The following is a 225677-nucleotide window of genomic DNA, read 5'->3' as shown; positions in this document are numbered from 1 at the left end:
GCCGCCGGTCGCGGTGGAAACCCCGGCGCCGCCGCCGCCACCCCCGCCGCCGCAGCGGATCCAGCAGCCGCAGATCGTCTATGTGCCGCAGCCCATGCCGCAACCGCCCATGGCGGCCCCGCCGCCGGCCCCGTCGCGCGCGACCGGCGATCCGGCGCTGATCATCGATACGACGACGGGCGAGGCGGTCGCATCGCCCGTTGCCGCCGATGGCGCGGCGGGCGCCACCGCGACCGGCGACAGTGGCGGCGCGGCGCTTGCCACGCGTGCCCGGGCGACGGTGATGCGCCACCGCCCGACCACGGTGCCGCAGGGCACGCTGATCCCCGCCGTGCTGGAGACGGCGCTCGATTCGACCCGGCCCGGCCTGGCGCGCGCGCTGGTCCAGCGCGACGTGCGCGGCTTCGACGGCAGCAAGGTGCTGATCCAGCGCGGCAGCCGGCTGATCGGTGAATATCGCGCCGATCTCCAGCCCGGCCAGAATCGCGCGACGGTGATGTGGACCCGGCTCGTTCGTCCGGACGGGGTGACCATCGCGCTTGGTTCGCCCGCGGCCGATCCGCTTGGCCGGGTCGGCATCAAGGGCAAGGTCAACAGCCATTTCTTCGAGCGATTCGGCTCCGCGATCCTGCAGTCGACGCTCGATGTCGGCGTCAATCTCGCCTCGCGCATCGGCAATTCCAATTCGCCGGTGATCGTCGCGTTGCCGAGCACTTTGCAGAATGCGACGGGCGGGCTGACCCAGACTCAGCAGATCCAGCCGACCCTCAAGGTGAAGCAGGGCACCGCGATCAGCGTGTTCGTCGCGCGCGACCTGGATTTCACCGGCGTCGAGACCAAGCGGTGAGCGCGCCGGCGCGGGACGACCGCCCGGTCTATCTGCGCAGCTATCTGTCGCCGCTGGTGGGCATGCTCGAGCGCGCCGATGTGACCGACATCTATGTCAACCGGCCGGGCGAGATATGGGTCGAGACGACCGGCGGCACGATCGAACGGCACGAGGCGGCCGGGCTCGACGAGGCGACGCTGTCGCGGCTCGCGCGCCAGATCGCGGCCTTATCGCACCAGGGCATCAGCCGAGAGCATCCGCTGCTCTCGGCGACCCTACCCGATGGTGCGCGCGTCCAGGTGGTCGGGCCGCCGGCGACGCGCGGGCCGCTCGCGCTCGCGATCCGCAAGCATGTCTCGCCCGATCTGTCGCTCGGCGATTATGTGTCGAGCGGCGCTTTTGCCGAGACGCGGCATGGCGAGGAAGACACGTCGGACATCGACCGGGTGCTGACGATGATGCTCGATGCCGGTGATATCGCGGGCATGCTCGCGACAGCGGTGCGGGCGCGCAAGAATATCCTGGTGTCGGGCGGCACCTCGACCGGCAAGACGACGTTCCTCAACGCGCTGATCCGCGAGATCCCGGCGGACGAACGGCTGATCCTGATCGAGGACACGCCCGAGCTCCATCTCCGCCACGACAATGCCGTCGGCCTTCTCGCCGCGCGCAGCGCGCTGGGTGAGGCGCGGGTGAGCGCCGACGATTTGCTCGGCGCATCCCTGCGCATGCGGCCCGACCGGATCATCCTGGGCGAGCTGCGTGGCGAGGAAGCCTATGCCTTTCTGCGCGCGGTCAATACCGGCCATCCGGGATCGATGACCACGGTCCACGCCGACAGCGCGGAGCGCGCGGTCGAGCAGATCGCGCTGCTGGTGTTGCAGACCGGTACCCGGCTCAATCGCGACGACGTGCTCCACTATGTCCGCAGCACGGTCGATGTGTTCGTCCAGCTCGCCCGCGCGGGCGGGCGGCGGCATGTCGCCGAGGTGGTGCTGCGGCGGCGGGTTTAAGGATTTTCCGTTCATGTTGTGGTCGGGTTGCGCCGGTCTATAAGGCAGGGATGACCCGTTTGATTTCGCTGCGCTATCGCGCGCTCCCGATCGCACTTGCCCTTGGTGCGGGAGCCTCCTGCCTGTCGACGGCGTGCTTCGCGCAGTCCGCGCCGGCTCCGGAGTCGGCGCCTGCACCGACAATGGCGCAGCCGGTGCGTCCTTCGACCGGTGACACGATTCGCCTGACGGACGAGCAGCGGGACGCAATACTGAACAACAATACGGTCGAAAGTGCCGCCGCCGCACGTGGCGAACTGAGGGACTCGGAAATCGCCAGGCCGGGTATCCATGGCGAGGTCGGCGTCATGATCGGATCGCAGGGCGCGCGCGGCGTCTATGGCACCGCGGACATTCCGCTGGGCGAAAACGCAGGGGCCACCGTGTCGTTCGAAAGCAGCAGCTTCGGGCATCGGCGATAGGCGGCATCGCGAGACCGGCGCTCGATGGTCAAATTCCCTGTTATTGCCGATTAACAGGGAATTTCTTTTTCTTTGGCCTTTTTCGGCGATTCTGCGGCACTATTTCCTTATATATCTGTGCCTTGCAACGAATTCCCTGTTATCGAAGAACAGGGAATTTGAATCAAGGAACAGGGAATGTCACAACCCGAGCAGGGAAAATTCCTGCGGAACAGCGAAATTCGATATCGATCACCAATGAGAAAAAGCCTGGACGGAAGCGTTCGCCCGACGGGACCCTGCGCCTTTTTTCGCGCCGTTTGAATCGATCTCGGGCGCGCGGGGCCGGGATCAGGCTTCGGCGCGGCTCCGGCGAGGGCGCAGCGGGTTGCGCGGCCGCAGGATATGCGCGCAGGCGGCATGGCCGTTCGCCTTGTCGGACTCGTCGCCGGGGATCCGGCCCGTATCGGGGATCGCCATCCAGGTGATGCCCTGCGCGGTGCAGACCTCGACGAAATGCGCCGCGGGGCCGGTCGCCTGAACCGGGGAGGCGGACAATGTCAGGAGCGCAGGCCCGACCAGCAGGAGACCCGTCCGCTCGCCGGAAGGGCGGCGGCGCACATGGCTCGCCTCCTCGTCGCAATGAGTCTCTTCCCCGGCCGGCACGCAAGGCCCTTTCCCGAAACGGCGGCGATCCGCGGTCGCCGCGCCGCTGACCGGCGTCACCATGAAGCGCTTTGCGCCGTTCTACGACCGCAAAAAGCCTCGATATGGCGTCAACGTCGCACCGGCCGGGCCGGCAAGGCGCTATGCTTTGCCGGTCAGGGTGGAGGATGCGGTGATGGACGCCAAGGGCAGCAAGCCGATCATCGGCATACCGGTATATGATTCAGTCGACATGCTCGACGTCTGCGGGCCGTATGACATGTTCGTCTGGGCCGGGTTCCAGGTCGAGCTGGTCGCGGCGGAAAGCCGCATGCATTGTTTCCGCGAAGGCTTTCGCTTCGAGGTGGTCAAGAGCTTTGCCGAGGCGAGCCCCGACTATGCGGCCTTGTGGGTGCCCGGTGGCGACCCGACCGCGCTGAACGCGCAGATGAAGAACGAAACCTATCTCTGTTTCCTGCGCGACAAAGCGGCCGTCACGCCCTTGGTCGCGTCGGTGTGCGAAGGTGCGATGCTGCTCGCTGCGGCGGGGCTGCTCGACGGCTATGAGGCGACGACTCACTGGGCCTTTATTCCGTGCCTCAAGCGCTTCAAGCATGTGAAAGTGGTCGAGGGCCATCCGCGTTACCATCTCGACCGCGACCGGCTGACCGGCGGCGGCATCTCCTCCGGGCTGGACGAAGCATTGCGGCTGATAGAGTTGCTGATGGGGACCGCCGCCGCAGAGCAGGTCCAGCTCACGACTCAATATTTCCCGTGCCCGCCGGTGGGCGGAGTAATTCCTGACACCAGGGATTGTCCGCTCGATGAGGCCGGCGACCAGGTGCCGCTGTGCATTCCCTGCTGACGGGCTTGCGATCGGCCGGCGCGCGCCGCATCAAGCGCTGATGCGAACCACCTCCGACAGCGTTTCCGTGCGCCTGTATCATCTGTCCGACGGCCATGACGGGGGAGGGGCGTCGACCCTGTTCTACGGGCCGCTCGGCGAGGCGATGGCGATCGCCGCGGCTCAGCCGGAGGAAGTGCAGGAGGGGCTTTTCCTGGCGACCGACAATGACGTGGTGGCGTATCTGGATCTGATCGAGGGGTAGGTCGTCCTCGGCTGAGATCAGTCGCTTGTCTGCACCCTTTGGCTTCCCCGGCGAAGGCCGGGGCCCAGTCGGGGGACGATCGTGGCAAGGTGCTGTGTGTCGTTACAACTACCTTTCCAGCTGGGCCCCGGCCTTCGTCGGGGAGCGGGAAGTGGCGGTCGCATCGGCGCGGCGCGGCCCGACTAGACGACAACCTCACTCTCGACGCGGCCCGCATCGCCGAACACGCGCAGATAGCGCGCGATCTCGGCCGGATCGCCGGTCGCCTTGGCGGGATTGTCGGAGAGCTTGACCGCCGGGCGGCCATTGGCGCTCGTTACCTTGCACACCAGGGAGATCGGCTCGAGCCCTTCATTGCCGCGCGGATCGCAGCCGCGGAAATCATTGGTCAGGTTGGTGCCCCAGCCGAAGCTCATGCGCGCCCGGCCGTGGAAATGGCGATAGGTGCGCTCGATCGAGTCCACGTCCATCCCGTCGGAGAAGATCAGCAGCTTCTCGCGCGGATCGACGCCGTGGCGTTGCCACCAGGCGATGATCTGCTCGCCGGCCTCGATCGGCGGGGCGCTGTCGGGGCGGAAGCCGGTCCAGTCGGCGACCCAGTCGGGCGCATCGGCCAGGAAAGCGGTCGTCCCGAAGGCGTCGGGCAGCACGATCAGCAGGTTGCCGGCATAATGCTGGCGCCATTCCTCCAGCACACGATAGGGCGCGGCGGCGAGCTCGGCATCGTCGCGGGCGAGGGCGGCGGCGACCATCGGCAATTCATGCGCGTTGGTGCCGATCGCCTCGAGGTCGCCATCCATCGCCAGCAGCACGTTGGAGGTACCGATGAAGCGATCGCCGAGCCCTTCCTTGAGCGCCTCGACGCACCAGCGCTGCCAGAGATGGCCGTGGCGCCGCCGCGTGCCGAAATCGGAAAGCACGAGATCGGGCAATTGCTTCAGCCGCTCGACCTTGTCCCAGAGTTTCGCCTTGGCGCGGGCGTAAGTGACGTCGAGCTCGAAGCGGCCATGGTTGCGCAGGGTCGCGCGCGAGCGAAGCTCGTTGATGATGGTGAGCGCCGGGATTTCCCACATCGTCGTATGAGTCCAGGGCCCGGCGAAGCGCAGCTCGTACTGGCCGTCGACGACATGGAGCTCATAGGGCGGCAGCCGGAACTCGGCGAGCCAGGCGATGAAGTCCGGCGCGAACATCCGCTCCTTGCCGTAGAAACTGTTGCCGGCGAGCCAGATCAGCTCCTTCTTGCCGAAGCGCACGGTGCGGGCATGGTCGAGCTGGGCGCGCAATTCGCCTTCGTCGATCGTATCGGCCAGCCTGATCGTCTTCGTCCGGTTGAGGACCGAGAAGGTCACCTCTACATCGGCATGCAGATGCCGGATCATCTGCAGCATGAGCAGCTTGTAGAAATCGGTGTCGAGCAGGCTGCGCACGATCGGATCGAGCCGCCAGCCGTGATTATAGGTGCGCGTCGCGATATCGGTCAGGACCATGACAGGCTTTTCCCGGCAAATGCCGCGGGCGTCTACCCAACAAATGCCGGAGCATGAGATGAAGAAGATCGTGATCGTCGTCGATACCCAGGCCGATTTCATGAACCCGGACGGTGCGCTCGCGGTGGCCGGCGCCGATATTCTGGCCGGACCGATGAACGCCTGGCTCGGCGCGCTGCGGCCTGACGACACAGCTTCGGTGCTGTTCACCTTCGACACGCATTTCGCCGATACCTATCCGCTGTCGGAAGAAGCGAAGGAATTCCCCATTCACTGCGTTCGCGAAACACCCGGCTGGCGCAATGTGCTCGACCCGGGCCTGGTCGATCCGGCGATCCCGACCTGGCGGCTGGAAAAGGGCGTGTTCGCGATGTGGCAGGAGGATGGGCTGAGCGTCGAGCCGATCGGCGGCGGCGCGCCGGTGGATCGCGATGCCTTTTTCCGCGACCTGAAGGCGTCCGGCGTCGAGGAAGCGACCGTGATCGGCGTGGCCGCCGATTATTGCGTGCGCTGGGCGATCGACGGGCTGGTCGAGCGCGGTTTTCGCGTGACCGTGCCGGAAGCCCTGACGCGCGGCATTGCCCGCCCGATCAATCAGGTGCTGGCCGAGGATTTCGCGGGGAAGGACGTCGCCCTGGCTTGACGGCGGCAACGGCGCGCCCGGCCGGCCGTCCCGCGCTTGACTCATTCATAGCCCGGCAGTTATGCGTAAATCAATAGCCACGGGGTTATCGATTGCGGATGACGGACGCGCAGGACATGCTTTTCAGGACGCTCGCCGATCCGACGCGTCGCGCGCTGTTCGAGCGGTTGTGCCGCGACGGGGAGCAGACCGTGCGGGCGCTGACGGCGCGCGCGGGGGTCTCGCAGCCGGCGGTCTCCAAGCATCTCGGTGTCCTGAAACAGGCCGGGCTGGTGCGCGACCGGCCCGATGGGCGTCTGACGCATTATAGCGCCCAGCCTGGCGCGCTGGCGCCGCTGATCGACTGGACGAGCCAGATGGCCGGATTCTGGCAAAGCCGGTTCGACGACCTCGAAGACCTGCTCAAAAGGATGGACCAATGACCGATACCGCGACTGAAACGCGCACCGTCACCGTCGAGCGCGACATCGCCTATCCGCCGGAAAAGATCTGGCGCGCGCTCACCCAGCCGCATCTGATCGAGGAATGGCTGATGAAGAACGACTTCAAGCCCGTAGTCGACCATCGTTTCCATCTCAGCGCCGACTGGGGCGGCGTCGACTGCCGGGTGCTCGAGGTCGAGCCCAACCGGACATTGTCCTACACCTGGGATGGAATGGGCCTCGAGAGCGTGGTCACCTGGACGCTCAGCCCCATAGCGACCGGCACGCGCCTGCGCATGGAACAGACCGGCTTCAAGCCGGACCAGCAACAGGCCTATTTCGGCGCCAAGGCCGGGTGGCCGCGCTTCTTCGGCAATCTGGAGCAACTGCTGGCCCGGGCCGACTGAGGTCGGCGCCGTGCTTCGAAAGGAGACGCCATGTTGAGCATGTGGATCCGCCAGGCCCATCGCTGGCTGTCGATCATCTTCACCGCGACGGTGATCGCCAATTTCGTCGCGATGGCATTGGGCACACCGCCGCCCTGGATCGTCTATTCCCCGCTGCTGCCGCTCTTCCTGCTGCTGTTCAGCGGCCTGTACATGTTCGTGCTGCCCTATGCCCGGCGGCGTGGCGGACGAGCGGCATGAGGAGGGACGGACGATGAGCGCGAGCGAAACCGAGGGCGCCGATCCCTCCCGCCTGATCGACGCGCGGATAACGGAGCTTGGCGACTGGCGGGGCGAGATGCTCGCGCGGCTGCGCCGCCTGATCCTTCAGGCCGATCCCGGCATCGTCGAGGAATGGAAGTGGCGCGGCGTGCCCGTGTGGTATTGCGGCGGTATGATCTGCACCGGCGAGACCTACAAGGCGGTGGTGAAGCTGACCTTCGCCAAGGGCGCGTCGCTGGAGGATCCGACGGCTCTGTTCAACGCCAGCCTGGACGGCAATGTGCGGCGTGCCATCGACTTCCATGAGGGCGATACGGTGAATGAGGCTGCGCTTACGGCGCTGGTCAAGGCCGCCGTTGCGCTGAACGCATCGGCCGCGAAGCCCCGGCGTTAGCCCGCTGCGCCGGGGGAACGCTGACGCGGCGGTTCCATGTCTGCAGGCGGGTGTCTCTGCTCCATTGCCGCCTGACACATCTACGCAGTGCGCACGGGCCGCACCCGATTCCGATCCAGCGGCGTTATTGTCGGTTGTTTAGGGAAACGTCATGCCTCGCTTGATTCATGCCCGATCGGCTGCACTGCTTGCCCTGGCGCTCGCGCTCTGCGCTTGCAGCGGCAAGAAGGACACGGACTCCGCGAAATCCCAGGCCGCGACCGATACCGCGCCCGCCGATCTCCACGCGGCCGCGCGCGCCTATGTCGACAGCTTCATCACCGAAGACCCGGACCGTTGTTTTGGAAAGGTCGAGCTGGAGCACGCGGTGCTGGAGGGACGTCGAAGCTCGATCGGCCCGACCGTGCCGCCGACCCGCGTGATCATCGCGATCGACGGGTCGGGCTCGATGGCCGGCCGGATCGGCGGCCAGACCAAGCTGGAGCTGGCGCGGCAATCAGCGCTGGGCTTCATCGACGGCCTTCCGTCCACCGTGCAGGCCTCGCTGCTGGTGTTCGGCCAGCAAGGCGACAACAGCGAGGCCGGCAAGGCGAAGTCCTGTCGGGGCGTCGACGTGCTCGCGCCGATGTCGACCGATCGGGTGGGGCTTGCCGCGGCGGTGAAGCAGGTTCGCGCCACCGGCTGGACGCCGCTCGCCGCCGGGCTCGAGCGCGCGCAGTCGCTGCTCGGGACCGCGGCCAAGCCGGGCGAACAGGTTATCTATGTCGTCTCCGATGGCGAGGAGACCTGCGGCGGCGATCCCGTCGCCGTCGCGCGGCGGATCAACGGAGGCACCACGCGCGCGGTGGTGAATGTCATTGGCTTCGGACTGCCATCAAAAGCAGCGGCGGCGCTCAAGGGGGTCGCCGATGCCGGGGGCGGCGGCTTCGTCAACGTCTCGACCCGCGCGGACTATGATCGGACCATCGACACGGTGCGCGACTCGAATCGCCGGGCGGCCAACATCGTTCGCACGAGCGACGCGATTGCCCACAACGCGGTCAATAGTTCCGACGTGAGTGCCCATGCCTCGACGTGCGTCAGCGATCTGCTGGATGGTGAAAGCAAGCGTATGAGCGATGATCTTTCGGTTCGATGGAAGCGCGGCGAGAAAGTGCCGTTCGCGGGCGAGGCGCTGACGCTGCAACGGCAGCGCCATCGCGCGCTGCTCGACCGCGGCATGGCGTTCTCGAAGCAGCTGAGCGGTGACGCGGACGCGGCCCGGGACCAAATGGATGCGGCAGCGAACGCGGTTCGCTGAAATGTGATGGAGCCGGCTTTCACCGAGCGGAAGCGCGCTCTGGCGCAGGTCTCGTCCATCGATTGAAGAACTGGCGCGCCCGGCAGGAGTCGAACCTGCGGCCTCAAGATTAGAAGTCTCGTGCTCTATCCAACTGAGCTACGGGCGCGCGATGGCGCGGGGATTAGCGCGGATTGCGCGGAGGCGAAACCGGCTTCATAAAATGCCTGCACGAACTTGGGGGAAAGCCGGCATGGCGGATGGTGGCGGGCTGAAGGCGGTCAGCGCGGGGGAGGTGGCCGGAGGCCATTTCCGCTATTATGATTTCGTGATGGCCGCGTTCGTCGCGATCATCCTGCTGTCCAACGTGATCGGCGCGGGCAAGGTCGCGGTGATCGACCTGCCCGGTATTGGCCTGTGGCCGTTCGGGGCCGGCATCCTGTTCTTTCCGATCAGCTACGTCATCGGCGATGTGCTGACCGAGGTCTATGGCTATGCCCGGGCGCGCCGCGTGATCTGGGCGGGTTTCGTCGCGGTCGCCTTCATGGCCTTCATGTCCTGGGTCGTCGTCGCGCTGCCGCCGTCGCCCGACTGGAAGAACCAGGCGGCCTATGAGGTGATCTTCGGCCAGGTGCCGCGCATCGTGTTCGCCTCGATGATCGCCTTCTGGGCGGGCGAGTTCGTCAATTCCTATGTCCTCGCCCGGATGAAGGTCTGGACCGGGGGCAGGCATCTGTGGACCCGCACGATCGGCTCGACGATCGTGGGGCAGGGGGTGGACAGCCTGATCTTCTATCCACTGGCCTTTCTGTATGCCGAGGGCTGGACCAACGACCTGATGCTGAAGGTGCTGGTCACGCAATGGGTGCTGAAAGTGTCCTGGGAAGTGCTGCTGACGCCGGTCACCTATCTCGTCGTCAATTTCCTGAAGCGCCGCGAGGGCGTCGACGTGTTCGATGACGGCACCGATTTTACGCCGTTCAAAGCGCGTGTTTGATCATCTCAGCGCCTTCCAGCAAGGCAAGCTCTGGCTGACCAACCATACCGGCCTCTCCAAGGATGCGCTGCACGTCTATATCGGCCTGCTGATCCTGCTCGGCGCGGCGCGGCTGTTCAAATGGCGCGTGGGCGACTGGCGCCCTTTTCTGGTCGTCGCCGCCCTCGCTCTGGCTGGAGAGGCCTGGGACCTGCGCGACCTGCTCGTGATCAATGCCAGGCCCGATTTTCCGGCGAACTGGCACGATATCTGGAATACCTGCTTCTGGCCGGCCGCGCTCACGCTGATGCTGCGATACACAAACCTGTTCCATCGCCAGGAATTAACCGAATAGGTTCCGTGCAAGGGAGTCCGAGGCCGGGATCGAACCGGCTCATGGCGGAGTTGCAATCCGCTGCGTTCCCATTTCGCCACTCGGACGGCTGCTGCCCTCAGGAGTGACCGGTGGGATTTGCACCCGCTAGCACCGGAATCACAGACCGGCCGAGCACTCTATTGCGTTCGGCCACGCCTGAAGGCAGCAGAATTCAGGGGTTTTTTGAAGATCGGGATGGAGATGCGAGGTGTCGCTGGCGAAGCGCTATCCCAATCCCGCCACGGCCCGGAAAATGGGCGCGGCTATGCGAGCGTCAATGTCGACAGCTGGCGGGGCGCGGTTGCGCGAAAATCATGGTGATAGCCATGGCGTGGCTATGCCAGTAGGCAATCCGGAATGCAAGAGCCTATTTGGCTAAATCGGCCTCAAGCCCCGACCGTTTCCAACAGGCCCTCGAACAGCCGCCGGCCGTCCACGCCGCCATGCGCCGCTTCGATCCGGCGCTCCGGATGCGGCATCATGCCGAGCACATTGCCCGCGGCGTTGAGCACGCCGGCGATCTTCCGCGCGGAACCGTTGACCTGGCCGGCATAGCGGAAGGCGACGCGGCCTTCGCCCTCGAGCCGGTCGAGCGTCTCGGCATCGGCGAAATAATTGCCATCATGATGCGCCACGGGGACGGTGATCGTCTCGCCCTGGCCATAGCGGCTGGTGAAGGCAGACTGGGCGTTGGCGACGGTCAGTTCCACGTCGCGGCAGACAAAATCCAGGCCCTCGTTGCGCATCAGCGCGCCGGGCAGCAGGCCCGCCTCGGTCAGCACCTGGAAGCCGTTGCAGATGCCGAGCACCGGCAGGCCGCCGTCCGCCGCCTCGATCACCGCGCGCATGATCGGCGATCGCGCGGCGACTGCGCCGGAGCGGAGATAATCGCCATAGGAGAAGCCGCCGGGCAGCGCGACCAGCCCGGTGCCGTCGGGCAGGCTGGTCTCGCCATGCCACACCATGGCCGGCTTCACCCCGGTCACGGCTTCCAGCGCGACGGCGATGTCGCGGTCGCAATTGGAGCCCGGAAAGACGATGACCGCTGTCTTCATGCCCGTTCCACCCGGTAGTTTTCGATCACGGTGTTGGCGAGCAGCTTGCGGCACATCTCGTCGATGCTCGCGTCGCTGGTGCCGTCGTCCACATCGAGCTCGATCAGCTTGCCGGCGCGGACATCGTTGATCCCGGCAAAGCCGAGGCCGTCCAGCGCCTTGTGGATCGCCTTGCCTTGCGGATCGAGCACGCCGTTCTTCAGCGTGACGAAGATGCGAAGCTTCATGAGCGTTTCCTGGGCTTGGGATTGGTTGGCGACCCTATGGCGAGCGCAACGCCCTGCCGCAAGCTTCATGGAAAATTTACGTGAGTGGCCCAGCCTTTCGGCGGCGCTCTCTCTGGGGCGGGGCGCGACAAGGAGTTTCGGCCATGGCCGGTCTGGCAATGATCATGTTCATCACGCTGTTCGCGTTCGGCGGGCAATATTTCGGCTGGAGCGATCCGGGCGGTCGCGTCCAGCTCGCCCTGTTCAGCGCCTATGTGTTCGGCATCATCTGCGGTTACCGCGTGAAGGGCTGAAGCCCGGACGGCCGGGGTTTATTTGCCCTTGCTGAGCCGGTGCTTTTCAAGATCGAGGACCGCGCCGTCGGCGCCTTCGGGCAGCAGGCCGAGGCGGCGCGCGACCTCCTGATATGCCTCGACTTCACCGCCGAGATCGCGGCGGAACCGGTCCTTGTCGAGCTTCTCGTTGGTTTCCATGTCCCACAGGCGACAGCCATCGGGGCTGATCTCGTCGGCCAGGATCACCCGGGCATATTCATTGTCCCAGAGACGGCCGAATTCCAGCTTGAAGTCGACCAGCCGGATGCCGATCCCGGCGAACAGGCCGCACAGGAAATCGTTCACGCGAATGGCGAGGTCGGCGATGTCGTGCATCTCCTCCTGGCTCGCCCAGCCGAACGCGGCGATATGCTCGTCGGTGATCATCGGATCGTTGAGCGCATCGTCCTTGTAATAATATTCGATGATCGTGCGGGGCAGCTGCGTGCCCTCCTCGATGCCGAGGCGCGTCGACAGCGACCCCGCCGCAACGTTGCGGATCACCACTTCGACCGGGATAATCTCGACCTGACGGATCAGCTGCTCGCGCATGTTGAGGCGGCGGATGAAATGGGTCGGCACGCCGATATGGCCGAGCAGGGTGAAGATATGCTCGGAGATGCGGTTGTTGAGCACGCCCTTGCCGCTGATCGTGCCCTTTTTCTGGGCGTTGAACGCGGTTGCGTCGTCCTTGAAATACTGGATCAGCGTGCCGGGTTCGGGACCCTCGTACAGGATCTTGGCTTTGCCTTCGTAAATCTGGCGGCGGCGAGCCATGATGGCGTTACCCTCGGAAAATGAGCAGCCCCGGCGGCGCGGAAGCGCAGGCCGGGGCCGGAAGACCGGCGCTATATCGGAAGGGGGACGGTGGTGCAATCAGCTTGGCGGCGGCTCCGCCCTCGATCCTCGCCCGAAAGACCGGGGCATGCGCGCGCCAAGCCGCCGCCATAGCCACCATCCCAGTGCGGCGAGGACCAGCCAGGGGGCGAGGAAGATGAGCAGGCGCAGGATTGCGCCGATTCCGATCAGGAAAGCGCTGGCTGATGCGACGAAGGTGTCGCCGATCCCGTTGCCGACATGGCCCGCCGCCGCAGCAGCAGCACTATACTCGATATCGATCGTCGACATCGCGACCCGGCCCTGTAGCTCGGCAAGCCAGCCGCGCGCCTGGTCGATCTCCTCCTGGGCCGCAGCGACGCTGCGTTCCGCCTCGACCAGTTCGGCAACACTTCCCTTGCGGGTGCGCAAGACTTCGGTCAGCCGCTCGACCAGCATTTCGCGCTGCCGCAGCCGCGCCTGCGTGTCCGACAGGGCCTTCGACACGTCCTCGGCCGCGATCGACTGGCTGACCGCGCGGCCGCCGGCACCCGACACGGCCTTTTTGAGCGCGGCGCCAAACTGACGGGCCAGGGCGCTCGCCACACGAATCTTGAGGGTCGCCTGGGAGATGCTTGCGTCGGCGGCCTGATTGTCGAGCGCGAGAACCTGACACCGCGCCGCGCCAAGTTGGTCGCAGAGCGCGACATGGGCTTGCTGGGCTTTCGCGATGGACGTTCCGGGCAGGACGAACGCATATTTGTAGCTGTATGCCATCTTCGGGACGGACACCGCGATGGCTGCGGGCGCCCCCGATGCGGCGGATTTGGCACCTGCTGCCGGTGCAGCCACGTCATGGCTACTCGCAGCCTGGTCCGGGGCGTCGGACGGTTTGGAACAAGCGCCGAGGCACAGCGCCAACAAGATCACGTACCGCATCGCCGCTCTCCCGATCGACTGTTACACTGTCACATCGATAGAATATTGTGTCAATGCCGCCGCGGCATCAGGTCACTGCGTTCCGATTCGAAAAGACCGGGTCGCGATAGGTGCCGGTTATGAGCAGGTCGCGCAGTTGATCTCCTGCGCGCGCGATGTCCTCGAAACCGAGATAGAGCGGGGTCAGCCCGAACCGCAGGATATCGGGATCGCGAAAATCGCCGATCACGCCACGGGCGATCAGGGCCTGGCACAGCGCATGGGCCTCGGGATGACGAAAGCTGATGTGGCTGCCGCGCTGCGCCGCATTGCGGGGCGAGACGCACTCCAGCCCGAGGTCGTCGCCGATCGCGGCGAAGGCGTCGAACAGCGCGGCGCTCTTGGCCCAGACCCTGTCGGCCGGCACGGCGGACCAGATGTCCACGCCGGCCTCCAGCGCAGCGAGGCCCAGGATCGGCGGCGTTCCCGTCAGCCAGCGAGTCATGCCTGGCGCCGGGCGATAGCCGTCCTCGAACTGGAACGGCGCGGCATGGCCCATCCAGCCCGACAGGGGGTTGGTCAGCCTTTCCTGCCATTGGCGGTTCACATGCAGGAAGGCGGGCGCACCGGGACCGCCGTTCAGATATTTGTAGCCGCAGCCGACCGCGAGATCGGCGCCGGCCCCGTTAAGGTCGACCGGTACCGCCCCCGCGCTATGACTCAGGTCCCAGAGGACGATCGCGCCGGCGGCGTGCGCGCGCTCGGTCCAGGCGGCCATGTCGAACCGCTCGGCGGTCTTGTAATGGACATGGGTGAGCAGCAGCAGCGCGGTGTCGTCGCCCAGCGCCGCGCCGATCGCCTCGCGCGGCACCGCCTTCAGGGTCGCGCCGGGCACGCAGGCAACCGCGCCTTCCGCGATGTGCAGGTCAGTCGGGAAATTGCCGAGCTCGCTCACCACCACGCTGCGCGCCGGGTCGAGCCTGAGTGCCGCGACGATCAGCCGGAAGAGATTGGCCGAGGTCGAATCGGCGACGATCACTTCGTCCGCCTCGGCACCGATCAGCGGGGCGATCTTCGCGCCGATCCGGCGCGGTGCCTCGATCCAGCCCTCATTCCAGCTCCGGATCAGCCGCTCGCCCCATTGCCGCTCGACCATGTCGTCCAGCGCCGGGCCGGTGGCACGGGGCAAAGCGCCGAGCGAATTGCCGTCAAGATAGATGACTCCCTCGGGCAGCGCGAACCGGTCGCGGAACCCGCGCAGGGGATCGGCGGCGTCACGCGCCAGCGCATCGTCCAGCGTCACTGGTCGAACGCCGCGCGGATCAGCCGGCGGGTTTCGAGCCAGGCCGACGTGTCGGGCGTCACCAGCTCGACATGGCCAGTCGCGGGCACGAAATGCAGCGCGACCGGATCGCCGGCCTGTCTCGCCCGGGCTTCATAGCCGGTGGCCAGCCTGAGCGGAATGATGCGGTCCTCGCGGCCATTGACGAGGTCCTGCGGTACCCCGATCGGCAGCAGGCGTGGAACCGAGGTGTCGGCATAGACGTCAGGCCGGGTGCCCGGCGCGCCGACGAGCTGGGCCACGACATCGACGCCACAGCCATTGTCGGGGCTTGCGGCGGTCGCTTCGAGATCGGGAAGGCCGCCCAGGCTGATGACATGCGCGATCGGGAGCGGCGCGGCGTTCCGTAGCGGGCTGGCCTTGGACAGCTTAGGCCGCGCAGCGAGCCACAATGCGAGATGGCCGCCGGCGGAATGCCCGACCGCGACGATACGCCTGGTATCGAGGTGAAAGCGTTCGGCGTTCGCGGCGAGCGCGTCGGCCGCCGCGGCCGCATCCAGAAAGGTGCCCGGATAACCGCCGCCCGGACGGTCCACGCCGCGATAATCGATGTTCCACACCGCGATCCCGTGATTGCGGAGATCGCCGGCGATCCAGTTCATCAGGCTGCGATCGGCGATGCTCGTCGTCCAGCAGCCACCATGAACCATCAACACCGTCGGAAAGGGGCCTTTGCCGGCGGGCAGCCAGACATCGACCTTCTGCATCTCGTCGCCACCATAGGCGATCGTCGCGTCGGGTTTGGGTCGGGGACGGGCCGAAAGATCGTCCCAGGTGAGCAGGGGAGGGTCGGTCGCGGTCATCACCGCGGGGATCAACGCGAGAAGCGCGATCGAGGCAAGCCGTAACATGCTCCCCCGATACGCGCTTCACACCATACTGTCCAAGCCGGTCGCCTCAGGCGGCATGCTCGCACGCTGCCTTGTCGCGCTTGCTCCGGCGGACGAGCCAGGGCGCCTCGAACTGATAGGCGGTGAGCTTGTCGAAGGTCTCGGCCACAGCGCGAACCAGCTTATGGATCGTACTGCTCAGCTGGCGGTGATTTTCGGCCCAGGCCTGGCTATGGAAATCGTCGCGCATCGCCATTCTCCTCTTTGCTCTGGCGTTGACCACAGGATGGCTATGCGTCCGTTCGTAACGCGACGCCAACAAATCGTTGGACATGATCCATAAGGCTGCCTTATCCGTCGGACATGCGCCGCATCCCCCCTCTCTCCGCCGTTCGCGTGTTCGAGGCCGCCGCTCGGCACGAGAATTTCACGACCGCCGCGGCCGAACTCGGCATGACTCAGGCAGCCGTCAGCTATCAGGTGAAGCTGCTCGAGGAGCGGCTCGGCGTGCCGCTGTTCCGTCGGGAAAAGAAGCGCGTCGTGCTGACCGAGGCGGCACGGCGGATCGCGCCACAGGTCGGCCGCGCCTTCGATGCGCTCGATTCGGCCTTCGCCACGATCCGCGCCGAGGACGAGGGGCTGCTGACCGTCTCTACCTCCAACACTTTCGCCAATACCTGGCTGGCCTGGCGGCTCGGCAGCTTCCAGATGGCGCATCCCGACATGGCGGTGCGCCTGCTGACCAGCGACGCCCTGTCCGATTTCGCCACTGACGATGTCGACATCGCGATCCGCGCCGGTCGGGGGCCCTGGCCCGACCTGTCACAGGACCTGCTGCTCCCGATCGATTTCACCCCGATGTGCAGCCCCGGTTTCCTCCGGCGCCATGGCCCGAGCTTCGAGCCGGCGGATCTGCTGCGCCTGCCGCTGATCAGCCCGCACGACCCCTGGTGGTCGCATTGGCTGAGGGAGGCCGGGGTCGATGCGCCGGACACGCTCCCCCGGCCCGGCGTCAGGCTCGATTCCCAGGCGCATGAAGGCCACGCGGCGATGGCGGGGCAGGGCATGGCGATGCTGACACCCTTTTTCTGGCGCAACGACCTGGCCGAGGGGCGGCTGGTGCGGCTGTTCGACCAGGTCTCGACCCGTGGCTATGCCTATTGGCTGGTCTGCCCGGAACCGCGGCGCAGCGTGCCCAAGATCAAGCGATTCCGCGAATGGCTGCTCGCCGAGCTTGCCCGCGACCTTCCCAGTCCCGTCTGACCACGATCGCGTGTGACGGTAGCGTCGGCGGACTCGGCCTGCTAACCGGGGGCCAATGCCTACCGACATCCTAGAGCCCGATCCCTTCAATGCCATTGTCGACGCGCCGTTCGACAGCGCCTTGTCCGAGCGATATCTCGTCTATGCGCTGTCGACGATCACCGCGCGCTCGCTGCCGGATGTCCGCGACGGGCTGAAGCCGGTGCACCGCCGCCTGTTATGGGCGATGCGGCTGCTGCGGCTCGATCCGGCGCAGGGCTACAAGAAATGCGCGCGCGTCGTCGGCGACGTGATCGGTAAATATCATCCGCATGGCGACCAGTCGGTCTATGATGCGATGGTCCGCCTCGCCCAGAGCTTCGCCATGCGCTATCCGCTGGTCGAYGGKCAGGGCAATTTCGGCAATATCGAYGGCGATAACGCCGCGGCCTATCGCTATACCGAGGCGCGGCTGACTCAGGTCGCGATCGACCTGATGGACGGGCTGGACGAAGACGCCGTCGATTACCGCCCGACCTATAATGGCGAGGAGCAGGAGCCCGAGCTGTTCCCGGGCATGTTCCCGAACCTGCTCGCCAATGGCKCGKCCGGCATYGCRGTCGGCATGGCGACSWSSATCCCGCCACACAATGCCGCCGAGCTGTTCGACGCGGCGATCCTGCTGATCGACCAGCCCAATGCGAGCGACGCGCAGGTGCTGGAGCATGTCACCGGCCCCGACTTCCCGACCGGCGGCCTCGTCGTCGACAGTGCGTCGGCGATCGCCGAAGCCTATGCCACCGGGCGCGGCGGTTTCCGCGTCCGCGCGCGCTGGCATGTCGAGGATCAGGGGCGCGGCACCTGGAACGCGATCGTGACGGAAATTCCGTATGGTGTGCAGAAGGGCAAGCTGATCGAGCAGATCGCCACGATCATCAACGACAAGAAGCTGCCGATCCTCGCTGACGTCCGCGACGAATCCGATTCCGAGGTCCGCATCGTCATCGAACCGCGCAGCCGCACGGTCGACGCGACGATGCTGATGGAAAGTCTGTTCCGGATGAGCGACCTGGAGAACCGGGTCAGCCTGAACCTCAACGTGCTGGATGCGCGCCGCACGCCGCGCGTGATGAGCTTGCGCGAAGCGCTGCTCGGCTGGGTCGATCACCAGTTCATCGTGCTCCAGCGCCGCACCGCGCATCGGCTTGCCAAGATCGCCGACCGGATCGAGTTGCTCGACGGCTATATCATCGCTTTCCTCAATCTCGACCGGGTGATCGCGATCATCCGCACCGAGGATGAGCCCAAGCCGGTGATGATCGCCGAGTTCGAACTCAACGACCGCCAGGCCGAGGCGATCCTCAACATGCGCCTGCGTTCGTTGCGCCGGCTCGAGGAAATGGAGCTGCGCAAGGAACGCGACGGGCTGGAAACCGAGAAGGCCGGGCTCGAAGCCTTGCTCGGCAGCGATGCGCGCCAGCGCACCCGGCTCAAGCGCGATTTCAGCAAGCTGCGCGACCGCTATGGCCCGGAGACAGTGCTGGGCAAGCGCCGCACCACGATCGAGGAAGCCGCGCCCGCCCGCGAGATTCCGCTCGAGGCGATGATCGAGCGTGAGCCGATCACCGTGATCCTGTCGCAGCGCGGCTGGATCCGGGCGATGAAGGGCCATATCGAGCCCGCCGCCGCGGCCGAACTGAAGTTCAAGGAAGGCGATGCACCCTTCCTGCATTTTTCGGCGCAGACCACCGACAAGATCCTGCTCGCGGCCGAGAATGGGCGTTTCTACACGCTGGCGGCGGACAAGCTGCCCGGCGGACGCGGCTTTGGCGAGCCGGTGCGCGCGATGATCGACCTCGATGGCGATGTCGGGATCGTCGAGCTGATGCCGGCGAGCCGGACGGAGAAGCTGCTGGTCGTCGCGACGGACGGGCGCGGCTTCATCGTCAAGACGGCGGATACGATCGCCGAGACGCGCAAGGGCAAGACGGTCGTCACGCCGCGCCTTGGCGCGAAGCTCAAGGTCGTCCGTCCGGTCGATCCGGCGGCAGACTATGTCGCGGCGATCGGCGACAATCGCCGGATGCTCGTCTTTCCGATCACCGAGCTGGCCGAACTGGCCCGCGGCCAGGGCGTCCAGTTGCAGCGTTATCGCGACGGCGGCCTGTCCGATGCGATCACCTTCATCTTCGCCAATGGGCTGAGCTGGGCGATGGGTGGCGAGACCGGGCGGACGCGGACCGAGACCGATCTCGCGCCGTGGCGCGCGGCGCGGGGCGCGGCGGGGCGCATGCCACCCACCGGTTTCCCGCGCGACAATCGCTTCTGAGGCAAAGGAGCCGGCGCGCTTATCCGCTGCCGGCGGAGCGCAGGGCTTCCTCGGCCGCCGCGTCGGCGATCTGATTGACGCGCGCGGCATCGGGGAAACCCTCGGCGATCCACTGCTCTTCCACCAGACGCAGCGTTCTCGCGACCTCGGGCCCCTTGCTCAGCCCCCGTTCGACCAGCGCCCCCCCCGTCAGCGGCAGGGAAGGGGCCTTCCATTCGATCAGTGATGCAGCCTCGTCCTCGGGCCGATCCGACAGCAACAGCCGGTCGATCGCCAGATCGGCGCCGATCCGATAGCCGATCACCGTCGCTGGTTCGGTTCCGGCCGGTTCGGTGGCGCTGATCAAGCGGCGCCGCTCGACCTTGGACAGCTTCAATCTGGCACCGATATCGTCCGCCACCCGTGCGTCGGCCGGAATCAGTGCCGCCAGCCGGCGGATCGGGTCAGGCGCGATTCCCGCCGCCGCTTCGCGCTCGGCCAGTCGTTCCAGTCGCCGGACGCTGGTGATCTCCGGCAATACGGGCACGAAGATGCCGCGGTCGATCATCAGCTCGACCACCCTTATTGCGTGCACCGCGACCAGCAGACGCAGCAGTTCGGCGGCGATCCGTTCGCGCGAGAGCGCCATCAGATCGTTCGCCCGCGCGGAACAGGCGTTGAGCCCGGCCGCATCCGGCGCGTCGCCGAACCGCGCATGGAACCGAAAATAGCGCAGGATGCGCAAATGATCCTCGGCGATGCGCTTCAGCGGATCGCCGATGAAGCGGACCCGCCGCGCCTCGAGATCGTCGATCCCGCCGAAATAATCGAAGATCGCGCCGGTCAGCGGCTCGGCATAGAGCGCATTCATCGTGAAATCGCGCCGCGCGGCATCTTCCTTCCAGTCGTCGGTGAAGGCGACGGTGGCATGCCGCCCGTCCGTCGCGACGTCGCAGCGCAGCGTCGTCACCTCGATCGGCCCGCCCGGCAGCACCACCGTCACCGTGCCATGCGCCAGGCCGGTCGGGACCACCTTGATGCCCTTGTCCTTCAGCAGCGCCATCACCTGTTCGGGCGAATAGGTCGTCGCCAGATCGACATCGGCCACGTCGATCCCCAGCAACGTGTCGCGCACCGCGCCGCCGACGAAGCGCACCTTGCCCTCCGCCGCGCCGAGAACCCGGCAAAGGTCCGTCAGCCCTTCGCGCGTCCGCCATCCGGCGTGGGGTAGGGTCACCCGTTCCATCGCAGCCGCCGGGAAAGGTTGACGATCATCGCGGCGGTCGCGCCCCAGATGCGGTGCCCGGCCCAGTTGATCTCGTAATAATGCCGGTTGCGGCCCTGCCATTCGACGGTCGCCTCGACATGGTTGGCGGCGTCGAGCACGAAATCCAGCGGGACCTCGAACACCTGCGCCACTTCGCCGGCACTGGGCACCAGGATCAGGTCGGGCGGGACGATGCCGATCACCGGGGTCACCTCGAATCCGGTGACGGTGCGATAGCGGTCGGCCTCGCCGATCACGATCACCCGGTCGCGCGGCAACGCGATCTCCTCCTCCGCTTCGCGCAAGGCCGCGTCGATCGCGCCGCTGTCGCCGGGATCGATCCGGCCGCCGGGAAAGGCGATCTGGCCGGGGTGGCGCGACAGGGTATCGGTGCGCTGGGTCAGAATCACGCCGGGCTCGGGCCGGTCGGTCACGGCGACCAGCACCGCCGCGTTCATCAGCGGCGTGGACTGGTCGAGCTCGAGATCGCGGTGATCCCCGGTCAGCAGCACCGTGTCGATGCCATGCCCGGTCTCGAGCGCGTGGCGGAGGCGATCGGCAAGGCTCATTCGGACGGCTCCAGCGGGAAAAAGGCGCCGTTGCTCCACACGCCGGGCGGCACATCGTCGTGCGCCAGCGCCATCGCGGCGAGATCATAATAGACGGAACGCGCGACCAGCGCCTCGAGCCCGCCGCGCACATGCAGATAGGGACGGGGACCGTCCTCGCGCTCCTCGAAGCGCAGCGGATGGTCGCCACCGGCGGTCACCAGGTCGCCGGTGTTCAGCCGGAACGCCAGCCGGGTATCGCGCCCTTCGCCTTCGGCTTTCATCTCGACCGCGACAAAAGGGACGTCCTCCACCGCGATGTCGAGCTTCTCGACCGGGGTGACCAGCACATAGCTGCCATCCGCCTCGCGCCGCAGGATCGTCGAGAACAGCCGGACCATCGCCTGGCGCCCGATCGGCGATCCCTGATGGAACCAGGTGCCGTCGCGCGCGATGCGCATCTCGCTGTCGCCGCAATGCGTGGGGTTCCAGCGTTCGACCGGGGGAAGCTTCCGCTCCTCGGCCAGGCGCGCGATATCGGCGAGCGACAGCGCGGCAAGATCGGGAAGCGGGTCCATCGGCATTGGTTCGCGGTAGGACAGCCCCGCCCGGGCGTAAAGCTCAGGCGAGCGCGGCGACGCGTGGGCCGAGCATCCCCGCGCCCGTCGGCACCGAATCGCCCAGCGCCAGCAGCCGGCGCTGCTCGACTGACCCCGGCACACGCCATTTGGCGGTCCGGTCGGCGGTGAAGCCGAAGAAGCGGCCATAATATTCCGGATCGCCGATCAGCATCAGCGACTCCGCCTCGCCCGTGGCGACCGCTGCGTTCAGCGCGCAGAGCATCAGGTCGCGCCCGATGCCGTCGCGCTGCCGCGCCGGCTCGACCGCGACCGGGCCGACCATCACCAGCGGCACGTCGCGGCCGTCATCGCCGCTGAACAGGATCGGCCAGCACTGGATCGTGCCGACGAGCGCGTCCTGCTCGAACGCGGCGAAGCTCAGCCGGGGAATCGCGGGCATGCCCTCGCGAATCCGATAGGCGGTTCGCTCGTGCCGGTCCGTGCCGAACGCGCGGTCGAGCAACTGCTCCACCGCTTGCGGTTCAACTTCGGAAATCGGCGCGATCCTGATCAATGGAGTGGCTCCTGCGAGTCCCGGCATGGACGCACGGGGCCGCGCGCTTTAGCCTCCGTCAGCCTGAACGCAAGCCGAATTGAGTCGTCCGATGAAGCTGTACGATGCCGAATTCGCCCCAAGTCCGCGGCGCGTGCGCATCTTCCTGGCCGAGAAGGGCATCGAGATCGAACGCGTGATGGTCGATCTGCGCCGGAACGAGCAGCTCGCCGATCCCTATCTCGCGGTCAATCCACGCGGCGCCGTGCCCGCGCTGGAGCTCGACGATGGCGAGGTCATCTGCGAATCGGCCGCGATCTGCCGCTATTTCGAGGCGGTGCAGCCGGCGCCGGCGCTGTTCGGCACCACGCCGCTCGATATCGGGCGAATCGAATCCTGGACCAGGCGAATCGAATCGGACGGCTATGCCGCCGCCGTCTATGCCTTTCGCAACGCGCATCCCGCCTTCCAGGATCGCGCGGCGCCGGGCAAATGGCCGGCCATGCCGCAAATCCCGGAGCTCGGCGCGCGGGGCCTCATCATGTGGGGCGCCTTTATCGACTCGCTCGACGCGCGGCTGGCGGATCGGGACTGGATCGCGACCGACGCCTTCAGCTTTGCGGACATCACCGCGCTGGTGACGATCGATTTCGCCCGCGCCGCCAGATTCAAGGTGCCCGAGGGCTGCCGGGCGGTCGCGCGCTGGCATGCGGCGGTGAGCGGCCGGCCAAGCGCCACCGCCTGACGCGGCTTTCCACCGCGCCGCCATCTGCTATGGCGCCCGCCACATTATGAAAGGTCCGCGCTTGGACGATCGTCTCAGCCTTGAAGTGCATGATCTCGAGGTACCGGTCCTGACCGGCATCTATTCCGAAGAAACCCATTTGCCGCAGCCGCTGCGCATCTCGCTGACGGTCGATCTCGATTGTCCGGCGCATTTCGCGCCGGATTCGCCGCTCGGCGCAACCAAGAACTATCTCGATCTGAAGCGCGCGGCGACGACGGCGCTGCCCCCGGGCGTGCATTTCACCCTGGTCGAGGGGGTCGCCGATCATATCGCCGAGACATTGTTCCTGCAGGACAGGCGCGTCGCGCGGGTCAAGGTGAAGATCGTCAAGCTCGCGATCGCCGAGGACGGCGAATCGATTGGCATCACGCTCATCCGCCACCGGAAATGACCCTGGAGGAAGCCGTTCGCGATTCGCTTGCGACGGTTTCCGGCGCCACCCTGGTCAGCGCCCGGGCCGGGCAGGCGGGGGAGGTCGTCGAAATATTGCGCGGGGCGGAGGGCGACGTCGTCCTGTTGCTGATCGATTCGTCGATCGCGCCGATCGAGCGTGCCATGCTGCTCGCCGCGATCGGCGCGCTCGCGGTCGAGCTGGCGCCGGATGCCCGAATCGGCGCGATCGACGTGGCGGCTGGCGCCGCGCCGGACGACGTGATCGCCGCGGCCCGGTTTCTCGCCACGGCGCGCTCTACCACGGGCCAGGTGCTGACGGTCGCGGGGTCAGCCTAGCGAGTGCACGGACCGAGCGAGCGAAGCACCAGGCGATAATCCTCGCGCGCGATGGCGGCATCGCTTTCAGCCAGCGACGCGAGGCTGGCGGCGGGCAGGGCCGGCGGCAGCGCGCAGGCGAGGCGGTACCACAACAGCGTATCGCGCGCCGGCGGGCCTGCGCCGTCGCCCACCAGCTCGCTCAGTGCCACCGACCAGCGCGGCGGCTCGCCCTGGCTGCGCTGGATGCCCAGCGAAACGGGCCGTCCGTCAGCGGTGGTGAGGAATATCTGAGTCTCGCCCGAGCCGGGCAGGTCGCCCGTCACATGGAAGGCGTTGCCGATGCCCGTCACCTTGGGCGGGGCATCGGGGCTGAGCGTCTCCTGGATGATTCGCCGGGTCAGCGCGTCGGCCGCGGGCGTCCAGTCGCGCTGAGCGTCAGGCCGTACCAGCTGGACGAGCGCCGGATTGCCCGCGACCGGCCGGGCGAACAGCAATACCCGCAGCTTGCGCAATTTGGGCAGCTGCCCGCGCGCGTTGACCGGCACGTCGAGGACATAGGCGATTCGCTGCGGCGATGCTGCAGCGCCGCGAATCAGTGCCAGGACATCGGCCTCTATATAAAGTCGGGCACTGCCGGTCGCGACGCCTGCCGCATCCGGGCCTTTCAGCCGGGTGGCGCCGCGGATGGTCGCATCGACGATCGTCGGGGACGCCAGGACCAGATCGGCATAGTCCGCGTAAGGTGGTGTAATTACCACCGAATCGGCGGGAATCGGCGGGCGCTGCTGGGCCGGGGCTGCGGTTGCGACGACCGCGAGGGCCACCGCGAGGGCGATTTTGGGAACGGGAATCATCGGCCAAGAGTTAGGCTTTTGTACCGATTTTATACAGAAATAATTCTGCCACGTTGGGTTTGTACGTTTGTTGCGTGAGACAAAGCGTTTGCGTCAGGGTTTGGGGGGTCATATAGGATCGCCCCTGTCCAAGGATACATCAGCCCATGACAGGCGGATCGAACGAACGGACGTTACGGATCGGCGATACGCGTCGTGTACGGATAGAGGAGTTTCGTTTCTGAATGGCTTATGCTGACCGTAATGTAAGCGGCAACCGCGTGGTGGCGATCGTGATCGTGTCGGTGATCGTCGCCGTCATGGGTTACGCCTTCGTCACCGGTCTCACGTACAAGTACGTGAAGGCTATGTCGGAGAAGTTAAAGACCTTCGACGTCGAGGAGCCGCCGCCCCCGCCGCCCGATGAGCCGCCGCCCCCGCCGCCAGATCAGCCGCTCGAGCCGCCCCCGGTCGTCTCGCCACCGCCGATCGTGACGACGAACGCGCCGCCGCAAGTCGTCATCCAGACGGTGCAGACTCCGCCGCCGGTATTCGTGCCGACGCCGGTCGCTGCGCCACCGCCACCGCCGCCGGCCCCGCCACGCGTTTCGCAGGCAGCCGGACTCAAGGGTAACCCGGGCCAGTTCTTCAACAATGATTCCTATCCGTCGGAAGCGATTCGCGCCGGTGCCCAGGGTCGTGTTGTTGCAAGGCTGACCGTCGGTACTGATGGCCGTGTGACCGCGTGCACGATCTCCACCTCGAGCGGTAACAGCTCGCTGGACGATACGACGTGCCGCATCGCGCGGAGCAGGGTGCGCTACACCCCGGCAAAGGACGAGAATGGCCAGCCCATGGTCTCGACCGCCAATCTGCCGGTCAAGTGGGTGCTGCCCGAGGATTGAGGGTAAGAGTCGGCCCGGCGCGTCGTGCCGGGCCGTTTCTCGATGATATGACAGTTAAAAATACAGCCTAGAGGAAACCAACCAAAATGCTCACCACCATCCTTGCGGCCGGCGCCGCAGCAGCCGCCCCCAAGGGCGACAACCCGTACGGTCTGGTCCCCGCCCTTCGTGAAGGCGGCCTGATCTCGCAGACCGTGTTCGGCATTCTCGTGCTGATGCTTTTCGTCTCGCTCTACATCCTCTTCACCAAGCTGTTCGAGCAGCAGAAGGTGATCAACCAGCACAAGCGCGTCAGCGGTGGCTTCTGGAACGCCAGCAGCCTGCGTGAGGCTTCGGCGAAGCTCGAGAAGAACTCGGCCTACAAGCAGATCGTCGATGACGGCCTGTCGGCTCAGGAGCAGCACACCCGCCTGACCGATCCGGTCGAGGCTCATGACTGGCTGCACGGCTCGCTGGCGCGTTCGGAAGCGTCGATCAACTCGCAGCTGAACTCGGGCCTGGCGTTCCTCGCGACCGTCGGCGCGACCGCACCGTTCATCGGCCTGTTCGGTACGGTTATCGGCATCTACCGCGCGCTCATCAAGATCGGCGCTGCCGGTCAGGCATCGATCGACGCCGTCGCCGGCCCGGTCGGTGAGGCGCTGATCATGACCGCTCTCGGTCTCGTCGTCGCCGTTCCGGCGGTGCTCGCCTACAACTGGCTGCAGCGTCGCAACAAGTCGATCGCCGAAGACCTGAACGCGTTCTCGAACGACGTGCTTGGTTACCTGGCGTCGGACGGCGCGGTTCGCCCGGCGGTTGCAGTCCGCAAGGGTGCGGCAGCTCCGGCAGCAAAGCCGGCCGCTGCGACCACCACGGCAGCACGCTGATGACGGGGCGGGGCGCGCTCATTGGCGTCGCCCCGCCTCCTCGCCGCCGGAGTTTCCCGGTGGCGCAGTTGCAAGGATAGGATAGTCCTCAATGGCAATTAGCGTTGGCGGCGACGGCGCCGAAGAAAAGCCGATGTCGGACATCAACACGACTCCCATGGTGGACGTCATGTTGGTTCTGCTCATCATCTTCCTGATCGCGGTGCCCGTCGTGTTGCAGTCGGTGAAGCTGAAGCTTCCCGATATTCGTTACGACCCCACGACCACGAAGCCCGAGAATGTATCGCTCTCGATCCTGCAGAAGCCCGATGGCACCTGCGGCATCTACTGGGGTACCTCGCCGGTGACTCATACGGAGCTGCTCGATCGCGCGGTGGCGAAGCTGAAGGCTGAGATTGCGCGCCAGGGCGGCGTCGGCAATCCCGATCTCGAACTTCCCGAAGCGCATATCCGCGGTGACGTGAACACGCCGTATCGCTGCGTTGGCGGTGCGATCTACACGATGCAGATGGCAGGCTTTGCCAAGGTCGGCTTCATTTCCGAGCCCCCGCCCGGCGGCAACGCCGAGCGGATGTGACCGGTCAGAGCTTAGGAGTAATTTGATATGGCAATGAGCGGTGGCTCCGATGACGGCCAGCCGATGATGGATCTGAACACGACGCCGCTTATCGACGTTATGCTCGTGCTCCTCATCATGTTCATCATCACCATTCCGATCCAGACGCATGCGGTGAAGGTCGATCTTCCGATCAACGACCCGAACAACCAGCCGCCGCCGATCGATCCGCAGAAGAACAAGGTCACGATCGATCCGGCGGGCACGATCGCCTGGAACGGCGCGCCGGTCGACAAGGTCACTCTCCAGCAATATCTGGAAGCGACCAAGGGCATCAACCCGGAGCCGGAGCTGCATTTCCAGCCGGATCCTCAGGCGCGTTATGCGCGGGTTGACGAAGTTCTTGCGGTCATCAAGCGCTCCGGCGTGACCAAGCTCGGGTTCATCGGCAACGAGCAGTATCGCAACGACTTCTGATCGATCTGATCGGACGAAAACGGGAAAGGGCGGTCCTCAGGGACCGCCCTTTTTTTGTTGCCTGAAAACCCGCGCTGCATCTGTAACCGTTCTGTCGCAAAACTGTTGCGGCAGAGTCATTGAAGTGACACAACAGTGTCATAAAAATGAAACCTTTCGTGGAAAGGTCGGTAAGGAGAAGAGCAATGCGTATCGGTTTTGGAGTGCTGATTGCCGGAATTGTCCTGGCTGGTGCGGGCAGCGCAGCTGTCGCGAGCGACCGCACCGGATTCAGCGCGATCAAACAGGGCGATTTCAATACGGCTGAGCGAACCCTGCTCGCCGAGCGCCGCATCTATCCCTCACGTCCCGAGCTGATGCTCAACCTGGCGGCGGTCTATCGCAACACTGGCCGGCAGGACGAAGCACGGGCGCTGTATCAGGCGGTCCTGGCTCAGCCGGATGCGCTGATGGACGTCACGGCCGAACGGACGGCCTCGTCCCATTCTCTCGCGAACGCGGGGCTTTCCCTGCTCAACGCGCGGCAAATGTCCTCGCGCTAGGCGTGGCGCATCATGATCGTGCCGGGGCTCAGAGCCTCGGCAGGGTCACCCCGCGCTGGCCCATATATTTGCCGGCTCGGTCGGCATAGCTCGTCTCGCAGGGCTCGTTGCCCTCCAGGAACAGGAACTGGCAGGCGCCTTCGTTCGCGTAGATCTTCGCGGGTAGGGGGGTGGTGTTCGAGAATTCGAGCGTCACATGCCCCTCCCAGCCGGGTTCCAGCGGCGTGACATTGACGATGATCCCGCAGCGCGCATAGGTCGATTTGCCGAGGCAGATCACCAGCACGTCGCGCGGCACCCGGAAATATTCGACGGTCCGGGCCAGCGCGAAGCTGTTGGGCGGGATGATGCAGACATCGGTCTTGCGATCGACGAAGCTGTTCGCCGCGAAGTCCTTCGGGTCGACGATCACGCTGTCGATATTGGTGAAGATCTTGAACTCGTCGGAAACGCGCGCGTCATAGCCATAGGATGACAGGCCGTAGGAGACACAGCCGTCGCGCTTCTGGCCGTCCACGAACGGCTCGATCATGCCGTTGGCGAGCGCCTGCTCGCGAATCCAGCGGTCCGACATGATCGACATAAAACGCCTCCCTTTAGCCGTCCGCTTTCGCGGGAATGGCCGTCCGGGGCAAGACCGATCCGCGCAAAACGACAACGGCCGACGCGCCTCGCGAGGCGGCCGGCCGTCATGCGTATCGTAAGTGTTTACTGGGTCAGGATGCTGGCGATCAGCCCAGTCGCGACGGCGACGAGCAGATAGTCACCGCTGTTGTTGTTCTCCCGCACCCATTGATATCCGCGCGGCGGCGTGCGCAGGCCGCGACGGTTCCAGTCGCTGACCACATAGCGGCGCTGATTGCGCGCGAGCTTCTGCCCCTTGCGCCATTTGTGGCCGCGCGAGGCGCTGACCTCGCGCCAGGACGGGCGCTGCTGCTGGCCATGCGCCTGCGGATGGGAAGGCTGGCGATGCTGCGCCATGGCGGGCACGCTGACGGACGTGGCGAGCAACGCGGCGATGACGCCGGCGCGAAAGATGTTCTTCATGGGGGAGGTTCTCCTGATTGACCTGCTCAATACGACCTCGGGGACAGGACGTTCCAAAAGGCCCGATAGGGCCGTTTTATTTCGCTATAATAATGACATGTGGACGGGCGATCCCGGCAACTGGCGGGGTGGAATTTCGCGAGCCGATGATGTCACGCGAAGGCGCGAAGATTTTGGACGAGGTGTCTCGGGGTTTCTCGGCGCGGCAGACAGTACAACAACCGTGACGCCTGAGGCCGTCGCAGGAACAGCAACACCCTGACAGTCAGTCGATTCCCAGATCGCCCGGCCCGAAGGCGTACGGCAGCAATTCCGACAACAGATGCCGCTCATGGGCGTCGCCTTCAGCGCCCGCGCACCACACCACGATGTCGCGCTTGCCGAGTTGTGCCGCCTCGTTGATCACCTGGCGACAGCGGCCGCACGGGCCGACGGGCTTGGTGCCGGTGGGCTTGCCCGCCGCGTCCATGACGCCCCCGATCACGCCGATCGCGACCACGTCGCGCAGCCGCCCCTGGGCATTGGTCGTGGCGAGCGCGACCGTCTCGGCGCAGAGCGACAGGCCGTAGCTCGCATTCTCGAAATTGGTGCCGGTCACCACGCTGCCGTCGGTCAGCAGCACCGCCGCGCCGACGCCGAAGCGCGAATAGGGGGCATGGGCGTGGAGCGCTGCCTCGCGCGCGGCGGCGATCAGGCGATCGCGCTGGGCGGTCTCGTCCGTCACGGCGCCACCACGTCCCAGCGCACTGGCCCGTTGATCCCGTCGATCCTTCGCATGTCGTTCGCCTGCCACATCCGCCACGGCCTTGCCGTATAATCGGGCGGAATGAAATCCTGCACTGCCCAGATGGTCCGCGGGATCGCGCCGGTCACCTGATAGGCCGCCTCGAACCGCCGGCTGATCTTGATCAGCGCCGGCTTGCCGCTGTGCGCCTCCACCATGGTCAGGAAGCGCCGCAATTCATCCAGCACGACATCGCGCGCCGGCCGGACGCCGCAATCCGGCGCGAAATCGATCTCGACCGCCGGGGGCAGGGCGTCGCTGTCGCGCGGTACCGTGGTGATGAAGTTATTCGCTTGGGCAGCGCCGGGCCGGCACAGCGAATAGACGTGCAGCGCTCCGCGGCGCATGCCCGAGGCTTGGAGATCCGACCAGTTGGTCGCGAAGCGCCCATCGCGCCCGTTGGAACCGTACGTCGCGCGCAGATAGGCGAAATCCGCGCCCCCGGCCTTCACCGTCGACCATTCGACCGCGCCCTGCTGCTCGGATATATCGACGCCCTGAAAATCATATCTGTCGGATGGGCGCCAGGCGCGTGCGCCGATCCAGCCGGCCGTCGCGGCCAGCAACAGGCCGACAGCGACCATCCCGGCGCGCCGCAGCCGGCCGCCCCAGGTGCGCCTGGCCACGCCGTCAGCCCTTGATGTGCAGGACGCAGATCAGGGTGAACAGCCGCCGCGCGGTGTCGAAATCGATCTCGATCTTCCCCTCCAGCCGTTCCTTGAGCAATTCGGCCGCCTCGTTGTGGATGCCGCGGCGCGCCATGTCGACCGTCTCGATCTGCGCTGGCGTCGCGTGCCGGATCGCCTCGTAATAGCTGTCGCAGATGGCGAAATAGTCTTTGATCGGTCGCCGGAAGCGCCCCATCGCAAGCACATAGGTCTCGAGATGCGACTCGTCTTCGCGGTGAATCGCGATCGCCAGCCGGCCTTCCTCCACCGCCAGCGCGATCCTGAACGGCCCGGCATAGCCATCGGGATAGGCGCGCTGCGGACAGAAATAATTGCCCTCGACCAGGTCGAAGATCGCGATTCGCCGTTCCTGCTCGATATCGGCCGAGCGCCATAATATGGTGCGCTCGTCGAGGGATACGGCGATGATGCGCGGGTCGGCCATGACGTTCCCGTAAAGGGGAAGGCCGCCGGGAACAACACGCTCGCTTCACCGGGCGCCGGGAACTTATCCCCGTTATTGTACTGCGCGGTCACTTGAGCCCGCGCGTGACCTCTGTGAAAGACGGCCATGGCCACTGCGATCCTTCCGACCCCGATTCTACCCGAAGCCCAGACTCTCCCTCAGAATGTCGAGGCCGAGGCGGCGATGCTCGGCGCGATGATGATCGACAACCGGCTGGCCGACGATCTGGTCGACAAGCTCGAACCCGATCATTTCTACGAGCCGGTGCACGGCCGTATCTTCGCGGCGATCAAGCAGGCGCGTGGCACCGACATGCTCGCGACCCCGGTCACGCTCCGCCCGATGTTCGAGGCGGACGAGGGCATGAAGGAACTCGGCGGCCCCAGCTATCTCGCTCAGCTCACCGGCTCGGGGGCGGGGCTGATCGGCGCGCGCCAGTTCGCCCAGCAGATCTACGATCTCGCCATGCTGCGCACGCTGGTGACGGTCGGCCGTGGCCTGGTCGATCGTGCGCTGGACACGTCGGAAGAGGTTAATCCACGACTCCAGATCGAGCTCGCCGAAGAGGAGCTGTTCAAGGTCGCGGCCGATGGCGGCACCGAAAGCCAGGTGAAGAGCTTCGCCCAGGCGACCACGCTCGCGGTGAAGATGGCGCAGCGCGCGCTCAACTCGGGCGGCAACCTGTCGGGCGTCACCACCGGGCTCGATTCAGTCAACGCCAAGATGGGCGGCATGCATCATTCGGATCTGATGATCCTCGCCGGCCGTCCCGGCATGGGCAAGACCTCGCTCGCCACCAACATCGCCTTCAACGCGGCGCAGCGCTGGATGCGCGACATGCAGGACGGCATCGCGCCCGAGGAATCGGTCGGTGCCAAGGTTGCCTTTTTCAGCCTCGAAATGTCGGCTGACCAGCTCGCGACGCGTATCCTGTCCGAACAGGCCCGGATCAGCTCCGAGGCGCTGCGCATGGGCAAGATCAGTCGCGCCGAGTTCAACCAGCTCGCGGCCGCCGCCGCCGACCTGGAGAATCTGCCGCTCTATATCGACGACACCGCCGGCCTCAGCATCGCCGCGCTGCACACCCGCATGCGCCGGCTGCAGCGGCGCCACAACAACCAGATCGGGCTGGTGGTCGTCGATTACCTCCAGCTGCTGACCGGCTCGGCCAAGGCCTCGGGCGACGGCCGCGTGCAGGAAATCTCGGAGATCAGCCGCGGCCTGAAGACGCTGGCCAAGGACATGAACGTCCCCGTGATGGCACTCTCCCAGCTTAGCCGCGCGGTCGAGCAGCGTGAGGACAAGCGCCCCCAGCTATCGGATCTGCGCGAATCGGGCTCGATCGAGCAGGACGCCGACATCGTGATGTTCGTGTACCGCGAGGATTATTACGTCGCGGCGAAGGAGCCCAAGCGCCCGGTCGAGGGCGACAGCGCCAAGATCTTCGAGGATCACGCGCAATGGGCGACCGACATGGAACGCGTGTTCGGCCTGGCCGAACTGATCATCGCCAAACAGCGCCACGGCGCCACCGGCAAGGTAATCCTGAAGTTCGAGCCGAGCGTGACCCGGTTCAGCGATTTCGTGGGCTATTAAATTCTCCCTCTCCCCTTGTGGGAGAGGGAAGGGGCCCAAGCGAAGCTTGGGAAGGGTGAGGGGGACACTCGATTGTCTCGAACCTCACTCCCCCTCATCCGGCGCTGCGCGCCACCTTCTCCCACAAGGGGAGAAGGGAAGATTCAGAAAACCGGCTCTTCGCCCGGCTTGTCGACATGAATCCCGCATTCGACCTTGTCCCAGCCGCGCCAGCGGCCGGCGCGGGGGTCTTCGCCCGGCTGCACCTTGCTGGTGCAGGGCTGGCACCCGATCGACAGATACCCCTCCGCCTCGAGCGGATGGCGCGGCAGGTCATGCTCCGCGAAATAGGCCTCCAGATCGGCCTTCACCCAGTCGCCGAGCGGGTTGATCTTCAGCCGCCCGTCCTCGACCTCGAAGCGCGGGATGTTCTGGCGGGTGACTGACTGGAACGCCTTGCGTCCCGAGATCCAGCTGTCGAGGCCGGCCTTGGCACGCTTCAGCGGCTCGACCTTGCGGATGTCGCAGCAGCCATCGGGGTCGTAGGACCAGCGCAGCCCCTTGTCGTCCTTCGCGGCGAGCACCGCCGCGTCGGGTTCCACCACCCAGCTGTTGGTCAGCCCGAAGGCCCGCACCAGCGTTTCGCGGTACGCCAGCGTCTCAGGAAACATCTTCAGCGTATCGACGAAGATCGCCGGCACGCTAGGGTCAGCCCGAGCGACAAGGTGCAGCAACACCGCGCTTTCCGTACCGAACGAAGAAACGACCGCCGTCGTGCCGAGCGTGCCGTCGACGAACAGCGCCTTCAGCATGGTCAGCGTATCGACGCCCGCGAAGCGCGCGTTGAGCGCGTCCGCATCCGCCTGCGTAAAAGCGGGCCGGGCATCGATGACGTCGATCTTCCGCGCGGCTTCAGCCATGCCGCAATTTCCATACCGGCACGGCGCCGTCCGCCGCTGCCTGATAGACATGCTCGTACCGCGCCAGCGACGCCTGCAGCGTAGCCGCGTCGATCTCCGCCTCGGGTGCGAAGCTGTCGAAGCCGCAGCGCTTCATCAGCGGGATCTGGTCGACCAGCACATCGCCCGCCGCGCGCAGCTCGCCGGTATAGCCCGCCTCGCGCAGCACCCGCGCCGAGGAATAGCCGCGCCCGTCGCGGAACTTGGGGAAGCTCACTTCGATCAGCGCGATTTGCCCCAGATGCGGGATCAGCGCGCGCGCATCGTCGCCCGCTTCGATGCGGACCGCGGTGGCGTTGGTCTGCCCCATGAAGGAATCGAGCGTGACCGCGGGCTCGTCATGCGCGGCGTCGTCGCGAAAGCGGAGCAGATCACCCATGATAAGACTCCGTCCCCATCCGTTCGTGTCGAGCGAAGTCGAGACACATTGAGTGCGCGCCCGCTGCCCGTTTCTCGACGCCGCTCGAAACGAACGGAGAAGGGAGAGCGAAAGGAAGCCGATCACCCATAGATCGCCTCCTTGAACGGATCGATGCCGACTCGGCGATAGGTGTCGAGGAAGCGCTCGCCCTCTTCGCGCAGCAGCACATAACGGTCCGTCACGCGCTCGACCGCATCGACGATGCCGTCCTCGTCGAAGCCGGGGCCGGTGATCTTGCCGAGGCTGGCATCTTCCGCCCCCGATCCGCCGAGCAGCAGCTGGTAATTCTCGGTGCCTTTCTTGTCGACGCCGAGGATGCCGATATGGCCGGCATGGTGATGGCCGCAGGCATTGATGCAGCCGCTGATCTTGAGCTTCAGCTCGCCCAGGTCGCGCTGGCGCGCCGGATCGGCGAAGCGGCTGGCGATCTTCTGCGCGACCGGGATCGAGCGGGCATTGGCCAGGCTGCAATAATCCAGCCCCGGGCAAGCGATGATGTCGCTGATCAGGTCGAGATTGGCCTCGGCCAGCCCGCCCTCGCTGAGCGACTGCCACACCGCGTACAGATCGGCCTTGCGCACATGCGGCAGCACGATGTTCTGCGCATGCGTCACGCGCAGCTCGTCGAACGAATAGCGCTCGGCCAGCGCCGCCATCAGGTCGATCTGTTCGGCCGTCGCGTCACCCGGGATGCCCCCAGCCGGCTTCAGGCTGATATTGACGATGGCATAGCCCGGCTGCTTGTGCGGCTTGACGTTCTGGTCGAGCCATACCGCGAAATCGGGGTCGCTGCGGCTGACCAGCTCGCTTGTGCCCTGCTCGAAGGCGGGCGGGGCGAAGAAGGCAGTGATGCGGTCGAACTCGGCCTTGGGCGGGTCGATGCCCAGCGCCTTGACCAGCGCGAACTCTTCCTCGACCTGACGGCGATATTCGTCGGCGCCCAGCTCATGGATCAGGATCTTGATCCGCGCCTTGTAGATATTGTCGCGCCGGCCATAGCGATTGTAGACGCGCAGGCACGCCTCGACATAGCTGAGCAGATCGTCGGCACCGACGAAATCCTTGATCTCGGGCGCGACCATCGGCGTGCGCCCCATGCCGCCACCGACGAAGATCTTGCCGCCAAGCTCCCCGTCGCGCTCGAGCAGCTGAATGCCGATATCGTGCAGCCGCATCGCCGCGCGATCCTCATCGGCCGCGATCACCGCGATCTTGAATTTCCGGGGCAGATAGCTGAATTCCGGATGGAACGTGCTCCACTGGCGCAGCAGCTCGGCCCAGGGGCGCGGATCGGCCACTTCGTCGGCCGCGGCGCCGGCATATTGATCCGACGAGATGTTGCGGATGCAATTGCCGCTGGTCTGGATGGCATGCATCTCGACCGTCGCCAGATCGGCCAGGATATCAGGCGCGTCGGCCAGCTTGATCCAGTTATACTGGATGTTCTGCCGCGTGGTGAAATGCCCGTACCCGCGATCATACTTGCGCGCGATGTGCCCGAGCATCCGCATCTGGCGCCCGTCCAGCGTGCCATACGGGATGGCGACACGCAGCATGTACGCATGAAGCTGCAGGTAAAGCCCGTTCATCAGCCGCAGCGGCTTGAACTGGTCCTCGGTGATCTGCCCGGCAAGGCGGCGCTTCACCTGGTCGCGAAATTCCTCGACGCGGGCATCGACGATCGCCTGGTCATATTGGTCGTATTTGTACATGGCTTTTCCTAATTCCTCCCTCGCGCAGCGGGGGAGGGGGACCGCGAGCCGAAGGCGAGGGGTGGWGGGGGCGCGAGCGAAGCGAGCGTCCCGCAATCTCCCCTCCACCACGCGCTTAAGAAGCGCGCGGTCCCCCTCACCATCTGCGATGGGGAGGAATTGACAGTAAGGCTCATATCACCCAGCTCCCCGCGGTCGGATCGGCGGGCTTCAATGTCAGGTCGAGCCGCACCGTGGGCCCGAGCGCGCGGACGCGGTCCTTGATATGCGCGGGACGAGGCCCCTCGGGCGTCGCTGTCGCATCGATCACATAAGGAGCGTTGACGCGGCGGGCACCTTCCTCCGCGCCGGCGATCGCCTCGCCCTGATCGCCGACATCGGCCGAATCCTCGACATGGCGCGACCACCCCTGGCCGGTCCACCAGATCACGTCGCCGGTCGGCAGGTCGTTCCCGGTCAGCAATTTCACGCAACACTCTCCGCTATTCTCGCCCAGCGGCCGAGCTTGTCCTCGGCATCCGACAATTCCACGACTTCACCCACGACGATGATCGCCGGGCTCGCCACCTTCTCGCGATCGACCATCGATCCGAGATCGGCGAGCAAGGTCTTGATCGCCCGGCTGCCCGACAGCGTGCCGCGCTCGAGCACCGCCACCGGCATGTCCGGTGCCACGCCGTCGCGCATCAGCTTGTCGGCGATGTCGTTCGCGGTCGCGACGCCCATATAGATGACGAGCGTGCGGCCCTTGCCGGCCAGGCCCGACCAGTCCTGCTCGGTCAGGCCCTTGCACTGGCCCGCGACGAAGCTGACCGCGCTCGAGTGGTCGCGGTGGGTGAGCGGCAGCATCGCCTCGGCTGCGCAGCCAAGCGCCGCGGACACGCCGGGAATGACTTCGACCGGCAGCCCGGCCGCGCGCACTGCCTCGACCTCTTCGCCGCCGCGCCCGAAGATGAACGGGTCGCCGCCCTTCAGCCGCACCACGATCGCCCCGGTCTTCACATGCGCCACGATCAGCGCGTTGATCGCTTCCTGCGGCAAGGTATGCCGCGCGCGCTGCTTGGCGACCGAAATGCGCTGTGCCGAAGCGGGCGCGATATCGAGCACGCGGCGGTCGATCAGCCCGTCATGCACGACGATATCGGCCGATTTCAGCGCCTCGACCGCACGCACGGTCAGCAGCCCGGGGTCGCCCGGGCCAGCACCAACGAGGATCACGCGCCCGCGCGCGGAAGGATCGAGAAGGCTTGCCATGGGGAGTGCAGATGGTCCCCGGGCGGGCGGGCCGCAACGGATGCTTGCTTGGGGCGTCCTTAGCGAATCTATGCCACTGGTGTGGCGATGGCGGCAGCGTGCGCGCGGATGATCGCGCGGGTCGAGGCGTCGCTGTCGAATACCCCGTACCAGCCCTGCGGCTCATGCGGCGGATCGCCCAGCCAGGCCTTGTCGCCGGGCACGAAGCGATGATCCGCATGCGCCGCCCGGCCTTCGCCCGACCAGGCCCAGAAATTGCTTCCGGCGACCGGCCCGCCGCGCGCGACATCGGCCTCCACCGCGCCATAGATCTGCCGGTAATAGCGGTCCTTGAAGGCCGTCGCCGCGGACGGATCGTAACTGCCCCCGTCGCGCGGATAGCCGAATTCCTCGATCACCAGCGGCTTGCCCAGCTCGGTCGCGATACGGACATGCCGCGCGATATAGTCCGCCACCTTGACCGCGCCCGCGTCCTCCGTGCCCGCCAGGTTCTTCGCATCGACCCAGCCCCAGTTGAGCGGCCAGATATGGCAGGTGAGATAATCGATCTCAGGGATCCGATGTTCCGCCTTCACGATCGCCTCGCGCTCCAGCGCCCCCTTCAGGCCCTCGCTCCCGGTCGAGACGAGCTGGCGCGGCGCGAGGCCGCGGATCAGTCGCGCGGTGCCCTGCACCCAGGCCTGGAAGGCGGGCAGGCCGGCCAGCCCCACCGCGTCGCTGCCCGCCGGGCGTGGCTCGTTGGCGAGCTGCCACGCCATGATCGTCGGGTCGTCCGCATACGCCATGCCGGTGACCTTGTTGGTGCGCCCGACGATCGCGCGGATATGGCGGTGGTACAGCGCGACCGCATCCGCCCTGTCATAGAAGCGCGAGACATGATCCGGGAATTCCGGCCAGGGATGCGCCGGATCGTTCATGTTGATGAAGCGGCCCTGGTCGACATAGCTGAGATAGGTCATCATCCCGCCCGACCATTCCCAGAAATTGGTCAGGTACAGCACCGCGCGCATCTGCCTTTTGCCCATCTCCGCCAGCAGGAAATCGAGCCCGCCCAGCAGTGCCGGGTCATAGTGACCGCGCCCATCATGCATCGCCGGCTCGACCGCGTTGAGCAGCGGCGATTTCTCGGAAGAGGCCAGCACGCGCAGATTGGTCACGCCCATCGCGGCCAACGCATCCAGCTCGCGCTTCAGCCGCGCTCGGTCTCCATAAGGCGCATCGGCCCCGAGCCACGCGCCGTACCACATGTTCGCGCCGGCATAGCGATAGGGCTTGCCGCCGATGGTGAAGCGGATCCCGTCGCGTTTTACGAAGCGATCAGGGGCTTTCGCCGCTACTGCCGGACCCGCGAGCGCCAGCGTGATACCGGCACTGACCACCTCTCTCCGCGTGAACATGGTCCCTCCTGTCTATCGTTGGACAAGAGGATAGCGCGCGGGGCGGGGATTGAAAGGGGCGTGGCTGTCGGTTGAGGCCGCCCGCGCCATCGGCCGTCACCAGAATCGTCCCCCATAAAGCTTCAGGCCCGAGGTCCCCGCGGCCGGTGTACCATCGCGAATCGCCGCCGCCTCGGGCGTGATCGCGATGGAACGGGGCAGCGCGTCCAGCACGCGCTTCGCGGTGGCGCGGTCACCGACATTGGCGCTGAGCAGGCGGGGCGGGGCGGCGTTGAGGAACAACAGGTATACGCTGCCGAACCAATCGCGAACCTCGATATGGTCGATGGTCGCAAAGGGCAGCCGGCCTTCCCGGAACAGCTTGAAATGGATGGCATCGGGCGCGATCGCGAAGCGGGGATTGATGCTGTTGTGCGACTTGCTGCCAAGCAGGCCGCCCTGGTGCCGGTACAGCGCGCGAACGGCTATGGTGATCGTCCCGTCCGGCGCGGTAACGGGCGGCGCGGGCTGCGATGTCTTCCCCCTGCGCAGGACCACGACGATGCCGATGGCCGCTAACGGCAGCGCCGTCGTGAGGCTGTGGAACAGGAACTGGCTCGCCGCCGCGCTCATGGCCGGACCGGATCGGGTTCCACCAGCTTCATCCGGGCGAGCATGGCACGGGTCTCGGGCGAATCGGCGACGGGCTCGAGCCGGGGCGAGGTGCGCACCAGCCCCATCGACGTCCGGATCGCGAAGATCATGACAGCGCCCGCCCCGACATCGACCTCGAGCGGCGCGACCGCCGAGGGGCCGGGCGCGCCGGGAATATCGGCGAAGAGGCGGTGCGTGCCCGCCGGCAACGCCATCATGGTGAAACGCTTCGGCATCAGCTGGGCGATCGCCACGTCATCGACCGACACGTCGAAGCCGATCGATCCCGCGGCATTGCTCCTGTCGCGCATCATGACGACCCAGCCGGCCCCGGGCGTTGGCGGAAAGGCGAGCAATGCCGCTTTTCGGGCATCGTTCGCCACTGGCATCCGGCGATTGCGCGCCAGCGCGTTCAGGCCGGTAAACAACCCCGAGCCGAGGACCATCGGCAGCACGAACTTGGTCGCGCCGAGGTCCAGGCCCGGAGTACTGGCCTCGGCGAGGATCAGTAGCGTGAAGAGAACGCCGCCGACGGCGAACGCAATCGCGAGATTTCCGAGCGTCTTCATCGCTCTAGAGACCAAAGCTGATGCCGACGCGCCCGGCGGTAGATCCGCGCACGGTCGACCCGCCGACGCCGGCATTGATATAGACCTTGGGGCTGACGCGGCCGACGACCGATCCCGAAAAGCCCTGTTGTCCGCGATAGGTCGCCAGGTTGAACGACATCGAAATATTGCTGTCCGGCACGATCATCGTACCGCCCAGCGCCACGGCCGCCGCGATGCCGCCATTGGCTTCCTTGATGTTCCGGCGCAGCCCGTTGACCGACGTCTGCAGCCCGCCGACCTGATCCTGCAAGGTCCCGATCTGGTTCGACTGGATGGTGTTCACTGCCTCGATCGCCGTCATCCGCGCATCCTGGCTGACATTCCTGGCCTCGACCGAGGTCAGGCGCGTGTTCTGGGTGACGTTCTCGGTTTCGACTCCGGTCAGCCGCGTATCCTGCACCGTGTTGACGCTCTCGACACTGGTCAGTCGGGTGTTCTGCACGGTGTTGACGGTCTCGACATTGGTCAGCCGCGAGTCCTGCTGGACGTTCGTCGCCTCGACGGCGGTGATGCGCGTGGCCTGATCGTTCACCTGGTTGGTCAGGTTGGTGACGTTGCCGGCCACGCTCCCGATGGCATTGTCGACATAATCCTTGTTCGCCGCGTCGGTCCCCGCGATTGGCGCGCCGACATTCTGGATGCGGTTTCCGCCAGCGTCGATCGTGGTGCCGGGGGTGATCGCCAGCTTGCCGCTGATCGTCACCGACGAATTGAACGTCGATTTCGACACTCGGAGCTCGGTTATCTCGGCGAGGCCGGTCGCAAAGCTGTTCGAAGACAGCGATCCTCCGAAACTGCCGTTGCCGGTGGCGGCGAGCGACCCTGTGTTGATGCTCTTGGTGGTCAGGTTGCCGGTGTTGTTGATGGAGTTCGTATTGAGCTGGTCCACGGTCGTGAAACCGGCGAAATGCGCCTGGCCGTTGAACTGCACGCCCTCGTTGAAAATGGCGCCCCCGTTGAAGGTCGCCAGGCCATCGGCACCGTCGAGAATGACTTCCCGCCCGGCGGGGCCGACCGTGATTCTCGTGTCGTTGGAGTAGATCGGGAAGCTGTCGCAGCCATCCTCGTCACCAAAGCCGATCATGCCGTTCGAGGAGCAGATCGCCTGCTGGCCTCCTCCCGCGGCTGGCTCGATCCGGACCTGGGCCGCAGCGGGCAGCGGGACGAGCGCGGCGGCGAGTGCGAGGCCGCCCAGGCCGGCCGGCCAGGCGCCATGGTGACGCAGCCAGAATTCATTGATCATCGACGAAGCCTTTCCCAGAATTGCGCGGGTTACTGACTCCCGAACTCTCCCTGGCGGACGTCTCGCCGCCGGATTCATTCGGTCGTTGCCTGGCTTATGGTCGGGCGGTACCGTGCCCCGCGCTCTTCGTTTGGGTAGGAGGTTGCAAAATCGCCATGCAGTTTGTGGTCGCCAATGCCCTGCCCGATGACCGGTCTCATCAGGATCGGCTGCCGCTTGCATGGGAGACGCTCGATCGGCTGATCGGCCAGATCTACGAATGCGCGCTCGACCCGTCCCAGTGGAACGCGACGCTCGAGCAGATCAGGCTGGCGCTGTGCCCGCCCGAATGGCGATCCGCCTTTCTGATGCTGGAACGACGCAATCCTCCCAGCGCCAGGTTCATCGCATGGACCAATATCGGGCCGGGCGTCGAGGCCATGTACAGTGCGGTCTTCGCCTATAACAATCCCTGGTCGCAGCGCGCCTGGCCGGCGCGCAACGGGCAGTTGATCGACACCGACGAGATCCTGCCGCGTGAGGAATTCCGCAAGACCGGCATGTACCGGAATTTCCTGGCGTCGATGAATGTGGACCGGACATTGTGTCTCATGCTCGATCGTCGCGAGGGCGAGCGTCTCGGCTTGTTGCTGATCGGCCCGGGCGATGCCGATCTCGTGCTGCTGCGGCGCAGCCTTCGGGTTCTCGGCCCGCATATTCAGCGCGCGGTGCGGATCAGCCACCGGATCGCCAGCCTCGAAGTGGCGGCGGGGGCGGCGCGGGCGGCCGCCAACCGGTCACGCTACGCCCTGATCAGCCTCGACAGGGATTTCGCCATCCTGTCGGTCAATGATCGCGTCGCGCATTATGAGGCAACCGGCCTCATCACGACCGCGGGCGGCAGGCTGGCCTTTGTCGATCCGGCCAGCCAGCAAAAGCTGGCCGCCATGGGCTCGAGCCCGACCCGGGACGATCTTGCCTTCCACGCGACGGACCGGGCGGGGCGGGAGCATCCGGTGCTCGGCGTGCTGATCGTGCCCAAGACCATTCCCTATATCGGCGGCGCCATTCGCGATGCCGCGATGATCGTCACCATTGGCAGCGGGGTGGGCGAGGGGCCGGTCATGAGCATCGACCGACTGGCGCAGTGGTTCGGGCTGACACCGACCGAGGCGCGCGTCGTGGACGCGCTGGTCGACGGGCAAACCCCGCAGGATTATGCCAGCCGCAATGGCATCAGCATCAACGCGGTGCGGTTCCACCTGAAGCACATCTTCCTCAAGACCGAAACGGCCAGCCAGGCGCAACTCGTCGCCCGGATCGCGAACATGCCCCGGTGATTCGCCGGTAGGTTGTCACCCTCACGGGAAGCGGTGCATTTCGTGCGACGGAGGCGTAAGCTGGCGCGCATGAGCCACGATCCAGTCCTGCCCGGTCAGCTTTCCGACCCACTCGTTTCCCGTCGCAGCACGCTGGCGATGTTGTCGTCGACCGTGCTGCTCGCCGCCTGCGGCAGCAGCGGCGGCGGGTCCCCCACGCCCACGCCGGCCCCCGCACCGACGCCGACTCCGACACCCACGCCGACCCCGACGCCCGGGCCGGTGACGGGTCCCGCCTGGTTCGGCTATGGCCATGACGCGCAGCACAGCGCGGTCAGCGCGATCGCGTCGCAGGATCTCGGGCGTGTCGCATGGTCGTCAGCCGTCGACCTGGCGCCGCAATATACGGCGGGCGGTGCGCTGCTCACGCATTATGGCTCGCCGGTGGTGACGACTCACAACACGGTCGTGATTCCGGTGAAGACGGCTGCCACCGGCGGTTACCGCGTCGAAGGGCGCAACGGGGCGAACGGCGCGCTGATCTGGTCGGCGACCACTGACTATGTCACGCCGCCGCACAATTGGGTGCCGCCCTACAACGCGCTGCTCACGCAGCAGGGGCGGCTATATGCGCCGGGCGCGGGCGGCAAGCTGATGATGCGCGCGGATGCGGATGCCGCCACCGGCACGCTCGCGGCGCAGCTTTTCTATGGCGCGGCTACCTATAACGCCAATCCCGCGGCATTCGACGGCACCGTGTTCGTCACCACGCCGCTCACGGCTGATACGCTGGGCAACATCTTTTTCGGTTTCCAGGTCACCGGCACCAACCCGGCAGGGTTGGTCAGCGGCATCGCGCGTTTGGCGCCCGACGGCACCGGCATCTGGGTCGGCGCGGCCGCGGCGGCCTCGGATTCGTCGATCCAGAAGCCCGTGACGAATTGCACACCGGCGATCTCGGTCGACGGCGGCACGGTCTATATCGCGGTGAACCGAGGCTCGACGAGCGCGACGCAGACAGGCTTCCTGCTCGCGCTCGACAGCACCACGCTCGCCACGCGCGCCAGGGTCGCCCTGACGGATCCGAACCTGCTCGCGCCCGCGCGCCTCAGCGACGACGGCACGGCATCGCCGGTGATCGGGCCCGATGGCCGGGTGTTCTACGGCGTGCTGGAATCGGTGTTCCCGTCGCATAATGCGCGCGGCTGGCTGCTGCAGTTCGACGCCCTGCTCAATCCGGTGGGCGTGCCGGGCAGCTTCGGCTGGGACGTGTCGCCCAGCGTGATCCCGGCGTCGATGGTGCCGTCCTACACCGGTACGTCGACCTATCTGCTCGCGCAGAAATACAATAATTATGCCGGGGTGGGCACGGGCGACGGGCTGAACCGGATCGCCGTGCTGGATCCGAAGACGGGCCAGGCCGATGCGATCGTGCCGGGCGTGCAGGTGATGCGTGAAGTGCTGACGATCCTCGGGCCCACGCTGGACGGCACCACGGCCACGTCACGGCGCGAATGGTGCATCAACACCATGGCGGCCGATCCGGCGCGCAAGTCGATCCTCGCCAACAATGAGGACGGGGTGCTGTATCGCTGGGACCTCGCCACGAACACGCTGTCGCAGAGCGTGCGGCTCAACCCCGGACTCGGCCAGGCCTATACGCCGACACTCGTCGGCGCCGACGGTGCGGTCTACGCGATCAGCAACGCGACCTTGTATTCGATCCGCGCGATTTAGCCTTGCGCCCGGTCAGGCGGTAGGCGTGCTCACCGCCGGAACGGGTCGCCGAAGCGCGCATCCGTCGTGAGGACGGGGTCGCTCAATGTCATCAGGAACGCCACCAGCGCTGCCCGATCCGCCGCGCCGAGGTTCAGGCGCTGCGGCCTGCCGCCGCGTCGCAGGCGATGGTCGAGCGCCGGACCCCGCTGAACACCGTGATCGTAGAAATCGATCACGTCCGCCAGCGTCGTGAACCGTCCGTCATGCATATAGGGCCCGGTCAGGCCGACACTGCGTAGCGATGGCGCCTTGAACAGCCGGGTCTCGCCGGCGTCCAGCCCGTTGCTCCGCGCGTCGGCCGCCAGCGCGAAGGTCGGGGGTAGGTGGCAGGCCGAACAGCCGGCGCCGCCCCGCGCGACCCCAATCATGAACAGCTGCCGGCCACGATTTTCCTGCGGCGTGAAGTTCGGCAGGTCGACATCCAGCGCGCGGTTCGGCCGGGTCGGCGAGAAGACCTGCGCATAACCCATATCCCACCGGCTGGAGCGCGAGACCATCGCGCGCACGAATTGCGCGAGCGCCTGCTGAATGCGCGGCTCGGTGACCGTGGGGCTGCCGAACGCCCAGGTGAACAGCGCCGGATAATAGGTCGTCGCACCCATCTTGCGGATCAGCGCATCGAAACCGCCCGCGGCACCACCCCAGCCCAGTTCGACCAGGCTGTGGAACGGGTGGCTCGCCTGCGCTTCCACGCTCGCCGCGCGCCTGTCCCAGAACATCGAGCCCGGTCGCCAGTAGCGCAGATTGCCCAGCCGCATCGCGTGGAAGTCAGTGGTGGCGGCGCTGCTGATCCCGTTGCTGAACCGCATCGAATCGGTAAAACCGAACGCCTGCCGGTGGCAGGAGGCGCACGAGGCTCTGTCGTTGGTGCTCAGCTTCAGGTCGTAGAACAGCACCCGGCCCAGCGTGGCCACCCGATCATTGACGGGGTTGGACGCCGGGCTGTGGTCGAGCGCCGTCACCGACCGGTCGAAATAGGCGGGAAGCGTCGGCGCGGCATAGTTCGCGACATGAGCGAAATCGACCGTGGTGGTCCGTGCGACACCCGCAGGGGTGACGGGCTGCCGATCGCTCCGCCCGTCGCCGCACCCGGCCAGCGCCAGAATGAAGGCGCTCGCGGCCAGACGTCCGATCCACCCGCGCGTCTTGGCCTCGTGCTCGCGGTTGATCATGACGGATCCTCTCGTACGGTGCATTCCCTGACAATGGCCGGCTCTCCCCCAGCTCGAGGCCCAACTCGTGACGGAAATCGACCGTCGCGCCGCGATCTTCGACGACGACGCCGATATTGTCCATGCGTTTGACCGCCACCGGGCTCGCCTCAATGGCCCTGGCTTGCCCCGTCAAAGCCATGGAGGGTTGCATCGGGGAACAATCGTTACGGCCTGCGCATGCCCCGCCGGAGTTCTCGATGTTTGAGCCGAAGAGGAAATTGCTGTTCACGAGCGATCGTGGAGAAATTCCCTAATTGAAAGGCGGCGATCGAACGATGGCCGTGTCCCTGCCTTCTTTACTCTTTCGCCATTTTTTGCGCGATCGGCGGTGAATGAGCGAACCGCAAACGGTACAAGTGCCGATATAGTACAGGCCATCCCATTTCACCCTGTTCCGATCAGGAGTATGCCGGTTTAGCCCGCACAGAATAAGGCGTATCACTGAGAGGGGCACAAATACTTCCTTGCCGAAAGCGATGCTACGTGCGCCTCGACTCTCCGCCATCACGTGACCTGCGGACGTGCGCCTGCCGCCTCCTGACGGAAACCAGAAAACCGGTACCGAGCGAGACGTCGAAGCGTTTTTACATCGGCTTGAAAACGCTCGCTATAGTCCATCTGGACTGCCTTGTGTTGGGGACTATCGCCGCCGATCGCGTTACAGTCGCTTTCCATGGACGAGCCCATTGTTCTCATCATCGACGATCATGCGCTGTTCCGCTCGGGCGTCGCCGCCTTGCTTTCCATCGGGCTGCACAATGCAAGGATCTGCGAGGCGGGCTCTCTCGAAGAGGCGCTGGCCTATAGCGGGATCAACCCGTCGATCCTGATCCTCGACGTCCAGTTGCACGGCATCAGCGGCCTGCAGGGCATGCCTTCCCTGCGCCGCAAATGGCCCCATGCCAGGGTCCTGGTGGTGTCGGCGTTCGACACCCCCGATGTCATCGCGGATGCCCTGGCGCTGGGCGCCGAAAGCTTTCTCGCCAAGACCGAACGTCCCGACCGGATGATTGCGGCACTGCGCCGCATGCTGGACGGCCCGGCCGGCAAGCCCGTCGCGCGACCGGCGGACATGACACGAACCTCCCTCACGCCGCGCCAGACGGAGGTGCTCGATCTCGTGTGCCAGGGATTGTCCAACAAGATGATCGCGCGGCGCCTCGGCCTTTCCGAACATACCGTCCGCGGCCATGTTCAGGCCCTGCTGGCGTCGCTCGGCGCGGCGACCAGGACGGAAGCTGCCTTTGCGGCCCGCCGCCTGGGGCTCATTCGGTGACGGCGCTGGCCCGCGGCGCCGTGCGCACCGAACAGGTGCGGATGGTGCTTGAAGGGGTCGGCGCGTCCCTGGCCGTCGGCATCCTGCTTCCCAGTCTGCTGGTCCTCGTGCTCAAACAGTCGGCGCCCCACCCATTGCTGGCAAGCTGGTATGTGGCGTTTCTCGCCGGACGCTGGTTGATGGTGCTGGCCGCGCGGCATCTGCTGCGGTCCGGCGACTATCGCAGCCTTGGCCGGCGCGTCGAATTTGGTCTGGCGCTGCTGAAAATCTACGAAGGCTGCCTGTGGGGCGCGCTGCTCTGGATCGCGCTTCCCGCGTCGGACCCGGCGATCAGCATCGTGCTCCTGTCGCTGCTGTGCGCCATTTGCGGCAATGCGGTGGCATTGCTCGCGCCGCTACGGGATCTCTACCTGGCGCTTGCCCTTCCGATGCTGGCCTTCGGGTTCACCCGATTCTGGTCGATGGGCACCACGCCGTACCGGGCGCTCGCGCTGTGCTGCATCCTGTATGTCGCCGGCCTTTACGGCCAGTCGCGTCTTGCCAATCGTCGCATTCGCGACGTCATCATGCTGCAGTTCGAAAACGACCGCCTGGTCGATCAGCTGCGCCGCGAAATGGGCCTGGCGCAGGAGGCCCGCTTCGAAGCGGAGCGCGCCAATACCGCCAAATCCCGTTTCCTCGCCGCCGCTAGCCACGATCTTCGCCAACCCGTGCACGCGTTGGGGCTGTTTCTCGAGGCGCTGGCGCACAGCCGCCTGACTCCGGCGCAACGCCAGACCGTGGAGAGCGCGCAGACGGCAAGCCTGGCCTCGTCCGAGATGCTGAACACGCTGCTCGACTTCTCGCGCATCGAGGCTGGCGTGATCGTGCCCAACATCCGTGATTTTCCGCTTCAGCCGCTGTTCGACAAGCTGGAGAATGAGCTGGCGCCGATGGCCGACGCGAAGCAGCTGATCTACCGGTCGCCGCAGACGCTGGCCTGGGTGACCTCCGACAGCGTGCTTCTCGAACAGATCCTGCGCAATCTCATATCCAACGCCATCCGCTACACGATGCGCGGCGGGCTGTTCATCGGGTGCCGCCGCCGGTCCGGCGCGGTGTCGATCGAAATCTACGATACCGGCATCGGCATCGCCGAACATGCGCAGGCCGACATTTTTTGCGAATTCCTCCAGCTCGGCAATCCGGAGCGTGACCGTCAGAAGGGCCTGGGGCTGGGCCTCGCCATCGCACACCGGCTGGCCGCCTCGCTCGATCATCCGCTGTCCCTGTCGTCCGTGGTCGATCGTGGCAGCGTTTTCCGTGTCAGGGTGCCGCTGACGTCCCCAAGCGACGAAGCCCTTGGGTCCGGGCAGCTTCCCGACCCGGTTCCGCTGGGGCAGCTTGCCGGGCGGACGTTCCTGGTGGTCGACGATGACGCGATCGTGCGGGCCGGCATGCGCCACCTCCTGCGCAGCTGGGGCTGCGAATGCCACGCGGCGGAATCGCAGGGTGCGGCCATCGATCTGTTGTCGCACTATCCACGGCCGGACGCGATCATCTGCGATTATCGCCTGCAGGACGGGCAAACCGGCGCCGATGTGGCGGCGACGCTCCGCCACTATCTCGGCGGCGACATTCCCGCCTTGCTGATCACCGGCGATACCGCCCCCGAGCGGCTGCGCGAGGCAATGCTCAGCGGGCTGCTCCTGATGCACAAGCCGGTCTCGCCGGCGCAACTATATCAGCATCTCTGCCGGCTGGTGGCCGAATCTCCGCCGACCGCCGCGCATTCGGCGGCAGTGACACGATAGAGATGGCAGGGCGGGGGCGCTACTGCGTGATCGGTGCGTAGTGGTCCAGGCGATAATAGCCCCGCGATCCTGAAGTACAGCAAGGCGGTCTTCTTTGATTATTTGGGTCTAACCCAATGCGTCAGCAGACAACCATAGCAGGACCGCGAATTCGACAGTGAATGCGCGCAGCCGCACTCGGCCTCGCGATTTGAGCGCGCCGTCAAAAGGGAGATGGCAGAAGGGGATCTGGCTCCGGTCGATCTCGATACAATCTTTCGTCCGAGTGTGCGCTCTGAAGCGATGTTCGTCCTTTGGAACAAAGTATCGTGTCGATGATTTCAATGTCCTGACTCTGCGTGTTTTTTTAAAGGGGTCCAGTGATGAAGAAGACATTTGGGTTCGGCATGGCCGCCGGCCCGATTCATTATCTGCGTGCTACTCCACACGGCGATAACGGGCCGCTGACGCTACGACGCGAATGTCGAAGCCGCGGCCGACAATCTGGATCACGCCGCTGACAACGCGGGGCGTCCGCTGCTGAATCCAGTTTCCAGAACCGCGTAGCCGGCATTCGTGCCCACGGCCGAAGCAAGGCCGAAGGTAAGAGCGGGCACGATCCCGACACGAGCCTGTCGGATAGTATTTAGATCAGTTTTTACTGATGAGTTTCATAATTGCGATAGTCTTGATATTAATAACGTACATTCGATATTTATAATAAAACTTTAGGTTAGTAATTAAATGACGAGCTGACAATCAAGGCGTAACTAGGTTTCTATAAAAATAAAGCAAGGGAGAGTAGGATGAACATCAAGCACGCAAAGACCGGTACGAGTCTGCTCGCGATAGGCAGGGGGCTGGCACCGGTAGTGATCGCCGGCGCCAGTTTTGCCGTCGCCGCGCCTGCCCAGGCACAGACCGCCTGTCTGCCGATCGCCGGCATCAACATTCTTTGCACCGGTGGCGGAGCGCCAGCCGATCCGCTCACGCCCGTGCTTGACCTTCCGCCGATCGCCGGACCCGTTGTCGTGACGCTCGGCGATGGATTCCAGTCGCCCGATACCGTCGTCCTCTCGACGGTCGGCGCCGCCGCCGACATCGTGATCAATCCGGTCGGTTCCGCCGTGATCAACACCACCGGCGAGCGCGGCCTTGATCTCAATGCGGGCGGATCGATCACTGCCCGCATCACGAGCATCACCACCAGCGGCAACGGCGCTACGGGGGGTCTGTTGCGCGCCGTCGATGACGTGCTGTTCACCGCCGACGACCTGATTTCCACAACTGGCGACAATGCGCCCGGGCTCGACATTCAGGGCAGCAATGTCACCGTCAACAGCAACATCATCCGCACTACCGGCAACAATTCGAACGGCGTGCAACTGGTCTCGCTTGACGGCCCGGTCAATCTCGATGCTGATCTGATCGATACCAGCGGTAATCTTTCGACGGCGACGCTGATTCGCTCCGCCGGCGCGGTCAACGTCAATGTCGGCGTGTTGCGCACTCAGGGCTCGCAGGCGCTCGGGCTCGATATCGCAACCAATCCGGCGACCTGCGTGCTGCTCGGCACTGGCGGCTGCGACGTTACCGCCGCTGCTGACCAGATCACCACCAACGGCTTTGGCGGCATCGGCGCGCTGGTCACTGCAGCAACCGGCACGACGACCGTCAATGTCGATACGCTCCAGACCGGCGGCGACGAGGCGGCGGGCCTCGACCTCTCGGCCGATCCCGTGGTGTGCGCGACACTCGGAGCCGGCGCGTGCGACCAGAATTTTACGGTCGGCTCGCTGACCACGCAGGGCGACAATTCACCAGGCGCCCTCATCCGGGCGGCGGGCAATATTACCGGCAACGTGAATCTGCTCACCACCAACGGCAACAATGCCGCCGGTTTGGACCTTGCCTCGGACCCTGATGCCTGCATCCTGCTGGGCGCGGGCAATTGCGGAACGTCGTTCAATATCGGGCAACTCACCACCACCGGCGATGGGTCGACCGGCGTGCTTGCCCGCATCGCTGGCCCGACCACGGGCCGAATCGGCGTGCTGGGCACGACCGGCGACAATGCCACCGGCATCGACATCGTCGGGGATCCCACTGCCTGCGTGCTTCTGGGTAGCGGCGCCTGCGACGTCGATCTCGCCGCGAACCGGGTGACGACGCAGGGCGACGGCGCTGCCGGCGTGCTGATCAATGCACCCGCCAACATCCTCGCCAATATCGGCCTCATTTCGACCTCGGGCGACAACGCGACCGGCCTCGGCATCACGACAGATCCGGCGGCATGCCTGGTTCTGGGGCCGGGATCGTGCGGCATCACCGCGGTCACCGGTCCCGTGACGACCGGCGGCGACAATTCGCCTGGTATCGAGGTGGTGGGCGGCAACGACCCGATCTCGGTCACGCCCGGTCCGGTCACCACCGGCGGGGACAATTCCCCCGGCGTGATCGTGACCGGCAATGGCCCGATCACCGTCGTCACCACCGGACCGGTAACCACCACCGGCAACAACTCGCCTGCCATTGACGTCAAKGGCGGGGCTGGCCCGGTCGTGGTCAACACGACCGCCGGCCCGATCACGACCAGCGGCAGCAATTCGGACGGCATCGACGTCTCCACCACGACGGGCAATCAGACCATCGTGGCCGGCCCGATCAGGGTGACTGGCCCCGGCTCGGACGGCATCGTCGCGGTCAGCCCGGGGTGCAGCGCCATCAATATCACCGCGACAGGCGCGGTGACCTCGGCACAGGGCGTTGGCATTCTCGCCTCAAGCGCATGCAGCGTGACCGTGACGACGTTGCCGGGCGCGCCGGTTTCCGGCCGGCTCGCGGGCATCGACGTGACCTCGGGCACGGGCGCGACGATCACCGTCGGCGATGTCGTGTCGAGCGCGACGGGCCCGGCGATCGATGTGGACGGCGCGCCGGCGCTGGTCACGATCACCTCGACCGGCACCGTGAACGGCTATGTCGACCTGACCGACAGCAATGACGTCCTGACCAATAACGGCAGGTTCAACGCGACCGCGAACAGCGCATTCGGCGCCGGGGCCGACCGCGTGGTGAACCGCGGCATTTTCAACGTGCGGCCGGGTGCCGCCACCGCGGGCACGATCACTCTGGCGGGGCTCGAGAATTTCGACAATAGCGGGCTTGTCGATCTGCGAAACGGGGTCAGTGGCGATACGCTGGCGCTCCCTGGCAACTTCACCGGTTCGGGTGCCTCGACGCTCGGCCTGGATGTGGCGCTGGGCGGCGCAACGCCCACCGCCGACCGGCTGGTTCTTGGCGGCGCGGCGACCGGCAGCACGACCATTCTGGTCAATCCGCTGACTGCCAATCCCGGCCTGCTGGTGAACAATCTGGTCCTGGTCGATGCGGGCGCGGGAAGCTCGGCGACCGCCTTCAATCTCGGCGGCCCCAGCACGATCGGCCTGGTCAGCTACCGGCTGGCTTATGATCCCGCCAGCTCCAACTATGCCCTGTTCGGTACGCCGAGCAACCGGGCATATGAGTTCCTGAAGGCGGACGAAGGCGCGCGCCAGATCTTCTACCGCACCAACGACGCCTGGTCGGGCCATATGCGCGACCTTCGCGACGCCGGCGGTGCCGCGGCCGACGAATCCCGGCGCGGGTCGGCCTTGTGGGGCCAGATGTTCGGATCCTTCAACAGGAACCGCTCGAGCCAGAGCACAAATGTGTTTGGACAAGCCCAGGATATCGTCACGAACAATCTCCAGGACTTTTTCGGCGGCCAGATCGGTTATGATTTCGGCGGGGTGAGCGAAGGCCGGGGGTTCGTGTTCGGCCTTACCGGTGGTTACGCCAATTCGACCGTCACCTTCAGCGGCAATGCCGACCGTTTCGTCTACAACGCCGTCAACGCCGGCGCCTATGCCAGCGGCAATGTCGGCCCCGTCTTCCTGAACGTGCTGGGCAAATATGAGCATTACTGGCTGGATATCGTGATGCCAGGCATCGCCAGTCGCCAGCACGTGAAGGGTGACGGCTATGGCGGCAAGGCCGAGGCGGGCCTGCGGTTCGGCGGGTCGGGCTTCTTCGTCGAACCCGGCGTCTCGATCGAATATGTCCGCACCAATCTCGGCACGCTTCGCGTCGATCCCACCACGATCGACTTCGACGGGAGCGACGGGCTGCGTGGCGCTGCCGGGCTGCGGATCGGCACCGTCATGACCTCGGGCGCGACCCGCACGAGCCTTTATGCCGGTGGCAGCGCGGTGCACGAGTTCAAGGGACAACGCGGCCTGGACTTCGCCAATGGTGGTCAGACGGTCGGGCTGCGCAATGACCGGATCGGGACGTACGGGCACGGCGTGATCGGCGTGAACATCGTGTCGAACGGCAATGTCAGTGGCTTCATCGAAGCGAGCGGCGACTTGAGCAAGACCTATAAGGGCGGCGGCGGTCGCGCCGGACTGAGCATACGCTTCTGACGGTATCGGATCGTCCAGGTCGGGGCGACGGAATAGAGGATGGTGCGTTCAGGTGTCGAAATGAAGCGGGAATAGACCTGCCTGGCTCATTGACCTTGGACGCACCGTTCCGGTTTCGGAGGGCCGTAAGGTGCGTGAGGTTTTGACGAAGCGGCCGCAAACTGGCCGGTCGGCTTCCGGCCAAGCGCTGAAGTAGCAGATGCCAAGCGACTCTGGTTGATCCAGCCGCTTGGTCCCCGCCATCACCCTACCTCATCCCCATCCCCAACATCCCGGATCACCACCGACCCCGATCGCGGATCGATCACGATCTCCTCCGCATAGGGATCATAACCCTTGTCCCCGTCGCGTTCCCGCCGCTTCGCCGCCCATTCCTTGTCGGCGCGTTCGGCCACGTTGAAGATCGCCAGCTGCGCGCGCTTCTGCTGCGCCTCCGCTTCCTGCACCAGCGCGGCCCAGCGGCGTTGTGCGCTCGCATTGCCGTTGAGCGCCGCGGCACCGATTGCGCGGAGCACCGCCCGGTTCATTGGCATCCGGGTCACGCTGTCGCCGTCGCGCACCTCGACCATGCGATAGGCTTCCTCCAGGATCAGCTGCCGCGTCGGCTCGGTCGCCCCGCGCAGCCGGTCGCCCGGCGCCCCGGATCGGCGCGGCGGGCGGCCCGCCGGATTGCCCGATTGCCCTGGCTGGAACTGGAATTCGACCGGCGGCTTGTCCCGCTCCGCGCGCCGGGTCMCGCGCGCGGTCGTGCCCGGCTTGCTCGATTCAATGCTCTGTCGCGTCATGTCATCGTCCCATGGATGAAGGATCGCAGCATGAAGCCAGCTTCCGCCGGACATTTGAATCGATGCGCAGCGTTGGGCGCCGGGTCATGCCCTGTTCCGCCCGGGCTCGTGCCCTGTTCCGCGCCGTTCCTGCCCTGTTATCGCGGAACAGGGCATGTTCCATATAAAATATTGATATATATAGATAATATATCCAACAAAGTTGGAGGTAACAGGGCAGGGAAAATATCGCTGCCCTGTTTGGCCCTGTTCCTGTCGGCAGCACCGCGCGGGGCTGCATCCGGGCCTCGCGACTCGGCCACCCGGCTTCGCGCGTTCGCATGCCAATCGAATCGCCTGAACCATGGCGTCGGTCGACATCCGTCCGCAAACATCGGGCTTCAGCGCACCGATGCCGCCGATCGTGAAAGCCGAACCGCGCGCCTCACCGGAAGGCGAGGGTCGCCCGCGCGTAATAATAGCCGCCGTTCACGCCGAACGCCGAGAAATTGGGATAGACCTCCACCGCCGGGCTGCCGGCCAGCGCCGCCACGCGCAGGCCGTCCTCGTTCACGCGCTTCGGGCGCTTGTCGAACAGGTTGTTCGCGCCCACGCTGAGCGTCAGCGCCTTGCCCAGCCGGTGCGAGAGGTCGAGGTCAGTGATGAACGCCGTGCCCGTCCGGTCGAGATAATAGGTACCGTCGCCGGGGTCGGCATAGCGCGCGGCATCGCCATACAGGCTTTCCTTCAGCGCCACCGTCCAGGGGCCTTTGGTGTACACACCGGCAAGGATGATCTTGTATTTGGGCGACGCGGTTTCCAGAGTCGACAGCGCCACCTTGTCGAACAGGCTCTGCCCGGACGCGGCCAGCTGGGCGGGGGTTGCGCGGATCTTGGTCACTACGGTCTCGCTGTAATTGCCCGCGAGCGACCAGTCGATCCGGCCCGCATCGCCCAGCCCGGTGGCGACGTTCAGCACCACGTCCACGCCGCGCGTGCGCGTATCGATGCCGTTGGAAAAGACGTTGATCCCGGAAAAGGGCACATTCTCCAGCACATTGCCGTTGGCGACGATTGCGGCGTTGACCGCCGCCGATCGCACCACGCCGGCATAGGTGCCGTACAGCGTGCCGCTGGCGACCACGCGGTCACGGATGCCGATCTGATAGGCGTCGATGGTAAGCGTCGCGCGCGGCGCGATCGTCGCCACCATGCCCAGGCTGACATTGGTCGAATGCTCGGGCGCCAGCGGATCGATCCCGATCAGCCGGGCAGCGGCGGCATTGGGCGGCAGCTGGACGAAGGCGGAATTGGGCTGGACATTGGTCGCCGAATAATAGGCTTCCGCCAGGGTCGGCGCCCTGAAGCCGGTGCTCGCGGTGCCGCGCAGCGCGACGGTCGGCGATACGGCGTAGCGCGCGCTGATCTTGCCCACCAGCGTCTCCCCGAAATCGGAGAAATGCTCCAGCCGCCCGGCCAGGTTGACGGTCAGGTCGGTTACGGGCTTGATCGACGCCTCGGCGTAGAGCGCGGCGTTGCGGCGGCTGTGGCTGCCGGCATCGGTCAGCGAGAAGCCGGGGAAGGATTGCGAGCCCGCCTTGTAGCGCGAGGCCGGATCGCCCTCCTGCAAGCTGTAGGTCTCGCGCCGGTATTCGGCGCCCAGCGCCAGCCCGACCGGCTCGCCAAGGCCGATCTCGATCTGGCGGCGCAGGTCGAGATTGGTCGTCCACTGAGTCGCCTTGAATGCCCCGGCATCGAAATCGGTCGGCGTCTTTCCGGTGTCGTTGAACAGGTCGATATTCGCCGATCCGGTCACCGCCACCCGGTTGTCGTTGACACCGTAGGTGCTGCTCAGGTCCCACGCCCAGCCGGCCAGGTCGCCGCGCCCGCCGATCGTGGCGGCGGCATCGTCGGTCTTCAGCCGGTCGACCGGGTTGAACCCCTGGGGATAGAGTTGCGGCAATCGCGTCGGCAGCCGGAAATTGGCCCAGCCGCCCGCCGTCTTGTGGCCATAGGTGCCGAACGCGTAGATCTCGACATCGGGCGAGACGTGAAAGCCCGCATTCGCGCTCAGCAGGTGCAGCGTGTAGCGCGCATCGCCGAACACCCGATTGAGATAGGGGTAGCCCGGCAAGTTGCGCCATTCGGGGTGCGCGCCGGAGGCGATCGCCTGCTCGACTCGGGCGTCGGGCCCGCCGGCGTTGCTGTAATCGTGGAACCGCGTCTCGGCGGTCAGGTTGAGAAAGCCCTGGTCGCCCAGCGCCAGGCCCAGATTGGCCGAGGCACCGATGGTCTCGCCATCGCCCTGGAAATATTGCCCGGCATGGACGCTCGCCCTGCCGCCCGACGCAGAATCGTTCAGGATGATGTTGACGACGCCGGCAATCGCGTCCGATCCATATTCCGCCGCGGCCCCGTCCAGCAGCACTTCGACGCGCTCGACCGAGGCCATCGGAATGAAGCTCAGGTCCGGCGCCGCGCCGCCCTGGAACGCGCTCGACAATACAGACAGGTTGGCGGTGCCGTGGCGCCGCTTGCCGTTGATCAGGATCAGCGTGTGGTTGGGCGACACGCCCCTCAGCCGCGCCGCCAGTGTCTCGTTGGCGAGGTCGTTGCCGACCGCCTGGGTGTTGAACGAGGCGAGCGTGGTCGACAGCGCGCCCATCAGGCTCGGCGATCCGGCACGGTCCAGCGTTGCGGCGTCGAGCACCTGCACCGGCGCCGGGCTGTCGATCGCGCGCAGGCCGGTGGTCCGTGTCCCCGTGACGATCACCGGGCTTTGTTCGGGTTCTTCCTGGCCGGAAGCGGGTTGCGCCGATCCAAGCACCGCTACCGCGGCACCCAAGCTGAACCTGATCATCGATGTCCCCCAACCCCAATGGCAGGGGAGTAGCTGATCTTGCGCCCTAAATCGCCCTATTTCGGATCGCGCACGTGACGGCGCGTCATGCAGCGATCGGCGGCGCCGGGTCAGCCGCCCGACAGCGCCTCGCCCATCGCGCGTATCGCCGCGACCTTGGCGTGAAGCACGGACCAGTCGTCGCGCGCGTCGATCGCCGACCAGATCGCCTCGACTTCCTCGATCAGCATCGAGCACGGGGCGCCGCGCCAATAGGCATGGCGGCGGTCGCCGCGCGCCCGATAGGGGCCGAGGACCGTGCGTACCTCGTCGAATGCCGCATCATAGCTGTCGGGCAGCGCCCCGCCGAACGCGTCGAAGAAGAACCGGTCGATCGCCATGTTCCCGCTGCGCAGCGCGCGCTCCACCGCCTGCACTACGGCGCGGTCGCTCTCCGGGTCGCGCGGCACCAGCCCCAACCGCCACAGGATCGCATCGGACACCGCGGGCTGATAATGCTCGCCGAACCGCTCGAGCACGGCGATCAGCGGCTCCGCCTCGCTGATCAGCCGCAGCGACACCGCAAGCTGCATCGCGTCCCAATGGATCGCCTCGGGCTGGCGCCCGAAGGCGTACAGCCCGGCATGGTCGAAATAGGCCGCGGTGAAGCCCGGGTCCCAGGTCGGGGCGAAGCGCCACGGGCCGTAATCGAAGCTCTCGCCGGTCACGTTGATATTGTCGCTGTTGAGCACCCCGTGGACGAAACCCGCCGCCATATAGCGCGCCGCCAGCCGCGCCGTGCGCCGCACGACATGGTCGAGCAGTCGGACGGGCGCGTCGTCACCCGCCTCCTCGCCATAATAATGGCGCAGCACATAAGCGGTCAGCCGGCGGAGGCCGTCCTCGTCGCGGTGGTAGGCCAGCCGCTGGAACGTGCCGATGCGGATATGCCCATGGCTCAGCCGCACCAGCACCGCGGAGCGGGTGGGGGAGGGCTCGTCGCCCCGCTCCAGCGCTTCGCCGGTCTCGATCAGCGAGAAGCTGCGCGATGTCTCGACGCCCAGTGCCTCGAGCATCTCGGTCGCCAGCACCTCGCGCACGCCGCCCTTCAGGGTCAGCCGCCCGTCGCCGAACCGGCTCCACGGCGTCTGGCCCGATCCCTTGGTGCCCAGGTCCATCAGCCGCCCGCGATCGTCCCGCAGTTGCGCGAACAGGAAGCCGCGCCCGTCGCCGATATCGGGATTGTACACGCGGAACTGGTGTCCGTGATAGCGCAGCGCCAGCGGCTGCGTCAGGCTGCCCTCGAGCGGCTGGAACCGCCCGAAATGCGCGATCCATTCGGCGTCGCTCAGCCCGTCCAGCCCAAGGCTCGCCGCAGCCCGGTCGTTGCGGAAGCGCAGCCGGGTCTCGGGGAAATCGGCCGCGGCGACCGGGTCGTAAAAGCCGTCCCCCAGCTCCAGAATGGCGGTTTCGGGCCGATATGCTTGCGGGGGCAGGGTCATCCGGCGATATGGGAGGCGCAAAGCACAGGATGCAACCATGTCGGCGCCAGAAAATCTTACATGGGTAAATCGATATTGGTGGTCGAACGATGGCCTGCGCCTCCACTATCGCGATTATCCGGGGCGCGAGGATCGCCCGCCGATCCTGTGCCTGCCGGGACTGACGCGCAACGCGCGCGATTTCGAGGATCTCGCCGCGCGGCTGTCGCCCGACTGGCGGGTGATCGCGGTCGATCTGCGCGGGCGCGGTGAAAGCGCCTATGCCAAGGACCCGATGAGCTATGTCCCGCTCACTTATGTCCAGGATGTCGAGGGGCTGCTCGGCGAGCTCGGCGTGTCCTCCTATATCGCCTTCGGCACCTCGCTCGGCGGCATCGTCACCATGCTGCTCGCCGGCACCGCGCGGGAGAAGATCGTCGGCGCACTGCTCAACGATGTCGGGCCGGAGATCGAGACGGCCGGCCTGTCGCGCATCCGCACCTATGTCGGTAAATCCAATACCTGGCCGACCTGGATGCATGCCGCCCGCGCCGTGGCGGAGGCCAATGCCGACGTCTATCCAGCCTACGATATCGAGGAGTGGCTGGCCATGGCCAAGCGGCTCTACCGGCTCAACAGCGCGGGGCGAATCGTGCTCGATTACGACATGAAGATCGCCGAACCCTTCCGCGTCCCCGGCAACGAGGCCGGGCCGGACATGTGGAGCGCGCTCGCCCGGCTGAAGCAGGTGCCGACGCTGATCCTGCGCGGTGGCCGCTCGGACGTGCTCGGCGCGCGGACGGCCGAGCGCATGGCGGCCGCGCTCGACAATGCGGAACTGGTGACGGTCGATGGCGTCGGCCACACCCCGACGCTCGACGAGCCGGAGGCAGCGGCCGCGATCGATCGGTTGCTCGACCGGACGATGAGGGAACCGGCCACCGCCTGAACGCGTCTACCTCCCACATCAGCGGGAGGCTTTCATGCTCGATCTGTCGGATGCCCATACCGAGGTCGTCGGCCTTGCCGGCAAGCGTGCCCTGATCACCGGCGGCACCACCGGCATCGGCCGCGCCATCGCGGTGCTGCTCGCGTCCGAAGGCGTGCGCGTCTTCATCTGCGGCCGCGATCCGCGGCATCTCGACGACGCGCTCGCGCGCATCCGCGAAGTGGGGGAGGGCAGCGGCATCGCCACCGACCTCGCCGATCCGGACAATGTCGCTGCGTTTGTCGACAAGGCCGTGGCCTGGCTCGGCGGCCTCGACATCGCCGTGGTCAACGCGGCGATATCGGCCGAGGGGCTCAGCGACATGTCCGAACAGGACCTGCGTTACGCCATCGCGACGGATTTCACCGCCTATCTGCTCACCGCGCACGCGGCGGTGGAGAAGCTCGACGGGCAGGGCGACATCGTGCTGATCGGCTCGATGAGCGCCCATAAGCTGGGCCCGCACTCGACCGTCTATGCCGGCATCAAATACGGCATCCAGGGTTTCGCCGAGGCGTTCCGCCGCGAGATGGGGCCGAACGGCGTGAAGGTGGCGCTGGTCGAGCCCGGCAAGACCGGCGCCGACATGCAATTGCCCGATATCCCGCCCGAGAAGCAGCGCGCGATGATCCACAAGGACGAGATGCTGCGCGCTGAGGACATTGCCGTCGGTGTCCACTACATCCTCACTCAACCCAACCGCGCGGTCGTCCAGCAATTGACGATCACGCCCCGCATGCAGGCTGATGAATGACCTTTTCCTTCGACCGCCTCGTCTTCGCCCCTACTGACATCGACCTGTCGCGCTCGCCGCTCGCCGGCAAGCTCGGCGCGGAAACCTATATCCTCGGCGCCTTCAACCCGGGGATGACGCGGCTGCCCAACGGCAATCTGTTGCTGATGGTACGCGTGGCCGAGGCACTGCGCACCCCGATCTCGGACGGGCATATCCATGCGATCCGTTGGGAAGACGGGGCTTATAAGCTCGACGCCTGGCCGCTCGACTTCGTCGACACCTCCGATCCGCGCAAGTTCATGATGCGCGGCGGCGGCTGGAAGGTGATGGCGCTGACCTCCTTGTCCTGGCTGCTTCCGGTCGAGCTGTCGGCCGACGGCCGCGGCGTCGTCGCGGTGCATTACGACCGCGCGATCACCCCCCGCGCACCCTACCAATGTTACGGCGTGGAGGATGCGCGGATCAGCAAGGTCGGCGACCGCTATCTGATGACGACCTGCTCGGTCAGCCCGGAACGCCATTCGACCACGCTCTATTCCTCGGACGATGCGATGGAATGGACGCTCGAGGGCATCGTGCTCGACCATCAGAACAAGGACATGCTGATCTTCGAAGGCCTGATCGGCGGCAAGCACTGGGCGCAGACCCGCCCACTCGGCGACCTTTATTTCGCCTATCCGCCCGGCAGCGAATGGCGTGCCGGCCCGTCGATCAACCTCGCCACCTCGCCCGACGCGTTGCACTGGAAGCCGTACGACAAGCCCGGCATCCGCCCGCATTCGGCGACCATGGCGACCGCGCGCATGGGCGGCGGCACGCCGCCGATCCTGACCGATGATGGATGGCTCAGCCTGTGGCACGGCGTCGAGCCGCTCGGCGTGGTCGGCATTTACCGCACCTATTGGTCGCTGCTCGACCGGGACGACCCCTCGAAGGTGATCCGTACCAGCCATGATCCGCTGATCGAGCCGGCGCCCACGCTGACCGATCCGCTCAAGGAGCTGATGTACCTCGACAATGTCGTGTTCACGACCGGCATCGCGGACGCAGGCGATCACTATATCGTGGCGAGCGGCGAGGCCGACCTGGCGTGCCGCATCACCCACATCCCGAAGACCGCGTTCGCTTGAGCGGCAGGTAATGACGCACTCCTGTTTTCCCGCTAACGCACCCTCCCGATGCCGCAGCCCGTCAACATCCTGCACCTGCACTCGACCTTTGGCCCCAGCGATGCGGCGGCGCGCGCGGTCCGGCTGATGAACGCGTTCGGCGGCCATGCGCGCCACACCATCGTCTCCGGCATGCCCGACCAGCTCGGCGCGCGCGACGCCATCGCACCGGGCATCGCCCATGAGATCGCGCAGAACCCGCCGCCGCTCACCGGCAAACCCTCGGTCTCGCGCTACGAGGCGCTGGCCAGGTTCATGCGCCGCTTCGATCTGGTGCTGACCTACAACTGGGGCGCGGTCGACGGCGTGATGGCGCGGCGCGTCTTCTCGAAGGGCATGCCGCCGCTGGTCCATCACGAGGACGGCTTCGATGCCGATGAGGCGGGCGGGCTGAAGATCGAGCGCAACATGTACCGCCGCCTCGCGTTGCCCGCGGCACACGCGCTGGTCGTGCCGTCGCAGACCTTGGAGAAGATCGCGCAGAAGAGCTGGAAGCAGCCCGAAAGCCGCGTCCACCGCATCCCCAACGGCATCGCCACCGCGCTCTACGCGACGAAGCCCGATCCGAAGGCGATCCCCGGCTTCCGCCGCAAGCCCGGCGAAGTGGTGATCGGCACGATCGCCGACCTGAGCGCGGTAAAGGATCTGCCCGCCCTGGTCCGCGCCACCGGCGGTGTCTCGGCGCGCGTCCGGCTGGTCATTGTCGGGGARGGGCCGGAGCGCGAGCGAATCATGGATACGGCCGAGGCGATGGGCATGGAGGATCGCCTCCATCTGCCCGGCTTCCTGCCCGATCCGCACCGCTATATCGGCCTGTTCGACATCCTCGCGCTTTCGTCGAAGAGCGAGCAATTCCCCATCGCCGTGATCGAGGGCATGGCCGCCGGCCTGCCGATCGTCGCGCCCAAAATGGGGGACATCCCGCAGATGGTCGCGCCGGAGAACCAGGTGTATATCGTCGATCGGGGCGAAGTCCGGTTGCGGGATTCGCTCCAGGCGCTCGCTGGATGCACGCCCGCCGCGCGGGCTTTTGTCGGCGCCCGAAACCGGGCAAAGGCCGTCGTCGACTATGACGAAACTGTCATGATCGCTCGATACAGGGCGCTTTACGAAGAGGCGATGGGCAGGCCAGGGGCCCTGGGCTGAGTCGCAATTCGCTCGCTAAGCGCAACCCAGACGCTATATCGAACGTATGTTAAAGTTGGAGGTCGTGTGTTCAAAGGTCTGAAGCCCATCATCTATAACGGTCAGGAAGTCTGGCCGCTGGTGGAGGGTGGAAAAGGCGTTGCCGCGACCAACCACGCGTCGGCCGGCGCCTGGGCTGCGGCCGGCGGAATCGGCACCGTTTCCGCCGTGAATGCCGACAGCTACGATCCCGACGGCAAGATCATCCCGCAGGTCTACCGCGCGCTCAATCGCCGAGAGCGGCACGAGGAACTGATCGAATACGCGATCGAGGGCGCTGTGCAGCAGGTCAAGCGCGCGTTCGACATCTCGGGCGGCAAGGGCGCGATCAACATCAACGTGCTGTGGGAAATGGGCGGTGCCCAGCGCATCCTGCACGGCGTCCTGGAACGGACCCGCGGCATGGTCGCGGGCGTCACCTGCGGCGCGGGCATGCCCTACAAGCTGTCCGAGATCGCGGCCTCCTATAACGTCAACTACCTGCCGATCATCAGCTCCGGCCGCGCCTTCCGCGCGCTGTGGAAGCGGGCCTATTCCAAGGCGTCGGACTGGCTGGCGGCGGTAGTCTACGAGGATCCCTGGCTCGCCGGCGGCCATAACGGCCTGTCCAACGCCGAGGACCCGCTCAAGCCGGAGGATCCCTATCCCCGCGTCAAGGCGCTGCGCGAGACGATGCGCGAGGGTGGCATTTCGGACGACGTGCCGATCGTGATGGCCGGCGGCGTCTGGTATCTGCGCGACTGGAACAACTGGATCGACAATCCCGAACTCGGCAGCATCGCCTTCCAGTTCGGTACACGGCCGTTGCTGACTCAGGAAAGCCCGATCCCGGAAGGCTGGAAGGCCAAGCTGACGGATATCGAGGAAGGTGAAGTCCTGCTCCACCGCTTCTCGCCCACCGGCTTCTATTCCAGCGCGGTCCGCAATCCTTTCCTTCGCCTGCTCGAGGCACGCTCCGAGCGGCAGATCGCCTTCTCCACCCAGGAGGCTGGTGACCACATCTTCCAGCTCGACGTGGGCGTGAAGGGCAAGAACTTCTGGGTGACCCGCAACGATCTGTTGCGCGCGCGTCAGTGGTTCGGTGAAGGCTTCACCGACGCACTCAAGACTCCCGACAACACCCTGGTCTTCGTCACGCCCGAGGAAAAGGGCGTGATCCGCAAGGACCAGGCCGATTGCATGGGCTGCCTCAGCCAGTGCGCCTTCTCCTCCTGGGCCGACAGCGAGACCAACTCGACCGGCCGCCTCGCCGATCCGCGCAGCTTCTGCATCCAGAAGACCCTGCAGGACATCGCGCATGGCGGGCCGATCGAGCAGAACCTGATGTTCGCCGGACACGGTGCCTATAATTTCAAGAAGGACCCCTTCTATTCGAACGGCTTCGTGCCGACGGTGAAGCAGCTCGTCGACCGGATCCTGACCGGCGACTGACCGCGTTCGGGCCACCTCGTCTGCAATATTGACGCAGGTGGTCCCACCCTCGTAAACACCCGCTCCGGGCGGCCCGGCTGGGCCGCCCTTTTCTATTGAGGAGACCTGCGGTGCCCATCACCCCACTCATGCCCGTCTATCCCCGCAGCGGGGTGCGGCCGGTGCGAGGCGAGGGCTGCTACCTGATCGGGGAGCAGGGCGAACGCTATCTCGATTTCGCCAGCGGCATCGCGGTCAACGCGCTCGGCCATAGTCATCCCAAGCTGGTCAAGGCGATCGCCGATCAGGCCGCGACGCTGATGCATGTGTCGAACCTGTACGGCAGCCCGCAGGGTGAGCATCTCGCGCAACGGCTGGTCGACGCGACCTTCGCCGACACGGTGTTCTTCACCAATTCGGGCGCCGAGGCGGTCGAGTGCGCGATCAAGACCGCGCGCCGCTACCATTATGCCAATGGCAATCCGCAGCGTCACACGCTGATCACCTTCGACACGGCCTTTCACGGCCGCACGCTCGGCACGATCAGCGCGACCAACCAGCCCAAGATGCGCGACGGGTTCGAGCCGTTGCTGCCGGGTTTCGCCTATGCGCAGTTCAACGATCTCGAAGGCGCGCTGGCGCTGATCGACGACAATACCGCCGGTTTCCTGGTCGAGCCGATCCAGGGCGAAGGCGGTATCCGTGCGGCGACCGAGGAATTCCTCCAGGGCCTGCGCAAGGCCTGCGACGAGCACGGCCTGTTGCTGGTGCTGGACGAGGTGCAGGCCGGCTATGGCCGGACCGGCAAGTTCCTGGCGCACGAGAATTACGGCGTGACGCCGGATATCGCTGCGGTCGCCAAGGGCATCGGCGCGGGCTTCCCGCTCGGCGCCTGCCTCGCGACCGAGGAAGCGGCCAAGGGCATGGTAATCGGCACGCACGGATCGACCTATGGCGGCAACCCGCTCGCCATGGCGGCGGGCGAGGCAGTGCTCGACGTGATCCTGGAGCCCGGCTTCCTCAACAATGTCGTGACGATGGGCGACCGGCTGCGCCAGGGGCTCGAACAGATGATCCCCAACCACGATCAGTTGTTCGACAGCGTGCGCGGCAAGGGTCTGATGCTCGGCGTCAAGCTCAAGTCCGACAGCCGCCGATTCGTCGCGCACTGCCGCGACAATCACGGCCTGTTGCTGGTTGCGGCCGGCGAGAATGTGGTGCGTATCCTGCCGCCGCTGGTGATCGACGAGAGTCATATCGCCGAGTGTATCGAGAAGCTGTCCGAGGCCGCGCGGGTCTATGTGCCCGCGTCAGACGACTAGCGTGTCGCTCCGCCACTTTCTCGACCTGTCGGACGCGGGCGCTGACGGCATCGCCGCGATGCTGGCTGACGCGATCGACCGCARGGCAGCGCGCGTCGGCTGGCCGAAGGGCGGGGCGGATGCCGATGCCCCGCTCGCCGGCCATACGCTGGCGATGGTGTTCGAGAAGAACTCGACCCGAACTCGTGTGTCGTTCGACATGTCGATCCGCCAGCTCGGCGGCAGCTCGATCGTGATGGATGCCGGCACCACGCAGCTCGGTCGCGGCGAGACCGTGGCCGATACGGCACGCGTGCTCTCGGGCTATTGCGACGCGATCATGATCCGCACCGACGACCACAGGAAGGTCGAGGAGATGGTGGCCTATGCCAGTGTGCCGGTCATCAACGGCCTGACCGACTGGTCGCATCCGTGCCAGCTCGTTGCCGACCTGCTGACCATCGTCGAAAGCGGCAAGGCGCTGCCCGGGCTCAAGGTCGCCTGGCTGGGTGATGGCAACAATGTCCTCAACTCCCTGGTCGAGGCGGCGTCGCTGCTGCATTTCGATGTGATCGCGGCGTGCCCTCAGGGGTTTCAGCCGGATGAGGGCGTGATCGAGCGCGCCGCTGGCCGCGCCCGTGTCGTCGCCGATCCGCGCGAGGCAGTCGAGGGTGCGGACGTCGTCGTCACCGACACCTGGATATCGATGGGCCAGCTCCATGCCGAGACGAAGCTCGCGGCGATGATGCCCTATCAGGTCACCGAGGCGCTGATGGGCATGGCGAAGCCCGAGGCGAAGTTCCTCCACTGCCTGCCGGCGCACCGCGAGGAGGAAGTCGTCTCGGCGGTGATCGATGGTCCGCAGTCGCTGATCTGGGAGGAGGCGGAGAACCGGCTTCATGCCCAGAAGTCCATCCTGCGCTGGTGCTTCGGCCAGATCGGTTGATCGGCGCTCCAGCGCACCTATCTTCCTCGTACCAGAATCCCGTTCGCCCCGAGCCAGTCGAGGGGCCGTTCTCTCTTCGCTGAAGAAAGAACGGGGCTTCGATCAGCTCAGCCCGAATGGTATGGAATGACTCAGACAGAATCCCAGGACCTCGACCGCGCGCTCGGTTTCACCCTCCCGGGACGTCATGCGCGCGGCCGGATCGTGCGCCTTGGGCCGGTGCTCGACGAGATACTCGGCGCCCATGCCTATCCGCCGGCGATCGAAGCGTTGCTTGCCGAAGCACTGACCTTGGCCGCACTGATCGGGTCGACCTTGAAGGACGCGGGCGGGCAACTCACGCTTCAGGCGCAGACTGAGGGCGGTGTCGTCAGCTTGCTTGTTTGCGACTATCGCGGCGGCGAGTTGCGCGGTTATGTCCAGTTCGACGAGGACCGGCTGGCGGAAGGGCCGGAGGACCCGACCCTGTTTGCCCTGTTCGGTCAGGGCTATCTCGCAATCACCTTCGATCAGGCGGCGACCAAAGAGCGCTATCAGGGGATCGTCCCGCTCGACGGTGCGACGCTGGCCGAAGCGGCGCAGAATTATTTCGTGCAGTCGGAGCAGATCCCGACGCTGGTCCGGGTCGGCATCGCGCGCGGGGCCGATGGCCGGCACGTCGCGGGCGGCCTGTTCCTCCAGCATCTGCCGGAGGGCGAGGACGGGCGCGAGCGCCTTCATACCCGGCTCGACCATCCCGAATGGGAGCATGTCGCGTTGCTCGGCCAGACCATGGGCGCCGATGAGCTTGCCGATTCGTCGATCTCGCTCGACACGCTGATATGGCGGTTGTTCAACGAGGAGGATGAGGTCCGGCTGCTGAGCGACGCCCCGCTGGTGCGCGGCTGCCGTTGCTCGCCCGACTATATCGCATCGGTCCTGTCGCAATTTCCTCCCGAGGAACAGCGCTCGATGGCGGACGAGAATGGCATGATCGTGGTCGACTGCGCTTTTTGTGCGCGCAAATTCCCGGTGCCGGTGACCGATCATTACGCTGCCTGAACGTTGTTGAATCTCGTTCGCAACTGCGGCAGACAAGGGTGAGGGTCGCTGGCGTGATGCCCTGCAGGGGGCACCTGTAGCGAGCGAGGTTCTAGATGATCGATGTTCAGCGTATCGCGCGGCGTGCATTGGCCGGCCTGCTCCTTGCGGCAGGCCTCGGCACGGCAGCCCCTGCGCGTGCGCCTCAGCTCGCCGTGCTGACGCGCATCGAGACTGGCCAATGGCTGCTCCGCGAAGCCGGGGCGACCGCGCCCGGGCGTTCACTCTGCGTGTCCGATCCCGCCATATTGCTGCAGGTCGGCCATGTCGGCGCGCAATGCTCGCGCTTCGTGATCGCTGACGCGGCCGATAGCGCGACGGTCCATTATACCTGCCCCGGGGCCGGCCATGGCCGCACCGCGCTGACGCTGGAGACCCCACGCCTGCTGCATCTGCAGACTCAGGGCATCGCCAGCGGCGCGCCGTTCGATCTGGATTACGAGGCTCGCCGCACCGGCGCCTGTGCGCCCAGACCGCCCGCCACGCGTTAACGCGTTGGTTACCGTGTCCTGCTACACGAGGGGCGTGTCATCATCATCGGCACGGGTTTCTCCCTTTTGGCTCCGAGGAGCATCACTGGGTCGCTCAAGGGCGGCCCGTTTTTTGTGAGAGGGCGGCGCGGGATTGCGGAGCCGTGATGCAGGCCCTACCTCTCGCCCCATCATGACAAGTGCAACGACCCTGGCGGTCGCCCTGGTGTCGGGCGGTCTCGATTCGATGGTGGCGGCGGCGCGTGCTCGGGAGGACGGGCATCGGCTGCTCGCGCTGTCGGTCGACTATAATCAGCGCCACCGGCTCGAGCTCGATGCGGCACGGCGCGTCGCGGCGCTGCTCGAGGCGGAGCGTCATATCGTGCTGCCGCTCGATCTCTCTGCCTTTGGCGGTTCGGCGCTCACCGCCGACATCGCCGTGCCGAAGACTGGCGTGGAGGAGGGGATTCCCGTCACCTATGTCCCTGCGCGCAACACGATCTTCCTCAGCCTGGCGCTGGGCTGGGCCGAAGCGGCGGGTGCGCGCGACCTGTATATCGGCGTCAATGCGCTCGATTATTCGGGCTATCCCGATTGCCGCCCCGAATTCATCGCGGGGTTCGAGAAGCTCGCCGAACTCGCCACCAAGGCGGGGGTGGAGGGGCATCCGTTCCGCATCCACGCGCCGCTGCAGCACATGACCAAGGCGGACATCGTGCGCGAGGCGGCGCGGCTCGGGCTCGATGCCGGGATCAGCTGGTCCTGCTATGATCCGGCGCCGGGCGGCGTGCATTGCGGGCTGTGCGACAGCTGCCGCCTGCGCGCCAAGGGGTTCGAGGAAGCTGGTCTTCCCGATCCCACCCGCTACGCCGAAGTCGGCTGAGGCGCTCGCGATGAGCTATGCGGTCAAGGAAATGTTCCTAACCCTTCAGGGCGAGGGGGTGAATGCCGGGCGTCGCGCGGTGTTCGTGCGTTTCGCCGGCTGCAATCTCTGGTCGGGACGCGAGCAGGATCGCGCGACCGCCGTATGCCGTTTCTGCGATACCGATTTTGTCGGCACGGACGGTGCCGGCGGCGGCAAGTTCGCCGATGCCGGCGTGCTAGCCATGGCAGTCGCGGATCATTGGGGCGATGGCGCAGCCGAGCGCTTCGTCGTGCTGACAGGTGGCGAGCCGATGCTGCAGGTCGACGATGCGCTGGTCGATGCGCTCCACGCGGCCGACTTCACGATCGCGATCGAGAGCAACGGGACCATCCCCGCGCATCCCGGCATCGATTGGGTCTGCATCAGCCCCAAGGCGGGCAGTGTGGTCGTCCAGCGCTCGGGCGACGAGCTGAAGCTGGTCTGGCCGCAGGCCGGTACCGATGTCGAGGCGATCGAAGGATGGGACTTCCGCCATTTCCTGGTCCAGCCGATGGACGACGCGCGGATGGCAGAGAATCAGGCGGCCGCGATCGATTTCGTGCTCGCCCGGCCGCATTGGCGCCTGACCCTGCAGGCGCACAAGGCGCTGGGATTGCGCTAGAACGCCAGCCTAGTTGATCGCGCTCAGCTGGAAGGCGCCGCATTTCCTGGCAACCCAAAGGCCCTTCTTGTCCCAGCATTTCTGGTCGAAATTAGGCAGGCTGCCCGACTGCCGCACGAACAACATGCCACGCGGATAGCGCTGGTCGCCGGTGGGGATCAGGCTGTTGCGAAGCTCGCGGGTGCGGCCCTCGGCAATCGTGTAGAAGGAGCCGCGCGGTGCGAAGATCGCGTCGCGAGCGATCCGGGCCGCAGTCTGGCAAAACCCATATTGGGCGGCGACGGTGGTGAAGCTGGAATAGGTGCGGGTGCCGAACTGGTCGAGCGCGGTCTGCCCAGCCTTCACGGTCTTGCCGGTGCGAGCAAAATATTTGGTCAGCGTGTCGTAGGATTTCTTCAGCTCATCCCCGTGATTCATCAGGATCACATTGTAGTTGGCCTGAGTCATCAGCGTAGGTTCGAACTGGCATTGTAGCGCCGCCACGTTGAGCGCGGCGCGCATGTTCCACACCAGCGCCGCGCGCTGCTCCGCCTCGGTCGCACCTGGCAGTTCCTGGCCGAGGCCGGTCTCATGGCCACGTACCGCAGCCCCGCTCATGTCCTTTTCGACCAGGAAAAACTGCGCCGAAGCAGGCGCGGCGGCGAAAGCGCCAAGCGCCACGGCGGACGAACAAAGGATATGCAACAGCTTCATATTCGCCTCGTCACCCTCTCGAAGACACTATGCGGCGTGGTTAAGGCTTTTCGATTCCCAACCCAAGCCTTTTCCTTCCTAGCACTTTTTGGTCGCGGTTGAATCGAAAGGGCCGCCCGGTCGCCCGGACGGCCCCTGAATAATCAAACCCTGACGGGTGATTACTGGACGTTCGTCGTCGTCGTCGAGGTCTCGTTGGTCACGACGGCGGTGTCGTTGCCGAGCATGTTGCCGTCCATCGACGTGCTGTCGACGGTGGTCATGTTGTCCGAGATCGTGGTCTCGTTGCCCATCTCGGTGATGGTGGTGTCGTTGGTGGTGGTCGTCTCGGTCTTCGGGCCGCAGGCCGAAACCATCAGCGCCGCGCCGGCGATCATCGAACCGGTAACGACCTTGGAAATGAATGCACGCATTGGAAAGCTCCCTAGATAGTGGATTTGGAAGGCCTCGAGACCCTTAATACCCAAACCGTGGTGGACATTAGTCTGATATCGACCGCCCCTCAAGCCTCGTTTTGCCGGGGACAAGAAAGAGTGTGCAGGAACGCAGGACAGGTAAACGCGAGCGCTGAGTCAAAAGTTGCAAAATCCGAAGGCTTGCCGAGCGCCGCGGCGCTCGTCACCGGATAGTCGGGCAGCCCGCACGGCACGATCCCGGCGAAGTGCGACAGATCGGGCGAAAGGTTGACCGAGAAGCCGTGCAAGGTCGTCCAGCGCCGGACCCTCACGCCGATCGCGCCGATCTTCGCCTCCGCCGTGCCGCCGAGAGGCAAGGGCATATTGGTCCAGATGCCGATGCGGCCGGGCGCGCGGAAGGCATGAATGCCGATCTCCGCCAGTGCCGCGATCAGCCATCCTTCGAGGCTGTGGACGAAATGCCGCACGTCGCGACCGCGCTTGTTGAGATCGAGGATGAGGTAGCCGATCCGCTGTCCAGGCCCATGATAGGTGTAGCGCCCGCCACGCCCGGTCTGGACGACCGGAAAGCGCGGATCGAGCAACTCGGCGGGGTCGGCGCTGGTACCGCCGGTATAGATGGGCGGGTGCTCGAGCAGCCAGATCAGCTCGCGCGCCGCGCCGGCGGCGACGGCCGCCGCGCGCGCCTCCATGGTGGCGATCGCGTCGTCATAGGGTATTGGCGCCGGCTCGACGCGCCATTCGATCTCGTCGGGAAGGGAAGTCACAAGGGCCCGATTGCGCCAGTCGCGCGTCTAGCGCAAGGATTGGCGTGCCGCGGGAAGCTGCGCTAACAGGGCCGCGCCGCCGATGCGCCATGGGAGGGCGCGACGTTTATGATAAGCATGGGAACGGTCTGGGATCGCACGACCGACTTCTTGGGGGACAATCTCTCCACGATTCTGCCGATTGCCTTCCTCGCGATCTTCCTGCCTTATGTCGCGCTAACACTTGCCATGCCGATCGCAGCTGCGGACGCCAGTCAATGGGGACTCTACGGCGTCGTGCTGCTGTGCTTTGTCGCGATGTCGTGGGGCAACCTGGCCCTTGTCGCTTTGTCGCTCAATCCGTCGGACGGCGCAGGGGGCGCGAGACAGGCAGCGGCGCGTCGCCTTCTCCCTACCCTGATGTTGTCGCTATTGCTTGCGGTCGCCATGATCGCCCTGCTCGCCGTTGCGTTGGCGGTCATCCTGCCGCTCAGCGGAATCGATCTCCAGCGCGCCATGTCGGGCGGCCCGGCGGACATGCCGTCAGGCCGCGCCGGGGTCCTCGGCCTGGGACTGCTTGCTTTAGTCGTGTGTCTGCTGTGGCTCTATGCCCGATTGGTGCTTTTCAGTCCGATCATGATCGCGGAGCGACGGGGAATTGGGGTGTTTTCGCGATCTTTCGCTCTGACCCGCGGCCTTGGCTTGAAGATCATGGGGGTATTGCTTCTCTATTCAATCGTCTCCTGGGTGGCCGCGAACGCGACGAAGTTCGTGTTCGGCTCGATCCTGCGCCTGCTCGACGAGCATGGCGGTGTCCTTACGCTCTCGACCATCGTCACGACGATCCTCGTCAGCCTGGTGACGACGATCTTCCTGGTCCTCGCAGCCACCTTTACGGGAAAGCTCTACCTGGCAGTGCGCGATGTGCGCGAGGCGATCGTCGACTCGCTATGACCCTTGATGTGAACGGCGTCTTCAATGACGCCTGGCGGCTGTGGAAGCGCGATCGAGACCTGCTGATCGGCGTGGCGGGGTTCTTCCTGTTCGTGCCCGAACTGGCGATGAAGCTGTTCGTCGCCCTGCCGCCGGATCCGCCGAGTCCGCTCGACAAGGCGGCGCTCAAGGCATGGCTCGACGCCCTGGAATCCTGGTCTTCCCAGTTCAGCCTGATCGTCATCCTGCTGTCGCTGATCGCCCTGTTCGGGACCGTCACGCTCTTCACCCTCTATCTCGACCCGGAGCGGCCGGACGCGAGGCGTGCCATGGCGCGCGCGCTGCGTCTGTTACCGCGCTTCCTGCTGCTCTCGTTCCTCGTCGCGGTGCCGGTCTATTTCGGCCTGATGCTGCTGTACCTGCCGGGCTTCTACGCCCAGGGGCGCCTGATGCTGGCTTTCCCAGTGGTCGTGGCCGACCAGCCCAAGGGTGCGCGCGGCGCGATGTCGCGGAGCCTGATACTGACTCGCGGTCACGGCCTGGTGCTGGCCGGGTTCGCCTGCGTGACGTTGGTCGGCGGCAACCTGCTTTCCTGGCCGTTCGTAGCGCTCGGCAAGGCGCTTGACGGGGCCCCGATGGCCAACCCCGTGGTCGCCGTGCTGCTGGATATCGGCGCGGCGGCCGGCGCCACGGTCGGCGCGCTCGCCGGAATCCTGATCCAGATCGCGCTTTACCGGCGGCTGACGTCCAGCCGGGGAATCTGAGGCGCCGCGTCCGCCGGCAGCACGCCGATCGCGCGCGGATCGGCAAAGGTCTCCACCGTCCGCGAGATCGCGGTGAAACCCGACGCGCGATAGAAACCGAGCGCCGAGGGATGATCGAGCGTGCAGGTGTGTACCCAGACCCGCTCGATCCCCCTGGCCCAGCCGCGCGCCAGCGCCTCGGCCATCAGCCAGCGGCCAAGACCTTGCCCGGCGAGTTCCGGAATCAGGCCGAAATAGGAGATCTCGCATTGAGCAGGGGTGCGAAAATCGAGCTCGAGCATGCCGACCTCGAGGCCGGCCGAATCGACCGCCGCGAAGATCGCGATGCCCGCGTCATGGATGATCGCGGTGAGGGCGGCATCGTCCATCACCAGCCGCGAAAACCAAAGCCAGGGCGCGCCGATTCGTTTGAACAGCGCGCGATATTTGTCCGGCGAGGGGGCGGGCCAGGCGACGAGGCGCAGGCGGGAAGCGGGCATCGGCCGCAGCGGCGGCCGCTGGCGCATCTCCAGCGTGGTGACGACCGTCGCCACCTCGTGCGACGGGACCGGTATCAATCCCACCCCATCACTCCCATGTGGCGACCGGCGGCAGGCTCATCAGGATCGCGTCGATATTGCCCCCGGTCTTGAGGCCGAACAGCGTGCCGCGATCATAGACGAGGTTGAACTCGGCATAGCGGCCGCGCCAGGCGCGCTGCGTGGCGAGATCGGCATCAGTGAACGTATCGCCCATGCGCCGCCGCACGATTCGCGGGAACGCGTCGAGAAAGGCGCGCCCGACATCCTGGGTGAAGGCGAAGTTCGCCGCGAAATCCCCTTCGAGATGATCGTAGAAGATACCGCCGACGCCGCGATGCACCTGGCGGTGCGGGATGTAGAAATAGTCGTCGGCCCATTGCCTGAAGCGCGGATAATGTGCGGGGTCGTGCCGGTCGCACGCCGCCTGCAGCGTGGCGTGGAAGTCCTCGGTATCCTCGGCCCGGGGCAGGGGCGGGTTGAGATCCGCGCCGCCGCCGAACCACCGCTTCGTCGTGACGAGGAAGCGCGTGTTCATGTGCACCGCCGGCACCTGCGGATTCGCCATGTGCGCGACCAGGCTGATGCCGGTCGCGAAGAATCGCGGATCCTCGCCCGCGCCGTGGATCGACTTCGCGAAATCGCCTTCGAAGGTACCGCCGACGGTCGAGACGTTGACGCCGACCTTTTCGAACACCTTGCCCTTCATCACGCCCCTTACGCCGCCACCGCCGGGCGCGCCCGACGGATCGGTCCGGTCCCAGGCGAGATAGTCGAACCGCGCGTCCGACCCGGCCTCGGCCTCGATCGATTCGAATTCGGCGCAGATCCGGTCGCGCAGGCTTTCGAACCAGGCGCGGGCGGTGGATTGTTCGGAGTCGAGTAAAAACGCGTCAGTCAAAAAGGTCACCGTTCGTCCCGAGTGCCATCGAGCCTGTCGAGATGGCGTATCGAAGGACGTGTGTCTCGATACGGGTTCTCGACAAGCTCGAACCCTACTCGACACGAACGGAGTTAGAATCAACCCAGAGTTGAAACTCAGTGCTTCGGCCAGCCCCTGGTCTGGCGCAGCGCCTCGCCCAGCGCGATTCCCGCGGCGACCGCGACGTTCAGCGACCTTCTGCCCGCCGCCAGCGGAATGCGGACCGCCAGGTCGGCGCGCGCATGGACGTCCGGCGGCACCCCCGCGCTCTCGCTGCCGAGGAGAAGCACGTCGTCCGCCTGGAACGTGGCTTCGTCGATACGAACGCCGCCGCGTGTCGTCAGCAGCACGATCCGGCCGGGCACCCGTGCCTCGAACGCCGTCCAGTCGACATGGCGGACCACCTGCGCGGCATCGAGATAGTCCATGCCCGCCCGGGCGAGCGCGCGGTCGCCCCAGGCGAATCCCATCGGTTCGATCAGGTCGACCCCGACCTCGAGACAGGTGCAAAGCCGGAGGATCGTGCCGACATTGCCGGCGATATCGGGCTGGTAAAGGGCCACACGCATGCCGCTCGCATAGGCCTTTGTGCGCTCGCGTAACAACAGGGCTAAAATGCTGTTGGCAAAGCGTGCCGCCCGCGTCTATCAGGCCGCCAGCCTCCGTGGGGACGGAGGATCGGTGGGCGTGCGCGGACCAATCGCAACGCGCTTCTCCGAACGTCGCCGCGACCTGAAGTGCAAGGGCAAGTGAATGGCAATTGTTGATACCGCCGTACCGCCTGGGGAAGACCCGGCACCGTTCCATGAGGAGGTGGAAGATCCCCGCCGCCGCGATTTCATCAATATCGCGGCTGTGGCCTGGATCGGCGTCGGCGGTGCTGTCGTCGTGCTGCCCCTGCTCAATCAGATGAACCCGTCGGCCGACGTGCTCGCGCAGTCGACCACCGAGATCGATCTCGCGAAGATCCAGCCCGGCCAGGCGATCAAGACCTCGTTCCGCAAGCAGCCGCTGTTCGTGCGCAACCTGACGCCGAAGGAAATCGCCGAGGCCGACGCGGTCCCGGTGAGCGAGCTGCGCGACCCGCAGACGCTGGCGCAGCGTACCAAGGAAGGCCACAAGAACTGGCTGATCACGCTGGGCGTGTGCACCCATCTCGGCTGCGTGCCGCTGGGCGCGGGCGAAGGCGAGAATCGCGGGCCGTTCGGCGGCTATTTCTGCCCGTGCCATGGTTCGGCCTACGATACCGCAGCGCGCATCCGCAAAGGCCCGGCCCCGAAGAATCTGGCGGTGCCCGACTACACCTTCAATTCTGCCACCACCGTAACGGTCGGTTGAGGTACGCATCATGAGCTTTCCCTGGGCCAAGCATTACGCGCCGACCAACCCGCTGATGAAGTGGGTGGACGAACGGCTGCCGGTTCCGCGCCTCGTCTATAACGCCGTGGGCGCCGGCTATCCGGTGCCGCGCAACCTCAACTATTTCTGGAACTTCGGCGTGCTCGCCGGTGCCGCGCTCGGCATCCAGATCATCACCGGCATCGTGCTTGCCATGCATTATGGCGCGACGGCCGACGGCGCGTTCAACTCGATCGAGCACATCATGCGCGATGTGAACGGCGGCTGGCTGCTGCGGTATGCGCATGCCAACGGCGCGGCGATGTTCTTCATCGTCGTCTATATCCACATCTTCCGCGGCCTTTATTACGGTTCCTACAAGGCGCCGCGAGAGATGGTCTGGCTGCTCGGCGTGGTCATCTTCCTGCTGATGATGGCGACCGCCTTCATGGGCTATGTTCTCCCCTGGGGTCAGATGAGCTTCTGGGGCGCGCAGGTCATCACCGGCTTCTTCTCGGCGATACCCGTGGTCGGCGAATATATCCGCATCTGGCTGCTCGGCGGCTTCGCGCCGGACCAGGCCGCGCTGAACCGCTTCTTCTCGCTCCATTACCTGCTGCCGTTCGTGATCGCGGCGGTCATCATCCTGCACATCTGGGCGCTGCACATTCCGGGTTCGAGCAACCCGACCGGCGTCGAAGTGAAGGGCGAACAGGACACGGTGCCGTTCCATCCTTATTACACCGCCAAAGACGGCGTCGGCCTCGGCGTGTTCCTGGTGCTGTTCGCGGTGCTGATCTTCCTGGCGCCGAACTATCTCGGCCATCCGGACAATTACATCCCGGCCAACTCGCTCTCGACGCCGGCGCATATCGTGCCCGAATGGTATTTCTGGCCGTTCTACGCGATCCTGCGCGCCWTCACCTCCGACTTCATCCTGCCGGCCAAGCTGTGGGGCGTGCTGGCGATGTTCGGCTCGATCCTGCTGCTGTTCTTCCTGCCCTGGCTGGACAGCTCGCCGGTGCGTTCGGCCAATTACCGGCCGACCTATCGCACCTTCTTCTGGATCCTGGTGGCCGACGTCCTGATCCTGGGCTGGTGCGGCGGTTCGCCCGCGACGCCGCTCTACGTCATCCTCAGCCAGATCTGCGCAGCCTATTATTTCGCGCATTTCCTGATCATCGTGCCGATCATCTCGCGGGCTGAACGCCCCGCGCCGTTGCCGAACTCGATCACCGAGGCGGTGCTGGCGAAGCATGGTGGCACCTCGCCGGCGCAGACCGCGCTCGCGGCCGAATAAGGGGCAACAGGTACAATGGTCCGCAATCTTGCAATGCTGGTCGGTGCGGCGTTCGTCGTCGTGCTCGGCTGGGCTCTCTCCTGGACCGTCTGGGGCCAGATCACCGATCCGGCGGCACCGTCGATCGAGACGAGCGAATGGCACAAGCACCCCAAGGAGCTCGAGCTCGAGTCCAACGGCGTGTTCGGCAAGTTCGACAACCGCCAGCTGCAGCGCGGCTTCCAGGTGTTCAAGGAAGTCTGCTCGGCCTGCCATTCGCTGCATCACGTCTCGTTCCGCGACCTGCAGAAGATCGGCTATAGCGAAGCCCAGGTGAAGGCGATTGCCAACCAGTGGGTGATCGAGCAGCCTTCGATCAACCCGGATACCGGCGAGCCAGCGACCCGCAAGAACATTCCCTCGGATCATTTCCCGTCGCCCTTCGCGAACGAGATCGCCGCGCGTGCCGCGAACAACAACGCGAACCCGCCTGACCTGTCGCTGATGACCAAGGCGCGTCATGACGGCCCGGCCTATGTCTATTCGCTTCTGACCGGCTATCAGCCGCAGTCGGCCGAGATGCTCAAGCAGTTCCCGGACGTGAAGACGCCCGCCGGCCTGCACGCGAACCCTTATTTCGCGACGATGAACATCGCCATGCCGCCGCCGCTGACCAGCGAAGGCCAGGTGACCTATCTCGACGGCACCAAGCCGACCGTCGACCAGATGGCGAAGGACGTCGCGGCGTTCCTCGTGTGGACCGCCGAGCCGAACCTCACGGCGCGTCATTCCTATGGCTGGCCGGTGATCATCTTCCTGCTGATCTTCGTCTTCCTTGCCTGGGGAGCGTATCAGAATGTTTGGCGCGACATTAAGCACTGAGACCGCCAGTTCCGGGATCGGCGCGCCCGGCGCGAATGACGATCTCAGGGCGCTGATCCGCACGATCCCCGACTTTCCGAAGCCGGGGATCATGTTCCGCGACATCACGACCTTGCTGCTCGATGCGAAGGGGTTCGCCCTGACCATCGAGCGCATGGCGGCGCTGGTGGAGGGCAAGGTCGACCTGGTGGCCGGGATCGAGGCCCGTGGTTTCCTGTTCGCGGCCGCGCTGGCGGCGCCGCTGAACGCGGGCGTGCTGCTGATCCGCAAGGACGGCAAGCTGCCCGGCGCGACGATCGCCGAAGACTATGCGCTCGAATATGGTACCGACCGGATCGCGATGCACGAGGATGCGCTCGCGCCCGGCGCCAGCGTGTTGCTGGTCGACGACCTGATCGCCACCGGCGGCACCGCGCGCGCCGCCGTGCGGCTGCTGCGCAAGGCGGGCGCGGTGGTGACTCAGGCCAGTTTCGCGATCGACCTGCCCGAGCTTGGCGGTGCCGACGCGCTGCGCGCTGACGGGATCGATGTCCGCGCGCTGGTGGCGTTCGACGGCCATTGAGCGGCGCGCCCTTGCGGGCGTCGTTTCTTCCCGTTTGGCGCGTCGGAACCGTCGCCGGTTTTTCCCGTTGATGGCGCATCGAAGCGCCGCTGCCGCACCACATCGGCGCTCCCATCATGGGAGTTGCGTCAATGTCACCCTTCAAGCTTTCCGTCGCCGGCCTTGCCCTCGTCGCCGGGCTCGGACTCTCCGGCTGCGCCACCGATGGTTATGGCGGCGGTTATGGCAGCATGTCGGTCGGCTATGCCGGCGGCGACTGGGACCCCTATTATGGCGGCTATAGCGGGAGCCCCTATTGGGGCTGGAACAACGACTATTATTATCCGGGCACCGGCTATTACGTCTATGACCGGCAGAACCGGCGCCATCGCTGGAACGACAGCCAGCGCGGCTATTGGCAGGGCCGGTCGCAGAGCTGGCAGCGCGATCGCCGCGACATCCGTCCCGTCTGGCGCGACTATGGCGTGAACCGCGGCACCTATGGCGGCGGTCGCCGCCGCCGCTGATGACGGCGCGCCCGGCGGCTCAGCCGGCCGGGCGAGTCCGGATGAGGCCGATCGAGATGAAGGTCATTACCGGGACATCGTCCTGGTTGAGCACCGTCATCCTGCTGCGATAGCTGCCCATCTCGGGCCGGCTGTTCGAGGCGCGCTTGTCGAGGATCTCGGTCTCGCAGCGCAGCACGTCGCCGGGATAGACCGGTTTGAGCCAGCGCAGCTCATCGATGCCGGGCGAGCCAAGCCCGGCCTGCTTGTTTGCCTTCAGATTGGCGACGACCATCGACATGGTCATCGCGCAGGTCTGCCAGCCGCTGGCCGAGAGCCGCCCGAAATGCGTGGTCGCGGCCGCCTCGTCGGACAAATGGAAGGGCTGGGGATCATATTTCGAGGCGAATTCGATCACCTCGTCGCGGGTGACCTCGTAGCGGCCGAAGCGCGCCGTTGCGCCGACCACGATGTCCTCGAAATATTGCATGGTCACTTTGTCTCCGTCGGGGCGAGCAGGGGCGCGAGCGTGGCCGCGTCCCCGTCATTGGGCAAGGGCGCGACGCCGATCAGGCGCGCGAGCATGGGGTAGAGATCGACATTGTCGAATTTGGCGGGCACGCGACCATCACGGCGGAAGGCAGGGCCATTGACCAGGAACAGGGCAGTCATGTCGGGATCGTCGGGCTCATAACCATGATCGCCCTTGTTGGTCGGCATGCCGGGCATCACTTCGCCGCCCGCAGCGGCCTGGCAGACAAAGGCGCCGACCCGGGGATTGGCGCCGTAGTGGAATTTCGCGGGGACCTCCGCCCTGCGCCAGCAGGTCATGTCCGGGTTGGGCGCGAGCAGGACGCGGGCGACTTCGTCCTCATGGCCCGGCATCGGATCGAGCGTGGCGAAGGGACCATAGCTTGCCAGTCGATAGCTTTCCTTCGGCAGGATCCTGTCGAGCGAGACGGTGCGTTCCGGCTGGATCGCGCGCATGCCGTGATCCGAGACGATGACGAGGTTGACCGGCTGGCCCATGCGATCGAGCCCCGATTTCAGGTCGCCGATCAGCCCGTCGATCAGCCGCACCGCATCGCGCGCCTCGGGCGCGAGCGGGCCGAACTTATGGGCCGCCTTGTCGACATCGTCGAAATAGATCACCACGAAACGGGGACGGATGTCGGCCGGGCGCCGCATCCAGTCGGTCACGGTCCGCACCCGTTGCGCGCTGGTGAAATTGGGGTCGAACCGGATCCAGTCGAATGGCCGCATGTCGCCATGCGCGGCTTCCTCGCCCGGCCAGAACATCGTGCCGGCATGCACGCCGTTCTTCTCCGCGGTGATCCACAGTGGCTCGGATTCGGCCCACCAGAAGGGATCGGAGCTTTCCAGTTCCTTGCTGTAGAAGCGCTGGCCGGGCCTTTTCGGGTCATACATGGTGTTGGCCACGATGCCGTTGCGATCGGGCCGCAAGCCAGTGACGAGCGTCGTGTGGTTGGGGAAGGTGAGGGTCGGGAAGCTCGGCCGCATCGTCGCGCGGACGCCCTGCTTCGCCAGCGCGTCGAGCACCGGCGTATCGCCGCGGTCCATATAATCGGGCCGGAACGCGTCGATCGAGATCAGGATGGTGACGGGCGCGCGTTGCCCGGCCGCGGCCTGCACGATCGGGGCGGGGGGTGGCGTGGCGGCACAGGCAGAAAGCGCCAGTGCCGCCAGCGCCACGACCCATCCCGTCATGCCGGACCTGTTCCGGCATCCCCTTCGCGGCTCGGCGTCCTGGCTCATCGGTCCTCCAGCGCCCGCCGCTCGATGGACCCCGGGACAAGTCCGGGGTGACGGTGGGATTCGCGGTTCGCCTATTGCCCGAGCGAGAGCTTGGCGAACAGCGTATAACTGACCGGCGCGTCGCCATAAGCCGCATCGAGCGCGGCCGGCTTGGCATAGGCCGCGAGCGCCCCGCCCAGCGCCAGTCCGAACGGCCCCGGCAGCGGCAATCGATAGGCGTAACCGCCCTCGACCTTGCTCACCCGGAACATCCGGTCGTGCAGCGGATCGGCATGGTCGGGGAAGAGTTCGTCATTGGCGACATTCTCCGCGCGGCCGAACAGGGTGTGGTGCTTGCCGATGTTCCAATTGGCCTCGGCCAGCCACGCCGTCGAGGTGCGGCCGGGCAGATCCTTCTTGGCGGAAAAGGCGACCAGGGTGGACAGCCCGCCCTTGGCATATTGCACGCTCGCCGTGGTGCGGGCCTCGTCGCGCGCGGGTTCGAGCTGTTCGGGGCTCTCGATCCGGCCATGGCTGAGCTGAAGTGCCCATTCGGGCGAGGGCGTCCAGGTTGCACGCACGCTCCAGCTGTCGAGCTTCGGCGACTCGATGTTCCAGCGATACTGGTCCGGCTCGCGCCCGCGAAAGGCCGACGCCTCGAGCTGGAAGCGCGGCGTGGCCACGCCGGCCGTCACCACGCCATAAGTGATGTGCGTGCTGTCGAACCAGTGATGCGTGATCGGCGCGAGCGGCAGATATTGCGCCGACGCCCGGTGCATGAAGGCCGAGGGGCCGAGCGCCGGTTCCGCCACCGGCCCGCCATAGAGGAACAGGCTGGTGCCGGGCGCGACGTCCAGATCGACCCGGCCGGACAGTTCCATGAACAGGTCGTGCGGATGCTGGCGGTCGACGAGATGGGTGACGCCGTCCGCCGTCTCGCCGGTGGCGAACAGGCTGGGATAGCCCTTCGCGCCCATCAGCGGTTCGAGGCTCAGCATGGTCTGGAAGCCCACCCTGACGCCGGGCGCGACCGGCCCCGCCGCGGTGACCATCGCCATCGACTGGACAAAGGCCATGTCGTCGCCGCGCGGGCCGCCCTGGTCGGTCCAGGCGCCCCAGGCATAGCCGTGCAGCATCACCATCCAGTCGCCGGCCGGAAGATGCACGCCGTGCATCGCGCCTTCATTGGCGGGCAGGCGCGACGTGCCGGAACCATAGGCGATGGCGGGCATCTCCATCGCGGGCGCATCGCCGGGCATGGCCATGCCGGGATGATGGCCCTGATGCTCCTGCGGCGCCTCGGGGGCAGGCGCGGGGGCAGGAGCCGGCATCGGCATGTCGGGGTCCATCGCCGGATCAGTCTGCGGCGTGGCCGGTGTGGGTATGCGTGCGGGTGTAGGGGTGGGCGCGGGCATGTGCATGCCATGGTCCATGGTCTGCGCTGACGCAGCCATGGGGATCAGCGCCGCCGCGGCCGTGGCCGCGCGCAACTTGAATCGATTCATCGTCTGGAACTCTCGCAAGGAGGAACATGATCGGGGCAGGGCTGCCCCCGGGATCATGCCTCGGCGCGCGGAGGCGGTGTGTCGGGCGCGGGCGCCTTGCCGGGATCGAAGGTGGCGGCGCGCGCGATGCGGATTTCGACAGTCCTGAGTTCGGGCCCATCCGAGACGCCGCTTTTCAAGGTCGATGGCGGAATGCAGCCGATACAGGCATGCCCGACCACGGCCTTGTCGTCATGTGCTGGCGCAGGCGCGACCGGCATCGGCGCGTCGTGATGCGACATCGCCATCCGCGGAGCCGGCGCATCATGGCACGACGCCGCGGCCATCGCGGGAAACGCAAGGGCGGCGAGCAGCAGCGACAGGATCAGCCGGGCGAGCATCAGGTCAGCAAAATAGGCCGGCGTAGAAGCATGAGCAACCTCAGACGTTGAAGCGGAACAGCATCACGTCGCCGTCCTGGACGACATAGTCCTTGCCCTCCGACCGCAGCTTGCCCGCGTCGCGCGCGCCGGCTTCTCCCTTGAACGCGACATAATCGTCGAAGGCGATCGTCTCCGCGCGGATGAAGCCGCGTTCGAAATCGGTGTGGATCTCGCCAGCCGCCTGCGGGGCCCTGGCGCCGACATGGACGGTCCAGGCGCGCGCTTCCTTCGGACCGACGGTGAAGAAGGTGAGCAGGTGGAGCAGCTTGTAGCCGGCGGTGATCACGCGGGCGAGGCCGGTCTCTTCCAGCCCGAGCTCCGACAGGAACTCCCCGCGCTCGTCTGGCGCCATGGTCGCGATCTCGGCCTCGATCGCGGCGGAGACGACGACGGCCTCGGCACCCTCGGCTTTGGCCTTTTCGAACACCTTGGCCGACAGGGCATTGCCGTGGGCGGCATCGCCCTCATCGACGTTGCAGACGTACAGGACGGGCTTGGACGTCAGCAGCTGGGCCTGGGCGAAGACGCGTGCTTCCTCCTCGTCCTTCGGCCGGGTGAGCCGGGCGGGCTTGCCTTCGCGCAGCAGCTCGAGCGCCTGGCCGAGCACCGAGACGGCGATCTTGGCTTCCTTGTCGCCCTGCGCGGCCTTTTTGGCGAAATTGGGCACGCGCTTCTCGAGGCTTTCCAGGTCGGACAGCATCAGCTCGGTCTCGACCGTCTCGGCATCGGCGATCGGATCGACCTTGCCCTCGACATGCGTGACGTCGCCATTCTCGAAGCAGCGCAGGACATGGACGATGGCGTCCACCTCCCGGATATTGCCCAGGAACTGGTTGCCCAGGCCCTCGCCGTTGGACGCGCCGCGCACCAGGCCGGCGATGTCGACGAAGCCGAGCTGAGTCTCGATGATCTTGGCCGAGCCGGCAATCGCGGCGAGCTGATCGAGCCGCTTGTCCGGCACCGCGACGTTGCCGACATTCGGCTCGATCGTGCAGAACGGATAATTGGCCGCCTGCGCCGCCGCCGTCTCCGTCAGCGCGTTGAAGAGGGTGGACTTGCCGACATTCGGCAGGCCCACGATGCCGCATTTGAAACCCATATCGTCCCGCGATGAAAGTGAAGCGCGGCCTTTAAGGCGTGATGCGCCGAAACGCCAGCGACCTGCGTGTCGCGCGGATGCCTTTATCGTTCGCGCCGGTGAGGATCGGGTCGGTCGGTATCGTCTAACGGTACAAGCCAGGCTGAGCGATCATGCCGGGCGCACGGGGCGGGGGGCCGACGATGCGCGTAACTTTGGGGCTGGCCGTGATGGCCATGAGTGTCGGGGCGCAACCGGCATGGTCGCAACAACAGGCGGTTCATCGCGCGGGGGCACCGCTTACCCTTCTGGTCGCGGGTCCGATCGTGCCCGGTCAGGGCGTTGCGATCACACCGAACGTCAGCCTGCGGGTAACGACGCCGCCGCCGCTGATCAGCCGCGATCCCCTAGTTTATAGTGACGGTCGCTTTCAGGAGCGCGTCGACAGCTCGATGATCGATTTCTTTCCCCTGGGCGAGGGGCTGCATCTATCTGCCGGCATGCGGCTGTTTGCGCGCCAGAATGCGGACCGGACCTATCGTGGCCTGGTCTATAGTCCCAGGGGGCGCGGGCTCGGCGGGATCGGCGGGCGCCGCTTCACCCCGGCCGCGACGATCGGCTATATGCGCCCGGTCGGCCCGGACACGATATTGGGGTTCGAGGCGGGCGCGGTGATGGGCCGGCTGAACTCGGGCATGTCGGGGCGGCTGAGGCAGGCGGACGCGGACGGGAACGGGATGACCGGACTCAAGCCCGTCACGGGGATCAACCGGATCGCTCACCTTACCTTCGGGTACAGGTTCTGAGCCCGCGAGGGGCTACCAGCGATAGTTGAAGCTGATGCTGATCCGCTCGTCCTTTGCCGTGCCGGCCGGCACCTCGTGGCGCAGCCAGCTTTCCCAGAGCAGCACGCTGCCGGGCTGGGGCTCGACATAGACGAAGCTGCGCAGATCCTCCGGCGCGTCGTCGAGACGAGTCGGGGCGGCCATCATCAGCGGCAGGCGCGGATCCTCCAGCTTGAGCGGCCCGGCGCCCGGCGGCACCGCGATATAGGCCGTGCCCGACACCACGCTGTGCGGATGGATATGGCCGGAATGCGTGCCGCCCGGCTTCAGGACGTTCACCCAGAAGCTGTCGAGTTTTAGCTTGCCGCCGCCCAGATCGAACGCACACTCGGCCGCGAAGGCCGCGACATGCTTGTTCAGCCGCTTGACCAGCTCACCGAAGGTCGGGTCGCGATAAGGCAGGTCGTTGAGCGAGGCGTAGCTGGTATAGCCACGATAGCCGTTCGCCTTGGACCAGTGCCGTCCGGCGCGGTCGTCCTCGGCCAGCACGCGGCAGGCATGGTCCAGCTCCGCCACGAAATCGGGGTCGTTCAGCACGCCCTCGTACAGCCGCGTCGCGAACAGGTTGCGCACCGTCATTTCGATTCTCCCAGCCGCAGCGCGACATCGCTCATGAAGCGGGCGTCATTGCCCTCGGCAAGCCATTTCGCCTCGGCCGCGACCGCGCCGAGCAGGCCGGCGAGCGAGTCCATCTCCGCCTTGGCGTAATTGCCCAGCACATAGGGGCTGACCTTGTCCTTGTGGCCGGGATGGCCAATGCCGATGCGCACCCGGCGGAATTCATTGCCGATATGCGCCTCGGTCGAGCGCAGGCCGTTATGCCCCGCGGTGCCGCCGCCGATCTTCACCTTGACCTTGAAGGGCGCGAGATCCAGCTCGTCATGGAACACGGTGACGTCGCCGACATCGAGCTTGTAGAAACGCATCGCCTCGCCGACCGAGCGGCCGCTCTCGTTCATGAAGGTCGCGGGCTTGAGCAGCAGGATCTTTTCGGGGCCGATCCGGCCTTCCTGAGTCCAGCCCTGGAACGCCTTCTTCACGGGGCCGAAATCATGCATCTCGGCGATGGTGTCGGCGACCATGAAGCCGACATTGTGCCGCTGCAGCGCATATTGCGCGCCGGGATTTCCAAGGCCGACCCAGAGTTGCATGAAGCTCCTTTACCCAAAGAAAAGGGGCAGGGAAGCCGTTGCTTCCGCTGCCCCCGATCCTGTCCCGCGCCGCTGAGGGCACGGATCGTTCGTTCAGCCTTCCGAGGCTTCGTCGTCGGTCGCGGCTTCGGCAGCAGCTTCCTCGGCTTCGACTTCGGCGACATGCTCGTCATGCGCCGCTTCGGCCAGGGCCTCTTCTTCGGCGACCTGCTCGAGCGTCTCGGACTTGAGCGCCGATGGTGCGATCAGCGTGGCGATGGTGAAATCGCGGTCGTCGATCGCCGAGGTGACGCCCTTGGGCAGCTTCACGGTCGAGATGTGGATCGAATCGCCCACATCGGTGCCCTTGAGCGAGATGATGATCTCGTCGGGGATCTCGGACGCGTCGCAGATCAGCTCGAGCTCGTGGCGAACCACGTTGAGCACGCCACCGCGCTTGATACCGGCCGATTCCTCTTCGTCAACGAACACCACCGGCACGTTCACGTGCACGGTCGCGTGCTCGGAGATGCGCAGGAAGTCGACATGGACCGGGCGATCGGTCACGACGTCGAAGGCGACGTCCTTGGGGAGGGTGCGCACGGCCTTGCCGCCGACGTCCACCATCACCACCGAATTCATGAAATGACCCGTCATGAGAAGACGCATCAGCGCCTTTTCCTCGACATGGATCGAGGCGGGGTCTTGCTTGTTGCCGTAGATCACGGCGGGTACGCGGCCTTCACGACGAAGCGAACGGGAGGCTCCCTTGCCAACCTGTTCACGCGTCTCGGCTGCGAGCGTAAGCTGATCGCTCATTGCAGTCTCCGATATGCTTGGTTCAAATCTCCGGACAGGCCTCCAGGGATGACCCTGACCGGAAGCGGGCGCCTATAGGGGAGAGGGGGGCTGGAGGCAAGCGTTGCGTGCCCCGGGGTGACCGAGAGAGTTGGTGGCGCGCTTGGGCGTCAATACTTCACCCGCTTTGCGTTGAGCCGGTAGCCGCGGAGCTGCTCGAGCACGCTGTCCTTGCCCGCCAGATGCCCGGCGCCGACCGCGATGAACACCGTGCCTGGCTGCTTCATGCGATTGCTGATCCAGAACGCCCAGCGCTTGTTGCGATCGACCAGCAGCGCCTTCTTCACCTCGGGCGAGGCGTCGAGATCGTCGTTGAGCGTGCGGCCCAGCGCATCGGGGTCGCCTTTTGCCCAGCTGTCGACCATCGTGTTCATCGTCGCATCGAGCTTGGGCATCTCGTCGATGGTGTTGGTCAGGAAAGCGACTTGCGCCGGCATCGACAGGCTGTCGAAGATGTTGAGCTGTTCTTCCGCCGTCTCCAGCCCGGTCACCGGCTTGCCCTGCGCGGCGGCGGCCTTGCTGATCGACTGTTCCGGGCCATTGCTGACGTCATAGCCCTTTTTCAGCAGCGGCAGCAGCGACAGGTTGGTCGCGGCATACCAGGGCTCCATCGAGTCGAACGCGGTCGCGGGCAGGCCGAGATCGGTCAGCGCCTTGGCCAGCGCGGGGCGTTTCGCCTCTGGGAGGCGCTGAGTCAGCGGAATGCCGTCATGCGCGATGCCCTTGGCCATGACCAGCGCCTGCATGGCCGCGGCATCAGGCATGACCAGCTCGAGCACCACTTCCTTCGACGAATCGAACGCCTTCTTCACCCCGTCGTCGAACCAGCTCAGGCCGGGCTTCAGCACATGGATGGTGCCGAACAGATAGATAGTCGTGTCCTTGTCCCTGACCACCCACAGCGCCGGATCGGCAACGCGCGGGGCGACGGGGGCGGTGGGGGCAGGCTGGGCGCAGGCCGGCGCCGCGAACAACAGAGTCAACGGCGCGATCAGCTTGCCGAACATCTTCATAAGGGGGTTCCTGAAAGGGATCTGGCGCGTGCTTATCGGCAATCCGGGCGGCACTCCACCCGCTTAACCCCGATTTCGCGGATGGTGCGTCCGGCGCGCCTCAAAGCGTGACCGCCATAGCCGGGGGCGGTTGACCCTTTTCGGGGCATGCGCCAAAGCGGCGGAAAGAGTTATACTGCATCTGCGAAGGGTTTTCCCGCACCGTGACCGAGCCGCTGAGCTTCCAGCGCATGATCCTCACGCTCCATGACTATTGGAGTGAGCGCGGCTGCCTGATCCTGCAGCCTTACGACATGGAAATGGGGGCGGGGACCTTCCACACCGCAACGACGCTTCGTGCGCTCGGCCCGGACACATGGAATGCCGCCTTCGTCCAGCCCTGCCGCCGGCCGACCGACGGGCGTTACGGCGAGAATCCCAACCGGCTGCAGCATTATTACCAGTATCAGGTAATCCTGAAGCCGAGCCCGCCCGATTTGCAGGAACTCTATCTCGGGTCGCTCGCGGCGATCGGGATAGATTTCACGCGGCATGACATCCGCTTCGTCGAGGACGATTGGGAATCGCCGACGCTCGGCGCCTGGGGACTGGGCTGGGAAGTCTGGTGCGACGGCATGGAGGTGACCCAGTTTACCTATTTCCAGCAGATGGGCGGATTCGACTGCAAGCCGGTCGCCGGCGAGCTGACCTATGGGCTTGAGCGGCTGGCGCTGTACCTCCAGAACAAGGACAGCATCTACGACCTGGCCTATAATGATGCTGGCGTGACTTATGGGGACGTGTTCCTCGAAAACGAGATCGAGCAATCGACCTGGAATTTCGAGGTCGCGAACACCGAGGCGCTGTTCGACCTGTTCCGCAAGGCGACCGCCGAATGCGAGAATTGCCTGGAGGCGAAGCTGCCGATCCCGGCGTACGAGCAGGCGATCAAGGCGAGCCATGTGTTCAATCTGCTCCAGGCGCGGGGCGTGATCTCGGTGGCGGAACGACAGGCCTATATGGGGCGCGTGCGCGATCTGGCGAAGGGCAGCTGCCAGGCGTGGATGGACAAGAACGGGTGGGCGGCGTGATGCGGCGCGCGACATCTCAGTTCCTCCCCGGAACGGGGAGGGGGACCATGCGTAGCATGGTGGAGGGGCTTGGAGCGCGGCCGGCTGCGTACCGAGTGTCGTCGCGAATTGAGATGGAAGCTCTGGAGCAAGCATATCGCGCTCCAATCCCCTCCACCGCCTTCGGCGGTCCCCCTCCCCGTTCCGGGGAGGAACTATAATGACCGACTTCCTCCTCGAACTCCGCTCGGAAGAAATCCCCGCGCGCATGCAGGACAGGGCGCGCGACGATCTCGCTCGCCTGTTTGCGGCCGAACTCGACAGAGCGGGCCTGCGCGCCGACGCGATCGTCACCTTCGCGACGCCGCGCCGCCTGACCCTGATCGCCCGAGACTTGCCGGCCGAAACCGAGGCCACCGCCGAAGAACGCAAGGGGCCCCGCGCCGACGCGCCGGCCCAGGCGCTGGAAGGCTTCCTGCGCTCGACTGGCCTGACCCGCGACCAGCTCGAGGAGCGCGACGACGGCAAGGGTAACAAAGTGCTCTTCGCCGTCACGCAAAAGCCCGGCCGCGCGACCGCGGACGTGCTGGCCGAGGCGATTCCGGCGATCATCCGCGCCTTTCCCTGGCCCAAGTCGATGCGCTGGGGCGATGCCTCCAGCTCGACCGAGAGCCTGCGCTGGGTGCGGCCGCTGCAGGGCATCGTCGCGCTGCTCGGCGACGATGTGGTGCCGTTCGAGATCGCCGGCATCGCCTCCGGCGCGGCGACGGTCGGCCACCGCTTCCACCACCCGGGTGTCATCACCATCGGCAACGCCGGCGACTATGCCGACAAGCTGCGCGCCTGCCACGTCCTGGTCGACCAGGACGAACGCCGCACGATCATCCGCGACCGCGCCAAAGCGCTGGCGGCTGAGGCCGGGCTTGAGCTGATCGAGGACGAGGGTCTCGTTGCCGAGAATGCTGGCCTCACCGAATGGCCGGTGCCGCTGCTCGGCCGTTTCGATCCCGAATTCCTGAGCGTTCCGCCCGAGGTGATCCAGCTGACGGCGCGGGTGAACCAGAAATATTTCGTCTGCCGTGGGGCGGACGGGAAGCTCGCCGATGCGTTCATCTGCACCGCCAATATCGACGCGGTCGATGGTGGCGCGAAGATCGTCGAGGGCAACCGCAAGGTGCTCGCGGCGCGGCTGTCGGATGCGAAGTTCTTCTATGAGACGGACCTCAGGGTGCCGCTCGACGAGCAGGCGAAGAAGCTCGAGAAGATCGTGTTTCACGAGAAGCTCGGGACGCTCGCCGACAAGGTCGAGCGGGTCGCGAAGCTGGCGCGGTGGCTGGTTGAGGAGGGCATTGTCCCTTCTTCTCCCTCTCCCCTTGTGGGAGAGGGAAGGGGCCCATCGCAAAGCGATGGGAAGGGTGAGGGGGACACTCGCTCGGGTCTCGAACCTCATCCCCCTCACCCTTCCGTCGCTTCGCTCCTCCCTCCCTCTCCCACAGGGGGAGAGGGAATGAGCCTCGCCGACATGGCCGAACGGGCTGCGCGCCTGGCCAAGGCTGATCTCGTCACCGGCATGGTCGGCGAGTTCCCCGAGCTTCAGGGCTTGATGGGTGGTTATTATGCTCGCGCGCAGGGGGAAGCGGCTGCGGTCGCTGAGGCGGTCCGGGATCACTACAAGCCTGTCGGGCAGGGTGATGAAGTGCCTACTGCGCCGGTGACCGTGGCCGTGTCGCTGGCTGATAAGCTCGATACGCTAGTCGCGTTCTTTGCCGTTGGAATGTTTCCGACAGGCTCGAAGGACCCGTTCGCTCTACGTCGGTCGGCGCTCGGGGTTTTTAGCGTAGTGCAAACCAACCAGCTTCGTCTGCCACTGGCGACCCTGACGATGGCAAGTTTCGATTTGGTCAGAACTACCTATTTGAACGCTCAGATGATGGCCGAATTGTCCAAGCTGCGTGGGCAGAACATTCAGGGAAATCAGGAGTATCTTGGCCGATTAATGGTCAGCATTATGGGCGGATACGATCCTAGTCGGTCTTGGACGGACGTTGAGAAGAGCGCCGCTGAAGGTCTTGTCCAGCAACTCCTCGATTTCTTCGCCGACCGCCTCAAGGTCCAGCAACGCGAAGCCGGCGTCCGCCACGACCTGATCGACGCCGTCTTCGCGCTAGGCGGCGAAGACGATCTCGTTCGCCTGCTTGCCCGCGTCCACGCGCTCCAGACCTTCGTTACCACCGAGGACGGCACCAACCTACTGGCCGGGTACAAGCGTGCGGCGAATATCCTCAAGAAGGAGGGATGGGACCAAACCCAAACCGTTCGTGTCGAGCGAAGTCGAGACACCTTGTCGGGCGAGTCCTCTCCGTCGAACGATGTTGCGAAGCCGGCCCACTGCTTCTCGACTTCGCTCGAAGCGAACGGAGGGGAAGAGCTGCCTTACGTACCCGAACCAGCCGAGGCGGCGTTGATCGCTGCGCTCGACGACGCCGCGCCGCGCGCCGCAACAGCCGTCGAGGCCGAGGATTTCGAAGCCGCCATGGCAGCGCTCGCCTCGCTCCGGGCACCGATCGACCGGTTCTTCGACGATGTGACCGTCAACGACCCGGACCCCGTCAAACGCGAAGCGCGCCTCGCGCTCCTCGCGCGGGTTCGCGATGCGGTTCATTCGGTTGCCGACTTTTCCAAAATCGAGGGCTGACGACACGCATCTTCGCCCCGCCGACACCAGATTGCCTCGCCTCCCCAGCGAAAAAACCAGGCACACAGAGGACTGAGCAATGACGCAGTACGTTTACCGCTTCGGCGGGGGTGTTTCCGACGGCGGCAAGGGCGACCGGAATCTGCTCGGCGGCAAGGGCGCGAACCTGGCGGAGATGGCGTCGATCGGCCTGCCGGTCCCGCCCGGCTTCACCATCTCGACCGACTTCTGCGCCGTCTATTATGACGAGGGCGGGCAATTCCCCGAGGGGCTGCGCGCCGAAGTCGCCACCGGCATCGGCCATATCGAGGGCGTGACCGGCAAGAAGTTCGGCGATGCGGCCGATCCGCTGCTCGTCTCGGTCCGCTCGGGTGCCCGCGCGTCGATGCCGGGCATGATGGACACGGTGCTCAACCTCGGCCTCAATGACGAGACGGTGCAGGGCCTTGCCGAGACCTCGGGCGATGCGCGCTTCGCCTGGGACAGCTATCGCCGCTTCATCCAGATGTATTCGGACGTGGTGCTCGAGCTCGATCATCACAGCTTCGAGGAAGCGCTCGAAATCGCGAAGGAAGACAAGGGCTATTTCCTCGACACCGACATGACCGCCGAGGATCTCCAGGCGCTCGTCGTCGAATACAAGGCGCTGGTCGAGGCGCAGTGGCACAAGCCGTTCCCGCAGGACSYGCAYRASCAGCTCTGGGGCGCGRTCGGCGCGGTATTCGGATCGTGGCAGTCGGAACGCGCCAAGGTCTATCGCCGGCTCAACGACATCCCGGCAAGCTGGGGCACGGCGGTCAACGTCCAGGCGATGGTGTTCGGCAATATGGGCGATACCTCGGCGACGGGCGTTGCCTTCACGCGCGATCCGGCCAAGGGCGACCGGGCCTATTATGGCGAGTTCCTGATCAATGCGCAGGGCGAGGACGTCGTCGCCGGTATCCGTACCCCGCAATATCTGACGCTCGCCGCGCGCGAGGCCGCGGGCGCCAAGCCGGCCTCGATGGAAGAGGCAATGCCGGAGACCTTCACCGAACTGGCCAAGGTGTTCGACCTGCTCGAGACGCATTACCGCGACATGCAGGACATCGAGTTCACGGTGCAGCAGGGCAAGCTCTGGATGCTCCAGACCCGATCGGGCAAGCGCACCGCCAAGGCCGCGCTGAAGATCGCGGTCGACATGGCCGAGGAAGGCCTGATCACGCGTGAGGAAGCCGTCGCGCGGGTCGATCCCGCCGCGCTCGACCAGTTGCTCCACCCGACGCTCGATCCCGCCGCGACGCGCGACGTGATCGCCAAGGGGCTGCCGGCCAGCCCCGGTGCGGCCTCGGGTGCGGCGGTGTTCGACAGCGATACGGCCGAGAAGCGCTCCAACGCCGGTGACAGCGTCATCCTGATCCGGGTCGAGACCTCGCCTGAGGATATCCACGGCATGCATGCCGCCCGGGGCATCCTCACGGCACGCGGCGGCATGACCAGTCATGCGGCGGTGGTCGCGCGCGGCATGGGGCGTCCCTGCGTTTCCGGTGCCGGCACGATCGCGATCGACGCCAAGGCGGGGATCATGCGGGTCGGCGGGCGCGAAGTGAAGGAAGGCGATATCGTCACCATCGACGGCTCGACCGGCGAAGTGATGATGGGCGCGGTGCCGACCGTCCAGCCCGAGCTGGCCGGCGATTTCGGCACCTTGATGGTCTGGGCCGATGGCGTGCGCCGCCTGAAGGTCCGCGCCAATGCCGAGACGCCGCTCGATGCGAGAGTGGCGCGCGAGTTCGGCGCCGAGGGCATCGGGTTGTGTCGCACCGAGCATATGTTCTTCGACGCCGCGCGCATTACCGCGGTGCGCCAGATGATCCTGGCCGAGGACGAGAAGGGACGGCGACTCGCGCTCGACAAGCTGTTGCCCGAGCAGCGCGCCGATTTCATCCAGCTGTTCGAGGTGATGGCGGGCCTGCCCGTCACCATCCGCCTGCTCGATCCGCCGCTGCACGAATTCCTGCCGCATGAGGAAGCCGAATTCGCCGAGGTCGCCAGCGCAGCGGGCGTCGCGGTCGAGGTGCTGAAGCGCCGCGCGGCGGAACTGCATGAGTTCAACCCCATGCTTGGCCATCGCGGCTGCCGCCTCGGTGTGACCTATCCCGAGATCTACGAGATGCAGGCCCGCGCCATCTTCGAGGCTGCGGTCGAAGTGGCCGAGAAATCGGGCGCCGCGCCGATCCCCGAGGTGATGATCCCGCTGGTTGCGACGCGCCGCGAACTCGAGCTGATGAAGGCCGTGGTCGACAAGGCCGCGGCGGCGGTGTTCGCCGACAAGGGCAGGACGATCGAGTATCTCGTCGGGACCATGATCGAATTGCCGCGCGCTGCCTTGAAGGCGGGCGAGATCGCGGAGGTTGGCGCCTTCTTCTCCTTCGGCACCAATGACCTGACGCAGACGACCCTCGGTGTCAGCCGTGATGACGCCGCGCGCTTCCTGACGACCTATGTCGAGCGGGGGATCTATCCGAAGGACCCGTTCGTCAGCCTCGATGTCGAGGGCGTCGGCGAACTGATCGAAATGGCGGCGGAGCGGGGCAGGGCGACACGGCCCGACATCAAGCTCGGCATCTGTGGCGAGCATGGCGGGGACCCGGCGAGCATCGCCTTCTGCGAGTCCATCGGGCTCGATTATGTGAGCGCGTCGCCATACCGGGTGCCGATTGCGCGGCTGGCGGCGGCGCAGGCCGCGCTGGCGGCACGGGGCTGAACCTTCCGGTTTCACTCCCGGAAGGGTGGTCAGCGATGCGCGGGGCTCAAGGCACTGCTCGGGGCTGCGGAACGTGGTGCAACGAGTCTTTTGGCCCGCGCACCCACCCCCGCCCCTCCCTTTCGGGACGGGGCGGGGGGGACGCGTTATTTGAACGCGTCGGAGATCGAGCAGGCCGCGGGGCCGAGAATGACGATGAACAGCACCGGCAGGATGAACAGGATCAGCGGCACGGTCATGATCGCCGGGAGCCGGGCAGCCTTTTCCTCGGCGCGCATCATGCGTTCATTGCGAAACTCGGCGGAGAGCACGCGCAGCGCCGACGCGAGCGGCGTACCGTATTTCTCGGTCTGCACCATGGTGGTGACCACACCTTTCAGTGCGTCGAGCTTGACCCGCATGGCGAGGTTCTCGAACGCCTGGCGGCGCTCCGACAGAAAGCCAAGCTCGATCGCGGTGAGGGTGAATTCGTCGCCCAGTTCGGGATAGGCGCGGCCGAGCTCGCGGGCGACGCGGTTGAACGCGGCGTCCACGGTCAATCCCGCCTCGGCGCAGATGACGAGCAGATCGAGCGCATCGGGCAGGCCTTTGCGGATTGCCTTGGAACGCTTGTCGATCTTGTTCTTCAGGAAGATGTCCGGCGCCTTGTAGCTCATGATGAAGCTGATCGCGACGATGCCGTAGCGCTTCAACGCGCTATATTCGGCGAACATGTCGGTGCCGTAGACGAGGTAGAGCATCAGCCCGCCGAAGATGATCGGCAGCACGAGGCGTCCGAAGATCACCGCGACGGCATATTCCTTGGATCGTATTCCGGCCTGCATCAGCTTGATCTGCGCGACCTTGACCTGGCTGTCCTGCAGCACCTTCAGGCCGGACAGGATCGACTTGATCCGGTCGGTCGTCTCGTTCTTGGTGACGAGTTTCGCGCGGCGTTTGGTCGAGGCGGTGATGCCGGCCTTGAGCTGCTCGCGGCGGTCGTTCAGCGCCTTGACGCGCTTGGCCATGGGGTCACGCGCGGTGGTGGCGGCATAGATCGCCAGCAGCACCGCGAACGCGGCGACACCGGAAAGCAGCGTCGCCACCCACATCACGTCGACCCCGAGGATCGTTGGTCCAGCCGTTTCGCCCATGGAAGTGCCGTGTCGCCCTTGTTCAGATTTCGAAGTTGATCATCTTGGCCATGATCCCGGCGCCGATGCCCATCCAGATCAGGCCGCCACCGCCCGCGACCATCAGCCGCTGGTCGATGAAGAAATTCTGCATATAGCTGCCGTTGATCATCCAGATCATGCCGAAGACGATGAAGGGCAGGGCGCCGATGATATAGGCCGAGGCCTTGGATTCGGACGACATCGCCTTGATCTTCAGCTTCATCTGGCCGCGCATGCGCAGCACATTGGCGAGATTGGCGAGCGTTTCGGCGAGATTGCCGCCGGTCTCGCGCTGGATCGCGATGGTGATGACGAAGAACTGGAATTCGGGCGTGCCGAGCCGGTCAGCGGTTTCCTGCAGCGCGACGTCCATCGTCCGGCCGATCTTCATCTTGTCGGTGATCGACCGGAACTCGACGCCGACCGGGCCTTCGACCTCATGGCCGACCACACCGATGGTCTCGCTGATCGGCAGGCCGGAGCGCAGGCCCCGGACGAGCAGCTCGATTGCGTCAGGGAATTTCGCGTTGAACTTCGCGATGCGGCGTTTGATGAAAAAACTCACCGTGAAATGCGGGAGCCCGCCGCCGAGCATGATGCCGAGAAGCAGCGACAGCAGGATCGGCAGGCCCTGCAGCGCGAGCAGCAGGCCAAAGATCACGGTGATGCCCAATGTGGCCATGCCGTACTGGCCGACCGTCCAGGTCTTGCCCGTCATCGCCAGCCGCTTCTTGAGCAGGGCAGGGCGAGGGAGGAATCGCATCGCCGCCGCGTCCATCCGGGTCGCCCGGCTCGCGGTGATGCGGCGCATCTGCGCTTCGACCAGCGCGTTGGAAGACTCGCTGTGCCGCGCGCGGACGGCCGTCAGGCGACGTTCCCGCGCGCGTTCCGGTGAAGGCCCGGCAAGGGCGAACGCCATCAGCACCAGCACCGTGGCCGCGCCCCCGAACAGCATGATGAACGGCATCAGTTCCATCACGGTATCAAGCGCCCCGTTTCGTTGACGGACGGTTTACGTCCGCGCATTTTTTCGCCCGGCGGCGCGCGCCGGCACCATCCCGAGCAGGCACCGGCCAGCTCATTTCTTCGCCGGACGCTTTGGCATCATCGACTTGAGGTCGGCGAACTTGCCCATCAGCGATCCGCCCCGTTCAAGCGGCTTCTTGCGGGCCTCGTCCTTGCCGGCGGCTTCGCCGACGCCCATCAGCTTCGTCGCCAGCTCGACCATCGGCTGAGTCGTCTTGGATCCCTTGCCTGTCTCGGCGAAGGGTTTGCCCAGCTTGGCCGCCTGCGCGCCCAGCTTCTGGTCGAAGGGGATGACGAAATCGATCTTGCGCTCGATCGAGCCCTCGAAATCCTTGCGGCTGATCTCGAGCTGGCCGTTGACGTGCATCTTGTTGGCGACGACGAACACCTGGGTCTGGGGCGCGTTTGTCTTCAGCCAGGACAGGATCCGGATCGAATCCCGCGCCGCGGCCAGGGTGAGCTCAGTCACCACCACGGCGACCTGCACGTCAGTGATGAGATGCGGATGCTGGACCAGCATGTTGCGCGGCAGATCGACAATCGTGCACTCGAACGCGGCGCGCATCTCCTCCTGAAGCTGGTAGAACGCAGCGCCATCGGTCAGGACCGGGGCGTTGATCGGCGCCTCGGCGGACAGCACCGACAGCGTCTGGCTTGCCTTGACCATCGCGCGCTCGATGAACAGGCCGTCGATGCGGCTCGGGTTCTCGATCGCGTCGGTCAGCCCGCGGCCCGGTTCGAGGTCGAGCGCCAGGGCGCCGGTGCCGAAATGCACGTCGAGATCGAGCAGCGCGGTGGTCCGCGCGCCCTTTTCGCTGAGGATCCAGGCAACCGACGTCGCCAGCGTCGAGGCGCCGACGCCGCCGCGCGCGCCGATAAAGGCGGTGGAGCAATGGGCTCGTTCAGTGCCGGCATCGAGCAGCTTGGGTGCGTTGAGGATGGTCTGCGCGTGCGTGAATGCCTCGCGCAGCATGTCCGGGGTCAGCGGCTTGAGCAGATAGTCCTGGATGCCGCTGACCACGAGATCGCGGTAGAGGCGGACATCATTGACCTGGCCAGCGGCGATCACGACCGTGCCGGGCTCGCACACCTCGGCGAGCCCGTTGATGTCGGCCAGCGGATCGCTCGACTCGGACAGGTCGACGAACAGGATCTGGGGGCTGGCCGAGACCGACAGGGACTGGACTGCGTTGCGCAGCCCGCCCTTGTTCACCTTTTCCGCGACCCAGCCCATTTCGATGGCGACGGGGCGGACAGCCTCTGCCGTGGTTTCGTCGCAGACAAAGGCGACAAAGGGTTCGCGATGGCCGACGCGGCCGCTGTTGAAGGGGGCGTTCATATCATTTGCTCCCGGCATCTTTCAGGCCGCCCGTCCCGGTGGGCGTTGCCTTGCGATAGTTTCCAATGGCGCGGGTGGAGACCGCGGGGTCATTGACCTCGGCGCCGGGCTGGCCACGCACGAGATCGGCCGGATTGGCGACCATCGCCGCCAGGTTCGTGTTGATCGCGCATCCCTGATTGGACGAGGTGTTGCTCTCGAACTCGGGCTGGGAAGGGCGGCTGAAGTCCGGGCATCCGGGCACCGACGCCTTCATGCGGCTGACCACGATCCGCGCCGTGCCGGGGGCGACGGTCGCGCCGGTGACGGGCGCATCGTCCGACAGCAACAAGCCGTAATGCGCGATCTCGGCCGAGACCTCGTCGCGAATGCCACCCCCATAGGGGTTGGGATCGTCGATCGCGACGCGATCGCCGTAACCGAGCCGCAGCGAGGCCATCCAGCCGGCCAGGCGCTTCGCCTCGCCCGGGGCCAGCGTGTTTCCGCTGGTGTTGACGTCGAACACATAGTCGGTCCGGCTGACCACCGGCTGGTGGACCGATTCCAGGGCGCGGTTCGGCGTGCCGCACGCACCCAGAAACAGGGCCGGGGCGAAGGCGGTTGCGAGAAGGATCGTACGCTTGATCATGGGTCTATCCCTCGAGACGCTCAATTGAAGCTGAAACCGGGTGCGGCGCTCGCACCTTTTTTCGACCTTGGACTGGCTTCGGGCAGTGCGGAATTGCCGGCCTGTTCCTCGCGGCGTTGTTGCGGCGCGGGCGCGGGCACCACCGGAACCGGGGCCACCGCGCCGAGCGCGGGCGCGGCGCCGGCGGGTGGGGCCATGCTCGGCTTGGGCCGGGCGCCGCTAGGGGTGGTGCCGGTCAGCTGGCCAAGCAGGATGCGGTCCAGGTCGGTCGGTGCCTTGTAGCCGTCGGTCGGCAGGGCGATCTCGTTCGCATTGACCGGCTTCACCAGATACGGCGTGATGACGATCACCAGCTCGGTCTCGTTGCGCTGGAACGCGTTGGAGCGGAACAGGGCGCCGAGGATCGGAACGTCGCCGACACCCGGCGTCTTGTCGAACGAGTTGTTGTGGTTGTTCTGCAGCAGGCCGCCGATCATGAAGCTCTGGCCCGAACCTAACTCGACCGTGGTCTCCGCGCGGCGGGTGATGAAGCCGGGAACGCGCGTGGTGCCGATCGCGACCGCGTTCGAATAGTCAAGCTGCGACACCTCCGGCCGCACGCGCAGCGAGATCCGCCCGTCGGCCAGCACGGTCGGCGTATAGGCCAGGCTGACGCCATATTGCTTGAATTCAACCGTCGCCGTGCCGAGGCCCTGCGATATCGGGATCGGCACTTCGCCGCCGGCGAGGAAAGTGCCGGTTTCGCCCGACAGCGCGGTGAGGTTCGGATTGGCCAGCGTCGACACCTGGCCGATCGTCTCGCCCAGATCGATCGCGCTCAGCAGGTCGAGCCCGAACAGCTTGCCGGCAAGGCCGAGCGTCGTGCGCTGCGAGCCGTTCAGGAAAGTGAAGGACGTGCCGGTCCCCGGCGTCGTCGGGGTTGGCGGTACGCCAGGGGTGATCGTGCCGGGATCGCGGCCGGAGCCGATGCCGAACAGGAAGCCGCCTGTCGAGTCGAGCGACTTGAGGTTGACGCCGACATTCTTGATGAAGCTGCGGCTGACCTCGGCGAAGCGTACCTGCAGATTGACCTGCAGCGGGGTCGCGGTGCGGAGGCGATTGAACACGCCGATCTTGAGCGTCGCGCCGGGCGTCGAAGCGTCGACCCCGGGGTTGAGCAGCGACGTCACCAGCCGTTCCGCCTGAGCGCTGTCATCGGGCGCGGCGACGGTGCCGGTCAGCACGGCGATCTGTCCGGTGGTGGAGACATGGATATCGGCCTCCGGCATCGCGAGCTTGAGCATGCGATCGATCGAGGTGATGTTCTGGCTGACCCGGACGTTCGCCGAATAGATCACGCCGCCCGCCGCGTTGGTCGCGAACAGGGTCGCCTCGCCGAATTCCTTGCCGAAAAGGTGGATCTGGCGCGGGTTGCTGACATAGACGTCGGCTATGCCCGAGTTGGACACCCACACATCGGCGACGTCGGCCGGCAGGGTGATCAGTTCACCCTGGCCGATCGAGAGCAACACTTCGCGGGTCGGCCGCTGCGAGCCGACCGGCGGCCTGCCCACCCGGGCGGGACGCCCGGCGATCGAGCGCGGCTTGGCCTGGCCGGCCTTGGCGGCGCCCGCGATGGCGGTGGCCGGCAGGCTGGCGACCATGGCCGCCGCCGCCGTCACCGCAACCGAGCGGTGCAAGAGGTTCGTGATACGCATGCTACTTCTTCCCCCCGACCGGAACATCGGTCACCGAATTTCCCCGCGCGACGCGCACCATCGGGCCGACCGGCGCGGCGGCGCCCGGGAAAGCCCCGCTTCCACCTTCGGCCGGTGTTGCGGACGCCTTGCCGGGGACCGTGCTGCGCTGGAAGCGCGACACGTCGGCACCCGTGGCGATCGTCGAACTGCCCGCCTGGGGCTGACTCGCGACCTGCATCAGCATGGCCTTCTCCGCCTTGGGGTCATTGCCCTCGGGCACGGTGACGTCGCCATTGGCGATCGCTTCCTCGAGTTCGCTGGCATTGTCGGCGATCGAGCGCAGCGACAGGGAGAGCGAGCCGAGCGTCTGGGCGACCGCAATCTTCTCCGCGATCTTGGGCGTTGCCTCGATCGTCACGTTCGAGAAGGTGTGAACCACGGTCTTGCCGTCGTCGCCCACCGTATTGTCGGTGCGCTGGTCAGTCGCCAGCACGCGCAGGTTGCGCATCACCGTCTCGGCCACCTTGAGCGGCGGGCCGTCGCCGCCGCCAGGTACCGTCTGGGTCAGCACCAGATCGATCCGGTCACCCGGGAAGACGAAGCCGGCGACGCCGGTCTGCGCCGACACGGGGAAGGTGACGGCGCGCATGCCCGGCCCGAGCGCCGCCGCGAGGAAGCCGCGATCGCCCGGCTTGACGAGCGCGCCCTGCGTGACCGGCTGGCCAGCGGTGATCGCGTTGCGGACGACCGTGCCCTGCAGCGACTGCAGGTTGGTGTCCTTCTTGATGAAATAGGCATTGTCGACCAGCTCCTTGGGCCAGGGCTGGAACTTCAGCGCGGTGGCATCCAGGATCGTCCCGACCGGCAACGCGCGGGTGGCGACGAGCACCTCCGGTCCATCGACCGGCGCGGCGACCGCCGTGGCGGCGCCAGCCTGGGGGGCGGCCCCGCCCAGGATCAGGCTGCGTGCCATGAACGCGGTGATCGCAGCGACGATCAGGGCGCCCACCAGAAGAATGATCTTGCGACTATCCATGACTTTTCAAGCCTTTCCGGCGCGGGACGATTGAACCCGCGTTAAGCATTCACAGGAACTGATTAAGAATCGGTTCGCGAAGAGTGAGCAGCGCGGCGACCGCGATCGCCACGCCGTAAGGGATTTCCGGCCGTTCGGTTTTCTTGCGGATCGCGCGCTCGATCATGAGCAGCAGCGTGAGCGCGCCGCCGAGCAGCGACATCACGATCAGCATCCAGACGAGCGTGTCGAACGGGAACCACAGGGCGAGCGCACCGATCATCTTGGTGTCGCCGCCGCCCATCCATCCCATGGCGAACGCGCCGATGAAAAAAGCGAAGACGATCGCCGCGACGCCGACCTGGATCGCGATGTCCGGCCAGATCGCCCAGCCATTGGCCCACCACCACAAGGGCGCGAGCAGCGCGATCGCGAGGTTCTTCCAATTGGCGATCTCGCGGGTGCGCGCATCCTGGATCCCCGCGGAAACAAGGAGCAGCGCAAGCGCGCCGATCAGCAAAGCGTTTGATATTCCCCCAACCATCAGCAATTTACCTAGACGACATGGCTTTCCAAAAAGTAACCAGCGTGAATGGTTTCCCCGCAGCTGTATCGCCGCGCGATTCCGGCCACTGCCCGGATCACGTTCTGGACCGCCCCGGACGGCTGGCGGCTGCGGCGTTTCGACTGGCCCGCCGAAGGGCATCCGCGCGGCAGCATCCTGTTCCAGGGCGGCCGGGGCGACATCTTCGAAAAATATCTCGAGGCGTTCGCGCACTGGCATGGCCAGGGCTGGTCGATCACCGCGTTCGACTGGCGCGGGCAGGGCGGATCCGGGCGGCTGTCACCCGACCAGCATGTCGGGCATATCGAGACCTTCGACACCTTCATCGACGATTTCGCCGCCTTCTGGACTGAATGGTCAGCCGAGGCGGAGGGTCCGCAGGTGCTGATGGGTCACTCGATGGGCGGGCACCTGGTGTTGCGTGCGCTGACCGAGGGTGTCGCGCGGCCCGCCGCGGCGGTGCTGGTCGCGCCAATGCTCGGTCTGCACAGTCCGCTCGGCGCCGGGATGGGCGAGCGGCTCGCCAGGGTTCTGAACCGAGTCGGCAATCCGGCGCGCGCCGCCTGGAAGGTCAATGAGCGTCCGGCGACCACCGCCACGCGCCAGGCGCTGCTGACTCACGACCCCGCCCGTTATGAGGACGAACTATATTGGCAAGCGAGCAAGCCCGAGCTCGTGCTTGGTCCGCCGAGCTGGCGCTGGGTGTTGAAGGCGTTCGAGTCGACCCGGCGCCTGCGCGACGATCCGCGACTCGCGACGATGAGGGTGCCGGTGCTGATGCTCGTCGCCGAGGCGGACAAGCTGGTCAGCGCCAAGGCCGCACTGCAGGTCGCCGAGCGATTGCCCGATGTGCAGGTCGAGCGGTTCGGGCTGGAATCGGCGCACGAAATCCTGCGCGAGGCAGACGGGGTGCGCAATCGCGCGATCAGCACGATCGACCTCTTCCTCGCCGCGCGCGTACAGCGCTGACGCTCGCGGGGACGGAATCGTGAAGCGGTACGATATCGCGATCGTCGGGGCCGGGATCGCCGGGGCGAGCCTTGCAGCGGCGGCGGCGCCCCATGCGTCGGTCCTGCTGATCGAGGGCGAGCATGCGCCGGGCTATCACGCCACCGGCCGCTCGGCTGCCTTCTGGTCGGAAAGCTATGGCGGCCCGGGCGTGCAGCCGCTTACCACTGCCTCGGGCCCAGTGCTGGAGGCGGGCGGTTTCCTGGCGCCGTTGGGGTCGCTCCATATCGGCCGGGCCAGGGACGCGGCGGCGATCGATACCTTTCTCGCCGAGTTCGAGGGGATCGTCGCGCTCGATCGCGTCGACCCGGCGACCCTCGTTCCCGGGTTGCGCGACGACTGGACGCTCGGCGTGATGGAGGCGAGCAGTGCCTATATCGACGTCGCCGCTCTTCATGCCGACTATATCGCCCGTGCCCGCCGCGCCGGTGCGGAGATGATCCTGAACGCACCGCTTCAAACCGCCGGACGCGCTGGCGGGCAGTGGCGGCTCACCACCCCCGCGGGAGACGTCGCCGCGGCGATCCTGGTCAATGCCGCCGGCGCATGGGCGGACGAGCTGGCGCGGATCGCGGGCGCGATGCCGGTCGGGATCCAGCCCTATCGCCGCACCATGACTCAATTGCGGACCCATCCTGCCGCGCCCGCCGGGCTGCCGCATGTTGCCGACATCTCGGGCAATTTCTATTTCAAGCCGGAGGCGGGCGGGCGCCTGTGGCTCAGCCCGCATGACGAGACCCGAGTCGCGCCGTGCGACGTCCAGCCCGAGGAAATCGATGTGGCGATCGCGATCGACCGGTTCGAGCAGGTGGTCGACTGGCGCGTGACCGCGGTCGAGCGGCGCTGGGCCGGCCTCAGGAGTTTCGCACCGGACCGGCTGCCCGTTTACGGGTTCGATCCGCGGCTTCCCGGCTTTTTCTGGTGCGCCGGACAGGGCGGGTTCGGCATCCAGACCGCGCCCGCCGGCGCGATGCTGGCGGCCGCGCTGCTGCTCGGGCGGCCGGCGGACCCGGCGGTCGCTGCGATCGATCCGGCCCGATATGCGCCGGACCGATTCGCCGCACTGGTATAACGGGGCAACCAAGCCTAACCTGCGTCAATCAGCCAGGGAGAGAAGACATGGCGCATAAGTTCGTGATCGAGCAGAACAAGGCCGGCGAGTATGTCGCCAAGTTCAAGTACAACAGCGAAATCATCTTCTGGACCGAGGGCTATTCGAGCAAGGCCGGCGCGAAGAACGCGATCGAGTCGGTGCTGAAGAATGGACCGGGCGCGCCGATCGAAGAGGGTTGAGTCTTTCCTGCCAATCGCGTGCTGCGATCGGCAGCCGATGGATCGACGATGGGACCACCGAAATTCCCTGTTCCGGCCACGGAACAGGGAATTTTTTGTTTTCGGGCCTGTTTTGGGCAGGCTGTCTGCGAAATATAAGTGCAAAAACAGAGTGTTGAAGATCGTTTCCCTGTTTCCGCAGAACAGGGAAATTCCGGCGCGGAACAGGGAATTGGTTGGGCTTGATCAGGGAATTGGCGCGCCGATGTAATCGAAGGGCTGCATTGGAGACGGGAGCATGCGCGGTCATCGCCCATGGATGGCAGATTCAGGCGTTGTGTTGAATCAAGCGGAGCGCTGGCGAATGCGACGCTACTCCTCATCGTCCAGATTTGCGGCGATCGGCCCCGGAACAAGTCCGGGGTGACACCAGGAGGCGCTAGCCTCGCCCCGCCGCCATCGCGGCGTCGCTGGCCAGCTTGTCGGCGCGTTCATTGTCGGGGTGCCCGGCATGGCCCTTCACCCAGAGCCATTCGATGCGGTGCGGCTTGGCGGCGGCCAGCAGCGCCTGCCAGAGGTCGGCATTCTTGACCGGCTGTTTGGCAGCGGTCTTCCAGCCATTCTTCTGCCAGCCTTTGATCCATTTGGTCAGGCCGTCCATGACATAGCGGCTGTCGGTCGAGAGGACGACATGGCACGGGCGCGTGAGCGCGTTCAGGCCCTCGATCGCTGCCCTGAGCTCCATCCGATTGTTGGTGGTCAGCTTTTCGCCTCCCGAAATGTCGCGCTCGCGCGTGCCGGCACGGATCACCGCGCCCCAGCCGCCCGGCCCCGGATTGCCCTTGCACGCGCCGTCGGTGGCGATTTCGACTTTGGTGAGTTCCGTCGTCATGCGAATTGCCCCGCGCCCTGTGTCTCATAGGCCCTGAGGCGGCGGAGATAGGCGAGCGGATCCTTCCGCGTGACCAGCGCATCAGCCGGCGTGTTGAGCCAGTCCCAGGCGCGCGACAAAAGGAAACGGATACAGGCGCCCTTGGCGAGATGGATCAGGGCTGCCCGTTCTTGGGGCGTGAGATCGATCGACTGCGTGTAGCCGTCGATCAGCGCGCGCCCGACCGCCCAATTGGCGTTGCTTCCGGTCGCGTCGAACGACCAGGCAGTGTGCATGACCGCAAGGTCATAGGCGCGGATGTCGGTGCAGGCGAAATAGAAGTCGATCAGCCCGGTCACGGCATCGCCGCGCATCAGGACATTGTCGGGGAACAGGTCCGCATGGATCGCGCCGACCGGAAGGTGGGTGGGCCAGGCGGCGAGAACCGCGTCGAGCGCGAAACCGACATCGTCGTACAGCCCCGGCGCGATGCCATCCAGGTCGCGGCCACAGCGTTCGAATAATGGCCGCCAGGTATCGACGCCCATCGAATTGGTGCGCGTCAGGGGGAAATCGGCCAGTGCCTCGTGCATCCGGCCCATCGCGGTGCCGGCGGCAAAGGCCTGTGGGATGGTGGGATGCGAGACCGAGACGCCGGTCAGGAACTCGATCAGGCAGGCGGGCCGGCCTTCGAGCTGATGGATCACGGTGCCGTCGCGGTCGGGCAGGGCGCGCGGCACCGGCAGGTCGTGTTTCCCGAGATGATCGATCATCGAAAAGAAGAAGGGCAGATCGTCCAGATGCACACGCTTTTCGTAGAGCGTCAGGATGAAGCGGCCGGCGGTCGTATCGACCAGGTAATTGCTGTTCTCCACGCCCTCGGCGATCCCCTTGGCGGAGACGAGTTCGCCATGGTCGAAACGCGACAGGAAGGCGCCCAGCGCCTCCGCTGAAACCTGAGTATATACCGCCATGAAGTCAGGCCGCGACTTCGAGGCCGCGGGGCAGTTTGAAGGAAATCGTCTCGCGCGTGGTCTCGACCTCGAACTCGCTGACCTCGAACCGCTCCGACAGCCGGTCGACGAGTTCGCGGACCAATACTTCGGGGGCCGAGGCTCCGGCGGTGATGCCGAGTGTCCGGACGCCTTCGAGGAAGTCGAAATTCAGATCGCTGGCGCGCTGCACGAGCAGGGCCGGCGTGCCCTCGCGTACCGCGACCTCGACCAGCCGGACCGAATTGGAGGAATTGGGCGCGCCGATCACCAGCATCGCGTCGCAAGCGCCGGCGATCTTCTTGACCGCGGCCTGACGGTTCGACGTGGCGTAGCAAATGTCCTCGCCACGCGGTGCCTGGATCGCGGGAAAGCGGCGCTGCAGCGCCTCGACGATGGCGGCGGTATCGTCGACCGACAGCGTCGTCTGAGTGAGGAAAGCGAGATTGGCGGGGTCGGACGGCGTCATCGTCTCGACATCGGCGACGGTTTCTACCAGCGACATCGATCCTTCGGGGACCTGGCCGAAGGTCCCGATCACCTCGGGATGGCCCTCATGACCGATGAAGACGATGTGGCGGCCGGCGGCGACCAGCCGTTCGGCCTGGCGATGCACCTTGGAGACGAGCGGGCAAGTGGCGTCGAGATAGGAGAGGCCGCGCTGCGCTGCCTTGGTCGGCACTGCCTTGGGCACGCCGTGCGCGGAAAAGACCACCGGCACGCCATCCGGCACTTCGTCAAGCTCCTCGACGAAGATCGCGCCTTTCTCGCGCAGCGCATCGACGACGAACTTGTTGTGGACGATCTCGTGCCGGACATAGACCGGCGCACCATATTTCTCGATCGCCAGCTCGACGATCTGGATCGCGCGGTCGACGCCAGCGCAAAAGCCGCGCGGCGCGGCAATGAGCAGTTCGAGTGGCGGTTTCTGGAGATCGGTCATCACGATGGGCTCTACGCGATTGCTTGCGTGCGCGAAAGCCGGTTCCTATGGTGCGCGTCGTTCCGGGGCCGGTGCGCGCGAGCGCGAGGCCCCTTCCTATGTGTTCCCATGTGATAAGGTGCGTGTGCCCGTGACAGCCCGGAAAATTGCCGTTCCCGCCATCCTGATGCTGCTGGCCGGCGGCTGCTCCACCACCGGAGACATTGACGAAACGGGTGGCATCACGGCGATCCGTTCGGCCTGTCCGACCGTCGGCGTTCCCGCGGCGACCGGCGATATCACCCTGTTCGATCCGCCGGCCAGTACCGCGGCGACCGCGATCGACGTTGCGGCGGTGATGACCAATGTCCGCTCCACCTGCGCCGATGCGACTGACGACATCGTCACCACCGTCACCTTCGATATCCAGGCGCGCCGGGCGCGCACCGATACGGCGCGCGACGTGAGTCTGCCCTATTTCATCACCGTCGTGCGGGGCGGCACCGCCGTTATCGCCAAGCGCGTCGGCCATGTCTCCGTGCATTTCAATGCCGGGCAGGACCGTGCGACGGCCAGCGGCCAGGCGAGCAGCACCATCTCCCGCGCGGCGGCCAGCCTTTCTGAAGATGTCCGCAAGAAGCTGACCGAAAAGCGCAAGGCGGGCGGCAGCGACGCCGCGGTCGACCCGCTGACTCGTCCGGAGATTCGCCAGGCCGTGCTGCGCGCTACCTTCGAGGCGCTGGTCGGCTTTCAGCTGACCGACGATCAGCTCAAGTACAACGCCACCCGGTGACCGAGGTCCGGGCCTTTGCCCTGCTGACGGGTAAGGCCCGGTACCTCGGGCGGGGTGAAAACAGCGCCATCGCCAAGTCTCCCGTCACCGGGCCGGTGAAGATCGGCTTTCTTGGGCTGGAAGGCGACGAGCAGGCCGATCCGACCGTTCATGGCGGACCGGACAAGGCGCTGCATCATTATCCCCATGATCATTATGCGCGCTGGAGCGAGGACAGGGTGGACGATCCGGTGCTCGCGGCGCCGGGGGCCTTTGGCGAGAATATCGCGACGCTCGGGCTGACCGAAGATCAGGTCTGCATCGGCGACCGGTTCCGCCTGGGCCGCGCGCTGATCGAGATCAGCCAGGGCCGGCAACCCTGCTGGAAGCAGGCTGAACGGCTGCGCTGGCCGGCTCTCCCGGCACTGATGGTCAAGGAACGGCGCAGCGGATGGTATTACCGCGTGATCGAGGAAGGCGCCGCCGAGCCGGGCGAGGCCCTGGCGATGGTCGAGCGCCCCTTGCCAGGGTGGACAGTCCGCCGCGTCTTCGGTCTGCTCATCGCCGGGGACCATCGTCACGACCCGGCGGCGCTTCGTGACCTTGCGGGTATGGAACTGCTGTATGACGGATGGCGGCACCGTGCCCTCAAATTGATGGCTTAGCTAAAAGCGTTACCAAGGCCGATTGACTCGCATGCTGCACCGCGTCACACCGGGCATGTCGATGGAGGGCAACTTCCATAGGCACGCGCGGGAGAGACCCCGGACGTGGGACCCTTGTCAAAGCAATGGCTTGGCATGGAATCCCTGATCCAGGGCGCCGAAGGAGCAACCGCCCCGGAATCTCTCAGGCACACCGGACCGCGCGGGCTATCGACACTCTGGAAAGCGGCCGAGGCGATGTTTGCCCGGCCCACCGAAGGGGTAAGCCATCCTGCGCAAGCGGGTGGTCAAAGCTCTCAGGTTCCCGTGACAGAGGGGGCGGCGAAACGCGGCGTAAGATGCGCTGCGTAACGCCGTGACACCTTGTGACGGAGACCGGCATTGAGTGACAACGAAGGCCCCGAAATCGAGATCCAGACGCTGCCGCTCGATGCGTGGCACCGTGCGCGGGACGGCCGGATGGTCGAATTCGCCGGCTATCACATGCCCGTCCAGTATGAAGGCATCATGGCCGAGCATCTGTGGACGCGCGACTCCGCCGGTTTGTTCGACGTCAGCCATATGGGCCAGCTGCTCTTTACCGGCGACGGCGCCGATGCCGCGCTCGAAGCGCTGCTGCCGGGCGACATCAAGGGGCTTGCCCCTACGAAGATGCGCTATTCGCTGCTGCTCGCGGAGAATGGCGGCATTCTCGATGATCTGATGGTCACGCGCCGCGAGGACGGCATCTACATGGTCGTCAACGGCGCGACCAAATATGACGACATCTCCTATCTCCTCGATCACCTGCCCGAGGACATCACGATCAACATCATGGACGAGCAGGCGCTGCTCGCGCTCCAGGGCCCCAAGGCGGTTGACGTGCTGTCGCGGCTGGTGCCGGGCGTCGAGGCGTTGGTGTTCATGACCGCGGGTGCGTTCGAGTGGAACGGCACGCCGCTGTGGATCAGCCGCTCGGGCTATACCGGTGAGGACGGGTTCGAGATTTCGGTGCCGGCCGAGGCTGCCGAGGCACTCGCCGATGCGCTGACCGCCGAGGCCGAAGTGAAGCCGATCGGGCTCGGCGCGCGCGATTCGCTGCGGCTCGAGGCCGGCTTGCCGCTCTACGGGCATGATCTCGATCCCAAGACCACGCCGGTGATGGCCGATCTCGGCTTCGCTTTGTCCAAGCGCCGTCGCGAGGAAGGCAATTTCATGGGCGCCGAGCGTATCCTGCTCGAGCGCGAGCAGGGCGCGGCGGTCAAGCGCGTCGGCCTGGTCGTCGAAGGCCGCCAGCCAGTGCGCGAGGGCGCGGCGGTGGTCGATGCGGAGGGTTCCGAGGTCGGCAAGGTCACCAGCGGCGGTTTCGCCCCGAGCTTCGGTGCGCCGATCGCCATGGCCTATGTGCCCGCCGCGATGGCGGCGATCGGCACCGTCATCCAGATTACGCAGCGCGGCAAGGTCCACCAGGCGACCGTCACCGCGATGCCGCTGATTCCACACCGCTATGTCCGAGCAGGAGGCAAGTAAGATGAGCCGTTACTTCACCGAAGATCATGAATGGGTCGATGTCGACGGCGACATCGGCACGGTCGGCATCAGCGAGTACGCGCAAGGCCAGCTCGGCGACATCGTGTTCGTCGACGTGCCGGCGGAGGGCAAGGAACTGGCGAAGGGCGACGAGGCCGCGGTGGTCGAATCGGTCAAGGCCGCATCGGACGTCTATTCGCCGGTCTCCGGCACCGTGCTTGAAGGCAATGCCGCGCTCGGCGACAATCCCGGGCTCGTCAACGAAGATCCCGAGGCCGAGGGCTGGTTCTTCAAACTGACGCTCAGCGATCCGGAAGAACTCAAGGGCCTGATGGATGAGGCGGCCTACGCCGCTTTCGTCGCGAAGCTTTGATGTGACGTACTCCCCTCCCGCTTGCGGGAGGGGTTGGGGGTGGGCTCGCGCTTTCCTCCAACGCTCCGCCCGGAATTGGCCGGGCGCCCACCCCCGACCCCTCCCGCAGGCGGGAGGGGGGAGATTGCTTGAATGCGGTATTTGCCCCTTACCGACAATGATCGTCAGGCGATGCTCGCCACGATCGGCGCCAGGTCGATCGACGATCTGTTCGTCGACGTGCCCGCCATTGCCCAACTCGATGGTCCGATCCACGGCCTTCCGGGCCATGCCAGCGAGCTGGCGGTCGAACGCCATATGTCGGCGCTGGCGCGCAAGAATCTGGCGGCGGGCGACGCGCCCTTCTTCCTTGGCTGCGGTGCGTACAAGCATCATGTGCCGGCGAGCGTCGACCATCTGATCCAGCGCGGCGAATATCTGACGGCCTATACGCCGTATCAGCCCGAGATCGCGCAGGGCACGCTGCAGATGCTGTTCGAGTTCCAGACCCAGGTCGCGCGGCTGCTCGGCACCGATGTGGCGAACGCGTCGATGTACGATGGCTCGACCGCCTGCTGGGAAGCGATCGGCATGGCGCGGCGGGTGACCAAGCGGGCCAAGGCGATCCTGTCGACCGGGCTTCACCCGCATTATGTTTCCGTCGCGAAGACCATGGCGAAGTTCACCGGTGACGTGCTCGAAACCGGCACGCCCTCGCTGTCGGCCGGGACCGACATCGCCGACCTGATCGCGGCGATCGACAACGACACCTCGTGCGTCGTCGTCCAGTATCCCGATATCCTCGGTCGCATCGCCGACCTGTCGGAACTGGCCGCTGCGTGCCATGCGAAGAAGGCGCTGCTGATCGCCGTGGTCACCGAGCCGGTGGCGCTGGGCGCGATCAAGTCGCCGGGCGAGATGGATGCCGACATCGTCGTGGGCGAAGGCCAGTCGATCGGCGTCGGGCTTCAGTTCGGCGGGCCTTATGTCGGGCTGTTCGGCTGCAAGGAGAAATATGTCCGCCAGATGCCGGGCCGGCTCTGCGGGGAGACGCAGGACGCGGACGGGCGTCGCGGTTTCGTGCTGACGCTGTCGACGCGCGAGCAGCATATCCGCCGCGAAAAGGCGACGTCGAACATCTGCACCAATTCCGGTCTCTGCGCGCTGGCCTTCTCGATCCACATGACCCTGCTCGGCGAGGCCGGACTGCGCGCGCTGGCCGAGACCAACCACGCCGGTGCGGTCGCCGCAGCGGAGCGGCTCGTGCAAATACCGGGCGTCGAACTGGTCAACGAGACCTTCTTCAACGAATTCACCCTGAAGCTGCCGGTCGAGGCGCGGCCCGTGGTGCGGACGCTGGCCGATCGCGGCATCCTGGCCGGCGTATCGCTCGGGCGGCTCTATCCGGGCGAGAGCGATCTGGCGAACGGCCTGGTCGTCGCGGTGACCGAGACGACCACCATGGAGGATGTCGAGACACTTGCCTCCGCGCTCCAGGAGGTGCTGGCATGACCACTCCTCCTTCCGTTCGCCCTGAGCTTGTCGAAGCCTGTCCTGAGCGCCTGCCTTGTGCAGGCAGTCGAAGGGGGCTGTTCTTTTCTTTCAACCGTTCAAAAGAAGGGCAGGGCTTCGACAAGCTCAGCCCGAACGGGTTTGTGCGGGGAGCCCAGGCATGACGATCAACGCAAGCGGCTGGCGCCCCGAGCGCCCCGAGGCCGGTTCCGCAACCGCCCCGACCTTCACCGGCAACAAGGCGCTGATGCTCGAAGAGGCGCTGATCTTCGAGATCGGCTCGACCGGGACCACGGGTGTGGAAGTTGCGGCCCCGGCCAAGGTCGCCTCGCGGCTTGGCAACCTGAGTCGGTCGGCGCCGATTGGCCTTCCGGGCCTGTCCGAGCCCGAAGCGGTGCGCCACTACACGCGCCTGTCGCGGCAGAATTACGCGATCGACCTCGGCCTGTTCCCGCTCGGTTCGTGCACGATGAAGCACAACCCGCGGCTCAACGAGAAGATGGCGCGGCTGCCCGGTTTCGCCGATATCCACCCGCTCGCGCCGGTCGATACGGTGCAGGGCGCGCTCGAGGTGATCCACCAGCTCGCGCACTGGCTGGTGACGCTGACCGGCATGCATTCCGTCGCGATGAGCCCCAAGGCGGGCGCACATGGCGAGCTGTGCGGTATTCTCGCGATCCGCGCCGCGCTCGAAGCGCGCGGCGAGGGGCACCGCAAGGTGATCCTGGTGCCGGAGAGCGCGCATGGCACCAACCCGGCGACCGCGGCCTTTGCCGGCTATTCGGTCGAGGACATCCCCGCGACCAGCGAAGGCCGGGTCGATCTGGCGGCGCTGACCGCACGGCTTGGGCCGGACGTGGCGGGCGTGATGATCACCAACCCCAATACCTGCGGGCTGTTCGAGCGGGACATGCGCAAGATCTCCGACGCGGTCCACGCGGCGGGCGGGCTGGTCTATTGCGACGGCGCGAACTTCAACGCGATCGTCGGGCGTGTGCGGCCGGGCGATCTCGGCATCGATGCGATGCACATCAACCTGCACAAGACCTTCTCAACGCCGCATGGCGGCGGCGGGCCGGGTTCGGGGCCGGTGGTGTTCTCGGAAGCGCTGGCGCCCTATGCGCCGCTGCCCTTCGTCGAGAAGACGGCGGACGGCTTCCGTCTCGTCGAGGAAGAGACCGCCGAGGAGCATCATGCTGGCAGCTTCGGCCGGATGGTCGCCTTTCAGGGCCAGATGGGCATGTTCACCCGGGCGCTGACCTATATCCTCAGCCACGGCGCGGACGGCCTGCGGCAGGTGGCGGAGGATGCGGTGCTCAACGCGAACTATATCCTGCGCTCGCTCGACGGCACGCTCGATGCACCGTTCGGGGCGTCGGGGCCGTGCATGCATGAGGCCCTGTTCTCGGATTCGAACCTGGCCGAGGGTTTCTCGACGATCGACGTCGCCAAGGGGCTGATCGACGAGGGCTATCATCCGATGACGATGTATTTCCCGCTGGTGGTGCACGGCGCGATGCTGGTCGAGCCGACCGAGACCGAGAGCAAGGCGGCGCTCGACCAGTTCATCGGCGCGCTGCGGTCAGTGGCGGAGCGGGCCAAGGCGGGCGATGTCGCGCTGAAATCCGCGCCGCATTTCGCGCCGCGTAGCCGGCTCGACGAAACGCTGGCCGCGCGCAAACCGGTGCTGGTGTGGAAGGACCAGGAGCTCGCGCAAGCGGCTGAATAAGGGTGGTCACGAACCCGTCACAGTGACGGGGCATCGTGGGAGGCAGTAGGAACGGGGGACGGGATGCAGGTTCATGCCGGGCAGCCGCAAGGCTGGATGCACTATGCTATCCCGATCGCGATCTTCGTTCTGGTCTTCGCCTTTCGCGCCCGGCGGCTCAGCCAGCTTCGGCCGCTCCGGATCGAGCGGCTATGGATCTTCCCGGCCATCTATCTGGTGGTGTGCATCGGCATGCTGGTCCAGTTTCCGCCGACGCCGGTGGGATGGGGGCTGTGCGCGGTCGCGCTGGCGGTCGGCGCCGCGCTCGGCTGGCAGCGCGGCAAGACGATGCGGATCACCGTCGATCCCGAGACTCACCAGCTCAACCAGAAGGCCTCGCTGGCCGGCATCGCCTTTCTGTTCGGGATCGTGGGGTTGCGTGCCGCTGCGAGGGCGGGGAGCAGTGCGTTGCACCTGAATGTTGCGATGCTGACGGATATGCTCGTCGTGCTCGCGCTGGGCCTGTTCGCCGTGCAGCGCGTCGAGATGTATCTGCGCGCGACGCGGCTGCTCGATGAGGCGCGGGCGGCGAAGGTCTAGAACCAGCGCGGGACGTCCTGCTTGTAGGCGTCATAATCGGCGCCGAACTTGTCGAGCAGATAGCGTTCCTCGCGCGCGATGACCTGGGTGCGGATCAGCAGGATCGCGACCGGCAACAGCAGGAGCGCGGTGAAACTGTCGAACAGGATGGCGAGCCCGGCATAGAGGATCGCCATGCCGAGATACATCGGGTTGCGGGTGACGCGGTAGATTCCGGTGGTGACCAGGCGGGTCGAGGATCGCCAGGGCCTCGTCGCGGTGCCCAGCCTGCGGAATCGTTCCGAGCCCGCCAGGATCACGCCGGCACCGAGGAGGAGGAGCGTGCCGCCGGTCATGATCGACAGCGTGCCGGCGGGGCCGAGCCTTCCGGTCAGGCCGGTCCAGGCGAACCCCAGGAGAAGCACGCCGAGATAGATGAGAGGGGGCGGGAAGCCCACTTTCGCGCTGTCCGGATCAATTCGCATGGCTCTCTCCGATGATCGCCGCGCATCATGCGGGGAGGGATGCAGCGAACGCAAGGCCCCGGCGCTAGACGATCGCCTGCTCGGTCTCGGTCTGCCGTCGGACATGTTCGCGCCAGACGATATAGAGCCCGCTGCCGATGACGATCGGCGCCCCGATCCAGGTCGAGAGGCCGGGAAATGTCCCGAACAGGAGCCAGCCGTAAAGTGTCGCCCAGAGCAGCGACGAATAGTCCATCGGCACCACGATCGAGACCGGCCCGAGCTTGAGCGCGGTGGTCAGCGCGATCTGGCCCAGATTGCCGATCACGCCCACGCCGATCAGCAGGAGCCAGACCTCCATCGCGTGCTTCTGGTGATCCATCGCATAGACGATGCTCAGCGGGATCATGGACAATGTCGCGAACCAGAAGACCGTGGTGTAGGGACTTTCCGTCCGCCCGATCCGGCGCAACTGGATCGAGACGATCGCGGCGAGGAACCCGGCGGAGAGGCCGGCGACGGTGCCCCAGAGGACGAAATGGCCCGTCCCCGGACGCGCGACGATCAGCACGCCGACGAATCCGGCGACGACCGCGAGCCAGCGATGCCAGCCGGTCGGCTCGCCCAGCACCAGCGCGCCGAGGATCGTGGCGAAGATCGGCACGGTGAACTGCAAGGTGGTCGATTCGGCGAGCGGCAACAGCGTCACCGCGATGAACAGGCAACTCATGCTGCTCAGGCCGACCACGGCACGAAAGACATGCGCCCCGAGTTGGGCGGTGCGGATCGTCGCGAGCCCGGGGCCCAGCGCGATCACCGTCGCGACCAGCGGAACCCCGACCGCCTGGCGGAAGAACAGGATCTCGGACAGGTGGGCGCCGCGATATTCCGCGAGCTTGATCAGCGCCGTCATCGTCGCGAGGCACACCACTGACAGGAGCCGGAGCGCGATGGCGGGAAGGATTCGGTCAGTGGTCATCTGGTCGCTCGCTCTTGCGGAAGAGTGGGCGGCGGAACAAGTCCGGGGTGACGGATTAATCCGGAGCCGCTATCCGGCCTCGCATGATCAAGCATGCTCTCCCCGTCACCCGCGAGGCCGATTTCTCCGCCTGGTACCAGTCCGTCATTTCGGAAGCCGATCTTGCCGAGGAATCCGGCGTGCGCGGCTGCATGGTCATCCGGCCATGGGGTTATGGCATCTGGGAGCGGATCCAGCGCCTGCTCGACGACCGGATCAAGGCGACCGGCCATGAGAATTGCTATTTCCCGTTGTTCATCCCGCTTTCCTATTTCGAGAAGGAAGCGGAGCATGTCGAAGGTTTCGCCAAGGAGATGGCGGTCGTCACGCATCACCGGCTGGTGAGCGACGGCAAGGGCGGGCTGATGCCCGATCCGACCGCCAGGCTGGAAGAGCCGCTCGTCGTGCGGCCGACGTCGGAGACGGTGATCGGCACCGCCTTTGCGCGCTGGGTGCAGTCGTGGCGCGACCTGCCGGTGCTGATCAACCAATGGGCGAACGTCGTGCGCTGGGAGATGCGCACGCGCATGTTCCTGCGCACCAGCGAGTTCCTCTGGCAGGAAGGGCATACCGCGCATGCCTCAGCCGAGGAAGCGCGCGAAGAGACGCTGAAGATGCTCGAAGTCTATCGCAGCTTCGCCGAGGATTGCCTGGCGCTGCCCGTGGTCGCGGGCGAAAAGCCGGAGAATGAGCGCTTCCCCGGCGCCGTCGCGACTTATTCGATCGAGGCGATGATGCAGGACGGCAAGGCGCTCCAGGCGGGCACCAGCCACTTCCTCGGCACCAATTTCGCGAGCGCGCAGGGCATCCGTTTCCAGAATGCCGCGGGCGAGCTGGAACTGGCCAATACGACGAGCTGGGGCGTCTCCACGCGCATGATCGGCGGCGTGATCATGGTGCATGGCGACGACGACGGCCTGCGCGTGCCGCCGCGCATCGCGCCGTGGCAGATCGTGATCGTGCCGATGCTGCGCGATCAGCCGGAGGACGCGGCTATCGTCGATTATTGCAAGGCGCTGCAGGCGGAACTGGCCAAGCTGTCGGCGTTCGGCGAACCGGTTCGCGCGCTGCTCGACCTCAAGCCGGCCAAGGCCGCGACCAAGCGCTGGGGCTGGGTCAAGAAGGGCGCGCCTATCGTGATCGAAGTCGGCGGACGTGATGTCGCCGGCGGCAACGTCTCGGTGATCCGGCGCGACCGGCTGTACCGTGAGGACGGCAAGCTCGACAGCGCCGTGGTGGCGCAGGCCGATTTCATCAGCGAGGCGGCAGCCACGCTGGAGGGCATCCAGACGAGTCTGCATGCCGAGGCACGCGGGCGGCTCGAGGCGAACATTGCGCGCGATGTGGCCGATTTCGCCGGGCTCGAGCGCGTGTTCGCCGAGAGCGAGAAGAACCCGGGCTGGGTCGAAGTGCAATGGTCGAAGCCGACCGGCGCCGCGCTCGACAAGGTGGTGGAGCGGCTGAAGGCGCTCAAGCTGACGATCCGCAACGCGCCGATGGATGCGGCGGCGATCGATGGCGCGTGCCTGTTCACGGGCGAGCCGGCGGTGGAACGGGTTTTGGTGGGGCGGTCCTACTAGGGCCTCACTTTCCTGTCGCACCGCCGGCACGTCGTCGCGCCGCGGGTGATGCGGTAATGGATCGGTCATGGGAAAGAGCGGGGCGGGATGATGCTGACGCGTCATCCTGCCTCGCCTTCGCATGTCTGGTGATGCCGTTGAATCGATCGGTGACCGAAGCGGGTTAGGGTCACGATTTTCGCAAAGTATCGGGCGATCCGGATGCAGTCGATTGGGCGCGGGGCCGCCAGTGCGATAGTGATCGTGCCGGCTGTTGGAGCCACGGCGCAGTATTGCGGTAGAACAGCTGTCAGACATTGCGCGGGGACGTTCGATTCCGCCAAATAACCGGCGATTTATGCGAGGCACCTGCGAGCGGGGCAGAATCGAGCGGTTCTTGGCGGTCGCGCGAGATTTATTGCACGTAGTGGGTTGCAGGATGCATGGGGACTGGGGATACTGGGCCTTGGCGGGCGCGCAGGATTGTAACGCTATTGTTATTTTACTTGCAGAATTTTGCAGGGGGTATCGATTTTTCATCACGCTTTTCTTTGTACTGGAATCGGATACTTGGCGGGTCGCTCCGGATCGGGCTGGCCTGGTGGTTCGGGAGATTTCAGCACGAAGGGGTGGGAGTTTGAATCGGCGTTGGTAGGGCGGTGATGTCTGTCATGGGACGATCGGCGGCGGTGTGTTGGGTCGCGGCAGGCTGCTAGTGACTCTGTTAAGTTCGCTTCCAGTTATGGCTGGAAATGGGCCGGTTGCTTACCGTCAGGTGTCAGGTGAGAACTGGGAATAGCTACCATTGGGTCCAGCAGCCATCGAATGACGGCTGTCGACCAACCTAAGCCATTCGCCGCGGACGCTTGAAGGTCGGCTCTCGGTGCAACCGGTCAACGGCGGCATGTGCCGCGGCCTGAGGACACAGCGCTCCATGGCAAGATCCAGCAGTCATGCCGATCCGAAAAGGTAGAATTTGTTAACGGGGGCGTTGGGTGGGAAGGCGCAGTCACTATTGGGAAATGTTGAGATACGCTAGGCAGCTTAGCGCTATTTCGCGTGGCATGCGCGCTTTGCCCTCTGCTAGGCGGCGAGCCTGAATTCGGCTCCAATTTCATGGACGTCGGCGTCACCGGGGACCTCGAGCTGCATTTCGTCGGTCCAGTTCGAGACCCAGTCCCGTCTCGCTTGCGACCATGCGTCGTAAATCGGTAGCTTCCGATAGATCGCGCGGGTTCGGATGATCTCGTCGACGGTGGCGCGGACAATTGCCGGGACTCGGTGACGGTTCAGCTCCGTCCTGACGAGACCCTCGTCGGCGCTCAGACTGGCGAGGATGGCTCTGCCATATCCCGGTTGCTCCGCCTGATCTTCAAGCGCTCCGATCAGCGTGCCCAGAATTTCCTGCAGCCCTGTCGTGACGAAGGCGGCGGAAATGACGACTTCGTCGTTCACCCGTCGGTTATGCCACGCCAACAGAAATTGGCTGACGGAACGAAAGATATCGAGAAAGTTAGCCAGCCCGCCCAGATTTCCTCGGTCGGCGTGCCGTTCCAGGCGCGTTCGGATATGGCGCTGGACGAACGCCCAGATGGTTTTGCGCAGGTCGGCGACCGACGCGCCGCTTGAACCAATGGCCCAATGTTCGGGAATATCGCCCGAAAAAGGATCGCGCGCACGCCAACGTCCACCGCCTCCACCGCCCGAAAAGGTCCCGTCGTGGAACCGAATGGTCGTTCGGTTCATGAAATCGATCGCCTCATCGATTCCGCCAAGTGCGTCCACGTAGTCGATCAGGCCGTCGCCACTTTCGATCACCCTTTGCAGCCTGTTACCCGCGGGGGATCCTCCCCCTCGATCGCGCAGCAATCGTGGAAGTTGCTTTACGGAACAGAGTTGACTTTTCACTTCGCGGCCGTCGATCAGGGCTCGCAATTGGCCCACCGCCGGCCGGTCGAACTTGGATTGATCGTCGTCCTTCAGTGTCAGAGCGAAGTCAGCTTTTTCCGCGTCGAGGTTCCACGAGAGGGTTGGCAGCGTTTCGCCGCGTTTGAATATTCTTAGTGCCAGGTCGGTCACCTCTGCCGGTACGGCCGAAGTTGCCAGAAGCTGACCTTCTTCGGTCAGGACAATCGATTGCAGCTTCAGTCCGTGCGTCTCCTGGGCGGGAGGGGCGGGCTCATCGATCGCTGCCGCTATGAATTTCTCGGGTGCGATCTGCCCAAACTTCAGGTCGTCCTGCTTCAATGCCCCGGCCGCGTTCTGCTTGGTCGCGAACCAGAGACATGCCTCGCTATTACCGCCATTAAGGGCGGCATTGGACATGTTCGCGCTTCCGGCGAGCCAGTAGGTAAGTTCCGGTGTCTGGAAGGCGAGCGCTTTTGCGTGCATCTTTCGCCCGGCCTTCTGTGACGTCGCCGAGATCAGTTCCAGATTGCCGAGCGTATCGCGCAGCGTGACAAACCTCTCGACGGGCAGATTACTATAGCCGGATTGGCTGACGATCTGGATGGTTGCATTGGGGAAAAGCGCCCTTATTCGCTCGACCATACGGAGGTTCCTGTCGAAAAATGGGGCCAACATCACGACCTTGCGAACATCCGTATCGTCCAGTCGAGCTGCTATCTGGGGCCAGAGCGGGCCATCGTGACTGGAGAGCAGCTCGACATCTTGTGTGTTGACGTCGGCATCGGTTAGCCAAGGATAAGCATCCTCGGCCGGATCGAAAATATCCTTTTTCAGCCACTTCGATACGGGTCCTGCTTCTTGGGCGTAGCGCTGGAACTGGCGAAATATCGAGGTGATCAGCGAGGCATTGGCGTTTCGATCTTCGCCGCTCGACGATTCCAGCGTCGAGATGAGCTCGAAATTATGACCCGTTCCGGCCGACGTGCAATTATTGCTGCCGACTGACGCGATCGCCTTTTTGTCGCCGATCGAAAGGTACAATTTCGGGTGAAACACCCCGCTAGCCCTGCTGATCGGGATGACGAAGTAATTCCGATCGAAGCCTTGGCCTTGCCTGTCAGTCTCCAGGATATCCCGGTAGCGGTCGTTGTCGATGAAGACGAGCACCGAAGCGCCGTCGAACGCGGGTGTGGGGAGTATGCGCCGTTCGAAAAAATGCGGATCGAATTCATAGGTAGCGACGAACGCGAACTTGCCCTTGGCCTTCTTAAGGAACTCGAGGAAATCGACGGTCACGAAACGACGTCCTCCAGAAATAAGTCGAGCATTTCCCGGCCGTCGGACGTCAGGCGTTGCCCTTCTTCCGGGTCGCCGTCGATCAGCCGCAAGTCCCTCAACACCTGCATGGCGCTGGGGAATCGTGGGTTGCCGGGGTCCACGTCGTCACGGGTGAGCCCTGTGCCCACGACCATCGTGCCATCAACTCGGAATAGCGGCGGGCTTCCGCCAAAGCCCTTTTCGTAGCTCATGGTTTCGTGCTGTCGCACGATGAACCTGCTTACCACCCGGGACAGGATTTCGCGGTTCGGCGTGTTCCACCAGTCCTCGAAATCAACGGCGAGCATGTGGGCGACCGTCGGCATGGCGACGTCGGCGCGCGGATCGAAGACCTTCTGGGTGTTCCACCCTTTGTGGGCTTCGGCGACGGTCAGATCGTATCGAAGCATCAAGGAGTATAGCAACAGTGCCGCCACCGCCGGGCCTGCTGGCCCGGAGACCAAATCCCGCTCGATCAACGCGTCACGGAGAAACCGTTCGACGAACGGATTTGATGCGAAAACTTCGGCCGAATTGGCAACGTCGCCGGTCTCACCAGGAACGTCGATCGCCAGCAATGCCAGGGAGTCGGCCGGGGTGAGGTCCATGAACGGGAGGGGCAACTCCACGTCGAAAAGCTCGCCGAGCGCCTCACCTGCCTCGACACTGTCAAACGCCTCGATCGTCTCTGCCACCGCCCGACCGGCTGGATGATTCAGGATTGCGCGGACAAGGCTGGCCAGCAGAGATTCGAGGGCGGTGGTCAGATAATTGTGGAACTGAAAAATTCGCCAGCGCTCGGATATATCGATCAGCGCAGGCACCAGTTCCACCGGAACAGCGTCGTCTTCATCGTCGAAGATCATTCGATAGTACGTCAGGTCGCCGAACGACCGCACGTCTAGTTCCACCTCGGCGTCGGCGGTGACCTCAACCGCCCATAAGAGGAGCAGCAGGCTCATGCGACGCCGATAATGGGAATTGAGCTGGGCGTCGCTGTCGGTCGAGAAAAACAGATCGCGCAATGGAAGAAGGTCGAACTCGTCCGCAGCCCGCAATTCACACAGTCCAGCCGCGGCGCCGAATTCCTCGAGTACATCTAGTTCGACCGAAGCGCTCTCCGGCCTCAGGTCGACAAACGCGGTCCCCGCGACGGCTCGCTCGAAGGCGCTGGCCAACAGGCGCCCCTTGGCGGACAATTCTCCGGAGGTCAGCTCCGTAGATTGGTCGTCTTCGTCCTCGTTCCCGACTGCACCGGGGGTTACGCTTTCCTCGAACATGCCGAGATTAATCAGCGACCCCTTGTACGCGCCGAACCCGCTGGTGCTGTCGCGCAGGTGGCTCCAGCGGCTGAGGTCGATCGAGCGCTTGGTTGAATTCGTCGCAAGGTCGACCGCTCGGTTTGAGCCCTGCAGAGCGCCTCCTTCACACGGGTTACCGTCGTGATGAAGCACCGCGCCCAGCGTCATTGCCCGCTCGTCGATTAGGACGAGCCGCATAGCCCGATCGAAGTCGGCTTTGCCCCCCGTTTGATCTTGGGCGCGCTGGAACGCCCACGGAAAAAAGGAATAATAGCGGGCGCGCGGCGTGATCGAGGTAATGCAATGTAGCAGTTCAGCGCCCAAACGCGCGCCAACTCGAAGCGTCATACCTAGCGGATCGCCGGTGCCCGAGGACGGCAGCTCGCTGTTCCAATTGACCAACGCGGTACCGGTTGGAAGTCGCTTGAGATTCAGCAAATGACCCTCGGACTGTGTGGAGGGGCGAGGGTAGCACGGTATCTGCAATCTTTGCTCGCGCCAATATTGCCTGCAAGGCGAACGGATGGTCGAGGCTGGGAGCGATAAAAAGGCGCTTGAAAGTCCGGGTCTGGATTTCTCTGTGTGGAGTAGGCCTCACGCAACCCGGAAGCGTCCGCTTCAGTCAGTAGCTGTCGTTTCCGGATTCGGGTGGCATTACCGCAAAGTCCCAAAGTCAGTCGGTTAAGGCCCGCTCATCGAACAGTTGAACGAACGGCGGCTTTTGTGATTGCCGATCGCCAAGCTGAACGCCGGACCTGGGGCGCAAAACAGTCGTTCGTTCTGGGACGATCCCTCCTCATCTTCACCCAGGCGCCCTATCCCGGCAGCTGCGCCTTCGGAAACCCCGTCCATACCTGATCATAATCCTCGTCCAGCGCCCCTGTCTCCAGCGCATGGTCGGTCGGGTGGAACACCCAGCGGCTTTCGATCATGAAGGCCATGGTGCCGTCGATCTTGTGCGGCTTCATCTCGGCCTCGCTTGCGCCCTTCCAGCTTGCGACGTCGGGGCCGTGGCCGCTCATCTGGTTGTGCAGCGAGAGCGCGCCGGGGTTGAAGCCGTCGGCCTTGGCGTCATAGGCGCCCGAGATCAGGCCCATACACTCGCTCATCGTGTTGCGGTGGAACCAGGGCGGGCGGAAAGTATTTTCGGCGACCATCCAGCGGGGCGGGAAGATCACGAAATCGACATTGGCGGTGCCGGGCACGTCGCTGGGTGAGGTCAGCACGGTGAAGATCGAGGGATCGGGATGGTCGAAGCTGACCGAGCCGATCGTGTTGAAGCGGGCAAGATCGTATTTCCAGGGCGCGTAATTGCCGTGCCAGGCGACGACGTCCATCGGCGAGCGGCCGAGATTGGTGGTCCACAGCGATCCCAGGAATTTCTGCACCAGTTCGACATCGCCCTCGCGGTCCTCGAACCAGGCGACCGGTGTCTCGAAGTCGCGTGGGTTGGCGAGACCGTTGGCGCCGATCGGGCCGAGATCGGGCAGGCGGAAGGGCACGCCGTGATTCTCGGCGACATAGCCGCGGGCCTTGCCCTCGGGCAGCACCACCCGGAAACGGACGCCGCGCGGGATCAGGGCGATCTCGCCGGGCTTCACGTCGAGGCGGCCAAGTTCGGTGAAGAGGGTGAGGGCGCCCATCTCGGGCAGGATCAGCAGTTCGCCATCCGCGGAGACGAAGGCGCGGTCGACCATGTCCTTTGCGCAGCGGTAGATGTGCATGGCGACGCCGGCCTGGGAGGCGGGGCCGTCGCCGGCGACGACCATCGTCGTCAGGCTGTCGAGCCAGTCGGTGTCTTCGAGGTCGAGCGGCCCCCAGCGCAGGCGGTTGGGGGCGAGGGGCTGTTTGCTGATGCCCGGGGCGAAGCGCTCCGCCCCGGTGTAGCGCGTGAAGGCGGGGTGCGCGGCCGAGGGCCGCAGGCGGTAGAGCCAGGAGCGGCGATTCTCGTGGCGTGGGGCGGTGAAGGCGCTGCCGCTGAGCTGTTCGGCGTACAGGCCGAAAGGGGGCTTTTGCGGGGAATTGCGGCCGATGGGGAGGGCACCGGGGACTGCCTCGGTTGCGAAGTGGTTGCCGAAGCCGGTTTGGTAGGTGGACAATGCCTTGCTCCTCTACCCCTCTCCCCCTGTGGGAGAGGGAGGGGCCCGCTGCCGAAGGCAGTGGGAGGGTGAGGGGGACACTCGACGTTTCGAGCCTCAGCCCCCTCATCCAACTTCGACTAACTCGCTTCGCTCGTAAGTCTTCGTATCCTTCTCCCACAAGGGGAGAAGGAAGTCAGGCCTCGACCTTACCCGGCACCACACCGCGCCTGATCTGGTCGAGCTCGATGCTCTCGAACAGCGCCTTGAAATTGCCCTCGCCGAAGCCGTCATTGCCCTTGCGCTGGATGATCTCGAAGAAGATCGGGCCGACCATGTTCTCGGTGAAGATCTGCAGCAGCAGGCCGCCGCCGGTCTCCGGCGCGCCGTCGATCAGGATGTCGCGCTTGCGCATTTCCTCGACGTCGTGGTTGTGGCCGGGCAGGCGCTTGTCGATCAGGTCGAAATAGGTCTGCGGCGTCGTCTGGAAACGGATGCCGTTGGCGCGGAGCGCATCGACCGTGGCGAAGATGTCGTCGGTCGCCAGCGCGAGATGCTGGATGCCTTCGCCACGATAGTCCTTGATGAACTCCTCGATCTGCGAATGCTCGTCCTGGCTTTCGTTGAGCGGGATGCGGATCTTGTCGTCCGGCGCGGTCATCGCCTTGGAGAACAGGCCGGTCGCCTGGCCCTCGATGTCGAAATAGCGGATCTGGCGGAAGTTGAAGATGCTCTCGTAATAATTTGCCCAATAATCCATCCGTCCGCGCTGGAGATTATGGGTGAGATGGTCGAGCGTGTGCAGGCCGACACTATGCTGGTCGGGCGAAGCACCTTCGACGGGCTCGAAATCGATGTCGTAGATCGTCGCCGCGCCGCGGCGGTCGACCAGATAGAGGTTGGCACCGCCAATCCCTTCGATCGCCGGGATGTTGAGCTCGGCCGGGCCGACCTTGCCTTCGACGGCGACCGCGCCGCGCTCGACCGCGAGCTTCAGTGCCTTGGCCGCATCGGCGACGCGGAAGGCCATGGCATTGGCGGAAGGGCCATGCTGCTCGCGGAAATTCGCGACCTGGCCGTTACCGTCCATGTTGAGCAGGAAGTTGATGTCGCCCTGGGCATAGCGGCGGACATTCTTCGAGCGGTGCGTGCCGACATGGGTGAAACCCATCTTCACGAACAGGTCCGCCAGCGCATCGGGATCGGGCCCGGTGAACTCGACGAACTCGAAGCCGTCCAGGCCCATGGGATTGTCTTGGCGGTCGGTCATCGCGAATCTCCGAGGAGCAAAGTGGTAACAGATGAAACTACATAGAGCAGCCTCATCCGTTCGTCCACCTCTCAACGCGGCGATGCGCGATCAGGACGCGGGCAGATGCTCGATCGTGACGCGGTCCGTGTAGAAAGCGAGGTGATCCTTGATCCCGGCCACTGCGTCATAGGGGGATTCATAGGTCCAGATCGCGTTCTCCGCCTTGTCGATGCCGGCGGGGAGCGAGAAATAGGAGGCATCGCCCTTGTACGGGCAGTAGGTCGAATGAGCGGTACGCGAGAGCAGCGCCAGGTTGGCGTCCTTGCGCGGAATGTAAAAAACGGCCGGATAACTGGCCTCGCGCAGGACGAGCGCCTCGGTCGTGTCGGCGATCACCTGGCCGCCCGCCGTCACCTTCACGCGGCCTGCGCCGGGCTCGATGGTGATGGGATGATCGGGACCGGGGATACGGATCGGCTTGTCGGTCATGGCGGTATCCTCACGAAAAAGGGCGGCCCCGAAGGACCGCCCGAGATTGTCATCAGAGGGCGGCGCGCTTGCCGCCATCGACGTTGACGACATGGCCGGTGATGAACGAGGCCTTGTCGGAGGCGAGGAACACCACTGCCTGGGCGATCTCGTCCGGTGCGCCGGTGCGGGCGAGCGGGATGGTGGAGGCGAGGCCGGCCTTGCCCTCTTCGCCGCCGGTGAAGCGGTCGAGCATCGGCGTATCGATCGGTCCCGGCGCGACGGCATTGACGCGCACCCCGAACGGCGCGCCCTCGAGCGCCGCGGCTTTGGTCAGGCCTTCCACGGCATGCTTGCTGGCGGTGTAGAGGGCGGCATTGGCATATGCCGCCTGGCCGAGCACCGAGGAGATGTTGATGATCGAACCCGAGCCCTGGGCCTGGAGCACGCGGAGTTCGTGCTTCATGCTGAGCAGCACGCCGAGCACATTGGTGTCGAACATCGCGGCATAGCTTTCCGGGGTCTGGTCAGTGATCGGGCCGAACTGGCCTTCGGTGCCGGCATTGTTGACCGCGACGTCGAGGCGGCCGAATTTGGCGACGGTGCCGTCGACCAGCGCGCGCAGATCGTCCTCATGGCGAACGTCAGCGCGGATGAAGTGAACCTCGCCACCGAGATTGCTCAGTTCGGCGGCGACCGCTTCGCCGGTTTCGGCATTGCGGCCCGAGATGACGACCTTCGCGCCCTCACGGGCAAAAGCTTCGGCGGTGGCGCGGCCGATGCCGCTAAGGGCGCCGGTGACGAGGACGACGGGTGCTGTCATGGTAGTGATCCCTGATGAACGCTGGCGGGGCGGAGTGCCCTGCGGTCCATCAAATATGTACGTACGTATTATCTACAAGGGCGCGGACTATGTCCGTACGTATTTATTTCACAAGAGACTGAGAAGCAGCGATTTTTAATTCGACTGGGTAAGGGCGTATCAGCGCAGCAGGCTGTTCAGGGTAATCCGCTTGAGCCGTTTCAGTGGCTCCGCGTTGCGCTCGACCTTGGCGAGCAGGTTCGATCCCTGCAGCGCCGAGACCAGGAAAGCGGCGATGTCGTCGCAATCGAGATCGGCGCGAACTTCGCCCGCCGCCACCGCCGCCGCGAGGCAATAAGAGATCGCCTTTGCCACTTCGCCGAAATTCTCGACGAGATGGGGCCGGATGGTATCGTTGCCGCTGGTCTCGATGGCGAAATTGCCCATCATGCAGCCATTGCACCCGGTCTCGCCGGCGGCGCGCGCGATATTGGCATCGAGAAAGGCCTCGAAACGCTGGAGCGGCGGGAGCGCGTCATTGCGCAGCGTTTCGGCAATCAGCGTGAGCCCTTGCTGGAAATACATATCCAGCACTTCGAGCCCGAACGCCTCCTTCGAGACGAAATGATTGGTGAAGGAGCCCTGCGGCACGCCCGCCGCCTGGACGATATCGCGCACGCTGGCGCCGCCAAAGCCGCGCTCATGCACGACCCGGACACCAGCGGAGAGAATCTTGTCGCGGTTCGAGACCTTTGCCATGCCAATAATATGGACGCCCATAGTTTAGTGTCAAGTGTTACAACGGGGTGACGGCGCGGCTGGAGCGCGCTAGCGAAGGCGCATGCCAAGCCTGAAGCTCGATCAGTTCCTGCCGTATCGCCTGTCGATCGCGTCGAACCGCGTCTCCTCGGCGATCGCGACGGCCTATCAGTCGCTGTTCGGCCTGCGCATCCCCGAATGGCGGCTGATCGCGGTGATCGCCGAGAGCGACGGACTGACTCAACAGGCGCTCGGTGTGGCCACGCGGATGGACAAGGTAACCGTCAGCCGCGCCGCGATCGCCCTGGTCGACCGCGGGCTGGTGCAGCGGCGGCCCAATCCCGACGACCAGCGATCGCACCTGTTGTCGCTGACCATGGCCGGGCAGGCGCTGTACGAGAGCGTCGCGCCCAAGGCGCTCGAACTCGAAGCGCGGGTCTTTGCGGGTTTTTCCACAGCGGAAATCGCCGCGTTCCGGGCGATGCTCGACCGGATCGAAGCATCGGCCGCACCGCTCGATCCCGAACAGGCTTGATGACTGGCCCCGGCCTGTCCTAAGCGCGGGGCAGCTCTCCCCAGGCAGTCGCGACTTTTCCAGGAGGCCCAATGCCCGAAATGCTCGATCGTGCCGGTTTGTCCGTTGCTCCGCAGCTTGCGTCCTTCGTGGAGGAGCAGGTGCTCCCGCCGCTCGGCATCGACCCCGGCATCTGGTGGCAGGGTGTCGCCGAGATATTCGCGCTGTTCTCGCCCGAAAATGTCGCGCTGCTGGCGAAACGCGATGAGTTGCAGGAACGAATCGATTCGCGCTACGCCGCGGGTGGTACGGCCGACGAAGCCTTTCTGCGCCAGATCGGCTATCTCGTGCCCGAGCCGGCGCCCTTCACCATCGGCACCACCAATGTCGACCCCGAGATCGCGACCATGGCCGGGCCTCAGCTGGTGGTTCCGGTACTCAACGCGCGCTTCGTGCTGAATGCGGCCAATGCGCGCTGGGGCAGCCTGTACGACGCGCTCTACGGTACCGACGCGCTGCCCGGCATGGCAGTGCCCGGCGGTTATGATCCGGTGCGCGGCGCCCAGGTGATCGACTATGCCAAGGCGTTCCTTGACCAGGCCGTGCCGCTGGCGGGCGAAAGCTGGACCGCATATCGCGGTGGCACGCCCGATCTGGTCGATCCGGCGCAGCTGGTCGGTCGCAAGGGTGACTCGCTACTGCTCAGGCACAATGGCCTGCATATCGAGGTGGTGATCGACCGGGCTTCCGTGATCGGTGGCGGGGATATCGGTGGCATCGCCGACGTCATCCTCGAATCGGCGATCACGACGATCGTCGACCTCGAGGATTCGATCGCGGCGGTCGATGCCGAGGACAAGGTTGCGGCCTATACCAACTGGCTCGGGCTGATGCGCGGCGACCTGGTCGAGAGCTTCGACAAGGGCGGCAAGACGATCACGCGCAAGCTGAACGCTGACCGCAGCTATGATTCGATTGAAGAGGGCTCGCTCACCCTGCCGGGCCGCAGCCTGTTGTTCGTGCGCAATGTCGGTCATCTAATGACCACGCCCGCGGTGAGACTGGCGGAAGGGAACGAGGCGCCGGAGGGTGTGCTCGATGCGATCATGACCGCGACGATCGCGCTCCACGACCTGCGCGGGCTGGGCCAGCACCGCAACAGCCGCACCGGCTCCTTCTATGTCGTGAAGCCCAAGATGCATGGGCCGGTAGAAGTCGGCTTCACCAACCGCCTGTTCGATGCGGTCGAGGACCTGCTCGACCTGGAGCGCCACACCATCAAGGTTGGGGTGATGGACGAGGAGCGCCGGACCTCGGCCAATCTCGCCGCCTGTATCGAAGCGGTGAAGGACCGCATCGTCTTCATCAATACCGGCTTCCTCGACCGCACCGGCGACGAGATGCACACCGCGATGCGCGCCGGGCCGATGATCCCCAAGGCCGAGATGAAGGCGAGCGACTGGATCAAGGCCTATGAGGACCGCAATGTCCGCATAGGCCTTGCGCACGGCTTTTCGGGCAGGGCGCAGATCGGCAAGGGCATGTGGGCCGCGCCGGATCGCATGGCCGACATGATGGAGCAGAAGATCGGTCACCCGAAATCGGGCGCGAACACCGCCTGGGTGCCGAGCCCGACCGCGGCGACCTTGCACGCGATGCACTATCACCAGGTCGATGTGTTCGCGCGGCGCGAGGAGATCGCGCGCGAGGGCATTCCGGGCCTGACGCCGCTGCTGACCGTGCCGGTTGCCAAGGGCCGCAACTGGACACCGGACGAGGTACGGGCCGAGCTCGACAATAATGCCCAGGGTATCCTCGGCTATGTCGTGCGCTGGATCGATCAGGGGGTGGGCTGCTCGAAGGTGCCCGACATCCACGATATCGGCCTGATGGAAGACCGCGCCACCTTGCGCATCTCTTCCCAGCACATGGCCAACTGGCTGCTCCACGGCGTCGCAACCCAGGCGGATATCGACGCGGCCTTTGCGCGCATGGCCGCCAAGGTCGACGTGCAGAATGCGGGCGACCCGCTGTACCGGCCGATGTCGGGGCATGAGCGCACGAGCCTAGCCTATCAGGCGGCGCGGGCGCTGGTATTCGAAGGGCTGACTCAGCCCAACGGCTATACCGAGCCGCTGCTCCACGCCTATCGCGCGCGGGCCAAGGCGGAGGCCGTATAGCCCCTGAAAGCATTGCGGATCGAAACTGATCTTTGCGTCCCCGCGAAAAATCGAATATCGGGTATCGCGGGAGAGCGATATATGGGCCTTGAGCATTTCGACGTCGTGGTGGTCGGTGCCGGCATTTCCGGCATCGGTGCGGGCTATCATCTGCAGAAGCTGTGCCCCGATCGCAGCTATGTGATCCTCGAAGGCCGCGCGGCGATGGGCGGGACCTGGGACCTGTTTCGCTATCCCGGCATCCGCTCCGATTCCGACATGTACACGCTCGGCTATTCCTTCCGCCCATGGACCGAGGCCAAGGCCATCGCCGATGGTCCGTCGATTCTGAAGTATGTCAACGACACGGCGCGCGACGCCGGAATCGACCGGCACATCCGCTATCGCCACCATGTGAAGCAGGCCGCCTGGTCGACGCCGGACGCGCGCTGGACGGTCGAGGCCGAAGGGCCGGAGGGGCCCGTCCGGTTCACCTGCAATTTCCTCTTCATGTGCAGCGGCTATTATAATTACGCCCGCGGCCATACGCCCGACTTCCCCGATGCGGAGAGCTTCGCCGGACGCATCGTGCATCCGCAATTCTGGCCCGAGGATCTCGACTACACCGGCAAGAATGTCGTGGTGATCGGCAGTGGCGCGACTGCGGTGACCCTGGTGCCGGCGATGGCCGACAAGGCCGCGCATGTGACGATGCTGCAGCGATCACCGACCTATGTCGTGTCGCGCCCGGCCGAGGATGGTTTCGCCAACTGGCTGCGGCGCAAGCTGCCGGCGATGCTGGCTTACGACATCACGCGCTGGCGCAACGTGCTGTTCCAGATGCTGTTCTACAATCTCGCGCGGAAACGACCGGAAAAGACCAAGGCGCGCCTGCTCGACATGGTGCGCGCCGAGCTTGGCCCGGATTATGACGTCGCGACGCATTTCACCCCGCGCTACAATCCCTGGGACCAGCGCCTGTGCCTGGTGCCCGATGGCGACCTGTTCGCGTCCCTCAAGAAGGGTACGGCCTCGGTCGTCACCGACACGATCGAGCGCTTCACCCCTGCGGGCATCAGGCTGAGCTCCGGCGCGGAACTACCCGCCGATGTGATCGTCACCGCGACCGGGCTCGAGCTGCAATTGCTGAGCGACGTTGCCTTCAGCGTCGACGGTGCAGCCGTCGATCTGGCGCAGACGTTCAACTACAAGGGCATGATGTACAGCGACGTGCCGAACCTGGCCTCGTCCTTCGGCTATACCAATGCGTCCTGGACGCTGAAGGCCGATCTCACCTGCGCCTATGTCTGCCGGCTGCTCAATACGATGAAGAAGCGCGGGCTGCGCCAGGCGACGCCGCGGATCGGCGACGAGGTGCTGACGCCCGAGCCATTCCTCAGCTTCACCTCGGGCTATGTCACGCGGGCGATGGAGAAGTTTCCCAAGCAGGGCAGCAAGAAGCCCTGGAAGCTGTATCAGAACTACGCGAAGGACGTGGTCTCGCTTCGCTTCGGCTCAGTCGATGACGGCATGGAATTCTCCAATCCCGTGCCGCGTTCGCAACCGGCTGCGCCGGTACGCGAGCCCGTGACCGCCTGAGGCGCGTCCATCCAATATTACGGCCCGTCCGGACGGAGAAATAACCGATCTGGACGCAAAGCCTACCGGATTTCCACGACACCCGTATCGGGATGGGAGCGGTATCGCCATCGTTGGCGATTCGTCATGTGCATTCTGGGAGGGGCAAAGTGGGATATCGACCCGACCTCCGACCAACCTTCGCTAAAGTCAGGCCGCTTCAGTCGGAGATCGGGTCGGGTGACTGGTTACCAGGGACGAATGCCCTCGCCGTAGATCAGCGCAATAATGAACTTAAGCACTTGCTTTCTCCCTTGTGCACTCAGGCGAGTGCATGGATTAATTAACGAAAAATTAAGGATAAGGCAATCGGATTTCCGGGGTTTTTGCGGTCCGCCGCGGCAGGTTTAAGAGTTCGTTTAGCCATCGGCGGCTATCGCTGACGGTCATGGGGCGCGGCTCACGTACATATATCCCGGTAAACGGGCCCAGGGCGCGGGGCGCGCGATTGCCCTTGTCGGTGGCGCTTCGCCATCGTGCCGACCGCGATGACGGCGCTACCATGGCATTTACCGAGCTGCCATCCGCGGGCTTCGGGCATCTGGAGAACCATGAGCCGTCGATGCCGGAAGCCCTGGTGGCATCGTCGGATGAGAACGCCACCATCGCGCGACCCCGGCCAAAAGCCTGGCAGTTCCTTTGCCTCGCCGAGATCGCCAATTTCCCGGCGCTGCGCCGCCATCTCGGCCGCTACGACGCCGACCGCCTGCCGGTCGCCGTTCGCGAGCGGATTGGTGCCAGTCTGGAGGGTGCCCGCGTCGAGGTGATCGGGCGCAATGTCGTCGAGATCCTCTTCGAAGGGGATTCGCTGACTGATCTTGCTGCGGCGCTTGGCTGTTTGACCGCCGATTTCGCTCTGCCGCTCGACCTCGATGGAGAGCAGCACCGACTGGACATGCATTTCGGCGCCGCCGCGGCACCGCTCGACGGTGCCGAGGATGTGCGGCTCGCGGAAGAGGCCGAGAGCGCGCTCGAGCAGGCCCGGGGCGAGGCCCATGCCGTCATCCGCGATCTTTCCGCTGGCACGCCGGCCTTCGACCGGCTGACGCTGACGCGCGAGCTGCCGGCCGCGATCCGCAATGGCGAGATGTTCCTGCAATATCAGCCCAAGGTGCATGTCCGCCGCCAGGAGATCGCGAGCGCCGAGGCGCTGGTGCGCTGGCAGCATCCGACCCGCGGGCTGATCCTTCCCGGAGACTTCATCACCGTCGCCGAGGAAGCGCGTGAAATTGCCGCGCTGACGCTGTGGACGCTCGACCAGGTGATCGCCGACCAGCGGTTGCTCGCCGCCGACGGCAACGACCTGACCATCTTCCTCAACATCTCGGGCCAGCTGCTCGCCGATGTGCGTTTCGTGAAGCTGGCGTGCGCCAAAGTGCTCGAAAGCGGCGCACGGATCGGCTTCGAGATCACCGAGACATCGGTGATTCGCGATCCGCAAAGCGCTATCTTCAACCTCAGGGCCTTTGCCGATGTCGGCATCACCATCGCGATCGATGATTATGGCGCCGGTCTGTCATCGCTCGCCTATCTGAAACAGCTCCCGGCCAAGGAGCTGAAGATCGACAAGATGTTCGTGCTCCAGCTGACGAGCAGCAACCGCGACCCGCTGATCGTGCGCTCGACCATCGATCTCGCGCATGCGCTGGAGATGGAGGTGACCGCCGAGGGGGTCGAGACCCAGGCGGCGATGGCGCTGCTCAGCGTGATGGGCTGCGACATGGTGCAGGGCTATCTGATCAGCCGCCCCGTCTCGATCGAAGCGTTCCGCCAGTATCTGCGCGACGACAAGGCGCGCCTGCCCGAACGGCCGGGCCATGCGATGTTCCGGCGCCCGGCCAGTTTCTGGAAAAGCGCCTGAGCCATCGTCATCCCGCGCCTTAGCGCGTATTTAACATGTCCCGTCCACACAGGCGCTCGATCATGGGGCTCATTTTTCGTACCTTGATGGCCGCAGCGCTGCTTGCGCTGATGAGTCACGGCGCGCCCGCCATGGCGCAGGTGCCGGATGCGGGCGCTCGCTTCGACGCCATGGTGGCCGATGCCAAGGCGATGATGCTGGTCGATCCCGGCAAGACGATCGACAAGGCCAGGGCGGCCGAAGTCGCGGCCGGATCATTGCAGCTCCGCCAGCGGACCGTCGCGGTCGCCACCGCGCAATGGCTCCAGGGCGAGGCCTATCTCCGCCTCAACGACGTGGACCACGCCAAGCCCCTGATCGACCGCGCTTATGCTGCGGTCGCGGGCGGCACGCCGACCAAGCTCACTGGCGATATCCTGCTGTCGCGAGGCGGGTTGCACACCGCCAAGGCCGATGTCGCGGCGGCGCTTGCGGATTATCAGGCAGCGCATGCCGTGTTCCGCGATCTTGGCGAAACGCGCAGCCGCGCGGTCGCGCTGCTGAGCATCGCGCTGCTCTACCAGGAGGCCAAGGATTATGAGAACGGCCTGCGCTATTCCAGCCAGGCGATCGAGGTCTATCATGGCGACCCGTCCCTGCTGTTGGCGATCTACAATAATCGCGGCGTGTGCCTGAAGGAGCTCGGCCGCTTCGCCGAGGCCGAGAAGCAATATAACGAGGCGCTGTCGCTCGCGCGGACGATGAAGAGCCCCGGCCGCGAGGTGCAGATCCTGCGGAACATCGCGCGCGCACAACTCGCCACCGACAATCTTGCCGCCGCGGATCGCACCATCGCCGATGTGTCGCGGGTTTCGCGGGCCGCCGGCATGCGGACCGACAGCCAGGACCTGGGGCTGGAGGCCCAGGCCGCGCTTCAGCATGGCGATCCCGCGCGGGCGACGGCGCTGATCGAACGCAGCTTCGCGGGTGTCGACCTGCGCACGACGACGCTCGCGTTTCGCGAAGGACATCAGACCGCCTATACGCTGTTCAAGAGGACCGGCGACGAGACGCGGGCGCTGCTTCATCTCGAAGCGCTGAAACGTCTCGACGACCAGACGTCGACGCTCGCCGCGTCGACCAACACCGCGCTTGCCGCGGCCCGTTTCGATTTCGCCAATCAGGAACTCAAGATCACCCGGCTGCAGGCGGCGGAGGCGCAGCGCAAATATGAGGCGGAACAGGCCCGCGTGCAGACTCAGCGGATCATCTTCACCGGCGCCGCGCTGGCGACCGCCATCATCGTTTCGCTGCTGGGCGTTGGCCTTTTTACCATCCGCCGCAGCCGCAACGAGGTGCGCGCGGCGAATATCGATCTCGCCGCGACCAACAGCGCGCTGGAAAAGGCGCTGGCGGCAAAGACCGAATTCCTCGCGACCACCAGCCACGAGATTCGCACGCCGCTCAACGGTATCCTCGGCATGACTCAGGTGATGCTGGCGGACGAGAAGCTCGGCGAGCCGATGCGCGACCGGATCGAGGTGGTGCACGGCGCGGGGCTCAGCATGCGCGCGCTGGTCGACGACATTCTCGACGTGGCCAAGATGGAAACCGGCAACATGACGATCGAGCGCGAGGCGTTCGGCCTCACCGAGGCGCTCCGCGACGTGGCGCGCATGTGGGAGGAACAGGCGCGAGGACGCGGCATCGCGTTCGCGCTCGATCTCGCCGATTGTCCGGACAGGATCGAGGGCGATGTCGGCCGGTTGCGCCAGATCATCTTCAACCTTTTGTCCAATGCGCTGAAGTTCACCGATAGCGGAGCGGTGAGCGTGCGGGCCTTTGCCGACGAGCGGGACGGCGCGTCGAGACTGAAGGTCGAGGTGACCGATACCGGCATCGGCATCCCGAGCGACAAATATGAACTGATCTTCGAATCCTTCCGCCAGGTGGATGCGGGCACGGCGCGCAAATTTGGCGGCACCGGCCTGGGCCTCGCCATTTGCCGGAATCTCGCCCGGGCAATGGGCGGCGACGTGACGGTGCGCAGCGCGGTGGGCAGCGGCTCGACCTTTACCCTCGATCTCCCGCTGGTTCGCGCCGCGGCGGCGGAAGCGGCCGGGATGGGGGCCGACATCCGCGCGCTGGTGATTCTCGATCGAAACCCGATTTCGCGCAGCATGCTGCGTGCCGTGCTCGAAGCACGATCGGGGAACATCGTTTTCGCTGGGACGGTCGATGAGGCGATCGAGCTTATGGCTGCGGACGGCGTCTCCCGGTTGCTTGTCGACGACGCGACCCTGAAGGCGAATGCTGATATGTCGGGCACGATATCGAGGCTGGTCGCGACGGCGCGCGATGCCGGTGTCGTCTCGGCGCTCCTCTGGCCAGCCCCGAGCGACCAGCAGAAAGCGGAATTCGCCGCAGCAGGATTCGATGTCGTGATCGCCAAGCCGATCTCAGGCGCGGCGTTGGCCGAAACGCTCTTCCCTGCGGGTAAAAGCGACGGCGACAACGTCAGCCATCTTGTAACGCGTGCGGCATGATCAGATAGAGACATCCATTATGGTTCTATTTTTCCAGTCGGCCAGCGCCGCGGCCTCCAAGCCATGAACATCCTCTTCATTGAGGATGATCCGATGAATCGTCGGGTTGTGAAGGACATGCTCGATGTGGCCGGTGCGTCGATGGTCGGTGCGGAAAGCGGAGAGATCGGTCTTCAACTCATCGACGAGCAGGATTTCGACATTGTCCTGGTCGACCTTCGAATGCCCGGAATGGATGGATTCGAGGCAATCAGGCACATCCGCGGCCGCACCGATGCCAAGGCAAGGCTGCCGATCATCGTCGTGACTGCTGATACCGCGATCGATCTTCGCCAACGCTGCCTGAGCGGGGGCGCCGACGAAGTGTTGTTCAAACCCGTTGCAATGGATTCGCTGTTCGACGCGATTGGCCGCATGCTCGCCCGGGGTTCGGGTGACGCCGTGATCGGCTAGCGAGCCGTTGCCCTAGGCGGGCGGCATGCGCTTGAGCGCTTCCGCCAGCGAGGCCGTCGCGCTGCCGCGTCGGGCTGGCTGAGGTTGGGACGGGGCGGGGGCCCAGCCCGTGAGAAAGACGATCTCGAAACGCTCAGCCACGCGCCCGTCCGGGTCAGCCAGTGCCGCAAAGGCATCGGCCGCGCGGGCGAGCGTATCGCGGCGAAGCGGCGTGCGACCGACCAGCAGGTTCGTCGCCGCCATGCCGCGCAGGTCCGCCAACAGTCCGGCGAGCCCGGCGTAACGGACGGTCAGCGATTCCACATCCGCGACGGGCAGCGCGAATCCAGCCCGAACGAGCAGGTCGCCGGCCGACCGAACGTCGATCTGCGGGTGGATGCGGGCGGCAGGGCGGTCACGTTCGGCCTCGCGCAGGGCGGCGCGCAGGGTCGACAGGCTGCCCGCGCCAGTGAAGGCGGCGACGAACAGGCCGTCGGGCCTCAGCGCGCGCCGGATCAGGCTCAGCGCGCCCGGCAGATCGTTGACGCTGTCGAGCACGCCGGCGGAGACGACCAGGTCGAACGAGCCATCGGCGAAAGGCAGCCGGTCCTCATCGGCCTGAACCCCCGAGGCCGAGCGCGCAAAGGCCAGGCCGGCGTCGCAGCGGACGATTCGCGTACCCGGCGGTGGCAGGAACGCACCGTCGAAGCAGCCGAGATCGAGCACGTCCCCGAAGGCGCGCACGACGGCGCCGAGCCGTTCCTGGATACCGTCGAGCATCGCCGCGCGCAGGAAATCATGCCCGGCAAATCCGTCGGCGGCGCGGTCGCGGCGGATGCGCCGGGCGGTACGGTCAAAGATATCGGGGACACTCACCGGGCGGGCTTGTGCCGCCGGACGGGCGGCGCGACAAGAGGGACGTGAAGCGGCTCCTCGCTCCCCTTCGTGTCGCCGCCGATCTCGCGCTGCCGCCGCGATGCCCCGGTTGCGGCGCGGTGACCGGGGAGGACCATCGCTTCTGCGCTGCCTGCTGGGGTGAATTGCGCTTCCTCGGCCCGCCCTGGTGCGCTGCGTGTCATGCGCCCTTCTCCTATGATCGCGGATCCGGGGCGCTTTGCGGCGCGTGCCATGAGCGGCCGCCGCGCCATGCCGGCGTGCGCGCGGCGGTCGCTTATGGCGATGTCGCCCGCACCGTCGCGCTGCGCCTCAAATATGGCGGGCGCACTGCCTTTGCCGAGACGGTGGCGCGGCAAATGGCCCGACTGATGCCCGATGGCGCCGATCTGCTCGTGCCCGTTCCGCTTCATCGCTGGCGGATCTGGTCGCGCGGGTTCAACCAGGCAGCGCTGATCGCCCGCGCGCTGACTCGCGCCACTGGCGTGGCGAACGACCCGATGCTGCTGCGCCGGGCGCGTGCGACCCCGCCGCTCCGCGGAATGGGCGCACGGGGCAGGGCGAAGGCGGTCGCGGGTGCCTTTCGCGTTCAGTCGGGGGCGAAGCAGTTGCTGAAGGGTAAGGCGGTGGTGCTGATCGACGACATCCATACCAGCGGCGCGACCAGTGACGCCTGCACGCGCGTTCTCCTGCAGGCCGGTGCAGCCAGCGTGACCATATTGTGCTGGGCGCGGGTGCTCGATCCGGCAGCGGACGATTGACAAGCGGCGGGGTCGCCCACATTTCAGAATCATGGCAAAGATCGAAATCTACACCAAGGCCTTCTGCCCCTATTGCACGCGGGCGATGCGGTTGCTCGACACCAAGGGTGTGGAGGTCGAGGAATTCGACATCACCATGGGCGGGCCGAAACGCGCCGAGATGCTGCAGCGGTCGAACGGACGCAGCACGGTGCCGCAGATCTTCATCGATGGCCAGCATGTCGGCGGATCGGACGATCTGGCGGCGCTGGAGCGCGATGGCAAGCTCGACGCCTTGCTTGCGGCATGAGGGTCGCGCTGCTTCAGATGACGACGGGGATAGACCCAGTCGCCAATGCCAATAGCCTTACCCAGGCGGTTGCCAATGCGGCAAAGGGTGGCGCGGCGATGCTCTTCACGCCCGAAATGTCCGGCCTGCTCGACAGCAATCGCGGGCGAGCCGCGGCCAATCTCCATCCCGAAGCTGAGGATCCCGTCCTTTCGGCGGTACGTAAGGCAGCATCGGAGCACGGCATCTGGGTTCATCTCGGCTCGCTCGCGGTGCGCGGCGACGACGGCAAGCTGGCGAACCGCGCCTATGTGATCGACCCCGAGGGCAAGATCCGGGCGCGCTACGACAAGCTTCATCTGTTCGACGTCGACCTGCCGACCGGCGAGAGCTGGCGCGAATCCGCTTCCTATACGCCGGGCAGCGGCGCCGTCGTGGTCGATACGCCGGTCGGGCAGGTCGGCCTGGCGATCTGTTACGACATGCGCTTTCCCGACCTGTTCCGGGCACTGAGCGATGCCGGCGCGACCATCCTGGCGGTGCCGGCGGCGTTCACCCGGCCGACGGGGGCCGCGCACTGGCACATATTGTTGCGGGCCCGGGCGATCGAGGCAGCGGCCTTTGTCGTCGCCGCGGCGCAGACTGGCGTGCATGAGGACGGCCGCGCGACCTATGGCCATTCGCTGGTGATCGATCCCTGGGGCGAAGTGCTGCTCGACATGGGCGAGGATGCCGGCCTGGGGTTCGCCGAGATCGATCCGGCACGCACCGCCGATGTCCGCGCGCGCATTCCGGTGCTGGCGCATCGCCGCGCGATTCCGGCGGTCGAGACCGCGTCATGATCGTCTTCGACCTGCGCTGTTCGCGCGAGCATGTGTTCGAGGCATGGTTCGGCTCGAGCGGGGCGTTCGAGGACCAGCGCGCGCGAGGGCTGTTGTCCTGCCCGCTATGCGGCGACGGCGACGTGGGCAAGGCGGTGATGGCGCCGAACATCCCGGCCAAGGGCAACCGGCAAAACGCGCCCGTCCAGAACGAGACGCCGTCGCCCGATGTGATGAAGGCAGCGATCCGCGCGCTGGCCGAGGCGCAGGCCAGGGCGCTGGAAAAGTCCGAATGGGTAGGCAGGGCCTTTGCCGACCGTGCCCGTGCGATGCATGCCGGCGAGACCGATCATGCGCCAATCCATGGCGAGGCGACGGTGGGAGAGGCCAGGGCGCTGGCCGATGAAGGCGTGGCGATCGCGCCGCTGCCGTTCCCGGTGGTACCGCCCGAGGCGATCAACTGAGGTACCAGCCCGCGTGAACGACCGTGAATTCAGTCAATCCGGACAGGTGCTTGAGTAGAATGCGGTTTCATGACCGCATATCAATTTGGTCTGAGAGCTGGGAACGCCTGGACCGTCCGTGCTGATCCGGGACACTTCTTTCCCGAGTTCTTTTCCCGGGCCGGTTTCCGTTGCGTTGTCGATTGACCGGAGAGTTGGGGAAATCTAGGGCTTCCGGCGCTGCCCCCGTAGCTCAGCAGGATAGAGCGACGGTTTCCTAAACCGCAGGCCGGTGGTTCGAGTCCACTCGGGGGCACCAGCACCGCTTGCGCAGGCGATGCCACCCGGAGTGGCCCGTTGAGCGCTTACGCCTTGACGTGCTGCGCGATGTACTTGTTCATTTCGAACATCGTGACCTTGTCACGACCGAACACCTTCTTCAGCTTGTCGTCAGCGAGAATCTCCCGCTTGTTCGCCGGGTTCTGCAGGTTGTTGGACTTGATATAGTCCCACACCTTGCTGATGACCTGGCTGCGCGGCAGCTTGTCGTTGCCGACGATCGCGCCCAGCTCGGGGGACGGCTGCACCGGCGCATGGATGCCGCCGGTTTTCGGAGCTGCCGTGGGTTCTTTCGCCATAAATTGTCCTTCCTGATGTGTCGTTCATGTCGACATCGGTTTCACGCCTGCTTCAGCGTGCGTCGCTTGTGCGCCGCCTTTTTGGGATTGTCACGCCTTACAGTGCCGGATTCCCCTTCGTAGCGGCTGATATCGGCCGGTTTTCGACAGGGATGCGACGACCCGCGCCGTTTTGGGATCGGGGACAAGGAAAAACCCCCTCTTCCGCGAGGAAGAGGGGGCCGATTCCCTGGCGTGCGCCTGTGGTCAGAAGCTCTTGCGGAGCGTCGCGCCATAGGTGCGGGGCTGGTTGGGATAGCCGCTATAGCTGCCGTCCTGCGCGACCGTCGGGAAGGTCGAGATCAGGAAGTTGTTCTTGGTCAGGTTGCGGACCCAGAACATCAGCTCGAGCTTGTTGGCCTTGCTCTCGATGCCGAGGCTGGCGTTGACGTTTTGCTGGCCATAGGTCGACAGGTTCGGCGGCGTCGTCTCGGTGAGCTGGAACTTGCTCATATAATCGAACTCGCCGCGGATATAGGCGCTGATGTCGCCCGTGAAGTCGTGCGACAGGGTGGCCGAGGTCGAGAAGCTCCAGGTCGGGATGCCGGCCGGCTTCTCCCCGGACAGGTTGCGGAACGACGGACGAAGGCCCGTTGCCGGATTGACCGGGCAGCGCACCGTATCATAGTTCACGCAGGCCGCGCCGGTGAAGGAATCATATTTCGGGTCGAGATAGGTGACCGCGCCGGTAAGGGCGAGGGCGGGGACGGGATTGTAGGCCGCGTCCACTTCGAAGCCGCGTACCGATTCCTTGCCGGCGTTGACCAGGCTGTAGCCGAGGCCGGTAAAGGCGTTGGACTGGAAGCCCTTGATCTCCTGCTTGAACACCGCGAGGTTGAAATAGCCGCCGCGGAACTTCGCCTTGGCGCCCGCTTCATAGACGGTGACCTCCTCCGGCGCGGCCGAGCGGCCCACGCCGTTCAGCGGCGGGCGGCTGTCCGACGACAGGTTGATCGCGCTCGCCTTCCAGCCGGTCGAATAGCTGGCATAGACGTTCACGAAATCGAGGTCATAGGCGACCCGGGCGGCATAGGTGACCTTGTCGCCCTTGATGATGCCCGATTCATTGGCGTTCGGATAATTGACCGGGCCGTGGTTCGGGGTGTTGGCGTAGAAGAACTGAACCGCTCCAAGCGCGCCGAACAGATTGGTGGGAATCTTCGCTCCGGGCGGCGCGGCGGGATTGAGGATGGTGAGCGGCAGGAAGCCGAGTTCGGGAACGTTTTGCAGGTTGAGCGAGGAAAACGGATCCTGCAGCACGACAAACGACTGTGCCGCCTTGCGATCGTTGAGATAGGCGAGGCCACCGGTGAGGGTCAGGCGCTGGGTAATCTTGTAATCGACCTGGCCGAACAGCGAGTAGGAGGTTTGTTTCAGCTTGTAGTTGTCGGCAATGCCATTTCCTTCCTGGAAATAGGTCAGGCCGGGCCGAATGGCCGGATTGACGAGCGATTGCAGTGTCTCGAGCTGGGTTACCGCACCCCCGGTGAGCGCATTGACGAAGGCGCGGGTATTCTTGCCGAACCGGATGTCGCGGCCGGTCTGGAGTTTTTCATTCTGATAGAAGCCGCCGATCAGCCAGCTGAGCGGGCCATCGCCGGTCGACGACAGGCGGAGTTCCTGCGTGAAAGTCTTGGCCTCGTTGGCGGTCCGGTTCCTCGAGATGGCCGCGCCGGTAAAATCGATGTCCTGGTCGGACTGGTTGACCTGGTTGCGATAGGCCGTGATCGAGGTCAGCTTCGCGAAGCCGACATTCCAGTCGACCTGGCCCGAAACGCCCTTGCCGACGATGCGGTTATAGGGGTCCTCGTTGAAGATGACGTTGCGGTCGAAGATCTTGGTCGTGTCGGAAACCGCGAAGCCCAGGGATTTGATCGCCAGTGTGGCGGGGCCGTTGAAGATCGAGGTGACGCCGCAGCAGATCTCCTTGATCATGTTATAGTCGCCGATGACGCGGATCGAGAAGTCCGACGACGGCTCGAACAGGATATCGCCGCGGACCGACCAGCGATGACGATCATTGACGCCGGTGCCGGTCGTCAGGTTCTTGAAATAGCCGTCGCGCTCGTTGAGGCTGCCGGACACGCGAAAGGCGAGGCTGTCGGTCAGGGGGCCGGTGAGCGTCGCCTTGGTCTGCATCTGGCTGTAATTGCCGACGGTGATCTCGGCCTTGCCGCCCCAGTCGAACGACGGGCGTTTGGTGACGATGCTGATCGCGCCAGCCGACACGTTCTTGCCGAACAGGGTCGATTGCGGACCGCGCAGCACCTCGACACGCTCGATCTCGGGAAGGTCGTCCAGCGCCGACGCCGATCGCGAACGGTAGACGCCGTCGATGAACACGCCGACCGAGCTTTCGATACCGTCATTGCCGTTGCCGTTGCCGAAGCCGCGGATGATGAAGTTGGTCTGGCCGGCGGCATTGAACTGCGCGACCTTGAGCGAGGGCACGACCGACTGGAGATCGATCAGGTCGCGGATCTGCGCCTTTTCGATCGTCGCGGCGCCGGTGACGGACACCGAGATCGGCACGTCCTGCAGCGTCTGTTCGCGCTTGGTGGCGGTAACGATGATGTCGTCGCTGTCGTTGAGGACGGCCTCGTCCTGGGCAGCCGGTACGGGAGTCTCTTGCGCCAGCGCTGGCGTGGCGTAGAGCAGCGCGATAGCCGACGCTGCGAGCAGTTCGAATTTCTTCATGGATGATCCCCTCTTGGCCAGCCCGTCGGTTCTATGCCAACTGAGCGTCGTTCGTATTCTCGGTATGCGAATTCTGCGTCCACCTGAATCAGCCGTCAATGCCGGAATCGTAGGAAAACAGCGGGGTTGCGCAGTTGTTGCCCAAATGAGACAGTTTCGAAATCGAACTGAACTGGCTCAAAGCAAGGTTGCCGTAACGTCAGGTTCGAATAAGGCGTAATGAAATGAGTATGGAACATCGTCCGGGCGGACCCGAAAATGGCGATCTCGTCGCCGAAACGCCCAAAATCCCGGTCCCGGACGAAGTAGCCGAGGCCGTCCGGACCCTGATCCGCTGGTCCGGGGACGATCCGGCGCGCGAAGGATTGCTCGATACGCCGCAGCGCGTCGCGCGCGCGTGGAAGGAATATTGCTCGGGTTATCGCGATGATCCCGCGCATCATCTGTCGCGCGTCTTCGAGGAAGTCGGCGGTTACGACGAGATCGTGCTGCTCAAGGACATCCCGTTCCAGTCGCATTGCGAGCATCACATGGCGCCGATCATCGGCAAGGCGCACATCGCGTACCTGCCGGGCAATTATGTCGTCGGTATCTCCAAGCTCGCCCGCGTGCTGCATGCCTTTGCCCGCCGCCTGCAGGTGCAGGAACGGCTGACCGCCGAGGTGGCGGACTGCATCTGGGAGAATCTGAAGCCGGTCGGCGTCGCGGTGGTGATCGAGGCGAGCCATGCCTGCATGACCGCGCGGGGCGTGCGCACGCCCGGCGTCTCGATGGTGACGAGCCGGATGATGGGCGTGTTCCGCGAGGACGATCGCAGCCGCAAGGAAGTACTCGCGCTGATGGGTTATTGAGTCGCCGTGAAGGAGGCCGACCGCACCATATTGGTTACCGGCGCGCCGCGGCGGATCGGCGCGGCGATCGCGCGGCATCTGGCGGGACAGGGATGGCGGGTCGCGATCCACCATCATCATTCGCCCGAGGCGGCGGAGGCGCTCGCCGCCGAGCTGCCCGGGGCGTGCGTGCTGACCGGCGATCTCGCCTTGCCGGAGACGCCCGCCCATCTGGTGAAGCAGGCGCGCGCCGCCTTTGACGGGCCGCTGACGGCGTTGGTCAACAACGCCTCGCTGTTCGCCTATGACCGGCCGCCGCTCGCCGAGCCCGGGATGCTGCGCGATCATCTCGCGGTGAACCTCGACGCGCCGGCGCTGCTCGCCTCGGCGCTCGCGGCGCAGGATGATCTCTCGGCGGGCGCGGTGGTCAATATCCTCGACCAGAAGATCGCCAATCTGAACCCGGATTTCTTCTCGTACAGTTGCGGCAAGATCGCGCTGGCGGGCGCGACGGTGATGCTTGCCCAGGCATTGGGGCCGCGCATCCGGGTCAACGCCGTGTCGCCGGGACTGTCGCTGCCGAGTCTCGACCAGAGCGACGCGGAATTCCGCGCGGTGGCATCGGAGAATCTGCTGCGACGCCCGGTCGAGGTGACAGCGATCGCCGAAGCGGTCGATTTCCTGCTGACGGCACGGGGCATCACCGGGCAGAACCTGTTCGTGGACAATGGCCAGCATTTCCTGCCGCGCGACAGCGACGTGATGTTCGAGACGCGCCGGGGAAACAGGCACGCGCATGGCTGAGGGCGTGCGCTTCGCCACGATCCTGGAGGGGCTCGAACTGGTCATGGGCCTGGGGATCCATGCCGAGGAGCTGGCCGGGCCGCAGCGGGTGATCGTCAACGTACGGATGGAGGTCGACTATCCCGCGCCGCCGTCCGACGACCGGATCGAGGAAGTGCTCGATTACGACTTCATCCGCGACGACATCCGGGCGCTGGTCGCCGGGCGGCATTTCCATCTGCAGGAGACCTTGTGCGAGGCGATCGCGGGCCTGTGCCTCAAGGATCGCCGCGTCGCGCTGGTGACGGTGCGATCGATGAAGCCCGATATCTACCCGGATGCGGCGGTCGGCTGCGAAATCATGCGCGGCAGGAGTGCAGCCTCCCAGTAACGCGCATGACGCGGTGTTGGAGACTGTCGCGACCCGCACAAAACCGCCAAGCATTCGCCGATTTTTGCGACCTACCTGCGAGAGGGACGAATCGGAGCGATTTTTGCCAGCTGCGCCGCGATTATTGAAGGTCGCTACCACAGGTCTAACCCATTATCAGGCGACGGCGGCCGTAACCGTCGATCTCAATTGCGCGTTTTCTACACGAGTTTTTGAATATTTCAGCGAGGGGTATCGGATTTTCTTCCGGCTTTACTTGGACTGACATGGCACGCTCCTCCTGCCCATCCCGGTTCAACCGGGGGCTGCGACAGTTCAGCAGGGAATGCGGCCAGATTGAATCAGCTCGGGCGCGCGCGCCGGATCGTGCTTTCCCCTTCGCCCTCCGCTGGTTTAGAATGGCGACATCATGACGATCTTCGCTCTCTCCTTCGCGGCCGCGTTTCCGCTGGCCTGACCGGCCAGCCGAACCCGATCCCGTCGCCTTGATCGAGGCTCCGCGCGGAGGCGCGGGGCGCGGTCGCTTATTCGAGAGTTTCCCATGACCCATGATCCCGCGCGCTCGCTGAGCGCGGGCAGCATCCACGCCTTCATCGCTGACGGCGTCGTCCGCATCGATCACGCCTTTCCGCGTAGCCTGGCTGACGAAGCGCGTGCCATTTTGTGGCGCGACACCGGCTGCGATCCGGACCACCCGACGAGCTGGACCAGGCCAGTGATCAGGCTCGGCCATTATGGCCAGCGGCCGTTTCGCGAGGCCGCCAACACGCCCGTCCTGCACCGCGCGTTCGACCAGCTTGTCGGCCCGGGCCGCTGGCTGGCGCCGCGCGCACTCGGCACCTTCCCGGTGCGTTTCCCGTCGCCGGACGATCCGGGGGACGCGGGCTGGCATGTGGATGTGAGCTTCGGGACCGAGCATCCCGATTTCCTCGACTGGCGCGCCAATGTGGAGAGCCGGGGGCGGGCGCTGCTGATGCTCTTCCTGTTCTCCGATGTCGGCGAGGACGATGCGCCGACGCGAATCCGGCTGGGGTCGCACCGCGACATCGCCCGGCAACTGGCGCCGGCGGGCGCGGCGGGGCTGACCTTGCGGGAACTGGCGGCGGACGGCTTTGCCGGATCGGCCGGCCGGCCCGAGGCGCTGGCGACGGGCGAGGCGGGGACGGTGTATCTGTGCCACCCGTTCCTGGTTCACGCGGCGCAGCCGCATCGCGGGACGATCCCGCGCTTCATGGCGCAACCGCCGCTGCTTCCGGCCGAACCCCTGTCGCTGCGGCGGGCGGATGGGGGGTATAGTCCGGTCGAGGCGGCGATCCGGGAAGCGCTTTCCGACGGTTGACGGCTTGAAGGAGCGGCCGCCGGCTGCCTATGCGTGTTGGATACCAACGGCGGCCCAAAGGATGATGCGGACATGACTCAGCCAGGCGACGATCTTCCCGAGACCCTGCGATCGGTGCGGACCCGGCCGCTGTTCGTACTGCGCCTCGATGTGAGCGCGATGCATGCCGTCGGCGGTCCGGAAGGGTCACCGCGGCGTGTCGCGATCGTGCCGGGCGGGAGGTTCGAGGGCGATCGGCTCTCCGGCACCGTGCTGGACGGCGGCAGCGACTGGCAGATCCTGCGCGGTGACGGGGCGGCCACGCTCGATGTGCGTCTCATCCTCCAGACCGGGGACGGCGCGCTGATCGGCATGACCTATACCGGCCTGCGCCACGGCCCGGCCGAGGTCATGGACCGGATGGCGCGGGGCGAGGCGGTCGACCCGGCCAGCTACTATTTCCGGTCGAGCGCGAGCTTCACCACGTCGGATGCGCGCTACGAATGGCTCAACCGGATCATCGCGATCGGCATCGGCCACCGGATCAAGACGGGGCCGGTCTATAGTTTGTTCGAGGTGCTTTGAGCGCGAAAGACGCGGGCACCTGCCGAACCTCGAGGGCATGATGATCGACCAGATCGGCGCGGTGCCGGGCGTGATTCGCTGTTGGGGCGACACGATCATCGACGACGGGACCGGTTAAGCGGGAGCCTCCGAACGAGGCAGCTCGGACAGGACCTGTCGGCCGCTCTCGATGAGCTCGCTCAGCTGCCCGGCATAATGCAGCGCGATGGTTTGCCCGCCCGGGGCCTCCGCGGTTAGGCGGCCATGACCATGATAGATGAGAAAACCCTCGTCATGGGCGCGCTTCAGCAGGCGCCGGACATGGAGATGCGTCACGTCGAAGCGGCGCGACAGGTCGCTCAGCGACACGGTGACGGGCTCGTGCGTGTCGATGAGCGTGAGCGTCCACAGAAATTGCGAGCCGGCATAGGGATGGAGGAACGCCCGGCGCAGCGCGGGGAACGGATCGTGCATGCGCGACAGGGCGTGGAGCCGCGCGGCCTGAATGACGAGCAGCCGTTCGAAGATGGCGGGCTGGTCGAGCAGGTCCGGCAGTGGCGCCAGCGCCGGCTCGATCATGGCCGCCGCGTCGATCGCGGCCTGCAAATGCCGGCGCCAGGCAGCGAGGAACAGCGCGGTCGGCCGATAGGTCGATGGCCCGCTCAGCTCCAGATAGCCGATATACTGCAGGAACTCGACGATCGACCTGGCCCTGCCCGCGCTGAGGAAGCCGGAATCCGCGCAGATCTGCTTGAAAAGCGGCAGGGTCAGGCCGCCCATGCCGTGGAGATAGGCCGCCGACATCGCCGCGATATAGCGACCGGCATCCTTGAAGACGGAAGCGAGCCGGCGGTCGTCGTCGCACAGATCGAGCATGTTGGCAGCCAGCCGGCGCGACGCCGCGCTGAATGCCGCGTGACGGCTGACCTCGCCCCAGGTCGCCGGCACGGCGGGATCGGTCGACGGGAACGTCGCGTGCATCTGCCCTCCGAACTTGTCCCGGTACGTCGACATATCACAGCGCCGGGCGCGAACAAATTTGTTCAATTGCCGTAACGATCTCCCCGTCTCACGGTCGACCGGCTCGGCCAAGGACGATGCGGGAGGGGACCGCGGCGCCATTCGGCCGGGCGTCGATCTGTCGTTGGGGAAATGCCGATGCCGACCATCAGGGCCTGCCTCCGGACGCTTCGCTGGATCCGGTTTCTGCCGGCCGCGGCGGCGCCGGTCGCGGCATGGAGCCAGACTCCGCCCGCCAAGCCGCCAAGCCAGCCGGCCGATGCCGCCGGCGTGTCGGCTGCGATGAGGCAGCAGCTGCTGTCGGCGCAACGCCAGCTGCTCCCGCGCACGCCGGCCGAAGCCAAGCTCGACTCCGGCCTGCTGCTCGCGGCGCGCGGGCCCGTCGTGACTCAGGCCGGTGGGGCGCCGCTTAGAGCTTATGCCGCCTTGCCCGGCGGCAAACCGTCCACCGGCGGTGAACTCGTCGTGATCAAGGGGGACATAACCCCCGCGCTGCATGATTTCATCGTCAGCCAGGGTGGCACCGACATCGCCGAAATTCCCGAATATCATAGCATGTCGGTGCGGCTGCCCTTGTCGAGCCTCGCGGCGGTGACGGCGCGGCCGGAGGTGCGCAGTATCGCGCTTGCCCGGCCGCCGGCCGTCAACCAGGCGACCCCCGCGCCGGGCCAGGGCGCCAATTGGGATGGCGACGCGGCGCATGAAGGGGCGTTGCTGCGCGGCACCTTCAAGGCCGACGGCACCGGCATCAAGGTCTGCGTCATCTCGGACAGTATCGATCACCTCGCCGAATCCCAGCAGAACGGCACGCTCGGTGCCGTCGAGGTGCTGGCCGAGCCCGCGGGCGTCCCGACTCCCCACGGACATGGCGAGGGCACCGCGATGCTGGAGATCGTGCACCGCATTGCCCCGGGCGCCACGCTCGCCTTTGCTGATATGGGCGACACGCGCGTGCGCATGGCGATCAACGTGGCGCGGCTCGCGCTCGACCATTGCACCATCATCGTCGACGACATCACCTATTCCGACGAGACGCCGTTTCAGGATGGCGAGATCGCCCGGGCCGCCCGCGCCGCGACGGACAATGGCATCCTGTTCTTCTCGTCGGCCGCCAATAGCGGCAATCTCGCCCAGCATACGAGCGGCACCTGGGAAGGCGATTTCAGCCCGAGCACGAGCACGATCCAGCTACCGTCGTTCGACCCGGCCACCAACCAGATCACCAATGTCACCTACCGCTTCCATCAGTTCGCGCCGGGGGTCGTGTTCGACAACGTCACTCAGGCCAATCCGGGCGCTCCCAATGCGCAACTGACCTGGAACGACCCCGTCAGAGACTCGCCGGACACCATCAACGACTATCTGTTCGCGGCGTTCGACGAGGCGGGGCAGCTGCAGACGCTCGCCTCCTCGGTCGATGACGTGCCGATGATATCGGTCGACCTCAGGCCGCATTACCGCCTCGCCGTCCTGAAGGCGGAAACCGACGCCGCGCGCGTCGTCCGCATCGTCACCAATCGCGGCAGGCTGGCCTATGCCACGGACGGACAGACCTTCGGGCACAATGCGCTTGGCGCCGCGAAGGCCTTCACGATCGCCGCGGTGACGGCGCAGCAGCGGACGGCACCGTTCCGGTCGAACGGCTATGATCGCGGCGCACCGACGCTCGACGTCGAATCCTTCAGCTCGGACGGGCCGCGCCGGGTCTATTATGACGGTGCCGGGCAACCGCTCGCGTCCGGCAGCCTGACCTATGCGGGGGGCACGATCCTGCGAAAGCCCGATTTCGCCGCGGCCGACTGCGTGGTGAATTCAGTCCAGGATCCGGCCTTTCAGCCCATGTTTTGCGGCACCAGCGCCGCCGCGCCGCAGGCCGCCGCGATCGCCGCGCTGATCCTGTCGGCCGCGCCCAAGGCCGATGTCAAAAAGGCGTTCGCTGACAGCAGCCTGCTACTGAAGGACATGTCCGGGCCCTCGGGACTGGGCGCCGCCACCTGGACCGACAGCCAGGGACTGGGCCTGATCAATCCGGTCGTCGCGCTGCGCAGCGCGCTTGACGATCAGGGGATCGCCATCGAGTCCTTCACCGAAATCGCGCCGCTGGGCGGCGTGTCGGACTCAAGCGGCCATCGGTGCGGGCTGACCGCGGCGTCAGGCGGCGCGGTGCCGACCCTGAACGGGGCGACACCCGGCTGGACATTGCCGCCCAATGCGTCGGTGTCGATCGTCTGCAAGAACCTGCCGGCCGACGCAGTGCGGATCGAGGCGCTGCTCGGCTTCGAATATAGCTCACCCACCGCCAATGCCGTGTGGCGAGTCCACACGGTCGCCCGAAACGCGGCGACCGGGGCCGAGGTGCGCACCAACAACTGGACCGGCTCCTGGGGCCCCGGATATAATCACAATCCGGGCGTGGGCAGGGTCTGGTCGGAGAATATCCCGGAACTGCCCGCCGGCACGCGGATCGACTATCAGTTCGACATCTCCAACGCAGGGAATCTGCGGACCCTGTTGCTGCGCCGGTTCCGGATCGGTCCCCTCGCGGCGTTCTAGGACGATACGAGGCTGGGCATTCATGAATCTCCTGCATGATGACATGCCGGTTTGATGGGGTAATCGTGCAGCGCCCGGACGCGTAGGCTGTAACGGCGCGCAAGGGAGACCCATGATGAAACCGATCGTCGCGACCACGGCGGCGCTGCTCCTGGCAGGGCCCGCGGAAGCACAGCGACCAGCCTCGGTCGCGCCCAGGGCGATGCAGGTGATCGCGCCAGCGCTGGCGGATTATACCGACGCCATCTTGTTCGGCGATGTCTGGAAAAGGCCCGGCCTCGCCGCGCGGGATCGCAGCCTGGTGACGCTGTCCGTGCTGGTCGCGACCGGCAGGACCGCGCAGATGCCGGGGCATCTCAACCGCGGGCTCGATAACGGCGTCCGGCCGACCGAGATTGCCGGGCTGGTCACCCACCTCGCTTTCTATACCGGCTGGCCCAATGCGGTATCGTCGCTCGAGGTGGTGGAAAAGGCGTTTGCCGCGCGGGACATCGACCCGGCGACCTTGCGGGCCGCCGCTGCGCCGTTGCCCGTGCCGGCATCCGACGCCGCCCGTGCCCGGTCGGTCGAGGAGAATGTCGGGCCGGTGGCGCCCAAGCTTGCCGAACTGACCAACGACGTACTGTTCGGCGATCTCTGGCGGCGGACCGATCTCAGTCCGCGCGATCGCAGCCTCGTCACCATCGCGGCGCTCGCGGCGATCGGGGCCGACGACCAGCTTGCCTTCCATCTGCGGCGCGGCGTGGAGAACGGGCTGACGCGCGACCAGATCGGCGAGGCGCTCACGCATCTCGCCTTCTACGCCGGCTGGCCGAGGGCGATGGCGGCGGTCGCGGTCGCCGGGAAGGTGCTTGCCGGAGGCGCCCCAGCGCCAGAGGCGAGCGATCGCGCCGACGCGTTGAGCGTGGTGCGGCCCGGCGGACAGCCTGTTCCGGGCTCGGCGGCCAATTTCACCGGATCGGCTCTGGTGAGCTCTCCGTTCAAGGGCAGCGGCGATGCGCGGGTGGGCGGGGCGACCGTCACCTTCCAGCCGGGTGCGCGAACGCACTGGCATCGCCATCCGCTCGGGCAATTGCTGATCGTCACTGCTGGGCGTGGCTGGGTGCAGGCCGAGGGCGAGCCGGTGCGCGCGGTCGGCCCGGGCGATGTCGTCTGGACCGGGCCGGGCGTGGCGCATTGGCACGGCGCGACGCCGGCCAGCGCGATGACTCATGTCGCGGTGGCGGAGACGCTGGATGGCAAGGCGACCGAGTGGCTCCAGCCCGTCAGCGACGCGCAGTATCGCGGGCCCGACTGAGTCGTCCGCCCGCTCATGAAACCGAGTCATGGGCGCATGCCGGATACGGCATCAATCGCGCGCATCGCGACTCGGTTTCGTGCGTTGAGTTCTGAAGTGCTACACTCTCCTGTTTTCCGAGACGCTGGAAAGGAATCGACCCGATATGGCTGGCGATCTGGAAATCTCCCGGCGCGGCGTTCTGGCGGCGACCGCCGCCACCGCCGCGCTCACTGCCGTCCCCAAAGCGGAGGCGCAGGGCGTCCCGCCGCGCACCACGCCGTCGATGATGACGGTGGCGATGGAGGTGAACGGCAAGCGCCGCGAGCTCGAGCTCGACACGCGCACGACCCTGCTCGACGCGCTGCGCGAGCATCTGCAGCTGACCGGCACCAAGAAAGGCTGCGACCATGGCCAGTGCGGCGCCTGCACGGTGCTGGTCGAGGGCAAGCGCATCAATTCCTGCCTGAGCCTGGCGGTGATGCACGAAGGCGACAAGGTCACCACGATCGAGGGGCTTGGCACGCCGGGCGACCTGCACCCGATGCAGGCGGCCTTCATCAGGCATGACGGCTATCAATGCGGTTATTGCACCCCCGGCCAGATCTGTTCGGCGGTGGCGGTGCTCGGCGAGATCAGGGCCGGCGTGCCGAGCCATGTGTCGGCCAGTCTGACCGAGCGGCCGCAAGCCACCAATATGGAGATGCGCGAGCGGATGAGCGGCAATATCTGCCGGTGCGGCGCCTATTCCAACATTGCCGAAGCGATGGCGGACGTTGCGGGAGGGGCGGCATGAAACCGTTCAGCTACGAGCGCGCCGAAACGCCGGCCGCCGCTGCCGCTGCCGTCCTACGGACGCCCGGCGCCAAGTTCATCGCGGGGGGCACCAATCTGCTCGACCTGATGAAGCTGGAGATCGAGGCGCCGCAGCATCTCGTCGATGTCGGACCGCTGAAGCTCGACCGGATCGAGAAGACCGAAGCAGGCGGGGTCCGGATCGGCGCGCTGGTGACCAACACCATGCTGGCGTCGGACGATCGCATCCGGCGCGATTATGGCGTGCTGACCCGGGCGATCGTGGCGGGCGCGAGCGGGCAGCTGCGCAACAAGGCGACGACCGCGGGCAACCTGCTCCAGCGGACGCGCTGTCCCTATTTCTACGACACCAACCAAGCCTGCAACAAACGCAAGCCGGGGTCCGGCTGCGCCGCGATCGGCGGGTTCAGCCGGCAGCTCGGCGTGATCGGGACGAGCGACACCTRCATCGCCACCTATCCGGGCGACATGGCGGTGGCGATGCGGCTGCTCGACGCGACGGTGGAGACGGTCGACGCGGCGGGGGTGGCGCGGACCATTCCGATCGCCGATTTCCATCAGCTGCCGGGCAAGACGCCGCATATCGAGACGGTGCTGAAGCGGGGCGAACTGATCACGGGCGTGACCCTGCCCAGGCCGATCGGCGGCACGCATCTCTACCACAAGGTGCGCGACCGGGCGTCCTATGCCTTTGCGCTGGTGTCGGTGGCGGCGGTGATCCGGCCGGACGGCACGGGGCGCGTCGCGATCGGCGGCATCGCGCCGAAGCCCTGGCGGGTCGAGGCGGCCGAGGCGGCGATGCCCCGCGGGGCGAAGGCCGTCGCCGCGCACCTGCTGGCGGGCGCTAAACCCACCCATGACAACGCCTTCAAGGTGCCGCTGGTGGAGCGAACCATCGCGGCGGTGATGAGCGACGCGAGGAGCCGGTCATGAAGTTCGACACGCCCGCGGGCACCAATCCGATCGACCAGCTCAAGGTGATCGGCAAGCCGACCGACCGGATCGACGGGCCGCTCAAGACCACCGGCTCCGCGCCCTATGCCTATGAACGGCATGATGCGGTGGCGAAACAGGCTTATGGCTATCTCGTCGGCAGCGCGATCGCCAAGGGCCGGATCAACCGGATCGATACCGAGGAAGYGAAGGCCGCGCCCGGCGTGCTGGCGGTCGTCACCACGCTCGACATGCCGAAGCTGGCCAGGGGCAATTTCAACACCGCCTCCCTGTTCGGCGGGCCCGAGGTGCAGCATTATCACCAGGCGGTAGCGATCGTCATTGCCGAGACGTTCGAACAGGCGCGGACCGCGGCCAATCTGGTGCGTGTCGATTACGCGCGGGCGAAGGGCAGTTTCGATCTGGCCGCGCTCGCGCCGACCGCGCCCTATACCGGCGACGGCGATGCCAAGATCATGCGCGTGGGCAATTTCGACGGCGCGTTCGCCACCGCGCCGGTGACGCTGGACGCGACCTACACGACGCCCGACGAATCGCATGCGATGATGGAACCGTTCGCAACGATCGCAGCGTGGGAAGGGGACAAGCTGACCCTGTGGACGTCGAACCAGATGATCGCCTGGACCAAGGTCGACCTGGCGAAGACGCTGGGCATTGCGAAGGAAAATGTGCGGCTGGATTCACCGTTCATCGGCGGCGGGTTCGGCGGCAAGCTGTTCCTGCGCGCCGATGCGGTGCTGGCCGCGCTCGGTGCAAGGGCAGCGAAGCGTCCGGTCAAGCTGGCGATGACTCGCCCGATGATGATCAACAACGCCACCCACCGGCCGGCGACGATCCAGCGCATCCGGCTGGGCGCGACGCGCGAGGGGCGGATCACCGCGATCGCGCATGAAAGCGCGTCGGGCAATCTGCCGGACGGCAAGCCCGAATCGGCGGTGCAGCAGACGCAACTGCTCTATGCCGGCGAGAACCGGCTGACCGCGATGCGCCTGGCCGAGCTCGACCTGCCCGAAGGAAACGCGATGCGCGCGCCGGGGGAGGCGCCCGGCCTGATGGCGCTCGAAATGGCGATGGACGAGATGGCGGAGAAGCTCGGCATGGATCCGGTGCAATTCCGCATGCTCAACGATACCCAGGTCGATCCGGCAAAACCGGAGCGGAAATTCTCGCAGCGGCAGCTGGTCGAGTGCCTGCGCCTCGGGGCGGAGCGATTCGGCTGGGATCGCCGGAACGCCAAACCGGCCTCGGTGCGGGAAGGGCGCTGGCTGATCGGCATGGGCGTGGCCGCGGGTTTCCGCAACAATCTGCTGATGAAGTCGGCGGCGCGCGTCCGGCTCGACGGCAAGGGGGTGGTGACGATCGAGACCGACATGACCGATATCGGCACCGGCACCTACACCATCCTGGCGCAGACCGCAGCGGAGACGATGGGCATCGGGCTCGACAAGGTGGTGGTGAAGCTGGGCGATTCCGATTTTCCGGTCTCGGCCGGATCGGGCGGGCAATGGGGCGCCAATAATTCCACCGCCGGCGTCTATGCCGCCTGCATGAAGCTGCGCGAGACGGTGGCGCAGCGGCTCGGCTTCGATCCGGCGACCACGGCGTTCGCCGATGGCAAGGTGCGGTCGGGCAAGCGCAGCGCCTCGCTGGGCGAAGCGGCGCAAGGCGGCGAGATCGTGGTCGAGGACGGCATCGAATATGGCACGCTCGACAAGCAATATCAGCAATCGACCTTTGCCGGCCATTTCGTCGAAGTGGCGGTGGATGGCTTCACCGGCGAGACGCGGGTTCGGCGCATGCTGGCGGTCTGCGCGGCGGGCCGTATCCTCAACCCCAAATCAGCGCGGAGCCAGGTGATTGGCGCGATGACCATGGGTGTTGGCGCCGCGCTGATGGAGGAACTGGCGGTCGACAAGCGTTTCGGCTTCTTCGTCAACCACGACCTCGCCAGTTACGAGGTGCCGGTCCATGCCGATATCCCGCACCAGGAGGTGATCTTCCTCGACGAGGTCGATCCGATTTCCTCGCCGATGAAGGCGAAGGGTGTGGGCGAGCTGGGCCTGTGCGGGGTCGGGGCGGCGATCGCCAATGCGATCTACAACGCGACGGGGGTACGGGTGCGCGATTACCCGATCACGCTCGACAAGCATCTGGACCGGTTGCCGGAGATGGCTTGAGGCAGCTCGCCGGAGACCCACGCGGTCAGGCTGTTGCTGACCAAGCCCCAGCGGTGATTGGCAAGCAAGCGCGGATCGAATTCACGCTCAGACGGATCGCGCGCGAAAACTGCCCACCCCGGTATTCCTGACGCCTGGCTCCGACCCCTTCGCCGAACCATGCCCGTCGCGCGATAGCCCGTTGCGGAACGATAGGCGGATTGGGCGTGGGCGTGTATCGTGCATCGTCGCCCCGCCCCCCGGCCTGGCGAAGCGATGCGCGGAAAACCCTTTCTCGCGACCTGCGCCCAACGATCATTTGAGGTGGACGAAACGATGATGACCCCATCTGACGCGCCGGCCGCCGATGCCGGCGCGCAAGAGCAGCCCTTGTCGCCGGAGCTGCTGCGACGGATGGACGGCTATTGGCGCGCGGCCAATTACCTGTCGGTCGGCCAGATCTATCTGCGCGCCAACGCCTTGCTCGAACGGCCGCTGACGCTCGCCGATGTGAAGCCGCGGTTGCTCGGCCATTGGGGCACGACGCCGGGGCTGAACCTGCTCTACGTCCATCTCAACCGCCTGATCGTGGCGCATGACCTCAACATGATCGCCGTGATCGGGCCGGGCCATGGCGGCCCGGGGCTGGTGGCGAACACCTATCTGGAAGGCTCCTATACCGAACGCTACCCGGCGATCGAGCGAAGCAGGGGCGGGATGGAGCGCCTGTTCCGGCAATTTTCCTGGCCGGGCGGCATCCCCAGCCATGTCGCGCCGGAAACGCCGGGATCGATTCATGAAGGCGGGGAGCTGGGCTATTCGCTCGCCCATGCTTATGGCGCCGCGTTCGACAATCCGGACCTGATCGTCGCCTGCGTGGTGGGCGACGGCGAAGCCGAAACAGGGGCGCTGGCGACGAGCTGGCACAGCAACAAGTTCCTGAACCCGGTCCGGGACGGCGCGGTGTTGCCGATCCTGCACCTGAACGGCTTCAAGATCGCCAACCCGACGGTGCTGGCGCGGATCGGTCAGGACGAACTGACGGATCTGCTGCGCGGCTATGGCCATGAGCCCTGGTTCGTCGAGGGGGACGATCCGATGGTCGTCCACCAGTTGCTCGCCGCGACGCTCGATACCGTGATGGCGCGCATTTTCGAGATTCAGCGCGACGCTCGATCCGGCGATGATGGCGGCGCCCGGCCGCGCTGGCCGATGATCGTGTTGCGCACGCCCAAGGGCTGGACCGGCCCGAAATTCGTCGATGGCAAGCCGGTCGAGGGCAATTGGCGATCCCATCAGGTGCCGATCGCCGACTTCACCGATCCGGAGCATCTCACCCAGCTCGAACAATGGATGCTGAGCTACAAGCCGGCGGAGCTGTTCGACGCGCAGGGCAAGTTCCTCGAGGATTATGCTTCGCTCGCGCCGACCGGCCACCGCCGCATGGGATCGAACCCGCACGCCAATGGCGGCGAGCTGATGGTGCCGCTGTCGCTGCCCGATTTCCGCGACCATGCGGTGGCGGTGGACACGCCCGGCACGACCAGGGCCGCCGCGACCGCAGTGCTGGGCGATTATCTGCGCGATGTCATGGCGTTCAACGAGAGCACGTCCAATTTCCGCCTGTTCGGGCCGGACGAGACCGCGTCGAACCGCCTCCAGGCAGTGTATGACGTCACCGGCAAGGCGTGGATGGCGGAGATCCGCCCGGACGACACCAATCTGGATCGCGACGGGCGCGTGATGGAGGTGTTGAGCGAACATCTCTGTCAGGGCTGGCTGGAGGGCTATCTCCTCACCGGGCGGCACGGCCTGTTCTCGTGCTACGAAGCCTTTGTCCACATCGTCGATTCAATGCTCAACCAGCATGCCAAATGGCTGAAGGTGACGCGCGGCATTCCGTGGCGCAGGCCGATCGCTTCGCTCAACTATCTGCTGACCTCGCATGTCTGGCGACAGGACCATAATGGCCTGTCGCACCAGGACCCCGGTTTTATCGACCATGTCGCCAACAAGAAGGCGGGGGTGGTGCGAATCTACCTTCCGCCCGACGCCAACAGCCTGCTCTCGGTTGCCGACCATTGCCTGCGCAGCCGGCATTATGTGAACGTCATCGTCGCGGGCAAGCAGCCCGAATGGCAATGGCTGGGGATCGATGCGGCGGTGCGCCACTGCACCGCCGGCGCCGGCATCTGGGAATGGGCGAGCGACGCGGGCGAGCCCGATGTGGTGATGGCCTGTGCCGGTGACGTGCCGACGTTGGAAACGATGGCGGCGGTGACCATGCTGCGCGCCTATGTGCCCGACATTCGCATTCGCGTGGTCAACGTGGTCGACCTGATGGTGCTGCAGGCGCAATCGGAGCACCCGCACGGGCTGGACGATCGCGCGTTCGATGCGCTGTTCACCACTGACAAGCCAGTGATCTTCGCCTTTCACGGCTATCCGTCGCTGATCCACAAGCTGACTTATGCCAGGCACAACCACCACAATATCCATGTGCGCGGCTATAAGGAGGAGGGCACGACGACGACGCCGTTCGACATGGTCGTGCTCAACGATCTCGACCGCTACCGGCTGGCGTTGGACGCGATCGAGCGCATTCCGCGGCTCAAGGCGCGGGTTCCCGCCGAGACCGCACGCTATTGGACGACGATGGAGCGGCACAAGCTGTACGTTGCGGAGCAGGGTGACGACCTGCCGGAGGTGCGGGACTGGCAATGGCATCGGTGACACGGGACGGGCACACCGTCCTGACGCTCAATGCGGGGTCGTCCTCGATCAAGTTCGCCTGGTACCGACGCGTGGAAGGGGTGGTGACGAGGGTCGCCACCGGCGAGACGGAAAGCGGGGCGGCGCATCACGACCTGCTCGGGCAGGTGGACGGGCTTTCCAACGGAGCGCAGCCCGACGCGATCGGCCACCGCATCGTCCATGGCGGGCCCGCCTTGTTCCGTCCGGTCGAGATCGACAGCGAGATCACCGCCCAGCTCGACGCCGCACGGGCCTTTGCCCCTCTTCACGTCCCTGCGGCGCTTGCGCTGATCGCGAGCGCCCGTGCCCGCTATCCCGGCAAGCCCCAGATCGCCTGTTTCGACACCGGATTCCATGCGACGCTGCCGGATATCGCCGCGGTACTGCCGGTGCCCAGGACGCTCCGCGCACGGGGGGTGCGTCGCTACGGGTTTCACGGGCTGTCCTGCCAGTCAATCCTGCACCAGTTGGGCGACAGGGTCCCCGAGCGGCTGATCATCGCGCATCTGGGCAGCGGCGCCAGTGTGACGGCGGTGCGGCGGGGCGTCTCCATCGATACCAGCATGGGGCTGACTCCCAGCGGCGGCGTGGTGATGGCGACGCGGTCGGGCGACATCGATCCGGGCGTGTTGCTGTTCCTGTTGCGGGAGGATGGTGTCGGGGGAGAGATGATCGAGACCCTGATCGACCGCCAATCGGGGCTGCTCGGTATCTCGGGCCTGTCGGGTGATATGCGCCGGCTGCACGAGGCAGCGCCCGCCAATCCCGACGCGGCGCTCGCCATCGCGATCTTCTGCCGTTCGGTCGCCAAGCAGATCGCCGGGATGCTGGCGTCGCTCGGCGGTGCCGAAATGATCGTCTTCACCGGAGGAATCGGCGAGAACGACGCGCGGATTCGCGCCGCGATCTGCGGCGACCTTGCCTGGGCAGGGGTGGCGCCGGGCGCGACCGGGCCGGGTGCCATCGCCGTCAACATCCTGCCGTCCGACGAGCAGGGCCAGATCGCCCGCGGTATATGGTCGGTGCTGGACGAACGGCCGGCGTGAAGCAGCGGCGTTGCCTCCCCGTCATCGACGGGGAGGAAGGATCAGGCGGCGTTGGCCGCGCTGAGCACCGCCCTGACCGATGCCGTGGCGATATCCGCGTCGATGCCCACGCCGAACACCGTGCGGCCGTCCGACGTGCGGCATTCGACATAGGCCGCCGCCTGCGCATCCGCCCCGTGGCCGATCGCGTGCTCGCTATAGTCGACCACGTCGAGCTGCGGGCCGGTCGTCTCGCCGAGCGCGGCGATGACGCCCGAGATCAGCCCGTTGCCGCGGCCCGAGATCGAGCGTTCCTCGCCGCCGATCGCGACGCGGCCGACGAACAGCCGGTCCCCCGACGCGCCACTCTCATGATAGTCGAGCAGGGTGAAACGATCGTCGGGCTTGGCGAGATAGGCCTTGTGGAAGGCGTTCCAGATGTCCTCGGCGTTCAGCTCCCGGCTCGTCTCGTCGGCCATGGCCTGGACGTGACGGCTGAGATCGGCCTGGAGGCGCTTGGGGAGCTTTAGCCCCTTGTCCTGCTCGATCACCCAGGCGACACCGCCCTTGCCGGACTGTGAGTTGACCCGGATCACTGCCTCATAGCTGCGACCGAGATCGGCCGGGTCGATCGGCAGATAGGGGACTTCCCAGAACTCGTCGTTGCGCGCGGCCTGGGCAGCGAAGCCCTTCTTGATCGCATCCTGATGTGAGCCGGAAAAGGCAGTGAACACCAGCTCGCCGGCATAGGGATGGCGCGGATGGACGGGGAGCTGATTGCAATAAGTGACGGTGTTGATGATCTCGTCGATGTCCGAGAAATCCAGCTTTGGATCAATACCTTGCGTGTACATGTTGAGCGCGACCGTCACCAGGTCGCAATTGCCGGTGCGCTCGCCATTGCCGAGCAGGCAGCCCTCGACGCGGTCGGCGCCGGCCATCAGGCCCAGCTCCGCCGCCGCCACGCCGGTGCCGCGGTCATTGTGCGGATGCAAGGAGATCACGACGCCGTCGCGGTTGCGGATATTCTTGCCGAACCATTCGATCTGGTCGGCATAGATGTTGGGCGTGGCGCACTCGACCGTCGCCGGCAGGTTGAGGATCAGCGGGTGATCGGGGGTGGGGCGCAGCACCTCCATCACGGCCTCGCAGACCTCTACCGAGAAATCGAGCTCGGCAGTGGAGAAGGTTTCCGGGCTATATTCGAAAAACCAGTCGGTATTCGGCTGGGCGGCGGCGCAGTCGCGCAGGATCTTCGCGCCGTCGACTGCGATCTGGCGGACTTCGTCGCGGCTCATGCCGAACACGATCTTGCGCCAGGCCGGGCTGACCGCATTGTAGAGATGGACGATCGCCCTGGGCGCACCGCGCAGGGATTCGAAACTCGTCTCGATYAGGTCGCGGCGGGACTGCGTCAGGACCTGGATCGTCACGTCGTCCGGGATGCGGCCGGTTTTCACGAGGCCGGAGATGAAATCGAACTCGGTCGCGCCGGCGCTCGGGAAACCGACCTCGATCTCCTTGATGCCGACCTTGCAGATCAGGTCGAAGAAGCGGGTCTTCTTCTCCCCGTCCATCGGATCGATCAGCGCCTGGTTGCCGTCGCGCAGATCGGTCGAGAGCCAGCGTGGCGGCTGGGTGATGGTTCGCGACGGCCATTCGCGGTTGGGCAGATCGATCTGCGGGAAGGGGCGGTATTTGGTCGAAGGGTCACGCAACATGGGTCTAATCTCGCTGCTCGCGGTCGTCGTTCGGGTCGGTTGAGGCCCTTAGGCGGGTCGCGCGCGCCAACGGCGCACGGCGGAAATCGCGCCTAAGGGCGCGTAAGTCGAAGCAGCGAAAGGCGTAGCGCCAGCGTCATATGGCTCGCGTTACCGCGTCACCGCGCCTCATGTCCAGCCTGTCCTTCGAACAAACGGTCGAGCGGGCCTTCGGGCAGGAACCACAGGACCGCAACGAGCGCGGCGCAGGTGACGCCAAGCCAGGGCGAGAGGAAGGTGAGGGGGATGCCTGCCAGATAGAGCAGCCCGGCAAAGCGGCCCTTGCGGCCGTAGCTGCGATAATAGGCCTCCGCTGCCGGGCCCTGCCTGCCGGTGCGCCGGATGACCGACTGGAGCCACATATAGGCGACCGACGGCAGCAGCATCGTCACGAGATAGAGCAGGGTCGCCTCGCGGTTGAAATGATGCTCGCCGAGATAGGAGGTGGAGAAGGGCACCAGCGAGAGCGCGAACAGCAACAGGATGTTCGACCAGATCAGCCCGTTGGTGACATGAGTCGCATGGGTGAACAGGCGGTGATGATTGACCCAGTAGATCGCGACATAGGCATAGCTCAGCACATAGGCGAGAAACACCGGCCAGAGCGTCCAGAGCTTGTCCATCCCCTCGGAGATCGGGGGATGAAGCTCGAGCACCATGATGGTGACGATGATGGCGACGACGCCGTCCGAGAATGCTTCCACCCGGCCGATGCCCGGCCGGCCTTCCTCAATCGCGGACGGCGCCGGGTCGGTCACTGCGCGACGAAGCCGGCGTTGATGGTCAGATCGACCTTGTCGGATACGGCGGGGACCAAAAAGGTGATTCCGAAATCGCTGCGCTTGATGCTGGTGGTCGCAGCGAAGCCGAAGTTGAGTTTCTTGGCGCCCTGGGTGGCGTTGCCCGCGCCGACGAAGCGCGCGGTGAGCACGACTGGCTTGGTCACATCCTTCAGGGTCAGGTCGCCAGCGATCGTCGCGGTGGTGCCGTTGATCGTGACCTTGGTCGAGACGAACTTGGCGGTCGGGAATTTCGCGGCGTCGAAGAAGTCGGGCGTCTTCAGATGCGTGTCGAGCGCGGGGAGCGTGGTGAGCACCTTGTCGATCGGGATGGTCACGTCGACCTTCGAGTTGCCCGGGTTGGCGGTGTCGACCACCAGCGTACCGGTCGGCTGGGTGAACTGGCCGGTATATTCGGTAAAGCCGAAATGGTTGACCGTGAACAGGATCTGGCTGTGGCGCGGCTCGACCTGATAGGTGCCGGAGACGACTTTCGTGGCGTCGAGCGTACCGGGAGGGCCGGCCGGGGTTTGCGCCAGCAGCGGGGCAGTCGCGAGCGCCAGAACGGCGACAAAGGCATAGCGCATGGGAAATCTCCGAGAGAAAAGGGCCGCGCCAAGATGACGCGGCCTCCCATGAATGCAAGCGCCGAAGCGGAAACGATCCGTTGGCTGTGAGTGCCCTTGACGTGGCTAACCCCACATCAGTTCGTCCCGAGCAGCCATCGAGCCTGTCGAGATGGCGTATCGAGGGACAGGCGTTTCGTGCGTAACCTGTACCTCGATACGCGCCCTCGATACGGCTTCGCCTACTACTCGGTCGCTACTCGGCACGAACGGGTGGTGAAAGCTTGTAGCGCGCTCAGTTCTTGTCCTTGTCCACCAGCTTGTTCGCGCCGATCCAGGGCATCATCGCGCGCAGTTCGGTGCCGACCTTTTCGATCGGATGCGCCGCTGCCGCCTTACGGGCTGCCTTGAGCTCGGGCTGGCCGGCGCGGTTGTCGAGCACGAAGTTCTTCACGAAACGGCCACCCTGGATGTCGGCGAGCACGCGCTTCATCTCGGCCTTGGTCTCGTCMGTGATGATCCGCGGGCCCGTGGTGATGTCGCCATATTCCGCGGTGTTCGAGATCGAATAGCGCATGTTGGCGATGCCGCCCTCATACATCAGGTCGACGATCAGCTTCACTTCGTGAAGGCACTCGAAATAGGCCATTTCCGGGGCGTAGCCAGCCTCGACCAGGGTCTCGAACCCGGCCTGGATGAGATGGGTGAGGCCGCCGCACAACACGGCCTGCTCGCCGAACAGGTCAGTCTCGCATTCCTCGCGGAAATTGGTCTCGATGATGCCCGAACGGCCGCCGCCGACGCCCGACGCATAGGCCAGCGCGATGTCGTGCGCGTTGCCGCTCTTGTCCTGGTCGATCGCGATCAGGCAGGGCACGCCGCCACCGCGGACATATTCGCTGCGCACGGTATGGCCCGGGCCCTTGGGCGCGATCATGATCACGTCGAGATCCTCGCGCGGCTCGATCAGSSCGAAATGCACGTTGAGGCCGTGCGCGAAGGCGATCGCCGAACCCTTTTTCAGGTTCGCGTGCAGATCATCGGCGTAGATCGCGGCTTGGTGCTCGTCGGGGGCGAGGATCATGGTGATGTCGGCCCAGGCGGCGGCCTCGGCATTGGTCATCACCTTGAAGCCGGCACCTTCGGCCTTTTTCGCGGTCGCCGAACCGGGGCGGAGTGCGATCGCGATCTCCTTCACGCCGGAATCGCGCAAATTCTGGGCATGGGCATGGCCCTGGCTGCCATAACCGACGATCGCGATCTTCTTGTCGGTGATCAGGTTCAGATCGGCGTCGCGATCATAATAGACACGCATGGATAGTTGCTCCCTTATTCAAAAAAATCTGCCGTCATGCCGGACTTGTTCCGGCATCCATCGTGCAACCAGTGACGGCGTCGCTGGTGGATGGATGGACCCCGGAACAAGTCCGGGGTGACGAAACATTGGCGGTTACGCGGCTTCTTTCCCCCGCGCGATGGCGACGATGCCGGTGCGGGCGACCTCGATCAGGCCGACTTCGCGCATCAGCGTGATGAAGGTGTCGATCTTCTCCGGTCCGCCCGTCACCTCGAACACGAAGCTCGACGTGGTCGCGTCGACCACGCGGGCGCGGTAGACATCGGCGAGGCGCAGTGCCTCGATCCGGTGGTCGCCCGTGCCGCGGACCTTGACCAGCGCCAGCTCGCGCTCGACATGCGGGCCCAGCGCGGAGAGATCGGTCACCGAATGCACAGGCACCAGCCGGTCGAGCTGGGCGAGGATCTGCTCCATCACATGATCGGACGCCGAGGTGACGATGGTGATGCGGCTGACCGCCTTGTCGGCGGTGACGTCCGACACGGTCAGGCTTTCGATATTATAGCCGCGCGCGGTGAACAGGCCGGCGATCCGGGCGAGGATGCCCGGCTCGTTATCGACCATGATCGCCAGCGTGTGGCGTTTCGCGGTTTCTTCCTTGATGTGCATCAGACCAGTGCCTTCGCCTCGTCGTCCATCTCGCCCGAGACTTCGGCGGCCTGGAGAATCATGTCGGTATGGGCAGCGCCCGAGGGGATCATCGGGAAGCAGTTGGCGAGCTTCGCCACCATGCAGTCCACCATCACCGGCCCGTCATGCGCGAGCATCTCGGCGATGCCGGCCTCGAGCTGGTCGGGGTGCTCGATGCGGATGCCCTTCCAGCCATAGGCTTCGGCCAGCTTCACGAAGTCCGGCAGGGAATCGCTGTAACTCTCGGAATAGCGGCTGGAATAGGTTAGTTCCTGCCATTGCCGGACCATGCCCATATATTCGTTGTTGAGGATGAAGATCTTGACCGGCAGCCGGTATTGGGTGGCCGTGCCGAGCTCCTGGATGTTCATCTGGATCGAGGCTTCGCCGGCGATGTCGATGACCAGCGCATTGGGGTTGCCGAGCTGCGCGCCGATCGCGGCGGGCAGGCCATAGCCCATCGTGCCGAGCCCGCCCGAGGTGAGCCATTTGTTCGGCGCCTCGAAATCGAAATGCTGCGCGGCCCACATCTGGTGCTGGCCCACCTCGGTGGTGATGATCGGCGATTTTTTGTGCGTCGCCTCCCACAAAGCCTTGATCGCGCGCTGCGGCATGATCTCAGTGGCGCTGTCGACGAAGTCGAGGCTCTTCACCGCACGCCAGCCGGCGATGCGCTGCCACCAGTCGGACAGGTCGGGCTTGGGATGGCGCCGCGCCTTGTAGACGCGGACCATGTCCTCAAGCGCATGGCCGACATCGGCGATGATCGGCAGATCGACGCGGACATTCTTGTTCACCGACGACCGGTCGATATCGATATGCACCTTGCGGCTGTTCGGGCTGAAGGCGTCGAGCCGGCCGGTGACCCGGTCGTCGAAGCGCGCGCCGAGGCAGAGGATCAGGTCCGCCTGGTTCATCGCCCAGTTCGCTTCATAAGTGCCGTGCATGCCGAGCATGCCGAGCCACTGGTCGGAGGTGGCGGGGAAGGCGCCAAGCCCCATCAGGGTCGAGGTGACCGGCGCGCCGGTGATCCGCGCCAGTTCACGCAGCAACTGGCTCGCTGCCGGGCCGGCATTGATGATGCCGCCGCCGGTGTAGAGGATCGGCCGTTCCGCCGCGGCGAGCATGTCGACCGCCTGCTCGATCAGCGCCTGGTCGGCCTTCACCTGCGGGCGATAGGTCTTGTGCTTGATCGGGCCCGGCTTGACGTAGCGGGCGCTGGCGACCTGAACGTCCTTGGGAATATCCACGACGACGGGGCCGGGGCGGCCCGAGGTGGCGATGTGGAATGCCTCATGGATGACGTCGCCGAGCTGCGCCGGGTCCTTCACCAGATAATTATGCTTGGAGCAGTGGCGCGTGATGCCGACGGTATCGGCTTCCTGGAACGCGTCGGTGCCGATCAGCGCGGTCGGGACCTGGCCGGTGATGACGACCATCGGGATCGAATCCATCAGCGCGTCAGTGATGCCGGTGACGGCATTGGTCGCGCCGGGGCCCGAGGTGACGAGCACGACGCCAGGCTTGCCGGTCGAGCGGGCATAGCCCTCCGCGGCGTGAGTCGCGGCCTGTTCGTGCCGGACCAGGATGTGCTTGATCCGCTTGCTGCGGAACAGCGCGTCATAGATCGGCAGGACGGCGCCGCCGGGATAGCCGAACACGACCTCCACGCCGAGATCGCACAGCGCCTCGACCAGGATATCGGCTCCGCTCTTCTCGGTCGTCATATCGTATCTGCCTCTTATGACCCAGTGCGACGCAACATTGCTTCGCGAAAGGCGCCGTTAATGATCGAAAATTTGTGCGTCAAGCTTCTTGTGGAAATCTAGTTTCAAAATCGTCCAGCAGCACGCATGTTTCTGTCGCTGCCACGCGGGGCCACATAGCGGGAGGTTGGTTCCGAAACCACGTAAATTGTCGTTTGGCATATTGGCGCGTCGCCAGTTGCGCCGCCGCCAGCGCCTGATCGGGCGTCATGGCGCCGGCCAGCATCGCGCCGATCTCCGGCACGCCGATCGCCAGGCGGACGGGCGCTGAGGGCAGGATATCGGTCCGGGCGAGCACCGCGCGTGCTTCCTCGATCCCACCTTCCGTGAACATCGCCTGCAGCCGCACGTCGCAGCGCGCGAGCAGCCAGTCGCGATCAGGCAGCATGACCATCGGCATCAGCTCGATCGCATGGCCGATCCCGCCGGTCTTTTCCTGCTGCCATGTCGCCAGCGTCCTGCCGGTGGAGCGAACGACCTCGAGCGCGCGCGCGACCCGAGTGGTGTCGGCGGGCGCAAGCCGGGCGGCGGCGGGCGGATCCAGTTCCCCAAGCTGCGCATAGGCCCGGGCGACGGGCAGCGCGCGCACCTCGCCGCGGATCGCCGGATCGATCGGCGGCACAGGGGCGATGCCGTCGAGCAGGGTACGCATATACAGCCCGGTCCCGCCGGCCAGCACCGGCAACTGGCCCGCCGCATGCGCCCGGTCGATCTCCGCCTTGGCCTCGATCGCCCAGCGCGCGGCGGAATAGATGTCGGCGCCATCGACATGGCCGAACAGCCGGTGCGGCACGCGGGCTTCTTCCTCCACGCTCGGCCGCGCCGACAATATGCGCAGATCGGCATAGACCTGGGCTGAATCGGCGTTGATCACCACGCCGCCATGCTTTTGTGCGATCGCCATGGCGAGCGCGGACTTGCCGCTGGCGGTCGGCCCTGCAATGAGCGCCACGCGCGGCTTACGAGGCAGGGGAGACGTCATGTTCATCGCAACGCTGATAGCAGCGGGAAAACTCAGCGGGGACGATATTTCCGCCGCGCAGCACCGGCTCGACGCGGCGGGTTGCCTGCCCGCGGCGCATGTCTGGCTGGACGAGGGATATGCCGCCGACATCATGTTCGGGCTCGCGCCAGAGGCAGCGCGCACCGCGCTGGAGGGCGTGTTCCCGGATATGGACGTGGTCGTGCAACTGGCCGAGGGGCGCGAGAAGAAGCTGCTCGTCGCCGACATGGATTCGACCATGATCACCGTCGAATGCATCGACGAACTGGCCGATTATGCCGGCATCAAGCCGCAGATCGCCGCCGTCACCGAGGCGGCGATGCGCGGCGAGCTGGATTTCGAATCGGCGCTGGATGCGCGCGTGGCGCTGCTCAAGGGACTGGACGAGGGTGTCATCGCCCGATGCCTCGCCGAGCGCGTAACGATCATGCCCGGTGCGGTGGCGCTGATCCGCACGATGAAGGCGCGCGGCGCGATGACGATCCTCGTGTCGGGCGGCTTCACCCGCTTCGCCGAGCCGGTCGCGGAGATGATCGGCTTCGACCGCGCCATCGCCAACCGGCTGGAGATCGTCGACGGGGCGCTGTCGGGTCTGGTGACCAAGCCGATCGTCGGCTCCGACACGAAGGAGCGCACCTTGCTGGACGCGACCGCCGAGCTTGGCCTGCCGCCCGAAGCCACGCTCGCGGTGGGTGACGGCGCCAACGATCTGGCAATGATCAAACGGGCAGGGCTGGGCGTCGCCTATCACGCCAAGCCGATCGTCGCCGCCGCAGCCGCCGCGCGGATCGACCATAATGATCTGACCGCTATGCTCTATGCGCAGGGAATCGCCCGGAAGGACTGGGTCGGGGCCTGACCTAGTCCGCCGGTCTTACGGGCGGACGAATCGCGCTGACAGTAACCGATCGATCGACCACGCGCCGCCGCCGCGCGCGATCAGCGGCAGCAGGATCGCCGCCCAGCTGAGATGCGTGGACCACGCATCGGGATAGACGAAGATCTCGATGGTTAGCGTCATCAGGAACAGCGCCAGCGCCGAGAAGCGCGTCGCAAGCCCCAGTATCAGCAGGATCGAGAAGAGATGCTCCGACACGGTCGCCGCCACCGCGGCGATGTCGGGCGGGATCAGCGGCAGGGCATATTCGGTACGGAACAGCTCAAAGGTGCTGTCGGTGATGGTCAGCAGGCCCTCCACTTTGGTCCTGCCCGACAGGAAAAAGACCGAAGCGATGCCGAGCCGCGCGACGAGCAGCAGCAGGGCATCGGGCAGCAGCGCCGAGGCACGGTCGACGGTGCGCCGGTAAAGCGAGATGATTGGGACCATGATGGGCTCCATTGGGAGGTGGCCGGGGCGCGATCGTGTCGTGCCCCGGCGGATGCGGCTTACGCCCTGGGGGTCAGCGAGCCCGCGCCCTTGGGGGTCTTGATCGTGGTGCAGGTGCCGGCCTTGACCAGCTTCCATGCGTCGCCCTGATAATTGACCTTCGAGGTACCTGCGCAGCTCGTACCGGCGCCGGCCTTGCAGTCGTTCTTGCCGGCGAGCGAGACGCCGTAACATTTCTCCATCGCGGGCTTGGTCTGGGCCGAGGCGGCGGTGGCGAGAGTCGCGCCGGTGATGGCGAGGGCGAGCGTGGCGGCGATGGTGGCGTGGGTCGAACGCATGGTCTTTTCCTTCGATTCGGGGGCCTCCGGGGCGCGCGGCGCCGCCGGGGGAAGGGCGGCGCCGCGCGGTGCCCGGGTAGAGGAGGCTGGAATCCCCGGGTCACCCTGCCAGTTCGGCGGCGGCGCGACCGCGGTTACATATTTCGCCTTTGAACAATTTTTTCGACGATCGGCCGCGATGCTGTAACCAATCACGCGGACGCCCCGAATTCTTCCCGAGGGAGCGCGAATGCGGGCAAGCGAGGCAGAATTGCGCGGATTGATGATCAGCGGGCTCGACGGCAATGCCGGCGATCACGCTGCGCTGCTGCGCCTGCTCGTGCCCCTGCTGCGCGGCTTCTATCGGCGTCGATCCGGCGGCGACGACGATATCGAGGATCTGGTGCAGGAAACGCTGATTGCGGTGCACACGCGCCGCGCCACTTATGACCGGGACCGCGCCTTCACCGCCTGGCTGTTCGCCATCGCGCGCTACAAGATGATCGACCATTTCCGCCGCCACCGCCGCTTCCAGCCGATCGACGGGCTGGAGGACATCCTGGTCGCGGAAGGGTTCGAGGATGCGTCGAGCGCTCGCTTGGACGTGGCCGACCTGCTCGAGACCTTGCCGGCCAAGCAGGCGCGGATGATCCGCGCGACGCGGCTCGACGGGCTGAGCATCGCCGAAGCGGCCGAGGCCGACGGGATCGGCGAATCCGACGTGAAGGTCTCGGTTCATCGTGGCCTCAAGACGCTGATGGCGCGCATCCAGGGAGGCCGGCGATGAATACCGACGACCTCATCACCGCGTTGTCGAGCGACGTCGCCCCGGTTCGCCGCGGCGCGGTCGGCCGGCGCGTGCTGCTCGGCCTGGGCGGAGGAATGTTGGTGTCGCTCGGTCTGGTTGTGGCGTGGATGGGCATTCGGCCCGATCTCGGCACCGCGATGCACGGCTTCGCCTTCTGGATGAAATGGGCCTACACCATCTCGCTGTCGATCGCCGCGCTTGCAGTGACGATCCAGCTCGCCAGACCCGAGACCACGCGGCTGCGCGGCCTGTGGCTCGTCGCGATCCCGGCGGTGCTGCTCGCCGGCCTGGGCGCAATGGAGCTGATCCGGACGCCGCCCGGCGACTGGCTGCGGATGTGGCTCAGCTATAGCTGGATGCAATGCCCGTGGCGTGTCGTCGCGCTGGCGATGCCGATCTTCGTCGGGCTGCTCTGGTCGTTCCGGCGGCTTGCCCCGACCCGGCTGCGCGCGGCTGGCGCCGCGGCGGGGCTGTCGGCGGGCGCCTTCGCCGCGACGGTCTATTGCCTCCATTGCCCCGAGGTGTCGGCGATCTTCGTGCTGACCTGGTATTCGCTCGGTATCCTGCTCGCCACGGCGATCGGCGCGCTACTTGGGCCGCGCCTGCTGCGCTGGTAGATTTTTGGGGTAAATTTCCCAGCGCTGTAACCCGCCACGCGACCCGCCCGAATGACGGAAGCCAATCCGGCATTCCCCATTCGGAGACCATCATGACCATCCTTCGCACCGGCGTCAGCTTCGCCGCAGCCGCCGCCGTCGTTGCCATCAGCGCCGCCGCTCCCACCGTTGCCGTGGCCAAGGGAGCCGCCGCCAAGGTCCATTGTTACGGCATCAACACCTGCAAGGGCACATCCGACTGCAAGACGGCGAAGAACGACTGCAAGGGCCAGAATGACTGCAAGGGCATGGGCTTCAAGGAACTCTCGTCCAAGCAGTGCAAGGCCGCCGGCGGCAGCCTGACCGCGCCCAACTGATCGCGCGACGGCCCGGCGGTGTCAGCCCCGTCGGGCCGGCTTTCTCTCTGACGTCCCCAAAAACATTGCTTCCCCGGCGAAGAGTGCCGGGTCGGATCGTCCCCCGGACGATCCTTGAACATGCGGGGCATGTTCAACCCGGCAATCTTCGCCGGGGAAGAAGACAAGGCGATATTACTGGAAGACCCTTCATGATCTCCCCTTTCTCCGGCTATGGCCTGGGCCTGCGCAAGCCGCATTATGCCGACTTTCTCGATCACCGTATCGGCGTCGATTTCGTCGAGGTGATCTCGGAGAATTTCATGGTCCCGGGGGGCCGGCCCCGGCAAATCCTTCGCGACGTCCGCGAGCGCTATCCGGTCGCGCTGCACGGCGTGTCGATGTCGGTCGGGTCGGCCGACGGGCTGGACGGGGCCTATCTCGCGCGGCTGCGGCAGCTGGTGGAAGAGATCGAGCCGTTGTTCGTCTCCGATCATCTGAGCTGGTCGCGGATCGAGGGGTTCAATTCCCACGACCTGTTGCCTTTGCCCTATACGGACGAAGCGCTCGACCTCGTCGCGGCCAATATCGCCCGCGCGCAGGACACGCTGGGCCGCCCCATGCTGATCGAGAATCCGTCGACCTATATCGATTTTCCCGGCGCCGACATGACCGAGTGGCAGTTCCTTGATGCGCTGTGCGCGAGGACTGGCTGCGGGCTGCTGCTCGACGTCAACAATGTCTTCGTCAGCGCGACCAATCACGGGTTCGATCCGATCGCGTATCTCGATGGAATCCCCGCAGGCCGCGTCCGCCAGATCCATCTCGCCGGCCATAGCCAGGGCGCGGCGTTGTTGATCGACACGCACGACCGGCCGGTGCCGCCCTCGGTCTGGGATCTCTACGCCTATATCCTGCCGCGACTGGGTCCGGTGGCGACGATGATCGAGCGCGACGACGCCATTCCGCCGCTCGAGGAACTGCTCGCGGAGCTGGCCATCGCGCGGCGCATCGGCGGCCGGGCGCTGCAGGCAGCGGCATGAGCCTGCTAGACCTGCAGCGCGACATGCGCGCCTGGCTCGTCAGCGAAGACGAACCGGCCGCGGCCCGCCTCGGCACGGGTGTCGCGCCGGGGCTACGCGTCCATCAGAATAACTACCGCGCTCAGCTCGTCGCCTGCTTGGCCGACAGCTTTGCGCGGACACGTGACTGGATCGGCGCCGAGGCATTCGACGCAGCGGTCGCCACCCATATCGACCGCGTGCCGCCGAGCAGCTGGACGCTCGACGCCTATCCCGGCGATTTCCCGGCGACCCTCGCGTCGCTCTACCCCGACGACCCCGAGGTGACCGAGCTCGCCTGGATCGAGAATGCGCTCGGCGAAGCCTTTGTCGCCCACGACGCCACGCCGCTGACGCGCGGGGACCTCGCCGATATCGACTGGGACCGGGCAGTGCTCGCCTTCACGCCGACGCTCGATCTCGGCGAGCTGACCAGCAACGCCCCGGCGATCTGGTCGGCGCTGGCCGAAGGCGAGGCGCCGCCCGCAGCCGTGCTGCTGGCAGAACCGGGCGCGATTCTGGTCTGGCGGCAGGACCATGTGTCGCATTTCCGCGCGATCGATCAAGTGGAGCGTCAAGCGCTCCTCTGGGCGCGTGCCGGCTTGCCGTTCGCCGGTTTATGCGATCGCATGGTGGCGTCCTGGGGCGAAAGCGACGGGATCGCCCGGGCGGGCGGCATGCTCGGCCAATGGATCGCCGATGGATTGATCGTCGGGTGGCGTTTCACGGCGACCTGAGCCGGCTGCCACCGCTTCCAAGGGCGCGGCTCCGGCCAGCGTTGCCTCGGCGATTGACGCTACTGGCCGGCCCCGCGACAACCCCTATGGCCCGTTAACTGCTTCTTGACGTCTGCGGTGGCATTCCTCCCCCTCGAACAGTGGGAGTTGATGGGGCACATGCGCGTTCTCGCGATGGCATCGCAAAAAGGCGGATCCGGCAAGACCACTTTGTCGGGGCATCTGGCCGTTCAGGCGCAACTGGCGGGCGCTGGCCCGGTCGTGCTGATCGATATCGATCCCCAGGGGTCCCTGTCCGATTGGTGGAACGAACGGCACAGCGAATTTCCGGCCTTTGCCCAGACCACCGTCGCGCGGCTTGCCGCCGATCTGGAGGTGCTGCGTCAGCAGGGCTTCCGCCTGGCGATGATCGACACGCCGCCGGCGATCACCATGGCGATCCAGAGCGTGATCGCGGTGGCCGAGCTGATCGTCATCCCGACCCGCCCGTCGCCGCACGATCTGCGCGCCGTCGGCGCCACGGTCGATCTGTGCGAGCGCGCCGGCAAGCCGTTGCTGTTCGTGGTCAACGGCGCGACGCCCAAGGCCAAGATCACTTCCGAAGCCGCCGTCGCGCTGTCGCAGCACGGCACGGTCGCGCCGATCACCGTCCATCACCGCACGGATTTCGCTGCATCGATGATCGACGGCCGCACGGTCATGGAAGTCGATGGCAACGGCCGGTCGAGCCAGGAGATCCAGCAGCTCTGGACCTATATCTCGGATCGGCTGGAGCGGAATTTCCGCCGCACCGTCTTCTCGGCGCCGACGACGCAGAATGGCTATGCGTCGCAGCGTCCGGCAGCAGGCGGTTTCGGCCGCCGCGTGGTGGGGTGAGAGGATGACGATGTTAGGGCAGTCCAAGCCGTTCGCTTCGCTCTCCTCGACGTTGCTCGCCCGCAAGGGCCAGGCACGTCCCGCGATGCGCCCCCAGGGTTTTGGTGGCTTCGGCGCCATTCCGGCGCCGCACGACGATCTCGGCTGGAACGACATGGGAGAGCCGGAGGGTCATGGCGCCGATGCCTATGCCCCGCCCGCCATCGTGCCGCCCGTGCTGCGTCAGCGCGAGGCGCTGCAGGAGGAATTCGAGGCACCACAGGTCGCGCGGTGGCCAGAGAGCGAGCTTGGCTCTCACGAGTCCGAACCGACTCATGAGGTTGTGCGTGACGAGCCTGAGGCAGCTCAGAGTCCCGACCCGGAAGCCGAGCCCGAGCCCGAATTCGAGTCGGCCTCGCTGCTCGCGATCCGCGTCGCCAAACCAGTGCCGGCGCCCGTTGCCGTGTCGGCGGCCGTCGTCGCGCGGATCGGGCATGAGGCGCAGGCCAAGGCCGGCAAGGCCGCCTTCACGCTGCGGCTCGACCATAGCCGGCATCTGCGCCTGCGCCTCGCGAGCGCGCTGCACAATTGCTCCGCTCAGGTCCTGGTGACTCAGGCGCTGGACTCGTTCCTGCAATCCCTGCCCGAGGTGGAAGAGCTGGCCAGCCAGCTGCCGCCCCGCGCGACACGCTGAATTGAATTTGGGGGAGTTCCGATGAAGACCCGGGCGATCGTCACTCTTGGGCTCACCGCGCTTGTCGGCTGCGGCGCGCTGGCCGGCATCACTTCGCATGGCGGCATCGCCTTCGCCAGCGCGCGCGACGAATCGCGTGCCGAGCGCAAGGCGGCGTCGGAAGCGGGCAAGGCGCGCGCGGCGCTGAACCGGGGCAAGACCGGGCAGGCGGTGTTCCATGCCGAAGCGGCCGTCGGGTTGCGCCCGCAGGTCGCGAGCTTTCGCGCGCTGCTGGCCGAAAGCTATTTGCGCGCCGGCCGGTTCGATTCCGCGCGCCAGGCCTTTGCCGACGCGGTGATGCTCGATCCCGGCAACGGCAAGCTGTCGCTCAACCTCGCGCTGGCGCAGATCGCCACGGGCGACTGGGGCACGGCGCGTCAGACGCTCGACACCCACAAGGACATCATCCCGGTCAGCGACCGCGGGCTGGCAATGGCGCTGGCCGGCGATCCCGCCGGCGCGGTCGACGTGCTGAACGCCGCGGTGCGCTCGCCCGGCGCCGATTCCAAGACACGGCAGAATTTCGCGCTCAGCCTTGCGCTGGCCGGCCGCTGGCAGGAAGCGAAGACGATGGCGTCCTTCGATCTCGCACCCGACCAGATCGATCAGCGCATGCTGCAATGGGCCGCATTCGCGCGCCCGACATCGGCCTATGACCAGGTCGCCGCGCTGCTCGGCGTCAGGGCGGTGATGGATCCCGGCCAGCCGGTGGCGCTCGCGCTCAACCGTTCGGTGCCGGGCACCGCGCTGGCCGCCACGGCCCCGGTCGACGCGTTCATGCCCGGCCAGGCGGACAAGGCGCCTCAGGCAGCTCAAGACGTGCCCGCATCGCCTGCGGCCGATGTAGCCGTCGCCGCGGCGCCCGTCGACGCCGCCCCGGCGGCCAAACCCGCCTTTGCCAATGTCGTGTTCGGCCCGCGCGAGGAAGTCGTTCAGCGCCTCCCGGCGGCCACGCTCGCCTCGCGGCCCGTTCGGATCGCGAGCGTGAAGGCGAAGCCGGTCGTGGCAGCGGTGACGCGTGCGCCGGCGAAGGGCAATTATTTCGTCCAGCTCGGCGCATATCAGAACGCCGCCGTGGCGAAGGACGCCTGGGGACGGGCAGTCCGCGGCAATGCGACCTTTGCCGGGCAGACGCCGTCGGGCGTGAGCATCACATCGGGTGCCGGGAGCCTCTACCGCCTATCGGTCGGTGGCTTCGCCCGCGCCGAGGCCGACGCGCTGTGCCAGCGCTTCAAGGCCAGGGGCGGCACCTGCTTCGTCCGCGTCCAGGCCGGCGATCAGGTCGCGTCCTGGGTGCGCCCCGCCGGCCGGCAGATCGCTTCGCGCTGAGCCTCAGGCCGGCGTCACGCCGTTCCCAGCTGCGCCGGGAAATCCGCGCAGGCTCTGCATAAAGACCGGCCATGCCGGCTCGTCCGCCAGCAGCATATGGTTCTCGCTGTCGCAGGACAGCAGCCGCGCGCCCGGGATCAATCGCGCCATTTCCTCGGCGCAGGCGTGCGGGATGATGCGGTCGCCCCGGCTGTGCGCGATCAACGTCTCGGCGGTGATGGCGCCGAGCTCGCCGCGCAGGTCGAACGAGCGGAAGACATCCTGCAGCGATTCGTTCAGGCCCATGATCGTGCCGAGCCGATCGTTGAACCAGTCGATCATCGCGCCGCGCGCATCGGGCCAGTAGAGCGCCCCGAGCATGCGCCCGAACACGTCGCGACCGCCGTCGCGGTAGATGCGGCCCATGTCGAGCAAGGACTTGCGCCGCTTGATCTCCTCGGGATCGCCGCGCACCTCGAAGCCCGCGGCATAGCCGCCATACAGTATCATGCGGCGCACACGTGCCGGGTGGCGCGCGGCATAAGCGAGCGCGACTAGTGAGCCGTGCGACAGGCCGAACAGGTCGAACCGGTCCACCCCCGATGCGTCGACAACCGCCGCGAAATCCTCGAGCAGCGCGTCGAACGTCCAGCGCGGCGGATCGCGGTCCGACCGGCCCACGCCACGCAGGTCGCTGCGGATCAGCCGCCGGCCTCGGCGTGCCTCGCTGACCCAATGCTGCCAGGCGACCGAGGCACGATCCTCCTCGATCTGGTGGAACCACACCGCGGGCTGGAGCAGCGGGAAGCCTTCGCCCATGTCCGACCAGCCGATGCGCGTGCCGTCGGGCGAGGTGCAGACGGCGATCCTCTCGTCCGCCTTCGCGGCGGCGGATGGCGCCGCCAGGTCGCTGTCGCCGGCAGCATCGGGCCGGGCCAGCCGGCGTCGCCACGCGCCGGGCGGATCGCCATATTCGCGCTTGAAGGCGCGGGTAAAGGCTGCCTCCGAATTGAAGCCGACATCATAGGCGATGTTGGTGCTGCTTGCCCTGCCGTCGCGCAGCATGTTCGCTGCGACCCGCATGCGCCAGCGCGCGCAATAGCGCATCGGCGCCTCGCCGATCAGCGCGGTGAAGCGATCGGCAAAGGCGGAGCGCGACATGCCGACCTCGCGCGCCATGCCGGTCACGTCGAGCGCCTCGGCATAACGATTGTGGATGATCGACAGCGCCCTGGCGACGCCGGGATCGCGCAGGCCGGTGAGCCATCCGCCCTCTCCCTCGGGCAGGCCCTCGATGTAACGGCGCACCGCTTCGCCGAACAGCAGCTCGGTCAGGCGCGCGACGACCATCGGCGGCGCTCCGGCATATTGCTCCGCGGCGAAGCGGAGCGAGCTTTCGAGCCAGTCCTTGGTGGAAGGGTCGCCGGCGTGAATCAGCATCATGCTGGGCAGGCTCTGGATCAGCGCATTCTCGGGCGAGCGGCTGCCCAGAAAGCCGCAATAGAGCATGGTCTGCTCGCCCTTGCCCGCGACGCGGATTCGCGCGGGCTCCCCGCTCGGCCCCGGCTCGATCAGATCCTCGGACGCAACGGGCGACAGCCCTGGTTCGGAATAGAGCAGATGCTTGTCGTTGCGCGGCAGCAGGATGACGCATCCGGCCTCGGCCTCCACCGGCGGCTCGCCCGGGACCTCCACCCAGATCCGGCCCGACCGGACATAATGATAAGCGATCACATGCGCCGGTTCGGCAAAATAGGCCGCGCAATGTTCCTTGGTGAACTGGGAGACAAGGCAGGACGGCCCGCCGAGCTCGGCGTCGATCACGACGCCGCCGCTCAGGCGCATCGACGACAATATGTCGGCCAGTACATCCATCGCCGGATTGTCGTCTTTTCCGGCGTTTCGATCAATTGTTTCGGTCGCGCGATCATTCAGCTCAGGGCCGAACCGGCCTAATTCACCGTCAACGATAAGAACCTGGTCGCATTTTCGGGCACCCCCCGCCCGCATCCAGGAGTAGAAAAGACAGTGAACATCATTCCCCCGCCCGACGTGACGAAATTGCTGTTCGTCACCTGCGGCACCTTGATCTGCGGCGGCTTCACGCTGGCGCTGGCGCTCACGCCGTTCGGCGTCGCCTGACCCTTCACGGAGATTTTCCATGTATCGCGACTTTACCTACGCGGAGGTGCTTGCCTCCTCGGAGCGCGCCGGCTGGCGCCTCGACGACGTGCTCGGGCCGGACGACCGGCTCGACTTCACCGCCCGGTTCATGCCTGAAGCCCTGGCACGTACCGACACCGCGCCCGGCCTGGACGCGGCGGCGCGCACGCTGCTCAACCAGATCAGCGGCCATCAATATCTAAGCCTGTTCGGCGTGATCGAGGAGTTCATCCTCCCGTTCGTGCTCGATCATGTCCGGCCGCTGCTCGATGCGGACGATTACCGCGTCCGCGCGCTGCTCCAGTTCGCTGGCGAGGAGGCGAAGCATATCCAGCTCTTCCGCCGATTCCAGGAAGCCTATGCGGCCGGATTCGGCGCGCCCTGCCAGGTGATCGGCCCGGCCGAGGCGATCGCGGCGGAGGTGCTGCGGCACGATCCGCTCGCGGTGGCGCTGGCCATCCTGCACATCGAGTGGATGACGCAGAACCATTATCTGGACAGCGTCCGCGACGATGCCGGGCTCGATCCGCTGTTCAAGAGCCTGTTGCGGCATCACTGGATGGAGGAATGCCAGCACGCCAAGGTCGACACCCTGATGGTGGAGGCGCTGGCCGATGGCCGCAACGATGGCGCGATCGTCGCCGCGGCGGGCGAATATCTCGAGATCGTCGCCTTTATCGACGGCGGGCTCGGGCAGCAGGCGGCGTTCAACGTCGCCGCGCTGGAGCAGGCAACGGGCCGCCCGGTCGCCGACCGCATGGCGCTGATCGCGCAGCAGCACCAGGCCGCGCGCTGGACCTATCTCGGTTCGGGCATGGCGCATCCACAGTTCGTCGGCACGCTTCAGGCAATTTCGCCCGCCGCGCTCGCGCTGGTGAATGCCGCCGCGCCGCAATTCAACTGATCGTCAACCAAGGAGAATTCCCATGCTGGACATGGTTTCGAACAAGAACATCAACGACATCGATCTGACCGCGCTGGGCGAGGTCGTCGAGGCGATCCAGGCGGAGCCCGCCCGGGCCAAGGCCGGCTTCCACGTCACCAGCCGCTGGATGGGGCAGACCCGCAGCGAAACGACGGTCGAGGAAATCACCCTGGGCGGCGAGCGGATCGCCCGCGATTTCCGCATCGTGGCGGACGAGCCGGCCGAATTGCTCGGCACCAACATCGCGCCGAACCCGCAGGAACTGCTGATGGCGGCGGTCAACGCGTGCATGATGGTCGGCTATGTCGCCGGCGCTTCGATCGCCGGGATCGAGCTCGACCAGCTCGAGATCGAGACGCGGGGCGAGCTCGACCTGCGCGGCTTCCTCGGGCTGAGCGACTCGGTGCCCGCCGGATACCGGACGATCGACTATGACGTGCGGATCAAGGGCAATGGGACGCCCGAACAGTTCGCGGCGATCCACGAAACGGTGATGGCGACCTCGCCGAATTATTTCAACATGAGCCGCCCGATCCCGATGAACGGCCGGCTGGTCGAAGGACAGTTGAAGCGCGTAAGGCCTGTCCTTCGATACGCCATTTCGACAAGCTCAATGGCTACTCAGGACGAACGGAGGTGGTTCGATTCAGGGCTCGCCGCTCTAGCGAAGCTCGCTGCCGCCCTTGAACAGGCGCAGCACCTTGCCCTGCACGGGCAGCTTGTCGAACGGCGTGTTGCCGGCCTTGGCGACCATGCGATCGGTGTCGATCTGCCACGGCGCTTCCCAGTCGAGCAGCATGAAATCGGCAGGCGCGCCTTGCGTAAGCGTGCCCGCTTCAAGCCCCAGAACCTTCGCCGGATTGGCCGCCAGCAGCGCGAACAGCCGGTCGATCCCGATCACGCCGTCCCGCACCAGCCCGAGCGATAGTGCCAGCAGGGTCTCCGCACCGGCCATGCCCGCCGAGGAATCGGCGAAGGGCAGGCGCTTCTCCTCGGGCCCGCGCGGATCGTGGCTCGAGCACAACAGGTCGATCGTGCCGTCGGCCACCGCCGCGAGCGCTGCCTGGCGGTCGCTCTCGCTGCGCAGGGCGGGGGAGAGATGCGCGAAGGTCCGGAAATCGCTCATCGCATTGTCGGACAGGAACAGGTGCGCGGGCGTGATGCCGCAGCTCACCGGCAGGCCGCGCGCCTTGGCACGGCGGACCAGGTCGAAGCCGGCAGCGGTGGTCACCTGGCGGAAATGCAGCCGGGCGCCGGTTTCCTCGGCCAGGATCAGGTCGCGCGCGATGGCCAGCGCTTCGGCGGAAGCGGGCGCGGAAGGCAGGCCCAGGCGGGTCGCGGTCTCGCCTTCGGTCGCAGCCGCCGCGCCGACCAGCCCGGCATCCTCGGCATGCGTGATCACCGTCAGGTCGCAGTCGTGCGCATAGGCAAGCACCCGGCGCATCACGCCTGAATCCGCGATCCAGCGCCGGCCGGTCGCGACCGCGCGGGCGCCGGCATCGCGGGCGATCGCCATTTCGGCGAGGTCGGTGCCGGCCAGGCCGCGCGTCGCGGCGGCGATCGGGTGGACCCAGATGTCGGGCTTGCCCATGTCGGCGGCGCGCTGGATGATGCCGGGGTCGTCGAGCACCGGCGACTGATCGGGCATCAGCCCGACCCGCACGATGCCGCCCGCGCGGCAGGCGGCCTTGTCGACCGCGAAGACGCCGAGATCGATGATCGCAGGAGCGACGAGCACGGAGCGGCCAAGCGTGGCGCAATCGGTGAGGTCGGCGCCCGCGGGCGCGTGGCCGCCGATCGAGACGATCTTCTCGGCGTCGATCACCAATGTCGTGGGGCCGTCCGCCTGTGCGCTCACCAGCACGGCGTTGGAGAAGGCGCGGATCATGCCCAGCCCTCCACTTTCCGCGCTCGCCTCGTCAGCACATCCAGGCACGCCATGCGCACCGCCACGCCCATCTCGACCTGTTCGGTGATCGCCGATCGCTCGACATGGTCGGCGACGTTCGAATCGATCTCGACGCCGCGGTTCATCGGGCCGGGGTGCATCACCAGCGCATCGGGTCTGGCGCGCGCGAGCCGCTCCAGCGTCAGGCCGTAGCGCATATGATATTCGCGGGTGGATGGCACGAAGCCGCCCGACATGCGCTCGGTTTGCAGGCGCAGCATCATCACGACGTCGGCCCCGTCGAGCGCCGCGTCGAAATCGGTGAAGGGCGTTACGCCCATCCGCTCGATCGCGGCGGGCATCAGGGTCGAGGGCGCGCAGACCCGCACCTCGGCGGCGAGCGCGGTCAGCGAAAGGATGTTGGAGCGCGCGACCCGGCTGTGCAGCACGTCGCCGCAGATCACCACGCGCTGCCCCGCGACAGACCCGCGACGGCGGCGGATCGTCAATGCGTCGAGCAGTGCCTGAGTCGGATGTTCGTGGCTGCCGTCGCCGGCATTGAGCACCGGGCAATCGACCTTGTCGGCGATCAGCCGCACCGCGCCCGAGCTCATATGGCGGATGACGATCACATCGGCGCGCATCGCGTTGAGCGTCATCGCCGTGTCGATCAGCGTCTCGCCCTTCTTCACCGAGGACTGGGCGGCATGCATGTTGACCACGTCCGCGCCGAGCCTTTTGCCCGCGATCTCGAACGACAGCAGCGTGCGCGTGCTGTTCTCGAAAAAAGCGTTGATCTGGGTGAGACCTTCGAGCCTTTTGTCGCTCTTGGCGCGGCTGCGGTTCGCCTCGACCCACTGCTCCGATTCGTCGAGCAGGAACATGATCTCGTGCGGCTGCAATCCGTCGATCCCGGTCAGGTGCCGGTGCGGAAAGACGGCGCTGCCCTGGATGAGGGTCGCGGGGCGGTGATCTGATGCTGGCATTAAAGGGGTTCGGTAGCGAGGGGTGGGGCAGGGCGCAAGATGGCGCCACGCGGACAGGGGCCTGGAAAGAAACGTCCAGAGACCCGCATATTATGGCAGGATCGTCATTCGATCACGCCCCAAGGCAATGAAATATTGAGAGTTTCCACTTGGAGGCTGGCCCACTCCGCGAAACCATCCATTTGGTGGTGAATCCAGTTCGGCTTGGTACGCACGACATGAATTCCACGCGATCTATCGATCGTCCCGCGAGCACTCGGTTTAGGTGATCTGCGCTTGCCTGCTCGCTGCGCCGAAGGATATTGATACCAAGAATTCCGCCGCCGTTTAACTAACCATCGGTTCGCGAACGAGATAGCTGCCGCTCTTTGCCGCATAAGGCGGTAATTGTTTGCCGTCCAAGGGGGCGCGCTCCGCATTACCATCAAGGCAGTCTGACCATGGGCAAATCCGCAATTGCTATAGTAATATCAATGGCTTGCGTCATATTGCCGGGAACGGTGTGGGCCGTATCTGACACATCAGCCGCTATTTCGGAGGCGTTGCGCCGGGCGGACAGGATCGAAATCCTCGTCATCAGGCCGGATCTGGAATCACCGGTTCGGATTAACCAAAATACGCTGAAATCCTATGCGTGTCATATCGAGTTGAGCCGAGGGACGCGCACCATGTCGGATTTCTCCCATGCATTATCGACTCGATCGATCCGCTATGAGTTTGGTCGGAACTCTGGTGGAGATTTGCGCATCGGCGTGATCATCTGGAAAGATGGTCAGATGATAAAGCAGATTTACTCAGCAGGGGTGGCGGGGTCCGATGGCAGAACAATCGCCGTCGTCGACGGCGGGGCCGCGACAATATCGAGCAGTTTCGGAGATGTGGTGCGTCACTATTTCCGATCTTACACGGGCCCGAAAATGCCTGCTCCGGGCTCAGCGCCTACCTGTCGGACATTATAGGTTGTTTGATGACCTGCGCGGGAGGATCGCGCAAATTGCAGACCCGATCAGCGTAAATATCCGTCGAGCCGATTGTTTGCGTCCAGTCGAGTATCGACGGCGCATCGCACAAGGTCATCCGGAGGACTCGACGCGCGCTTGGCTGGTTAACATGTAATGCACCAACGCACGGCTGAATGTGTCTCGACCTCAGGCACTTGCCGTGTAGGATCATGGTACATCCGGGTCGCGGGTCGGTGGGGAAACGAGTGACGAATGACGATGCGGGGGCGGCTTTTGGCCGGCTTGTGTCCGATGTGCGGTTCCATCTGCCGGCGCCTGAACTTCGTGATCTGATCACTGCCTATGTCATCGTCGAATCGACGTTGCCGCTCTGCGATTTCCTTCATCCCGAATGGGCGAATGTCCGGTTCGTGCTGTGGGGCGAATGGGAGATTCAGGATCTCGCCACCGGCGCGATGGTTCCGGCCTTCGCGCCGGCGCTGTTCGGCCCGACTGATCGCACCCGCCAGTTTTCGAGTCCCGCCGGCGGGCTGCTCGGCGTCGGGCTGACGCCATTGGGATGGGTCAGGCTGATCGGCGGTAATGCGGGCGCGGTCGCGAACAAGGTGGTGCCGCTCGGCGACGGATTCGGCATCGATGGTGTGGAACTGGCGGCCACGCTTCGCGCCTGTCCCGACGATGCGTGTCGGGTGGCGCTGCTCGACCGCACGCTCATTCGCCGCTCGCGGCATGGCGGCAAACAGAACCCGCTCGCGCTCAGGGCGCATGACGTGCTCGTCTCCGGCTCGGCGGCCGATGTCGCCGAATTCGCCGATCAGCTCGATGTTCAGCCGGCCAAGCTCAGCCGGCTGTGCCTGCGCGTGTTCGGCTTCACCCCCAAGCGCCTGCTGCGCCGCCAGAGGTTCCTGCGGACCCTGGGCGCGGTGCGTAATGCGCTGGATCAGCCGCTGACCGAGCTGATCGATCCCGCCTATTACGACCAGGCCCATTTCAACCGCGATTTCAAGGCGTTCATGGGCACGAGCCCGCGGGCCTATTTCAAGTCGCCGCGCGAGGTGTTGCGCCGCGCGATCGAGGAACGACTGCGCGTGGTCGGCGCGCCCGTCCAGGGGCTTCACCCGTCGAAACGGAACGGTGAGAATGAACCCTAGCGATTGAGAAAAGGTGCATTGAATACCTCCGTCATGCCGGACTTGTTCCGGCATCCATTTCCCCTCCCGCGCTGACGGTATTCGTTGCGCGATGGTCCCCGGAACAAGTCCGGGGTGACGGTTGGGTAGGTCGGATTCTAGCCGCTCACCAGCGCGTCGATCGCGCCCTGCAGGATGTACGCCGCCGCCATCTTGTCGACCAGTTCCGCCCGTTTCGCACGGCTGGCATCCTGCTCGATCAGGGTGCGGGTAACCGCCTGAGTCGACCAGCGTTCGTCCTGGAGGAAGATCGGCAGGCCGAGATCCTCCATGTTACGGGCAAAGGCGCGGCTCGACTGGCTGCGCGGGCTCTCGCTGCCGTCGGTCAGGTTGAGCGGCAGGCCGATGACGATGCCCTTGACCTGCTGCTCGACGATCAGCGCGGCGAGCGCCGTCTTGTCCTTCTGGAACTTGGTGCGGCGGATCAGCAAGGCCGGGCTGGCGAAGCTCCACCCCGCATCGCACAGCGCTGTGCCGATCGTCTTGGTGCCGACGTCCAGCCCGATCAGGCGCCCGCCCGTCGGCAGCGCCTCGCGGAAGACGGCGCGGTCGGTGGTGATCATGAAAGGGCATACCCCAAACCGTCACCCTGAACTCGTCTCAGGATCCGTGCGCGGCCAGCTGCCTCAAGAGCGGCGCCGGTGGGGCAAGTGAACGCGTATGGATGCTGAAACAAGTTCAGCATGACGAGTGGAGGAATATCAGTCATTTTCGCGCCTTGAACGCCGCCAGCCGCCGCGCGGCATCGGCGCGGACATTGGCCCAGAACAGGCTGTAATCGTACACATGGTAATTGTTGCCCGGCAGCACATAGCTGCCGAGGTCGGGCGGCGTGCCGATCATCAGCAGCCCGCGTCCTTCGCACTGCGCCGGGACCTGGCCCGCCTGGATCGTCGCGGCACCCAGATCCTTGTCGGGCACCAGGGTGCCGAGATTGGCGGTCGCCGGCGCGGCTGCATTGGCCGTGCCGGTGATCGGGTTGGTGCAGACCATCGCGGTGCCCCGGCGCGGCGCGCCGGTGAAGCCGCTGGTCGCGTCATAGGCGTCGAGGATCAGCGCCGGATCGGCCGGCTCGGCGAAGCTCTGCCAGGAAAGGATGCAGCCGGCCTGGTTGGCCGCGGCGCATTCCGGCAGGCCCATGCGCGCCAGGTCGGCGGCCTTCGAGACCGGCCAGCCAACCACATAAGCCGCGACGATCCGCTTCGCGAGCGGCGTGCCGGCGATCCGCTCATGCAGCAGCCGGGTCAGATGGAGCGCGCCCTGGCTGTGGCCGGCAAGGATGATCGGGCGGTCGCCCGCCTCTTTCAGGAACTGGTCGAAGGCGGCGGCGACATCGCCATAAGCGAGATCCAGCGCCTTTTGCGCCTCGGCCTTGGTCGTCAGGAACGCGCCGAAGGTCGCCTGGCGGTAGCGCGGCGCCCAGATCGCGCCGGCCTCGTTGAAGGCGGTGGCCTGGGCGCGCAGGAACAGCTCGGCCCGGGCATTGGCGTCCACATCGTCGAGCGGCGCGTTCCAGCGCTGGCCGTTGAGGAAGGAGGTCGGGTGGATGAAGAATATCGCTGCCTCGGGCGCTGCGGCCGGCTGATACCCAGCAGGTGTCCATAGCGCGGGATTGCCGCGCTTGTCCGGCCGCGCGAACCACATCTTCGCATCGGCATAGGCGTTCGGCGCGACCGCGGGTTGGGCCTCGAACACGGCCTTCGGCACGAAGGTCCACCGCGTCATCTCGATGCCATACAGCCGGAAGACGAACAGGCCGGCGATTGCGAGCACGATCAGCACGGCGATCAGATAGAGGAATTTGCGGGCCATGGAGGGCCCGTGCCGCAGGATCGCGGCGCTTGCAATCGGCTTCGGCGGCGCGAGGCTGGCGGAACAACCTGATCGCGTACGGCGCCTTTTGGTTGCGCGCCTTGGCCGCGCTCTGCTAGCCGCGCGGCCATGTCCGTAGATATCGCAACCGTGAAGAAGATCGCGAGCCTTGCCCGCATCGCGATCACCGAGGAAGAGGCCGCGCGCATCGCGCCGGAGCTCGACAACATCATGGGCTGGATCGAGCAGCTCGGCGAGGTCGACACCTCGTCGGTCGAGCCGATGACCGCCGTCATCCCCAACCATCTGCGCCTGCGCGACGATGTCGTCACTGACGGCAATGTGCGTGATGCGGTGCTGTCCAATGCGCCCGCGGCGGAGCATGGCTTTTTTGCCGTGCCGAAGGTGATCGAATGACCGAGCTGACTGATCTGGGCGTCGCCGCGATCCGCGACGGCGTGCGAGAGGGCACCTTCTCGGCGCGCGAAGTGGCCGACGCGTTCGTCGCCAAGGTGAGCCAGGCCAAGGCGCTCAACGCTTTTCTGGTTGAAACGCCCGATCATGCCATCGCCGCCGCCGAGGCGGCCGACGCGGCCCGCGCGGCGGGCGAGACGCTCAAGCCGCTGGCCGGCGTGCCGATCGGCATGAAGGACCTGTTCTGCACCAAGGGCGTGGCCTCCACCGCGGCGAGCCATATCCTTGAGGGCTTCACGCCGCCCTACGAGTCCACCGTCTCCGGCAAGCTGTGGGATGCGGGCGCGGGCATGCTGGGCAAGCTCAACATGGACCAGTTCGCCATGGGCTCGTCCAACGAGACCAGCTATTTCGGCAACGTCATTTCGCCCTGGCGGCGTGCGGACGGCGGCAACGCGGCGCTCGCGCCGGGCGGTTCTTCCGGCGGCAGCTCGGCGGCGATCGCGGCGCGGCTCTGCCCGGCGGCGACCGGCACCGACACCGGYGGCTCGATCCGCCAGCCSGCCGCCTTCACCGGYAYCKYCGGCATCAAGCCGACCTATGGCCGCTGCTCGCGCTGGGGCGTGGTGGCGTTCGCYTCGTCGCTCGACCAGGCCGGMCCGATSGCSCGCGACGTGCGCGACTGCGCGATCATGCTGGAGGCGATGACCGGGTTCGATCCGAAGGATTCGACCTCGCTCGACCTGGAAGTGCCGAAATGGGAGGCGGGCCTGTCATCCAGCCTCGTCGGCAAGCGCATCGGCATCCCCAAGGAATATCGCGTCGACAGCATGCCGGCCGAGATCGAGGCGCTGTGGCAGCAGGGTATCGACTGGGCGCGGGACGCCGGCGCGGAGATCGTCGAGGTTTCGCTGCCGCATACGATTTATGCGCTCCCGGCCTATTACATCATCGCGCCGGCGGAGGCCTCATCCAACCTCGCCCGCTATGACGGCGTGCGCTATGGCCTGCGCGACCTGCCCGAGGGCGCCAACCTGCAGGACATGTATGCGGCAACCCGCGCCGCCGGTTTCGGCGACGAGGTGAAGCGCCGGATCATGATCGGCACCTATGTGCTCTCGGCCGGCTTCTACGACGCCTATTACACCCAGGCGCAGAAGGTCCGCACGCTCATCGCGCGCGATTTCGAGCGCGCCTGGGAAAGCTGCGACCTGCTGCTCACGCCGACCGCGCCGTCCGCGGCGTTCGCGCTTGGCGAAAAGACCGATCCGATCGCGATGTACTTGAACGACGTGTTCACCGTGCCCAGCTCGCTTGCCGGCCTGCCGGCGATGTCGGTGCCCGGCGGCCTCGACAAGGCGGGATTGCCGCTCGGCCTGCAGATCATCGGCAAGCCGCTCGACGAGCAGGGCGTGCTGAACGCAGGGCTGGCGCTGGAAGAACGCGCCGGCTTCGTCGCGCGGCCGGAGGCGTGGTGGTAGGATGGGGCTGCTGGTCGAATTACTGTTCGAACCGGCGCTCCATTTTGGCTGGCGATTGATCAAGTTTCTTTGTCGGGAGCCCGAGCCGCGACGGCGGCGATGGCCCGACCAGGACGAAAGCGAATGAAATGACTGAAGCCGCATACCGCATCCGTGGCGCCACCGGCGATTGGGAGGTCGTGGTCGGCCTCGAAGTCCATGCCCAGGTGACCTCCAACGCCAAGCTCTTCTCGGGCGCGGCGACGGCGTTCGGTGCCGAGCCCAACACCCAGGTGTCGCTGGTCGATGCCGCGATGCCCGGCATGCTGCCCGTGCCCAACCGGGAATGCATTCGCCAGGCGGTGCGCACCGGCATGGCGATCGACGCGCAGATCAACAAATGGTCGCGCTTCGACCGCAAGAACTACTTCTACGCCGATCTGCCGCAGGGTTATCAGATCAGCCAGCTCTACCATCCGCTGGTGGGCGAGGGCGCGATCCATATCAGCCTCGACGACAAGAACCCGGACGACGCGACCAAGCGCATCGGGGTCGAGCGCATCCATGTCGAGCAGGATGCAGGCAAGCTGATGCACGATCAGCATCCGACCCAGAGCTATGTCGACCTCAACCGGTCTGGCGTGGCGCTGATGGAGATCGTCAGCCGCCCGGACATGACCTCGCCAGCCGAGGCCGGGGCCTATCTGCGCAAGCTCCGCTCGATCCTGCGTTATGTCGGCTCGTGCGACGGCAATATGGAAGAAGGCTCGATGCGCGCCGACGTGAACGTCAGCGTGCGCAAGCCCGGCGATCCGCTCGGCACCCGCACCGAGACGAAGAACGTCAACTCGGTCCGCTTCGTCATGGCCGTGGTCGAGCAGGAAGCGCTCCGCCAGGTCACCGCGCTGGAGGCTGGCGAACGCATCGTCCAGGAAACGCGGCTTTACGACCCCGACAAGAATGTGACCCGGTCGATGCGCTCCAAGGAGGATGCGCACGATTACCGCTACTTCCCCGATCCCGACCTGTTGCCGCTCGAACTCGACGACGCCTTCCTCGAGGAATGCCGTGCGAGCCTGCCCGAGCTGCCCGACGCCAAGCGCCGCCGCTACGAAGCGCTGGGCATCACGCCTTATGCCGCTGCCGTGCTGACGGCGGAGGTCGAGGCGGCACGCTGGTTCGACGCCTTGCTGGAGACGGGTGCGAAGCCGGTCGCCGCGGCGAACTGGGTGACGTCGGAGTTGTTCGGCGCGCTCAACCGCATCGGCAAGGACATCGAGGAGTCGCCGGTCAGCCCGGCCCAGGCCGGCGAGCTGCTGGGCCTGGTCGCTGACGGCACCCTGTCGGGCACGCTCGCCAAGCAGGTGTTCGAGATCATGCTGGAGACGGGGCAGGGCGCCGGCGCGATCGTCGAGGAACGCGGCCTCAAACAGACCAGCGACACCGGCGCGATCGAGAAGGTCATCGCCGAAGTGATGGCCGCGAACGAGGACAAGGTCGCCGAATATCGCTCGGGCAAGGATAAATTGTTCGGCTTCTTCGTAGGCCAGACGATGAAGGCGATGGGCGGCAAGGCCAATCCCGGCGTGGTCAATGATCTGCTGAAGAAAGCGCTGGGATAGCGATACTTTCCACCATTGTGGAGGAAGTCAGGCGCAAATACCGCCTTGCGTCGCCCTGAGCGATATGAAAAATACCGGTAGCCGCACTTCGGGGAAGAATGCGGCACCGGGGGGATGCAATGTTGCGTGGTGTAGTGGCGGCCGCCTTGGCCGTGTTGTTGTGTGCCGTAGGAATGCCTTCGGCACAGGCGCAGGAAAAGTCGGGAACGAAGGAGGGCTTCGTTCTCAAGGAAAAATCCGCCAAAATCCTTCTGATACGTCCAACCATCAAGGTTGGCGCCCAGTCTACTGGCGGCATGTTCGAACCCAATGCGGACTGGACCGCTCAGGCCAAGGAAAATCTCGGGGCCGCGCTGGACGTTGCTCAAGGTAAACTCGGCAACGCCGTAATCCGCGCCGAAGAACCGATCGGCCGGCAAGCCGAGACCATGGCAGACTATCAATCCCTGTTTTCGGTGCTGGCCGATTCAGTCATCAACTATCAGTTTTTCCCGGGGAACCGACTTCCCACGAAGAAGCGGAAAGGGTCCTTCGAATGGACTATGGGGCCGGGCGTTGCTGAAATAGCCAGGGACACCGGTGCGGATTACGCGCTCTTCATTTATACTGAAGACCAATATGGCTCTACCGGCCGCAAGATTTTGCAGCTTTTCGCCGCGATGGCCTATGTTTCGGTGAAATCGGGTGAGCATAAGGGCTTTGCCGGGCTCGTCGATCTGCGGACCGGTGACCTCGTCTGGCTGAATGCCGATCTGGCGATGGGTGGTGACGTACGGACGCCGGAAGGCGCGCAAAAGCGCGTGGCCCAGCTTCTGGAAGATTTCCCGGGTAGCGCGCCGCAGCTTGCGGTCGCGGCAAAATAAGTGCGAGTTCTTCGCCTTTTTCTGGCGGCAACCTGTTTTCTCGGGGTGTGCCCGGCATATGCCAAAGACACCATACCGACCTTGCCGCCCTATACCGGAGCCTATCAGCCCCAGAGCGTGGATGAGCGCGGCGTCTGGATGCTCGCCGACGAGGCCGAGCGGGACCTGCGCGATTCCAAGGCGGTCATCAATGATCCGGGGCTCAATAAATATCTGCGCGATGTCGTCTGTCGCACCGTCGGCAGCGACAGGTGCGAAAGTGCGCGCATCTATGTCGTGCGCGACGCTGATTTCAACGCGACGATGGCGCCGAACGGGACGCTTATCGTCAACACGGGGCTCTTGTTGCGCGTCCGTGACGAGGCGGAACTGGCCGCTGTTCTTGGCCATGAGTTCGCCCATTTCGAGCTGCGGCACAGCCTGATCAGCTTCAAGCGACAGCGAACGGCGGGGGATATCATAGCGTGGGCCGGCGTCGGCGCTGCCGCAGCAACCACGTATAGCGGCGTACGCGCGTATCAATCGATCCAGATCGCTGCCTATGGGGCGGTGCTGGCCAACAACCGGGATCAGGAACGTGAGGCCGATCTCCTGTCGATGGCCTATTTGAAGGCGTCAGCCTACGACCCGCGCTGCTTTGCCGATATCTGGGACCGCTTAATGGACGAAGCGGATGCCACGGCCCGCGGCCGCAAGCAGCGCAGCACGCGATATGATCGAGTCGCCTTCTTCGCCACGCATCCCACGACGCTGGAACGCGCCACCTATTTGCGGGAAATTGCGCTGGCGACGGGCAAGGCGGGAGAGGACGATGTGGTGCGCTTCCGCGGTGCGACGGCCGTCTGGCGTCGGGAATTCCTTGCGGACCAGCTCAAGCTGAACGACTTCGAAGGAACCGACTATCTCATCGGAGAATTGGCGGGGTCGCAATGGACGGCGGATCTGCTGTTTTCTCGCGGCGAGCTTTATCGCGCCCGCGGAAATCCGCGCGACCTGGTGTCGGCGATAGGATTCTACCGCGATGCGCTTCAGCAGGATCCCGCGAATGCCGAGGCATATCGCGGCATGGGGCTGGCGCAGCTGCGAAGTCGCGACCCCGCAGGCGCCGAGACGTTGAGGAAATATCTCGACATGAAACCTGACGCTCCGGATCGAGCGATGATTTCTACCCTTCTACAGTGAGAATGATGACATGAGGCACAAGATCCTGTCGGCAGTGGTTGCGTCGGCGCTATTCTCGACCGCACCCGCGCTCGCCGGCAACAAGCTGGTTGCCCAGGGCACCAGTGTGGCCGTCGCGAAATCCCTCCTCACCATCACGCCGGATCGTGAATGGAACAAGATGGGTGCCCGTCCTGGAAGAAATTCGGAAACCTGGACGCTCGACGGCGACGGCCTCAACGACGTGACCTTCTATGGCGGCATCGAGAATGACCGCACGCTCTTCCGCGAGGTGGACAAGCGTGCAAAGCCCTTGCCGCGCTTCTCCTCGACCATGCTGCTCACCGATTTGCCGGTCTTGTTCGAGAACAGCTACAGCATCGCGCTCAGCACGCAGCTGATGAAGATCGATTCTGTCGAACCCGTCACCTTCCTCGGCCAGAAGGGGATCCATTTTTCGTTCACGTTCAGCCGGCTGAACGAGGAAGTGCGACGCAAGGGCGAGGCTTCGGCCGCGATCGTCGGCGGGAAACTGTACATGATCACGTTCGAAGCCCCGGACGTATTCTATTATGAGCGCGACTTGCCCGCCTATCGCGCCATCCTCGCCAAAGCGACGATGGCGGGCGGAAGTCGCTGAGGCGCTCTACTGCGTGTCGTCCTGGTTCTTCGTCACGCCGCCGGTGCCGCCGATGCCATCCGGAATGCCGGACGAGGTGAAGGCGTCCGGCTCGCGTCCGCCCTCGCCGCGTTCGACCGCGTCCTTGCGGGCATCGACGATCTGCTCGATGTCGCTGCGGTTGTCATTGTCCGCCTCGGGCGGGCTGTCGGGGTGCGGGTCTCGATCGGTCATGGGATCATCCTCTCAACGGTAATCGGTGGCGCCGACCGGCTGGCCGGGCGTAAAGCCCGGATCGCTGTCCGGCTGCGGCGCGGGCACGTCGATGTCGGGGGCATTGGGCCCAACCTCGGGCGGCGGTGCCTCGGGCTGCGCCGGCTGGCTCGGCTCGGGCGGCAATTCTTGTGGCGGGGTAGTGGCCATTGGCATTCTCCTCGACTACATAACGCGCTTGCACCGCGCCGGGTTGCTACGCCCGTGCGAGTTGCTATAGACGCCGCCGACCGGCGGTGTCCCATGCGGGCGTGGCGGAACTGGTAGACGCGCCTGGTTTAGGTCCAGGTATCGCAAGATGTGGGGGTTCGAGTCCCTTCGCCCGCACCAGTCTCGTCGCGCTGGGCGAGGGGTGCCGCGACCCAGATCCCCTGAAAAGGCCCAGAGCTAAAAAAGGCAAGTGTTGAAATGCAGACTGTCGAGACGTTGAACGAGGGCCTGAAGCGCGCCTACACGCTGAAGATCACGGCGAAGGACATCGATTCGAAGGTCGATGCCGAACTGAAGCGTGTCGCGCCCCAGGTGCGCATGCCCGGCTTCCGCCCCGGCAAGGTGCCTGCCAATCTGGTCCGCAAGATGCACGGCCCCGCGCTGCTGCAGGACGCGCTCAACACCTCGATCCAGGAAGGCGTCCAGACCCTCCTCACCGAGCAGAAGCTGCGCCCCGCGACTCAGCCTGCGGTCAGCCTCGATGAAGGCTATGAGCTCGGCCAGGACGCCGAGGTCAAGGTCGAGCTCGAAGTGCTCCCGGACGTCCCGACCCCGTCGATCGACCATCTGAAGCTCGAGCGGCTGACCGTGCCCGCCGACGATGCGGCGCTCCAGACGCAGCTCCAGAAGTTCGCTGACCAGCAGAAGCGCTGGGACGATGCCAAGCCGACTTACAAGGCGAAAGAGGGCGACCTGGTCGTCATGGACTTCGTCGGCAAGGTCGACGGCGTCGCCTTCGACGGCGGCACCGGCACCGACATGTCGGTCGAGCTTGGCTCGGGCCGTCTGATCCCTGGCTTCGAGGATCAGGTCGTCGGCGTGAAGACCGGCGACGAGCGCCAGATCAACGTGACCTTCCCCGCCGATTATCAGGCCAAGGACCTGGCCGACAAGGCAGCGACCTTCGACCTGAAGATCACTGCGGTGAAGACCGCCGGCGAGACCAAGATCGATGACGAGCTCGCCGTCTCGCTCGGCCTGAAGGACCTGGATCAGCTCAAGGAGCTGCTCAAGGGCCAGATCGAGCAGGAGCTGAATCAGCTCACCCGCACGCACATGAAGCGCAAGCTGCTCGATCAGCTCGCCGAGGGCCATGATTTCCCGGTTCCGCCGTCGATGGTCGAGGCCGAGTTCGCCCAGATCTGGCAGCAGCTCGAGCATGAGGCCACGCACGAGGCCGATCCGGAAGCCGCGATCGCCGAGATGGAATCCGAGCGCGACGATTATCGCGCCATCGCCGAGCGCCGGGTGCGCCTCGGTCTGCTCCTGTCGGAGATCGGCCAGGCGAACGGCGTCGAGGTCAGCCAGCAGGAAATGAACCGCCTGATCGCGCAGGCCGCGTCGCAATATGGCCCCGAGGACCGCACCCGCTTCATCGAATATGTCCGCTCGGAGCCGATGGCCGCCGCTCAGCTGCGCGCCCCGCTCTATGAGGACAAGGTCGTCGACTGGCTGTTCGAAAAGGCCGACATCAGCGACCGCGAAGTGACGCGCGAAGAGCTGGAAGAGGCGATCGAGTCCGAGGACGGCTTCGCCAGCGGCACGCATCATCACGATCATGACCACGACCATGATCATGATCACAAGCCGAAGAAGAAGGCTGCCGCGAAGAAGGCCGCTCCCGACGAGGCAGCAGACGAGGCCCCCGCCGAGGAAGCCAAGCCCGCGAAGAAGGCTGCCGCCAAAAAGGCCGAGCCTGCTCCCGAAGCGGCCGAAGAGCCGGTGAAGAAGCCGGCTGCCAAGAAGGCGGCCAAGCCGGCGGCGGAAGAGGCCCCGGCCGAGGACGCCGCACCGGCCAAGAAGCCGGCGGCCAAGAAGGCGCCCGCCAAGAAGGCCTGATCTATCTGTGGGGCGTCGCCGCGAGATGCGGCGACGTCCCGCAACCTTTAAGACCTCTCAGGCGAAGACTTCTTCCAGATTGGATCCGTCGAGCCCGCGCTGACCCTGCGTGATGCCGCGAATCAACAGGATCGCGGGGACGGCCAGGGCGATATCGATCACGCTGCTCACGCCAAGAATGATGGTGTTGTCGCCCCCTTCCCGAGTAGAGGCGGCGAGAAACCACCCCGAGAGGTTGGTCACCAGCCACGCCGCCCACCAGCCGGCGACGAGGCTGTCATTGGTATCGTACGGCACCACACCGCGACTGGCGTTCCACAATTCGCGCATGCCCTGGAACGGCTTGAACAGGCTGGCGATCGGCACGGCGAACCACCAGATCCGCGAGGCCGGCGTGAACTCGAGATCGTCGATATTCGCTGCGATCAGGTTGCGTCCTGCCCGATAGATCCAGAAAGCGAACACGATCATCGTGACGATCTTGAAGACGAGCGCGGACATATCGACTTCCGTGGCGATCGGCATGATCAGCGCCTGGAAACTTCCCGGCAGCAGATACGCCCAGAGCAACACGACCGGAGTCCACAGGGCGTCGATCACCACCATGGCCGCAACGACCGCCGTCAGCGGCCGCAGGTCCCGAATTTCCATTGATATTCCCCCCGATGCTCCCGGTGGCGATCATCCGGTGCCCGGGGGAGATCGTCAAACGACAAAATGGTCGAACCCGGACGAATTCGTCCCTATGGCTGCGGCATGACGTCCCGCATTGCTGTCCTGCTGCCCTGCTACAATGAGGAAGCCGCCATCGCGCAGACGGTGGCCGGTTTCCGCGCCGCGCTGCCCGACGCGACCATCTACGTCTATGACAATAACAGCCGGGATCGCACGGTCGAGGTGGCGCGCGCCGCGGGGGCGATCGTCCGCACCGAACGCATCCAGGGCAAGGGCAATGTCGTCAGGCGGATGTTCGCTGACGTGGATGCCGACATCTATGTAATGGCCGACGGCGACGCGACCTATGATGCGGCCTCGGCGCCGGCACTGGTGGCCCGCGTGCTCGAGGAACAGCTCGACATGGTCGTGGGCGCCCGCGTTACGCAGGCGGATGCGGCGTACCGGCGTGGTCACAAGATGGGCAATGCGCTGCTCACCGGCATGCTCGCGCGGCTGTTCGGGCGCAGCTTCACCGATATCCTGTCGGGCTACCGCGCCTTTTCGCGCCGCTTCGTGAAGAGCTTTCCCGTGCTGTCCGCCGGTTTCGAGATCGAGACCGAGATCAGCGTGCACGCGCTCGAACTGAAAATGCCGGTCGCCGAGATCGAGACGCCCTATTTCGCGCGGCCCGAAGGCTCCGAATCGAAGCTCAGCACCTATGGCGACGGGTTCCGCATCCTGCGCACGATCGTCCAGCTCTACCGGATCGAGCGGCCGGTGCTGTTCTTCGGCAGCATCGGCGCGCTGCTGGCGGGGCTGGCGGTAATCCTCGCGATTCCGCTGATCATCACCTATATGCATACGCATCTCGTGCCGCGCTTCCCCACCGCGATCCTCGTGACCGGGCTGGTGATCCTCGCCTCGCTCAACCTGTTCACGGGGCTGATCCTCGATACGGTGGTGCGCGGCCGGCGCGAGGTTCGGCGCCTCGCCTATCTGGGGCACCGCGCGCCGGGCGGTGAGGATCGGCGGAGCGGCGGGTACGGGGGTTGAACTCGTTTCCGCCAGCGCCGATGTAAGGCATCTACTGGGGCATAAGGATTCAAAGGCACACTATGCATAACCCGTTCGAGACCGGCGACTTCATGCGCCCGCTCACTTCCAATGGTTTCACCACCCAGGCGCCGCAGGCTGGCCTGGTTCCGATCGTGATCGAACAGTCGAACCGCGGCGAGCGCAGCTTCGACATCTATTCGCGGCTGCTGCGCGAGCGGATCATCTTCGTGACCGGCGGCGTCGAAGACCATATGGCCTCGGTGATCAGCGCCCAGCTTCTCTTCCTGGAGTCGGAGAACCCCAAGAAGGATATCTTCATGTACATCAACTCGCCGGGTGGCGTCGTCACGGCGGGCATGGCGATCCATGATACCATGCAGTATATCCGGCCGCGCGTCGGCACGGTCTGCATGGGCCAGGCCGCCTCGATGGGCAGCTTCCTTCTGGCCGCCGGCGAGCCGGGCATGCGTGTCGCGCTCACCAACGCGCGCATCATGATCCATCAGCCTTCGGGCGGTGCGCAGGGCATGGCCAGCGACATCGAGATCCAGGCACGCGAGATCCTGCGTATCCGGCACCGGATGAATGAGCTCTATGCGCATTACACCGGCAAGCCGATCGGCGAGATCGAGCGCGCGATGGATCGCGACAAGTTCCTGTCGGCGGATGAGGCCAAGGAATTCGGCCTGATCGACGAGGTGTTCGACAAGCGTCCGGCGATTGCGGACGATAGCGCTACCCCGATTCTGCCCGCATCCTGATGCGGACCGGCCATGTCGCCGGCGTCGTGGCGATGTTCGCCCTGGCGCTGGCGACGGGTTCTTCGGTTGCCGGGGCGATGGCGCGTCATTCGGGCGGCGCGCAGAGTGACGACCGGCTAGTCGAGCAGACTGACGACCGAGCGCTCGGCAAGACGCCTGATCAGGCGACGCTCGATGCCATCGACGACGCTATAGCGCACAAGGATGCAAACCTGGCGCGCGACAGAATCGCCAGGGCGCTAGCCACGCCATCGCTAGATCGCGACGCCGTGATCGGCCTGCTGAGACTGAGGGCGATCACGTTTTCCTGGGGGAACGATACCGCAGGCTTGCGCGATTCGCTTGCGCGCCTGGAAACGGCGGCGCCCGATGATCCGGAGCAAGCGGCGTTCGCAGTTGGCCTGCTCGGGCACATGATCAGCCCGCAACTCGGATCGGAAGTCCTGAGCCGGTTCATCACGCAATTCCCCGACAAGATCGGCCTGCTGGATGCTGGCTATACGTCTACGCTTGTCGGGCGTATCCGCCGTGGCGGGCTGGCCAGGGAGGCGGACGACGCAACGCTGTTCCTGGCGGAACATGGATTTTCTGCCACCTCGATGGATATTCGTACCGCGTTCCAGCGGACGGCGGCGGGTGTCGCCATCGCCAGGGGGCAGGTCGATCGTGCGATCGCACTGGTCGCCGATGTGCATGATCGGGATGCGCTCACCTTTCTCCTGACCGATCGCCGGTTTGCACCGTTATGGCCGGCACTCTCGACGCGTGTCGGGCCGCATATGCGCGCGGCCGAAGCCGCGAACATCGCGGAGACCAAGGCTGTGCTGGCGCAGTCGCCCGACGATCCGGAAGCCCAACGGAGCGTGCTCGACGCGTATTTCTCCGCGGGCCAATTCGACAATGCCGATGCCATCGGCGTCAGTTTCGGCGCCACGCCGGAAGCGCTGCAGTCGTTGAACGAGGCGGATAGCTGGGTCGTCGTCGATCACGCCTATTCATTGTATATCCGCAATCGCCAGGCCGAATCGGATGCGCGTTTCGCCTCGGTCACCAACCGGGATGTCGCGCGCAATTTCTGGATCATCAATGCGATGATCACGCGGGTGGACATGCTCGTTCGAACGGGCCGCTTCACGACGGCTGCCCCCCTGTTGGACCAGGTGATTCCATTGGCGGAAACATCGGCCACTCCGGCAGCGCGGCAGTTTCTGCGCCGCGGGAAGATATGTTCCGATCGGGCGCTGCGCCCTGGGATCGACCAGTCCGACATCATCGCCCAGCTAGAGGCCCATGGGCGCGATGCCCCGATCAGCACCATCGAGGGCCTGTTCTGTATCGGCGAGCCGGACAAGGCGGCGGCGCTGATCATCTCGATGCTCGCTGATCCGGAGCAGCAGCCCGATGCGATCGCCTGGCTTCAGCCGGACGGCGTCTTCCGGCTCGGGCCTCCCTCGATATGGTCTGCCGACTGGAATTTACTGCGTGCACGCCCCGACGTGCACGCCGCGTTCGATCGCGTGGCGAGGACATTGCCGAAGGACCTGTGGCCGTCGGATGCGTCAGAGAAGCCCCTGCGCTGATCGCAATGGGTTGTTTCCTGTTTCCTGCGTGAACATATTGGCTATCGTCGGCGCGGAACTATCATTAGGCTGTTTCGCCGGACGATAGTGAAAGCGGCTTGAACGCCCTCGCGGCTGCGACGGGTTTGCGTAATCGAATGAAGGTATCTGGTTTATGACGAAGCTCAGCGGTGGCGACTCGAAGAGCACGCTGTATTGCTCGTTCTGTGGCAAGTCGCAGCACGAGGTACGCAAGCTGATTGCCGGGCCTACCGTGTTCATCTGCGATGAGTGTGTCGAGCTCTGCAACGACATCATTCGCGAGGAAACCAAGTCCGCGCTCGTCTCCAAGAAGGACGGGGGCGTGCCCACGCCGCAGGAGATCTGCGACGTGCTCGACGACTATGTCATCGGGCAGAAGCGCGCCAAGCGAGTCCTCTCGGTCGCCGTGCACAATCACTACAAGCGCCTCAACCACGGCCAGAAGGGCGCGGATGTCGAGCTTGCCAAGTCGAACATCCTGCTCGTCGGGCCGACCGGCTGCGGCAAGACCTTGCTCGCCCAGACGCTCGCGCGAATCCTCGATGTGCCCTTCACCATGGCCGATGCCACCACGCTGACCGAGGCGGGCTATGTCGGCGAGGATGTCGAGAACATCATCCTGAAGCTGCTCCAGGCCTCCGACTAYAATGTCGAGCGSGCSCAGCGCGGCATCGTSTACATCGACGAGATCGACAAGATCAGCCGCAAGGCCGAGAATCCCTCGATCACGCGCGACGTGTCGGGTGAGGGCGTGCAGCAGGCGCTGCTCAAGCTGATGGAGGGCACCACGGCCTCCGTCCCGCCCCAGGGCGGCCGCAAGCATCCGCAGCAGGAATTCCTGCAGGTCGACACGACGAACATCCTGTTCATCTGCGGCGGCGCGTTCAGCGGCCTCGAAAAGATCATCGGCGATCGCCTGCAGGGCAAGTCGATCGGGTTCGGCGCCTATGTCGCTTCGCCTGAGGAGCGCCGCACCGGTGAGACCCTGAAGTCGGTCGAGCCCGAGGATCTGCTGAAGTTCGGCCTGATCCCCGAATTCGTCGGCCGTCTGCCGGTGATCGCCACGCTCGAGGATCTCGACGTGCCGGCGCTGGTGACGATCCTTACCGAGCCGAAGAACGCCCTGGTCAAACAGTACCAGAAGCTGTTCGACATGGAGGAAGTGAAGCTCGGCTTCACCGACGACGCGCTGGTCCAGGTCGCCAGAAAGGCGATCGACCGCAAGACCGGTGCGCGCGGGCTGCGTTCGATCCTCGAGGGCATCCTGCTCGACACCATGTTCGACCTGCCGGGAATGGACGGGGTCGATGAGGTGATGATCGACAAGGACGTGATCGAAGGCCGCAAGGAACCGATCCGCGTCTATGCCAAGAAGGACAAGGCGGGCGCCGGCGCCGCTTGATAACGAGGCAGGCATCTCAAATCGCGATGCCTGTCTTCTTCTCCCTCTCCCCTTGTGGGAGAGGGAAGGGGCCCATCGCTCTTGCGATGGGAAGGGTGAGGGGGACACGCGTAGTTGCGGTTTTGAACCTCACTCCCCCTCATCCGGCGCTTCGCGCCACCTTCTCCCACAAGGGGAGAAGGGTATAGGCGCCTCATAACGGCATGCCTGAACACGCCAACCCAACTATCCGAGTCGCCGCCGCCAGCGACCGCACCGCCATCGCGGCCATGCTCGCCCGCGCCTTCGCCGACGACCCCGCCACCAGCTTCATCTTCCCCGACCCTGCGGAGCGCGCCAGACGGTTGCCCCGCATGTTCGCCCTGCTTTTCGACGAGGACGCGCACGGCATGCGTCTCGTCACTACGGGTGGTGAGGCTGCGACCCTGTGGCGCGCGCCCGGCCACAATCGGACGACCCTGCTCGATCTGCTGCTCCAGGCCTTGCCGCTATTGACCTTGTTCGGCACCGCACTGGGCCGGGCGCTGGCGGTGTCCAACGCGATCGACGCGCATTTTCCCGCCGGTGACTATTGGTATCTCCACATCGCCGGTTGCGATCCCGCATCGCAAGGCAAGGGCCTTGGCGGCGCCACGATCCGATTGGGATTGGAACGTGTCGCGGACAGCGGATTGCCGGCCTATCTCGAGACACCGAGTGAGAAATATATCGGCTTCTATCGCGGACTCGGCTTTGACGTGATCGGCGAATGGGCCGTGCCCAAAGGCGGCCCGCGCTTCTGGTCGATGATGCGGCCGGCGGATTGATCCATGCGAGCACTCGCCATCCTTGCCCTCGCTCTCTCGTCGGTTACTGCCATGCTCTCCGCACCGCCGGCCAATGCCCAGCAGGAAAGAAGGCCCAGCGAGATGAACGAAGCACGATTCTGGCAGATCGTCAGCGAATCGGCGCGCAATGAGCCGGATCCGCAGAGCCAGGCGACTGCTTTGCGCGCGGCGCTCGACCGCCTGACGCCGCAGGAGATCGAGGCCTTCGCCGACATCTTCGACGAACTGATGCGCCGATCCTATCGCTGGGACCTATGGGGCGCCGGCTTCGTCGTGGAAGGCGGCATGTCCGATGACGGCTTTGAATATTTCCGCCGCTGGCTGATTTCGCGAGGCAAGACCGCGTTCGAAAAGGTCAGCGCGGACCCGGACTCCCTCGCCGACATCATACCGGACGATCATGACGGCGAATTCGAATTCGAGGAATTCCGCTATGTCGCCGACGAGGCCTGGGCGAACAAGACCGGCCGCAGCGCCGAGGCGATGCCGCGCAAGGCTCAGACGTACAGCTCGGACCCGTCGGGCACACCGTTCACCGAGGACCCTGCAGCCCTCAAAAAGCGCTATCCGAAACTATGGGCGCGGTTCGGCTCGGATTGATCGATTCAACTTTATCCTCGACCATTGCAGCAACGAGCTGGGCAGAATGCTGCAAGCATCCGCCCCGCTCTTTCACATGGTGAAATGTTGGACGATTCCAGCCGCCGATCAGCGGAAAGAACAGCGCGTTTTGTCGTCTGTTATCCGCTGTTACTGCGTAACAGGGAAAACGCAGCGCAAGCAGTTGATCCGGCTCCGGAAAATCGAGCCGAAACTCCAACATAACAGCGGAAGAAAAAAACATCGCCCGAACAGGGGCATTGTTGGAGCGAATCAGGACTCCGCCAGGAAGTCGCCGAGCCGGTCCAGCCGCCGCTCCACCGGTGAACGTCGATCGCGGATCCATTGTTCGAGGATCGAGAAGCCGCCGGGCACCAGCTGGCAGCTCCGCACGCGCCCGACCTTCTCGGTGCGGACCAGCCCGCATTCCTCGAGCACCTGGAGATGCTGAGCCACCGCGGTCAGGGTGATGCCGAGCGGAGCAGCCAAGGTGGAGACGGACAAGGGCCCCGCGGTCAGCCGCTCGACGATCGCCAGTCGCGACGGGTCGGCAAGCGCGCGCAGCACGCGCTCGACACTGGCCGCCGGCTTGGTGTCGGGAATCGTCACGCCTCCGGCAATATCGCCCCAAGCCGGTCGAACAAGGCGTTCCACCCATGCTCGCGCATCTCGGGGCCGTCCGCGCCTTCGAGGAACACGGCCTGATGCGTGCAGATCAGGTCGGTGCCGCTGTCGGTCGCGACGAGTTCGATCGTCAGTAGCGCGACCGAGATGGGCTTGCCGCCGATCGTCATGGTGGCGGCGCTGACGATGCGCTGGTCGGGGACGATGTTGTGGAAATATTCCTCGTTGGCGAGTTCCACGCCCTCGAACGGCGTATCGGGGCCCATGCGCGAGCGGGAGACGGAGCGGCCGCCAACGCGGAAGTCCATCTCGAATATGGCGCCTTCGCGATCGGCGTACCAGCGGCGCTTCCGATTTTCCTGGCTGAGCGCGGCGAACACGCGCTCCCTGGGAACAGAATAGCTGCGCTCGATCACGAAGGTGCTGGGAAGGACGGGCAATGTGTCCATGATGTCACGACTCCATAGTGAAGTGATGGCTTCACTATGGCGAAGCTCGCGTAACAGTCAAGTCATCACTTCACTATTGGTTCGTGCATGGCGCATCAGCATTGCATAGGTCCCGAGCGCCAGGAACAGCCCGGTGAACCAGGCATATGCATAAAGCCCGGTCCAGAAGCCGCCGAGCCAGCCGAACGTTCCCGGCACCACGGTCGCGAGGAAACCCGGCAGATTGGGCAGCACGCCCGCCGCGAAGGCGATGAGGGCGCGGCCGTTCCACCCGCCGGCATAGGCATAGCGTCCGCCCTCGCGGTACAGGTCGTCGATATCGAGCCGGGTCCGCCGGATCAGCCAGTAATCGGCGATCAGGATGCCGGCGATCGGGCCGAGCAGCGCGCTGTACCCGGTCAGCCAGACGAAGATGTAGCCGCCGGTCGTCGCGAGCAGCTTCCACGGCATGATCAGCACGCCAATCACTGCGGTAATGAGACCTCCCGTGCGATAGGAGATCTTCCCAGGCGCGAGCGACGAGAAATCATAGGCGGCGCACACCAGGTTCGCGGCGATGTTGCACGAGATGGTGTCGATCGCGATGACGATCAGCCCGAGCAGCACCAGCGGCCCGGCCAGCGTGCCCGACAGCGCGACCGGGTCCCAGATCGCATGGCCGTAAATCACCACCGTCGCCGAGGTGGTGATGACGCTGGCCAGCGCGATCAGCCCCATGCCCGGCGGCAGGCCGATCGACTGGCCGATCATCTGGTCGCGCTGGCTCTTCGCGAAGCGGGTGAAGTCGGGGATGTTGAGCGCGAGCGTCCCCCAGAAGCCGACCATCGCGGTGAGCGATGGCCAGAACACCAGCCAGAACTGCCCGTCGCGCGCGCCGCCGGGCACGAAGGCGGAGGGGCTGGCGAAGATCGGACCGAGTCCGCCGGCCTTGTCCACCGCCCACCAGACGAGCGCGACGCACACCAGGATCTTGATCGGGGCGGTCCAGGTCTCGAGCCGCCGGATCGTCGTCAGCCCCTTGCTGACGAAGAACAGCTGCAGCGCCCAGAAGGTCGCGAAGGACAGCATCTGCCCGACGCCGATGTCGAGCACGGGCACGACCGGCCCCTTCAGGCTCTGCCCGACGAACACGCCGAGCAGGGTCAGCAGCGCCTCGCCGCCGATCCAGGTCTGGATGCCGAACCAGCCGCACGCGACCAGCGCTCGCGCCACCGCGGGCAGGCGGGCGCCCCTGGTGCCAAACGACGCCCGCGCCAGCACCGCATAGGGGATGCCGTAACGCGCGCCGGCATGGCCGATCAGCAGCAGGGGGACGAGCACCACGACATTGCCGAGCAGTACGGTCAGCGCGGCCTGGCCCGCCGACATGCCTTGCTCGATCAGGCCGGAGGCGAGCATCCAGCTGGGCACCGCGACGATCATGCCGATCCAAAGGGCCGCGAAATGATACCAGCGCCAGGTTCGCTGCGTCGCGTCCGTCGGCGCGAGATCGCGGTTCCAGAGCGAATCCGTGGCGTGATCGGTCATGTGCGTTCCCCCGTCGGGGAGTTGGCCGCAATTCGCGCAGCGGCGCAAGAGCGGGAAGGATCAGGCCGGTTGCTGGATCCGCTGCACGATGTCCTCGGCGACCTTGCCCGCGACCGGGGCCAGGTGGTCGAAATGCGCCGTGTAGCGCGCCATGCCCTGGCTCAGCGATCGGAGTTCGGCATCGAGATCGTGCAGCTCGGCATCGGGCAGCAGCACCTCGATTACGTCCCAGCGCGACCAGCCCGCCAGCGGCGTCATGCCGAGCATCTGTCCGCGCCGGCTGGCGACCGCCGAGGTGATGCGCGAGCTGGCGCTGCCCGGCGCGTGAATCGTCACCTGCGCGATCGGTTCGAGCAGATAGGGCGACGCGGCGGCGAGCGCTTCCGCCATGGCGATCCGCCCCGCGGTGCGGAACGCCAACTCGGAGCTGTCGACCGCATGGAACGACCCGTCGACCAGCGCGACCGCGACATCCACCACCTCGACGCCGAGCGGTCCTTTCGCCATCGCATCGCGCACGCCCTGCTCGACCGCGGGGATCCATTGCCGTGGGATCGCGCCGCCGGTGATGCGGTCGTCGAAGCGGAAACCCTGTCCGCGCTCCAGCGGCGCGATCTCGATCACCACATCGCCATATTGGCCATGCCCGCCCGACTGTTTTTTGTGCCGGCCGCGCTGGCTGGCGGCTTTCCTGATGGTCTCGCGATAGGCAACCGCGGGCGGCCGCGCCGAGATCGCCACGCCGTAGCGCCGCTTCAGCCGGTCGAGCGCGACCGCGAGATGCTCGTCGTTGATTCCTCGCAGCAGCGTCTCGCGCGATCCCTCGTCCTGGCCCCAGCGCAGCCCGGGATCTTCCTCGGCCAGCTTGTTCAGCGACGTGGACAGGCGGACCTCGTCCTTGTGATCCTTGACCGCGATGGCCAGCGCATGGTTCGCGGTCGCCACCGGGGAGGCGGCGGCTACCGCCCCGGGACGCGCGGCGATACCGATCAGGTCGCCGGCCCTCGCCGCATCGGCCTTGGCGATGCCGACGATCTCGCCCGGCTCGGCGCGCTGGATCCGCGTCGCCGCGCCACCCTGAAGCGCGAACAGCGCGCCCGCACGCATCGCCTCGCCATCGCCCCCGACCAGTTCGGCGCCTTCGCTCAGCGGCCCGCCGAACACCCGCGCGATCGCCAGTCGGCCGATCGTGCTGCCGTGCGAGATCTTGAGCACCTGCACCGCCGGACCGGCGATGCCGATCCGCTCCGCGGTCCGCGCGGCGGTCGGCGTGTCGTGGCGCAGCATCTTGAGCAACCGGCGGATGCCGAAGCCGTTGAGCGCCGAACCGAACAGCACCGGCACGACCAGCCCCGCGGCGGTCTCCCGCGCCAGGTCGCCAAAGATCGTCTCGAGGCTCGGCACCTCGTCCGATAGCAGCTGTTCGAGCAGCACATCGTCATGATCGGCAAGCTGCTCGAGCATATGGAAACGCGCCGCCGCCTCATCCTGCCTGAGATGCGCGGCGAGGGGGACCTGCTCGGAGCGTTTGCCCGGTTGGTAATGATAGGCGCGTTCGAGCGCGAGATCGACGAACCCGGCGGTGCGCTCGCCGGCGCGGATCGGGATCTGGCGCGCGACCAGCGCGGCGGCGCTCATCGGCTGCAGTGCGGTCAGCAAATCCTCGATGCTGCCCCGCGCCTGGTCGATCTTGTTGACGAACAGCGCGTGCGGGATGCCGATCGCTTCCAGCCGCCGCAGCGTGGGCTCGATCAACGGCGCCCGCGCCGGATCGGGATCGATCACCACCAGCGCCAGATCGGCGGCGGCCAGCGCCATCTCCATGTCGGTCGCGAAGGCGGGAGAGCCGGGCGCATCGGCGATCAGATAGCGGTCGCCCATCCAGTCGAAGCGCAGCAGGTTGAGTTCGGTCGATCCGCCCCTTGCCCGCGCCTCGGGGCTGGCATCGCCGACACAGCTGCCGGCATCGACCGCGCCCAGCCTCGGGACGGCGCCGGCGGCGAACAACAGGGCTTCGCCAAGGCTGGTCTTGCCCGCGCCGGCGGGGCCAACAAGCGCGATCGCTCTCGCGCCTCTGCGGATCTCGTCCACTCACGCTCTCCTCGTCCTGCCGGCCTTTCGTGGCGAAGGGCGGTCGTCGGGAGTCACGACGGTCTGCCTATAGCGCCCGGAACGCAAGAGCGGGGCGGGATTTCAGTCGCCGATCCGGCGGCAATGCATTCCGCCCTATGTCAGGAACGCGACCGACGCCCGAGGCACGAGACCGGTCCCGATCATGAAGATCTCCGCATCATGCGGCCGCGGCGCGGGGATCCGTTCGACCAGCATGGAGAGCGCGCGTTCCGCCATTTCCTCGACCGGCAACTCGATCGTCGAAAGCGATGGGAGGCTCTGTTCCGCGAGCGGGATATCGTCGAAGCCGAGGACGGAAAGGTCTTCCGGAACACGCAAGCCGCTTGCCTGCGCATGGCGCAGCGCGCCGATCGCGATGACGTCGGCGGCCGCGAAGACGGCGGTGGCGCGCCCCGTCGTGATCGCCGCGCGCGCCTCGGGCTCCAGGTCGACCGAAAAGGCATTGCGCACCCGAAAGGCGAGCATGCCCTCGGCGCGGATCAGCGCCTCCGCGCCGTCGCAGCGGTCACGCATGCTGGCGATGTCGGTCGGGCCCGAGATGATCCCGATCCGGCGATGCCCGGCGTCGAGCAAATGCCGGGCGGCGATCCGGCCGGCACCGAGATAGTCGACTCCGACCGTGGCATAGCCGGGCAGCGTCCGATCGAGAACGACCGTCGGGGTATGCGCGAGCACGCCTTGCGACGTATCCTTGTCGCGGATCGGGAACCAGACCAGGCCGTCCACGCCCAGGTCGGTCGCCTTGGCGAGCGCAGCATGTTCGAGCGCTTCATTGCCCTCGGTATCGATCAGGAACATTGCATGGCCACGGCTCCGCGCCGCACGGAACATGGCTTGCGCCAGTGCCGGGAAGAACGGATTCGCCAGGTCGGGCAGCAACAGCGCCAGGGTGCCCGATCGGCCCGTCTTCATCGCCCGCGCGGCGACGTTCTGGCGATAGCCGATGCGCTGCGCCACCGCGAGAATGTGCGCGCGGGTTTGCTCGCCGACCGATCCGTTGCCGTTGACGGCGTAGGAAGCGCTTGCCAGCGAGACCCCGGCTTCGCGGGCCAGGTCCTTGAGCGTCGGTCGCCGGCTGGAAGGAACGTCAGGCATGGGATGGGGCGCACTCGGGAAGCTGCCGACCGGCATAGGGTCGCATGCCGCCACCAGCAACCGTCACGCTGGTCAGGGCGCCGGTGCCGGCAGCGCGGGGTTGAGCGCGAGAATTATCAGCCGCGTCGGCGCATCCTCGACGAAATTGTTGTCGTTGACCAGCACGATCCGGTCGCGCCTCGGCGAAGGCCACCAGGCCATGCCTTCCAGATTGCCCATATCGCCGGGAAGATCGTCGAAGTCGATCAGCAGTCGCTTGGCCGCGACCGTGATCGCCGCCCGTTCGAGGCGCGCGACCGCCGCGACGTCCGTCGCGACCGTGAAGTCCGCGAGATAGAGCCGGCAATGGAAACGGTAACGCCCGCCGCCGACGGGCGCGCCCGAGCGTTCGAGCACCAGCATGCGCCGATCGTTGAGCGCGAGGATCTCGGAAATGCCATTGTCCGCATCCTTGCCCGTTGCGCGAGGCGGAACCGCATCGAGGCGATAGGCGAATTGCCGCCTCGGTGCGCCCGCCTCCAGCCTGATGAAGCGAACCAGCGCGCTGCGACCGTCCCCGGCGGGCAGGCCATCCTCGATCAGCGGTGCCTCCATGGCGAGCCACAGGGCACCGTCCGGGGTGAAGTCCAGGCCCTCGATCGTCCGATTGTCGCGCGGCCCGGATCGCCCGGTCGGGTCGGGCGCGAGGTTGGCCGGCAATGCCGCCTGGCCCTGTGTTCGCCCCTGTCGGTCCATCCAGCGTATCACGGGGCCATAACCATGGTTGATATCGCCTTCGCTCGACCAGATCAGCCGGCGGCCATCGGGGGCGACCCGGACTGCCTCCGGATCGACGGCTTCGCGCCCTTGCCCCGCCGACGGAAAGACCGCGCCCCGTGCATCCCTCAGCGCCACGCTCTCTCGATCGGTCACGCGCCAGTGGCCATGCGCGGCGCGGGCGAGCCGTGCCGTGTAGAAGCGAGCGGGCGCATGATCGGAACGGTCGTCGCTCAGCAGCAGCCAGCGCCGCCGCCGGGCGTCATAATCGACCCCCGAGATACCCCCGAAACCCGTGTCGAAACGATGCGGGTCGAGCTCGATCGTATCGACCAGCCGGACGGCGGCCGCCGCCAGCGCCGCCGGGCACTCCTGCGCGCCTCCCTGCGTGGCCAGGACCAGCAGGGCCATTGCCGGCAAGGCGGCGCAGCACGCGAGGCGTCCCATCAGAACTTGACGCGGAACGACAGCGTATAGGTGCGTGGCGCGCCGAGGAAATAGCGGTCGAGCGTGATCGCCGGCAGGCTGAATTCGGGCTGGGTCGCGGTGGAGCTGGAAACCGATCCGATATACGCCTTGTCGAACAGGTTATCGACGTTGAACTGCAGCGTGACCGCGCGGAACGGCCCTGTATCGCGCAGCGTGTAGCTCGCGCCGGCGCCTGCCACGGCATAGCTCGGGATGGTCTCCACGCCGACTTCGCGAAAGGTCGTCGCGGCCACCAGGTGTCCGCCGACGCGATCGCCGACATATCGCAGATTGGCCTGGATGCGCGCGCCTTCGATCGGCGTCACGCCGATCTCGCCATAGGCACTGTGGCGCGGGATATTGCGCACCCGCTCGCCCGCGATCACGCCCACTGCGGCAAGCGCCGCTCGTTGGGGAGAACCGACCGGCAAATCGTCGTGCCTGGCGTCCTGGTAGGAATAGCTCGTATAGAAATCGACCGGGCCGAAATTGCCCAGCGCGGTCGCTTCGATGCCGCGCGTGCGCTGCCCGGCGATGTTGGCGGCGCGAGTCGCGACATTCCCGCGGATGATCTCGTCCGGCTCAGTCGCGCCGGGATCGTTGGGGACGATGCCGATATTGTTGGCGAGATCGACGGAATAGGCCTGAAGCGAGAGCGCGAGGCGATCCGTCGTGTAGCGCACCCCGAGATCGATATTCTCCGACTGGATCGGGTCGAGCGCGCCTGGACTGATCACGGCGGTGGAACCGAGGAACGCATCCTCGGGAATGCCGGCGAAGTTCCGGGCATAACCGCCATAGACCTCGATTCCGCGTATCGGGGTCAGGGTGAAGCCAACCTTCGGGTTGATGTCCGAATGCTGCGAAAAGTCGAGCTCGGCCTTGTATTCGAGCGGCGAGCGCGCCTTGTATTTCACGTTGATCCAGTTGGCGCCCAGTTCGACGCGCAGCAGGCCCGGCACCAGCGCAACCGAATCCTGGGCGTAGAGCATCGTCGTCTCGATGCTCGTCCAGCGCCGATATTCGACATAGTTGAGCGCGCTGCGGTCATAGGTGATGCCCGAAGCGGGATCGATCAGGCGATAAAATCGCCGCTCCTCGCTCGACTCGCCGCCTTCCCACCAGCCGCCAACGCGGACGCGGTTGCCGGCGATCAGATCGTCGAGGCGGAGTTCGGCAGTGGCGCCATAGCGGTCGCGATCACGCGGCGTGACCCGCATGTCGGCGGGCCCGCCCACGACGTTGCTGTTGCGCAGGGTCGTGAGCGCCGGGCGGATCGCGCCGCCGCTCGCATTATAGCCGGTCACCGCATAGGGATCGCCGCTGGCAAGGGCGCGGGCACGATCCTGATAGCGGAAGGATTCACCGCGCAATGTCTGGTAATAGGGATTGACCGTCAGCAGCACCTTGTCGCTGACCTGAAGCCCCATATTGGCATAAGCGAGCAGATCCTGGCGCGTGCCGCCAAGTGCGCCGCCATAGTTGACGTCGATCGCCGGAATGCCGCTCAGCCTGTCGGTGGCCTGGTCCGAGCGTGGAGCGGCACGGAATTCGGCGAGCGAGATGATGTTGAAATCATTATCCTGCTGGTCGTTCCAGCTCACGCGCGCCTTGATGAAGGATCCGCCCTCGAAGGTCTTCACGGCCTTGAATTCGGCATGCTCGCGGTGCGAATGGCGGTTGGCCGGGCCGGTCCAGACATCGTTCGCCTGATTGGAATAGCTGGCATAGGCGGACAGGCCGGGCGCGATCTCGCCGGTATCGACGCGGAAATAGCTGCGCCAGAAATCATAGGACCCATAGCCCGCCTCGAACGCGGCGCTTGGGCGCAGCGACGGATCGTCGGTGGTGAAGTCGACAAAGCCGCCCAGCGCGAAGCGCGAGGGCGCGCCGAGATCGCCGGCGCTCTGCGATACGGTGATGCGGCGGATATTGCTCGTTTCGATGAAGCGCTGGGGCGGCGAGCCACCGTTGAAACGCGCGTCGCCCGTGGGAATGCCGTCGAGGGTGAAGCCGACCTGTTCCTTGTTAAGCCCGCGCATGGCGAATTCGAACGAGAAGCTGCCGCCGCGCGCATCGCCGGTCGTCGCCTGGACGCCGGGGATCTTGTTGAGGCTCTGGGTGATGTCGGCGCCGAACGGACGGCCGTCGATATCGTCGCGCCCGAGCACCAGCACGGCGCGACTTTCGCCGGCGCCCACACGCGCCGCGGTCACGACGATGTCGTCCTGTTCCCTGGCGGCCGGCACGGGCGGAGACGTCGCGTCCTGCGCCTGCGCCTGCGCCTGCCCGGCGGCGAGCGCGGCCAGCGTCACGCCAAGCAACAGGCGGCGGGGCGAGAGCGGAGCGGAAAGGAATAGATCGGGCATGGTCGGCGTTCCCCCTGAAGGTCTGATGGGGCGCCTCTCGCATGGTGATGTGACTATTTAGTGAAACGTTTCACTAAAAATGGGACGGCCGTCGTGAAGCCATCGATTTGCACTGACTTTGGACCTAAAATGGATTGGGCAGGGCTCTAGCTACCTTGCGTAAACCGCCATGCTGGGCGGGGTTAAATGCCCAGCCATGCAAGTCCCCCCGGCAGCGTCTCCGGGGCATAGTCCACCTGCAGAACCCGCCGTCGCCGGGGGTGAACGGCCGCATCGGACGCATGAAGGATTGGCGTGGCATACAGCCAGACATCGCCATCGTCCGCGAGGCATTCGGCAATCCCGCACTCGGCCACTACGGCATCGATGTCGTCTTCCGCCACCCGCCCAAAGCGATGCGATCCCGGCGCGACGAGCAGTGGCGCATTATCCGGACCGACGGGGTCGAGATGAACCCGCAACGTCACCATGCCCGCCAGCAGCTCGAACGGTGGCGCGACATGAAGCAGCCCGGCCTTGACCGTCCACGGCCCGAAACCGGCGACGTCGCGCCGCTCGGCTACGACGATCGTCCGGTCCTGATGCCAGCCCAGCGCCCAGTTGGTGGCGGCGGTCTTGTCGAACAGGATCGCGCGAACCGGGCGCGCGCCGGCGCCAATCGCATCGGCGGCGATCCTGGCGATCGGGCCGGCGGGATCGAGGACGCCGCGTAACCCCTCGATACCGTGCAGCCGGATGCCGGCGCGGTCGGGATCGAGAGTCGTGACGATCGCCTCGATCTCCGGCAACGATGGGGCCGCCGCGGAGGGGAAGCGCTCGGCACCGTCCCTCGCGAAGGTCAGCTTCTCCGTCAGAAAACCCCCGGCACGAATCGCTTCACCCGCGCCGCATAGGCGTCGTAGTCCGCGCCGAACTGGCCGCGCAGCAGCCGTTCCTCATGCCGCACGCGCAGCCAGGTTGCGATGGCATAGACCGGCACCGCGATCATCAGGTTGCGGGTGTGGCCATAAGCGACGGCCATCGCGATCATGAACAGGAACAGCGCGACATAGATGGGGTGGCGCACCACCGCGAAGGGGCCGGTCTGCACCAGCTGATGATCCTCGCGGGTGCGCGCGACCAGGCTCCAGTTCTTGCCCATCGTCCGCGACGAGGCGTGGAACAGGCCGACCGCGCCGAGCATCAGCACGAATACCGCGACCCCCTCGATGATCGCCCTGGCCGACATCGGGTCGAGCGATACGTCGATCCGGCCATAACCGGCGATGGCGATGCCCAGGCCCTGCACGGCGATCCAGATCCAGGACGCCCGGTTGCTGCTCGCATCGGCCACCTTGGGCACCCTGGTCGCCCGGTACCGCGCAGCCATCAGCGCCGTGAAGAAGGCAAGGAAGCCAAGGGCCAGCGCCGCGAGGCCGGGTAGTCCGACCGGATCGATGGGGAACAGGGTCATCGCACTCCTCCTAATATTTAGCTTTCCCCGGCGCTGCCTTCCACGCCTTGTATTCCTCCAGCGCCCTGGAGCGTTTGAGGATTCGGGCAGCCGGGTCGATCACGACATGCGCGCCGGGCGCGACCGCGATACTGTCCTTGCCCCCGGTCATCGCCAGCCGCTCGACCTCGTCATCGATCTGCACCTCGACCGGCATGGGGAAGGGGAGGCCGTCGGGCGCCTTCCAGCTCAAGTTCAGCATGCCGCCGTCGCGGGTCTCGACCAGCTCGGGGAGCGCGGCCTTGCGCAGATAGACATCGAAGAACCAGCCATAGTCCTCGCCGGTCACCTGCTTGACGAAGCCCTCATATTCCAGCGACGATCCGAAGCGCGGCGAGAAATTGCCCGGCTTCGGGTCGATCCGGCCATAGACGGCGAGCCGGGTCACGTCGCGAAATGCCGCATCGCCGATCAGGTTGCGCAGGGTGTGGAGCATCCACGATCCCTTGTAATAAATGTCCTGGGCCGGACCACCCTTGGCGTTCTCATAGACCTCCTCCTCGGTGCGGACTTTGCCGGAGATGAGCGGCTGGAGGTTGGCGATCTTGTTGCGTTGATCGTCGAGCATCGTCGCATAGCGCGCGCTGCCCTCGCGCCACAGCCCGTAATAGGGCTGCATGTACGAGCCATAGCCCTCGTGCAGCCAGTAATCGTCCCAGTTCGCCGCCGTCAGCTGGTTGCCGAAATATTCATGGGCGAATTCATGGTGGAACAGCCAGTCGAACCCTTCCGGCGCCTTGGCATATTCATTGCCATAGGCATTGATCGTCTGGTGCTCCATGCCCTTGTGCGGCGTCTCGACCACGCCGAGCTTCTCGTCGCCGAACGGGTAGGGGCCAATCTCGCTCTCGAAGAAGTCGAGCGTGGGGGCGAATTCGGCGAACAAGGCCTTCGCCTTCGCCTCCTCGCCCGGCAGATACCAATAGAACATCGGGATTTCGTTGCCGTAGCGGCTCTTGTAGATGCCCGAGATCTCCTCATACGGTCCGACGTTCAGCGCGATGCCATAGGTGTTGGGCTGGCGCACGCTCCAGTTCCAGGTGGTGCGCCCGTCCGGCAGCGTATCGACCCCGATCAGCTTGCCGTTGGACGGCGCCTTCAGTCCCTTGGGCACGGTGATGTGCAAGGTGACGTTCTCGGGCTCGCCGGTGGGGAAGTCGAGACAGGGCCAGAACAGGTCGCAGCCATAACCTTCCGCGGTGGTCGCGAACCAGGTGCGGCCGTCCGGCGTCTTCGCCCAGACCATGCCGTCGTCCCAGGGCGCGTTCACCGCGACATGTGGTGTGCCGCCATAGGTGATCGTCGCGATGACCTGCTCGCCAGCGGCGATGGTTTTCGGCAGCGTGATCGTCAGCCGGCCGTCCGGGTCGGAGAAATCGCTCCGCGGGAGCGGCGTACCGTCGATCGCGACGGCGCTCGGCGCGATATTCTTGTCGAGGTCGATCAGCAGCCGCGTCAGCGGTGCCCTGGCGGTGAAGGTCAATGTGGCGAGTCCATGCAGTTCCTGCGTCGCCGGCAGCACCTCGAACTTCAGGTCGGCATGGTCGAACTTCAGCCTGGCCTGGTCGGGGTCGATGACACCGCCCGATCGTTGAGTCTGCTCGGTGATCGGCGGCTCGCCTTTTTTCGGGAGGGCGGTCGCGGCGGTGAGCGACAGCGCGGCGAGCGCCAGGGCAGGTTTCAGGAGCATGGGAATTTCGTACCTCAGCATTCGGTAAGCACAGTCGATATGGCCGCTAAAAACGTTCGGCGATTGATGGATTGGTCAACAGCACCATATAAGGGAGAACTGGCGCCTCGTTCAGGCGCTGCCGGAGTATCCATGACCCAATCCTACCCAGTCCTGCCGCTTCGCGATATCGTCGTCTTCCCGCACATGATCGTGCCGTTGTTCGTTGGTCGCGACAAGTCGGTCGCGGCCCTTGAAGCAGCGATGGCTGCCGACAAGGAAATCTTCCTCGTCGCCCAGCTCGATCCCGCCGAGGACGATCCAGAGCGCGAGGACCTCTACGACATCGGCGTCACCGCCACCGTGCTCCAGCTGCTGAAGCTCCCGGACGGCACCGTGCGCGTGCTGGTGGAGGGCAAGGTTCGCGCCTCGCTCGACACCTTGTCGGCGACCGACACCTATCTGACCGCGACCGTCGCGACGGTCGAGGAGGCCGTTGCCGAGGGCAACGAAGTCTCCGCGCTGATGCGTTCGGTGGTCGACCAGTTCGAGAATTACGCCAAGCTCAACCGCAAGCTGCCGGCCGAGACGGCGGTGCAACTCGGCGAGATCGAGGATGCGTCGCGCCTGGCCGACGCGGTCGCCGCGAATATCTCGGTGAAGGTTTCCGACAAGCAGTCGCTGCTGGTCGAATCCGATCCCTCGCGCCGCCTGGAAATGGCCTTTGCCTTCATGGAAGGCGAGCTTGGCGTCCTGCAGGTCGAGAAGAAGATCAAGAGCCGCGTCAAGCGCCAGATGGAGAAGACGCAGCGCGAATATTATCTCAACGAGCAGCTTAAGGCGATTCAGCGCGAGCTGGGCAATGAGGGCGAGGAAGGCGAGGGCGACGAGATCGCCGAGCTGACCCAGAAGATCGCGACGCTCAAGCTCTCCAAGGAAGCCCGCACCAAGGCGACCGCCGAGCTCAAGAAGATGAAGACGATGGCGCCGATGTCCGCCGAGGCGACCGTCGTCCGCAATTATCTCGACGTGCTGCTCGGCCTGCCCTGGAGCAAGAAGTCCAAGATAAAGAAGGACATCTCGGCCGCTCAGGCGATCCTCGACGAGGATCATTATGCGCTGGAGAAGGTCAAGGACCGTATCATCGAATATCTCGCGGTCCAGGCACGCACGAACAAGCTGAAGGGGCCGATCCTGTGCCTCGTCGGCCCGCCGGGCGTGGGCAAGACCTCGCTCGGCAAATCGATCGCCAAGGCGACCGGGCGTGAGTTCATCCGCCAGTCGCTCGGCGGCGTGCGTGACGAAGCCGAGATTCGCGGCCACCGGCGGACCTATATCGGCTCGCTACCGGGCAAGATCGTGACCAACCTGAAAAAGGCCGGCACGTCCAACCCGCTGTTCCTGCTCGACGAGATCGACAAGCTCGGCCAGGATTTCCGCGGCGATCCCGCCTCGGCTTTGCTCGAGGTGCTCGACCCGGAGCAGAATTCGAAGTTCCAGGATCATTATCTCGAGATCGATATCGACCTGTCGGACGTCATGTTCGTGACGACCGCCAACACGCTCAACCTGCCGCAGCCCTTGCTCGACCGCATGGAGATCATCCGGCTCGAGGGCTATACTGAGGACGAGAAGGTCGAGATCGCGGAGCGGCACCTGGTCGCCAAGCAGGTCGAGGCGCACGGCCTGAAGGACGGCGAGTTCACGCTCACCACCGAGGGGCTGCGCGCGCTGATCCAATATTATACGCGCGAAGCCGGCGTGCGCACGCTCGAGCGTGAGATCGCCAAGCTCGCCCGCAAGGCGCTGCGCCAGATTCTTGAAGGCAAGACGACGAGCGTGACGATCACGCCCGACAATCTCGCCGACTTCGCCGGTGTGAAGAAATATCGCCACGGCCTGGGCGAGGAGGAGAATCAGGTCGGCGCGGTGACGGGTCTCGCCTGGACCGAAGTCGGCGGCGAACTGCTGACGATCGAGAGCGTGACCGTGCCCGGCAAGGGTTCCGCCAAGGTCACCGGCAAGCTCGGCGACGTGATGAAGGAGTCGATCGAGACCGCGTTCAGCTTCATCAAGGCGCGGTCGCCCAGCTACGGCATCAAGCCGAGCGTGTTCGCCCGCAAGGACGTGCACATCCATCTGCCCGAGGGCGCCGTTCCCAAGGACGGACCGTCGGCGGGTATCGGCATCGTCACCGCGATCATCTCCACGTTGACCGGCGTGCCGGTGCGGCGCGACGTGGCGATGACGGGCGAGGTGACCCTGCGCGGCCGGGTGCTGCCGATCGGCGGGCTCAAGGAGAAGCTGCTCGCGGCCTTGCGCGGCGGCATCACCACCGTGCTGATTCCGCAGGAGAATGAGAAGGACCTGGCCGAGATCCCGGCGAACATTCGCGAAGGGCTGACCATCATCCCCGTCGCGCATGTCGACGAGGTGCTGCGGCTTGCGCTGACCGGTCCGCTGACGGCGATCGACTGGACCGAGGCGGATGACCTAGCCGCCCAGCCTCCGGCCGGCGTGGCGCCGATCGGCGGCGAACTCCATCATTAATCAAGCTGTCAAGCGAAACGGCCTGAATTTCGCCCCTTTAGGCGAAATTTTAGGTCGTTTTGCTTTGACAGCCCCGGATTGAGCCGCCTTACTGTACCACCGGCTATGCGCCGCGACTCATTTCAATGTATCATTTTTCAAGACGGGGGTTCTTTCGGCATGAACAAGCAGGAATTGATCGGATCGGTCGCCGACGCGTCCGGACTGGGCAAGGGCGATGCCAGCAAGGCGGTCGAGGCAGTGTTCGATGCGATTTCGGCTGCACTGAAAAAGGGTGACGAGGTCCGTCTGGTTGGTTTCGGCACCTTCTCCGTCAGCAAGCGCAAGGCGTCGACGGGCCGTAACCCGCGCACCGGTGAGCCGATGACGATCAAGGCGTCGTCGCAGCCCAAGTTCAAGGCGGGCAAGGGCCTGAAGGATTCGGTCAACTGATCGACGAATGATATAGGCGCCGGGGCTGGACAAGCCGCGGCCCCTTTTCTAAGGCGATGATATCAGGGGCGGCGGCGACGCCGCCCTATTCCGTTGGCGGCAACGCCGGCGAAGACATTGCGGCCCTTTCCGGGAGTCGCGATGGGCGCGTAGCTCAGCGGTAGAGCACACCCTTCACACGGGTGGGGTCACAGGTTCAATCCCTGTCGCGCCCACCAGTTTTTCAAACCCGCCGGTCGTTGGCGACCGGCGGGTTTTTGGCGTCGCGCTCTCTGGCGCGTCATCTATCTGCAATATCAGTCATCAATCTGACACGAGATTGTAGCCGTTGAGTCTTCGAATCCGCACCGAGGAGTCACGGGCCGTCCCTAGCGGGGGCTCGTGGTCGACAGGGGGAACACCGAGTCGATCCGGAGAGCGTGCCCGCTCTCACCCACAGATCGAACGGAGACCTTATGGCCAGCTTCAAGCGCGTTAGCCTCATTCTTTTGACCAGCTGCGCGGCGGCAGCCCTTTCGGGTTGCGGCGCGAGCGACATCGCTTCGCCAGGCGAAGGCGTGATTGTCGTTCCGGCTCCCACCCCGGCTCCCGCGCCGACCCCGACCCCGACGCCGACCGGCCCCGTGCTGGTGACTCCGGCCGCTGCCTGCCCGGCCATCCCGGGCCCGGATCAGCTGATCAATGCCGGCACCATTTCCGGCCCGACCGGCGAATATCGCAACTGCGCGTTCCCGGCCCGCTTCACCGCCAACACCCAGATCGCCCGCACCACCGGCGTGATCTACTCGCTGCCTGGCCGTGTCGATGTCGGCACCGATCAGGGTGCGGCGAGCACCGGCAACAACGTCACGCTGACGATCGATCCGGGCGTGGTGATCTTCGGCGCGACCGGCGTGTCCTTCCTGGCGGTCAACCGCGGCAACCGCATCGACGCGGTCGGTTCGGCGACGCGCCCAATCATCTTCACCGGCCGCGGCAACGTGACCGGTTCGGCGACCGACGATACGTCGCAGCTGTGGGGCGGCGTCGTCCTGCTCGGCCGCGCGCCGATCACTGACTGCCTTGCACCGCTGGCCACGCCGGGCACCACCGCCTGCGAGCGTGACACCGAAGGCACCAGCAACGCGCTCTATGGCGGCGCGACCCCGGCCGACAACAGCGGCCGCATGCAATATGTCCAGATCCGCTATTCGGGCTTCATCCTCTCGGCGGCGTCGGAACTCCAGGGCCTGACCCCGTCGGGCGTCGGCAGCGACACCGTGCTCGACCATATCCAGGTCCATAACAGCTCGGACGACGGCATCGAGATCTTCGGCGGCCGTCCGAACCTGAAATATCTGGTGCTGACCGGCAACGAGGACGACAATCTCGACACCGATGTCGGCTACAAGGGCTTCATCCAGTTCGTGATCGCCGCCCAGCGCACTGGTCTCGGCGATGCGATGATCGAGGCTGACTCGGACAACACGCTGGAAGAGAATACGCCGCGGCAGAACACGCGCCTCGCGAACTTCACTTTCATCCAGCGTTCGACCACCGGTGCCGACCTCGCGGCGATCCTGTTGCGCGGCAGCACCGACTACACGATGGTCAACGGCGTCGTCGTCAGCCCGAGCCTGGCCTGCCTGCGCATCAGCCGTGCGAACACGCTCCGTGCCGCCGATGCGGCCCTCGACGAAGCCGGCCCGCCGGTGTTCCACTCGATCAACATGCAGTGCGCAGCCAATCCGTTCCTCGGGAACAGCGGCGTGACCGATGCACAGGTTCGTACCGCATTTGAGGCCGGCACCAACAACAGCTCGACCTACACGCCGAGCCTGACCAGCGGCTTCATCAACGGTGCCAACGAAACCGCTCGTCCGGCCTTCGCGGCGGCGACGCTCGGCAGCTTCTTCACCTCGCCGGGCTATGTCGGCGCGGTCAAGGACTCGACCGACACCTGGTATGCCGGCTGGACCTGCAACTCCTCGACGCTGAACTTCGGCGCGACGAGCCAGGCCTGCACCACCCTGCCGACCAGCTGATCGCCGATCGGTCAAACGGGGCGGCGCGGTTGCGTCGCCCCGTCATTTCTCAAGTAAACCTACCCGGGGGATAATACATGTCGAAGCCGCTTAGCCTGGCGAGCTTGCTCCTCGTTTCCACCGCTCTGGTGTCCCCGGCCGCTTTCGCTCAGACGGCACTTGGCGCGACGCAAAGCACGACTCCTGCCGCTGATCCCGCAACGGCCGCCGATCCGGCGCCGCAGCAGGAAGAGCAGGCCGATGTTTCCATTCCCGGCGGCGGTGACGATACCGGCCCCGACATCGTCGTCGTGGGCCGCAACGTGCCCAACGTCGTGCGCGCTACCCCGCAGGTCGCTTCGGTGCTGTCCAGCGCCGACATCGCGCGGACGGGCGAGGGCGACATCGCCGGCGCGCTGACTCGCGTCACCGGCCTCAGCGTGGTCGGCAACGGCTATGTCTATGTGCGCGGTCTCGGCGACCGCTATTCGCTCGCCCTGCTCAACGGCTCCCCGCTGCCCAGCCCCGAGCCGCTCAAGCGCGTCGTTCCGCTGGACATCTTCCCGACCAGCGTGATCGCCTCCTCCTATGTGCAGAAGAGCTATTCGGCCAATTTCCCCGGCGAATTCGGCGGTGGTGTCGTCAACCTGACGACCAAGGCGATCCCGCGCGAGGCCTTTCTGTCGGTCGGTGCCTCGGTCAGCGGCGATACGGTGACCACCGGGCAGCTCGGCTACACCTATGCGGGCAGCCGTCTCGACTGGACCGGCTTCGACAATGGGACGCGCACGCTCCCGACCAACTTCCAGAACGCGCTGGACAGCGGCAAGCTGATCACCGTCGGCCCGGACTTTTCGGTCGAGCAGATCGGCCTGCTTGCCTCCAGCCTCGCGAATGCGCGGACAACCGTCCTGCAACGCAACGACAATATCCCGGTCAACTTTTCGGGCGATCTGTCGGGCGGCGCCTCGATCAATCTGGGCGATACGCTGCTCGGCGTGATCGCGTCGGCCAGCATCGCCAATACCTGGCGCACCCGCCAGTCGCTGCAGCAGACCGCCGGTGCTGCCGACCTGTCGGTGCCCGACAACAACTTCAACCGCGTGATCACCGACAATCGCGTCGTGGTGAGCGGCCTGCTCGGCCTTGGCCTCGAATTTGACGAGAACAAGGTCCGCTGGACCAACCTCTATATCCGCGACACCCTGAAGCAGGGTCGGCTCGGCGTCGGCAACCGCTTCATCTCGGCCAATCGCGACCTGATGGTTCAGGACACCGGCTGGTACGAGCGTCAGCTGATCGATACCCAGCTGACCGGCGAGTTCCGCTTCGACAATCTCAGCCTCGATCTGCGCGGCGGCTATGCGAACACCCAGCGTGAGGCGCCGTACGAGCGCAGCTTCACCTATGTCCGGACCAACCAGCCGCTGACGTCGGATCCGACGGGCAACAAGTACGTCAACGATCTGGGCGGCAACAACCAGGAAGGTACCGCGACGGTATCGTTCAGCGACCTCAACGAGAATCTCTACTCGGGCGGCGCCGACCTGTCGTACAAGTTCACGCCGGAGATCACCGCGACGGTCGGCTATGCCTATTCGGATACCGACCGCACCTCGACTCGCCGCGACTTCACCTATCGTGGTTCGAACCTGCCGATCAGCGTGCGCCAGCTGCGCCCGGACTACCTGCTGTCCGACTATACGATCCAGTCGTTCGATATCGTCCTGCTCGAAACCTCCGGTTCGGCCGGCACGGCGGCGTTCGAGGCCAAACTGCGCACCCATGCAGGCTATGGCCAGATCAAGGCCGAGGTCATTCCCGGGCTGAAGTTCGACGTCGGCGTCCGCTACGAGACGGCGAAACAGACGGTGCTGCCGATCAACCTGTTCGGCACGGTCAGCACCGCGATCGTCGAGACTAACCTGAAGAACGATTACTGGCTGCCGGCTGCTACCCTGACCTGGGAAGTCGCCAACAACATGCAGGTGCGCGCGAGCGCGTCGAAGACGATTGCCCGGCCGCAATTCCGCGAACTCGTGTCGCAAATCTATCTCGACACTGACTCGAACCGTCAGTTCCGCGGCAACCCGTCGCTGGTCGACAGCAAGCTGACCAATGCCGAGGCGCGCTACGAATGGTTCTTCGCACGCGACCAGCGCATCATGCTCGGCGGCTTCTACAAGAAGATCGATCGCCCGATCGAGGCCTTCTCGTCCTTCAACTCGGACGGGTCGGTCAACACCAGCTTCGCCAATGCTCCCGAGGCGACTCTCTACGGCGCCGAGTTCGAGGCGCAGAAGCATTTCGACATGGCTGACTGGTTCGGCGGCAATTTCTTCGCCAGCCGCCGCCTGGTGGCGATCGCGAACTATACCTATTCGAAGTCGAAGCTGAAGGTCCAGGCGGGTGATCTCGCGGTCGTGAACGGCGTGCCGCTCGCCGCCGCCAGTTTCTTCCGCGATGGCGCGCCGATGACTGGCCAATCGGAGCACCTCGTCAATCTGCAGCTCGGCATCGAGGACAAGGAAAAGCTGTCTCAGTTCACCTTCCTCGTGAACTATGCCAGCAAGCGCGTGACGAGCCGCGGCCCCTCGGGCCAGCCGGACATCTACGAACAGCCGGGCGTCGATTTCGACTTCGTCGCGCGTCAGGGTGTGAAGCTGTTCGGGCTCGATACGGAGCTGAAGTTCACCGCGCGCAACATCCTGGGCACCAAATATCAGGAGTTCCAGGAGCTCGGTGACAACCGGATCTATTACAACCGCTACGATGTCGGCGCGAAATTCTCGCTGGGGATCGGCATCAACTTCTGATCACGCCAGAAAAGGGGAAACTGACCCCGGCCGCGCCGCCGCGCGGCCGGGGTTTTTCTGTGATCGCCGGTCGCGCGGATCGGCGCCGAATGACGCCCCGCCTGACGGACCTCCGTTACGCCCAGCCCCAGGGCTTTTCCCGAAACCATTTCGTGATCACATATTTCACGCCGCTGCGCACTTTCATGCCTTGATGGATCGTCGCCGGGTTCAGGCTGCCGTCCGGGCGCCGGTTGTTCCAGGTCAGCAGCTTGCCCGTTTCCGGCTGGACGATCTTGTCGATCGCCTTGAACCGGGTCGCGCCGCCGGCCTCGGGCTCGTTGAGGTAGATCATCACCGTCCAGGTGCGATTGCCGGCGACCCCGCAATAGCGCTGATAGTCGATGCCGGACGGCTCGAAATAATCGGTATGGCCCTTGAATTCCTGGCCGACGGCATAACGCTGGCCCTGCATCGGCTCGCCGAACACGGGATCGAGGCCGGTAAAGGCGATGATCCTCGCCTCGACCTCTGCCACCACGGGATCCAGCGGGTCGAGATCGCCGGTTTCGCTGGTGCGGAAGGCCGCATCGCCATTGGGATCGGAGATAGTCGACGGCCGGCGTACGGAGTCGATTCGGTCGATCACCGCAGCGCAGGTCGCGGGATCGAGGAAGCGGCGACGCAGGAACAGATTCAGCTTCGGGCTCGGCACGCGCTGTACGCCGGGTTGTCCGGTGAGATGCGCGGTCAGGCCTTCGGACGGCAGGCCCGAACCAAAAGGGCTGGGCAGGGCGGTGGTTTCCGGGGCATCGGCCATGGTGGCGCTGATGCCAAAAAGCCCGGGTCTTTTCCAGTATGACAAGCTATACATGTCGTGTCTCGGAAGGTTCACAGGGGCGACCTACGACTGTAACAATCGCCGCCTAGCAGGTGCGCGATCGGGGATTTTCCGCATGCGTTTGGTTCTGGATGCGCGGGCACGCGCGCTGCTGCGGCGGTTGCCCCGCACCACTGTCTATACGGCGCTTGAGCTGCTGCTGCTCGCGCTGCTGGCGGTGCAATGCGCCCGGCTGATCTGGGTGCTGGTCACGCCCGTCGGGGCGCTCGGCCCGTGGCAACCGGTGCGGCTTGGCTTTACCGGTTCGCCGACCGCGCTGCTGCAGGGTTTCGATCCATTCTTCCGGCTGAGCGGCGGCGCCGACAACAAGACCGTGGTGGTGACCTCGCTCCAGCTCAGCCTGTTCGGCACGCGCGTGAACGAGGCGATGGGCGGTGGTTCTGCGATCATCGCCGGTCCCGACGGCGTGCAGCAGAGCTTCGCGGTGGGCGACGAGATCAGCCCGGGCGTGAAGCTGAAGGCCGTTGCGTTCGATCACGTCACGATCGATCGCGGCGGCGCCGCGGAGGATCTGTTCCTCGACCAGAGCGGCGCGGTCGAACCCGTCGCTCCGCCGCCGCCGTCGGGCGCCACGCCGTCCCTGCTGCCGAACCCGCCGAATCTGCCCGGCCTGCCCAATGCACCCGGCCCCAAAGCCGGCCTCACGCCGGCCCAGCTGCGCGCGGATATCGGTTTCATCCCCCGCGTCGATGGCGGCAAGATCAGTGGTCTCGTCGTGCGCCCGCAGGGCTCGGGCGCCGCCTTCCGTCAGGCCGGTCTGCGCGAAGGCGACGTCATCACCGCGATCAATGGTCGCGCGGTGACGGGGCAGGGCGATATCGAGCAACTCGGCACGCAGATCGGCAAGGGCGGCACCATCCCCGTCACGGTCGAGCGCGGCAACGACACACTTTCCCTCACCCTTACGATCGCGGGCCAATGAAAAAGCTACTTCTTGCACCCGTCCTCGCGGGCGTGCTGGTCGGCACGGTAACCGCGCAGACGACGATGAACGTGCGCGATGCCGATATCCGCGCCTTCATCGCCGATGCGGCGCGAGTCACCGGGCGGACCTTCATCATCGATGCCCGGGTCCAGGGCAAGGTGACCGTCGTCACTGACCGGCCGCTGTCGCGCTCCGAATATTTCGAGGTGTTCCTCTCGACGCTCCGTGCCAATGGCCTGGTCGCGGTGCCGACCTCGAACGGCGCGTTCCGCATCCAGCCAAGCGACAATTCGGCCTCCCAGCCGAGCCGGATCGGCTCGAGCGGCGCCGCGCGCAACAGCCTGGTCACGGAGATCGTCCGACTCCGCGCGATCGATGCGGCGTCGGCGGTCGACACCGTCCGGGCGCTGGTCAGCGCTCAGGGGTCGGTGACGGCCAACCGCGGCGGCAATTCGATCGTGATCGTTGATTTCGCCGACAATGTGCGTCGCGTGCGCGAAGTGCTGCGCCGGATCGACACCGACAATAATTCGACGCGGGTGATCGCGCTCAAGAATGCCGGCGCGCGGGAGATCGCGACCGCGCTCCAGGCGCTGGTGGGATCCGGCGGGCAGGGTACGGCGCCGGGCAGCGGCCAGAGCGTCAGCGTCGTGGCGATCGTCGGCTCGAACTCGGTGGCGCTGCGCGGCGACCCGTCGTCGGTGGCGCGGCTGGCAGTAGTAGCCGAGGATCTCGACCGGCGTGCCAAGAACGGCACCGAGATCAAGGTCGTCTTCCTCGAAAATGCCGATGCCGAGCAGCTCCTGCCCGTGCTGCAGCAGCTGGTCGGCCAGACGCCGACTCAGCCGACGCAGAGCAACACATTGTCGCGCTCCAATTTCGGCGGCACGGGCAATAACGACAGCCAGACCTCGAACACGCCCGCGCCCGTGCAGCAGGCGGCCCCGGCTGCCGCCGGCGGCGGAACCGGCCAGCCTGCGATCGTCGCCGAGGGCGGCCGTACCGCGGCAGTGGTGACTCGCTTCACCGGCGCCAATGCCATCGTCATTGCCGCGCCCGCCGAAGTGCAGCGTCAGCTTGCTGAGGTCGTGCGACAGCTCGACACGCGGCGCGAGCAGGTGCTGGTCGAGGCGATCGTCGCCGAAGTCTCCGACGCGACCGCCAGCAAGCTGGGCGTCCAGTTCCTGCTCGCCGGTCTGCCGGGCAGCGGGGTTCCGACCTTCGCCACGGCATACAGCAACTCGGCGCCCAACCTGCTGACCATCGCCGGTGCAATCGGCGCGCGTTCGCTCGCCACAAGCACCACCACGGTCAACGGCACCACCACCGTCACCACCAACGGCAGCGCGGTGGGCGATTCGCTCGCGCAGTCTGCGCTGAACTCGATCCTCGGCGCCTCGGGCGGCTTTGGCGGCGGTGCGTTCAACATCGGCAAGGACGCGATCTTCGGCACGATTATCAGTGCGGTGAAATCCGACACCACGTCGAACCTGCTCCAGGCGCCGTCGCTGACCACGCTCGACAACCAGCCCGCCCGCATCCTGGTCGGCCAGGAGATCCCGATCACGACCGGCCAGGCGCTCTCGACCAATTTCGACAATGCGTTCCGCACCGTCCAGCGCGAGAATGTCGGCATCCAGCTCGAGGTGCGGCCGCAGGTCAATTCGTCCGGCGCGATCAAGCTGTTCCTGCACCAGCAGGTCAGCAGCATCGCCGGCCCGGTGTCGAGCGATAATAGCGACCTCATTCTCAACAAGCGCGAGGTCGAAACCACCCTGACCGTCGATGACGGTCAGATCGCGATCATTGGCGGCCTGCTCAGCGACGACGAGCGGCGCACGATCGAGAAGGTGCCGTTCCTGGGCGATTTGCCCGGCATCGGCCAGTTGTTCCGCTCCAAGGCGAAGCAGCGCACCAAGACCAATCTGATGATCTTCATTCGCCCGACCGTGCTGCGCACGCCCGAGGATAGCCGCAGAGTGGCCGAGCGGCGCTATGGCTATCTGCGCCTCCAGCAGGCCGGGCAGAATCCTGAGTCCGAGCCCAGCATCGATCAGCTGGTACGCGACTATATGGGGGCCGCAGCACCCCTGCCGGCGGCGGGTACGCCGGGCGGGATCGAGGATCCGCGGGTCGCCGTGCCGGTGATGCGCAATTCGACTAAAGTCATCCGGCCGAGGGACAAGTGATGCAGATCGCTCCAGGCAATGCGGAGGATGCGGTGGAACCGCTGGTGCTGGCTGAAGGCAGTGCGCTGCCCGATCGCATGATCGCGATTCCCTATGGCTTCGCCCGGCGCTTCGGTGTCGCGCTGGACATCGGGGAGGGCAGCCACCTGTCGATCGCCATGCGCGAGGGGTCGGACCCCAAGGTCCTGCTCGAGCTGCGCCGCCATCTCGCCCGCCCGTTCGATGTCAGCTTCGTGACGCCCGAGGATTTCGACCGACTACTGTCCGATCGCTATGCGATGGACGGCCAGGCGGCGGCGGTGGCCGCCGGCACGCTCGGGCTGGGCGACGAGCTCGATCTGCTCGCCGGCGACCTGCCGACCGCAGACGACCTGCTCGACACCGCCGACGATGCGCCGGCGATCCGCCTGATCAACGGCATCATCGCCGATGCCGCGCGCCACGGTGTGTCGGATATCCATATCGAGCCCTACGAAACCGGCCTGGTGGTGCGCATGCGCATCGATGGCGTGCTGCGCGAGACCCTGCGCATGCCGCCGCACGTCGCGCCGGTGGTGGTCAGCCGCGTCAAGGTCATGGCGCGCCTCGACATTGCCGAACGCCGCATCCCGCAGGACGGCCGTATCGGCCTGACGCTCGGCGGCAAGCTGCTCGACGTCCGCGTCTCGACTCTGCCGAGCCGCGCCGGCGAGCGCGTGGTGCTGCGAATCCTCGACAAGGAGAATGCCGGGATCACGCTCGACGTGCTCGGCATGACCAATGCGATCAACACTATGCTGAAGGGCGCGCTGTCGGAGCCCAACGGCATCATCCTGGTCACTGGCCCCACCGGCTCGGGCAAGACGACCACGCTTTACGCCGCGCTCCGCCTGCTCAACGACGGCAGCCGCAACATCCTGACGGTCGAGGATCCGGTCGAATATGCCATGGACGGCATCGGCCAGACTCAGGTCAACCCCAAAGTCGGCCTGACCTTCGCTGCCGGCCTGCGCGCGATCCTGCGCCAGGATCCCGACGTGGTGATGGTCGGCGAAATCCGCGACCGCGAGACCGCCGAGATCGCCGTCCAGGCCTCGCTCACAGGCCATCTCGTGCTCTCGACTGTCCACACCAATGACGCGGTCGGCGCGATCACCCGTATGCGCGACATGAAGGTCGAGCCGTTCCTGCTCGCCTCCACCTTGCGCGCGGTCATCGCCCAGCGCCTCGTGCGCAAGCTGTGCGAGCATTGCCGCCGTCCGGTCCAGGCCAGCGGATCGGTCTCGGCGCTGCTCGGCTTCGACGTCGGCGCCGTGGTCTATGAGCCGGTCGGGTGCGAGCATTGTCAGGGATCGGGCTTCAAGGGCCGGATCGGCGTGTTCGAAGCGATCCGCGTCGACGAGACGATCCGCCGCCTGATCAATGACGGCGGCGACGAGGCGATCATTGCGCGCCACGCCTTCCTTCATTCGCCCAATCTCGGGTCGGCCGCACGCCAGCTGGTGCGCGAGGGCCTGACCACGCCCGAGGAAGCAGTCCGCGTCTCGCGCCGCGACATGGCCGATGTCGAGGCACCGCTGGTGGTGGACGCGCCGACGAATGGCTGATTTCGACTATCTGGCCATCGACACGCGCGGCCGTGAGACTCGGGGGCATATCGCCGCCGAGTCGATCGACGACGCGCGTGTCCTGCTGGATCGAAAACGCCTCTATGTCGTGAAGGTGGAGGCCGGATCCGGGGCGGCCCCGCGCGGCAAGCCGCTGCTCGCCGATCTGCGCTTCGGCGCGAGGAAGATGAGCGCGAAGCAGCTTTCCCTGTTCACCCGCCAGCTGGCGACGCTCAACCGTGTCTCGCCGCTGGAGGAATCGCTCCGCACCATCACCCGCCAGACCGAGCAGGAAACGGTGCGCACGATCGTCTCGCAAGTCCATGCCGGCGTGGTGGAGGGGCGCCGCCTCGCCGAGGCAATGGGCCGCGAGCCCAAGAGCTTCCCGCCGCTTTATCGCGCGATGGTTTCGGCCGGCGAACGCTCCGGCTCGCTGCCGATCATCCTCGAACGCCTCTCGGTCCTGCTCGAGCGCCAGGCCGAGATCAACGGCAAGATCATCACCACGCTTGCCTATCCCGCCGTGCTCGCGGTGGTTGCGATGGGGGTGGTCACCGCGCTGATGATGTTCGTCGTGCCGCAGGTGGTCGAGCAGTTCGACACGGTCGGGCAGGAGCTGCCGCTGCTGACCAAGATCGTCATCGGCATCTCCGCGGTGCTCGTCGGCTATTGGTGGGCGATCCTCATCGCGATCGCGCTCATTGCCTTCGGGGCGTGGTGGGCGCTCAAGGATGCGGGGATCAGGCTCGCCTTCGACAGCTGGGTGCTCCGGCTGCCGCTGCTTGGCCGCCTGAT

215 protein-coding genes, 5 tRNA genes, 1 pseudogene and 1 riboswitch (2 of these 222 cut by a window edge) are annotated in these 225677 nt (G+C 65.7%); of the genes and pseudogenes, 121 read left to right on the top strand and 100 right to left on the bottom strand.

Translation table 11 applies throughout. The annotated features are described in order from the left end of the window. The 3 genes from AC1DX5_RS08325 to AC1DX5_RS08315 all read left to right on the top strand — a co-directional run. Nucleotides 1–847, top strand: partial view of a TrbI/VirB10 family protein gene (locus AC1DX5_RS08325; protein ID WP_478014804.1) — the 3' portion only. The gene continues 272 nt to the left of window position 1, outside the view; the window shows 847 of its 1119 coding nt (coding positions 273–1119); its start codon lies beyond the left edge, outside the window; it ends in the stop codon at nucleotides 845–847. A 62-nt stretch (nucleotides 848–909) separates the two neighbouring features. After that, entirely contained in the window at nucleotides 910–1842 is a 933-nt protein-coding gene (virB11, locus tag AC1DX5_RS08320; RefSeq protein WP_465177146.1) for a P-type DNA transfer ATPase VirB11, read from the top strand. A 50-nt stretch (nucleotides 1843–1892) separates the two neighbouring features. Then, on the top strand, nucleotides 1893–2303 hold the full coding sequence (locus tag AC1DX5_RS08315; RefSeq protein WP_465177018.1) for a hypothetical protein: 411 nt from the start codon (nucleotides 1893–1895) through the stop codon (nucleotides 2301–2303). A 330-nt stretch (nucleotides 2304–2633) separates the two neighbouring features. Here the strand turns inward: AC1DX5_RS08315 and AC1DX5_RS08310 are convergent, their stop codons facing one another. Further along, complete coding sequence (locus AC1DX5_RS08310; RefSeq protein WP_465177017.1) at nucleotides 2634–3011, bottom strand: hypothetical protein; 378 nt, start codon at nucleotides 3009–3011, stop codon at nucleotides 2634–2636. Here AC1DX5_RS08310 and AC1DX5_RS08305 point away from each other — a divergent pair. Together AC1DX5_RS08305 and AC1DX5_RS08300 are read left to right on the top strand one after the other, a co-directional pair. Further along, nucleotides 3010–3792, top strand: a complete 783-nt coding sequence (locus AC1DX5_RS08305) for a DJ-1/PfpI family protein (RefSeq protein ID WP_465177016.1) — start codon at nucleotides 3010–3012, stop codon at nucleotides 3790–3792. The two genes, AC1DX5_RS08310 and AC1DX5_RS08305, sit on opposite strands and share 2 nt — an antisense overlap. Before the next feature lie 40 nt (nucleotides 3793–3832). Next, a complete protein-coding gene (locus AC1DX5_RS08300) occupies nucleotides 3833–4036 on the top strand; it encodes a hypothetical protein (protein ID WP_465173808.1) in 204 nt (67 codons plus the stop codon). 182 nt (nucleotides 4037–4218) lie between these two features. On the opposite strand, the gene pncB is transcribed toward AC1DX5_RS08300, so the two are convergent. Next, nucleotides 4219–5523 carry a nicotinate phosphoribosyltransferase gene (gene pncB, locus AC1DX5_RS08295; protein ID WP_465173807.1) on the bottom strand — a complete coding sequence of 435 codons (1305 nt, stop codon included), beginning with the start codon at nucleotides 5521–5523 and terminating at the stop codon, nucleotides 4219–4221. A gap of 58 nt (nucleotides 5524–5581) precedes the next feature. On the opposite strand from pncB, the gene AC1DX5_RS08290 reads away from it, so the two are divergent. From AC1DX5_RS08290 to AC1DX5_RS08265, 6 genes are all read left to right on the top strand, one after another. Then, complete coding sequence (locus AC1DX5_RS08290; RefSeq protein WP_465177015.1) at nucleotides 5582–6166, top strand: cysteine hydrolase family protein; 585 nt, start codon at nucleotides 5582–5584, stop codon at nucleotides 6164–6166. Nucleotides 6167–6264: 98 nt separating this feature from the next. After that, nucleotides 6265–6588 (top strand): ArsR/SmtB family transcription factor, encoded by a 324-nt coding sequence (locus AC1DX5_RS08285; protein WP_465173805.1) that lies wholly within the window; start codon nucleotides 6265–6267, stop codon nucleotides 6586–6588. Then, nucleotides 6585–6995 (top strand): SRPBCC family protein, encoded by a 411-nt coding sequence (locus AC1DX5_RS08280; protein ID WP_465173804.1) that lies wholly within the window; start codon nucleotides 6585–6587, stop codon nucleotides 6993–6995. The genes AC1DX5_RS08285 and AC1DX5_RS08280 overlap by 4 nt, the downstream gene beginning before the upstream one ends. Nucleotides 6996–7025: 30 nt before the next feature. Further along, entirely contained in the window at nucleotides 7026–7235 is a 210-nt protein-coding gene (locus AC1DX5_RS08275; RefSeq protein WP_465173803.1) for a hypothetical protein, read from the top strand. A gap of 13 nt (nucleotides 7236–7248) precedes the next feature. Further along, entirely contained in the window at nucleotides 7249–7650 is a 402-nt protein-coding gene (locus AC1DX5_RS08270; RefSeq protein ID WP_478014803.1) for a DUF1801 domain-containing protein, read from the top strand. 151 nt (nucleotides 7651–7801) lie between these two features. Then, on the top strand, nucleotides 7802–8950 hold the full coding sequence (locus AC1DX5_RS08265) for a VWA domain-containing protein (RefSeq protein ID WP_478014802.1): 1149 nt from the start codon (nucleotides 7802–7804) through the stop codon (nucleotides 8948–8950). 71 nt (nucleotides 8951–9021) lie between these two features. Here the strand turns inward: AC1DX5_RS08265 and AC1DX5_RS08260 are convergent. After that, nucleotides 9022–9098, bottom strand: a tRNA-Arg gene (locus AC1DX5_RS08260). Between the two features lie 84 nt (nucleotides 9099–9182). Here AC1DX5_RS08260 and AC1DX5_RS08255 point away from each other — a divergent pair. Further along, nucleotides 9183–9926 (top strand): queuosine precursor transporter, encoded by a 744-nt coding sequence (locus AC1DX5_RS08255; RefSeq protein ID WP_465173800.1) that lies wholly within the window; start codon nucleotides 9183–9185, stop codon nucleotides 9924–9926. Then, the gene (locus AC1DX5_RS08250; protein ID WP_478014801.1) at nucleotides 9886–10260 is read left to right on the top strand and encodes a hypothetical protein; all 375 of its coding nucleotides are present in this window, start codon (nucleotides 9886–9888) and stop codon (nucleotides 10258–10260) included. The genes AC1DX5_RS08255 and AC1DX5_RS08250 overlap by 41 nt, the downstream gene beginning before the upstream one ends. 14 nt (nucleotides 10261–10274) lie before the next feature. On the opposite strand, the gene AC1DX5_RS08245 is transcribed toward AC1DX5_RS08250, so the two are convergent. The 3 genes from AC1DX5_RS08245 to purS form a co-directional block, all read right to left on the bottom strand. Then, nucleotides 10275–10346 (bottom strand) — tRNA-Cys (locus tag AC1DX5_RS08245). 321 nt (nucleotides 10347–10667) lie between these two features. Continuing rightward, nucleotides 10668–11336: a phosphoribosylformylglycinamidine synthase subunit PurQ gene (purQ, locus tag AC1DX5_RS08240; protein ID WP_478014800.1), complete on the bottom strand. Its 669-nt coding sequence runs from the start codon at nucleotides 11334–11336 to the stop codon at nucleotides 10668–10670. Next, nucleotides 11333–11563, bottom strand: a complete 231-nt coding sequence (purS, locus tag AC1DX5_RS08235) for a phosphoribosylformylglycinamidine synthase subunit PurS (protein WP_465173797.1) — start codon at nucleotides 11561–11563, stop codon at nucleotides 11333–11335. The genes purQ and purS overlap by 4 nt, the downstream gene beginning before the upstream one ends. A gap of 143 nt (nucleotides 11564–11706) precedes the next feature. Here purS and AC1DX5_RS08230 point away from each other — a divergent pair, with 143 nt between their 5' ends. Beyond that, entirely contained in the window at nucleotides 11707–11856 is a 150-nt protein-coding gene (locus AC1DX5_RS08230) for a hypothetical protein (RefSeq protein WP_465173796.1), read from the top strand. Nucleotides 11857–11874: 18 nt separating this feature from the next. Here the strand turns inward: AC1DX5_RS08230 and purC are convergent, their stop codons facing one another. The 5 genes from purC to AC1DX5_RS08205 all read right to left on the bottom strand — a co-directional run bounded on the left by purC (nucleotide 11875) and on the right by AC1DX5_RS08205 (nucleotide 16033). Continuing rightward, a complete protein-coding gene (purC, locus tag AC1DX5_RS08225) occupies nucleotides 11875–12654 on the bottom strand; it encodes a phosphoribosylaminoimidazolesuccinocarboxamide synthase (RefSeq protein WP_465173795.1) in 780 nt (259 codons plus the stop codon). 99 nt (nucleotides 12655–12753) lie between these two features. Then, complete coding sequence (locus AC1DX5_RS08220) at nucleotides 12754–13545, bottom strand: DUF4349 domain-containing protein (protein WP_478014799.1); 792 nt, start codon at nucleotides 13543–13545, stop codon at nucleotides 12754–12756. Between the two features lie 154 nt (nucleotides 13546–13699). Further along, a complete protein-coding gene (gene kynU / locus AC1DX5_RS08215; protein WP_478014798.1) occupies nucleotides 13700–14914 on the bottom strand; it encodes a kynureninase in 1215 nt (404 codons plus the stop codon). Next, nucleotides 14911–15804, bottom strand: a complete 894-nt coding sequence (locus AC1DX5_RS08210; protein ID WP_465177007.1) for an alpha/beta hydrolase family protein — start codon at nucleotides 15802–15804, stop codon at nucleotides 14911–14913. Before AC1DX5_RS08210 ends, kynU begins: the two co-directional genes overlap by 4 nt. A 46-nt stretch (nucleotides 15805–15850) precedes the next feature. Beyond that, the gene (locus AC1DX5_RS08205; RefSeq protein WP_465177006.1) at nucleotides 15851–16033 is read right to left on the bottom strand and encodes a hypothetical protein; all 183 of its coding nucleotides are present in this window, start codon (nucleotides 16031–16033) and stop codon (nucleotides 15851–15853) included. Nucleotides 16034–16146: 113 nt separating this feature from the next. On the opposite strand from AC1DX5_RS08205, the gene gcvA reads away from it, so the two are divergent. Next, nucleotides 16147–17046: a transcriptional regulator GcvA gene (gene gcvA, locus AC1DX5_RS08200; RefSeq protein ID WP_465173790.1), complete on the top strand. Its 900-nt coding sequence runs from the start codon at nucleotides 16147–16149 to the stop codon at nucleotides 17044–17046. A 55-nt stretch (nucleotides 17047–17101) separates the two neighbouring features. After that, entirely contained in the window at nucleotides 17102–19354 is a 2253-nt protein-coding gene (gene parC, locus AC1DX5_RS08195; RefSeq protein WP_478014797.1) for a DNA topoisomerase IV subunit A, read from the top strand. A gap of 19 nt (nucleotides 19355–19373) precedes the next feature. On the opposite strand, the gene AC1DX5_RS08190 is transcribed toward parC, so the two are convergent. Genes AC1DX5_RS08190 through AC1DX5_RS08175 form a run of 4 tightly spaced genes read right to left on the bottom strand, consistent with a single transcriptional unit; the run spans nucleotide 19374 to nucleotide 22282 of the window. Further along, nucleotides 19374–20579 (bottom strand): CCA tRNA nucleotidyltransferase, encoded by a 1206-nt coding sequence (locus AC1DX5_RS08190; protein WP_478014796.1) that lies wholly within the window; start codon nucleotides 20577–20579, stop codon nucleotides 19374–19376. Next, complete coding sequence (locus tag AC1DX5_RS08185) at nucleotides 20567–21169, bottom strand: CoA pyrophosphatase (RefSeq protein WP_478014795.1); 603 nt, start codon at nucleotides 21167–21169, stop codon at nucleotides 20567–20569. Before AC1DX5_RS08185 ends, AC1DX5_RS08190 begins: the two co-directional genes overlap by 13 nt. Continuing rightward, nucleotides 21166–21732 carry a DUF1285 domain-containing protein gene (locus AC1DX5_RS08180; protein WP_465173786.1) on the bottom strand — a complete coding sequence of 189 codons (567 nt, stop codon included), beginning with the start codon at nucleotides 21730–21732 and terminating at the stop codon, nucleotides 21166–21168. The genes AC1DX5_RS08185 and AC1DX5_RS08180 overlap by 4 nt, the downstream gene beginning before the upstream one ends. A gap of 37 nt (nucleotides 21733–21769) precedes the next feature. Next, the gene (locus tag AC1DX5_RS08175) at nucleotides 21770–22282 is read right to left on the bottom strand and encodes a GNAT family N-acetyltransferase (RefSeq protein WP_465173785.1); all 513 of its coding nucleotides are present in this window, start codon (nucleotides 22280–22282) and stop codon (nucleotides 21770–21772) included. Between the two features lie 91 nt (nucleotides 22283–22373). Here AC1DX5_RS08175 and AC1DX5_RS08170 point away from each other — a divergent pair, with 91 nt between their 5' ends. The 3 genes from AC1DX5_RS08170 to AC1DX5_RS08160 all read left to right on the top strand — a co-directional run bounded on the left by AC1DX5_RS08170 (nucleotide 22374) and on the right by AC1DX5_RS08160 (nucleotide 23777). Next, on the top strand, nucleotides 22374–23006 hold the full coding sequence (locus AC1DX5_RS08170; protein ID WP_465173784.1) for a glutathione S-transferase family protein: 633 nt from the start codon (nucleotides 22374–22376) through the stop codon (nucleotides 23004–23006). 61 nt (nucleotides 23007–23067) lie between these two features. After that, entirely contained in the window at nucleotides 23068–23439 is a 372-nt protein-coding gene (locus AC1DX5_RS08165) for a dihydroneopterin aldolase (RefSeq protein ID WP_478014794.1), read from the top strand. Next, nucleotides 23436–23777, top strand: a complete 342-nt coding sequence (locus AC1DX5_RS08160) for a Rossmann fold domain-containing protein (RefSeq protein ID WP_478014793.1) — start codon at nucleotides 23436–23438, stop codon at nucleotides 23775–23777. The genes AC1DX5_RS08165 and AC1DX5_RS08160 overlap by 4 nt, the downstream gene beginning before the upstream one ends. On the opposite strand, the gene AC1DX5_RS08155 is transcribed toward AC1DX5_RS08160, so the two are convergent. Continuing rightward, nucleotides 23774–24613 (bottom strand): hypothetical protein, encoded by an 840-nt coding sequence (locus AC1DX5_RS08155; RefSeq protein WP_478014792.1) that lies wholly within the window; start codon nucleotides 24611–24613, stop codon nucleotides 23774–23776. The genes AC1DX5_RS08160 and AC1DX5_RS08155 overlap by 4 nt on opposite strands. 224 nt (nucleotides 24614–24837) lie before the next feature. Between AC1DX5_RS08155 and AC1DX5_RS08150 the strand changes: the two genes are divergently transcribed. The 5 genes from AC1DX5_RS08150 to AC1DX5_RS08130 all read left to right on the top strand — a co-directional run bounded on the left by AC1DX5_RS08150 (nucleotide 24838) and on the right by AC1DX5_RS08130 (nucleotide 27941). Beyond that, nucleotides 24838–25497: an energy transducer TonB gene (locus tag AC1DX5_RS08150; RefSeq protein ID WP_465173780.1), complete on the top strand. Its 660-nt coding sequence runs from the start codon at nucleotides 24838–24840 to the stop codon at nucleotides 25495–25497. Between the two features lie 86 nt (nucleotides 25498–25583). Continuing rightward, on the top strand, nucleotides 25584–26366 hold the full coding sequence (locus AC1DX5_RS08145; RefSeq protein ID WP_465173779.1) for a MotA/TolQ/ExbB proton channel family protein: 783 nt from the start codon (nucleotides 25584–25586) through the stop codon (nucleotides 26364–26366). A 91-nt stretch (nucleotides 26367–26457) separates the two neighbouring features. Further along, on the top strand, nucleotides 26458–26943 hold the full coding sequence (locus AC1DX5_RS08140; RefSeq protein ID WP_465173778.1) for an ExbD/TolR family protein: 486 nt from the start codon (nucleotides 26458–26460) through the stop codon (nucleotides 26941–26943). A 27-nt stretch (nucleotides 26944–26970) separates the two neighbouring features. Further along, nucleotides 26971–27399 (top strand): ExbD/TolR family protein, encoded by a 429-nt coding sequence (locus AC1DX5_RS08135; protein ID WP_465173777.1) that lies wholly within the window; start codon nucleotides 26971–26973, stop codon nucleotides 27397–27399. Between the two features lie 185 nt (nucleotides 27400–27584). Next, complete coding sequence (locus AC1DX5_RS08130) at nucleotides 27585–27941, top strand: tetratricopeptide repeat protein (protein WP_465173776.1); 357 nt, start codon at nucleotides 27585–27587, stop codon at nucleotides 27939–27941. Nucleotides 27942–27969: 28 nt separating this feature from the next. On the opposite strand, the gene dcd is transcribed toward AC1DX5_RS08130, so the two are convergent. From dcd to AC1DX5_RS08105, 5 genes are all read right to left on the bottom strand, one after another. Then, nucleotides 27970–28524 (bottom strand): dCTP deaminase, encoded by a 555-nt coding sequence (gene dcd, locus AC1DX5_RS08125; protein WP_465173775.1) that lies wholly within the window; start codon nucleotides 28522–28524, stop codon nucleotides 27970–27972. A 125-nt stretch (nucleotides 28525–28649) separates the two neighbouring features. Then, nucleotides 28650–28988, bottom strand: a complete 339-nt coding sequence (locus AC1DX5_RS08120; protein ID WP_465176997.1) for an RcnB family protein — start codon at nucleotides 28986–28988, stop codon at nucleotides 28650–28652. Between the two features lie 265 nt (nucleotides 28989–29253). Further along, entirely contained in the window at nucleotides 29254–29712 is a 459-nt protein-coding gene (locus AC1DX5_RS08115; protein WP_478014791.1) for a cytidine deaminase, read from the bottom strand. Then, nucleotides 29709–30398, bottom strand: coding sequence for a glycoside hydrolase family 25 protein (locus AC1DX5_RS08110; RefSeq protein ID WP_478014790.1), 690 nt, complete (start codon nucleotides 30396–30398; stop codon nucleotides 29709–29711). The genes AC1DX5_RS08115 and AC1DX5_RS08110 overlap by 4 nt, the downstream gene beginning before the upstream one ends. A 4-nt stretch (nucleotides 30399–30402) precedes the next feature. Next, nucleotides 30403–30885, bottom strand: a complete 483-nt coding sequence (locus AC1DX5_RS08105) for a UPF0262 family protein (RefSeq protein ID WP_465173771.1) — start codon at nucleotides 30883–30885, stop codon at nucleotides 30403–30405. 126 nt (nucleotides 30886–31011) lie between these two features. Between AC1DX5_RS08105 and AC1DX5_RS08100 the strand changes: the two genes are divergently transcribed. Then, nucleotides 31012–32502, top strand: coding sequence for a replicative DNA helicase (locus AC1DX5_RS08100; protein WP_478014789.1), 1491 nt, complete (start codon nucleotides 31012–31014; stop codon nucleotides 32500–32502). 143 nt (nucleotides 32503–32645) lie between these two features. On the opposite strand, the gene AC1DX5_RS08095 is transcribed toward AC1DX5_RS08100, so the two are convergent. From AC1DX5_RS08095 to AC1DX5_RS08055, 9 genes are all read right to left on the bottom strand, one after another. Further along, the gene (locus AC1DX5_RS08095; protein WP_478014788.1) at nucleotides 32646–33401 is read right to left on the bottom strand and encodes a phosphoadenylyl-sulfate reductase; all 756 of its coding nucleotides are present in this window, start codon (nucleotides 33399–33401) and stop codon (nucleotides 32646–32648) included. Continuing rightward, nucleotides 33394–33819: a DUF934 domain-containing protein gene (locus tag AC1DX5_RS08090; RefSeq protein ID WP_465173768.1), complete on the bottom strand. Its 426-nt coding sequence runs from the start codon at nucleotides 33817–33819 to the stop codon at nucleotides 33394–33396. Before AC1DX5_RS08090 ends, AC1DX5_RS08095 begins: the two co-directional genes overlap by 8 nt. A gap of 122 nt (nucleotides 33820–33941) precedes the next feature. Then, entirely contained in the window at nucleotides 33942–35573 is a 1632-nt protein-coding gene (locus AC1DX5_RS08085; RefSeq protein ID WP_478014787.1) for a nitrite/sulfite reductase, read from the bottom strand. Nucleotides 35574–35745: 172 nt separating this feature from the next. Beyond that, nucleotides 35746–36042, bottom strand: a complete 297-nt coding sequence (locus AC1DX5_RS08080; RefSeq protein WP_478014786.1) for a DUF2849 domain-containing protein — start codon at nucleotides 36040–36042, stop codon at nucleotides 35746–35748. Next, entirely contained in the window at nucleotides 36039–36827 is a 789-nt protein-coding gene (gene cobA / locus AC1DX5_RS08075; protein ID WP_478014785.1) for a uroporphyrinogen-III C-methyltransferase, read from the bottom strand. Before cobA ends, AC1DX5_RS08080 begins: the two co-directional genes overlap by 4 nt. Nucleotides 36828–36895: 68 nt before the next feature. Further along, complete coding sequence (locus tag AC1DX5_RS08070) at nucleotides 36896–38224, bottom strand: glycoside hydrolase 5 family protein (RefSeq protein WP_478014784.1); 1329 nt, start codon at nucleotides 38222–38224, stop codon at nucleotides 36896–36898. A gap of 96 nt (nucleotides 38225–38320) precedes the next feature. After that, nucleotides 38321–38836, bottom strand: coding sequence for a hypothetical protein (locus tag AC1DX5_RS08065; RefSeq protein ID WP_478014783.1), 516 nt, complete (start codon nucleotides 38834–38836; stop codon nucleotides 38321–38323). Beyond that, complete coding sequence (locus AC1DX5_RS08060; RefSeq protein WP_478014782.1) at nucleotides 38833–39426, bottom strand: hypothetical protein; 594 nt, start codon at nucleotides 39424–39426, stop codon at nucleotides 38833–38835. The genes AC1DX5_RS08065 and AC1DX5_RS08060 overlap by 4 nt, the downstream gene beginning before the upstream one ends. Nucleotides 39427–39430: 4 nt before the next feature. Further along, a complete protein-coding gene (locus tag AC1DX5_RS08055; protein WP_478014781.1) occupies nucleotides 39431–40711 on the bottom strand; it encodes a YadA C-terminal domain-containing protein in 1281 nt (426 codons plus the stop codon). Between the two features lie 155 nt (nucleotides 40712–40866). Here AC1DX5_RS08055 and AC1DX5_RS08050 point away from each other — a divergent pair, with 155 nt between their 5' ends. Together AC1DX5_RS08050 and AC1DX5_RS08045 are read left to right on the top strand one after the other, a co-directional pair. Then, the gene (locus tag AC1DX5_RS08050; RefSeq protein ID WP_478014780.1) at nucleotides 40867–42030 is read left to right on the top strand and encodes a helix-turn-helix transcriptional regulator; all 1164 of its coding nucleotides are present in this window, start codon (nucleotides 40867–40869) and stop codon (nucleotides 42028–42030) included. A 69-nt stretch (nucleotides 42031–42099) separates the two neighbouring features. Then, nucleotides 42100–43746 (top strand): hypothetical protein, encoded by a 1647-nt coding sequence (locus AC1DX5_RS08045; protein ID WP_478014779.1) that lies wholly within the window; start codon nucleotides 42100–42102, stop codon nucleotides 43744–43746. Nucleotides 43747–43775: 29 nt separating this feature from the next. Here the strand turns inward: AC1DX5_RS08045 and AC1DX5_RS08040 are convergent, their stop codons facing one another. After that, nucleotides 43776–44960, bottom strand: coding sequence for a cytochrome-c peroxidase (locus tag AC1DX5_RS08040; protein ID WP_478014778.1), 1185 nt, complete (start codon nucleotides 44958–44960; stop codon nucleotides 43776–43778). A 715-nt stretch (nucleotides 44961–45675) separates the two neighbouring features. Between AC1DX5_RS08040 and AC1DX5_RS08035 the strand changes: the two genes are divergently transcribed. The 3 genes from AC1DX5_RS08035 (at nucleotide 45676) to AC1DX5_RS08025 (ending at nucleotide 52516) form a co-directional block, all read left to right on the top strand. Further along, nucleotides 45676–46278, top strand: coding sequence for a response regulator (locus tag AC1DX5_RS08035; protein ID WP_465176987.1), 603 nt, complete (start codon nucleotides 45676–45678; stop codon nucleotides 46276–46278). Further along, on the top strand, nucleotides 46275–48071 hold the full coding sequence (locus AC1DX5_RS08030; protein ID WP_478014777.1) for an ATP-binding response regulator: 1797 nt from the start codon (nucleotides 46275–46277) through the stop codon (nucleotides 48069–48071). Before AC1DX5_RS08035 ends, AC1DX5_RS08030 begins: the two co-directional genes overlap by 4 nt. 785 nt (nucleotides 48072–48856) lie before the next feature. After that, nucleotides 48857–52516 (top strand): autotransporter outer membrane beta-barrel domain-containing protein, encoded by a 3660-nt coding sequence (locus tag AC1DX5_RS08025; protein WP_478014776.1) that lies wholly within the window; start codon nucleotides 48857–48859, stop codon nucleotides 52514–52516. Nucleotides 52517–52758: 242 nt separating this feature from the next. Here AC1DX5_RS08025 and AC1DX5_RS08020 read toward each other — a convergent pair whose 3' ends face one another. The 3 genes from AC1DX5_RS08020 to AC1DX5_RS08010 all read right to left on the bottom strand — a co-directional run bounded on the left by AC1DX5_RS08020 (nucleotide 52759) and on the right by AC1DX5_RS08010 (nucleotide 57621). Beyond that, nucleotides 52759–53301 carry a DUF5681 domain-containing protein gene (locus AC1DX5_RS08020; protein ID WP_478014775.1) on the bottom strand — a complete coding sequence of 181 codons (543 nt, stop codon included), beginning with the start codon at nucleotides 53299–53301 and terminating at the stop codon, nucleotides 52759–52761. Nucleotides 53302–53725: 424 nt separating this feature from the next. Beyond that, nucleotides 53726–56140: a TonB-dependent receptor plug domain-containing protein gene (locus tag AC1DX5_RS08015; protein WP_478014774.1), complete on the bottom strand. Its 2415-nt coding sequence runs from the start codon at nucleotides 56138–56140 to the stop codon at nucleotides 53726–53728. 110 nt (nucleotides 56141–56250) lie between these two features. Beyond that, nucleotides 56251–57621, bottom strand: coding sequence for a protein adenylyltransferase SelO (locus AC1DX5_RS08010; RefSeq protein WP_478014773.1), 1371 nt, complete (start codon nucleotides 57619–57621; stop codon nucleotides 56251–56253). A gap of 37 nt (nucleotides 57622–57658) precedes the next feature. On the opposite strand from AC1DX5_RS08010, the gene AC1DX5_RS08005 reads away from it, so the two are divergent. The 11 genes from AC1DX5_RS08005 to queE all read left to right on the top strand — a co-directional run bounded on the left by AC1DX5_RS08005 (nucleotide 57659) and on the right by queE (nucleotide 68411). Next, nucleotides 57659–58549 carry an alpha/beta fold hydrolase gene (locus AC1DX5_RS08005; protein ID WP_465173751.1) on the top strand — a complete coding sequence of 297 codons (891 nt, stop codon included), beginning with the start codon at nucleotides 57659–57661 and terminating at the stop codon, nucleotides 58547–58549. Between the two features lie 34 nt (nucleotides 58550–58583). Then, the gene (locus AC1DX5_RS08000) at nucleotides 58584–59342 is read left to right on the top strand and encodes an SDR family oxidoreductase (protein ID WP_465173750.1); all 759 of its coding nucleotides are present in this window, start codon (nucleotides 58584–58586) and stop codon (nucleotides 59340–59342) included. Continuing rightward, nucleotides 59339–60454 carry a glycoside hydrolase family 130 protein gene (locus tag AC1DX5_RS07995; RefSeq protein WP_465173749.1) on the top strand — a complete coding sequence of 372 codons (1116 nt, stop codon included), beginning with the start codon at nucleotides 59339–59341 and terminating at the stop codon, nucleotides 60452–60454. Before AC1DX5_RS08000 ends, AC1DX5_RS07995 begins: the two co-directional genes overlap by 4 nt. A gap of 48 nt (nucleotides 60455–60502) precedes the next feature. Continuing rightward, nucleotides 60503–61639 (top strand): glycosyltransferase, encoded by a 1137-nt coding sequence (locus AC1DX5_RS07990; protein WP_478014772.1) that lies wholly within the window; start codon nucleotides 60503–60505, stop codon nucleotides 61637–61639. Nucleotides 61640–61705: 66 nt separating this feature from the next. Beyond that, nucleotides 61706–63109: an NAD(P)H-dependent flavin oxidoreductase gene (locus tag AC1DX5_RS07985; RefSeq protein WP_465176977.1), complete on the top strand. Its 1404-nt coding sequence runs from the start codon at nucleotides 61706–61708 to the stop codon at nucleotides 63107–63109. Between the two features lie 128 nt (nucleotides 63110–63237). Then, a complete protein-coding gene (locus AC1DX5_RS07980; protein ID WP_465176976.1) occupies nucleotides 63238–64410 on the top strand; it encodes an acetylornithine transaminase in 1173 nt (390 codons plus the stop codon). Further along, nucleotides 64388–65335 (top strand): ornithine carbamoyltransferase, encoded by a 948-nt coding sequence (gene argF, locus AC1DX5_RS07975; RefSeq protein ID WP_478014771.1) that lies wholly within the window; start codon nucleotides 64388–64390, stop codon nucleotides 65333–65335. The genes AC1DX5_RS07980 and argF overlap by 23 nt, the downstream gene beginning before the upstream one ends. A 126-nt stretch (nucleotides 65336–65461) precedes the next feature. Further along, on the top strand, nucleotides 65462–66376 hold the full coding sequence (hslO, locus tag AC1DX5_RS07970) for an Hsp33 family molecular chaperone HslO (protein ID WP_478014770.1): 915 nt from the start codon (nucleotides 65462–65464) through the stop codon (nucleotides 66374–66376). 95 nt (nucleotides 66377–66471) lie between these two features. After that, a complete protein-coding gene (locus AC1DX5_RS07965; RefSeq protein WP_478014769.1) occupies nucleotides 66472–66906 on the top strand; it encodes a DUF3617 domain-containing protein in 435 nt (144 codons plus the stop codon). Between the two features lie 172 nt (nucleotides 66907–67078). Beyond that, nucleotides 67079–67768, top strand: coding sequence for a 7-cyano-7-deazaguanine synthase QueC (queC, locus tag AC1DX5_RS07960; protein WP_465173743.1), 690 nt, complete (start codon nucleotides 67079–67081; stop codon nucleotides 67766–67768). Between the two features lie 10 nt (nucleotides 67769–67778). Continuing rightward, nucleotides 67779–68411: a 7-carboxy-7-deazaguanine synthase gene (gene queE, locus AC1DX5_RS07955; protein WP_465173742.1), complete on the top strand. Its 633-nt coding sequence runs from the start codon at nucleotides 67779–67781 to the stop codon at nucleotides 68409–68411. A gap of 9 nt (nucleotides 68412–68420) precedes the next feature. Here the strand turns inward: queE and AC1DX5_RS07950 are convergent, their stop codons facing one another. The 3 genes from AC1DX5_RS07950 to lipB all read right to left on the bottom strand — a co-directional run bounded on the left by AC1DX5_RS07950 (nucleotide 68421) and on the right by lipB (nucleotide 70287). Beyond that, nucleotides 68421–69104 carry a hypothetical protein gene (locus tag AC1DX5_RS07950; RefSeq protein ID WP_465173741.1) on the bottom strand — a complete coding sequence of 228 codons (684 nt, stop codon included), beginning with the start codon at nucleotides 69102–69104 and terminating at the stop codon, nucleotides 68421–68423. Nucleotides 69105–69265: 161 nt separating this feature from the next. Further along, nucleotides 69266–69517, bottom strand: coding sequence for a hypothetical protein (locus tag AC1DX5_RS07945; protein ID WP_465173740.1), 252 nt, complete (start codon nucleotides 69515–69517; stop codon nucleotides 69266–69268). Between the two features lie 89 nt (nucleotides 69518–69606). Continuing rightward, nucleotides 69607–70287 carry a lipoyl(octanoyl) transferase LipB gene (gene lipB / locus AC1DX5_RS07940; protein ID WP_465173739.1) on the bottom strand — a complete coding sequence of 227 codons (681 nt, stop codon included), beginning with the start codon at nucleotides 70285–70287 and terminating at the stop codon, nucleotides 69607–69609. Between the two features lie 117 nt (nucleotides 70288–70404). Between lipB and AC1DX5_RS07935 the strand changes: the two genes are divergently transcribed. Further along, a complete protein-coding gene (locus AC1DX5_RS07935; protein WP_478014768.1) occupies nucleotides 70405–71220 on the top strand; it encodes a hypothetical protein in 816 nt (271 codons plus the stop codon). Beyond that, the gene (locus AC1DX5_RS07930) at nucleotides 71217–71963 is read left to right on the top strand and encodes a hypothetical protein (RefSeq protein ID WP_478014767.1); all 747 of its coding nucleotides are present in this window, start codon (nucleotides 71217–71219) and stop codon (nucleotides 71961–71963) included. The genes AC1DX5_RS07935 and AC1DX5_RS07930 overlap by 4 nt, the downstream gene beginning before the upstream one ends. Here AC1DX5_RS07930 and AC1DX5_RS07925 read toward each other — a convergent pair. From AC1DX5_RS07925 to AC1DX5_RS07915, 3 genes are all read right to left on the bottom strand, one after another. Then, nucleotides 71930–72526, bottom strand: coding sequence for a GNAT family N-acetyltransferase (locus AC1DX5_RS07925; RefSeq protein WP_465173736.1), 597 nt, complete (start codon nucleotides 72524–72526; stop codon nucleotides 71930–71932). The two genes, AC1DX5_RS07930 and AC1DX5_RS07925, sit on opposite strands and share 34 nt — an antisense overlap. A 4-nt stretch (nucleotides 72527–72530) precedes the next feature. Next, complete coding sequence (gene hemF, locus AC1DX5_RS07920; RefSeq protein ID WP_478014766.1) at nucleotides 72531–73391, bottom strand: oxygen-dependent coproporphyrinogen oxidase; 861 nt, start codon at nucleotides 73389–73391, stop codon at nucleotides 72531–72533. A 128-nt stretch (nucleotides 73392–73519) separates the two neighbouring features. Further along, entirely contained in the window at nucleotides 73520–73972 is a 453-nt protein-coding gene (locus AC1DX5_RS07915; protein ID WP_465173734.1) for a tRNA (cytidine(34)-2'-O)-methyltransferase, read from the bottom strand. A gap of 184 nt (nucleotides 73973–74156) precedes the next feature. Between AC1DX5_RS07915 and petA the strand changes: the two genes are divergently transcribed. The 5 genes from petA (at nucleotide 74157) to AC1DX5_RS07890 (ending at nucleotide 77970) form a co-directional block, all read left to right on the top strand. After that, nucleotides 74157–74741 (top strand): ubiquinol-cytochrome c reductase iron-sulfur subunit, encoded by a 585-nt coding sequence (petA, locus tag AC1DX5_RS07910; protein ID WP_465173732.1) that lies wholly within the window; start codon nucleotides 74157–74159, stop codon nucleotides 74739–74741. 10 nt (nucleotides 74742–74751) lie between these two features. Then, nucleotides 74752–76041 carry a cytochrome b gene (locus AC1DX5_RS07905; RefSeq protein ID WP_478014765.1) on the top strand — a complete coding sequence of 430 codons (1290 nt, stop codon included), beginning with the start codon at nucleotides 74752–74754 and terminating at the stop codon, nucleotides 76039–76041. Nucleotides 76042–76056: 15 nt separating this feature from the next. Next, nucleotides 76057–76902 (top strand): cytochrome c1, encoded by an 846-nt coding sequence (locus AC1DX5_RS07900; protein ID WP_465173730.1) that lies wholly within the window; start codon nucleotides 76057–76059, stop codon nucleotides 76900–76902. After that, nucleotides 76877–77464 carry an adenine phosphoribosyltransferase gene (locus AC1DX5_RS07895; protein WP_478014764.1) on the top strand — a complete coding sequence of 196 codons (588 nt, stop codon included), beginning with the start codon at nucleotides 76877–76879 and terminating at the stop codon, nucleotides 77462–77464. The genes AC1DX5_RS07900 and AC1DX5_RS07895 overlap by 26 nt, the downstream gene beginning before the upstream one ends. 131 nt (nucleotides 77465–77595) lie before the next feature. Beyond that, the gene (locus tag AC1DX5_RS07890) at nucleotides 77596–77970 is read left to right on the top strand and encodes a hypothetical protein (protein ID WP_478014763.1); all 375 of its coding nucleotides are present in this window, start codon (nucleotides 77596–77598) and stop codon (nucleotides 77968–77970) included. A 19-nt stretch (nucleotides 77971–77989) separates the two neighbouring features. On the opposite strand, the gene AC1DX5_RS07885 is transcribed toward AC1DX5_RS07890, so the two are convergent. From AC1DX5_RS07885 to ychF, 5 genes are all read right to left on the bottom strand, one after another. Beyond that, nucleotides 77990–78439 carry a MaoC family dehydratase gene (locus tag AC1DX5_RS07885; protein WP_465173946.1) on the bottom strand — a complete coding sequence of 150 codons (450 nt, stop codon included), beginning with the start codon at nucleotides 78437–78439 and terminating at the stop codon, nucleotides 77990–77992. 2 nt (nucleotides 78440–78441) lie between these two features. Continuing rightward, a complete protein-coding gene (locus AC1DX5_RS07880) occupies nucleotides 78442–79677 on the bottom strand; it encodes an alkaline phosphatase family protein (protein ID WP_478014762.1) in 1236 nt (411 codons plus the stop codon). A 119-nt stretch (nucleotides 79678–79796) separates the two neighbouring features. Next, on the bottom strand, nucleotides 79797–81209 hold the full coding sequence (locus AC1DX5_RS07875) for a hypothetical protein (RefSeq protein WP_478014761.1): 1413 nt from the start codon (nucleotides 81207–81209) through the stop codon (nucleotides 79797–79799). 53 nt (nucleotides 81210–81262) lie between these two features. Continuing rightward, nucleotides 81263–81589: a hypothetical protein gene (locus tag AC1DX5_RS07870; RefSeq protein WP_478014760.1), complete on the bottom strand. Its 327-nt coding sequence runs from the start codon at nucleotides 81587–81589 to the stop codon at nucleotides 81263–81265. Nucleotides 81590–81629: 40 nt separating this feature from the next. Continuing rightward, nucleotides 81630–82730: a redox-regulated ATPase YchF gene (gene ychF / locus AC1DX5_RS07865; RefSeq protein ID WP_478014759.1), complete on the bottom strand. Its 1101-nt coding sequence runs from the start codon at nucleotides 82728–82730 to the stop codon at nucleotides 81630–81632. Nucleotides 82731–82912: 182 nt separating this feature from the next. Between ychF and AC1DX5_RS07860 the strand changes: the two genes are divergently transcribed. Continuing rightward, nucleotides 82913–83515: a hypothetical protein gene (locus AC1DX5_RS07860; protein WP_478014758.1), complete on the top strand. Its 603-nt coding sequence runs from the start codon at nucleotides 82913–82915 to the stop codon at nucleotides 83513–83515. 12 nt (nucleotides 83516–83527) lie between these two features. On the opposite strand, the gene AC1DX5_RS07855 is transcribed toward AC1DX5_RS07860, so the two are convergent. The 4 genes from AC1DX5_RS07855 to AC1DX5_RS07840 all read right to left on the bottom strand — a co-directional run bounded on the left by AC1DX5_RS07855 (nucleotide 83528) and on the right by AC1DX5_RS07840 (nucleotide 86555). Continuing rightward, complete coding sequence (locus AC1DX5_RS07855) at nucleotides 83528–84133, bottom strand: TIGR02466 family protein (RefSeq protein WP_478014757.1); 606 nt, start codon at nucleotides 84131–84133, stop codon at nucleotides 83528–83530. Next, nucleotides 84130–84705 (bottom strand): aminoacyl-tRNA hydrolase, encoded by a 576-nt coding sequence (pth, locus tag AC1DX5_RS07850; RefSeq protein WP_478014756.1) that lies wholly within the window; start codon nucleotides 84703–84705, stop codon nucleotides 84130–84132. Before pth ends, AC1DX5_RS07855 begins: the two co-directional genes overlap by 4 nt. Before the next feature lie 93 nt (nucleotides 84706–84798). Beyond that, the gene (locus AC1DX5_RS07845; RefSeq protein WP_478014755.1) at nucleotides 84799–85503 is read right to left on the bottom strand and encodes a 50S ribosomal protein L25/general stress protein Ctc; all 705 of its coding nucleotides are present in this window, start codon (nucleotides 85501–85503) and stop codon (nucleotides 84799–84801) included. Nucleotides 85504–85652: 149 nt separating this feature from the next. Continuing rightward, complete coding sequence (locus tag AC1DX5_RS07840; protein WP_478014754.1) at nucleotides 85653–86555, bottom strand: TraB/GumN family protein; 903 nt, start codon at nucleotides 86553–86555, stop codon at nucleotides 85653–85655. A 230-nt stretch (nucleotides 86556–86785) separates the two neighbouring features. Here AC1DX5_RS07840 and AC1DX5_RS07835 point away from each other — a divergent pair, with 230 nt between their 5' ends. The 3 genes from AC1DX5_RS07835 to ppdK all read left to right on the top strand — a co-directional run bounded on the left by AC1DX5_RS07835 (nucleotide 86786) and on the right by ppdK (nucleotide 93045). Then, the gene (locus AC1DX5_RS07835) at nucleotides 86786–87625 is read left to right on the top strand and encodes a glycine--tRNA ligase subunit alpha (protein ID WP_465173945.1); all 840 of its coding nucleotides are present in this window, start codon (nucleotides 86786–86788) and stop codon (nucleotides 87623–87625) included. A gap of 199 nt (nucleotides 87626–87824) precedes the next feature. After that, nucleotides 87825–90299: a glycine--tRNA ligase subunit beta gene (glyS, locus tag AC1DX5_RS07830; protein ID WP_478014753.1), complete on the top strand. Its 2475-nt coding sequence runs from the start codon at nucleotides 87825–87827 to the stop codon at nucleotides 90297–90299. A 79-nt stretch (nucleotides 90300–90378) separates the two neighbouring features. Further along, nucleotides 90379–93045, top strand: a complete 2667-nt coding sequence (ppdK, locus tag AC1DX5_RS07825) for a pyruvate, phosphate dikinase (protein WP_478014752.1) — start codon at nucleotides 90379–90381, stop codon at nucleotides 93043–93045. Between the two features lie 146 nt (nucleotides 93046–93191). Here ppdK and AC1DX5_RS07820 read toward each other — a convergent pair whose 3' ends face one another. The 7 genes from AC1DX5_RS07820 to AC1DX5_RS07790 all read right to left on the bottom strand — a co-directional run bounded on the left by AC1DX5_RS07820 (nucleotide 93192) and on the right by AC1DX5_RS07790 (nucleotide 100430). Beyond that, entirely contained in the window at nucleotides 93192–94178 is a 987-nt protein-coding gene (locus AC1DX5_RS07820) for a type II secretion system F family protein (RefSeq protein ID WP_465173716.1), read from the bottom strand. Between the two features lie 22 nt (nucleotides 94179–94200). Then, nucleotides 94201–95175: a type II secretion system F family protein gene (locus tag AC1DX5_RS07815; RefSeq protein WP_465173715.1), complete on the bottom strand. Its 975-nt coding sequence runs from the start codon at nucleotides 95173–95175 to the stop codon at nucleotides 94201–94203. Nucleotides 95176–95277: 102 nt separating this feature from the next. Beyond that, nucleotides 95278–96564, bottom strand: a complete 1287-nt coding sequence (locus tag AC1DX5_RS07810; protein ID WP_465173714.1) for a pilus assembly protein CpaE — start codon at nucleotides 96562–96564, stop codon at nucleotides 95278–95280. Between the two features lies 1 nt (nucleotide 96565). Next, nucleotides 96566–97192 carry a CpaD family pilus assembly protein gene (locus tag AC1DX5_RS07805; protein ID WP_465173713.1) on the bottom strand — a complete coding sequence of 209 codons (627 nt, stop codon included), beginning with the start codon at nucleotides 97190–97192 and terminating at the stop codon, nucleotides 96566–96568. A 20-nt stretch (nucleotides 97193–97212) separates the two neighbouring features. Further along, on the bottom strand, nucleotides 97213–98889 hold the full coding sequence (locus AC1DX5_RS07800; RefSeq protein ID WP_478014751.1) for a type II and III secretion system protein family protein: 1677 nt from the start codon (nucleotides 98887–98889) through the stop codon (nucleotides 97213–97215). Between the two features lies 1 nt (nucleotide 98890). Continuing rightward, complete coding sequence (gene cpaB / locus AC1DX5_RS07795; protein ID WP_465173711.1) at nucleotides 98891–99907, bottom strand: Flp pilus assembly protein CpaB; 1017 nt, start codon at nucleotides 99905–99907, stop codon at nucleotides 98891–98893. 49 nt (nucleotides 99908–99956) lie between these two features. Next, nucleotides 99957–100430, bottom strand: a complete 474-nt coding sequence (locus AC1DX5_RS07790; protein ID WP_465173710.1) for an A24 family peptidase — start codon at nucleotides 100428–100430, stop codon at nucleotides 99957–99959. 48 nt (nucleotides 100431–100478) lie between these two features. Here AC1DX5_RS07790 and AC1DX5_RS07785 point away from each other — a divergent pair, with 48 nt between their 5' ends. The 3 genes from AC1DX5_RS07785 to AC1DX5_RS07775 are packed head-to-tail and all read left to right on the top strand — an operon-like array spanning nucleotide 100479 to nucleotide 102752. Next, the gene (locus tag AC1DX5_RS07785; protein WP_465173709.1) at nucleotides 100479–101420 is read left to right on the top strand and encodes an alpha/beta fold hydrolase; all 942 of its coding nucleotides are present in this window, start codon (nucleotides 100479–100481) and stop codon (nucleotides 101418–101420) included. Nucleotides 101421–101439: 19 nt separating this feature from the next. Beyond that, a complete protein-coding gene (locus AC1DX5_RS07780; protein WP_465173708.1) occupies nucleotides 101440–102531 on the top strand; it encodes an NAD(P)/FAD-dependent oxidoreductase in 1092 nt (363 codons plus the stop codon). 47 nt (nucleotides 102532–102578) lie between these two features. Beyond that, nucleotides 102579–102752 carry a YegP family protein gene (locus tag AC1DX5_RS07775; protein WP_465173707.1) on the top strand — a complete coding sequence of 58 codons (174 nt, stop codon included), beginning with the start codon at nucleotides 102579–102581 and terminating at the stop codon, nucleotides 102750–102752. A gap of 418 nt (nucleotides 102753–103170) precedes the next feature. Here AC1DX5_RS07775 and rnhA read toward each other — a convergent pair whose 3' ends face one another. Genes rnhA through ispH form a run of 3 tightly spaced genes read right to left on the bottom strand, consistent with a single transcriptional unit; the run spans nucleotide 103171 to nucleotide 105537 of the window. After that, nucleotides 103171–103623: a ribonuclease HI gene (gene rnhA, locus AC1DX5_RS07770; RefSeq protein WP_465173706.1), complete on the bottom strand. Its 453-nt coding sequence runs from the start codon at nucleotides 103621–103623 to the stop codon at nucleotides 103171–103173. Next, complete coding sequence (gene thrB, locus AC1DX5_RS07765) at nucleotides 103620–104576, bottom strand: homoserine kinase (protein ID WP_465173705.1); 957 nt, start codon at nucleotides 104574–104576, stop codon at nucleotides 103620–103622. Before thrB ends, rnhA begins: the two co-directional genes overlap by 4 nt. A gap of 4 nt (nucleotides 104577–104580) precedes the next feature. Next, on the bottom strand, nucleotides 104581–105537 hold the full coding sequence (gene ispH / locus AC1DX5_RS07760; protein WP_465173704.1) for a 4-hydroxy-3-methylbut-2-enyl diphosphate reductase: 957 nt from the start codon (nucleotides 105535–105537) through the stop codon (nucleotides 104581–104583). A gap of 166 nt (nucleotides 105538–105703) precedes the next feature. Between ispH and AC1DX5_RS07755 the strand changes: the two genes are divergently transcribed. The 7 genes from AC1DX5_RS07755 (at nucleotide 105704) to AC1DX5_RS07725 (ending at nucleotide 112634) form a co-directional block, all read left to right on the top strand. Next, nucleotides 105704–106309, top strand: a complete 606-nt coding sequence (locus AC1DX5_RS07755) for a hypothetical protein (RefSeq protein WP_465177144.1) — start codon at nucleotides 105704–105706, stop codon at nucleotides 106307–106309. Then, entirely contained in the window at nucleotides 106306–106953 is a 648-nt protein-coding gene (locus AC1DX5_RS07750; protein ID WP_465176955.1) for an MOSC domain-containing protein, read from the top strand. Before AC1DX5_RS07755 ends, AC1DX5_RS07750 begins: the two co-directional genes overlap by 4 nt. A gap of 78 nt (nucleotides 106954–107031) precedes the next feature. Next, nucleotides 107032–107164: riboswitch (glycine riboswitch) on the top strand. Between the two features lie 170 nt (nucleotides 107165–107334). Further along, the gene (gene gcvT, locus AC1DX5_RS07745) at nucleotides 107335–108462 is read left to right on the top strand and encodes a glycine cleavage system aminomethyltransferase GcvT (RefSeq protein WP_478014750.1); all 1128 of its coding nucleotides are present in this window, start codon (nucleotides 107335–107337) and stop codon (nucleotides 108460–108462) included. 1 nt (nucleotide 108463) lies between these two features. Further along, entirely contained in the window at nucleotides 108464–108835 is a 372-nt protein-coding gene (gcvH, locus tag AC1DX5_RS07740) for a glycine cleavage system protein GcvH (RefSeq protein WP_465177143.1), read from the top strand. A gap of 132 nt (nucleotides 108836–108967) precedes the next feature. After that, nucleotides 108968–110326, top strand: a complete 1359-nt coding sequence (gcvPA, locus tag AC1DX5_RS07735) for an aminomethyl-transferring glycine dehydrogenase subunit GcvPA (RefSeq protein WP_478014749.1) — start codon at nucleotides 108968–108970, stop codon at nucleotides 110324–110326. Nucleotides 110327–110486: 160 nt separating this feature from the next. Next, on the top strand, nucleotides 110487–112055 hold the full coding sequence (gene gcvPB / locus AC1DX5_RS07730; RefSeq protein ID WP_465173699.1) for an aminomethyl-transferring glycine dehydrogenase subunit GcvPB: 1569 nt from the start codon (nucleotides 110487–110489) through the stop codon (nucleotides 112053–112055). A 63-nt stretch (nucleotides 112056–112118) separates the two neighbouring features. Beyond that, complete coding sequence (locus AC1DX5_RS07725; RefSeq protein ID WP_478014748.1) at nucleotides 112119–112634, top strand: CcdC protein domain-containing protein; 516 nt, start codon at nucleotides 112119–112121, stop codon at nucleotides 112632–112634. Here the strand turns inward: AC1DX5_RS07725 and AC1DX5_RS07720 are convergent. After that, a complete protein-coding gene (locus AC1DX5_RS07720; protein ID WP_478014747.1) occupies nucleotides 112631–113098 on the bottom strand; it encodes a methyltransferase family protein in 468 nt (155 codons plus the stop codon). The two genes, AC1DX5_RS07725 and AC1DX5_RS07720, sit on opposite strands and share 4 nt — an antisense overlap. Nucleotides 113099–113162: 64 nt before the next feature. Next, complete coding sequence (locus tag AC1DX5_RS07715) at nucleotides 113163–114056, bottom strand: DMT family transporter (RefSeq protein WP_478014746.1); 894 nt, start codon at nucleotides 114054–114056, stop codon at nucleotides 113163–113165. Nucleotides 114057–114139: 83 nt separating this feature from the next. On the opposite strand from AC1DX5_RS07715, the gene proS reads away from it, so the two are divergent. Further along, nucleotides 114140–115675, top strand: coding sequence for a proline--tRNA ligase (gene proS / locus AC1DX5_RS07710; protein WP_478014745.1), 1536 nt, complete (start codon nucleotides 114140–114142; stop codon nucleotides 115673–115675). Between the two features lie 1062 nt (nucleotides 115676–116737). Here the strand turns inward: proS and AC1DX5_RS07705 are convergent. From AC1DX5_RS07705 to AC1DX5_RS07675, 7 genes are all read right to left on the bottom strand, one after another. After that, complete coding sequence (locus tag AC1DX5_RS07705) at nucleotides 116738–118858, bottom strand: hypothetical protein (RefSeq protein ID WP_478014744.1); 2121 nt, start codon at nucleotides 118856–118858, stop codon at nucleotides 116738–116740. Beyond that, entirely contained in the window at nucleotides 118855–120618 is a 1764-nt protein-coding gene (locus AC1DX5_RS07700; protein ID WP_478014743.1) for a hypothetical protein, read from the bottom strand. Before AC1DX5_RS07700 ends, AC1DX5_RS07705 begins: the two co-directional genes overlap by 4 nt. Nucleotides 120619–120995: 377 nt before the next feature. Then, nucleotides 120996–122279, bottom strand: coding sequence for a homogentisate 1,2-dioxygenase (gene hmgA / locus AC1DX5_RS07695; protein ID WP_478014742.1), 1284 nt, complete (start codon nucleotides 122277–122279; stop codon nucleotides 120996–120998). Between the two features lie 175 nt (nucleotides 122280–122454). After that, nucleotides 122455–123528, bottom strand: a complete 1074-nt coding sequence (gene hppD, locus AC1DX5_RS07690; RefSeq protein WP_478014741.1) for a 4-hydroxyphenylpyruvate dioxygenase — start codon at nucleotides 123526–123528, stop codon at nucleotides 122455–122457. A gap of 90 nt (nucleotides 123529–123618) precedes the next feature. Continuing rightward, nucleotides 123619–123999, bottom strand: coding sequence for a DUF427 domain-containing protein (locus AC1DX5_RS07685; RefSeq protein WP_478014740.1), 381 nt, complete (start codon nucleotides 123997–123999; stop codon nucleotides 123619–123621). Nucleotides 124000–124051: 52 nt separating this feature from the next. Then, complete coding sequence (locus tag AC1DX5_RS07680) at nucleotides 124052–124801, bottom strand: SDR family NAD(P)-dependent oxidoreductase (RefSeq protein ID WP_465173687.1); 750 nt, start codon at nucleotides 124799–124801, stop codon at nucleotides 124052–124054. 159 nt (nucleotides 124802–124960) lie between these two features. Next, nucleotides 124961–125539 carry a TetR/AcrR family transcriptional regulator gene (locus AC1DX5_RS07675; protein WP_478014739.1) on the bottom strand — a complete coding sequence of 193 codons (579 nt, stop codon included), beginning with the start codon at nucleotides 125537–125539 and terminating at the stop codon, nucleotides 124961–124963. Nucleotides 125540–125621: 82 nt separating this feature from the next. Between AC1DX5_RS07675 and AC1DX5_RS07670 the strand changes: the two genes are divergently transcribed. The 6 genes from AC1DX5_RS07670 (at nucleotide 125622) to AC1DX5_RS07645 (ending at nucleotide 134689) form a co-directional block, all read left to right on the top strand. Beyond that, nucleotides 125622–126074, top strand: coding sequence for a MarR family winged helix-turn-helix transcriptional regulator (locus AC1DX5_RS07670; RefSeq protein WP_465173685.1), 453 nt, complete (start codon nucleotides 125622–125624; stop codon nucleotides 126072–126074). 71 nt (nucleotides 126075–126145) lie between these two features. Continuing rightward, nucleotides 126146–128233, top strand: a complete 2088-nt coding sequence (locus tag AC1DX5_RS07665) for a malate synthase G (RefSeq protein ID WP_478014738.1) — start codon at nucleotides 126146–126148, stop codon at nucleotides 128231–128233. An 81-nt stretch (nucleotides 128234–128314) separates the two neighbouring features. Further along, nucleotides 128315–129811 carry a flavin-containing monooxygenase gene (locus tag AC1DX5_RS07660; RefSeq protein WP_478014737.1) on the top strand — a complete coding sequence of 499 codons (1497 nt, stop codon included), beginning with the start codon at nucleotides 128315–128317 and terminating at the stop codon, nucleotides 129809–129811. Nucleotides 129812–130352: 541 nt separating this feature from the next. Then, nucleotides 130353–131711, top strand: a complete 1359-nt coding sequence (locus tag AC1DX5_RS07655) for an EAL domain-containing protein (RefSeq protein ID WP_478014736.1) — start codon at nucleotides 130353–130355, stop codon at nucleotides 131709–131711. 62 nt (nucleotides 131712–131773) lie between these two features. After that, nucleotides 131774–134236 carry a sensor histidine kinase gene (locus AC1DX5_RS07650; protein WP_478014735.1) on the top strand — a complete coding sequence of 821 codons (2463 nt, stop codon included), beginning with the start codon at nucleotides 131774–131776 and terminating at the stop codon, nucleotides 134234–134236. A 63-nt stretch (nucleotides 134237–134299) separates the two neighbouring features. Continuing rightward, complete coding sequence (locus AC1DX5_RS07645) at nucleotides 134300–134689, top strand: response regulator (protein WP_465173680.1); 390 nt, start codon at nucleotides 134300–134302, stop codon at nucleotides 134687–134689. A gap of 12 nt (nucleotides 134690–134701) precedes the next feature. Here the strand turns inward: AC1DX5_RS07645 and AC1DX5_RS07640 are convergent, their stop codons facing one another. Next, nucleotides 134702–135544: a class I SAM-dependent methyltransferase gene (locus tag AC1DX5_RS07640; protein ID WP_465173679.1), complete on the bottom strand. Its 843-nt coding sequence runs from the start codon at nucleotides 135542–135544 to the stop codon at nucleotides 134702–134704. Nucleotides 135545–135588: 44 nt separating this feature from the next. Here AC1DX5_RS07640 and AC1DX5_RS07635 point away from each other — a divergent pair, with 44 nt between their 5' ends. The 5 genes from AC1DX5_RS07635 (at nucleotide 135589) to AC1DX5_RS07615 (ending at nucleotide 138174) form a co-directional block, all read left to right on the top strand. Continuing rightward, complete coding sequence (locus tag AC1DX5_RS07635; protein WP_478014734.1) at nucleotides 135589–136323, top strand: double zinc ribbon domain-containing protein; 735 nt, start codon at nucleotides 135589–135591, stop codon at nucleotides 136321–136323. 31 nt (nucleotides 136324–136354) lie between these two features. Then, nucleotides 136355–136612 (top strand): glutaredoxin 3, encoded by a 258-nt coding sequence (gene grxC, locus AC1DX5_RS07630; RefSeq protein ID WP_478014733.1) that lies wholly within the window; start codon nucleotides 136355–136357, stop codon nucleotides 136610–136612. Continuing rightward, a complete protein-coding gene (locus tag AC1DX5_RS07625; protein WP_478014732.1) occupies nucleotides 136609–137433 on the top strand; it encodes a carbon-nitrogen hydrolase family protein in 825 nt (274 codons plus the stop codon). Before grxC ends, AC1DX5_RS07625 begins: the two co-directional genes overlap by 4 nt. Next, nucleotides 137430–137876 carry a DUF1178 family protein gene (locus AC1DX5_RS07620; protein ID WP_478014731.1) on the top strand — a complete coding sequence of 149 codons (447 nt, stop codon included), beginning with the start codon at nucleotides 137430–137432 and terminating at the stop codon, nucleotides 137874–137876. Before AC1DX5_RS07625 ends, AC1DX5_RS07620 begins: the two co-directional genes overlap by 4 nt. A 221-nt stretch (nucleotides 137877–138097) precedes the next feature. Further along, nucleotides 138098–138174, top strand: a tRNA-Arg gene (locus AC1DX5_RS07615). 46 nt (nucleotides 138175–138220) lie between these two features. On the opposite strand, the gene AC1DX5_RS07610 is transcribed toward AC1DX5_RS07615, so the two are convergent. Beyond that, a complete protein-coding gene (locus AC1DX5_RS07610; protein WP_272627362.1) occupies nucleotides 138221–138493 on the bottom strand; it encodes an SWIB/MDM2 domain-containing protein in 273 nt (90 codons plus the stop codon). Between the two features lie 246 nt (nucleotides 138494–138739). Beyond that, nucleotides 138740–141229 carry a TonB-dependent receptor gene (locus AC1DX5_RS07605; protein ID WP_478014730.1) on the bottom strand — a complete coding sequence of 830 codons (2490 nt, stop codon included), beginning with the start codon at nucleotides 141227–141229 and terminating at the stop codon, nucleotides 138740–138742. 230 nt (nucleotides 141230–141459) lie between these two features. Here AC1DX5_RS07605 and folE point away from each other — a divergent pair, with 230 nt between their 5' ends. The 5 genes from folE (at nucleotide 141460) to AC1DX5_RS07580 (ending at nucleotide 145136) form a co-directional block, all read left to right on the top strand. Continuing rightward, nucleotides 141460–142080, top strand: a complete 621-nt coding sequence (gene folE, locus AC1DX5_RS07600; protein ID WP_465173942.1) for a GTP cyclohydrolase I FolE — start codon at nucleotides 141460–141462, stop codon at nucleotides 142078–142080. A gap of 6 nt (nucleotides 142081–142086) precedes the next feature. Continuing rightward, nucleotides 142087–142863: an SDR family oxidoreductase gene (locus AC1DX5_RS07595; protein ID WP_478014729.1), complete on the top strand. Its 777-nt coding sequence runs from the start codon at nucleotides 142087–142089 to the stop codon at nucleotides 142861–142863. Next, nucleotides 142856–143233, top strand: coding sequence for a dihydroneopterin aldolase (locus AC1DX5_RS07590; RefSeq protein WP_465173672.1), 378 nt, complete (start codon nucleotides 142856–142858; stop codon nucleotides 143231–143233). Before AC1DX5_RS07595 ends, AC1DX5_RS07590 begins: the two co-directional genes overlap by 8 nt. Before the next feature lie 541 nt (nucleotides 143234–143774). Beyond that, on the top strand, nucleotides 143775–144572 hold the full coding sequence (locus AC1DX5_RS07585) for a phytanoyl-CoA dioxygenase family protein (protein WP_478014728.1): 798 nt from the start codon (nucleotides 143775–143777) through the stop codon (nucleotides 144570–144572). Between the two features lie 72 nt (nucleotides 144573–144644). After that, nucleotides 144645–145136: a DUF3237 domain-containing protein gene (locus tag AC1DX5_RS07580; protein ID WP_465173670.1), complete on the top strand. Its 492-nt coding sequence runs from the start codon at nucleotides 144645–144647 to the stop codon at nucleotides 145134–145136. A 114-nt stretch (nucleotides 145137–145250) separates the two neighbouring features. Here AC1DX5_RS07580 and AC1DX5_RS07575 read toward each other — a convergent pair whose 3' ends face one another. Beyond that, nucleotides 145251–146096: a helix-turn-helix domain-containing protein gene (locus AC1DX5_RS07575; protein WP_478014727.1), complete on the bottom strand. Its 846-nt coding sequence runs from the start codon at nucleotides 146094–146096 to the stop codon at nucleotides 145251–145253. A gap of 177 nt (nucleotides 146097–146273) precedes the next feature. Here AC1DX5_RS07575 and AC1DX5_RS07570 point away from each other — a divergent pair, with 177 nt between their 5' ends. The 7 genes from AC1DX5_RS07570 (at nucleotide 146274) to AC1DX5_RS07540 (ending at nucleotide 157690) form a co-directional block, all read left to right on the top strand. Next, nucleotides 146274–148688, top strand: coding sequence for a S8 family serine peptidase (locus AC1DX5_RS07570; RefSeq protein WP_478014726.1), 2415 nt, complete (start codon nucleotides 146274–146276; stop codon nucleotides 148686–148688). Nucleotides 148689–148800: 112 nt separating this feature from the next. Beyond that, nucleotides 148801–149985, top strand: a complete 1185-nt coding sequence (locus tag AC1DX5_RS07565; RefSeq protein WP_478014725.1) for a (R)-mandelonitrile lyase — start codon at nucleotides 148801–148803, stop codon at nucleotides 149983–149985. A gap of 145 nt (nucleotides 149986–150130) precedes the next feature. Further along, entirely contained in the window at nucleotides 150131–150760 is a 630-nt protein-coding gene (gene paoA, locus AC1DX5_RS07560; RefSeq protein ID WP_465173666.1) for an aldehyde dehydrogenase iron-sulfur subunit PaoA, read from the top strand. Next, nucleotides 150757–151713 carry an FAD binding domain-containing protein gene (locus AC1DX5_RS07555; protein WP_478014724.1) on the top strand — a complete coding sequence of 319 codons (957 nt, stop codon included), beginning with the start codon at nucleotides 150757–150759 and terminating at the stop codon, nucleotides 151711–151713. The genes paoA and AC1DX5_RS07555 overlap by 4 nt, the downstream gene beginning before the upstream one ends. Next, nucleotides 151710–153911: an aldehyde oxidoreductase molybdenum-binding subunit PaoC gene (paoC, locus tag AC1DX5_RS07550; RefSeq protein WP_478014723.1), complete on the top strand. Its 2202-nt coding sequence runs from the start codon at nucleotides 151710–151712 to the stop codon at nucleotides 153909–153911. Before AC1DX5_RS07555 ends, paoC begins: the two co-directional genes overlap by 4 nt. 315 nt (nucleotides 153912–154226) lie before the next feature. Next, on the top strand, nucleotides 154227–156623 hold the full coding sequence (locus AC1DX5_RS07545; RefSeq protein WP_478014722.1) for a phosphoketolase family protein: 2397 nt from the start codon (nucleotides 154227–154229) through the stop codon (nucleotides 156621–156623). Further along, nucleotides 156611–157690 carry an acetate/propionate family kinase gene (locus AC1DX5_RS07540; protein WP_478014721.1) on the top strand — a complete coding sequence of 360 codons (1080 nt, stop codon included), beginning with the start codon at nucleotides 156611–156613 and terminating at the stop codon, nucleotides 157688–157690. The genes AC1DX5_RS07545 and AC1DX5_RS07540 overlap by 13 nt, the downstream gene beginning before the upstream one ends. A gap of 41 nt (nucleotides 157691–157731) precedes the next feature. Here AC1DX5_RS07540 and leuA read toward each other — a convergent pair whose 3' ends face one another. From leuA to miaA, 7 genes are all read right to left on the bottom strand, one after another. Then, nucleotides 157732–159390 carry a 2-isopropylmalate synthase gene (leuA, locus tag AC1DX5_RS07535; protein ID WP_478014720.1) on the bottom strand — a complete coding sequence of 553 codons (1659 nt, stop codon included), beginning with the start codon at nucleotides 159388–159390 and terminating at the stop codon, nucleotides 157732–157734. Nucleotides 159391–159548: 158 nt separating this feature from the next. Further along, nucleotides 159549–160187, bottom strand: a complete 639-nt coding sequence (locus tag AC1DX5_RS07530; RefSeq protein WP_465173661.1) for a TMEM175 family protein — start codon at nucleotides 160185–160187, stop codon at nucleotides 159549–159551. Beyond that, nucleotides 160184–160795: a YceI family protein gene (locus AC1DX5_RS07525; protein ID WP_465173660.1), complete on the bottom strand. Its 612-nt coding sequence runs from the start codon at nucleotides 160793–160795 to the stop codon at nucleotides 160184–160186. Before AC1DX5_RS07525 ends, AC1DX5_RS07530 begins: the two co-directional genes overlap by 4 nt. A gap of 274 nt (nucleotides 160796–161069) precedes the next feature. Next, nucleotides 161070–162089, bottom strand: coding sequence for a ketol-acid reductoisomerase (ilvC, locus tag AC1DX5_RS07520; RefSeq protein WP_478014719.1), 1020 nt, complete (start codon nucleotides 162087–162089; stop codon nucleotides 161070–161072). Nucleotides 162090–162224: 135 nt separating this feature from the next. Next, nucleotides 162225–162740 carry an acetolactate synthase small subunit gene (ilvN, locus tag AC1DX5_RS07515; protein ID WP_465173658.1) on the bottom strand — a complete coding sequence of 172 codons (516 nt, stop codon included), beginning with the start codon at nucleotides 162738–162740 and terminating at the stop codon, nucleotides 162225–162227. Then, nucleotides 162740–164488, bottom strand: coding sequence for an acetolactate synthase 3 large subunit (locus AC1DX5_RS07510; protein ID WP_465173657.1), 1749 nt, complete (start codon nucleotides 164486–164488; stop codon nucleotides 162740–162742). The genes ilvN and AC1DX5_RS07510 overlap by 1 nt, the downstream gene beginning before the upstream one ends. 79 nt (nucleotides 164489–164567) lie before the next feature. Next, the gene (miaA, locus tag AC1DX5_RS07505; RefSeq protein WP_465173656.1) at nucleotides 164568–165509 is read right to left on the bottom strand and encodes a tRNA (adenosine(37)-N6)-dimethylallyltransferase MiaA; all 942 of its coding nucleotides are present in this window, start codon (nucleotides 165507–165509) and stop codon (nucleotides 164568–164570) included. On the opposite strand from miaA, the gene serB reads away from it, so the two are divergent. Beyond that, nucleotides 165508–166389: a phosphoserine phosphatase SerB gene (serB, locus tag AC1DX5_RS07500; protein ID WP_478014718.1), complete on the top strand. Its 882-nt coding sequence runs from the start codon at nucleotides 165508–165510 to the stop codon at nucleotides 166387–166389. The genes miaA and serB overlap by 2 nt on opposite strands. A gap of 15 nt (nucleotides 166390–166404) precedes the next feature. Here serB and AC1DX5_RS07495 read toward each other — a convergent pair whose 3' ends face one another. Together AC1DX5_RS07495 and AC1DX5_RS07490 are read right to left on the bottom strand one after the other, a co-directional pair. Continuing rightward, a complete protein-coding gene (locus AC1DX5_RS07495; protein ID WP_478014717.1) occupies nucleotides 166405–166857 on the bottom strand; it encodes a DoxX family protein in 453 nt (150 codons plus the stop codon). Nucleotides 166858–166916: 59 nt separating this feature from the next. Next, nucleotides 166917–167195 (bottom strand): BufA1 family periplasmic bufferin-type metallophore, encoded by a 279-nt coding sequence (locus AC1DX5_RS07490; protein WP_465173653.1) that lies wholly within the window; start codon nucleotides 167193–167195, stop codon nucleotides 166917–166919. Between the two features lie 229 nt (nucleotides 167196–167424). Here AC1DX5_RS07490 and AC1DX5_RS07485 point away from each other — a divergent pair, with 229 nt between their 5' ends. The 8 genes from AC1DX5_RS07485 to AC1DX5_RS07450 all read left to right on the top strand — a co-directional run bounded on the left by AC1DX5_RS07485 (nucleotide 167425) and on the right by AC1DX5_RS07450 (nucleotide 173649). After that, a complete protein-coding gene (locus tag AC1DX5_RS07485) occupies nucleotides 167425–167961 on the top strand; it encodes a sigma-70 family RNA polymerase sigma factor (protein WP_478014716.1) in 537 nt (178 codons plus the stop codon). Continuing rightward, nucleotides 167958–168599 (top strand): DUF1109 domain-containing protein, encoded by a 642-nt coding sequence (locus tag AC1DX5_RS07480; protein ID WP_478014715.1) that lies wholly within the window; start codon nucleotides 167958–167960, stop codon nucleotides 168597–168599. Before AC1DX5_RS07485 ends, AC1DX5_RS07480 begins: the two co-directional genes overlap by 4 nt. 92 nt (nucleotides 168600–168691) lie before the next feature. Beyond that, a complete protein-coding gene (gene bufA2, locus AC1DX5_RS07475) occupies nucleotides 168692–168955 on the top strand; it encodes a BufA2 family periplasmic bufferin-type metallophore (RefSeq protein ID WP_465173650.1) in 264 nt (87 codons plus the stop codon). 191 nt (nucleotides 168956–169146) lie between these two features. Beyond that, nucleotides 169147–169977 carry an MNIO family bufferin maturase gene (gene bufB, locus AC1DX5_RS07470; protein WP_465176915.1) on the top strand — a complete coding sequence of 277 codons (831 nt, stop codon included), beginning with the start codon at nucleotides 169147–169149 and terminating at the stop codon, nucleotides 169975–169977. Beyond that, entirely contained in the window at nucleotides 169974–170732 is a 759-nt protein-coding gene (locus tag AC1DX5_RS07465) for an HvfC/BufC N-terminal domain-containing protein (protein ID WP_465176914.1), read from the top strand. Before bufB ends, AC1DX5_RS07465 begins: the two co-directional genes overlap by 4 nt. Nucleotides 170733–170891: 159 nt before the next feature. Continuing rightward, a complete protein-coding gene (locus AC1DX5_RS07460; protein WP_465173941.1) occupies nucleotides 170892–171608 on the top strand; it encodes an AAA family ATPase in 717 nt (238 codons plus the stop codon). Between the two features lie 4 nt (nucleotides 171609–171612). Next, nucleotides 171613–172281 carry a hypothetical protein gene (locus AC1DX5_RS07455; RefSeq protein ID WP_465176913.1) on the top strand — a complete coding sequence of 223 codons (669 nt, stop codon included), beginning with the start codon at nucleotides 171613–171615 and terminating at the stop codon, nucleotides 172279–172281. Between the two features lie 21 nt (nucleotides 172282–172302). Next, nucleotides 172303–173649: an SPOR domain-containing protein gene (locus AC1DX5_RS07450; protein ID WP_478014714.1), complete on the top strand. Its 1347-nt coding sequence runs from the start codon at nucleotides 172303–172305 to the stop codon at nucleotides 173647–173649. Between the two features lie 3 nt (nucleotides 173650–173652). Here the strand turns inward: AC1DX5_RS07450 and AC1DX5_RS07445 are convergent, their stop codons facing one another. After that, nucleotides 173653–175503 (bottom strand): alpha/beta fold hydrolase, encoded by a 1851-nt coding sequence (locus tag AC1DX5_RS07445; protein WP_478014713.1) that lies wholly within the window; start codon nucleotides 175501–175503, stop codon nucleotides 173653–173655. Nucleotides 175504–175789: 286 nt separating this feature from the next. Between AC1DX5_RS07445 and AC1DX5_RS07440 the strand changes: the two genes are divergently transcribed. Beyond that, nucleotides 175790–176695, top strand: coding sequence for a diiron oxygenase (locus tag AC1DX5_RS07440; RefSeq protein ID WP_465176910.1), 906 nt, complete (start codon nucleotides 175790–175792; stop codon nucleotides 176693–176695). Further along, nucleotides 176670–177245, top strand: a pseudogene (locus tag AC1DX5_RS07435) (OsmC family protein); the annotation flags it as partial. The gene AC1DX5_RS07440 and the pseudogene AC1DX5_RS07435, both read left to right, overlap by 26 nt. A gap of 132 nt (nucleotides 177246–177377) precedes the next feature. Here AC1DX5_RS07435 and AC1DX5_RS07430 read toward each other — a convergent pair. After that, nucleotides 177378–178604, bottom strand: coding sequence for a dihydroorotase (locus AC1DX5_RS07430; RefSeq protein ID WP_478014712.1), 1227 nt, complete (start codon nucleotides 178602–178604; stop codon nucleotides 177378–177380). Further along, nucleotides 178601–179590 carry an aspartate carbamoyltransferase catalytic subunit gene (locus tag AC1DX5_RS07425; RefSeq protein ID WP_465173641.1) on the bottom strand — a complete coding sequence of 330 codons (990 nt, stop codon included), beginning with the start codon at nucleotides 179588–179590 and terminating at the stop codon, nucleotides 178601–178603. The genes AC1DX5_RS07430 and AC1DX5_RS07425 overlap by 4 nt, the downstream gene beginning before the upstream one ends. A 1207-nt stretch (nucleotides 179591–180797) precedes the next feature. On the opposite strand from AC1DX5_RS07425, the gene AC1DX5_RS07420 reads away from it, so the two are divergent. After that, entirely contained in the window at nucleotides 180798–181703 is a 906-nt protein-coding gene (locus AC1DX5_RS07420; protein WP_478014711.1) for a helix-turn-helix domain-containing protein, read from the top strand. 137 nt (nucleotides 181704–181840) lie between these two features. On the opposite strand, the gene ruvX is transcribed toward AC1DX5_RS07420, so the two are convergent. Together ruvX and AC1DX5_RS07410 are read right to left on the bottom strand one after the other, a co-directional pair. Beyond that, entirely contained in the window at nucleotides 181841–182305 is a 465-nt protein-coding gene (gene ruvX, locus AC1DX5_RS07415) for a Holliday junction resolvase RuvX (RefSeq protein ID WP_478014710.1), read from the bottom strand. Nucleotides 182306–182447: 142 nt separating this feature from the next. Further along, nucleotides 182448–183554 carry a DUF3089 domain-containing protein gene (locus AC1DX5_RS07410; protein ID WP_465173638.1) on the bottom strand — a complete coding sequence of 369 codons (1107 nt, stop codon included), beginning with the start codon at nucleotides 183552–183554 and terminating at the stop codon, nucleotides 182448–182450. 129 nt (nucleotides 183555–183683) lie between these two features. Between AC1DX5_RS07410 and gatC the strand changes: the two genes are divergently transcribed. From gatC to AC1DX5_RS07380, 6 genes are all read left to right on the top strand, one after another. After that, on the top strand, nucleotides 183684–183971 hold the full coding sequence (gene gatC / locus AC1DX5_RS07405) for an Asp-tRNA(Asn)/Glu-tRNA(Gln) amidotransferase subunit GatC (RefSeq protein ID WP_465173637.1): 288 nt from the start codon (nucleotides 183684–183686) through the stop codon (nucleotides 183969–183971). Further along, nucleotides 183968–185449, top strand: coding sequence for an Asp-tRNA(Asn)/Glu-tRNA(Gln) amidotransferase subunit GatA (gene gatA, locus AC1DX5_RS07400; RefSeq protein ID WP_478014709.1), 1482 nt, complete (start codon nucleotides 183968–183970; stop codon nucleotides 185447–185449). Before gatC ends, gatA begins: the two co-directional genes overlap by 4 nt. Nucleotides 185450–185577: 128 nt before the next feature. Next, nucleotides 185578–187050 carry an Asp-tRNA(Asn)/Glu-tRNA(Gln) amidotransferase subunit GatB gene (gene gatB / locus AC1DX5_RS07395; protein WP_478014708.1) on the top strand — a complete coding sequence of 491 codons (1473 nt, stop codon included), beginning with the start codon at nucleotides 185578–185580 and terminating at the stop codon, nucleotides 187048–187050. A 119-nt stretch (nucleotides 187051–187169) separates the two neighbouring features. Then, a complete protein-coding gene (locus AC1DX5_RS07390) occupies nucleotides 187170–187913 on the top strand; it encodes a hypothetical protein (RefSeq protein ID WP_478014707.1) in 744 nt (247 codons plus the stop codon). Then, entirely contained in the window at nucleotides 187914–189095 is a 1182-nt protein-coding gene (locus tag AC1DX5_RS07385; protein ID WP_478014706.1) for a M48 family metalloprotease, read from the top strand. Nucleotides 189096–189105: 10 nt separating this feature from the next. Continuing rightward, nucleotides 189106–189714 carry a hypothetical protein gene (locus AC1DX5_RS07380; protein ID WP_465176900.1) on the top strand — a complete coding sequence of 203 codons (609 nt, stop codon included), beginning with the start codon at nucleotides 189106–189108 and terminating at the stop codon, nucleotides 189712–189714. Nucleotides 189715–189720: 6 nt separating this feature from the next. Here AC1DX5_RS07380 and AC1DX5_RS07375 read toward each other — a convergent pair whose 3' ends face one another. After that, nucleotides 189721–189927, bottom strand: a complete 207-nt coding sequence (locus AC1DX5_RS07375; protein WP_465173633.1) for a hypothetical protein — start codon at nucleotides 189925–189927, stop codon at nucleotides 189721–189723. A gap of 12 nt (nucleotides 189928–189939) precedes the next feature. Continuing rightward, nucleotides 189940–190116 carry a hypothetical protein gene (locus tag AC1DX5_RS07370; protein WP_478014705.1) on the bottom strand — a complete coding sequence of 59 codons (177 nt, stop codon included), beginning with the start codon at nucleotides 190114–190116 and terminating at the stop codon, nucleotides 189940–189942. A 95-nt stretch (nucleotides 190117–190211) separates the two neighbouring features. On the opposite strand from AC1DX5_RS07370, the gene AC1DX5_RS07365 reads away from it, so the two are divergent. Further along, a tRNA-Leu gene (locus AC1DX5_RS07365) sits at nucleotides 190212–190296 on the top strand. A gap of 78 nt (nucleotides 190297–190374) precedes the next feature. After that, a complete protein-coding gene (tig, locus tag AC1DX5_RS07360; RefSeq protein WP_478014704.1) occupies nucleotides 190375–192015 on the top strand; it encodes a trigger factor in 1641 nt (546 codons plus the stop codon). Nucleotides 192016–192072: 57 nt separating this feature from the next. Here the strand turns inward: tig and AC1DX5_RS07355 are convergent, their stop codons facing one another. Beyond that, complete coding sequence (locus AC1DX5_RS07355) at nucleotides 192073–192666, bottom strand: DUF4328 domain-containing protein (protein ID WP_465173630.1); 594 nt, start codon at nucleotides 192664–192666, stop codon at nucleotides 192073–192075. A 105-nt stretch (nucleotides 192667–192771) separates the two neighbouring features. Here AC1DX5_RS07355 and AC1DX5_RS07350 point away from each other — a divergent pair, with 105 nt between their 5' ends. The 6 genes from AC1DX5_RS07350 (at nucleotide 192772) to AC1DX5_RS07325 (ending at nucleotide 198919) form a co-directional block, all read left to right on the top strand. Next, nucleotides 192772–193725, top strand: a complete 954-nt coding sequence (locus AC1DX5_RS07350) for a glycosyltransferase (RefSeq protein WP_465173629.1) — start codon at nucleotides 192772–192774, stop codon at nucleotides 193723–193725. A 62-nt stretch (nucleotides 193726–193787) separates the two neighbouring features. Next, nucleotides 193788–194489 (top strand): ATP-dependent Clp endopeptidase proteolytic subunit ClpP, encoded by a 702-nt coding sequence (gene clpP / locus AC1DX5_RS07345; protein WP_465173628.1) that lies wholly within the window; start codon nucleotides 193788–193790, stop codon nucleotides 194487–194489. Further along, nucleotides 194489–196069 carry a hypothetical protein gene (locus AC1DX5_RS07340; protein ID WP_478014703.1) on the top strand — a complete coding sequence of 527 codons (1581 nt, stop codon included), beginning with the start codon at nucleotides 194489–194491 and terminating at the stop codon, nucleotides 196067–196069. Before clpP ends, AC1DX5_RS07340 begins: the two co-directional genes overlap by 1 nt. Nucleotides 196070–196223: 154 nt before the next feature. Continuing rightward, entirely contained in the window at nucleotides 196224–197492 is a 1269-nt protein-coding gene (clpX, locus tag AC1DX5_RS07335) for an ATP-dependent Clp protease ATP-binding subunit ClpX (protein WP_372854985.1), read from the top strand. Between the two features lie 203 nt (nucleotides 197493–197695). Further along, complete coding sequence (locus AC1DX5_RS07330; RefSeq protein WP_478014702.1) at nucleotides 197696–198298, top strand: GNAT family N-acetyltransferase; 603 nt, start codon at nucleotides 197696–197698, stop codon at nucleotides 198296–198298. Nucleotides 198299–198301: 3 nt separating this feature from the next. Beyond that, the gene (locus AC1DX5_RS07325) at nucleotides 198302–198919 is read left to right on the top strand and encodes a DUF4240 domain-containing protein (RefSeq protein ID WP_478014701.1); all 618 of its coding nucleotides are present in this window, start codon (nucleotides 198302–198304) and stop codon (nucleotides 198917–198919) included. Between the two features lie 273 nt (nucleotides 198920–199192). On the opposite strand, the gene AC1DX5_RS07320 is transcribed toward AC1DX5_RS07325, so the two are convergent. From AC1DX5_RS07320 to AC1DX5_RS07275, 10 genes are all read right to left on the bottom strand, one after another. Beyond that, on the bottom strand, nucleotides 199193–199528 hold the full coding sequence (locus AC1DX5_RS07320; protein ID WP_478014700.1) for an ArsR/SmtB family transcription factor: 336 nt from the start codon (nucleotides 199526–199528) through the stop codon (nucleotides 199193–199195). Next, nucleotides 199525–199992 carry an SRPBCC family protein gene (locus AC1DX5_RS07315; RefSeq protein WP_478014699.1) on the bottom strand — a complete coding sequence of 156 codons (468 nt, stop codon included), beginning with the start codon at nucleotides 199990–199992 and terminating at the stop codon, nucleotides 199525–199527. The genes AC1DX5_RS07320 and AC1DX5_RS07315 overlap by 4 nt, the downstream gene beginning before the upstream one ends. 57 nt (nucleotides 199993–200049) lie before the next feature. Then, nucleotides 200050–201519, bottom strand: coding sequence for an NCS1 family nucleobase:cation symporter-1 (locus AC1DX5_RS07310; protein WP_478014698.1), 1470 nt, complete (start codon nucleotides 201517–201519; stop codon nucleotides 200050–200052). A 60-nt stretch (nucleotides 201520–201579) separates the two neighbouring features. Then, nucleotides 201580–203610 carry an elongation factor G gene (locus AC1DX5_RS07305; RefSeq protein ID WP_478014697.1) on the bottom strand — a complete coding sequence of 677 codons (2031 nt, stop codon included), beginning with the start codon at nucleotides 203608–203610 and terminating at the stop codon, nucleotides 201580–201582. A 135-nt stretch (nucleotides 203611–203745) separates the two neighbouring features. After that, complete coding sequence (locus AC1DX5_RS07300) at nucleotides 203746–204747, bottom strand: LacI family DNA-binding transcriptional regulator (RefSeq protein ID WP_478014696.1); 1002 nt, start codon at nucleotides 204745–204747, stop codon at nucleotides 203746–203748. Between the two features lie 72 nt (nucleotides 204748–204819). Continuing rightward, nucleotides 204820–205950: an esterase-like activity of phytase family protein gene (locus AC1DX5_RS07295; RefSeq protein WP_478014695.1), complete on the bottom strand. Its 1131-nt coding sequence runs from the start codon at nucleotides 205948–205950 to the stop codon at nucleotides 204820–204822. Continuing rightward, nucleotides 205950–208340, bottom strand: coding sequence for a TonB-dependent receptor (locus tag AC1DX5_RS07290; RefSeq protein ID WP_478014694.1), 2391 nt, complete (start codon nucleotides 208338–208340; stop codon nucleotides 205950–205952). The genes AC1DX5_RS07295 and AC1DX5_RS07290 overlap by 1 nt, the downstream gene beginning before the upstream one ends. A gap of 182 nt (nucleotides 208341–208522) precedes the next feature. Further along, nucleotides 208523–209128 carry a phytanoyl-CoA dioxygenase family protein gene (locus AC1DX5_RS07285; protein WP_465173617.1) on the bottom strand — a complete coding sequence of 202 codons (606 nt, stop codon included), beginning with the start codon at nucleotides 209126–209128 and terminating at the stop codon, nucleotides 208523–208525. A 62-nt stretch (nucleotides 209129–209190) separates the two neighbouring features. After that, nucleotides 209191–209793, bottom strand: coding sequence for a methyltransferase family protein (locus AC1DX5_RS07280; protein ID WP_478014693.1), 603 nt, complete (start codon nucleotides 209791–209793; stop codon nucleotides 209191–209193). A gap of 10 nt (nucleotides 209794–209803) precedes the next feature. Next, a complete protein-coding gene (locus AC1DX5_RS07275) occupies nucleotides 209804–211522 on the bottom strand; it encodes a M1 family metallopeptidase (protein WP_478014692.1) in 1719 nt (572 codons plus the stop codon). A 132-nt stretch (nucleotides 211523–211654) separates the two neighbouring features. Here AC1DX5_RS07275 and lon point away from each other — a divergent pair, with 132 nt between their 5' ends. From lon to AC1DX5_RS07250, 5 genes are all read left to right on the top strand, one after another. Next, nucleotides 211655–214051, top strand: coding sequence for an endopeptidase La (gene lon, locus AC1DX5_RS07270; RefSeq protein ID WP_478014691.1), 2397 nt, complete (start codon nucleotides 211655–211657; stop codon nucleotides 214049–214051). A gap of 159 nt (nucleotides 214052–214210) precedes the next feature. Beyond that, the gene (locus AC1DX5_RS07265; protein ID WP_272627303.1) at nucleotides 214211–214483 is read left to right on the top strand and encodes an HU family DNA-binding protein; all 273 of its coding nucleotides are present in this window, start codon (nucleotides 214211–214213) and stop codon (nucleotides 214481–214483) included. Nucleotides 214484–214626: 143 nt separating this feature from the next. Then, nucleotides 214627–214701: transfer RNA gene (locus AC1DX5_RS07260), tRNA-Val, on the top strand. Nucleotides 214702–214938: 237 nt separating this feature from the next. Next, nucleotides 214939–216507, top strand: a complete 1569-nt coding sequence (locus AC1DX5_RS07255; protein WP_478014690.1) for a hypothetical protein — start codon at nucleotides 214939–214941, stop codon at nucleotides 216505–216507. Nucleotides 216508–216584: 77 nt separating this feature from the next. Continuing rightward, nucleotides 216585–219302, top strand: coding sequence for a TonB-dependent receptor domain-containing protein (locus AC1DX5_RS07250; RefSeq protein WP_478014689.1), 2718 nt, complete (start codon nucleotides 216585–216587; stop codon nucleotides 219300–219302). Between the two features lie 115 nt (nucleotides 219303–219417). Here AC1DX5_RS07250 and AC1DX5_RS07245 read toward each other — a convergent pair whose 3' ends face one another. Continuing rightward, nucleotides 219418–220101: a prolyl hydroxylase family protein gene (locus AC1DX5_RS07245; RefSeq protein WP_465173611.1), complete on the bottom strand. Its 684-nt coding sequence runs from the start codon at nucleotides 220099–220101 to the stop codon at nucleotides 219418–219420. 136 nt (nucleotides 220102–220237) lie between these two features. On the opposite strand from AC1DX5_RS07245, the gene AC1DX5_RS07240 reads away from it, so the two are divergent. The 4 genes in view from AC1DX5_RS07240 to gspF are tightly spaced (each overlapping or abutting the next) and all read left to right on the top strand, a layout consistent with a single transcriptional unit that may run on beyond the window. Continuing rightward, entirely contained in the window at nucleotides 220238–221104 is an 867-nt protein-coding gene (locus AC1DX5_RS07240; RefSeq protein WP_478014688.1) for a type II secretion system protein N, read from the top strand. Then, entirely contained in the window at nucleotides 221101–223296 is a 2196-nt protein-coding gene (gspD, locus tag AC1DX5_RS07235; protein WP_478014687.1) for a type II secretion system secretin GspD, read from the top strand. The genes AC1DX5_RS07240 and gspD overlap by 4 nt, the downstream gene beginning before the upstream one ends. Next, entirely contained in the window at nucleotides 223296–224882 is a 1587-nt protein-coding gene (locus tag AC1DX5_RS07230) for a GspE/PulE family protein (protein WP_465173608.1), read from the top strand. The genes gspD and AC1DX5_RS07230 overlap by 1 nt, the downstream gene beginning before the upstream one ends. Further along, on the top strand, nucleotides 224875–225677 hold the 5' portion of the coding sequence (gspF, locus tag AC1DX5_RS07225; protein ID WP_478014686.1) for a type II secretion system inner membrane protein GspF. Its footprint extends 424 nt past the window's final position; 803 of the gene's 1227 nt are visible here — the first part of the coding sequence; the start codon lies at nucleotides 224875–224877; its stop codon lies off the right edge, out of view. The genes AC1DX5_RS07230 and gspF overlap by 8 nt, the downstream gene beginning before the upstream one ends.

The organism is Sphingomonas sp. P2_B6, assembly GCF_056404755.1.
This window is presented reverse-complemented; position numbering and strand designations above follow the sequence as displayed.

Bases quoted from the DNA above. Each gene is read 5' to 3' on its own strand.
- miaA (WP_465173656.1), bottom strand. From the start codon at position 165,509: ATGACGTCTCCCCTGCCTCGTAAGCCGCGCGTGGCGCTCATTGCAGGG.
- ruvX (WP_478014710.1), bottom strand. From the start codon at position 182,305: ATGATCACCACCGACCGCGCCGTCTTCCGCGAGGCGCTGCCGACGGGC.
- AC1DX5_RS07300 (WP_478014696.1), bottom strand. From the start codon at position 204,747: ATGCCTGACGTTCCTTCCAGCCGGCGACCGACGCTCAAGGACCTGGCC.
- ychF (WP_478014759.1), bottom strand. From the start codon at position 82,730: ATGGGTTTCAAATGCGGCATCGTGGGCCTGCCGAATGTCGGCAAGTCC.
- AC1DX5_RS07790 (WP_465173710.1), bottom strand. From the start codon at position 100,430: ATGGTTGGGGGAATATCAAACGCTTTGCTGATCGGCGCGCTTGCGCTG.
- AC1DX5_RS07810 (WP_465173714.1), bottom strand. From the start codon at position 96,564: ATGAACGCCCCCTTCAACAGCGGCCGCGTCGGCCATCGCGAACCCTTT.
- AC1DX5_RS07590 (WP_465173672.1), top strand. From the start codon at position 142,856: ATGGCTGAGGGCGTGCGCTTCGCCACGATCCTGGAGGGGCTCGAACTG.
- clpP (WP_465173628.1), top strand. From the start codon at position 193,788: ATGCATAACCCGTTCGAGACCGGCGACTTCATGCGCCCGCTCACTTCC.
- AC1DX5_RS08105 (WP_465173771.1), bottom strand. From the start codon at position 30,885: ATGGCCGACCCGCGCATCATCGCCGTATCCCTCGACGAGCGCACCATA.
- AC1DX5_RS07480 (WP_478014715.1), top strand. From the start codon at position 167,958: ATGAATACCGACGACCTCATCACCGCGTTGTCGAGCGACGTCGCCCCG.
- AC1DX5_RS07880 (WP_478014762.1), bottom strand. From the start codon at position 79,677: ATGACGGGATGGGTCGTGGCGCTGGCGGCACTGGCGCTTTCTGCCTGT.
- serB (WP_478014718.1), top strand. From the start codon at position 165,508: ATGTTCATCGCAACGCTGATAGCAGCGGGAAAACTCAGCGGGGACGAT.
- AC1DX5_RS08145 (WP_465173779.1), top strand. From the start codon at position 25,584: ATGCTCACCACCATCCTTGCGGCCGGCGCCGCAGCAGCCGCCCCCAAG.
- lon (WP_478014691.1), top strand. From the start codon at position 211,655: ATGACCCAATCCTACCCAGTCCTGCCGCTTCGCGATATCGTCGTCTTC.
- thrB (WP_465173705.1), bottom strand. From the start codon at position 104,576: ATGGCGGTATATACTCAGGTTTCAGCGGAGGCGCTGGGCGCCTTCCTG.
- AC1DX5_RS07855 (WP_478014757.1), bottom strand. From the start codon at position 84,133: ATGACGGTGCGCAACCTGTTCGCGACGCGGCTGTACGAGGGCGTGCTG.
- AC1DX5_RS08100 (WP_478014789.1), top strand. From the start codon at position 31,012: ATGGCCACTGCGATCCTTCCGACCCCGATTCTACCCGAAGCCCAGACT.
- AC1DX5_RS07390 (WP_478014707.1), top strand. From the start codon at position 187,170: ATGTTGCGTGGTGTAGTGGCGGCCGCCTTGGCCGTGTTGTTGTGTGCC.
- pncB (WP_465173807.1), bottom strand. From the start codon at position 5,523: ATGGTCCTGACCGATATCGCGACGCGCACCTATAATCACGGCTGGCGG.
- AC1DX5_RS07355 (WP_465173630.1), bottom strand. From the start codon at position 192,666: ATGGAAATTCGGGACCTGCGGCCGCTGACGGCGGTCGTTGCGGCCATG.
- gatB (WP_478014708.1), top strand. From the start codon at position 185,578: ATGACTGAAGCCGCATACCGCATCCGTGGCGCCACCGGCGATTGGGAG.
- folE (WP_465173942.1), top strand. From the start codon at position 141,460: ATGGAACATCGTCCGGGCGGACCCGAAAATGGCGATCTCGTCGCCGAA.
- AC1DX5_RS07545 (WP_478014722.1), top strand. From the start codon at position 154,227: ATGATGACCCCATCTGACGCGCCGGCCGCCGATGCCGGCGCGCAAGAG.
- gcvA (WP_465173790.1), top strand. From the start codon at position 16,147: ATGCGCCGCATCCCCCCTCTCTCCGCCGTTCGCGTGTTCGAGGCCGCC.
- AC1DX5_RS07725 (WP_478014748.1), top strand. From the start codon at position 112,119: ATGCAGGTTCATGCCGGGCAGCCGCAAGGCTGGATGCACTATGCTATC.
- AC1DX5_RS08160 (WP_478014793.1), top strand. From the start codon at position 23,436: ATGACCCTGGAGGAAGCCGTTCGCGATTCGCTTGCGACGGTTTCCGGC.
- AC1DX5_RS07680 (WP_465173687.1), bottom strand. From the start codon at position 124,801: ATGACAGCACCCGTCGTCCTCGTCACCGGCGCCCTTAGCGGCATCGGC.
- AC1DX5_RS07935 (WP_478014768.1), top strand. From the start codon at position 70,405: ATGGGAACGGTCTGGGATCGCACGACCGACTTCTTGGGGGACAATCTC.
- AC1DX5_RS08135 (WP_465173777.1), top strand. From the start codon at position 26,971: ATGGCAATGAGCGGTGGCTCCGATGACGGCCAGCCGATGATGGATCTG.
- AC1DX5_RS08305 (WP_465177016.1), top strand. From the start codon at position 3,010: ATGAAGCGCTTTGCGCCGTTCTACGACCGCAAAAAGCCTCGATATGGC.
- AC1DX5_RS08150 (WP_465173780.1), top strand. From the start codon at position 24,838: ATGGCTTATGCTGACCGTAATGTAAGCGGCAACCGCGTGGTGGCGATC.
- AC1DX5_RS07460 (WP_465173941.1), top strand. From the start codon at position 170,892: ATGCGCGTTCTCGCGATGGCATCGCAAAAAGGCGGATCCGGCAAGACC.
- AC1DX5_RS07605 (WP_478014730.1), bottom strand. From the start codon at position 141,229: ATGAAGAAATTCGAACTGCTCGCAGCGTCGGCTATCGCGCTGCTCTAC.
- gcvPB (WP_465173699.1), top strand. From the start codon at position 110,487: ATGACGATCAACGCAAGCGGCTGGCGCCCCGAGCGCCCCGAGGCCGGT.
- AC1DX5_RS07860 (WP_478014758.1), top strand. From the start codon at position 82,913: ATGCGCGTAACTTTGGGGCTGGCCGTGATGGCCATGAGTGTCGGGGCG.
- pth (WP_478014756.1), bottom strand. From the start codon at position 84,705: ATGCAACTCTGGGTCGGCCTTGGAAATCCCGGCGCGCAATATGCGCTG.
- AC1DX5_RS07625 (WP_478014732.1), top strand. From the start codon at position 136,609: ATGAGGGTCGCGCTGCTTCAGATGACGACGGGGATAGACCCAGTCGCC.
- AC1DX5_RS07430 (WP_478014712.1), bottom strand. From the start codon at position 178,604: ATGATCCGCGCCTTCTCCAACGCCGTGCTGGTGAGCGCACAGGCGGAC.
- AC1DX5_RS07885 (WP_465173946.1), bottom strand. From the start codon at position 78,439: ATGCAATATTTCGAGGACATCGTGGTCGGCGCAACGGCGCGCTTCGGC.
- purC (WP_465173795.1), bottom strand. From the start codon at position 12,654: ATGGCTCGCCGCCGCCAGATTTACGAAGGCAAAGCCAAGATCCTGTAC.
- AC1DX5_RS08060 (WP_478014782.1), bottom strand. From the start codon at position 39,426: ATGAAGACGCTCGGAAATCTCGCGATTGCGTTCGCCGTCGGCGGCGTT.
- AC1DX5_RS07980 (WP_465176976.1), top strand. From the start codon at position 63,238: ATGCCCGTCTATCCCCGCAGCGGGGTGCGGCCGGTGCGAGGCGAGGGC.
- AC1DX5_RS07775 (WP_465173707.1), top strand. From the start codon at position 102,579: ATGGCGCATAAGTTCGTGATCGAGCAGAACAAGGCCGGCGAGTATGTC.
- tig (WP_478014704.1), top strand. From the start codon at position 190,375: ATGCAGACTGTCGAGACGTTGAACGAGGGCCTGAAGCGCGCCTACACG.
- AC1DX5_RS07445 (WP_478014713.1), bottom strand. From the start codon at position 175,503: ATGGATGTACTGGCCGACATATTGTCGTCGATGCGCCTGAGCGGCGGC.
- AC1DX5_RS07490 (WP_465173653.1), bottom strand. From the start codon at position 167,195: ATGCGTTCGACCCACGCCACCATCGCCGCCACGCTCGCCCTCGCCATC.
- AC1DX5_RS07325 (WP_478014701.1), top strand. From the start codon at position 198,302: ATGCGAGCACTCGCCATCCTTGCCCTCGCTCTCTCGTCGGTTACTGCC.
- AC1DX5_RS08130 (WP_465173776.1), top strand. From the start codon at position 27,585: ATGCGTATCGGTTTTGGAGTGCTGATTGCCGGAATTGTCCTGGCTGGT.
- AC1DX5_RS07875 (WP_478014761.1), bottom strand. From the start codon at position 81,209: ATGAATCGATTCAAGTTGCGCGCGGCCACGGCCGCGGCGGCGCTGATC.
- AC1DX5_RS08170 (WP_465173784.1), top strand. From the start codon at position 22,374: ATGAAGCTGTACGATGCCGAATTCGCCCCAAGTCCGCGGCGCGTGCGC.
- AC1DX5_RS07580 (WP_465173670.1), top strand. From the start codon at position 144,645: ATGACTCAGCCAGGCGACGATCTTCCCGAGACCCTGCGATCGGTGCGG.
- AC1DX5_RS08255 (WP_465173800.1), top strand. From the start codon at position 9,183: ATGGCGGATGGTGGCGGGCTGAAGGCGGTCAGCGCGGGGGAGGTGGCC.
- AC1DX5_RS08250 (WP_478014801.1), top strand. From the start codon at position 9,886: ATGACGGCACCGATTTTACGCCGTTCAAAGCGCGTGTTTGATCATCTC.
- AC1DX5_RS07820 (WP_465173716.1), bottom strand. From the start codon at position 94,178: ATGGGCGAAACGGCTGGACCAACGATCCTCGGGGTCGACGTGATGTGG.
- AC1DX5_RS07570 (WP_478014726.1), top strand. From the start codon at position 146,274: ATGCCGACCATCAGGGCCTGCCTCCGGACGCTTCGCTGGATCCGGTTT.
- AC1DX5_RS08045 (WP_478014779.1), top strand. From the start codon at position 42,100: ATGAGCCACGATCCAGTCCTGCCCGGTCAGCTTTCCGACCCACTCGTT.
- queC (WP_465173743.1), top strand. From the start codon at position 67,079: ATGACAAGTGCAACGACCCTGGCGGTCGCCCTGGTGTCGGGCGGTCTC.
- AC1DX5_RS07715 (WP_478014746.1), bottom strand. From the start codon at position 114,056: ATGACCACTGACCGAATCCTTCCCGCCATCGCGCTCCGGCTCCTGTCA.
- AC1DX5_RS07380 (WP_465176900.1), top strand. From the start codon at position 189,106: ATGAGGCACAAGATCCTGTCGGCAGTGGTTGCGTCGGCGCTATTCTCG.
- AC1DX5_RS08315 (WP_465177018.1), top strand. From the start codon at position 1,893: ATGACCCGTTTGATTTCGCTGCGCTATCGCGCGCTCCCGATCGCACTT.
- AC1DX5_RS08275 (WP_465173803.1), top strand. From the start codon at position 7,026: ATGTTGAGCATGTGGATCCGCCAGGCCCATCGCTGGCTGTCGATCATC.
- AC1DX5_RS07275 (WP_478014692.1), bottom strand. From the start codon at position 211,522: ATGCTCCTGAAACCTGCCCTGGCGCTCGCCGCGCTGTCGCTCACCGCC.
- queE (WP_465173742.1), top strand. From the start codon at position 67,779: ATGAGCTATGCGGTCAAGGAAATGTTCCTAACCCTTCAGGGCGAGGGG.
- hslO (WP_478014770.1), top strand. From the start codon at position 65,462: ATGACTCAGACAGAATCCCAGGACCTCGACCGCGCGCTCGGTTTCACC.
- AC1DX5_RS07375 (WP_465173633.1), bottom strand. From the start codon at position 189,927: ATGACCGATCGAGACCCGCACCCCGACAGCCCGCCCGAGGCGGACAAT.
- AC1DX5_RS08205 (WP_465177006.1), bottom strand. From the start codon at position 16,033: ATGCGCGACGATTTCCATAGCCAGGCCTGGGCCGAAAATCACCGCCAG.
- AC1DX5_RS07835 (WP_465173945.1), top strand. From the start codon at position 86,786: ATGATCCTCACGCTCCATGACTATTGGAGTGAGCGCGGCTGCCTGATC.
- AC1DX5_RS07950 (WP_465173741.1), bottom strand. From the start codon at position 69,104: ATGAAGCTGTTGCATATCCTTTGTTCGTCCGCCGTGGCGCTTGGCGCT.
- AC1DX5_RS07805 (WP_465173713.1), bottom strand. From the start codon at position 97,192: ATGATCAAGCGTACGATCCTTCTCGCAACCGCCTTCGCCCCGGCCCTG.
- AC1DX5_RS08095 (WP_478014788.1), bottom strand. From the start codon at position 33,401: ATGGCTGAAGCCGCGCGGAAGATCGACGTCATCGATGCCCGGCCCGCT.
- AC1DX5_RS07900 (WP_465173730.1), top strand. From the start codon at position 76,057: ATGGTCCGCAATCTTGCAATGCTGGTCGGTGCGGCGTTCGTCGTCGTG.
- AC1DX5_RS08310 (WP_465177017.1), bottom strand. From the start codon at position 3,011: ATGGTGACGCCGGTCAGCGGCGCGGCGACCGCGGATCGCCGCCGTTTC.
- AC1DX5_RS07815 (WP_465173715.1), bottom strand. From the start codon at position 95,175: ATGGAACTGATGCCGTTCATCATGCTGTTCGGGGGCGCGGCCACGGTG.
- AC1DX5_RS07890 (WP_478014763.1), top strand. From the start codon at position 77,596: ATGTCACCCTTCAAGCTTTCCGTCGCCGGCCTTGCCCTCGTCGCCGGG.
- AC1DX5_RS08035 (WP_465176987.1), top strand. From the start codon at position 45,676: ATGGACGAGCCCATTGTTCTCATCATCGACGATCATGCGCTGTTCCGC.
- AC1DX5_RS07540 (WP_478014721.1), top strand. From the start codon at position 156,611: ATGGCATCGGTGACACGGGACGGGCACACCGTCCTGACGCTCAATGCG.
- bufA2 (WP_465173650.1), top strand. From the start codon at position 168,692: ATGACCATCCTTCGCACCGGCGTCAGCTTCGCCGCAGCCGCCGCCGTC.
- dcd (WP_465173775.1), bottom strand. From the start codon at position 28,524: ATGTCGATCATGTCGGACCGCTGGATTCGCGAGCAGGCGCTCGCCAAC.
- AC1DX5_RS08085 (WP_478014787.1), bottom strand. From the start codon at position 35,573: ATGTACAAATACGACCAATATGACCAGGCGATCGTCGATGCCCGCGTC.
- AC1DX5_RS07650 (WP_478014735.1), top strand. From the start codon at position 131,774: ATGGGGCTCATTTTTCGTACCTTGATGGCCGCAGCGCTGCTTGCGCTG.
- gspD (WP_478014687.1), top strand. From the start codon at position 221,101: ATGAAAAAGCTACTTCTTGCACCCGTCCTCGCGGGCGTGCTGGTCGGC.
- AC1DX5_RS07585 (WP_478014728.1), top strand. From the start codon at position 143,775: ATGACCCATGATCCCGCGCGCTCGCTGAGCGCGGGCAGCATCCACGCC.
- hppD (WP_478014741.1), bottom strand. From the start codon at position 123,528: ATGACCGACCGCCAAGACAATCCCATGGGCCTGGACGGCTTCGAGTTC.
- petA (WP_465173732.1), top strand. From the start codon at position 74,157: ATGGCAATTGTTGATACCGCCGTACCGCCTGGGGAAGACCCGGCACCG.
- AC1DX5_RS07895 (WP_478014764.1), top strand. From the start codon at position 76,877: ATGTTTGGCGCGACATTAAGCACTGAGACCGCCAGTTCCGGGATCGGC.
- AC1DX5_RS07995 (WP_465173749.1), top strand. From the start codon at position 59,339: ATGACCTTTTCCTTCGACCGCCTCGTCTTCGCCCCTACTGACATCGAC.
- ispH (WP_465173704.1), bottom strand. From the start codon at position 105,537: ATGACCGATCTCCAGAAACCGCCACTCGAACTGCTCATTGCCGCGCCG.
- AC1DX5_RS08185 (WP_478014795.1), bottom strand. From the start codon at position 21,169: ATGAGCCTTGCCGATCGCCTCCGCCACGCGCTCGAGACCGGGCATGGC.
- AC1DX5_RS07720 (WP_478014747.1), bottom strand. From the start codon at position 113,098: ATGCGAATTGATCCGGACAGCGCGAAAGTGGGCTTCCCGCCCCCTCTC.
- AC1DX5_RS07525 (WP_465173660.1), bottom strand. From the start codon at position 160,795: ATGCGCTATGCCTTTGTCGCCGTTCTGGCGCTCGCGACTGCCCCGCTG.
- AC1DX5_RS07245 (WP_465173611.1), bottom strand. From the start codon at position 220,101: ATGGCCGATGCCCCGGAAACCACCGCCCTGCCCAGCCCTTTTGGTTCG.
- AC1DX5_RS08070 (WP_478014784.1), bottom strand. From the start codon at position 38,224: ATGTTCACGCGGAGAGAGGTGGTCAGTGCCGGTATCACGCTGGCGCTC.
- AC1DX5_RS08285 (WP_465173805.1), top strand. From the start codon at position 6,265: ATGACGGACGCGCAGGACATGCTTTTCAGGACGCTCGCCGATCCGACG.
- AC1DX5_RS07250 (WP_478014689.1), top strand. From the start codon at position 216,585: ATGTCGAAGCCGCTTAGCCTGGCGAGCTTGCTCCTCGTTTCCACCGCT.
- AC1DX5_RS07510 (WP_465173657.1), bottom strand. From the start codon at position 164,488: ATGACGACCGAGAAGAGCGGAGCCGATATCCTGGTCGAGGCGCTGTGC.
- AC1DX5_RS07685 (WP_478014740.1), bottom strand. From the start codon at position 123,999: ATGACCGACAAGCCGATCCGTATCCCCGGTCCCGATCATCCCATCACC.
- AC1DX5_RS08180 (WP_465173786.1), bottom strand. From the start codon at position 21,732: ATGCCGATGGACCCGCTTCCCGATCTTGCCGCGCTGTCGCTCGCCGAT.
- AC1DX5_RS08050 (WP_478014780.1), top strand. From the start codon at position 40,867: ATGCAGTTTGTGGTCGCCAATGCCCTGCCCGATGACCGGTCTCATCAG.
- AC1DX5_RS07330 (WP_478014702.1), top strand. From the start codon at position 197,696: ATGCCTGAACACGCCAACCCAACTATCCGAGTCGCCGCCGCCAGCGAC.
- AC1DX5_RS07915 (WP_465173734.1), bottom strand. From the start codon at position 73,972: ATGCGTGTGGCCCTTTACCAGCCCGATATCGCCGGCAATGTCGGCACG.
- AC1DX5_RS08265 (WP_478014802.1), top strand. From the start codon at position 7,802: ATGCCTCGCTTGATTCATGCCCGATCGGCTGCACTGCTTGCCCTGGCG.
- AC1DX5_RS07450 (WP_478014714.1), top strand. From the start codon at position 172,303: ATGAAGACCCGGGCGATCGTCACTCTTGGGCTCACCGCGCTTGTCGGC.
- AC1DX5_RS07660 (WP_478014737.1), top strand. From the start codon at position 128,315: ATGGGCCTTGAGCATTTCGACGTCGTGGTGGTCGGTGCCGGCATTTCC.
- AC1DX5_RS07785 (WP_465173709.1), top strand. From the start codon at position 100,479: ATGGTTTCCCCGCAGCTGTATCGCCGCGCGATTCCGGCCACTGCCCGG.
- AC1DX5_RS08065 (WP_478014783.1), bottom strand. From the start codon at position 38,836: ATGAGCGCGGCGGCGAGCCAGTTCCTGTTCCACAGCCTCACGACGGCG.
- AC1DX5_RS07565 (WP_478014725.1), top strand. From the start codon at position 148,801: ATGATGAAACCGATCGTCGCGACCACGGCGGCGCTGCTCCTGGCAGGG.
- AC1DX5_RS08140 (WP_465173778.1), top strand. From the start codon at position 26,458: ATGGCAATTAGCGTTGGCGGCGACGGCGCCGAAGAAAAGCCGATGTCG.
- AC1DX5_RS07665 (WP_478014738.1), top strand. From the start codon at position 126,146: ATGCCCGAAATGCTCGATCGTGCCGGTTTGTCCGTTGCTCCGCAGCTT.
- purQ (WP_478014800.1), bottom strand. From the start codon at position 11,336: ATGAAGACAGCGGTCATCGTCTTTCCGGGCTCCAATTGCGACCGCGAC.
- AC1DX5_RS07280 (WP_478014693.1), bottom strand. From the start codon at position 209,793: ATGACCCTGTTCCCCATCGATCCGGTCGGACTACCCGGCCTCGCGGCG.
- AC1DX5_RS07425 (WP_465173641.1), bottom strand. From the start codon at position 179,590: ATGCCAGCATCAGATCACCGCCCCGCGACCCTCATCCAGGGCAGCGCC.
- AC1DX5_RS08120 (WP_465176997.1), bottom strand. From the start codon at position 28,988: ATGAAGAACATCTTTCGCGCCGGCGTCATCGCCGCGTTGCTCGCCACG.
- AC1DX5_RS08280 (WP_465173804.1), top strand. From the start codon at position 6,585: ATGACCGATACCGCGACTGAAACGCGCACCGTCACCGTCGAGCGCGAC.
- gcvPA (WP_478014749.1), top strand. From the start codon at position 108,968: ATGCGGTATTTGCCCCTTACCGACAATGATCGTCAGGCGATGCTCGCC.
- grxC (WP_478014733.1), top strand. From the start codon at position 136,355: ATGGCAAAGATCGAAATCTACACCAAGGCCTTCTGCCCCTATTGCACG.
- AC1DX5_RS07315 (WP_478014699.1), bottom strand. From the start codon at position 199,992: ATGGACACATTGCCCGTCCTTCCCAGCACCTTCGTGATCGAGCGCAGC.
- AC1DX5_RS07575 (WP_478014727.1), bottom strand. From the start codon at position 146,096: ATGCACGCGACGTTCCCGTCGACCGATCCCGCCGTGCCGGCGACCTGG.
- AC1DX5_RS08090 (WP_465173768.1), bottom strand. From the start codon at position 33,819: ATGGGTGATCTGCTCCGCTTTCGCGACGACGCCGCGCATGACGAGCCC.
- AC1DX5_RS07670 (WP_465173685.1), top strand. From the start codon at position 125,622: ATGCCAAGCCTGAAGCTCGATCAGTTCCTGCCGTATCGCCTGTCGATC.
- AC1DX5_RS08300 (WP_465173808.1), top strand. From the start codon at position 3,833: ATGCGAACCACCTCCGACAGCGTTTCCGTGCGCCTGTATCATCTGTCC.
- AC1DX5_RS07455 (WP_465176913.1), top strand. From the start codon at position 171,613: ATGACGATGTTAGGGCAGTCCAAGCCGTTCGCTTCGCTCTCCTCGACG.
- AC1DX5_RS07440 (WP_465176910.1), top strand. From the start codon at position 175,790: ATGTATCGCGACTTTACCTACGCGGAGGTGCTTGCCTCCTCGGAGCGC.
- AC1DX5_RS08010 (WP_478014773.1), bottom strand. From the start codon at position 57,621: ATGACCCTGCCCCCGCAAGCATATCGGCCCGAAACCGCCATTCTGGAG.
- AC1DX5_RS08015 (WP_478014774.1), bottom strand. From the start codon at position 56,140: ATGATCAGGTTCAGCTTGGGTGCCGCGGTAGCGGTGCTTGGATCGGCG.
- AC1DX5_RS07930 (WP_478014767.1), top strand. From the start codon at position 71,217: ATGACCCTTGATGTGAACGGCGTCTTCAATGACGCCTGGCGGCTGTGG.
- AC1DX5_RS07840 (WP_478014754.1), bottom strand. From the start codon at position 86,555: ATGAAGATGTTCGGCAAGCTGATCGCGCCGTTGACTCTGTTGTTCGCG.
- AC1DX5_RS07845 (WP_478014755.1), bottom strand. From the start codon at position 85,503: ATGAGCGATCAGCTTACGCTCGCAGCCGAGACGCGTGAACAGGTTGGC.
- AC1DX5_RS07295 (WP_478014695.1), bottom strand. From the start codon at position 205,950: ATGGGACGCCTCGCGTGCTGCGCCGCCTTGCCGGCAATGGCCCTGCTG.
- AC1DX5_RS07870 (WP_478014760.1), bottom strand. From the start codon at position 81,589: ATGCTCGCCCGGCTGATCCTGTCGCTGCTGCTCGCCGCCCTTGCGTTT.
- AC1DX5_RS07410 (WP_465173638.1), bottom strand. From the start codon at position 183,554: ATGGCCCGCAAATTCCTCTATCTGATCGCCGTGCTGATCGTGCTCGCA.
- AC1DX5_RS07290 (WP_478014694.1), bottom strand. From the start codon at position 208,340: ATGCCCGATCTATTCCTTTCCGCTCCGCTCTCGCCCCGCCGCCTGTTG.
- glyS (WP_478014753.1), top strand. From the start codon at position 87,825: ATGACCGACTTCCTCCTCGAACTCCGCTCGGAAGAAATCCCCGCGCGC.
- paoA (WP_465173666.1), top strand. From the start codon at position 150,131: ATGGCTGGCGATCTGGAAATCTCCCGGCGCGGCGTTCTGGCGGCGACC.
- proS (WP_478014745.1), top strand. From the start codon at position 114,140: ATGATCAAGCATGCTCTCCCCGTCACCCGCGAGGCCGATTTCTCCGCC.
- AC1DX5_RS08040 (WP_478014778.1), bottom strand. From the start codon at position 44,960: ATGATCAACCGCGAGCACGAGGCCAAGACGCGCGGGTGGATCGGACGT.
- AC1DX5_RS07370 (WP_478014705.1), bottom strand. From the start codon at position 190,116: ATGGCCACTACCCCGCCACAAGAATTGCCGCCCGAGCCGAGCCAGCCG.
- bufB (WP_465176915.1), top strand. From the start codon at position 169,147: ATGATCTCCCCTTTCTCCGGCTATGGCCTGGGCCTGCGCAAGCCGCAT.
- cobA (WP_478014785.1), bottom strand. From the start codon at position 36,827: ATGGCAAGCCTTCTCGATCCTTCCGCGCGCGGGCGCGTGATCCTCGTT.
- AC1DX5_RS08210 (WP_465177007.1), bottom strand. From the start codon at position 15,804: ATGTTACGGCTTGCCTCGATCGCGCTTCTCGCGTTGATCCCCGCGGTG.
- AC1DX5_RS07495 (WP_478014717.1), bottom strand. From the start codon at position 166,857: ATGGTCCCAATCATCTCGCTTTACCGGCGCACCGTCGACCGTGCCTCG.
- AC1DX5_RS08005 (WP_465173751.1), top strand. From the start codon at position 57,659: ATGTCGGCGCCAGAAAATCTTACATGGGTAAATCGATATTGGTGGTCG.
- AC1DX5_RS07945 (WP_465173740.1), bottom strand. From the start codon at position 69,517: ATGCGTGCATTCATTTCCAAGGTCGTTACCGGTTCGATGATCGCCGGC.
- AC1DX5_RS07350 (WP_465173629.1), top strand. From the start codon at position 192,772: ATGACGTCCCGCATTGCTGTCCTGCTGCCCTGCTACAATGAGGAAGCC.
- AC1DX5_RS07610 (WP_272627362.1), bottom strand. From the start codon at position 138,493: ATGGCGAAAGAACCCACGGCAGCTCCGAAAACCGGCGGCATCCATGCG.
- AC1DX5_RS07675 (WP_478014739.1), bottom strand. From the start codon at position 125,539: ATGGCAAAGGTCTCGAACCGCGACAAGATTCTCTCCGCTGGTGTCCGG.
- AC1DX5_RS07645 (WP_465173680.1), top strand. From the start codon at position 134,300: ATGAACATCCTCTTCATTGAGGATGATCCGATGAATCGTCGGGTTGTG.
- AC1DX5_RS07485 (WP_478014716.1), top strand. From the start codon at position 167,425: ATGCGGGCAAGCGAGGCAGAATTGCGCGGATTGATGATCAGCGGGCTC.
- AC1DX5_RS07255 (WP_478014690.1), top strand. From the start codon at position 214,939: ATGGCCAGCTTCAAGCGCGTTAGCCTCATTCTTTTGACCAGCTGCGCG.
- AC1DX5_RS08055 (WP_478014781.1), bottom strand. From the start codon at position 40,711: ATGATCAATGAATTCTGGCTGCGTCACCATGGCGCCTGGCCGGCCGGC.
- AC1DX5_RS08000 (WP_465173750.1), top strand. From the start codon at position 58,584: ATGCTCGATCTGTCGGATGCCCATACCGAGGTCGTCGGCCTTGCCGGC.
- AC1DX5_RS07340 (WP_478014703.1), top strand. From the start codon at position 194,489: ATGCGGACCGGCCATGTCGCCGGCGTCGTGGCGATGTTCGCCCTGGCG.
- AC1DX5_RS07800 (WP_478014751.1), bottom strand. From the start codon at position 98,889: ATGCGTATCACGAACCTCTTGCACCGCTCGGTTGCGGTGACGGCGGCG.
- cpaB (WP_465173711.1), bottom strand. From the start codon at position 99,907: ATGGATAGTCGCAAGATCATTCTTCTGGTGGGCGCCCTGATCGTCGCT.
- AC1DX5_RS07655 (WP_478014736.1), top strand. From the start codon at position 130,353: ATGGCATTTACCGAGCTGCCATCCGCGGGCTTCGGGCATCTGGAGAAC.
- AC1DX5_RS07620 (WP_478014731.1), top strand. From the start codon at position 137,430: ATGATCGTCTTCGACCTGCGCTGTTCGCGCGAGCATGTGTTCGAGGCA.
- AC1DX5_RS07310 (WP_478014698.1), bottom strand. From the start codon at position 201,519: ATGACCGATCACGCCACGGATTCGCTCTGGAACCGCGATCTCGCGCCG.
- AC1DX5_RS07240 (WP_478014688.1), top strand. From the start codon at position 220,238: ATGCGTTTGGTTCTGGATGCGCGGGCACGCGCGCTGCTGCGGCGGTTG.
- AC1DX5_RS08270 (WP_478014803.1), top strand. From the start codon at position 7,249: ATGAGCGCGAGCGAAACCGAGGGCGCCGATCCCTCCCGCCTGATCGAC.
- gcvH (WP_465177143.1), top strand. From the start codon at position 108,464: ATGAGCCGTTACTTCACCGAAGATCATGAATGGGTCGATGTCGACGGC.
- AC1DX5_RS08290 (WP_465177015.1), top strand. From the start codon at position 5,582: ATGAAGAAGATCGTGATCGTCGTCGATACCCAGGCCGATTTCATGAAC.
- virB11 (WP_465177146.1), top strand. From the start codon at position 910: ATGCTCGAGCGCGCCGATGTGACCGACATCTATGTCAACCGGCCGGGC.
- AC1DX5_RS08230 (WP_465173796.1), top strand. From the start codon at position 11,707: ATGGCCGGTCTGGCAATGATCATGTTCATCACGCTGTTCGCGTTCGGC.
- AC1DX5_RS07230 (WP_465173608.1), top strand. From the start codon at position 223,296: ATGCAGATCGCTCCAGGCAATGCGGAGGATGCGGTGGAACCGCTGGTG.
- AC1DX5_RS07965 (WP_478014769.1), top strand. From the start codon at position 66,472: ATGATCGATGTTCAGCGTATCGCGCGGCGTGCATTGGCCGGCCTGCTC.
- AC1DX5_RS08190 (WP_478014796.1), bottom strand. From the start codon at position 20,579: ATGGAACGGGTGACCCTACCCCACGCCGGATGGCGGACGCGCGAAGGG.
- gatC (WP_465173637.1), top strand. From the start codon at position 183,684: ATGTCCGTAGATATCGCAACCGTGAAGAAGATCGCGAGCCTTGCCCGC.
- ilvN (WP_465173658.1), bottom strand. From the start codon at position 162,740: ATGCACATCAAGGAAGAAACCGCGAAACGCCACACGCTGGCGATCATG.
- AC1DX5_RS07465 (WP_465176914.1), top strand. From the start codon at position 169,974: ATGAGCCTGCTAGACCTGCAGCGCGACATGCGCGCCTGGCTCGTCAGC.
- purS (WP_465173797.1), bottom strand. From the start codon at position 11,563: ATGAAGCTTCGCATCTTCGTCACGCTGAAGAACGGCGTGCTCGATCCG.
- AC1DX5_RS08155 (WP_478014792.1), bottom strand. From the start codon at position 24,613: ATGATTCCCGTTCCCAAAATCGCCCTCGCGGTGGCCCTCGCGGTCGTC.
- AC1DX5_RS07265 (WP_272627303.1), top strand. From the start codon at position 214,211: ATGAACAAGCAGGAATTGATCGGATCGGTCGCCGACGCGTCCGGACTG.
- AC1DX5_RS07755 (WP_465177144.1), top strand. From the start codon at position 105,704: ATGCTGCTGGCCGGCGGCTGCTCCACCACCGGAGACATTGACGAAACG.
- rnhA (WP_465173706.1), bottom strand. From the start codon at position 103,623: ATGACGACGGAACTCACCAAAGTCGAAATCGCCACCGACGGCGCGTGC.